The following is a 228832-nucleotide window of genomic DNA, read 5'->3' as shown; positions in this document are numbered from 1 at the left end:
CGACAATACCACGGCGGTCTCGGGCGGCGTGGCACCGACGCTGGAGACGTCGGCGGACATCGAAAGCACACGGAACATCGTGCTGGCCACCAGCGGCACCTTCGAGACCGATACCGGCACGACGTTGACGCTGGACGGTGTCGTCTCCGGAGGCGGCGGCCTGGTCAAGACAGGCGCGGGTACGCTCGTCTTGGCCGGCACCAACACCTATTCGGGCGGCACGGCCTTGTCGGACGGTACGCTGTCGGTCGCCGCCGAGAACAATCTCGGCAATGTCTCGGGCGGGCTGACCTTCAACGGCGGCACGCTGGAGGTGACCGGCACGGGCTTCACCTCGACGACCCGCAGCATCATTTGGGGCGACAAGGGCGGCGGCTTCGACATCGACGCCGCCGGCAACGCGTTCACCGTCAGCCAGACCCTGACCGGTATCGGCGGCCTCACCAAGAGCGGCGCCGGCACGCTGGTGCTGTCGGGCGCCGACACCTATGCGGGGGCGACGACGGTTTCGGCGGGCACGCTGAAGGGCGGGGCGGCCAACGCCTTCAGCGCGGCAAGCGCGACGACGGTCGCCAGCGGCGCGACGCTCGATCTCGGCGGCTACAGCCAGGCGATCGGCTCGCTGGCCGGCGCCGGCACGGTGACCAACAGCGGCGGCGCGGCCGCGGCCCTCACCGCCGGCGGCGATGATAGCTCCACCACCTTCTCGGGCGTGATCGAGGACGGCACGAGCGCGACCGCCCTGACCAAGACCGGCACGGGCACGCTGACCCTGTCGGGCGCCAGCACCTTCACCGGGGCGACCACGGTCTCCGGCGGCGCCCTTGAGATCGACGGTTCGAGCGACAGCGCGACCACGGTCAAGTCCGGCGCCAGCCTGCAGGGCGGCGGCACCATCAAGGCCGGCGTCGGCATCGAGAGCGGCGGCCACCTCGTCGGTGCATCCGGCTCGACGCTGACGATGAACGGGCTGACGCTGGCGAGCGGCTCGAATGTCGACGTCACGCTGGGCACGCCGTCGTCGACGGCCCTGTTCGACGTCAAGGGCGACCTCACCCTCGACGGCACCCTCAATGTCAGCGACGCCGGCGGCTTCGGCGCCGGCGTCTACCGCATCATGGATTACGCCGGCACGCTCACCGACAACGGCCTCGCTATCGGCACCACGCCGGACGGGACCTCGGCCTCGGACCTCTATGTGCAGACGGCGGTCGATCACCAGGTCAATCTGGTCGACAGCAGCGGCGTCACCGTAAACTTCTGGAACGGCGGCACGACGGCACCGGACGGCACCATCCATGGCGGCACCGGCACCTGGACCACGACGGGCGCCAACTGGACGGACCAGGACGGCAATGCGCCCGGCCCGATGAAGCCGCAGCCGGGCTTTGCGGTGTTCGAGGCCGCGGCGGGCACCGTCACCGTCGACGACGACGGCGGCCTTGCCCCGGTGAGCGTCACCGGCATGCAGTTCGCGACCAGCGGCTACACCGTGACGGGCGATGCGATCACCCTGGCGCCGGCCAGCGGCGCGGCGATCATCCGCGTCGGCGACGGCACCGCGGACGGCAGGACGATGACCGCCACCATCGCCTCGGTGCTCGAGGGCACGGGCGGGCTGAAGAAGACCGATTACGGCACCCTCGTCCTCGCCGGCACCAATATCTATGCCGGCGGCACCACCATCGCGGCGGGCACGCTGTCGGTTTCGGCCGACGCCAATCTCGGCGATATCTCGGGCGGCCTCACCTTCGATGCGACCGGCGGGCCGCAGGACAGCGCGCCGACGCTGCAGACGACGGCGGACGTCACCAGCGCCCGCAGCGTGACGCTGACCACCAACGGCGCCTTCGACGCCGCGGCCGCCACCACGCTGACGCTGACCGGCACCGTCGCCGGGGCGGGCGGCCTGACCAAGGCGGGCGCCGGCACGCTGGTGCTCACCGGCGCCAACATTTATCAGGGCGGCACGCTGATCTCGGCCGGCACCCTGCAGGCCGCGGCGGCGAGCCTCGGCTCGGGCTCGATCGAGGACGATGCCGCCCTGGTGCTCGACCAGGCGAGCGACGATACCCTCGCCAATACCGTCACCGGCACCGGCACGCTCACCAAGACGGGCACGGGCATGCTCACCCTGTCGGGCAGCAATTCCTATGCGGGCGGCACCACGATCGAGGAAGGCACGCTCGCCGTCTCCGCCGACGCCAATCTCGGCGACGCCGCCAGCGGGGTGACCTTCTCCGGCGGCACGCTGGAGGCGACCTCCTCCTTCGCGACCACCCGCAGCTTCACCTTCGACCAGGCCGCGACGCTGCAGGTCGATGCCGGCGCCAGCCTCGTCGACGGCGGCAGTCTCGGCGGCACCGGCGCCTTGGCCAAGACCGGCACCGGCACGCTGGTGCTCAACGGCGACAGCAGCGCCTACACCGCCGCAACCACGGTCTCGGCCGGCAAGCTGGTGGTCGGCGACGATGCCTCCTCCGGCGCCAGCCTGGCCAGTATCGTCACGGTGCAGGACGGCGCGGCGCTCGGCGGCAAGGGCTCGATCGGCGGCCTCGTGGTCGAGAGCGGCGGCACCGTCGCCCCCGGCAATTCGATCGGCACCCTCACCGTCAACGGCAATGTCGTGTTCGACGCCGGCTCGATCTACGACGTCGAGGCAGACCCGGCCAGCGGCGACAGCGACCTCATCCATGCCACCGGCACCGCGACCCTCAATGGCGGCTCGGTGCTGCATCTCGGCCTCGGCGGCACCTACCAGGCGCTGCAGACCTACACCATCCTGGAGGCCGACAGCGGCGTCACCGGCACCTTCGCCACCATCAGTTCCAACTACGCCTTCATCGATCCGGTCCTCGGCTATACCGCCGACAGCGTGACGATGACGCTCGCCCGCAACGACGTCTCCTTCGCTTCGGTGGCTGAGACGCGCAACGAGGCGACGACGGGCGCGGCGGTCGACAGCCTGCCGCCGGGGACCAACGCGGTGTGGAACGCCGTCGCCGTGCTCGATGCCGCCGGGGCGCGGCACGCCTTCAACCAGCTTTCGGGCGAGGTGCACGCCTCGCTCGCCGGGCAGATGATCGAGGACAGCCGCTTCGTGCGCGAGGCCGCCCTCGACCGGCTGCGCGACGCCTTCTGTGCCACCGGCTTCGGCGCCAGCCCCGCCCGGCCGGATGCCGGCGGTATCACCGCCGGCGCCGGCTGCGAGGCCGATCCCGGCCGCTTCACCGCCTGGGGCCATGCCTTCGGCGCCTGGGGTCATGCCGGCACCGACGGCAATGCCGCCTCATCCTCGCGCTCGATCGGCGGCTTCGTCGCCGGCCTCGATGCGCCGATCTTCGACGACTGGCGCGCCGGCCTGCTGGCGGGCTACAGCCAGTCGAATGTCGACGTCGACGCCAGAGGCTCCTCGGCCACCAGCGACGATTATACGCTCGGCCTCTATGGCGGCAGGCAATGGGGCGCGCTCGCCCTCCGGCTCGGCGGCGCCTATACCTGGCACGACATCGACACCAGCCGCACGGTGGCCTTCGGCGGCTTCGCCGGCTATCCGCAGGCGAGCTACCATGCCAGTACGGCGCAGGCCTTCGGCGAACTCGGCTACCGGCTGACCAGCGGCGGCATCGGGCTCGAACCCTTCGCCAACCTCGCTTACGTCAACCAGCATGTCGACGGCTTCACCGAGGAAGGCAGCGCCGCCGCGCTCACCGCGTCCGGCCGCAACGAGGGGGTGACCTTCTCCACCCTCGGCTTCCACCTCGCCGGCACCTTCGAGACCGCCGGCCTGCCGGTCACCGCCAGGGCGACGCTCGGCTGGCGCCATGCCTATGGCGAGACCACGCCGACCTCGCTGTTCGCCTTCTCCGGCGGCAGCAGCCAATTCGAGGTCGCCGGCCTGCCGGTCACCCGCGACGCCGCCATCGTCGATGCCGGCCTCGATGTCCACCTCACGCCGAGCACCACCTTCGGCGTCAGCTATGGCGGCCAGTTCGGGCGAAACGCCATCGACCAGAGCGCGAAGGGTACGCTGACGGTCGACTTCTGAACGGGAAGAAGCCCCCATTCTCCTCGGAAACCCCGATGCCGGCGGGACCTCGGCAGACGGGACCATGGAGATTTTCGGAAGTTGGTTCGTGCTGCCTGCCATTCCGAATCCATTTTTTGGGCGTGGACTGGTGGCAGGTTTCCGCTTGTGCTAGCGTAGAAAGCATGATTTCGCCAAATCCGAGGACAGATGCCGTTGAGGCGCTGCCGCAGGAACCAGCAGGAATAGAAGATCCGCCGAAAAACGACGTTCCCATCGCCCCGGGGATCGTGACCTGCTTTCACACCCTCGAAGAAGGCCAGTTAGTTGGGGTCACAGTCAAAAGAGTCGAGGATTATGGCGCGTTCGCCGATGTTGATGGAGCGAACGGCGCGGTAGGACTGATTTTGATCGTTGAGATTTCGTGGACCCGTGTCTCTCATCCCACCGCATTCCTCTCGCCGGGCCAACGTCTCCAAGCAAAGATAATCCGGATCAGTCCCGACAGAAGCAAAGTCTCCCTGAGTCTGAAGGCTCTTCATCCGGACCCGTGGCAAGATATCGACATCAAATATCCATTGCAGTCGATGGTTACTGGCCGCACGCGCAGTATCTCGAACTACGGCTTCTTTGTCGAATTGGAACCGGGGGTGGAGGGGCTGGTCCGATTTCCAGAAATGCCCCAGCCAAATAGCGCCCCCTTTGTTGGTCAGCACGTTCGGGTACAAATCCTAGCCCTTGAACCGATGAAGCGTCGCATTCTACTGGGGTTATTGCCACCACAACAGGAGGCGGAACTCCGATGATGCGTCGCAGTTTCATGGGGTTAGCCGCATTTCCAGGAGGGCTTCCATACGGACGACCTACACATGCAGGCCCCCCTATCTAGTGGTCTGAATCTGACGCTTGGTTCCCGATCTGACGGAGCGGCGTAGCTTTCGGAACCAGCGGGCTTGAACTGAACGACGGCAACGGGGCACAAAGCTGCCGTCGTCTCTGCAATGCCCAGTTTGTTCTGGAGTGGTAGAAAACTGGCGTCCCGGAAGGACGCCAACTATATGTCCTAAATAATAGAATTTTCTAAATTATCTATAACTTCGTTTGATCATACCCCACCAATCACCCAAACAGTTGCGGCGATTTGCTACGAACAATGGCGAGCAGCGGTGGGACAAAAGCACACCGACGGCGGTATTCGCGGGCATCGCCATTAAATAGATTTCGTCGCGGAGTTACCACTCTTGCTGGCTTCTCTTTGGGCTTTCTGCTTTTCGCGTTTGGCCCGGCGTGCATCTTCAAGGCCCTGTTGAGCTGCTGTCGGTGTAGGCGCCCCGCCCTGCGCCGCCTCTGCACGTGCAAGATGAAGAGCTTTCTGGGAATCGTCTAGCCATGGCGGCACGTGCAGCGCAGATGGGTTATACAAGGGCGGCAGACTGACTTTTTTGGGCATTGGCCATAAGATGCCCTGCACGATCCCCTTGTATAATCAAAATCTGCCAAAATTGTCTCGCCTTGTAGAGGCGCCGGGCCTGGGGTGGCCACCCCAGGCCCGGCGGCGATCATCGGATCGTGATTCCCGAAGCCCTGGGGCTGTGGGGAAGCTGGATCGTGATCGCCTCTTCCTTCACCCCGTGTGGTTGATCGAACCTCGGGTTCGCGTAGCAAGGTTGGGGAGACGAAGATGGGCAAACTTAGCACAAAGTCCAAAATCAGTCAGGCCAGCACGGTAAAAGCTGGCTCCGTCAAAAAAGGAGGCATCGAACGCTCCGAGCCGGCGGCGGCCGCCCCCGTCAAAGACGCCGGCCGCTCAGCCGGCATCGATGTCGGCAAGGCCAAGCTGGACAGCGCCATTCACAATCAGAGTGGCGTGTGGGCGGATGAAAACGATGCGGCCGGCTGGCAAGCCGTGGTGGAGCGCTTCAAGGCCCAGGGCGTGACACGCGTCGGCATGGAGGCCAGCGGCGGCTATGAGCGGGGCATCGCCCAGGCTCTGCGCCAGGCGGGCTTCGAGGTGATCCTGCATCAGCCTATCCAGATGCGGGCTTTCGCCAAGGCCCGGCTGCAGCGGGCCAAGAATGATCGCATCGACGCGGTTCTGATCGCAGCCTTCACCGCGATTCTGGGCGGGCGAACCCACAAGCCGGATCCCCGCCTGACCGCCTTGTGGGACACGCTGGTGCATCTGGAGCAGATCGAGGCGGACGAGGCGCGCCATAAAACACGCCTCGAGCACTGCAAGGACAAGCGTGTCCGACGCATGATCGAGGCCGACATCCGCCGCTGTCGTCTGCAAAGCGGCGTCGAGGAGCGGCGGCTGCGCGATCACCTCAAGCAATATCCCGATCTCGCCGAGAAATACGAACTGCTGTTCTCCATTCCCGGCATCGGCTCGCGCACGGCAATCACCCTTGTGATCGCCATGCCCGAATTGGGAACCCTCTCACGCGAGCGGATCGCTGCCCTGGCCGGCCTCGCCCCCTTCGATTGCGACAGCGGCGACAGCCACGGCCAACGACGCATTGCCGGCGGCAGGGCCAGAGTCCGCAAAGCTCTCTACGGCGCTGCCGTCCCCGCTGCCCATTTTTGGAACCCGCAACTCAAAGCCGTCTACAAGCGCCTCATCACTGCTGGCAAAACCAAAAAGCAGGCCATGGTCGCATGCGCCAGAAAGCTTCTCATCTACGCAAATACCGTTCTCGCCAGACGCTCGCCCTGGCAAGAAAAAACACCATGAACGATTATGGTTGCTTCTCTATGGCCAGTGCTGAGCCAAGGTAGGTCAGCCAATCTGAGGTCTGATTAAAAAAATTCCGCTGTAGCAGGAGTAGGCTTTTGTCCACCTGCCTCCAGGACAGCTCAAAACCCGTTTCTGCATCGGCGGCGGCCTGCAAGTCGGAGAAGAATAATCCTTCTCCGCGACTAGTAACTTCATCCTGCCAGCTGCAATGAGCGAACTGATTTCGAATCTTGAGGCAGTGCTTCGACATCCTGAGCACATCTCGATATTCGTCGCGAAGACCAATTTCGTCGTAGGCGGGGGCCATCAGTGCGTCCGCAGCGTCAATACGGCTTGACGTTGTACGCAAACGGTAAATCGCCTTCAGAACCCGCTCCCGCGCACCTATCGCTATCGATGCGTTCTCCGCGATTGAATATTCCAGTTCGCCGAATGCCGCGAGCATATAACCGATTAGCGCCGCTTCAATCGGGAAGCGGATCAATGCCGGCTCAGTTACTTTGAATGGTGTTCCGATCGCCATCGTCAACGCCCTTGATAATACCTACGTTCGCGCCAATTTCAGCGTCGGGCATGCCCGACTTACGTTTGCCTGGCCGTACCGTCCACCGCAGGATCATGGCATGAAAAGCGGATCGAGATCGACCGCGACACCATCCGCCGGGCAGTGAGGAAGTACGCATGGTCTATCGCCAGGGGCGCTGCAACCGCACGGCAAGTTGGCACCCAATGATCACTATCTGGAAAAATATAGACCAACGGTGATCATAATAGCCGTCGTGAGGATTTCCCAACCGATTGCCATGTAGAATTGGCCCGGCTTGTCGGTTCGACTTATATCGCCTCGATGTATTTTTTGAGCTATTCGACCAACCGTGATGAGTAAAAGTACTGCGATGGGAAAATAAAGGGGAGACCATCGTTTCACTAGCGTTTCTTTTAAATGAGAAAAAAACCTGCCTTTCTGGGTAGGTCCTGACACTTGACAACTTCAACTGGGCCGTATCACTCGATCTCTCGGGGTAGTCGTCAACTTGCCCTCGACTTTGACGTAGGCTTTTCAACCATCGCCCTTTCGCTATGCTGAAGCCTAACCCTTACCATGCTCGCGCCTCCACTTTTCGAGTGGCATTTCGCGCTCATTCTCATTGCCGATATGGATCCACATCTTAACTGGCGTCCCGGAAGGGATTCGAACCCCTGACCTACGGTTTAGGAAACCGTTGCTCTATCCTGCTGAGCTACCGGGACAGGCCATGGGCGGCACGAAAACCCGTTCGGGGGGCAAAGGTCAAGTGCTTTCGGCGGTTCGCGGCAAAATGGCCGTGCCGCGCGCCGTGCGGCGTCCCGGCTAGCCCCGGGCGGGCTCGATCGTGCTCAGGGCGGACCAGCCGAATTCGAGCAGGGGCAGGCTGTCCTCGATGAAGGAGAGGCAGTCCGCCAGCAGATCGGGCTGGGTGAGGCGGCTCTCGGCGATCGGCCGGCGGGCGACGAAGGATTTGAGCTTCAGCGCCGCCAGCACAGCCTCGTCGGTGACGCCGGCCGCCTCGCGCGGGGCGCGCTTCAGGCTCCAGCGCGGGTCGAACGCCAGCCCCTGCCCGGACAGGGCGGCCAGCAGCGCCTTCAGGCGGGCGGGATCGGCGAGGATGGAACCGCGGAAGGCGGCGAGCCCCGCGGTGTCGAGATCGTGGAAGCCGGCGCCGAAGAAGGATTCCTCCGGGCCGACATGGATATAGAACACGCCCTGCCCGTCCTTGCTGCCGGAGCGGCTCAGCAGGGCGCTGGCATGGGTCTTGAACGGCGTCTTGTCCTTGGCGAAGCGGACGTCGCGATGGATGCGGAAGATCGAGGCCTTGGGCGATCCGCGCAGCGGCAGCCCGCGGGCGATGCAGGCCTCGTTCAGGCTGGAGACGAGGGCGGAGAGCGGCTGCAGGACCTCGCTCTCATACAGCGCCTTGTTCTCCTGGAACCAGGCGCGGTCCTGGTGGAAGCCGAGCGCCCGGAAGAAGGGCAGCGCCTTGTCGCCGAAGCCGTGGAAGGAGGAAGAGGGTGCGGACATGAAGCGATCCCGGGCCGCCGCCACCGGCGCGCGCCGTAGAGGCCTAACAGATTTGCCGTCCCCGTCCTATCCCCGGCGCCGGCGCTCCCGCCCGCCCCGGCCGGGACCTTCGCCGTCGCCGGCGCCGCCGCGCTTGAAGGTGACGCCGAGCGCCGCTTCCAGATGGGGGAACGGGTCGGATTTGTGGGGGATCGCCATGGCGGCGACGAAATGGGCCTGGAAGGAAGGCTCGATCGCCGTCTCGATCTTCTCGATGCGGCGCACGACGTCCTCGATCTCCGTGCGCGCATCGGCGTTGAGCAGCGCGATGCGGGCGCCGGTGCCGGCGGCGTTGCCGGCCGAGCCGACCTTGTCGAGCTCGCAATCCGGCACGAGCCCGAGGATCATCGCATGCTTGACGTCGATATGGCTGCCGAAGGCGCCCGCCAGGGTGATGCGGTCCACCGCGGCGACGCCGTAATGGTCCATCAGCAGGCGCACGCCGGCATAGAGCGCGGCCTTGCCGAGCTGGATGGCGCGCACGTCGTTCTGGGTCACGGCGATGCGCGGCTCGCCGTCGCGGATGAGATAGCGGAAGGTGCGCCCGTCCCCCTCCACGCGTGGCGTGCGCGCGGCCAGGGCGCCGTCGACGACGCCGTCCGGGGTGATGAGTCCGGCCAGCAGCATCTCCGCGATCGCCTCGATGATGCCCGAGCCGCAGATGCCGGTCACCCCGGTCGCCGCGGTCTCCCCGGCGAAGCCCGGCTCGTCCGACCACAGGTCCGAGCCGATCACCTTGTAGCGGGGCTCGAGGGTGACGGGATCGATGCGCACCCGCTCGATGGCGCCCGGCGCGGCGCGCTGGCCGGAGGAGATCTGGCCCCCTTCGAAGGCCGGGCCGGTCGGCGAGGAGCAGGCGAGCAGCCGGTCGCGATTGCCGAGCACGATCTCGGCATTGGTGCCGACATCGACCAGCAGCGTCACCTCGGATTTGAGATAAGGCCCCTCCGACAGCACCACGCCGGCGGTGTCGGCGCCGACATGGCCGGCGATGCAGGGCAGCACATAGACATAGGCGCCGCTCGACAGCGGCAGATCGAGATGGGCGGCCCGGGTCTGGTAGGCGCCGTCGATGGTCAGGGCGAAGGGCGCGCCGCCGAGCTCGGTCGGGTCGAGGCCGAGGAAGAGATGGTGCATGATCGGGTTGGCGACGACCGTCATCTCCAGGATGTCGTTCGAGTTCAGGCCGGCCTCGCGCGTCACCGCCACGGCGATCTCGGCGATGGCTTCCCGCACCGCGCGGGTGAGCTCGACGTCGCCGCCGGGGTTCATCATGACGTAGGAGACGCGGCTCATCACGTCCTCGCCGAAGCGGATCTGCGGGTTCATGATGCCGGAGGAGGCGAGCACCTCGCCGCTGGCGAGGTCGCACAGATGCGCGGCGATGGTGGTCGAGCCGATGTCGACGGCAAGGCCGACGCCCTGCTCGTGCAGGCCCGGCCAGATGCCGACGATCTCGCGCTTGTGGCGCACCGCCACCGTCACCGACCATTTGCCCTCCCGCAGCGATTTCTGCAGCAGGCGGAGCGATTCCAGCGGGGCGGTGACGTCCTTCAGGCCCCATTGCTGCTCGAGCGCTTCCTGCAGGCGGCGGAAATCGCTGGAGGGCTCGTGCATGTCGGGCTCGCGCACCTCGACATAATGCAGCGTCACCACCGGCTCGATGGCGATGTCGCGCACCGCCGCGCTCTTGCGCACCACCTGGCGGTGGACCTGGCTGTCGGCGGGCACGTCGATCACGGCATCGCCGCAGAGCCGGGCCTGGCAGCCGAGGCGGCGCCCTTCGGCCAGCGGCCCGCGCTTGGACGTGTAGCGCTCCTCGACCGCGTTCCAGCCGGTGACGTGGTCCGGCGCCGAGACGATGCCGAGCTTGGAGAACTGGCCGTCGCCGACCTGGACCTGGCAGCGCCCGCAAATGCCGCGGCCGCCGCACACCGAATCGAGGTCGACGCCGAGCTTGCGCGCCGCCTCGAGCACGGAGGTGCCTTCCGGGAAACGGCCACGCTTGCCGGAGGGCGCGAAGAACACGAGCGGATGGGTCATAGTCACTATTCCCGGGAGCGCGGACGTCCTCGTCCGCTTCTCCCCTTTTTGCAAGCGCGATGTTTCCAAGAGCGGACGAGGACGTCCGCGCTCGCGAAAACTAGCCCCGCGCGCGGCGGCGTTCGCGGCGGCCGGCGCCGCCCGCATCGGCCGATTCCGGCTGCGGCTCGCGGAATTTGCGGATCCAGCTCATGCAATTGGGATCGTGGCCCATCACCACATCCGCGCCGAGGATGGCCTGGATGTCTTCCAGATGCAGCGGGTTCATGATCGCCGAGGTCATGCCCGCGCCGATCATCATCGGCAGGAAGGAGGCGTTGAGGCCGCGGCGGTTGGGCAGGCCGAAGGAGAAGTTCGAGGCGCCGCAGGTGGTGTTGACCTTCAGCTCCGTCTGCAGGCGGCGCAGGAGATGCATCAGCTTGCGGCCGGCATCGTTGATGGCGCCGACCGGCATCACCAGCGGGTCGACCACGATGTCCTCGCGCGGAATGCCGAAATCGGCGGCGCGCTCGACGATCTTCTTCGCCACCTCGTAGCGCACGTCCGGATCCTCGGAGATGCCGGTCTCGTCGTTGGAGATGGCGACGACGGCGGCGCCGTATTTCTTCACCAGCGGCAGCACGCGCTCCAGGCGCTCCTCCTCGCCGGTCACCGAATTGACCAGCGGCTTGCCCTTGTAGGCGGCGAGGCCCGCTTCCAGCGCCTCGACGATGGAGCTGTCGATCGAGAGCGGCACCGGCACGGTGTCCTGCACCAGCCTGATGCATTCGGCGAGGATCTTCGGCTCGTCGGCGAGCGGGATGCCGGCATTGACGTCGAGCATCTGCGCGCCGGCCTCGACCTGCGCCACCGCGTCCGAGAGGACGCGCGAATAATCGCCCCGCGCCATTTCCTCGGCGAGCAGCTTGCGGCCGGTGGGATTGATGCGTTCGCCGATCATGACGAAGCGCCGGTCGAAGCCCAGCACCACTTTCTGCTTTTCGGAGGTGATCACCGTCTCGGTCATGATCGATCCTGTTTCGCCGGAGGAAATCTGCTGCGTTACTTAAGGTCGCGATCGGGCCAATCGCTAGAGCGAAATTGTTCAGACTGTAGAATATCCAGCATTAGAGAAGTAATTTCTGCATTCGGACGGGGAGAAGCGCGGGAGAGTTTTGGCGATTTCGTCCCAGAGATCGTGGATGGATCGGGTTGCAGCCGCGCGCAGGAGAGCTTTGAGCTTTGCGAAGAGGTTCTCGATCGGATTGAGATCGGGGGAGTAGGCGGGCAAGTAAAGCAGTTCCGCCCCTGCGGCCTCGATGGCTTGGCGCACACCCGGGACTTTGTGGCTGCTCAGATTGTCCATGATGACGATATCGCCGTAATTGAGGGTGGGAACGAGGATCTGCGCGACATAGGCCTTGAAGCAATCGCCGTTGACTGGGCCGTCGAGCACGCAGGGAGCTGTCAATCCCCCGCTGCGCAGAGCGCCAATGAAGGTCGTGGTTTTCCAATGGCCATGCGGCACGTAGTCGATCAGGCGCTGTCCGCGCTTGCACCTGCCGTAGTGGCGCGCCATCGCGGTCGAGGCCCAGGTCTCGTCAATGAAGACCAGACGCGAGGGCCTCAGCCAGATTTGGTTGCTGTGCCATTTGCGGCGAGCGGCCGCGACATCGGGGCGTTTTTGCTCGCTGGCGTGGATCGTCTTTTTTTATATGTCAGCCCAAGCCGCTTGAGCATATGCCACATCGGGGCATGGCTGATGCTGACCCCCAATTCTTCCTCCGCCCAGGCCCGCAGATCCGCGACACGCGCATCCGGATCAGCCGCGACCTTGGCCCGCAGAACCTCTTCATGCTTGGCAAGCTTGAGCGGAACATGATTGCGCTGGGGGCGGGCACTGACCTCCCCCGTCGCGCGCCGCCGCGCGGCCGCCTTGTAGATGTAGGACACACTCACCCTGAAGATTGGTGCGATTGTGCTCGCCGACATCCCGCTATCCAGCGCCCCAAGCACACGATCTCGCAAATCCTGCGAATAGGCTTCACCACGCTTCGTCATGCTTCATCTCCGGAATAGCCCGGAAACCTATGAATCACACTAAGCCATCCAGTGGAATCCCTTCCGATTCCACTCAGACAAATTCCGCTCTAGTCTCCATGCGACGGGATTTGCCCTTGATTGGGTTCGCCCCTGCGCCGGATGTTTGCCGGCTCAGGCCGGCGGCTTGCCGTGATGGCGGCCGAAGTCGGGCTCGGCCGTTTCCTGGCCGATATCGATGATCGACCGGCGCACCGCCCGGGTGCGCGTGAACAGCTCGAACAGCTTGTCGCCCTCGCCCCAGCGGATCGCGCGCTGCAGGTAAGCGAGGTCCTCGGAGAAGCGGCCGAGCACTTCGAGCACCGCCTTGCGGTTGTTGAGGAAGATGTCGCGCCACATCGTCGGATCGGAGGCGGCGATGCGGGTGAAGTCGCGAAAGCCTCCCGCCGAGAACTTGATCACCTCGGACTGCGTCACCGCCTCGAGGTCGTCGGCGGTGCCGACGATGTTGTAGGCGATGAGATGCGGCACATGGCTGGTGATGGCGAGCACGAGGTCGTGGTGCTCGGGCGTCATGGTCTCGACGCGCGAGCCGAGACGCTCCCAGAAGGCCTTGAGGCGCGCCAGCATGCCGGCATCGACGTCCGCGGCCGGCGTGAAGATGCACCAGCGATTGTCGAACAGCTCGGCAAAGCCCGCATCCGGGCCCGAATATTCGGTGCCCGCCACCGGATGGGCCGGGATGAAATGCACGTTCGCCGGCAGGAACGGCGCCATCTGCGCCACGACCGAGGCCTTGACCGAGCCGGTATCGCTGACGACCGCCCCCGGCTTCAGATGCGGGCCGATCGCCTCGGCCACCGCGCCGAACGCCCCCGACGGCACGCAGAGGATGACGGCGTCAGCCCCTTCCACCGCCTCGGCCGGGCTGTCCCGGACCTCGTCGGCGATGCCGAGCTCGCCGACACGCGCCCGGACCGCCGCGCTCGCATCGGAGGCCACCAGCGTCCGCACCAGGCCGCGCGCCCGCGCGGCCCGCAGGATCGAGGAGCCGATCAGGCCGATGCCGATCACGCACAGGCGGTCGAACAGGGGGGCGTCGGGCATGGGACCTTTCCTGGAACGGAGAATGCGGGCCGTCGTCCCGGCGGGGCTATCCGCGCAGGAATTCCGAGAGGGAGTCGACCACCAGCCGGTTGGCTTCCTCCGGCCCGACGGTGAGACGCAGGGCATCGGGCAGGCCATAGGCGTCGACGCGGCGCAGCACCAGGCCCCGCGAGGCCAGGAAGGCGTCGGCGTCCCGCGCGGTCCTGCCGGCGTCGGCAGGAAAATGCACGAGCAGGAAATTGCCGGCGGAGGGCGTGACCGCGAGGCCGAGCGCCGTCAGCTCGCCGGTGAGCCAGGCGCGCCACTGGTCGTTATGGGCGACGGCGGCATCGACATGGGCGTCGTCGGCGATCGCCGCGATGCCCGCCGCCATGGCCGGCCCGGAGACGTTGAACGGCCCGCGGATGCGGTTGACGGCGTCGATCACCGAGGCCGGCCCCACCATCCAGCCGAGCCGCAGATTGGCGAGGCCGTAGATCTTCGAGAAGGTGCGCGCCATCACCACATTGGCGCTGGTCGCCACCAGTTCCAGCCCGGCCTCGTAGTCGTTGGCGCGGACATATTCGGCATAGGCGGCATCGAGCACGAGCAGGATGTCGGGGCGCAGGCCCGCATGCAGCCGCTTGACCTCGTCGAAGGGCAGATAGGTGCCGGTCGGATTGTTGGGGTTGGCCAGGAAGACGAGCTTGGTCTTCGGCGTGACGCGGGCGAGCAGCGCGTCGACGTCGGCGGTCAGCGCCTTCTCCGGCGCGACCACCGGCGTGCCGCCGGCCGCCAGCGTCGCGATCTTGTAGACCAGGAAGCCGTGCTCGCTGTAGAGCGCCTCGTCGCCCGGCCCCAGATAGGCATAGGCGAGCAGCGACAGCAATTCATCCGAGCCGGCGCCGCACAGGATGCGCGCGGGGTCGAGCCCGTAGCGCGCGGCGATGGCGGTGCGCAGGGCGGTCGAGGACCCTTCCGGATAGAGTTCGAGCGTCTCGGCCGCCGCGGCGAAGGCGGCCTTCGCCTTCGGGCTCGGTCCGAGCGGCGTCTCGTTCGAGGAGAGCTTCCAGACCTTGATATTGCCCGGTGCCGTCGACTTGCCCGGCACATAGGCGTCGATCGACAGAAGACCGTCGCGCGGGACGGGACCGGTGGAACTCATGATGCACCTTGGCGGGATGGGTCGGGGCGGGATGGGTCGGAAGGCGGCAGGAGGAAGGCCGGCGCGTGCGACCCGACCGGCTCGAAGCCGGTGCCGGGCGGCAGGGCCTGCGCCAGCGCCTCGATGCTCTGGCCGGGATGCAGCGCCACCAGCAGCGCCGCGCCGGCATGGGCGGGGATGTCCCAGCCCTGCGGCAATCCCGCCGCCGGCTCGGGCAGCATGGCCGAGACCAGATGCACGTCGCCGGCGATCGCCGGCTCGTCGATCGGCTTGGAGAGCACATAGGTCGGCAGCGCGGCCGGATGGCCGGCCCGCTCGACGAAGGGCAGCCGGGCGATGATCTTCGGCGCCGTCGGCCCTTCCAGCCCCCGCCACCAGGCGCCGGCCGCCGTCACCGGCACGAGGCCGAGATCGCCGCGCGAGGCGCTGAGCGCGTGGATGACGTCGCCGGCGTCGTCATGGGTCTCGTAGGGCACCACGAAGCCGAAATGGAAGCGGGCGACGTCGCGCATGGCGGCGCCGCCGAGGGAGATGTCGCCATGCACGGTGTAGGGCGACTGCACATGGGTGAAGGTGGCGATGATCACCCGCCAGATCGATTCGACGATGTCGACGGGCAGGATGCCGCGATGCCGGCCGACGATCTCGCGCATCATCGAGGCCTCGCGCCCCGGCCGGAACGCCGATGCCGTCGCCTGCGACCGCTTGATGGCGATCAGCTGGTCGATGATCTCGCCGCGCTCCATCAGCAAGGCGTGCATGCCCGCATCGATGCGGTCGATTTCGCGGCGGAGATCGGCAAGGGTGACGGCCGGCGGAACAGGGGACATGGGCAATCAGGACATCTGAAAAGGATGGGATGTCATAGGGGGCGGGGCCCTGTCTGACAAGGGGACTGCCTATGGCGGCCTTTGGTTCGGCACGACGCAAAGCGATCACTCTGATGCCGCCTCAACCGGAGAGGGGCGAGGTTATGGATTCCGGCCGGAACCCATAACCGCGACGGCGCATAGCCAGAATGCGCCGAATCCGAGGGCAGAGACCCTGGAGAACCGAACTTTCTTCCGCGGCAGAGCTACCCCAGCCCCACGGCCGCCAGCGCCTCCTGCTGGCGCCGGGCGACCGTTTGCGTCGAGAAATCCTCGATCGCCTCTTCGAACAGGCGGTGGAAGTTGAGTTCGGCCTTGAGATGCAGGAACACGCCGCCGAGCCCGATGGCGGCGCGGTCCATGAACACGAATTCGCGCGGCACCGTCACCGGACCCTTTTCCTTCAGCGCCTGATGCACGGTATAGGCCTCGCGCCGGCCATATTCGGCCGGCGACACGCCGTCGGCGATGGTGCGCACGCGATCGTCGAGCAGCGGCCCGAAGATGAAGCGGGCCCACAGGTTGAGCGTGTCGATGAGATCCCTGGAGAGATTCCGGAAGCCCCAGCTCTCATAGGCGCCGACGACGCGCTCGGCGTCGCCCGACAGCAGGCCGCGATAGAGATCGACGACGCCGCCGACGAAGGTCGGGGGGAAGATGCGGATGCAGCCATAATCGAGCAGGTTGATGCCCGCTGCCTCGCCGTCCTCGCGGAACACCGTGTAATTGCCGAGATGCGGGTCGCCATGGATGATGCCGATATGGGCATAGGGCCGCCACCAGGCGGCGAACATCGCCGAGGCGAGGCGGTTGCGCGTGGCGAGATCGGCATCCTTGAAGGCGAGGATGCGCTCGCCCTCCAGCCAGTCCATCGTCAGCAGCCGGCCGGTCGACAGCTCGGGCCACACGCCGGGGGCACGCACATCGGTGATGCCGAGCGCGGCGAAGGCGTTGCGGTACAGCGCCGCATGCTTGGCCTCGCGGCGATAGTCGAGCTCCTCGCGCACCCGCTCGCTGATCTCGTGATAGATCTCGCGGGTGTCGATGGCCGGATCGAAGCGGCGATGCAGGGCGAACAGCACCTGCAATTGCGACAGGTCCGCCTCCACGGCGGACTGCATGTCGGCATATTGCAGCTTGCAGGCGAGCGGCGAGCCGTCCTTGGCGGTGGCGCGGTGGACCTGGCCGAGCGAGGCGGCCGCCGCCGGCTCGTGCTCGAAGTGGGCGAAGCGCTCGGCCCAGGCCGGACCCAGCTCGGCGATCATCCGCCGCTTGACGAAGGCCCACCCCATCGGCGGGGCCTGGCTCTGCAATTTGGACAGTTCGGCGGCATAATCCGGCGGCAGGGCGTCCGGAATGGTCGAGAGCAGCTGGCCGACCTTCATCAGCGGCCCTTTGAGGCCGCCCAGCGCCCGCGCCAGCGCCGCCGCATTGCCGCCGGACGAATTGCCGCCGCCCATCAGCCTGGCGCCGGCCATGCGGGCGGCGACGCCGCCGACATTCACGCCCACGCTCGCATAGCGCCGCGCCCGGGCCGATAGCCGGTTCGCTTCATCATCATGCTCGGCCATGCCTTGCTCCTGTGTCCCCCCTTAGATAGGGCGGCCCGGGCGAAGCGCAAACCTGCAAGGCGGTGGGCGGGTCCCCGACCCGCCCGTGGCACGCAAGCTGCCGGTCAGCGGACCGGCACACCGGGATCCGATCGCTTCAGCCTGACGATGATGCGGTCGAGCGCGCCGAGGAAGGCGGAGCGGTCGCGCGGAGAGAACGGGCTCGGGCCGCCCGTCACCTCGCCGGCCGACCGCAGCTGGTCCATGAGGTTGCGGGTGGCGAGCGCCATGCCGATCGAGGCCGGCGTGAACGGCTTGCCGGTGGGCGTGAGCACCTCGGCGCCGGCCTTGACGCAGCGGCTGGCGAGCGGCACATCCGCCGTCACCACCACGCTGCGAGGCCCGGCCCGCTCGGCGATCCAGTCATCCGCCACGTCCATGCCGGCGCCGACCACCACCAGTTCGACCAGCGGGTCGCGCGGCACGCGCATGAAGCTGTTGGAGACGACGAAGGTCTTCAGGCCGTGCCGGCCGGCGACCCGGTAGACCTCGTCCTTGACGGGGCAGGCGTCGGCGTCGACGAAAATCTCGATGGTCATGCGCGCTCCGCAAAACGACCCGTTCCAAAAAGTACGGCTTTATCCGGCAAATATGCCGGACGGAGTGGGCGCCTCAACCCCTATACCGCCGCGATCAAAGGACACGGCGCTGGCGTCGGTCGTCACCGTGCAGGAATTGATGTTGCGCGGACAGACCATTGCCGCCCGCAACGACCGGTATTTCACCGTCGGCTATCCCTCGGCGCTGCCGGTGCGGCGGCTGGAGGACCGGTCGCGGCGGGGATGGAGCTGGCAGATGGCTTGCCGTCCCGCGCCTCTCGGCGGCATGCTGCCCTCCGTCGCAAAGCGGGAGAGGGCCATGCCCAGGATCGATATCGCCACCGTGCCGAGACGCAGGGGATCAGGCTACCCGCCGCCCTTCGACCAGCCCTGCGCCGAACGCATCCGCCAGCGCCTCGGCGAGGCCGGCGGGCTCACCGATGTCGGCATCAATCTCATGCGCCTGCCGCCGGGCGGCTGGTCGAGCCAGCGCCACTGGCATTCGCACGAGGACGAATTCGTCTATGTGCTCGAGGGCGAGCTGACGCTGGTCGAGGACGGCGGCGAGACGCTCCTGCGCGCCGGCGATTGCGCGGCCTTCGCGAAGAACAGCGGCAACGGCCATCACATGATCAACCGGTCCGGCGCGACGGCCGCCTATCTCGAAATCGGCACCCGCGCGCCGGCCGACGTCACCCTCTGCTCCGACATCGACATGATGAGCACCAATGCCGACGGCCGCTTCATGCACAAGGACGGCACGCCCTATGCGACGGGATGACGGGCGTTTGAAGCCATTTGCGCGACGCCGAAGCCCCCCTCGCCCCGCATGCGGGGAGAAGGGCTGGCGGCGTCGCGTTTCATCGCCGGGCATCGAGACAGTGGCCTCTCCATCCTGTCGCGACGCCTCTATCCTCGCCCCGCTTGCGGGGAGAGGATAGAGGCGAGGGGCAACGCCGGGGCCGGGCCGCCGTCTCCCTCACCCCCGGTTGCGCCGCCCCTCATCCTCACCTTCTCCCCGCATGCGGGGAGAAGGGCTGGCGGCGTCGCGTTTCATCACCGGGCCGCGAGACGGCGGCCTCCTCATCCTGTCGCGACGCCGAAGTCCCCTCTCCCCGCTTGCGGGGAGAGGATGGAGGTGAGGGGCAGCGCCGAGGCCAGCCTTCAATCCGGCCCGCCGGGCGCGGGAAAATCGAGGACCTCGCTGGTATAGGTCTCGACCAGGGCGCTGAAGGGCGTGCCGTCCGACGATTTCAGCACGGCGCGGTGCTCCAGCAGGAAAGCGGGCATCGCCAGCGTGGCGCCGGCGGGAACGGCCGGGCGGGGTGCCATCTCCCAGCCTTCCGGCAGGGGGCGCCACAGGAGCGTCGCCGACAGCGTCGTGCGGCTGAAGCCGAGCGGCTGCACCACGCGGCCGAAGGAGATGTCGGTGGTGTCGAGCTGCCGGTTCATGTCGGCGGTCAGCCGCCCCGGCACATACCAATTGTCCGCCTCGGAGAGCACGCGGTCGCCGCAGCGCAGGCGAACCCGGCGATAGGCGACGGGCTCCCCGGCACCGGCCTTCAGGATGTCGCGGATGCCGGCGTCCGCGGCCTTGTCCTGCCCGCGCACCCGCTCGGCCGTGATCTTCGATCCCGCCGGGGCGAGGCGATGCGCCGCACACCAGCGGTCGAGCGTGAGCGTGGCGCTGGGATTGCTGAGGAGCTCCGCGTTGAGGCTCTGCAGGATGGCGAGCGCTTCGAGCCGCGTGGCGAAGCTGTCCGGCCAGGACGGGGCCTTGCCGGGATCGAGCGCCCAGGCGGGGCCGGCCGCGGCGATGGCGACAAGGGCCGACGCGCAAACCGCGCCGAGGATCGAACCATGGAAAAAACGCTTCATCTCAAATGATATCCCGTGAAAACGACGGCTCCGCCGGGGCGGCCTGCGTCGGGATCGCACTGTGCCCGCGATTCGGGGCGCCCGAAGGGCGAGCTTGGCCCTCGCCCATCGGCCCGCTAGCGCGCCGCCGTCGCCGCCGGCGCGGCCGGGACTTGGCGCGGAGAGCCATACCACACCACCAGGCAGAGGATGGCGACGGGCACGCCGATGGTCGAGGTCGAGATGAAGAAGGCGGGATAGCCGATGGTGTCGACGATCTTGCCGGACAGGCCGCCGAGGATCTTGCCGGGCAAGGCGTAGAGCGAACTCAGCAGCGCATATTGCGTGGCGGCGAAGGCCGGCGAGGTCAGCGACGACATATAGGCGGCGAGCGCCGTGCCGGCGAAGCTGCCGGCGAAGTTCTCGATGCTGATCGCCAGCGTCAGCAGGCCGAATTTGGCGCCGCTCGCCGCCAGCAGCGCCAGGCTGAGATGGGAGGCCGCCGCCACGATTCCCCCGCACAGCAAGGTGGGCATCAGGCCGAGGCGGGCCACGGAAATGCCGCCGGCGAAGGCGCCGATCATGCCGATCCAGATGCCGTAGAGCTTGGAGACGGTGGCGATGTCGGATTTGGTGAAGCCGAGATCGATATAGAGCGGATTGGCCATCACGCCCGAGACGAAATCCGGCAGGCGGTAGAGGGCGACGAGCACCAGGATCGGCACCAGCATCCATCCCAGGCGCTTGAACAGGTCGCCAAGCGGCTCGACGAAGGAGCGGGCGAAGGCCGATGCCGGGGCTGCCCCGCCCGGCGTTGCGGCGGGAACGGGGTCCCTCGCCTCGGCGTCGCTCCCCGCCTCCGCCGCAGGCGGCCCGTCCGGCGCGAAGGTCGCCGCGATGACGCCGACCAGCATCAGCCCCATCATGGCGAGATAGGCGCTGCGCCAGTCGAGGAAGTCGGCGAGATAGAGGGCGCCGGCGCCGGCGCTCAGCAGCGCCAGGCGATAGCCGAGCTGGTAGCAGGCCAGCATCATGCCCTGGCTCTCGGGCACGGAGACATCGATGCGCCAGCCGTCGATCACCACATCCTGGCTGGCGGCGCAGAAGGCGGTGAAGGCGGCGCAGGCGATGGTCGGCCACAGCGCCCGGCCGGGATCGTTGAAGGCGAGGCCGATGAGGCCGAGCGCCACGCCCGCCTGCGCCATCACCATCCAGCCGCGCCGCCGGCCGAGGAAGCGCGCCGGCCCGGGCGGATCGAAGCGGTCGATGAAGGGCGCCCAGGCGAATTTGAGGCTGTAGGCCAGCGCCACATAGCTGATCAGCCCGATATCCGTCAGCGAGACCCCGGCCTCCCGCAGCCGGGCCGACTGCGTCGAGAAGATCAGCAGGAAAGGCAGCCCCGAACTGAAGCCCAGCGCCAGCATGAAGGCGAGCCGGCGATCACCGGCGATGGTCTTCAGGAAGGCGAGGAGCTTGGGGATGGGATTCATGGATTGGTTCTAGCGTCCGGCGGTGGAGAGGCCAAATGGTTTCGAGGGGGGTGAGTATGGAGGTATCTTTGCCCGATTTGGAGGGGAAGATCTGGGGCGAATTTGGGTGAATTGGCGCGGATTTGAACAATCCGCATTGCTCGCCTTGGGCCAATTGCAGACATTGACATATGAAAGGTTAAACGTCCGAAATGGGGCCGAAAGCATCCTGGCCGCTTCTCGGAGACCCGCCGCAGGAAGCGGACGTTCGTTCAGCTGCGCGCCGAAGTTAAATTTGACCCAAGCGAGGAAGCACAGTTGTCCTCCTGCGCTTCTGAAAAGCAGACCTCCGTTCATGTGGGCCATCGCGGCCGTACCTGACGGATGTGCGCACGAAGTAGTTAATGCGTGCAGTTTGGCGGCTTTTTTGCTACGCCAAACGACGTTGGCGAAGGGGGCGCGATGAAGGGAGAATGGATTAAGCGCGGATCGCCGACCGCGCCCGTCATTGTATTCATTCATGGCGTCCTGTCGAGCGGTGAGAGCTGTTGGCGGCACCCTAGCGGAGCCTACTGGCCAGAGATTGTCGCCAAGGATCCAGAGATGTCGGATCTTGGCGTCTACGTCTTTACTTATCGAACTGGATTTTTTTCAGGTAGCTACCGCCTTGCCGACGCTGTTGACGCGTTGAAGGAATATCTAATACTTGATGGAATAACCGGCTTGACGGGAATTGTATTTGTGTGCCACAGTATGGGCGGGATCGTCGTCCGCAAATACTTGGTTTCGCGAGCCACTGAGCTGATCGAGCGCCATGTACAGGTCGCATTGTTCCTTTTGGCATCGCCGTCGCTCGGAGCAGATTATGCTGACTGGCTTAAGCCACTCGCAAAGATTCTTGGACACTCTCAAGGTGATGCTCTGCGTTTCGCCCGATCCAACATCTGGCTGGCTGACTTAGACCGCGACTTTCTTAACCTTAAGGAGCAGGGTCGCCTCTCGATCGTAGGAAAGGAGCTGATCGAAGATCGCTTCATCGCTTTTCGGTGGTTTTGGCGCAAACAGGTCGTCGAGCCATTCTCTGGGGCGCGCTACTTTGGCGAGCCGTATAAGGTGCCGGGATCAGATCATTTCTCGATCACGAAGATCGAGACTGAACATGCGATCCAACATCGCCAACTCAGACACTTCATCACAGAATGGCGCCGGACAAAAATAGGAGCGACGACGTCTCACAATTCTATCGAGAAAAGCCATATCAACCCGGTAGAACCAAGCAACGACTCATCCCCCATTTCCGCGCACGACATGGAATCCGGAGAATTACAAGGGCTAAACTCGGATGTTCGACTTTCCGAAACCTCGCTTTCCATCGTTGACGAGGCGGTAGGGCCCGCCTTCCACACGAACCCTGAGGTAACCATGGCCGACCCCGCGACCAGCCATCTCATCGACCGCTTCTGGGATTTGGACGCAAGCGACCGGCGCGAGATCGTGCTCGAACTTGGCCTGATCAGTGACGGGGAGATCAATCTGCCGGAGCAGCAGCGCTACGATACCGCACTGATCCGCGCCTCCGAGCGCAACCTCCTCGATCGGCTTGAGCAGCTGGTCGAGGAGAGAGAATGAAAAACGGGAGCGGGACTGGAGATGCACGCGGACTTTCCGAAACTTTATTCCGAGATCTCGACCAACGGTGCGCAGAGGGACCTGCGCTGGAACGGGGTGGAGGCATTCGCCGCCAGCTACGCGCCCGCCCGGATCGAGATGCTCGCCCGCCTCGTCTTCGACACCAAACCGCCGGCCGGCGGTCACCAGCAGGATGATCTGGCGACCGAGTTGACGGCCTTCCACAAGGCGTTCTCGGATGCCGATCCGTCCATCGAGCAGGGCGCGCGACAGGACCAGATTCTCTCGGCGGCAGCGCTGATGCTGTACTTTGCCACAAAACCGAAGGCGGCGATGGCGGTGACCACGACCGCCTGCGGCGGCGCGCGCAAGGTTGCGCTGCCCGTCGATCTGGTGACGGCAGCCGAGAACGCGCTGTCCCAGCTTGCTGCCAGTCGGCGAAAGCGGCCCGACCTCAGCACGGTCGAGATTGAGGCTCCGGAACTAGAATACGAACTGGATTTCTCTGCAGTACAGGCCAGCGCGCCTGCGACGTTCCAGAATGTATTCGATCAGATTGCCAACGCGATGGACCAAGCCCTCGGCGACGTAGTCGCCAAGTTCAACGCTTACACGAAGCTCTTGGTCAACGCCGGCAAGAAGGCGGACGAGGAGCTGGATATGCTCTCCTGGGTATTCGGGCAGAGGGCCCTGCTGCCGAACCAGTCGTTCGACGAGATTCAGGCCGATCAGAAGCCACTAGTGTTCGCACGCGATCTAGCATCGCTGACCACGATCTATCCTGGTCCCAACTCGGTGCCGGCACTATTGGCGCGCGCTGGAGTCAAGTCCACCGGCAAGCTAAGGATCGTCGATGCGGTGAATGCCGTCACGGATCAGTGGACCGCAGCTGTCCTGAAGAACCGTACGCCGTCCCCCGCGACATCTCCCATCCACTTCGCCATCGTGAAACGTCAGGAGACCGGTGCCGGTGACGGATGGCACGCGGGCTGGGCTGCGATCACCGGGATCGATCTCTGCACGGAGTTGTCCCCGACGACGCTTGCGGAGCTCTTCTATCGCGAAATCCTCTGGCTGCGTTGATACCAATGGCTCAGGAAGAGGTGATCTGCGCGAACCGCGACTGCCGCATCGCTCAAGGCGGCAAGTGCGTAGAAGGCCAGGATGATCTCGCCAAGTGCCCCTACTACGGCAGGGAGCCCGAGGAGATCGACGACGAGCAAGACGATGACAGTCAGAATGCTGCTGCCGCGTTCGACGGCGTTCACCTGCCCGATGCGCTCCCGCTCGAGAGCGGACGCGCCGACAAGGTGCTCGCCATGCTGCCCTCACGCATGATCGGCGTGATAGGTGTTCACGATTCCGGCAAAACTAGCGTAATCGCAGGCCTGTTCGACCTATTGCAGCTGGGTCCGGTCTCCGATTGCACCTTCGCTGGATCCTCAACGCTGCACGGATTCGAGATCATATGCCACGATGCGAGGGTCGCGTCGGATCGGGATGAGCCGCACTCCGAGCGCACCAAGCGAGGCGAGGTTCGGTTTTATCATATAGACGTCCGGCGCGAGGGTGCGCTCCAGTCACTGCTGATCGCGGATCGGTCGGGCGAGGAGTACGAGGAGGTCGCCGACCTCGCCGCGAACGCCATCGGCATGTTTGAACTCCGGCGGGCGGACGTGATCACCGTGCTGGTGGACGGCCGTCGGCTGGCATTGCCGAGCGATCGCGCGGACGTCATGGGCGCCATACCGCTCATCATCCAGGGCATGATCGAAAACGGCGCGTTCCTGAGGAAACCAAACCTCGCTATCGTACTGACCAAGAACGACGCGGTGCAGATCTCGCCCCGCAAGGACCGAGTGGAGCAGGACTTCCGCGCCCTCGCTGACAGTGTCCGGGATGCGTTCGCCGATCACTTCGGTGAATTCGGCTCGTTCGTCACCTCCGCCTCGCCTAAGGACACGATCGTCGTGCGCGGCGCGGGGCTGGGCGAGATGCTGGACTTCTGGATGAAGCCGAGCGCGGAACCTAAGGGCGCACGGGTCCATTACCGTAGTGGTCGCGTGTTCGATGGCCTCGCGATCGAGGAGACGGACTTTGGCTGAAGGCGGCAAGCAACGCGTCTCCATTTCGATCATCGGCCTGCCCGAATCCGGCAAGACGACCTTCCTCGCGGCCCTATGGGAGCTAGTGAACGAACGTCGCATCGCGAAGGTGCTATCCTTCGACTCGATTGGGGAGAACGACCACAGCTACCTACGCAAGATCGTTACAGTCTGGCGAAGAGCAACCGAACAAGCGCGGACTAGGCTCACTGGCCTGAGCGCTGTGAGGATGAACCTTAAGGACGGCGACGGCAACGTGGTCGAGGTTGTGATGCCCGACGCGCCCGGCGAGGACTTTCGCGCGATGTGGGAGGACCGCGAACTCGGGCGCGTGCTGGGAGAAAGTCTCGCCGGCGGTAATATCATGCTCCTAGTCAATGGCAACAAGATCAAGCCGCCCGCCTGGGTCACCGAACGGGCGGCGCAACGCAGGGCGACGGGCAGGCAGAAGACTCAGGCTCTTCCCAAGGAATGGCATCCGAGCCTTGCCCCGACCCAGGTGCAATTGGTGGATCTGCTTCAGCTAATCTCGCACGCTCCTGTGGGACGGGCCGGCCGCAGGATCGTCGTCATGATCAGCGCCTGGGACAAGGTCGAGGGAGAGAGGCTCACGCCGGACACTTTCTTGGCGGCCAAGCTGCCCCTACTCGCACAGTACCTTGAAGCCGGTCGCGACGGTTGGACCAGCCGGGTGTACGGCGTCAGCGCCCAGGGCGGAGAGTACGATGGGAACGACGCCAACTCAGAACCGGCCGAGGGTGAAGGTCCGATGAAGAAGACGCAGAAGCGTCGCGATGCGAACCGCCTGCGTGAGGTGGACATACCGGCCAACCGCATTCGCCTAGTCCTCGGCGAGCGGGAGTCGAACGATCTGACCGAGCCGCTGCAATGGCTAATGCGTTGAGCAGAGACCGCATAAGGGTCGATCAGGCGCTCCACGGCTACAGCGAGGGCCACCGTCTCATCAACGGGTCGTTAAAGCTCCCGCAGCCTGACGCACGCACGATGTTGGTGCTGAGCGACGCCTCCGCCAGCGGAAGTCGCATCCCGTTGGGTGGTTACCTCACCGGTTACCCGCTCTCGGAATCGGGCAAGTACGTGCTCGCCCGCACGTGGGCCGCTCCGGAAATGAGCAGGCCAGGGTGCGTGTGGACCCACTCGCTCCTGATTGACTTCGCGGACCTCGCACGCCTCGGCTCGGCGGTCGGCCTGCTCAAGTGCTTCCAGCGCCCTGCCGGGGGAGGCGGCTCCGGCTTCGCCTCCCGGCTGGAGGTCGAGGTGACGAGAATTTCCACGGCGGTGCCACCTCCCGATCTCGGGCGAGTCGGGCGGTGGGTCAGCGCGCTCTACGGCAAACCGAGAAGTAGGATCATCGCCGAACGCGAAGGTCCCGACGACGACGGCCTCGTGGTGGCGATCTGGATGCAGCAGTGGCCTCGACTGCGGCGCGCCTTCCGCTTCTGCTCGTTCGCGGCGGACGATCGCTCTACGTCGGCTGACGTGTTCGACCTCCAGCTGATGGACGCGGGCCGATCGAGTCGCCCGAGGATTCCAGAAGGCGTCATCGCTTCCGCGGTCGAACGGGGCGACTGGGTCGATACCCTCCTCGACGACCTCAAGTTGCCGGCTCGATCCGACCTGCGGCAATTCTTGCGCGACGTGGGTTCCGACGTCACCAGTGGCCGGGCGGCGATGGTTCCGCTCGTTCATCTGCACGTAGCGTTGGAGCCGAATGCCGGTCCATTAAGGTTGGCGGACGCCATTTCCGAACTCGACCGATTGGGTTCGGCTCAGGGGCGCATGGGACGCGCCGCGGCCGCTCGCGTCGTGCTTTCGCGATTGGACCTGGACGACGCCAGACTCTTCGACTTCGCGTTGCAGCAGGTGCGGGCCGACCGCGACCTTCTTGGAATTGAGCCGGCCATCGTCGGTCGGGCTCTCCTGCGATGGAAGCCGTATCTGCTCGCCGACGGCCTCACCCACGAGGATCCGCTGTACAGGGCGGTCGAAGCCGCGCTTCCGCAAGTCGATACCGATGATCTCGTGGCCGTCATCGAGGCCGTGCCCGGCGCGGCCGCAGCGGTGCTCTCTTCCCGTCGGGACGTCCTCGAGCGCGCGTCGTTTTGGCGAGTCACCTCTATCGACGCCTTCAGTCTGATCCGCTCGCTTGATGCCGATCAGGATCACTCGGCTCTTATCGTAAGGGCGCTCGCGGAGGCGGGCCGCGACGATAGTTCGCAGGTGGTTGTCGAGCGCTTCGGCATTGGTCCGGTGGTGACCGCCCTATCGGGGATGGACGTCGCCGGTATCCGCTCAAGAATGGGCTGGGTTCGCGCCATCGCACAGCGGACGAACGAGCTAGCGGAAGGCATGGTGGACGGAAGGCTGTCGCACAGGCCACTACTTTTAATCCTCGCCGAAATCCTCGACCCTGACGCCGTGCCGAACAGCGTAGGGACTGACCCATGGGTGGCGGCCGTCGAACGCACGAGGACTACGGACGACGTGTCGGCCGAGGACCTGCTCGCCGCCTTCCTATTCAACCGCGCCAGAGGATGGCGATCGGAGTCGACGGGCAGGCTCTTCTTCCTATCCGTACAACGTCTCCACGAGGCCCTGGCCTCCGAGCGCCTCACCAGCGAGGCTTGGCGCATCGCCAAGCAGCGACTTCCATATGGGTCGGTATGGCGCGATTGGGATCAGTGCGAAAAGCTCCGTCACGCCGTCGTAGACAATTTCATCAACCGGGAGCTGCCCCCAATCGAATTCGGGACAGTGGTCGACGATGGCAATCTCTGGAAGGAGTTGGTCGATCTCGCCGCCGACAGCTCGCGGGGGCGCCGGTATCTGGACAAAGTGCGCACCGCACTCCGTGATGGTCACAAACGCTGGTGGATCGAGCGCGCGGAGCTGATCGATCGCAAAGTCACGTAGCGGGGAACTGCGGATCAGGTTGCTAAAGCGGTGATCGTGTCTCAGGAAGTGATGTAGCTGGACGGAGCAAGGCCGTTTGCTCGCCTTGCGGACGGTCGATAGCCTGCCACGCCCGTCTCCGCACTCCGATCGGCGGGTCAGCGCCAGAATCTGGAATGCCGGCGCCAGAGCCCGCATCTACCTCCACGCACTCACCCCTCCCCTCACGGGTCCTTGCAGATCGGCAGCGGGCGGGGCGGGGGGGCGGGGTGGTCCTGCTTGTATTGCGCGATGATCGGCTCCAGCGTCTGCCGCGGCCAGAAGCGCGGGGCGCCGATTTCCTTCAGGCAGGAGGCGTTCCAGTAGGAGCCGGCCTGCGCCGGGGAACGGCCGCCCGCCACCGCCTGCGCCACGGCGCGGATGTCGCGCGATTCGGGATAGATGTAGAGCGTCGTCGGGTTGCCCTGCAGCATCGGGATCATCTGCTGGGCGTCCGCGGGCGACCAGCTGGTGCAGCCATTGCTGCGGCCGCCGGCGTAATCCCTGAGCTTGCCGACCGGCACATAGCCGTCGCGGTCCGCATAGGGGTTGCCCGGGGCCTTGCGCAGGCACAGGCCCGCCAGCAGCCGGGCCGCATGGCCGCCGATGACGCGCTGGCGGGCGTTGGCGGCCTCGCCTTCGCCGTCGAACTGCACGAAGGAGCGGAAGAAGGCGGCCTCCCGCGTCGCCGAGACGCGATAATAGCCCTTGAAGGAGGTCTTGGTGTCGGCCGTCACATAGGCGCCGCCGGCCGTCAGCTCCGAATCCTGGGCGTTGCCGAAATTCTTGGCGCAGCGCCGGCCGTTTGCGAAGTTCACGGCGCCCTTCAGATCGCGGCCGCCGCCATGGCCCGCCGAGATGGCGCGGAACACGCCGTTGCCTTCGCAGATGACGTAGAAGCGCCGCCCCAGGACGCCGCCGCCGAGATCGCCGGGGCGCGTGGCGTCCATCGCGAGGTAGCAGGGATTGCGCACCTCGCCCTCGGCCCGCTTCTGCAGATAGAGCGCCCGCGCCCGCTGCAGCACCGGCCAGGCGATCTGGCCGTCGTCCGGCCCGATATGGGCCTGCAGCCAGGCCGGCACGCCGGACGAGGACTGCGCCGCGGCCGAGGAGGGCGCCGACAAGGCGATGGCGAGCGCGCCGAAGAGCGTGACCGCCGTGGCAAGGAGAGACGTTAACCGCACGGGACCAATTCTCCTGTCGAAATGTCTTGCGAGGGCTCGCCGCCTTCCAGCGGCGAACCGGTCATCGAGGGTGCCCCACCGACAGCCTGCACGAGAAGCGTGAACAGAAGCTGACTTCGGTATAGCGCATTGCCGGGCGGCACGGCCAGAGCGCGCGAGGCGGTTCGGGCCGCGCGGCGCAACCGGAGGCGCGATTGCCGGTCGCGGGCTTGGGGATGGGGCGTTCGCGGGATGGGAAGACGGTCGATCGGGGATCACCCCTCCGGGCCGCGGCGCCTATTTTGCGCTTGCGGGCGTCCCGCCATTCCCCTCGCCGGTCCGATCCTTTATGGAGACGGTCCCATCGGATCATCGCCTTGCCCCGTCCCACCTCTCCTTCCTCCCGCCCGGACCAGGTTCCCGGCCTCGCCGCCCGCGCCCTCGCCATGCGGGCGATCGACGGCGTGCTCGCCCGCAACGTCGCCCTGGAGGACGCCTTCGAGGCGAGTTCGCTGGAGCCGCGCGACCTCGCCCTCGCCCGCATGATCGCCGGCGTCGCCATGCGGCGCTACGGCACCATCGGCACCATCCTCGACGGGCTGCTGGCCAAGGGCATGCCGCGCAAGTCCGGCCCGCTCGAGGCGATCCTGATCACCGCGGCGGCGCAGATCCTGTTCCTCGACGTGCCGGACCATGCCGCCGTCGACCTCGCCATCCGGCTCGCCCGGCAGGACGACAGGGCGCAGGCCTTTTCCGGCCTCGCCAATGCGGTGCTGCGCAAGGTCTCGGCGCAGAAGGCCGAACACCTCGCCGCCGTGCCGCCCGAGGCCGACACCCCCGCCTGGCTGCTCGAGCGCTGGCGCCGCCACTACGGCGAGGACACCGCGCGGGCGATCGCCGCCGCCCAGCGCTTCGAGCCGCCGCTCGACCTTACGGTGAAGACGGATGCGGCCGGCTGGGCCGACCGGCTCGGCGGGCGCGTGCTGCCGACCGGCTCGGTCCGCCTCGCCCATCACGGCCCGGTCTCCGCCCTCGAAGGCTATGCCGAGGGCCAGTGGTGGGTGCAGGATGCCGCCGCCGCTTTGCCCGCCCGCCTGCTCGGCCGCGTCGAGGGCCTCGCCGTCGCCGATCTCTGCGCCGCGCCCGGCGGCAAGACGGCGCAGCTCGCCCAAGCCGGGGCCAGGGTCACGGCGGTGGACCGCTCCGAGAACCGGCTCATCCGCCTGCGCGAGAATCTCGGCCGCCTCGGCCTGGAGGCGGCCGTCACCGCCGCCGACATCCTGGCCTGGAAGGCGGCGCCCTTCGACGCCGTCATCCTCGACGCGCCCTGCAGCGCCACCGGCACCATCCGCCGCCACCCCGACGTCGCCTGGAGCAAGTCGGCCGGCGACGTCGCCGCCGTCGCCGACCTGCAGCGGCGCATGCTCGGGCGCATGGCCGAGCTGGTGAAGCCCGGCGGCCTGCTCGTCTATTGCACCTGCTCGCTCGAAGCGGAGGAGGGCGAGGACCAGATCGCCCGGCTGCTCGCCGGCGGGAGCCACTTCACCCTGGAGCCGGTGACGCCCGCCGATATCGGCGGCCTGGAGGGGGCGATCACCCCGCAGGGGTATCTTCGTACCCTGCCTTCGCTGCTGCCCGATCCCGACCCGGTGATGAGCGGCATGGACGGCTTCTTCGCGGCCCGCCTCAGGCGCGCCGGCTGAGGAGAACCCTCCCGAAACCATAGGACGGCCCCGTGTTTTCCGCGCGAAGGGCTTGCACAATCGGACAGCAGCGTTCAACAAGGCTGACGTTGTTCCGGCCGATCTGGCGATAGACATGACGGCGCCGGCGGCCGCCGGCCCTGGACCGCTTCCTGGAGGTTTGCACCGAGAATGAGCCGCGGCATGATCGGCGCGAAGCTCAGATTGTCTTCGTTGGCTGCCCGGCAGTCCGGCCGCAGGGCTTTGGCACGTCTCTACATCTCGCCGCTGCTGCGCTGGCGGTTCGGACGGGGCGATCCCGAAAAGCTGCTCCTCGCGCCGCAGGACCTGCGCGCCTCGGACCCGACCCGCGCCGCCGAGATCGTGTCCGGCCGCTACACCTTCGCGGGCAAGACCATCAACCTCAACGAAGTCTCGCCCTTCGTGGTGACGCCGCCCTCGCCGGTCTGGCGCGAGACGCTGCTCGGCTTCACCTGGCTGCGCCACCTGCGCGCCGCCGACGGCACCGCGGGCCGCACCGCCGCCCGCCGCCTGATCGGCGAATTCGTGCGCTCCAGCCTGCGGTTCCAGCCCGAGGTGCTGGAGCCCGTGCTCACCGCGCGGCGGCTGCTGTCGTGGATCAGCCAGTCGCCGCTCGTGCTGGACGGGGCCGACCGCGGCTTCCACCGCGCCTTCGTCCGCTCGATCGCGTGGCAGGCACGCTACCTCCTGCAGGCCGGCAGCGCCTCCGCCGACGGCATGCCGCGGCTGACCTGCGCGATCGCCACGGCGCAGGCGAGCCTCTGCTTCTCCGACAAGGTCAACCTCCGTCGGCCGGCGACGCGCTGGCTGGCCGCCGAGCTCGGCCGCCAGGTGCTGTCGGACGGCGTCCATATCAGCCGCAACCCGCAGGCGGTCATCGACCTCCTGCTCGACCTCCTGCCGCTGCGCCAGTCCTTCGCCGCCCGCAATGTCCTCGCGCCGCCCGAACTGCTCGGCGCCATCGACCGCATGATGCCGATGCTGCGCTTCTTCCGGCATGCGGACGGCGCCTTCGGGGCCTTCAACGGCATGGGCTATACCCAGACCCACCTGATCGCCACGCTGCTCGCCTATGACGACGCGCGCGGCAAGCCGGTGCAGAACGCCCCCCATGGCGGCTACCAGCGGGTGGAAGGCAACGGCGCCGTACTCCTCGTCGACACCGGCCGGCCGCCGCCGCTCGCGGTCTCCCACAACGCCCATGCCGGCACGCTCTCCTTCGAGTTCTCCGCCGACAATTTCCGCATCGTCGTCAATTGCGGCGCGCCGGCGCAGGGGCGGGAAAACTGGCGCCATCTCGCCCGCTCCACCGGCGCCCATTCCACCGCGATCGTCAACGACACCTCGTCCAGCGTCTTCGCCGAGGGCGCGCGCAAGCCCGGCATGGCCGGCAGGGTCATCCTTTCGGGGCCGAGGACGGTGACGGTGAAGCGGGAGACGACGCCGGCCGCCATCGCCATCACCGCCTCCCATGACGGCTATGAAGGAGAATTCGGCCTGATCCACCAGCGCGAGCTGACGCTGAGCCAGATCACCGGCGCGCTGGAAGGCCGCGACAGCTTCCTCGATGGCAAGTCCCACGACGGCAAGCGCGCGCCCTGGAAGGGCACGCAGCCCGTGCTGCTGCGCTTCCACCTGCATCCCGCCGTGGCGGCGCGCCCCGCCAATGGCGACACGCAGATCGTGCTGACCCTGCCCAACGGCAAGGAATGGCTCTTCCTCGCCGACGTCCCCTTCACCCTCGCCGAAACGGCGCATCTGGCCAACCCCGAAGGCCCGCGCCGCTCCACCCAGATCGTGACCGCCCTGCCCCCCGGCGAAAACACCATCTCCTGGGCCTTCCTGCCGGCCGAGCCGGTCTAAAGCGTTTTGTGTTTTGCCGGAATCGGCAAAACGCAAAGACGCGTCGAAAAACAAAGAGCTAGAGCAAAGCGCCGCTTCTGCCTAAACGCGCTTTGCTCTAGGCCCATCCAGGCAAGGGACGAAATCACGGGGCGTTGCCTTCCTGGCCGCGGCGCGATACGCCGTGCGCTCGCATCGCGGCACGGCGGCGGGCCGGCCTGCCCGCCGGACAGACAATGGAGACCGATCCTTGACCTCATCCCCCATCACCCGCGCGCTCCTGTCCGTTTCCGACAAGACCGGCCTGATCGACTTCGCCCGCGGGCTCGCCGAGCGCGGCGTGGCGCTGGTCTCCACCGGGGGCACGCGCAAGGCGCTGGTCGAGGCCGGCCTCGCCGTCAGCGACGTCTCCGATCTCACCGGCTTCCCGGAAATGATGGACGGCCGCGTCAAGACCCTGCATCCGGCCGTGCATGGCGGCCTGCTGGCCATCCGCGGCAACGAGGCGCACCGCGCGGCGATGGCGGCGCACGGCATCGGCCCGATCGACCTGCTCGTCGTCAACCTCTATCCCTTCGAGGCGACGCTCGCGCGCGGCGGCAGCTTCGAGGATCTCATCGAGAACATCGACATCGGCGGCCCGGCGATGATCCGCGCCGCCGCCAAGAACCATGACGACGTCACCGTCGTCGTCGACGTCGCCGATTATGACGAGGTGCTGGCCGATCTCGCCGAGAACGGCGGCGCCACCACCCTCGGCCTGCGCAGGCGCCTCGCCGCCAAGGCCTATGCCCGCACCGCCGTCTACGACGCGGCGATCTCCAACTGGTTCATGGCCGAGCTCGGCGAGGAGGCCCCGACCTTCCGCGCCGTCGGCGGCACGCTCGCCGAGGCCCTGCGCTATGGTGAGAACCCGCACCAGAGCGCGGCGTTCTACACCACGCCCGACAGGCGCTCCGGCGTGGCGACGGCGCGGCAGCTGCAGGGCAAGGCGCTCTCCTACAACAACCTCAACGACACCGACGCGGCGTTCGAATGCGTGGCGGAGTTCGACCCGGCGCGCTCGGCCGCCGTCGTCATCGTCAAGCATGCCAATCCCTGCGGCGTCGCCGAGGCGCCGACCCTGGCGGAGGCCTATGAGAAGGCGCTGCGCTGCGACCCGGTCTCGGCCTTCGGCGGCATCATCGCCGTGAACCGCACGCTGGACGCCGACACGGCCCGCAGGATCGTCGAGATCTTCACCGAGGTGATCGTGGCGCCGGCCGCCAGCCCGGAGGCCATCGCCATCCTCTCCGCCAAGAAGAACCTGCGCCTGCTCGTCACCGACGGACTGCCCGACCCGCGCGCCCCCGGCCTCACCGCCAAGACGCTGGCGGGCGGGCTGCTGGTGCAGTCGCGCGACAACGCCGTCGTCGACGACATGACGCTGAAGGTCGTGACCCGGCGCGCCCCGACCGAGCAGGAGATGGCCGATCTGCGCTTCGCCTTCCGCGTCGCCAAGCATGTCAAGTCGAACGCCATCGTCTATGCCAAGGCCGGCGCCAGCGTCGGCATCGGCGCCGGCCAGATGAGCCGCGTCGATTCGGCCCGCATCGCCGCCTCGAAGGCGGAGGATGCGGCAAGGCTCGCCGGCCTGGACGAAACCCTCACCAAGGGCTCGGTCGTCGCCTCCGACGCCTTCTTCCCCTTCGCGGACGGGCTCCAGGCCGCCGTCGCCGCCGGGGCGACCGCGGTGATCCAGCCGGGCGGCTCGCAGCGCGACGCCGAGGTGATCGCCGCCGCCGACGCCGCCGGCCTCGCCATGGTCTTCACCGGCACCCGGCATTTCCGGCACTGACGCTCCCGGGACCGCAGGCTTCCAGCCCATATGCGCTAACATAACAGAAATACCCGCCTTCTCCCGGTTCGGGAGAAGGTCCCGGTAGGGGGATGAGGGTCTAAACGTCAACGCAGATAGCTCAATAGTCGCGCTGGAATTGCACAAGTCCAGACCCTCATCCGGCGCTTCGCGCCACCCCCAGCATTTCCGCAGGAAATGCGAAGTCCCGCATGGGAGAAGGAAAATCGCGCTATTGTCGGCAAAGTTAGCGCTTATGGGCGAGACGCCTGCGGTCCCAGGGTCTACGCTGCCGTGCAGATCTCGACCAGGAAGCCGTTGAGGTCGCGCACATAGGCGACGACCTGGCCCCAGGGCTTCTCCTTCGGGGGCGCCACGCCGACCGCACCGGCGTCGAGCGCCTTCCAATAGGCCTGCGCGACATCCTCGACCACCAGGCCGATCTCGGCGCCGGCCGGCACGCCGTCCGGCCGGTTGCGCCGGAACTCCCCGGTCATCGTCTCGACCATGTCTTCCTCGGCGAAGGCCAGCGCCGTCTCGCCCGTCTTCAATTCGGCGAACGCGCCGCCTTCGGCGACCATGCGGGCGTCCAGCCCGAAGGCCTTCCCGTAGAAGGCGACCGCCTTCGCGACATCGGGGACGTAGAGAATGACATAGCCGAGCTTCATGACGATGTTCCCTTTTTGTTCTGTACATAACTATCAGGAAACGACGGCTTGTCGAGTCGAATCCGGAGCGCGGACGGCAAGTCCGCGCTCCGGGGCTTACCCGTGCGGATTCTCGATGCGCGGCCAGATCTCGCGGGAAAGCTTGCGGTAATCGGTCACGCGCGGGTTGGAGGGATAGGGCGCGCCGGCGTCGATATAGACGATGTCGGCGGCGATCGGCGCGAAGCCGGCATGGAAATGGTTGGTGGACTTGACCAGCAGGATGTCCTTGGCCATCGGATCAATGCCGAGATTGGAGAAGATGTCCGGCTCGAAGGTCTGCGTGCGGTTGGTGTTGAGGATGATGTCGATGTCCGTGCCCTCGGGGCGGATGACGGCGGCCGGGCCGAGCGTGACGCGGCTCGCCCCGAAGCTCTGCCAGCCTTCCGTCACCGCGCGGCGGACCTCCACCATCGCGTCGATGGGCGCGCCGCCCGCCGGGCCGGCCTTGCCGCCGAAGCGCAGCATGATGCGGGCGCCCTCGCCGGCCGCCAGGCAGAACGTCACCGCGATCGGGTCCCACAGGGTGGCGACGGCGAAATTGTCCATGCCGCGCTCCAACATGCGCCGCAGGATGAGCGTGCCGTCGCCGGCGACGCCGCCGCCGGGATTGTCCCAGACATCGGCGACGACCACCGGCCGCCCGGGCCTGGTGGCGGCCAGCGCCGCGGCCTGGTCGAGCCCCGCGTCGATGCCGGCCATCGGCATCATGGTACGCCCGCGCAGGCCGAACACTTCGAGGCCGAGGCGGCGTGCCAGCGCGTCGCCCTTCGCCTTGTCGCCGTCGGTCACCACCAGCACCTGCGTGCCGAGTTCCGGCACGTCCGCCGCCATGAAGCCGTGGATCAGCGACACCGAGAGGATGCCGTCCTGCCCCTGCAGGGCCTTCATGCGGTCGACGAAGGAGCGCATCGGCTCCCGGCTGGTCGGGAAGACGTCGATCGTGCGGCAGTCGAAGGTGGAGATCATCGGCCGGATCTCGCCGCGCAGCGTGCGCAAGGCGAGGTCGACGACATGCTCGCCGCGCTCGAGGAAATCGGTATGCGGAAATTCGAGGAAGGAAGCGAGGATGTCGGCATTGGCGACGCGCTTCCTGGTCAGATGGCTGTGCGGGTCGAGTTCGGCGGCGATCAGCACGCCGGGCCCGACGATGTCCCGGATGCGGGCGAGGAGATCGCCTTCGCAGTCGTCATAGCCCTGCGCCACCATGGCGCCGTGCAGGCCGAGCACGACGCCGTCGACCGGCAGCGCGGCCCGGAGCTGGGCGAGGATCTCGTCGCGCAGGCCCTCATAGGCCTGGCGCTGCAGCAGGCCGCCGGGCTCGGCCCAGGTCGCGGTGCCCTCGATCAGCGTGAAGCCTTCCTCTTGCGCCCGGCGGCGCAGCACCACCATCGGCGAGGAGCACAGCGTCGGCGTCTCCGGATGCTGCCCGGGCGGCGCGTAGAACGCCATTTCGAAGCTCGCCCGGTCGGTCGGCACGGGGGAGAAGGTGTTGGTCTCGGTGGCGAAGGAAGCGGTGAAGATACGCATGGGGTCAGACCGGTGGAGGAAGGTTTCCTCTCTCTAGCCTATTTCACCGCCCCGAGCGCAAGGCCCCGCATCAGATAGCGCTGCAGCCAGGCGAAGACGATCGCCACCGGGATGGTCGCCGCGAAGGCCGCCGCCATCACGAAGTTCCACTCCACGGTATAGCGCGAGACCAGATTGAAGATCTGCAGAGGCAAGGTGTAGCCGTTCGCGCTGCGCAGCATGGTCAGCGCCAGGATGAACTCGTTCCACGACGCGATGAAGGTGAAGATCGCCGTCACCACCATGGCCGGGACGGCGAGCGGCAGGAACACGCTGACGAGCGTGCGCCACGGGCTGGCGCCCTCGATCCAGGCCGCCTCCTCCAGGTCCTTCGGGATGGTGGAGAAATAGCTCTGCAGCATCCATACGGCGAAGGCGACGTTGAAGCCGATATAGACGAAGACGAGGCCGGCGAGATTGTCGATCAGCCCCAGCCAGACGATGAGGCGGAACAGGCCGATCACCAGCACGATCGGCGACAGCATCTGCGAGATCAGCAGGAATTGCCGGAAGGCGCTGCGCGCGCCGAAGCGGTAGCGGCTGAGGGCGTAGCCGCCGGGAATGGCGATCAGGATGGTGATCACCGTCGTGCTCACCGCGACGATCAGCGAGTTCAGGAGGGCCTGGCCGAAATTGGTCTCGCCGAACATGGTGATGAAATTGGCGAAGGCGGGCTGGTCCGGCCACCAGGTCGGCGACAGCATCTCGGTCGCCGGCTTGATCGCGGTGATGAACATCACGGCGAAGGGAAACAGCGTGAGCACGACGATGGGCGAGAGCAGGATCCAGTAGAGGATGGAGCGCTTGAGCTTCTTCACGCGTCTTTCTCCTCGCGCATCGCCAGGCGGACATAGATGATGGTGAAGACCAGCAGCAGCCCGAAGGTGATCATCGAGACGGCCGAGGCCTCGCCGAGCTTCCCGATGCGGAAGCCGAGCTTGTAGAGATAGGTGACGAGGATGTCGGTGGAGTTGGCGGGCCCGCCCTGCGTCGTCACCCAGATGATCGGGAAGGAATTGAACACGTAGATGACGTTGAGGACGAGGGCGATGTTGATGAAGGGCCGGAGCAAGGGCAGGGTGATGTGGCGGAACTGCTGCCAGCGGCCGGCCCCCTCGACCGCGGCGGCATCGTAGAGCTCGTCCGGCACCGAGGAGAGGCCGCCGAGGAAGATCGTGGTGGTGAAGGGGATCGAGACGAGGATGCCGATGAGGATCTGCATCGGGAAGGCGGTCGAGCCCTGCGCCAGCCATTCGATGTTGGTGTGGATCAGGCCGAGGCCGCGCAGGCCCGAATTGAGCATGCCGCTCTCGCCGTTGAGCGCCCAGCGCCAGACGATCGCCATCATCGCCAGCGACACCGCCCAGGGCAGCATGATGATGACGCGAGCGATGCTGCGCCCATAGAAGTCGTCGTTCAGGATCAGCGCGATCGGCACGGAGACGATCAGGGTGCCGAGCACCACCCCGAGGGTCCAGATCAGCGTCCGCCACAGCGCCGCGAGAAAATCGGGATCGGCGAACAGGGCCTGGAAATTGGCCAGCCCGGAGAATTCGCGCAGCATGCCGAAGCGGTTGACGTCGTGCAGCGAGATCTGGCCGATCTGGTAGAGCGGCCAGAGGATGATGAAGGCCGCCATCAGGAAACTGGGCAGGATCAGGAAATAGGGTGTGGCCCGGCGGCCCATCGGCTGTCGTCTCCGGAAGGGAAAGTGGCGCGGTTTTCCTGCTCCCGAAGGGGAGAAGGTGGCGCGCAGCGCCGGACGAGGGTCTGGCCTTCGACGAGGCGAAGCACGTTCGTCGAGCTTTCCTCGCCGCGGTTCGGTCTCTCATCCCCCGTTCGGGACATCGAGCATTTCCGACGGAAATGCGGAGGCCCGAACGGGAGAAGGAAGCTTATGCGTTTATCTCAGTGCCCATGGACAAGACCATGCGAGCACCCGGAAACGCCCACCCGCTCACTTCTTGGAGAGGATGTCGTTGGCCTGCGCCGCCGTCGCCTTGAGGGTACCCTCGATGTCGCCCTGGCCGAGATAGATCTTCTGGACGGCGTTGGACGTGATCTGCGCGATCTCCTCCCAGCCCGGAATGACCGGCGCGAAGCGCGCCTTGGGCAGGAGCGAGGCGAACACCTTCAGGTCGGCATTGTCGGCGAAGAGCGGGTCGGACGCTTCCTTGGCGTTGACCGGCAGGAAGCCTTCGACCTTGTCGAACTCTGTCCGGTTCTCGGTGGTGAACAGGAAATCGAGGAATTTGAACGCCTCGTCCTTCACCTTGGAATTGTCGAACAGCACGATCGAATCGGTCACGCCATAGGTGCCCTGGTCACCCGACGGACCGGCCGGGATCGGCGCCACGCCGTAATTGAGCTTCGGCGCATCGGTCTTGATCTGGCTGGAGAGGAAGGGCGCGGTGATCACGGTGGCGACCTTGCCCTGCTTGAACAGGTTCTGCACGTCCTCGCGGTTGTAGGAGGTCACGCCCGGCTCGGTATAGCCCTTGTCGATGAAGCTCTTATAGAGCTTGGCGGAGTCGATCGCCGCCTGGCTGTCGAGGCCCGACTTGCCGTCCTTGACGATCTCCCCGCCATAGGACCACATGCCGTAATAGAAATAGACGTCGGTCTCGATTTCCTTGCCCTGCAGGCCGAAGGGTGCGACGTCCGGCGTCGCCGCCTTGATCTTGGCGGCATCCGCCTCGAATTCGGCCCAGGTCTTCGGCGGCTCCGTGATGCCGGCCTTCGCGAACACGTCCTTGTTGTAGTAGAGCGCGCGGGCGGAGGCGGCGATCGGCAGGCCGTAGGTCTTGCCGCCCATCACCGAGGGCGACAGGAAGGTGGGGATGAAGCGGGCCTTGAAGTCGGGCGTGATATAGCTGTCGAGCGGCGTGACGAGGCCCTGCGACACGTAATCCAGCAGCCAGCGCGTGCCGATGATCGACATGTCCGCATTGGTGCCGGCCGAAATGTCCGTCGTCAGCTTCTGCTGCAGATTGTCCCACGGCACGACTTCGAGCTTGATCGTGGTGCCCGGATTCTTGGCCTCGAAGGCCTTCGCCGCCGCTTCGAAATAAGGGCCCGTTCCCTTCGAATATTCGGCAATGGTCACGCGCACCGTGCCTGCCTGCGCCGAGGCGCAGGCCAGGAGGCTGACGCCCGCCATCAGCATGACCGACCGTCCAATCGTCTTCATGAAGCATCCCCGTCGAAACTGTGATGACTTGCGGCTCTGTCGTGTCCGCGCCCCGCGCGCTTCGTGCCCGCATGAGGCCCCTACTGTTCAACGTTATCGGACGGCATGCAAGAGCGGAGTCGAGACCGGACCATGATACCGGACGCCGGGTGCGGCCCGCCAGAATCCACATTTAATTCCGTGCGGATGTATGCATAGTCTGACGCCCCTGCCCGATGATGGTGCCTGTCCTTATGCCTGAAACGAACGACGCCGCCCCTTCCCCGCCCGTCGCGGATCCCTTCGGCCTCGCCGGCCGCCGCGTCCTGGTCACCGGCGCCGGCGGCGGCATCGGCCGGGCCCTGGTCGCCGCGTTCCGCCAGGCAGGCGCCGTCGTCTCCGGTGCCGACCAGAGCGCCGCCATGCTGGAGGGCCTCGATCTCGAGCATCGGCTCGTCTTCGAACTCACCGATACCGCCGCCTGCGCCGCCGCGATCGCCGGCCTCCTCGAGGCCGGGGCCGCGCCCGACATCCTCGTCAACAATGCCGGCTATACGCGCGCCGAGACGCTGCCCCAGGTCGACGACGCCGCCTGGGATCGCGAGATCGCCGTCAATCTCACCGGCGCCTATCACGTGACCACGCCCATCATCGCGGCGATGGCGGCCCGTGGCGGCGGCGCGGTGGTGTTCATCTCCTCCGTCAATGCCCTCGCCCACCACGGCAACCCGGCCTATTCGGCGGCGAAGGCGGGGCTGCTCGCCTATGCGAAGGCGATCGCCGTGGAAAAAGGCGCCGACGGCATCAGGGCCAATGTGATCTGCCCCGGCTCGGTGCTGACGCGGGCGTGGGACCATCGCTTCGCCCGCGATCCCGCCACCCGCCAGAACGTGGCCGGCCATTATCCGATCGGCCGGATGGTCAATCCCTCGGAAGTGGCGAACGCCGCCGTCTTCCTGTCTTCGCCGCTGGCCTCCGGCATCACCGGCGCGGTGCTGCCGGTGGACGGCGGCCTGATGGCCGGCAATCTGCGCTTCGTGCGCGACATCATCGACAAGGAGGCATGAAATGGCAGGCTTGCAGGTCCGATCGCTGCAGAAGCGCTATGGCAGCGCCACCATCCTGCACGGCATCGACCTTGAGGTCGGCGACGGCGAATTCGTGGTGCTGGTCGGCCCCTCCGGCTGCGGCAAGTCGACCCTGCTGCGCATGATCGCGGGCCTCGACGACATCTCGGGCGGCGAATTGTGGATCGGCGACCGGCTCGCCAACCGGCTCTCGCCCCAGAAGCGCAACATCTCCATGGTGTTCCAGAGCTACGCCCTGTTCCCGCACATGACGACGCGCGCCAATATCGGCTTCGGCCCGCGCATGCGCGGCGAAAGCGCGGCCTCGATCGAGACGCGGGTGCAGAAGGCCGCCGGCATCCTCAACCTGCACGACTATCTCGACCGCTATCCCCGCCAATTGTCCGGCGGCCAGCGCCAGCGCGTCGCCATGGGGCGCACGATCACCCGCCAACCAGACCTCTTCCTGTTCGACGAGCCGCTGTCGAACCTCGACGCCAAGCTGCGCGTGCAGATGCGCACCGAGATCAAGGCGCTGCACCAGGATTTGAAGACCACCATCGTCTACGTCACCCACGACCAGATCGAGGCCATGACCATGGCCGACCGCATCGTGGTGATGAATGCCGGCCGGATCGAGCAGGTCGGCTCGCCGCTCGAACTCTATGACAGCCCGGCCAACCGCTTCGTCGCGAGCTTCCTCGGCTCGCCGTCGATGAGCTTCATTCCGGGCACGGTGGAAAAAGGCGACGGCGCCCCGGGCCTGCGCACGAAGGGCGGCCTCCGGCTGCCGCTCGGCGTCACCGCCGCGACGTCCGGACAGGCGGTCGAGATCGGCATCCGTCCGGAACATTACCGCCTCGCCGATGCGCAGACGGGCTTTCCCTTCGTCGTCGGCGTCGTCGAGCCGACAGGATCGGAGACGCATCTCTTCGGTACCATCGACGACACGCAGATCCGCGCCGTGTTCCGCGAACGCATCGCGCCGACGCCCGGCGACACGCTTTTCCTCACCGTCGATCCGGCGCATGTCCACGTGTTCGATCCGCAATCGGGCGCGCGGCTGTAAGCTGCCGCGGCCTGCCGGCGCCGGGGGAGGCCCGACCGATGGACGACACCAATCCCTTCCCCGATGATGCCGATCGCCATGCCCTCTGGGACATGCTGGTCCGGCGCGACATCGAGGCCTTCCTCGCCGCCGATTGGGACGCGGTCGCGGAGGATTTCCTCGCGCCCGGCTTCTTCGGCCTCAGCGCGCTGCGCTCCGCCGATCCCGATGCGTGGCGGATGGTCTTTCCCCGCCTAGACGATTATCGCGACCGCTGGCTGAGCCAGGCCCGCCTCTCCGCCGCCACCGCCTATACCGAGCCGCGGCGCGCGGCGCTGTTCCGCGCCACCACGCTGCACGACATCGAGATCGCCGGCGAGCGCGCCGTCGCCCACAAGAAGTTCGCCGGCCGCATCGCCCGGCTCGACGGCGGCGCGGATGTCATCGACTGGCAGACGCTCTATCTGTGCACCCGCATCGGCGGCGGCTGGAAGATCATCGGTTTCGTCGGCTATCTGCCGAACCCGGTGGGGTAGGCCGCAACCCCTCCATGGATGCGGCCCCATGAGCCGGGCTGATCTTCTTCCGATTCGATGTTTTCGTTCTCTCCCCAGGGAATACCGCGTTCATGACCGCGCGGCGAGACGGCAGCCTATCCATCCTCCCGCGACGCCGAAGTCCCTCGCCCCGCAGGCGGGGAGAGGATAGAGGTGAGGGGCAGCACCGAGGCAGGCCATCATGATCGGGCTCAACCATCTGCCTCATCTTGGTTGCGCAGCCCCTCATCCTCACCTTCTCCCCGCAGGCGGGGAGAAGGGCTGGCTGGCGTCGCGTTCCATCACCGCGCGGCGTGATGGCGGCCTCTCCGTCCTGCCGCGACGCCAAGTCCGCGCTTCCGGGAGCTCAGATTTCGCCCTTGCCGAGGCTCTGATGGATATGCTCGGCTTGGCGGATCGCCAGGGCGACGATGGTCAGGGTCGGGTTTTCCGCGGCGCCGCTGGTGAACTGGCTGCCGTCGGAGACGAACAGGTTCTTGATGTCGTGCGTCTGCCCATATTTGTTGACGACGCCGTCCGAGGGCTTGGCGCTCATGCGGTTGGTGCCGAGATTGTGGGTCGAGGGATAGGGCGGCGTCGGGAAGGTGCGGATCGCGCCGACCGCGTCATAGATCGCGCGGCCCTGCCTGTAGGCATGCTCGCGCATGGCGACGTCGTTGGCGTGGTCGTCGAAATTGACATTGGCGACGGGGATGCCGAACTTGTCCTTCGCCGTCGGATGGAGGCTGATCCGGTTGTCCTCGCTCGGCATGTCCTCGCCGACGATCCAGATGCCTGCCAGGTGGTCGTAGCCGTCGATCGCCGAGGTGAATTCGCGGCCCCATGCGCCCGGATCGAGGAAGGCCGCCATGAAGGGCAGGCCGAGCGAGATGGTCTCGAACTCGTAGCCGCCGACAAAGCCCCGGGACGGGTCGTGGCGCGCCTCGTCGCGGACGATGCCGGCCATGGTGGTACCGCGATACATGTGCACCGGCTTGTCGAACAGGGCATAGACCGAGCCGGTGGTGTGGCGCATATAGTTGCGCCCGACCTGGCCGGACGAATTGGCGAGGCCGTCCGGGAACAGGTTCGAGGCGGAATTGAGCAGCAGCCTCGGGCTTTCGATCGAATTGCCGGCGACGGCGACGACCCGCGCCTTCTGGCGCTGCATCTTGCCGTCCTTGTCGGCATAGACGACGCCGGTCACCTTGCCGGACGCGTCGTGCTCGATCTTGACGACGTGGCAGTCGGGCCGGACTTCCAGATTGCCGGTCGCCTCGCCCTTCGGGATCTCGGCATAGAGCGTCGACCATTTGGCGCCCGACTTGCAGCCCTGGAAGCAGAAGCCGATCTGCTGGCAGGAGCCCCGGCCGTCGCGCGGCTGGCTGTTGATCGCCATGCGCCCGGTGCTGACCTCCTTGTAGCCGATCTTCTTCGCCCCGGCCTCCAGCACCTTGAAATTGTTGTTGCCGGGCAGGCCCGGGATGCCGTTGGTGCGGGTCACCCCCATCTTGTCCTCGGCCTTGGCGTAATAGGGCTCCATCTCGGCGAGCGTGATCGGCCAGTCGAGCAGGTTGGCGCCCGGCAGGTCGCCATAGGTCGAGCGGATCTTGAATTCATGCTCCTGGAAGCGCAGCGAGGCGCCGGCCCAATGCACGGTGGAGCCGCCCACGGCCTTGACGATCCAGGCCGGCAAATTGGGAAAGTCCTTGTGCACCCGCCACGATCCGGAGGTGGTGCGCTGGTCCTTCCAGGCGAGCTGGGCGAAGCTGTCCCACTCGTCATTGACGAAATCTTCGATCTCGAAGCGCGATCCCGCTTCCAGGATCACCGTCTTGACGCCCTTGAGGGCGAGTTCGGTCCCGAGCGTGCCGCCGCCGGCGCCGGAGCCCACGATCACGACGACGGAGCCGTCATTGAGGTCAAAAGGAGCAGCCATGGTTCCGTTTCCTGAAGAAGGCCTGGTCCCGACGCGGCGCGCAGCGCCCGTACGGGCAGGATTGAAGGGGGATGAAGGAGCGGTCCGCCGTCGGCGCTGCCGTCAGAGCCAGTCGATGTCGGAGAAGCCGCGATTGATGTAGCCGCCCTTGTCGGCCGAGGAGCCCTCGTAGCCGAACAGCGACCAGACATCCTTCTGGTTGTAGAGGCTGACGACGAGGCCGGAGCGCACCGCCCCGAAGAAGGGCGTCGCCTCGATCCCGCGCAGCAGGGCCACCCGGTCGGCTTCCCAGCCGATATCGACATAGCGCGAGGCCTGGGCGGTGGCGGCGAGCCCGTCCAGCATGACCACGCCATTCTCGAACAGGGCCTTGGCAGCCGGGTCCTGGGCGGCCTTCGCGTCGAAATCCTTGACGGCGACGGCATAATAGCGGTCGCCCAGCCGGTCATGCGGATAGAGGTCGCGCGACAGCTTGATCAGGGTCTGCACGGTTTCCGGCTTGAGCGACGTCGCCTCCAGCGCCCAGGCCTCGCTCGGGCAGTAGAGCGCGTCGCCGATGACGACGACGGCGACGCCCGCGGCGGCGGATGCCATGAAATGCCGGCGCGACAGATGCGGGCCCTTGTGCGGACCCTGGCGGTCTTCCTTCATGATGTCCTCCCTCGACGTCCTTGTTTGTCTTGGCGTCTCTATTTGTAGCGCCCGCCCCGCTGCAGGACCTCGATCTTGTAGCCGTCCGGATCCTGCACGAAGAAGAACCGCGCCTCGCCGCCGCCGGGCAGGGACAGGGTGCGGATGTCGCCCGGCGAAGCGCCGAGGGCCGCCATATGGCCGTGGGCGGCCTCCAGATTCTCGACCGAGACGGCGAGGTGGCCGTAGCCGTCGCCGAGCGCATAGGGCTCGGTGCGCCCCTTGTTGACCGTCAGCTCCAGCTCGAAGCCGCTCTCGCCATTGCTGAGATAGACGAGGACGAAGCTGCCGAAATCGTAGCGGTCGGCGATGTCGAAGCCGAAGGCGCCCCGGTAGAACTCCACCGAGCGCGTCTCGTCGAGAACCCGGATCATGCTGTGGATCATGCCCATGGCCTGCCCCCTATTGCGTTGCGCCGAGCGATTTCAGATAGAAGATGACGAGCTTGCGCTTGGCAGGATCGGCCTGGCGGTAAGGCATCACCGAGCCAGGCCGGAACTTCTGGGCGTTGGCGATCCACTGGTCGAGCTTGTCCGCGTCCCAGACGAAGCCGGCATCGGCGAGCGCAGCCGAATATTTATAGCCCGGATAGGTGCCGGCCTTGCGCCCGTAGACGCCGGCGAGGTTGGGGCCCTGCCTGGGACCGCCCTTCGGGTCGACGACATGGCAGGTTCCGCAACTGGTCTGGAACTGCTTCTGGGCCGCGGCCAGATCGTCGGCGGCCCGCGCCGGTATCGTTCCCATCGCCACGCAGAGCGATGCCCAAGCCGCCCCTCGCCACCAAACGCCCAACGCCATCGCCAACCTGCCGTTTCAGAACATGGCGAAGGTAGGAGCCGCGGGAACAGGCGGGGTAGTATTATTGCAGTACGTGACGAATATTCGCCCTCGTCACTCCGCGGCGACCAGCCCGAAGGGAGGCGCCGTCGTGCCTTGCCCGGCGGGGCGCAGCTCGACGACGTATTTCAGGCAGCAGCAGCGCAGCAGCGAGGTGAAATTATGCACGTTGCCGTGCAGGTCCAGCACCTCGTCGTGCAGCCGCGTCACGAAACGGCCGAGCGACATGTTCTGGTGGGCGGCAAGCTCCTCGAGGATGTCCCAATAGACCGCTTCGAGCCTTATCGAGGTGGAATGGCCGCCGATCCTCACCGAGCGCGTATGCGTCTCATAGGTCTCGGGCGGCTGGGAGGCGAACAGGTGGCACATGGCGTTTCTCCCGGGATGACTCTTTTTCTTTGAGTCTTTCCAAAGAGAGGGGACCTGTCAATCATTGATCGGCCGGGCCCGGTCACACTGGCGCGATAGCGCTCCCTCTATTGCGCGGAGGCGACCTTCGGCGCCGGGGAGCCCGGGTCCGCTCCGCCGACATGGACCGGGTCTCCCTCGGCCAGGCCGTCCGGCGGCGCCGCGATGACCCGGTCGCCGGCCTGGACGCCGGAGCCGAGCTCGATCTCGCTGCCGAGATCGCGCGCGATCGTCACGGCCTTGAACGCCACGCGGCTGTCCGGCCCGACGGTCGCGACCCGCAGCCCCTTTTCGTCGAAGACGAGCGCGCTGACGGGAATGCGGAAAGTGCCGGCGACGCCGGACAGGTCCACCTTCACATTGGCGTAGGCGCCCGGCATCAGCTCGCCCTTGCTGTTGTCCACCGCCAGCTGCATCTGCGTCGTGCCCGAGGACATGTCGACCGAACGGGCGGAGGCGACGACCTTGGCCGCAAAGGTGCGGCCCGGATATTCGGGCACGGAGACCAGGGTCTTCGACCCGATCTTCACCGCCGGCGCGTAGTTCTGCGGCACGTTGACATAGGCGCGCAGCGTGCGCACGTCGGAGACCACGAACATCGGCCGCCCGGCATTCGAGCCGGCCGCGATGAGGTTGCCGACATCGGTGTTGCGCTCGGTGATCAGGCCGTCGAATGGGGCGGTGACGGTCTTGTAGGCCGAAAGCACCTCGAGGCGCTGGACGTTCGCCGCACCGGAATTCACCGCCGCCTGCTTGCTGGCGAGATCGGCCACGCGCTGGTCGATCTCCTGCTGCGCGACGGTGTTGGAGGCGAGCAGCGGCCGTTCGCGCTTGAGGGTGAGATCGGCGAGGACTTCCGCCGCCTTGGCGTTGGCGAGGTCGGCCTTGGCCTGCAGCAATTGCTGGTCCTGGTCCGGCGCCTCGATGTCGGCCAGCGTCTCCCCGGCCTTGACCGCGGCGCCGATGTCGACCTTCCAGTCCTTCACATAGCCGCTGACGCGCGCAAAGATCGGCGCGCTGTTGTTGGCCTGGAGACGGCCCGGCAGGTTGAGGCTGACGACGCCCGGCTGCGAATTCAGCGTGACCAGCGTGACGGTGGGAACCGCCTGCGCCTCGGTCCATTGCGTCAGTTCGGCATTGCTCCTGTGGCGGGCATCGATGCCGGTATAGACCAGCATCGCGGCGCCGGCCACGAAGACGACCCCGAAAATGCCGAGCTTTCCATGGGAGCGGCGCGGAACGGCTGCCGGCATCGGCGCCGCGGGAGCGGCTTCGGGTTCCACCTCGGTATCCGGTTTTCGAGCGGTAGCGGGCTCAGACATGCTGCAGGGTCTCCGGGCGCGCGGCAGCCGATCCGGCCTGGCGCTTGTGGACGAGGCTGAAGACGACGGGCACGAAGACCAGCGTCGCCACGGTTGCAAAGATGAGGCCGCCGACCACGGCGCGCCCGAGCGGCGCGTTCTGCTCGCCGCCCTCGCCGAGGCCGAGGGCCATCGGCGCCATGCCGATCACCATCGCGAGTGCGGTCATGCAGACCGGACGGAAGCGCACGAAGCCGGCTTCGAGCGCCGCGGCGATGGGGTCGCCGAGTTCGGCCAGGCGCTCCCGGGCGAAGCTGATCACGAGCACGGCGTTGGCGGTCGCCACCCCCATGCACATGATCGCCCCGGTCAGGGCCGGGACCGACATCGGCGTGCGCGTGACGAACAGCATCCAGACGATGCCGGCAAGGCCCGCCGGCAGCGCCGAGACGATGACGAAGGGGTCGGACCAAGACTGGAAATTCACCACGATCAAGAGGTAGATCAGCAAGATGGCGCCGAGCAGGCCGAAGAGCAGGCCGGCGAAGGCGCTGTTCATCGTCTGCACCTGGCCGAGCAGGACGACCGCGCTGCCCTTCGGCACCTGGCCGGCGGTGTCGGCGAGCACCTTGTCGATATCCGTCGCAACCGCGCCGAGATCGCGGCCCTGCGTGGTGGCGTAGATCTGCACCATCGGCACGATGTTGTATTGCGAGACGACGGCATTGCTCACGGTGCGCTGGATCCTGGCGACGCCGCCGAGCAGCGGAAGCGATGTCGCTCCCGTCGCCGTGACCGGGAGCGTCTGCAGCTCGCTGAGCGTATCGATCTGATATTGCGGCGTCTGCATCACGATCGGATAGGAGACGCCGTTCTTCGGATTGAGCCAGTAGGTCGGCGAGACCTGGCTCGAGCCGGCGAGATCGACCACCAGGCTGTTGGTGACGTCCTTCTCGGTGAGGCCGATATATTGCGCCTGGGCGCGGTCGACGTCGACGTTCAGCGTCGGGTTGGACTGCGATTCCTGGATGCGGGCATCGGCGATGCCGGGGATGTGGCGCAGGCGGTCCAGGACGAGATCGGCATATTTGAAGTTCGCCCCCAGATTGCCGCCGCGCACCTGCACGTCGATCGGCGCCGGCGCGCCGAAATTGAGGATCTGGCTGATGATGTCCGCCGGCAGGAAGGAGAAGGCCACGCCGGGGAAGCGGCCCGGCAGCTCCTCGCGCAGCTTGCGGACATAGTCCTCGGTCGGGCGATGGTCTTCCGCCAGCTTGATCTGGACGTCGCCGTCCTGGGAGCCCATCACGCCGGTGTTGTTGTAGGTCAGGTTGATGCCGCTGACCGGCATGCCGATATTGTCGACCATCGTGCTGAGCTGGTCCGGCGGGATGAGGCCGCGGATGGCCTTCTCGATAGCGGCGAACTGGTTGGCGCTCTCCTCGATCCGCGTGCCCACCCGGAGGCGGGCATGCATCAGGATCTGCCCGGTGTCGACGGCGGGGAAGAAATTCCGCCCGAGATAGGGTGTCAGCAGGAACGAGGCCAGGACGAAGGCCATGAAGCCGGTGACGAAGATCGCCCGGCGGCCGAGCGCCAGTTCGAGCAGGCCGTGATAGCCGTGGCGGATGCGCTCGAACACCGCCTCGAAGCCGCGCTGGAGCAGCACCAGCGGATTGCGCGTGCGCGGCTTGCCATGCGCGGCATGGTCGGCATGCGGCTTGAGCAGATAGTTCGCCAGCGTCGGCACGAAGGTGCGCGACAGGATGAAGGAGGACACCATCGCGAACATCACCGCTTCGGCCATGGGCACGAAGAGGAAGCGGGCGATGCCGTCGAGGAAGAACATCGGCACGAACACGATGCAGATGCAGAGCAGCGACACGAAGGCCGGCGTGACGATCTGCGCCGCGCCGTCGAGGATCGCCGTCCGGACGTCCTTGCCGTGTTCGAGATGCCAGTTGATGTTCTCGATCGTGACGGTGGCGTCGTCGACGAGGATGCCGACGGCAAGCGCCAGCCCGCCCAGCGTCATGATGTTCAGCGTCTCCCCGATCGCCGACAGCGCGATCACCGAGCCGAGGATGGCGAGCGGGATGGAGGCGGCGATGATGACGGTGGAGCGCCAGGACCCGAGGAAGAGCAGGATCATCAGGCTGGTCAGCGCTGCCGCGATGACCCCTTCGCGCGCCACGCCGGTGATGGCGCCGCGCACGAAGAGCGACTGGTCGCCGAGGAGCGAGATCTGCAGGTTGGACGGCAGGGCCGGCTTGAGCAAGGCGAGCTGGTCCTTGATGCCCTGGATGATCGCCAGGGTCGACACCGCACCGTTCTTGAGCACCTGCAGCAGGACCGAGCGCGTGCCGTCGACATGGACGATGTTGGTCTGGGGCGGATTGCCGTCGCGGACGGTGGCGACGTCCTTGATGTAGACGAGCGCGCCGTTGACCGACTTGATCGGCAGTTCGGCGAGATCGGCCAGCGAGGAGGGCGCGTCGTTGAGCTGCACCGCATATTCATAGGCGCCGATCTTCTCGGTTCCCACCGGCGTGATCAGGTTCTGCGCGGCGAGCGCATTGGCGACGTCCTGCCCCGACAGGCCGCGCGCCTGCAGCGCATTGGAATTGAGGTCGATCTGCACCTGGCGCGTCTTGCCGCCGAACGGATAGGGGATGGCGGCGCCCGGCACCGTCACCAGCGGCGTGCGCACCGTCTGCAGGCCGAGATCGGCCAGCGCCTGTTCCGTCAGCCCCTGTCCGGACAGGGCGACCTGGATGATCGGCACCGTCGAGGCGTTGTAGTTCAGGATCAGCGGCGGCGTCGCCCCTGGCGGCATCTGCTTCAGCACGGTCTGTGCCACGGCGGTGACCTGCGCATTGGCGGTGCGGATGTCGACGTTCGGCTGGAAGAAGATCTTGATGATGCCGAAGCCGTTATAGGAGGTGGCCTCGATATGCTGGATGTCGTTGACGGTGGTCGTCAGCGTACGCTGGAATGGGGTGGAGATACGCCCGGACATCTGGTCGGGCGGCAGGCCGGTATATTGCCAGATCACGCTGATGACGGGGATGCGGATGTCGGGAAAGATGTCCGTCGGCGTCCGCAGCGCCGCCAGCGGCCCGATGATGAGAATCAGCAGCGCCAGCACAATGAATGTGTAGGGCCGGCTGAGGGCGATGCGGACGAGAGCAATCATTAAATCGACGCCTGATTCCAAACGTAGCCATCGTCCCGCTGAGGACGATCGAACAAATCAACAAATAAACCAGGCTCCGGCGCCGCCGGCCGCAAGGAACCGAAGCCGGCTCTCCCATGGCACAGTCTGCAGTATTGTTGGATTCACACCCTCGTGAGGCCCTGCCGCCCGCGCCTATCTTTGCGTTTACGGGGCGAAGAATGCAGTCATGAATTGCAGAAGGTGGCGCTTTACCGGGCACGACCATGGCATCCCGGGGCGGCGGGAGGGCGCAAAGGCGCCGAGAGCCCGGCGATATCGTGGGTTTTCACGGTGTGCGCCCTCCCGCCGGCCCGAACGGCAGGAAATTCGGCGAGATTTTGGGCAATCGAGGCGATTATCGCTCAAACGAAGCGCAAGGCCGGTGCCGCGCGAAAACGCCGCGGCCCTGTCCCCTACCGGCCGGCCGCGCGGCGCAGCCGGATCTCGTCGCCGGCATCGGCCTCCAGGCCGACGACGTCGGCTACGGCGAACAGGGCGATGAAGCCGACCGCGACGAAGGCGATGTGGAAGTCGACGAGGGGCACGGCCGCCGCCGTTCCCGGGTTGAAGACCTCGGCCATCCGCAGGGCGACGGCACCGACGCCGATGCCCAGGCCCATCGACATCTGCTGTGCCACGTTGAAGAGCGTGTTGGCGCCGTTCATCCGCGCCTCCGGTACATCCGCGAAGGCGATGGTGTTCAGCGCCGTGAACTGCATCGAGCGCGTCAGGCCGCTGACGAAGAGCAGGGCGCAGATGACCGGCGTCGGCGTCGCCGGCGTCAGCAGGGCGCAGCCGAAGATCACCGCGGCGTTGAGGAGGCCGTTGCCGAGCAGGACGCCCCGGAAGCTGACCCGGCGCAGCACCGCCGAGGTGAACGGCTTCATGACGATGTTGCCGGCGAACACCGCCAGCACGAGGAGGCCGGCCTGGAACGCGTCGAGCCCGAAACCGAGCTGGAACATCAGCGGCAGCAGGAACGGCACCGTGCCGATGGCGACGCGGAACAGCGAGCCGCCCCACACCGTCACCGCGAAGCTGCGGATGCGCATGGCCCAGAAGTCGACGAGGGGATGGGCGCTCCGCCGGGCATGGCGCACGGCAGCGATGCCGAGGGCGAGGCTGGCGGCGAGGGCGAGCCCGGCCAGCGGCAGGGAACTGTCCTGCCGGCTGACGAGATCAAGCCCGTACATGACGCCGAAGCAGGCGGCTCCCGTCAGCATGAAGCCCGGCACGTCGAACGGCTTGGCGCCGTCGCCGCTGCCCTTGGGGATGAGGCGCAGGGTCAGGACGAAGCCGACGATGCCGAGCGGCACGTTGAGGAAGAAGATCCAGTGCCACGACGCATAGGTGGCGAGGAAGCCGCCGACCGGCGGCCCGAGCACCGGCGCGGCGAGACCGGGCCAGGTGATGGTGGCGATCGCCCGCATCAGGTCGGTCTTGGCGGTGTTGCGCAGCACGATGAGCCGGCCGACCGGCACCATCATCGCCCCGCCGACGCCCTGCAGCACGCGGGCGGCGGTGAAGGTCCACAGGTCGGCGCTCAGGCCGCAGAGGATCGAGGCCAGCGTGAAGACGACGATGGCGCTGCCGAACACGGCGCGGGGCCCGTATTTCTCCGACACCCAGCCGCTCGCCGGAATCAGCACCGCCAGGGTGAGGATGTAGGCGGAGACGCCGATATTGAGGTCGACCGGGTGCACGCCGAACGAATCGGCCATCTGCGGCAGGGCACTGACGACAACCGTCCCGTCCAGCATCTCCATGAAATAGGCGCCGGCGACGAGAAGCGCGATGACCTGGCTGCTCGCCGGCTTGGAAGGCATGGTTTCATCCCTGCTCGCGGGCTTCGCCGTCGAGTCTTGTTTCGGACGCTTCTGCCGACCTGCAGTCGGCTCACGGCCCCGGTGGAGCGCCTATGTCTTGCATGCCGCTCCCCGGCGCGCAAGGCAGCGCGGCGCCGGCCGGGAACCTCTCGCGATGCGGCTGGCGGGGATGTTTCGGACGGCCTTCACCGGACGAGGCCGGCACCGTTTACCCATCATAAACCACATCGCCGATAGACGCGGAACCCGAATGGCATCTGGGTGATTGGACCGGCAATGTCACCTCGAGGAAAATCCCTGAGATGGTGGAGCTGATGAGATTCGAACTCACGACCTCTGCAGTGCGATTGCAGCGCTCTCCCAACTGAGCTACAGCCCCGGCTGCCCGGAAGCGACGCCATTTAGTGGCGGTGCCTCATGCCTGTCAAGCGGCCCCGCGGCTCGGCAGGGCCCGGGAGCGACGAAATCGGTCATTGTTCCGCCTATGGATTTGCTTTCCAAGTTTCTCAGCCTCGCCGTTGCCTGGGCCTTCGAAATGATCTTCGGCTATCCGCGGGCCGTCTATGCGCGCATCGGCCATCCCGTGATCTGGATGGGCCTGCTGATCGGCCTGCTGGATCGCCGCCTCAACTGGAACGAGGACGCCTATTCGACCCGGCGCTGGGCCGGCATCCTCTCCACCGCCTTCTGCGTGCTCGTCGCCGCGGCGAGCGGCTATCTCGTGCAACGGATCTGCCTCGCTCTGCCCTACGGCTTCCTGCCGCTCGGGCTGGTCGCCTCCTCCCTCATCGCCTCGCGCAGCCTCGCCGACCATGTCAGCGACGTCGCCCACGGCCTGGAGGCCGGCGGGCTCGGCGCCGGCCGCCGTGCCGTCTCGATGATCGTCGGCCGCAATCCCGAGACGCTGGACGAGCCCGGCGTGTGCCGCGCCGCCATCGAGAGCCTCGCCGAGAACTTCTCCGACGGCGTGGTGGCGCCGGTGTTCTGGTACGCGCTGTTCGGCCTGCCCGGCATCGCCGTCTACAAGATGGTCAACACCGCCGATTCGATGATCGGCCACCGCACGCCGCGCCACGAGGCCTATGGCTGGGCCGCGGCGCGCCTCGACGACTGGCTCAACCTGCCCCCGGCGCGGCTGACCGCGCTCGTCCTCACCGCCGCCGCCTTCGTCACCCGTTCCATGAGCGCGCGCGCCGCCTGGATGACGGTGCGGCGCGACGCCGGCAAGCACCGCTCCCCCAACGCCGGCTGGCCGGAGGCCGCGATGGCCGGCGCGCTCGAACTGAAGCTCGCCGGGCCCCGCATCTATGGCGAGACGCTGGTCGAGGACGCCTATATGGGCGATGGCCGGGCCGAAGCCGGCGTCGCCGACATCCGCCGGGCGCTCGGCCTGTTCCGCACCGCCTGCGTGATCCTGTCGGGCGTGATCGGGCTCATGGCCTTCTATCTGGTGTTCGCCAGATATCATTGAGGCGGGCGAAAGCGCGCCGAACCGCCTTACAGGCAGATCGCCTTCAGCGCCGCCATGTCGAGATGGGCGGCGAGATGGGCGGCGAAGGCGTCGAGCGTCTCCTCGACCACCGCCTCGTACTGAATCGTCCCGCCCGCCGCGCCGAGGCGGGCGAGCCAGGCCGCGCGCTGGCGGTCGTCGGCGAAGAGCCCGTGCACATAGCAGCCCGTCACCCGCCCGTCCGGCGAACAGGCCCCGTCGGGCGATCCGTCCGCCAGCCGCAGCGCCGCCCGAGCCGTCGCCGGCCCCTCGGTGACGCCGACATGCATCTCGTAGCCCGAGAAGGGCACCCCGTCCGCGACCGTGCAGCCCCGCACCGCAAGGAGGCGCTTGTCGCCGGTCAGCCGCGTCGCCACGTCGAGCAGGCCGAGCCCCGGCACCGCGCCGGGCGGGCCTTCGATGCCGTCGGGATCCTCGATCCGCGTGCCGAGCATCTGGTAGCCGCCGCAAAGGCCGAGCAAGCGCCCGCCGCGGCGCACATGGGCGGCGATATCGATGTCCCATCCCTGGCCGCGCAGGAATTGCAGGTCGGCAATGGTCGCCTTGGAACCCGGCAGGATCACGAGGTCGGCGACCGGGATCGCCGCGCCCGGACGCACCATGACAAGTTCGACCTCGTCCTCCTGCGCCAGCGGATCGAGATCGTCGAAATTCGAGATGCGGGGCATCATCGGCACGGCGACGGTGACCTTCGCCCCGTCCTTGCGCCCGCCATAGGCGGCGAGCGCCAGCGCGTCCTCCGCCGGCAGCCTGGCGGCATCGGCGAAATGCGGCACCAGGCCGAGGGCGGGCCAGCCGCTGCGCTCGGCGATGAAGCGCATGCCGTCGGCGAACAAGGCGGGATCCCCCCGCATGCGGTTGACGATGAAGCCCCTGATCAGCGCCGCGTCCGCCGGGTCGATCGCGGCCTTGGTGCCGAGGATCTGAGCGACGACGCCGCCCCGGTCGATGTCGCCGACGAGCACCACCGGCGCCTGCACCGCCTGGGCGAATCCCATATTGGCGATGTCGTTGGCGCGAAGGTTGACCTCGGAGGCCGAGCCAGCCCCCTCGGCGATGACGAGGTCGGCCTCGGCGCGCAGATGGGCGAAGCTCGCGAGCACGTCGTCCATCAGCCCGGCCTTGAGCGCCTGGTAGTCGCGGGCGCGGGCCGAGCCCCGCATGCGGCCCTGCACGATGATCTGGGCGCCGGTCTCCGATTGCGGCTTCAGCAGGACGGGGTTCATGTGGACGCTGGGCGGCACCCGTGCTGCCCGCGCCTGCAGCGCCTGCGCGCGGCCGATCTCGCCGCCGTCGGGGGTGACCGCCGCGTTGTTCGACATGTTCTGCGGCTTGAACGGGCGAACCCTGAGCCCGAGATCGGTGAAGATGCGGCAGAGCCCCGCGACGACGAGCGACTTGCCGACGTCCGAGCCCGTGCCCTGGATCATGAGGATCTTCGCCGCCATCGCCGCGCCCGCTCCGATTCGATCGTTTCTTCTAAGGCATCGCGCGGCATGCGCATAAGACCCCGCGCCGATCCGACATGGATTCGCCATGCCGGTGCTTATGATGCCTCGAGGCTGGCGTCATTCCCGGGGAACGCCTAGATTGGGAAGCTCGATTGGTTCGGAACCGCGGCATGATGGATCACGACGCAGCGAAGCGGCCGGAAGCGGGGCGGGACACCGACGCTGCCTCCGACGCGAAGGCGTTCGACGCCCTGATCCTGCGGGCGAGGCTCGGCCTGTTCTGGGAGCGCCTCTGGCCCGTTCTGGCCGTGCCGCTCGGCATCGTCGTCCTCTTCGTCGCGGCGAGCTGGTTCGATCTGTTCACGCTGGTCACGGGCCTGCCGCGGCTCGGGCTGTCGCTTTTGTTCCTCGCCGGCCTCGTCGCGGCGCTCTGGCGTCTGCGCGCGGTGCGCGCGCCGGGGCGCGAGGAAGCGCTCGCCCGCATCGACAGGGCCAGCGGCCGGCCCCACCGCCCGGCCACGACGCGGCACGACCGGCTCGTGCGCGGCGGCGGCGACCCGCTGGCCGAGGCGTTGTGGCAGCGCCATCAGCGCCTCGCCCTGGAGGCGAGCCGCAACATCCGGCTCGGCGTGCCCTCCCCCGGCCTGCCGGCGCTCGATCGCTACGGCCTGCGTGCCGGCGCGATCCTCGTCCTCGTCGTCGCCTTCTTCTATGCCGGTGCGGAGCGGCTGCCGCGGCTCGCCGCCGCCTTCCAGGCGCCGGGCTTCGACATCCAGGCTCTCCTGTTCGGCGCGCCGGCCGACGAACAGGCCGGCACCCGGCTGGATGCCTGGGTCACGCCTCCCGCCTATACGCGGCGCCCGCCCATCGTGCTCGGCGAGGCCAACCGGTCGGTCCCGACCGCCGTGCCGCAGAATTCGGTCCTCGTCATCCGCTTCGCCGGCGACGACAGCGCCAGGATCGAGGCGAGCGGCAACGTCAAGGAAGGCCCGTCCGGCGAGGCCCCGGGGGCAGGCGTCGTGGAGAGGCGGCTCGTCCTGGCGGGCGATGCCACCGTCACCGTGCGGGGCGCCGGCGGCGTGGCCGCCGCCTTCCCCTTCACCATCGTTCCCGACCGTCCGCCGGTGATCGCCTTCGCCGGGCCGGTGTCGGCGGACAGCCATGGCATCCTGACGCTGTCCTACAAGGTCGAGGACGACTACGGCGCCACCAGCGTCGAGGCCCGAGGAACGCTGGCCCCCGCCGAGGCGTCGGGCGAGGCGCGTCCTCTCTACGGCGTGCCGAAGATCCCCCTCGCTCCGCCGGCCTCCCACGCCCGCAGCGGCACCGTGACGGTGACGCGCGACCTCGCCGCCGATCCGCTGGCGGGCGCCAGGGTGCGGATGACGCTGGTCGCCCGCGACGACGCCGGCAATGAGGGACACAGCGATCCCCAGGACGTCACCCTGCCCCAGCGCAGCTTCACCAATCCGCTGGCGCGGGCGCTGATCGAGCAGCGCCTCGATCTCGCCCTCGACGCCAACCGGGCCGACGAGGTCAAATATGCCCTCGGCGCCCTGATGATCGCGCCCGAGGATTTCACGCCGGACAAGGGCGTCTATCTCGGGCTGCGCACGGCATGGGACCGCCTCGACAACTCCACCTCCGACAACGACCTGCGCGACGCCGCCGACTATCTCTGGCAGATCGCCAACGCCATCGAGGAAGGCTCCGGCTCGCAGGCCGAGCGGCAGCTCAAGGCCGCCCGGGAGAATCTCCGCAAGGCTCTGGAACGCGGCGCCTCTCCCGAGGAGATCGCCCGGCTCACGCAGGAATTGCGCCAGGCGCTCAACAATTTCCTGCAGGACTATGCCAAGCGCCAGGCGCAGGCGCTGAAGCACGGCCAGGCCGGACAGTCGAAGAACACGCGCACGATCACGCCCGAAGAACTCTCAAAACTGCTCGACCAGCTCGAGAATTCGGCCAAGAGCGGCAACAAGGACGACGCGAGCAAGCTGTTGTCGCAGCTCGACGACATCCTGAACAACCTCCAGAACCCCGATCAGGGCACGGCGCAGCAGGATCCCGCTACCCGGCAGATGCAGCAGTCGCTGAACGACATGAACAAGATGATCCTGCGCCAGCAGCGCCTGCGCGACCAGACCTACCGCCAGAACCAGCCTCCCTCGCCTGACGGGCAGGGCGGCTCCGACCCGCAGGACGGCAGCCCGGACCAGCCGGGCGACGGGCAGCCGGGAGGCGGCGGTCCGCAGGGCAATGACCAGCAGGGCGAGAACGGAACTCCTTCTCCCGGCGATGGTGCGCCGGGGAGCGGCGAGCCCTCGCCCGGCGCATTGCGCCAGCAGCAGCAGGCCTTGCGCGAGCAGCTCGAGCAGATGCAGAAGAGCCTGCGCGACAGCGGCGCGGACGCGCCCGGCGAGCTCGGCCAGGCCGGAAAGGCCATGCGCAACGCCGAAGGCCAGCTCGACCAGGGCGACGGCGACGGCGCCGTCGATTCGCAGGGCAAGGCCATCGAAGCCCTGCGCAAGGCGGCGAAGGGCCTCGCCCAGCAGCTGGCGCAGGCCCAGGGCAAGGCCAGGGGGCAGGGACAGGGGCAGCAGCCGGGACAGGGCGGCCGCAACGGACGAGATCCTCTCGGGCGCCAATACGACAATTCCGTCGACGGCATGGACGGGCCCAAGATCCCCGGCAAGGGCGAGACCCCGGCCCAGCGCGCCGAGCGCGTGATCGAGGAATTGCGCCGCCGCCTTGCCGATCCCAACCGCCCCAAGCCGGAGACCGACTATCTGGAACGCCTGCTCAACCAGGAATGACGCCCCTGGGACCGCAGGCTTCCAGCCCATATGCGCTAACTTTGCCGACAATAGCGCGATTTTCCTTCTCCCATGCGGGACTTCGCATTTCCTGCGGAAATGCTGGGGGTGGCGCGAAGCGCCGGATGAGGGTCTGGACTTCTGCAATTACAGCGCGACTATTGAGCCATCTGCGTTGAAGTTTAGACCCTCATCCCCCTGCCGGGACCCCAAGCATTTCCAAAGGAAATGCGGTGTCCCGAACCGGGAGAAGGCGGGTATTTCCGTTATGTTAGCGCATATGGGCTTCCAGCCTGCATCTTCCGAAGCGTCGAGGTTCCAGGAGCAGGCTGGAAGCCGGCGGTCCCGGGGATAAATTTCCTCTGCCTTGTCCGCATGCGACGTCCTTACCGCATACGGACAAATCCCGCCGCCCCTCCCCGCTAGGATGCGGCCGCGGACGGCATGTCCGTCTATCCGGAAAGATCCATGTCCGCCGATCCGCTGCTCCAGCCCTATCACTTGAAGCATCTCACCCTGCGCAACCGGCTGATGTCGACGGCGCATGAGCCCGCCTACACCGTCGACGGCATGCCGGCGGACCGCTACCGGCTCTATCACGTGGAGAAGGCGAAGGGCGGCATCGGCCTCACCATGATCGGCGGTTCGGCGGTGGTGGCCCCCGATTCGCCGCAGGCCTTCGGCAACATCCTGCTCTACAAGGACGAGGTCGTCCGCCATCTCGCCCGCCTCGCCGACGAGGTCCACGGCCACGGTGCCGCCGTGATGATCCAGATCACCCATCTCGGCCGGCGCACCCATTGGGGCAAGGAGAACTGGCTGCCGATCGTCGCGCCCTCCCCGATCCGCGAGCCGGCCCACCGCGCCTTCCCCAAGGCGGCCGAGGACTGGGACATCGCCCGCATCGTCGCCGCCTATGCCGACGCGGCGGAACGCGTGAAGGAAGCCGGCCTCGACGGTCTCGAATTCGAGATGTACGGCCACCTCATCGACCAGTTCTGGTCGCCCGCCACCAACCGGCGCGAGGATGCCTATGGCGGCACGCTCGACAACCGCCTGCGCTTCGGCTTCGAGGTCATGCGCGCCGTGCGCGAGCGCGTGGGCCCGGATTTCATCGTCGGCGCCCGCATGGTGTGCGACGAGGACTGGGACCGCGGCATTTCGCGCACAGAGGGCCTCGACATCGCCGGCCGCATCGCGCGCTCGGGCCTCATCGATTTCATCAACGTCATCAAGGGCCATATCGATTCGGACGAGGCGCTCAGCCATGTCATCCCGGGCATGGGCGCGCGGTCGGCGCCGCATCTGGACTTCGCCGGCGAGGTGAAGCAGGCGACGGCGATCCCGACCTTCCACGCCGCCCGCATCCAGGACGTCGCCACCGCGCGCCACGCCGTCGCCTCCGGCAAGCTCGACCTCGTCGGCATGACGCGCGCCCATATGGCCGATCCCCATATCGGCCGGAAGATCGCCGAGGGCCGCGAGCACGAGATCCGTCCCTGCGTCGGCATGGGCTACTGCATCGATTCCATCTATGGCGGCGAGGCGCTCTGCATCCACAACCCCGCCACCGGGCGGGAGGCGACCATCCCGCACCTCATCGACACCCGCTCCGCCGAAGCCAGGCACGTCGTCGTGGTCGGCGCCGGCCCGGGCGGGCTGGAAGCGGCGCGGGTGGCGGCGGCGCGCGGCCACCGCGTCACCGTGTTCGAGGCGGCCGACGAAGCCGGCGGCCAGGTCCGCCTCACCGCCGCGCTCAAGCGGCGCAGCGAGATCCGCGGCATCGTCGACTGGCGCATGGCCGAATGCGAGCGCCACGGGGTGGTCTTCCGCTTCAACACCTATGCGGAGGAAGCGGACGTCCTGGCCGAGACGCCCGACATCGTCGTCATCGCCACCGGAGGCCTGCCCAACACCGCCTTCCTCGACGCCGGCGAGGACCTCGTCACCACCAGCTGGGACATCCTGGCCGGCACCGCCAAGCCGGCCGGCACCGTGCTGCTCTATGACGACAACGGCGCCCATCCGGGCATGACCGCGGCGGAGTTCATCGCCGGCACCGGCGCGAAGCTCGAACTGGTGACACCCGAGCGCAGCCTCGCTCCCGATGTCGGCGGCACCAATTTCCCGGCCTATTTCCGCGCCTTCTCGCAGGCGGGCGTGACCACGACGCTCAATCTGCGCCTCGAAAGCGTCGCGCGCGAGGGCAACGGCCTGGTGGCGCGCTTCTTCGACGAATATGGCCGCACCCATGTCGAGCGGCGGGCCGAGCAGATCGTGGTCGAGCACGGCACGCTGCCGCTGGACGAACTCTATTTCGCCCTGAAGCCGCTCTCGTCCAATCTCGGTGCCGTCGACTATCCGGCGATGACGGCAGGCAGGCCGCAGACGCTGCGCGCCAATCCCGGCGGCGCCTTCCGCCTCTTCCGCATCGGCGATGCCGTCGCCTCCCGCAACATCCACGCCGCCATCTATGACGGGCTGAGGCTGGCGATGGCGTTCTGATTCCTGGGACCGCAGGCTTCCAGCCTGCATCTTCCGGCAGACGACACGTTTCCAAGAGCAGGCTGGAAGCCTGCGATCCCGGTAAAGCCCGTTTCCCCGCGCCGACGCTTTCCCCTATCGTCTCACCTCCCGAATCGACCGGAGCAGGCCGTGACGCGCCCGACCAGAATCCTCCTGATGAGCGTGTCCTCCGGCGCCGGCCACATGCGCGCCGCCGAGGCGCTGGCCGAGGCGGCGCGGACGCTCGATCCCTCGGCGGAGACGCTCCACATCGACGTGATGAGCCATGTCTCGACGACCTTCCGCAAGGTCTATACCGACTATTACATCAAGCTCGTCACCAAGCATCCGGCGCTGTGGGGCATGCTGTACCAGGCGAGTTCCGAGACGCCGCCCGACGCCGTCTCGCAGAAGCTCAGGCGCGCCATCGAGCGGCTGTCGACCCGCAGCCTCGCCGCCGCCATCGGCGACTTCGCGCCCGACGCCATCGTCTGCACGCATTTCCTGCCCGCCGAGCTGATGATGCGGGAGATCTCCAAGGGCCGGCTCGGCGTGCCCGTCTGGATCCAGATCACCGATTTCGACCTGCACCGCATGTGGGTCATCCCGAGGATGACCGGCTTCTTCGCCGGCAACGAGGAAGTCGCCTTCCGCCTGCGCGCCCATGGCATCGATCCCGCCCGCATCCACGTCACCGGCATCCCGATCATGCCGGCCTTCGCCGAGACCCTCGACCGGGCAGCCTGCGCCGAGGCGCTGGGTCTCGATCCCGGGAGGCGGATCTATCTGCTGATGGGCGGGGGCGCCGGCCTCGGCGTGGTGCCGCTGGCCAGGCGCCTCTGCGCGCTCGATCCCGACGTGCAGCTCGTCGTGCTCGCCGGCCGCAACCGGCAGGCGCTCGATGAGCTGCAGGCCCTGGCGTCGCAGCAGCACGGCCGGCTCCTCGCCCTCGGCTTCACCGACGAGGTGCCGCGCCTCCTGGCGGCGGCAGACCTCGTCATCACCAAGCCGGGCGGGCTCTCGACCTCCGAATGCCTGGCGATGGGGGCGCCGATGCTGCTCTCGGCGCCGATCCCGGGCCAGGAGGAGCGCAACGCCGACTATCTGCTCGAGAACGGCGCGGCGATGAAGGCGATCGACCCCGTCGGGCTCGAATACCGGATCGCCCTCCTCAAGGCCGAGCCGCAGCGCCTCGTCGCCATGCGCCGCAACGCGCGGGCGCTCGGCCGGCCGCAGGCGGCGGCGGACGCCATGCGCATCGTGCTCGCGGACCTGGCATGACCGGCGCCGGCGCGAAAGCCTCTGCCCTGCAGCCCGCCCTGCTGGTCGCAGCGGCCATGCTGCTCGGCTTCTTCTTCGCCAATGTCGAGATCCAGATCGAGGGCGCGCATGGCTGGGCCACCAGCCTGCCGACCTGGCGCATCGAGCATCACTGGCTGCTCGACATCTTCTGGGGCGGCCGGCCGATGACCGGCTATCACGCCTGGGTGTTTCCCTTCGTGGCGATCTTCTTTCATTTTCCGCTGCTCTTCGCCTGGCGCTGGTCCTGGAAGCTGGAGGCGCGCGTCATCGCCTGCATCATGATCTTCTGGCTGACCGAGGATTTCCTCTGGTTCGTCTGCAACCCGGCCTTCGGCCTGTGGAAATTCACCCCCACCTTCATTCCCTGGCACATCCACTGGTTCTGGTTCGCCCCGACGGATTACTGGACGATGTCGGCCGCCGCGGTAGGGCTGATGGGGTGGTCGTATTGGGAGCGCCGCCCTGGGACCGCAGGCATCCTGCCTGCTCCAGGAAATGCAGAGAATATAGAGTAGATGAAGAGCAGGCAGGGCGCCCATATGCGCTAACTTTGCCGACAATAGCGCGATTTTCCTTCTCCCATGCGGGACTTCGCATTTCCAAAGGAAATGCGGTGTCCCGAACCGGGAGAAGGCGGGTATTTCTGTTATGTTAGCGCATATGGGCAGGGTGCCTGCGGTCCCAGGACGTAGCGCCTCGATGTCCGATTCCGAATGGCACTCGCGTGGGTATCTCCCGCACTGGGAAGCAGGCGAAGAGCCTCAATCCATAACGTTCCGACTGGCGGATTCGCTGCCCAAACACGTCCTGCTGCACGTCCTGGGCGATCTACAGGATCAGCCGGAAAATACGGCTGCAATCGAGCGTCGCAAACGGATTGAAGCAACCCTCGACCGTGGCCTCGGAGCCGCTTTCCTCTCGGAGCCTGCGATCGCCTCAACCGTCCAAAATGCACTGCTCTTCTTCGATTCGAGCCGATATCGGCTTCACGCCTGGTGCATCATGCCGAACCATGTGCATGTGCTGGTCACGCCATCTCCTGACTGCACACTTTCCGCGCTGGTACATTCGTGGAAGTCATTTTCAGCACTGCAGATCAATCGCCTTCGCGGAGAAGCGGGGCCTGTCTGGTTCACCGAATATTTCGATCGCAAGATTCGCAACGAACGGCATTTCGAGACCGCTCGTTTCTACATCGAGCATAACCCGGTGAATGCTCGCCTTTGCAGCGAGGCGGGAGACTGGCCGTTCTCCAGCGCTTCCAGGCGATAGCTCCCCTGGGAACGCCGGCTTCCAGCCCGCTCTTGGAACCTCAACGCTTCGCAAGATGCAGGCTGGAAGCCTGCGATCGCAGGATCATCCCCGCATCCGCGTCCCCTTCGGATCGAACAGCGGCTCGGCGGCGATCCGCGCCCCTCGCCGCTCGCCGATGATCTCGATCTCGTAGGGCGCGGCGGCATCGAAGGCGGCCGCCTCGACATAGCCAAGGGCCACCGAGGCCTTCGAATGATGGGCGTAGCCGCCGGAGGTGACCCAGCCGACCACCTTGCCGTCCCGCCAGATCGGCTCGTCGCCGATGACATCGGCGTCGAGGGCGTCGACGACGAAGGTGGCGAGGCAGCGCGCCGGGCCGGCGTCGCGGGCGCGCAGCAGGGCGTCGCGGCCGATGAAATCGGGCTTCTGCGTCGAGACGAAGCGATCGAGCCCGGCTTCCCAGGGTGTATAGATCGGCCGGTATTCGCGCGACCACGAGCCGAAGCTCTTTTCGAGCCGCAGCGCATTGAGCGCGCGGGCGCCGAAGAGGCGGATACCGAGATCGGCGCCCTCCTTGGTCAGGAGATCGAACAGCGCGCGCTGGTGCTCGGGCTTCACCCACAGCTCATAGCCGAGATCGCCCGTATAGGTGACGCGGCCGACGAAAGCCGGGATGGTGCCGACGTCGAAGCGGGCGAAGGCCATGAAGGGGAAGGCTTCCTTCGAGAGGTCGCGGGCGACGAGGCGCGACAGCAATTCGCGCGATGCCGGGCCGGCGACCTGCAGGCCGACGAGGTCGAGGCCGTAGGCGCGAAGCGCCACGCCCTCCTCCGGCAGGCGGGCCTGGAACCAGCGCATGTGATACTGCTCGGCGAGGCCGGAGCCGAAGATCATGAAGCGGTCGCCGGCTTCGCGCGCCAGGGTGAAATCGCCGATCAGCATGCCCTGCTCGTTGAGCATCGGCGTCAGCACCATGCGGCCTTCCGCCGGCAGGCGGTTGGGCAGGAGCCGGTCGAGCCAGGCTTCGGCGCCCGGGCCGGAGATGCCGTATTTGGCGAAGTTCGAGATTTCGAGCAGGCCGACGCCCTCGCGCACAGCGGCGCATTCGGCCGCGACATGGGGGAAGTCGTTGGCGCGGCGGAAGGAGAAATCGTCCTTCGCCTCCGCCTTCGACGGCGCGAACCACAAAGCGTGCTCGAGGCCGCACATGTCGCCGAACACCGCGTTGCGCTCGACGAGCCGGTCATAGATCGGCGTGGTGCGGAACGGGCGCGCCGCCGGCAGTTCCTCATTGGGGAAGCGGATGCGGAAGCGCCGGGCATAGTTCTCGCGCACCTTGGCATTGGTGTGGGCGAGCGTCGTCCAGTCGCCGTAGCGGGCGACGTCCATGCCCCACACGTCGAAGCCGGGATCGCCGTTGACCATCCAGTTGGAAAGCGCCAGGCCGACGCCGCCGCCCTGGCTGAAGCCGGCCATCACGCCGCAGGCGACCCAGTAGTTCCTGAGGCCCCGGATCGGCCCGACCAGCGGATTGCCGTCGGGCGCGAAGGTGAAGGGGCCGTTGATGATCTTGCGGATGCCGGCCTTCTCGAAGGCCGGGAAGTGGCGGAAGCCGACTTCGAGCGAGGGCGCGATGCGGTCGAGGTCGGGTTCGAGCAGGTTCTGGCCGAAATCCCAGGGCGTCGCCTGTTCCGACCACGGCTTGCAGGCCTGCTCATAGGTGCCCAGCAGCATGCCGCCGCGCTCCTGGCGGGTGTAGATCTCGCCCTCGAAATCGAGCGCGGTGATCACTTCCTTGCCGGTGGCGGCATTGATCTCGGCGACTTCCGGCATGTCCTCGGTGAGGAGATACATGTGCTCCATGGCGAGCACCGGCAGTTCCAGGCCGACCATGCGGCCGACCTCGCGCGCCCACAGGCCGCCGCAATTGACGATGTGCTCGGCATGGATGGCGCCCTGCTCGGTCGTCACGTCCCATGTGCCGTCCCCGCGCTGCGCCATGTCGACGACGCGGTTGCGCAGGACGATGTCGGCGCCCTTGAGGCGGGCCGACTTGGCACAGGCGTGGGTGGTGCCGTAGGGATCGAGATGGCCCTCGAACGGGTCGTACATGGCGCCGGCGAACTGCTTCTCATCGATCAGCGGCATCAGCCTCTTGGCTTCGGCCGCCGAGATGATCTCGGTGTGCATGCCGAGATAGCGCCCCTTGGCATGCGCCATCTTCAGCCAGTCCATGCGCTCCTTGGTGCCCGCCAGCATGACGCCGCCGGTGAGGTGCAGCCCGCAGGACTGGCCGGAGAGTTCCTCGATCTCCTTGTAGAGCTCGACCGTATATTGCTGCAGCTTGGCGACGTTCGGGTCGCCGTTCAGCGTGTGGAAGCCGCCCGCGGCATGCCAGGTCGAGCCCGCCGTCAATTCGGCCCGCTCGATCAAAGTGACGTCGGTCCAGCCGGCCTTGGCGAGATGGTAGAGCACCGAACAGCCGACGACGCCGCCGCCGATGACGAGGACACGGGTGTGGGACTTCATAGGGGGCAGGTCCTGACTTCCTGGGAACGCGGATTTCTCGTCCGCATCTTGAAACGATATGTGTGATGGAGGGGAAGAGCGGACGGGACGTCCGCGCACCCGGGAAGAATTAGAAATCGGTCGGGGCGCCGCCCTCTTCCTTGCGCCTGGCGACGAAGGCGGCGAGTTCCTCGCGGATGGCCGGATCCATCGGCGGCTCCTCATAGGCGGCGAGACGCGCCTTGTAGAGCTGGTTGGCGCGGTCGTAGCCGGTGGGCGAGCCCGCCTCCTGCCAGGTCTCGTAATTGCGCCAGTCCGAGATCATCGGCGCGAAGAAGGCGGTGCGGTAGCGCGCCTGCGTATGGGCGCAGCCGAAGAAATGCCCGCCGGGGCCGACCTCGCGCATCGCCTCCAGCGCCAGTTCGTCGTCGTCGACCCGGAACGGCATCAGGAAATTGGCGATCATGTCGAGGAGGTCGGCGTCGATCACCATCTTCTCGAAGGAGGCGTGCAGGCCGCCCTCCATCCAGCCGGCGCCGTGCATCAGCAGGTTGACGCCGCCCATCACCGCGCCCCACAGCGAGAACACGCTCTCATAGGCGGCCTGTACGTCGATGGTGTTGGCGGCGCAGGTGTTGGAGGAGCGGTAGGGCACGCCGTAGCGCCGCGCCAGCTGGCCGCCGACCAGCGCCGCCTTCATCTGCTCGGGCGTGCCGAAGGCCGGCGCGCCGGTCTTCATGTCGACGTTGGAGGTGAAGCCGCCATAGGCGAAGGGCGAGCCCGGCCGCACCGACTGCGCCAGCACCAGGCCGGCCAGCGCCTCGGCATTCTGCTGGGCGACGGCGCCGGCCAGCGTCACCGGCGCCATGGCCCCGGCCAGCGTGAAGGGCGTCAGCACCGTCACCTGGTTGCGGCGCGCCATCTGGATGATGCCCTCCATCATCGGCGTATCCAGCCGCAGCGGCGAGGAGGAATTGATGATGGTGAAGAGCGAGGGCTCGCGCTCCAGCGTGTCCTGGTCGATGCCGCGGGCGATGCGCGCCATCTCGATGGCGTCGAGATTGCGTTCCCGCCCCAGCGAATAGGCGTGGATCGGCTTGTCCGACAGGGTCAGCATGTCCTGAAGGGCGTCGAGGTGGCGGACCGAGGCGTGGATGTCCGCCGGTTCGACCGGATAGCCGCCCCACAGATGGATGGCATCGAGCGACTGCCCGAGGCGCAGGAAGTTCTGGTAGTCGCGCCGGTTGCCGGGCCGCCGTCCGCCCTCGCGGTCCGCCGCATTGGGAGCGCTCGCCACCGAGCCGAAGGCGAGATAGTCGCCGCCGAGCACGACGTTGCGCGCCGGGTTGCGCGCATGCAGGGTGAAGCTCCTCGGCGCCAGGCCGATCTTCGATTCGACGAGGCCGCGGTCGAAGCGCACGCGGTCCGACGACGGATCGACATGCGCGCCTTCGGCCTTGAGGATGGCCTTGGCCTCCCCATGCAGCACGTCGATGCCGATCTCCTCCAGCACCTGCAGCGAGGCGGCATGGATGGCCTCGAGCTGGTCGGCCGACACCGCTTCCGTCGGCAGGAAGGGGCGGCGCGGCTGCGGACGCGTCGCCGCCGCCGGGGCGGCACGCTGGCGCTCCTCACGGCCCCGGCGGCGGGGGCGATCGCTGGTCTCGGCGGACAGTTCCATGGCGGCGGTTCCTTTGCAGCGCCGACCCTAGCGCGCGCTCCCGCCTGCCGTCACGGCCCAAAGGGCCATATCGGTTTTTTGGATCGCCTCATCGAATAAAGGCGCACACGACGCCCCGAGGGCCCGGCTAATGTCCGGCGACACCGGCTTCGGCGAACCGATCCGATCCTCGGCGCGCCGATCCGAACCGCCCCTTTCCCGAGAATGTCCATGGCCCGTTATCAATTGGCGCATATGCCGCGCATCACCGGCGGCGCCGGCGCGCGCGAGCTCGCCGGCGAACTCGCAGCAGCCCGGCTGGGCGCCGGCGCCCAGGTCCTGCTGGTGGCCGACCCGGGCCTCAAGGCCACCGGCCTCATCGAGGACGTCGAGGCCTCGCTGAAGAAGGCCGGGCTCGGCGTTTCCGTCTTCTCCGAGTTCGGCGGCGATCCGACCGTGGCCGCCGCCGATGCCGCCGCCTCCCAGGCCCGGCGCACCAAGGCCAAGGCCGTGGTCTCGCTCGGCGGCGGCTCGGCGCTCGACCTCGGCAAGGTGGTGGCGGCGATCTCGACCACCGCCGCCACGGCGCGGCGCTCGGCGGTCGACTACGAGCTGTGCAAGCGGCCCTTCCCGCGCAAGCGCCTCGCTTCCCTCGTCATCCCCACCACCGCCGGCACCGGCTCGGAACTGACGCGCACCGCCATCCTGACCCGGGCCGACAAGGCCAAGGTCTGGCTGTGGGGCGAGGAGCTCAAGGCCGACGAGGTCATCCTCGATCCCGAGACGACGCTGTCGCTGCCGCCGGTGCTGACCGCCTTCACCGGCATCGACGCGCTGGTGCATGCGCTGGAGGCGGCGACCAACGGCAATGCCACCGCCGCCAACAACGTGTTCGCCCATGAGGCGATCCGCCTCGCCTCGGCCCATCTGCGGCAGGCGGTGGAGGACGGACGGGATCTCGTCGCCCGCGAGGGCCTGCAGCGCGCCGCCGCGCTGGCGGGCGTCGCCATCGACAATGGCGGCACCGCCGTCGCCCACAATATCGGCCACGCCCTCGCCTCGCTGCGGCCGGTCCAGCACGGCCGCTCGGTGGCGCTCGGCATGATCGCCACGCTCGGCTGGAACGTCGCCGGCGACGACGGCCGCGTCGAGGCTGCGGCCCGGGCGATGGGCGCCGCGTCCGCCGCGGCCTTGCCGGCGGCGTTCGAGGCGCTCGTCCGCGCGGTCGGCATCAAGGTCTCGCTCGCCGACGAATTCGCCGGCGTGACGCCCGAGCGGCTCGCCGAGCAGATGGCCCGGCCGGAGAACGCCGCCATGCGGAGCTCGAACCGGCGCACCATCGAGGATTCGGACCTGCTCGTCTTCGCCGAGCGCGTGCTGACGCAGGCCTGACCCTCGGGACCGCGATTGGAGGGTCGATCACCGATCGACCTCTTCCTTCCCAGCAGGCTCGGCGTTTCCAGGAGGGGCGATCTGGTGATCGCCCCTCCATCGTCGCGCCTCACCGGGCAAAGTCAGCGCATAGGAGCGTCCCGCTGGCTCTTCCCTTCCAACAAGCCTTTCGTTTCGAAGAGCCGGCAGGATGCCGGCGGTCCCAGGAACACATCATGCTCGACAAAGCCGCCACCCGCGCCGACTGGGAAAAGAAGGCCGCCGCGATCCACCCCGAAGGCCGCGCCTTCATCGACGGGCGGCCCGTCTCCGCCCTCTCGGGCAAGACCTTCGCCAAGGCCACGCCGATCGACGGACGCGTCATCGCCGAGGTCGCCGATTGCGGCGCCGAGGATATCGACGCCGCGGTGAAGGCGGCGCGGGCCGCCTTCGAGGACGGACGGTGGCGCCGCCAGCCGCCGGCCGAAAAGAAGCGCATCCTGCTCCGCTTCGCCGAGCTGATCCGCGACGACCTCGAACATCTCGCTCTGCTGGAGACCCTCGACGTCGGCAAGGTGATCGGCAATTCGCTCGCCGTCGACGTGCCGTTCTGCGCCGCCTGCATCCAGTATTACGCCGAATTCGCCGACAAGCTGGTCGACGAGGTCGCCCCCACCGGGCCCGACGATCTCGCCGTCATCCGCAAGGAGGCGCTCGGCGTCGTCGGCGCCATCGTGCCGTGGAACTATCCGCTGATCATCACCGCCTGGAAGATCGGCCCAGCTCTCGTCGCCGGCAATTCGGTGGTGCTGAAGCCGGCCGAGCAGTCGCCGCTCTCGGCCATCCGCCTCGCCGCCCTCGCCAGCCGGGCGGGACTGCCGGACGGCGTCTTCAACGTCGTGCCGGGCTTCGGCGAAAAGGCCGGCAAGCCGCTCGCCCTCCACGGCGACGTCGACATGATCTCGTTCACCGGCTCGACCGAGGTCGGCAAGCTGATGATGACCTATGCCGGCCAGAGCAACATGAAGCGCGTCGCGCTCGAATGCGGCGGCAAGAGCCCGCATGTCGTGCTGGCGGACGCCGATCTCGACGCCGCCGCCGCCGGCATCGCCTGGGGCATCTACTACAACCAGGGCGAGACCTGCCATGCCGGCTCGCGTGTCGTCGTCCACGCCTCGGTGAAGGATGCGCTCATCGAGAAGATCGCCGCCGTCGCCGACAGCCAGATCCCCCTCGGCCATCCGCTCGACCCCACCGCCCAGATGGGCGCGCTGATCGAGAAGGGGCATATGGAGCGCGTGCTCGGCTATATCGGCATCGGCACCGGGGAAGGCGCCGTCATCGCATCTGGCGGCCGGCGCGTGATGGAGGAGACCGGCGGCTTCTACGTCGAGGCCACCATCCTCGACCGGGTCGAGCCGCATCACCGCGTCGCCCGGGAGGAGATCTTCGGCCCCGTCGTGGTGGTCACCACGTTCGAAGCCGAGCCCGAGGCGCTGAGGATCGCCAATGATTCGATCTACGGGCTCGCCGCCGCGGTCTGGACGAAGGACATGAACGCCGCCCACCGCTTCACGTGCGAATTGCGTGCCGGCACGGTGTGGGTGAACTGCTTCGACAAGTCGTCCCTCGCCACGCCCTTCGGCGGCTTCCGGCAATCGGGCTTCGGCCGCGACCGCTCGCCCCATGCCATCGAGAAATACATGGACTTCAAGACGGTGTGGACGGCCTACGCCTGATCCCGGGTGCGCGGACATCCCGGCGCATGGCTTGCCATGCCGCCTGTCCGCATCTGGAAACGCAACGCTTGCAGAGGAGGCGGACGGGACGTCCGCGCACCCGGATGAAGATCACCGGCATCGAGATCACCCATCACCGCCTGCCGCTCGACCCGCCCTTCCATGCCAGCTGGGATTCGCAGCCGCGCGTCAGCTTCGACGCGACCCTCGTGCGCGTCACCACCGACGAAGGCCTCACCGGCATCGGCTCGGGCGACACCATGAGCGGCTTTGCCGGCCATGAGCGCTTCTTCATCGGCGAGGATCCGATGGCGATCGAGCGCCATTACCGCATCCTCTCCAACATCCAGTTCCATTACGGCCGCTGCTGGCCGCTCGACCTGGCGCTGTGGGATCTCGCCGGCAAGATCACCGGCCAGCCGGTGTGGAAGCTGCTCGGCGGCCTGTCCAACAAGGTGGCCGCCTATGCTTCCTCCGGCACGCTGCGCAATCCCGGCCAGCTCGCCGAGGCGGCCGAGGCCTATCTCGCCGCGGGATTCAAGGCGCTGAAGATCCGCTTCCACCGCGGCGACTGGCGGGCCGACATCAAGGCGCTGGAAGCGGTGCGCGCCCGGGTCGGCACCCGGCTGGAGCTGATGGTCGACTGCAACCAGGGCTGGCGCATGTCGTGGGACGCCTATGCGCCCTGGTCGCTCAAGGATGCCGTGCCGGTGGCCCGCGAGCTCGAAAGGCTGGGGGTCTACTGGATGGAGGAGCCGCTGCACCGCTCCGACCGCGAGGGCATGCGCCGCCTGCGCGAGATGGTCGACGTGCGCATCGCCGGCGGCGAGATGACGCGCGAGCTCTACGAGTTCCGCGACCTCATCCGCGACGGCTGCCTCGACGTGCTGCAGCCTGACGCCGCCCTCGTCGGCGGCATCACCGGGCTGCGCCGCATCGCGGCGATGGCGCAGGAGAACAACCTGGTCTTCACGCCCCATACCTGGACCAACGGCATGGGCGTGACCGCCAATTGCCACCTCACCGCCGGCCTCGCCGATGCGCCCTTCATCGAATTTCCCTATGATCCGCCGGAATGGAGCCTGCCGCGCCGCGACTTCATGATGCGCCAGCCGCTCGAAGTCGGCCCGGACGGCATGATCACGCTTTCCGACACGCCGGGGCTCGGCTACGAGCCCGACGAGGACATGCTGGCGAGGACGCGGATCGGGTAGGATCGCCGGCGCAGGCCCCTGACCGAGGTGACTTTCCCGGAACGGCAGGCTTCCAGCCTGCTCTTGCCTGGGACCGCAGGCTTCCAGCCTGCTCTTGGAACCTCGACGCTTCAGGAAGATGCGGGCTGGAAGCCTGCGCTCCCAGGAGGTTACGCCGCGCGCAGCCTTCTCGCGCTGCGCGCCTCCCACAGCACCAGGCCGAGGCTGGCGCAGGCGATGAGGAAGGCGCCGGCGAACACATGCGGCTTGGGAATGTCGCCCCAGATCGCATAGCCGTAGATGAAGGCCCAGACGAGGCCGGTATATTCCACCGGCGCGATGGCCGAGGCCGGCGCATGGCGATAGCCCTCATAGAGCAGATATTGCGCGATGCCGCTGGTGAGGCCGAGGCCGAGCATCAGGCCCCAGCCCGTGAGGTCCGGCGTCTTCCACAGGAAGGGCAGCATGGCGCCGCACACGACGACGAACAGCCCGGAGGTCACGATCATCTGGTTGGCGGTGCTCTCGCTGCGGTTGATCAGGCGGATCAGCACCGTGCTCCACGCCCAGCACAGGGCGGCGAAAAGCACCATGACGGTGGGGACCAGGTCAACCCGTCCCGAGGGATCGGCGGCCACGACGACGCCGACGAAGCCGGCGATCACCGCCAGCCAGCGCACGACATTGACCCTCTCCTTCAGGATCAGCATCGAAAGCACCACGCCCATCACCGGCGCGCCGAAATACATCGTCGTCAGGTCGGCGAGGCCGAGATAGCGCGAGGCGGAATAATAGCTGAACCAGGCGACCAGCAGCAGCAGCGCCCGGATGGCGAGGCTCCCCTTGTTGCGGCTGCGCCAGATCGGCGGCTGGCCCTGGCGCTGCGCGATGAGCATGGCCACCGCCACGATGGTGACGCTGCGCAGGAACAGGATCTGCGGCACCTCATAGGTCTCGACCAGCCATTTGACCGTCGCGTCCTGGATGGAGAACAGGCAATAGCCGGCCGCGGCGAGGGCGATGCCGGTCAGCGGCCTTGGTTCTGTGGAAGGCGGGAGCGCGGGCATGAAAAGCGGGACAAGGGCGGCGACGGGAGCCGCCGGAAAAGGTTATGGTGCAGCGGGCAATGGTCGAAAACGAGGCGGCGGCCGGGAAACGCCGGCGCCTCTCATCCCTACTCCCCCGCACGACGGGGATTTGCATCCAGGCGTCACGTCTGCGTCGCGTTCGAGACAGGACGGGCGGGCCGGCCCTGGATGATGCAGCGAACGCGGCGCGACCGGCCGCGGCGACGGAACGGATTTGGACGCGATGGACAGGCGCTGGCTGCCGCTGAACGCATTGAGGGCCTTCGAGGCCGTCGGACGCCAGGGCAGCTTCACCGGCGCCGCCCAGAGCCTGCTGGTGTCGCAGAGCGCCGTGAGCCGCCACGTCATCGGCCTGGAGGATTTCCTCGGCGTTCCCCTGTTCGACCGCAAGCCCCCGCAGCCCTCTCTCACCGACGCCGGCCGCCGCCTGCTGCCGGTGGTGGAGAAGGCCTTCGAGCGCATCGACACCACGCTGGAGGAGATCATGCGCGAGCGGGGCGAACCGCGCCGCTCGCTGCGCGTCCTGCTGCCGACCACCTTCGCCCAGCGTCTCGTCGTGCCGATCCTGCGCGGCTTCCGCGCCGAATTCCCCGATCTCAAGCTCGACATCGATTCGCGCCCGACGCCGGGCAATGCCGAGCGCGAGGCCGATATCGCCGTCGTCTACTCGCCGCCGCGCGTGGCGTCCCAGGTGCTCGACCTGCTGTGGATGGTGCGCCTGACCATCCTGTGCCACCCCGCCGTGGCCGAGCGGGGCAAGGGCCTCGACGTCGCCTCCTTCCTGGCCGCCAACGATCTGCTTCATGTGAAACTCGACGGCCGGCCGCCCTCCTTCCTGTGGGAGAATTTCGCGCGCGCCGCCCAGACCTTCTCCGGCCACACCCTCCAGGGCGTCATCGCGCCGGGCGATCTCGACCGCGGCCTGGTCTTCGATACCGCGCAGCTGGCGGTGCAATACGCCCTGTCGGGCGAGGGCCTGGCGCTGGTCGACCCGGTGCTGTTCGAGGACGAGATGCGCTCCGGACGGCTGGTCAGGCCCTACGACATCCATGTCGACGACGGCTACGGCTATTACCTCTCCATCCATCCCGACGATCTCGACCGCCCCGAGATCGCCTTGTTCCGCTCCTGGCTCATCCGCAGCTTCTCGCATATGCCCGGGAGGGTCGAATCCCGCCTTCCCGCGTGAGCGGGCGCGCTCCGCCTCCCACCCCGTTGTTTCCTCCCCTTGCCGAGTCCGGACCTTGCGTTCCTCCTATGCCTCGATCGCCGCGCTGCTCGTCGCCGTCTTCGGCGTCCTTGCCGGCAACGGCGTCCTCACCACCCTGCTGCCGGTGCGGGCCGAACTGGAGCATTTCCCGGCTCTCGACATCAGCCTGATGGGCTCGGCCTATTTCGGCGGCATGCTGGCCGGCGCCATGCTGACGCCGCGCCTCGTGCATCGCCTCGGGCACATCAAGGCCTTCGGCTTCTCGTCCGCCGGCGGCGCCCTGATGATCACGGCGGCCGGCGCCTTCGTCGAGCCGCATGCCTGGATCGCCATCGGCTTCCTGCGCGGCTTCTGCCTCTCCGGCATCTACGCCATCGTCGAAAGCTATCTGCAGGGCAAGGCGGAGAACCGCGTCCGCGGGCGCCTGCTCGGCCTCTACAGCATCACGCAATATGCCGGCTGGGCGGTCGGCAACCAGTTCATGCGCCTCGGCGACGTGCGCGCCTTCACCATCTTCGGCCTTGCCGCGGCCTGCGTCGCGGTCTTCCTCGCGCCGCTGCTGCTGGCGCGGGACGATGCGCCGATGCCGGGAGCCAAGCGGGCCGGCATGCGCCTGCCCTGGCTGCTGCGCACCACGCCGGTGGGCTTCGTCTGCGCCGGGCTGATCGGCTTCGCCAACGGGCCGTTCTGGTCGCTGACGCCGGTCTACGCCACCAAGCTCGGCATGTCCGGCATCGCCACCGGCACGCTCGTCACCGCCATCACCATCGGCTCGGCCGCGTTCCAGTTCCCGGTCGGCAGGATCTCGGACGCCTTCGACCGCCGCCTGGTGCTGACCGGCCTGGCGCTGCTGACCGCGCTGTTCGAGATCGGCGTCTACTGGGCCGGCCCGCGCTTGCTGGGCTGGCCCTTCATCGTCGTCGGCTTCATCATGGGCGGCATCATCTCCACCCAGTATTATGTCAGTTCCGCCTATACCAACGACCTGACGGGGCGGGAGAACGCGGTCGGCGTCGCCGCCGCCCTGCTGTTCATCTATTGCCTCGGCGCCATGCTCGGCCCGGTCAGCGCCTATTATGCCATGAAATTTCTCGGCGATTCCGCGCTCTATCTGCACAATGCCGGCATCCACCTCGCCATGGCCGCGTTCATCCTGCTGCGCGTGCTGCGCAGCCCCGGGCGGGACCGGCGGGCTAGCCCCATCGAGACGGTCGAGCGCGCGTGACGAAGGCGGGCGCCGTCCTGGCGGGGCGTCTCGTCGGGCGGCGAGACGGCAGTTGCGCGGCCCCTCATCCTCCCCTTCTCCGCGCCAGCGGGGAGAAGGGCTGGCAGCGTCGCGCTTCAACATGGGGCGGCGAGAGGGGGGCCTCTCCATCCTGCCGCGACGCCGATGTCCCCTCGCCCGCAGAGCGGGGACAGGATAGAGGTGAGGAGCGGAGCCGACGCCATCGGCCTTATGCAGTTGCGCAGCCCCTCATCTTCCCGTCTCCCCGCCAGCGGGGAGAAGGGCTGGAGGCGTCGCGCTTCATCATGGGGCGGCGAGATGGCGGCCTCTCCATCCTGCCGCGACGCCCGCCCGTCACCAATGCGAGGCGACCGCGGCGCAGCCGATGAGGCCCGGCGTGGGGTGGGTGATCAGCCGCGTCGGGATCTGCGACAGGAACTTCTCCAGCGGGCTCTTGGCCTCGAAGGCGGCGCGGAACGCCGCCTGGTCCATGAGGCCGGAAAGCTTCTGCACCACGCCGCCATAGAGGAACACGCCGCCCTTGGCCGCGAACATCAGCGCGACGTCGCCGGAAAAGCGCGCGAGATAGTCGAAGAACAGATGCACCGCCTCGAGGGCGATCGCATCCGTCCCAGCGACCGCCGCGGTGCCGATCTCGGCGGCACTGCGCTCGGCCGGATGGCCGGCCAGCGCATTGAGCGCGCCGTCGATGCGCTGCAGGCCGGGCCCGGACAGGACATGCTCGCCGGAGACGCGGCCGATGCGCCGGCGGATGAACTCATGCGCCCGGCTCCACGCCTCGCGCGAGGGGGCGCCGATCTCGGCATGGCCGCCCTCGGACGGCACCGCCACCCAGCGCGAGCCGCCCCTGACGAGAGCGCCGACGCCGAGGCCGGTGCCCGGGCCGAGGACCGCCATGTTGCCGCCGGCGCTGTAGGCCGGCACCTCGCCGATCGTCCGGGTGTCGCTCTCGGCCAGATGCGGCAAAGCGTGGGCGACGGCCTCGAAATCGTTGATGACGTCGAGCCTGACGAAGCGCAGTGCCGCCGCCAGCGTCGGCGGGTTGAACAGCCAGCGCTGCAGGTTGGTCGGTCCGACCATGTCGCCGGCCACCGGGCCGGCGATGGCGACGACGCCCGCCGTCGGCCGCTCGCCGATCTCGGCGACGTAGGATTCGATGGCGTCCTGGAACGAGGGGAAGCCGGCATTCTCGTAATGCCGCTCGTGGCGGTAGTCGGTCCGTCCCTTGTTGACCAGGGCAAAACGGCTGTTGGTGCCGCCGATATCGCCGAGCAGAGTGAGATCGGTCATGGCTTTCCCGCTTTTGGGTGATCTCTCCGGACAGGGTGCCCGGAGCGCCGACATCCCGGCGCATGGCATGCCATGTCGCCTGTCCGCTTCCTGAAACGTCGCGCACGCCGAAAGGATGCGGACGGGACGCCGGCGCGCCCAAAATTCTACAGGTTCTTCAGGATCTCCTCGACCATCTTCTTCGCGTCGCCGAACAGCATCATGGTATTGTCCCTGAAGAAGAGCTCGTTCTCGACGCCGGCATAGCCCGATCCCATGCCGCGCTTGACGAACAGCACGGTCTTGGCCTTCTCGACGTCGAGGATCGGCATGCCGAAGATCGGCGAGGCGCGGTCGGTCTTGGCGGCGGGGTTGGTGACGTCGTTGGCGCCGATGACGAAGGCGACGTCGGCCTGGCCGAATTCGGCGTTGATGTCGTCGAGCTCGAACACCTCGTCATAGGGCACGTTGGCCTCGGCGAGCAGCACGTTCATATGGCCGGGCATGCGGCCCGCCACGGGATGAATGGCATATTTGACCTCGACGCCCTCGGCCTTGAGGCGGTCGGCCATCTCGCGCAGCGCGTGCTGGGCCTGGGCCACCGCCATGCCGTAGCCCGGCACGATGATCACCTTGGAGGCGTTCTTCATGATGAAGGCGGCGTCGTCGGCCGATCCGCGCTTGACCGGCCGCGTCTCCGGTCCCTTGGCGGCGCCGGACGCTGCTTCGCCGCCGAACCCGCCCAGGATCACCGAGATGAACGAACGGTTCATCGCCTTGCACATGATGTAGGACAGGATGGCGCCGGACGAGCCGACCAGCGCGCCGGTGATGATGAGGGCGAGGTTGCCGAGGGTGAAGCCGATGCCCGCCGCCGCCCAGCCCGAATAGGAATTGAGCATGGAGACGACGACCGGCATGTCGGCGCCGCCGATCGGGATGATGATCAGGCCGCCCAGCACCAGCGCCGTCAGCACGATCAGCCAGAACAGCAGGTGGTGTGCCGAAATGACGAAGGCGACGATCAGCACCACCAGCAGCGCCGCGAGGGCGATGTTGATGAAATGGCGTCCCGGCAGCATGATCGGCGCGCCCGACATGTTGCCGTTGAGCTTGGCGAAGGCGATGACGGAGCCGGTGAAGGTGATGGCGCCGATGGCGACCCCGAGCGACATCTCGACCAGCGAGCCGTGCTCGATGAAGGTGGCGTCACCGATGCCGAAGGCGGCGGGCGCATAGAGCGCGCCGGCGGCGACGAAGACGGCGGCGAGGCCGACGCCCGAATGGAAGGCGGCGACCAGCTGGGGCATCGCCGTCATGGCGACGCGCCGGGCCACCACGGCGCCGATGCCGCCGCCGATGGCGAGGCCGAGGATGACGAGCAGCCATCCCGACAGGCCGGCGGGCGGCGCGACGGCGAGGGTGGTCGCGATGGCGATCGCCATGCCGATCATGCCGAAGCGGTTGCCCTGGCGCGAGGTGGCCGGCGAGGACAGGCCGCGCAGGGCCAGGATGAACAGGACGCCTGCGATCAGATAGAGGATCTGGACGAGATTGACCGACATGACCCGCTCCTCAACGGCCGGAGGACGGGGTCGAGCCGTCCTTGGTGACGGGCTTGGCCGGCTTGTCCTTCGGCTTGTACATCGCCAGCATGCGCTCGGTGACGAGGAAGCCGCCGAAGATGTTGATCGAGGCCAGGATCAGGGCGACGAAGCCGAAGCCCCGCGCCCACAGCGAGCCATGCTCCCCGCCGATGAGCGACACGCCCACCGAGAGCAGCGCCCCGACGACGATGACGGAGGAGATGGCGTTGGTGACCGACATCAGCGGCGTGTGCAGGGCCGGCGTCACCGACCAGACCACGTAATAGCCGACGAAGATCGCCAGCACGAAGATGGCGAAGCGGAAGACGAACGGGTCGATCGCCCCGCCCGTGGCGGTATGGACGGCGGTCCCGACGGTGAGGGCGATCTGCTCGGCGTAGGAATGGGCGATGTCGGCCGCCTGCTGCGCCGCTTCGGCGGCCGCGCGGGCCTTGTCGAGGAGATCCTGAGGAGTGTCGGCCATGGCGGCCTCCCGGTGGGATAAGGGGATGGGCGGGTCTCGCGACCCGCCTGGTCGCGGGCCGCAGCAGCGAAAAGGCGGCGCGGGCGGGCCCCTGCGGACCCGCCCGCCGGCTCAATCCATCTGCGGCTGGAAATTCGGGTGGACCACCGCGCCGTGCCGGGTCAGCAGCGTCGCCTTGACGAGCTCGTCGTCCCAGTTCGGCGCCAGCGTCCTGGTCTTGGCGTCGATCAGCGTCTCGACGAAGGCGAGGAGATTGCGGGCATAGAGCGTCGAAGCCGAGGCGGCGAGGCGGCCGGCGACGTTGAGATGGCCGACGATGCGCACGCCGTTCGCCGTGGTCACGACCTCGCCCGGCCTGGCGCCCTCGACATTGCCGCCGCGCTCGACCGCGAGGTCCACCAGGATCGAGCCGGGGCGCATGCTCTCCACCATCGCCGCGGAGACGAGGCGCGGCGCCGGCCGGCCCGGGATGAGCGCGGTGGTGATGACGATGTCCTGCTTGCGGATGTGGTCGGCGACGAGCGCCGCCTGCTTCTGCTGGTATTCCGCCGACATCGGCTTGGCATAGCCGGCCGCCGTCTCGGCCTGCTTGAATTCCTCGTCCTCGACCGCGACGAATTTGGCGCCGAGCGAGGAGACCTGCTCCTTGGCCGCGGGACGGACGTCGGTGGCGGTGACGACGGCGCCGAGGCGCCGTGCGGTGGCGATCGCCTGCAGGCCGGCGACGCCCGCGCCCATGACGAAGACCTTCGCCGCCGGCACCGTGCCGGCGGCCGTCATCATCATCGGGAAGGCGCGGCTGAATTCGGCCGCCGCGTCGATCACGGCGCGGTAGCCGGCGAGATTGGCCTGCGAGGACAGGACGTCCATCACCTGGGCGCGGGTGATGCGCGGCATCAGCTCCATGGCGAAGGCCGAGACCCTGGCTGCCGCGAGCGCGCCGAGCGCCTCCTGATGGCCATAGGGATCCATGATGGCGATCACGATGGCGTCGGGTGCGTAGTCGCGCAATTCCTCCGGGCCGGGGCGGCGCACCTTGAGCACGATCGCCGCCTCGCGCAGCGCGTCGGCATTGGTCGGCACCACGGCGGCACCCGCCGCCTCGTAATCGGCGTCGGTGATGCCGGAGCGCAGGCCCGCGCCGCTCGCCACTTCCACGCTGGCGCCCAGGCCGACGAGCTTCTTCACCGTGTCGGGCGTCGCACTGATGCGGGATTCGCCCGCATCGACTTCCGACGGGATGGCTATCTTCATCGGCCCTTCCTCGAATTCTGTTTGATCCTCCGGCCTTTGCGGCCGGATGGGCGTCCGGCTTCCGCTCCGGACGAACGCGATCCCGTCACCGGAAGGCATCTTCCGGTGGCGGGACGATCATGGTGGCGGCCGGAGCGGATCATGCTCCTCGCCGCCGCACGCCTTCAATGCGTGAGCAGGAGCAGTGCCAGCAGGTCCAGCACCAGAATGGCGGCCCCGGGCCTCCAGCCCCAGCTCCGCACGGCCATGCCCGCGACGGACGCGATGGTTCCGAGGATGAGCAGGAACGAGGAGAGCCCCCAATGGGCCGTCGTGCCGCCGATGGCGAGGGAGGCGACGACGCCCAGCACCCATGCGGTGCCGATCGAGGCGATGCGCAGGAAACCGTCATACGTCCCGACATGAGCGGAAAAATCGTGCGAGGTCATCGCCTCATGATGTGCTTCGGCCATCTTCATCCCCAAACGCAGAATGCTAGGCCTTTAGCGCGAAGCGCCGCACCGCGCAATGCGGCGAATTTGTGCCGGGATCGCTGCATCGAACCGCAGCGAGCCCGGCAGATACGGGCCTGCCGAGCCTGCAGGCGTGGCTTTGACAAAGAAGGACGTCTCACTACAATGCACTACATCATATGTGGGGACATCATGCCGACACTGCCCTTTTCTCTCCGGCTCGATCCGTCCGTCAGGGAACGTCTGGACCGAGAGGCGCGGCGTCTCGATCGCTCGTCCTCCTGGCTCGCGACCAGAGCGATCGAGATCTTCCTGGATGCCCGCGATGCCAAGAGGCGGGCCATCGAAGCTGCCGTGGCGGAGGCGGAAAACGGCGAATTCATCTCGAGCGAGGCGATGGGGCGGTGGATGGATTCCTGGGATACGGACCATGAATTGCCAGCGCCGGAGGTCGACATCCATCCGCACCGCAGCTGACGGATGAAGATCGTCTATCTCGCCGGCACCACGGCCGACATCGCGTGGATGCGGAACTACTATGCCCACGTCTTCCCCGAAGGCCGGAAACGGGCCAGGGAACACTTCAAGGCAGCCGAGGCCCTTCTTTCGGAAACCCCGCTCATCGGCCGCACGACCGCCGTTCCCGAGGTCAGGGAACTGGTCATTCCCAGAACGCCGTTCTCTTTCCTCTACAGGGTGCGGCCTGAACGAATCGAGATTCTGCGCATCTGGGATGGCCGGGCCGATCGACCCCCGAAATTCGGCGAATAGACCACCTCAGTACCAGGCGTCCGGCATCGAGGCCTTGCGCTCGGCCACGAAGGCGTCCAGCGCCTCGCGCCTGTCCTGCGCCAGAGGCGGCGCCTCATAGGCGCCGAGCATCGCCTTCCATTTGCGGTTGGCACGGCTGACGATGTCGAGGCTGCCCTCCTCCGTCCACTGCTCGAAGGAATTGTTGTCGGACAGCGGGAAGTCGTAGAACGCCATCTCATAGTTGCGCATCGTATGCGCCGAGCCGAGGAAATGGCGGCCCGGTCCCACCTCGCGGAAGCCGTCGAGGGCGAAGGCGTTCTCGTCGACGGGCATGCCGGCCGCGAAAGTGTGGAACGCCCCGAGCTGGTCGGCGTCCATCACGAATTTCTCGTAGGACATGGCGAGGGCGCCCTCGGCCCAGCCGGCGGCATGCAGGATGAAATGGGCGCCGGCCAGGAAGGCCGGCCACATCGAATTGGCGCTCTCATAGGCGGCCTGCGCGTCCGGGATCTTCGAGGCGCACAGATTGCCGCCGCAGCGCAGGGGCACGCCGAGCCGGCGCGCCAGTTGCCCGATCGCGAGGTAGCCGAGCGCCGGCTCCGGCGTCCCGAAGGTCGGCGCGCCCGACTTCAGCGACATCGAGGACAGGAAATTGCCGAGGATCGCCGGGGCGCCGGGCCGCTCCAGCTGCGTCAGCGCCACGCACATCATCGCCTCGGCGAAGCATTGCGCCAGCGCGCCCGCCGTCGTCACCGGCCCCATCGCCCCGCCGAGGATGAAGGGCACGCACACCGCTGCCTGGTTGGCGCGGGCATAGGTGCGGATGACGCGCGAGGCCTCGCCGTCGAGCACGAGCGGCGAATTGGTGTTGACGTTGCCGAGGATGACGCAGTTGGCGTCGACGAAATCGGCCCCGAACAGCACGCGGCACATCTCGATCGAATCGGCGGCACGCGGGGCGGTGGTGACCGAGCCCATGAAGCCCTTGTCGGACAGCGTCATATGGGCGAGCACCATGTCGAGATGGCGCTTGTTGACCGGCACGTCCACCGGCTCGCACACCGTGCCGCCGGAATGATGGAGCCAGGGCGTCATATAGGCGAGCCGGACGAAATTGCGGAAGTCGTCCAGCGTGCCGTAGCGCCGGCCGCGATCACTGTCGGTCACGAAGGGCGAGCCATAGGCGGGCGAGAAGACGGTGCTGTCGCCGCCGATCACCACCGAGCGGTCCGGGTTGCGGGCATGTTGCACGAAGCTCGCCGGGCAGGAGCGCCGGATGATGTGGCGGACGAGCCCCCGCGGCGGCCGGATGCGGCAGCCCTCGACGGCCGCACCGGCGTGCCTGAACAGCTCGACCGCCTCCTGGTCGCCCCTGATCTCGAAGCCGACTTCCTCGAGGATGCGGTCGGCATGGTCCTCGACCAGCACCAGGGCCTCTTCGGACAGGAGCTCGTAGGGCGGGATCCGCCGGGTGATGTAGGCGGGCGCCGCCGGCCCGCTCCGCACCCCGCGCCGGCCCGACCGCGCGCGCCGCACTTCCGTGACTGCTTCCGTCGCCATCGTCCATTTCCTCCCGGGGATCGCATCGATGCTAGCGGGCCGGGGGCGGCGGAAAGACGGAAACCGGACGCCGGCTGTCGCGAATGCGACGCGCCATGGTTCGGGCGGGCCGCTTCAGTGAACCGGCGTGATGATGGTGACCGTATGGTCGAGCGACAGCCGCCGGATGGCGAGCTCGGCGTCGAGGACATTGTCGATGCCGGTCAGGATGGTCTCGGCTTCGTCGCCACGGGCCTCGTGGCGGATCTCCAGCGTCCCGAAGCCGCGCTCGGCGCTCTTGCGCTCCACGCCGAGGATGGCCCGCGCCGGCAGCGCCTCGGCGGCGCCGGTCCTGACCGACAGCATCAGCAGGCGCCGGTCGGTGATGAGCAGCACGCTGTCCTGCGCCCGCCGATAGGCGGCCCAGGGTGCCAGCACGAGATAGAGGCCGAGCAGGAAGGCCGGCAGCGCCACCGAACCGAAGAGCAGCGGCAGGATCAGCGAGGCGCCGCCGGTCGCCGCCTGCCAGACCGCGTGGAAGCAGACCCAGGCGATGGGAGCGCTCAGCCCGGCGATCAGGGCGCCCGCGGCGAGAGTCGGCATGGCGCCGCGCGCCGCCTCGCGGGGATCGGGACTGGTGACGAAGACGATCGGCTCCGCCGGCGCCAGAACCCTGACGACCGCACGCCTCCCCGCTTCATTGAGCCGCAACAAACCCGACATGGTCCTATCCAAATTGCTTGTCGACACGGGCGTCAAGCCATAAAAGACGCGGTGATGCTTATTTTGAGCGAAACGGTTTGAAGACGATGGACAAGTTTACCACGCTGACCGGCGTTGCCGCGCCGCTGGATATCACGAACGTAGACACGGACATGATCATCCCGAAGCAATATCTCAAGACCATCAAGCGCACGGGGCTGGGCGCGGGCTTGTTTTCGGAAATGCGCTTCAACGACGACGGCAGCGAGAACCCCGACTTCGTCCTCAACAAGCCGGCCTATCGCCACGCCAAGATCCTGGTGGCGGGGGATAATTTCGGCTGCGGCTCCTCACGCGAGCACGCTCCCTGGGCCCTGCTCGACTTCGGCATACGCTGCGTGATCTCCACCTCCTTCGCCGACATCTTCTACAACAACTGCTTCAACAACGGCATCCTGCCGGTTGTGGTCTCGGAATCCGATCTCGAGAAATTGCTGGACGACGCCCGCCGCGGCGCCAATGCGACGCTCACGGTCGATCTGGAGGCCCAGGAGATCCACGGCCCCGACGGCGGCACCGTCAAGTTCGACATCGATCCGGCCCGCAAGAACAAGCTCCTCAAGGGCCTCGACGATATCGGCGAGACCATGGAGCGGACGCCCCACATCGCCAGCTTCGAGCGGAAGACGGCCGCCACGCGTCCCTGGATCTGAGGCGATTTTCTCCGTCCTCTCCACGTAACGGACCGCCTCGCCGGCCGGCGAGGGCGGGTCCCGATCGGGGCGCCGGGGAGGCCCGGGCGGGCCTTCGCCGAGGCCCTCTCCGGCGGAGCCCGGCGGGCGGCTTCCCCATCGTCAATTTCTTTCGGCAACGGCGTCGCGCATAATAAACTTTTAACCATGAACGCCGTTATATCCATGCCGTGATTTTGCCTCATATCGATATTGATCCCGGCTTGGAAAGGTCTCTGATGCCCGTTTTGTCCCGCCGTCTGTTCGTCTTCGGCGCACCTCTCTTCCTTGCCGGCTGTGCCTCCTCCGGGCGCCTCGCCTCCAATGCCTTCTTCGACGGCTTCGGCGGCAGCGACTATGATTATCGCCGCATCTATGCCGCCAGCGAGGACAACGGGTTTCCCGTTCCCGCCATCGATCTCAGCAAGATCAACCCGCAGTTCTACCGCCGCGAGGTCTCCGATCCGACGGGCGAGGCGCCGGGCACCATCGTCGTCGATCCCGACAATCATTTCCTCTACCATGTGCATGAGGACGGCATGGCCACGCGCTACGGCGTCGGCGTCGGCCGCGAAGGCTTCGGCTGGCACGGCAAGGCCACCATCCGCCGCAAGGCGGTCTGGCCGACCTGGACGCCGCCGGCCGACATGGTGAGGCGCGATTCCGAGGCGGCCAAATATGCCGGCGGCATGCCGGGCGGCCCGGGCAACCCGCTGGGCGCGCGGGCGATGTATCTCTTCCAGGGCAACCGCGACACGCTCTACCGCCTCCACGGCACCATCGATCCCTCCTCGATCGGCAAGTCGATGTCGAGCGGCTGCATCCGGCTCCTCAACCAGGACATCATGGACCTGTTCGAACACACGCCCGTCGGCACCCATGTGGTGGTGCTGCCGTCCAGCGGCGCCGTGGACGACGAAGCCGCGATGTGAGCGGGGCGGCCGCCCTTCCTCCTTCCGGGAGATGACGAAAGCTTCATCGAAGCGCCCCTTGCGGTGAAGCTCCCTGCATCCCGATCTTAGGTCGGGATCAAAAGGGGGTTTCCCGATGTCTTATATCCGCACGGCCATCCTGCTTGCCGGCATGACGGCCTTGTTCATGGTGGTCGGCCTGCTCATCGGCGGCAGGGGCGGCATGATGATCGCGCTCCTCGTCGCCATCGCCACCAACCTCTTCGCCTATTGGCGCTCCGGCGACATGGTGCTCTCGCTGTATGGCGCACGCGAGGTCGATGCCCGCAGTGAGCCCGGCCTCTATCAATTGACCGCGGACCTCGCCCGCAAGGCCGGGCTGCCCATGCCGCGGCTCTACGTCATCGACAGCCCCCAGCCCAACGCCTTCGCCACCGGCCGCGACCCGGCCCATGCCGCCGTCGCCGTCAACACCGGCCTCGTCCAGGCGCTGTCGCGCGAGGAGATCGCCGGCGTCATCGCCCACGAGCTTTCCCATATCAAGCACCGCGACACGCTGCTGATGACGGTGACGGCGACGCTCGCCGGCGCCATCGCCATGCTCGCCAATTTCGGCCTGTTCTTCTCCGGCAACCGCAACAGCAACTCGCTCGGCCCGATCGGCAGCATCCTCCTCGCCGTCCTCGCCCCGATCGCCGCGATGGTCGTGCAGATGGCGATCTCCCGGTCGCGCGAATACGAGGCCGACCGGCTCGGCGCCGAGATCAGCGGCAACCCGCTCGCGCTCGCCTCGGCGCTCGCCAAGATCCAGAATGCCGCGCACAGCGTGCCGAACGAGGAGGCCGAGGCCAATCCGGCCACGGCGCACATGTTCATCATCAACCCGCTGTCCGGCCTGCGCATGGACAATCTGTTCTCGACCCATCCCGACACGGCCAACCGCATCGCGGCCCTTCAGGCGATCGCGCAGCGCATGGGTGTTCCCCCGCGCCGGCGCGGCGGCTTCGTCGAAGGCGTCAATCTCGACGACCTCGGCCATCGCCGGCCGCCGGGCGGGCCCTTCGGCGGCCCCTGGGGCTGAGTGGCGAGGCGGCGGACGGCAGAGGCCCTTGACGCCGGCTTCCCCCGCGGGCTTTCCTGCCGGACGGGAGGCGGCGTCCGGGCCGCGCAATCCGGGAGAGTGGATGGTGGCGTCGGCTGAATTCAGCATGCTGCGATGCGGCCTTGCCGGCGTCGGTGCCGTCGAGGCCGAGACACGCCACGTCTTTCCCCGGCACTGGCACGAGCAATACGGCATCGGCGTCATCCATCGCGGGGCGCAGAGATCCTGGAGCGGCCGGGGCATGGTCGAGGCGGGCGCCGGCGACGTGATCACGGTCAATCCAGGCGAGGTGCATGACGGCATGCCGGTCGGCGACGGCGCCAGGGCCTGGACCATGCTCTATGTCGATCCGGCGCTGATCGGGGCGCTCGCCGCCGATCTCAGCGAGGGGCGGACCGCCTTCTACGAATGGTCCTCGCCGGTGATCAGCGACGGCGCGGCGGCGCTGCGCTTCCGCAGGGCCTTCGCAGGCCTGACCGGAGGCGACGGCGAAAGTCCGGCGAGCCACGGCGAGGAGCTGCTGCTGGCCCTGCTCGGCGCCGTCCCCCACGAGCACAGCGGCTTCGACGGCGCGAGGGCGCCGGAATCGGCCATTCGCCGGGCAAGGCAGCGCATCGACGACGAGCCGCTGGCCGCGGTCACGCTGGCGGAGCTGGCGCGGGACTGCGGGCTCAGCCGGTTCCAGCTCCTGCGCGGCTTCGCCAGGGCGACCGGGCTGACGCCCCACGCCTATCTGGTGCAGCGGCGGATCGATCTCGCCCGCCGGCTGATCGCTGCCGGCGAGGGCCTCGCCGAAGCGGCCGCGGCCAGCGGTTTCGCCGACCAGAGCCACATGACGCGGACCTTCGTGCGCCGATACGGCCTGTCTCCCGGCCGCTATGCCGGCGCCCTGGCCTGACCCGGATTTCCGCCCCGCCTGCAATCGCGTTCAAGACGGGAGGCCATCGACCTGCTTGGCTCATGCCCCGCGATCCCGGAGAGCATGGCCTTGACCCCCGAATTCCTCCTCACCTGCCTCATCGTCGTCGTCTCGCCGGGAACCGGCGTCGTCTATACGCTGGCAGCCGGGCTGTCGCGCGGCGCCCGCGCCAGCATCGTGGCGGCCCTCGGCTGCACGCTCGGCATCATCCCGCACATGGCGGCGGCGATCCTCGGCCTGGCGGCGATCCTCCACGCCAGCGCCCTCGCCTTCCAGGCCTTCAAGTTCGCCGGGGTCGCCTACCTTCTCTACATGGCCTGGCGCACCCTCGGCGAAAGAGGCCCGCTCGACGTCGAGGCCGGTGCCGGCGAGCGCACCGCGTCGCAGGTGATGGCGGGCGCCGTGCTGGTCAATCTCCTCAATCCCAAGCTGTCGATCTTCTTCCTGGCCTTCCTGCCGCAATTCATCCAGGCCGACGATCCTCATCCCCTCGGCCGGGCGCTTCTCCTCGGCGGCATCTTCATGGCGATGACCCTCGTCGTCTTCGTCGGCTACGGCCTGTTCGCCGCCTCGATCCGCCGGCATGTCGTCTCGCGCCCGGGCGTGCTGCGATGGCTGCGGCTGACCTTCGCGGGCGCCTTCGTCGCGCTCGGCGCACGGCTGGCGCTGGCCGGCCGATAGATCAGCGCGGCGGCTCCGCCGTCCCGAGCGTCCTCACCCAATAGGCGGTGGCCGGATCCTCCGGCCATCGGCAGGCGAGGTCGCGGAAGAGGCAGAGCGCCCTCGTCCGGTCCTCTGCCATCGCCGCATAGGCGGCATGGTAGAGGCTGCGCCGTTCAGCGGTCGCATCGTCCGGCCACGGACTGAAGACGGCGGTGCCCGCGGCGCGACCGCGCAGCGTGACGGTGCCGAGCGGGCGCAGGCGCTCCTGATCGCCGATGGCGGCGGCGGCGCGCGCCCCGAGGCAGATCGTCGTGCCGAACTGCTTGTTGATCGCCTCCAGCCGCGCCGCCGAGTTCACCGCGTCGCCATGGGCGGTGTAGTCGAGATGGCCGAGGCCGCCGACATCGCCGACGATCACCGGCCCGGTCTCGAAGCCGATGCGGGTGCGCCCGAAGCCGAGCGCCCTGGCGTCCTCCCGCAGGCGGAATTCGGCGGTGAAGCGGCCGATCTCCACGGCGCAGTCGAGGGCGGCGCGCGCATGGCCGGCGAGGTCGAGCGGCGCGTTGAAGAGCCCGTGCACCGCATCGCCGACGATCTTGTCGACCATGCCGCCATGGCGGATGACGATGGCGCAGACGCCCTCGAAATAGGCGTCGAGCGCCCCCACCAGCGTGCGGGGCTCGGCGCTTTCCGACATGGTGGTGAAGCCCTCGATATCGGAGAACAGCGCCGTGACCTCCCGCAATTCTCCCTCGATCTTGAGTTCCTCCGGCGCGGCGGCCAGCCGCCTGACGATCTCCGGCGACAAATAGCGCCCGAATTTGCGCTCGATCGCGTGGCGCAGCTTGCGAGTGCGGGCGAACATCACCACAAGCGCCGCGTTCGCGGCGGCGACGGCGGGGATGAGCGGCCCGACCGGATCGGCCAGCAGGCCCGCCCCGGCGAACAGGCCGACGGACAGGCCCGCCCAGGCGAGGACGAGGCCGAGCAGCGCCGCGATGGCGAGGAGCGGGCCGAGCCATAGGGCGGCGCCGAGGGCGGCGAGGCCGAGCGCCGCCGCCGCGAGCGGCTCGGCGATGGCGGGATGGGGGATGCGTTGCGGCAGGTCGCCCGACCGCAGCCCCTCGATCGCCTCGGCATGGACCTGCACCGTCGGGGTGAGCGGATCGGCGGCGGTGGCGAGCAGGGCGCCGGCCTCCGGCGCGCTGGTGCCGACCAGCACGATGCGGCCGCGCAGGCGATCCGGCGCCACCTTGCCGTCCAGCACGTCGCTCGCCGGGAGCGTGCGCGCCGCCCAGCTCGCCGGCGGGGTGAAATGCAGGCGCATGGAGGCGCCCTCCCGCAGCGGCACGGCACGGTCGCCGACCGAGACGGTCTCCCCGCCGCGCTCCAGCACGAAGGCCGAGGCCTGCTCGGCATCGCGGAAGACCTCCATGGCGAAACCGGCATAGATCTCCCTGCCGCCGCGCACGAAGACCGGGACGCTGCGCACCCGGGCGCCGCCCGGGCCGGCGGAAAGGGACAGCGCGCCGACGGCCACGGCGCCGTCGACGAGGCCGGGCAGCGGCGCGTCGATGCCGTCGGCCTCCTGCGACAGAGGCCGCTGCGCCGGCACGCCGCCCATCGACAGGATCGGCGCGGCAAAGGGAGCGGCGTCCTTGCCGTCCTGGTCGAGCAGCAGGCCGAGCACGACGTCCGACCGGGCGATCACCTCGCCGAGATATTTGTCGTCGTCCGGCAGGCTGTCGGCGACGGCGTCTAGATCGCTGCGGCCCGTGGTGCGCGCGAGCATCCTCAGCAGCGGCGCCGGCGCGCGTCGGTCCGGGCCGTCGAGCAGGATGTCGATGCCGATCACCGAGGGATGCGCCTGCTGAAGCTTGGCAAGGAGATCGGCGAGAGCCGCGCGCCGCCAGGGCCACGCCCCCTTGGCCGCCAGGCTCGCCCGGTCGATGTCGACCACCACCACGCCGCCGGGCTGCCGCCGTGCGGGGACATGCGCCTCGACGAGATCGAACGCCGCTTCCCGCAGCGCGCGCGCCAGTCCGCCGGGATCGAACACGAGGAAGCCGATGCCGAGCGAGAAGGCGGCGAGCCCCGTGGCGATCGCCGGCCTGAAGGCGGGATCAGCCACGCGCGGCGTCCCGCCCGTCCGGCGGCGCCCGTTCCTCCGGCGTGTCGGCCTCGCCGTCCATCTGCGCGAGCCGCCGAAGGGCGGCGATGTCGCAATGGATGATGGCGCCGCGCCGCTCGATCGCACGGCTCTCCTCGAAGGCGGCCAGCAGGCGGTTGATCTTGGGCCGGCTGGCCCCGACGAAGCTGGCGATGGCGCTCTGGGAGATGGTGAGGGGCGCGCTGCGGGCCCCGTCGGCGCGGGTGCGGCCATGGCGCCTCACATGCCAAAGCAGGAACCGGGCCAGCCGGGCCTCCAGCGGATAGAGCGCGATCGATTCGAGCTGGTCGGTGGTGTCGCGCAGCCGGGAGCACAAGACCTGCAGGATCGGCATCTGCAGCGCCGGCCTTGCGGCGAGCAGGCGGGCGAACGGCGTCCGGCCGACGAAGCCGGCGGTCACCGGGCCGATCGCCATGGCGTCGGCGGTTCGCCGCCCGCCGTCGAGCACCGCGATCTCGCCGATGACGTCGCCGGCCTCGGCCTCGCGCAGGATGAGTTCGCGCCCTTCCGCCGACACGATCGACAGGCGGATGCATCCCTGCATCAGGATCAGCATGCCTTCGCCGGGCGCCCCGCGCGAAAAGATCGTTTCGCCGTCGCGGAAGCGCTGCTCGACGGCGAGCCCGGCCACGGCGTCGATGTCCTCGGGGCTCGCCCCGGCGAAGAGGTCAAGGCGGGCGATGGCGGTACGGAGGGGGACGGACATCGAGGGAAAGTTCCGGTCTGGTGGATGCCAGGATGCAGGCGGCACTATGGCGTCGTCGGGCGGCGGCGGCAAATCGGACACGCTTGGGACACAGGTCCGAAGCCGCCGCCGCGCGGCGTCGGCGCGAGCGGGTGCCTTGCGTCGGTCCATAGGACGGACAGCGTTTCTCCAGCGTGACAGGAGCGCGGAATCTTGCCAGTCTGGGCCATGTCCGGTGCGGCCCGCCTCCCTCCTTCCGCCTTGTCGCTGCTGGCCCGGGCCGGCAGCCGGCTCATCGACGTCGTGCTGCCGCCGCGCTGTCTCGCCTGCCAGGCCTCGACCGCCTCGCATGCCGGCCTCTGCGTCGCCTGCTGGCAGAAGCTTTCGCTGATCGAGCGCCCCTTCTGCGAAAGGCTCGGCATCCCCTTCGTGTACGACCACGGCGACGGCATGGTCTGCGCGCAGGCGATCGCCAATCCGCCCGCCTATGGCAAGGCCCGCGCCGCGGCGCGCTACGAGGGCGTGGCGATCGACCTCGTCCATCGTCTCAAATATGGCGACCGCGTCGACATTGCGCCGTTCATGGGCCGGCTGATGGCGCAGGCCGGCCGCGACATCCTCGCCGGGGCCGACATGCTGATTCCCGTACCGCTGCACCGCCTGAGGCTGTGGCGCCGGCGCTTCAACCAGGCGGCGCTGCTCGCCCGCGAGGTCTCGCGCCGCTCGGGCGTCGCCTATGAGCCCCTGCTCCTCACCCGCCCGCGGCGGACCGCGCACCAGGTCGGCCTCAGCCGCAACGAGCGCGCCCGCAACGTGCAGGGCGCCTTCGCCGTGCCGCAGGCGAACCGGCCCGCCATCGCCGGCAGGCATATCGTGCTCGTCGACGACGTGCTCACCTCCGGCGCGACGAGCGAGGCCGCCGCGCGGGCCCTGCTGCGCGCCGGCGCCGCCCAGGTCGACATCCTCGTCTTTGCCCGCGTGGCCACGCCGATCGAGTAGGGAACGCCGGCCTGCCACGCCTCGGCGGATCGGTTGCGACGATCTGATCCGCGCTCTGCCGCCGCCTCGATCCTTGTGGCGCCGCCATATCCGCCTATAATGATTGAATCTTGCCGGTCGCCTTCCCATGTTTCGGGCAGGTTCTTCGATTTTGGAATGATGGCATGCCGCCCGTTGTGATCTACACCAAATCCTGGTGCCCCTATTGCAGGGACGCCAAGTCGCTCCTCGACAAAAAGGGCGTCCCGTTCCAGGAAATCGACGTCGACGGCAAGCCGGATCTGCAGGCGGCGATGAGCGTCAAGGCGCATGGCCGCCGCAGCGTGCCGCAGATCTTCATCGGCGAAACCCATGTCGGCGGCTGCGACGACCTGTATGATCTCGACGCGGCAGGCAAGCTCGACGATCTCCTCGCGGCCTGAACCAGGATTGATGCCATGCGCTTCAAAGCTGCCGTCCTCCAGATGCGCTCCGGCCTCGTGCCGTCCGAGAATGTCGCGACCGTCGCCGCCGCCGCCCGCGAGGCGAAGGCGGCCGGGGCCGACTATCTGCAGACGCCGGAGATGACCACCGTCGTCAACCGCGACCGGGCGGCGATGATGGCGGTGATCGGCGATGACGCCTCCAATCCCGAGCTCGACGCCTTCCGCGCCATCGCCCGCGACAACGCCATTCACCTCCATATCGGCTCGATGGCGGTGCGGGTCGGCGACAAGGCCGCCAACCGCGCCTTCGTCATCGATCCCGCGGGCGAGGTCGTCGCCGTCTACGACAAGATCCATTTGTTCGACGTCGACCTGGCGGGCGGCGAGAGCTGGCGCGAATCCAATGCCTATGTCGGCGGTTCCAACGCGGTCGCGGTCGACCTGCCCTTCGCCCGGCTCGGCATCGCCATCTGCTACGATGTCCGCTTTCCGCAATTGTTCCGCGCCTATGGCGATGCCGGCGCCGACGTGATCACCGCGCCCGCCTGCTTCACGCGGCAGACCGGCGAGGCGCATTGGCATGTGCTGCAGCGCGCCCGCGCCATCGAGAACGGCGCCTGGATGATTTCCGCCGCGCAGGTCGGCCATCACGACGACGGCCGCGACACCTATGGCCACTCCGTCATCGTCGATCCCTGGGGCCGCGTCGTCGCCGATGCCGGCGAGGCGCTGGGCCTCATCTACGCCGAGGTCGACGTCCACGCCGTCGCCGCCACCCGCGGCAAGATTCCCAATCTCCGCAATGCCCGGCCTTTCACGGTGACGACGCAACCGGCGCTGAGGGCTGCCGAGTGATCCGTTTTTCGTTGGTCTGCGATCAGGGTCACGCGTTCGAAAGCTGGTTCCGGGACGGGGCATCCTTCGACGAGCAGGCCGAGCGCGGCCTGCTGAGCTGCCCCACCTGTTCCTCGTCCAAGATCGCCAAGGCGATCATGGCGCCGCAGGTGGCGCGCAAGGACCGCGAGGTTCCCGAGCCGCAGAAGCCGGTCGCCCTGGTTTCGCCGGAGGAGGCGACGGTTCGCCTGAAGATCCGCGAGCTGCGCGCCATGCTGACGGAACATTCGGACTATGTCGGCGAGGACTTCGCCGAGCAGGCGCGCAGGATGCACGAGGGCGAGATCAAGCACCGCTCGATCTATGGCGAGGCCAAGTCGGACGACGTGCGCGGCCTGATCGACGACGGCATCGAGGTCTATCCGCTGCCCAACCTTCCCGACGACCTGAACTGAGGCAGCGGCGGGCAAGCCCAGACAAAACTCCGGATATCTGCGGCAGCTACATTCCTTGCCGGATAACCGGCCCGAGCCGCCTCGCCCCTTCGCGAAGACAGGCGGGCGCGGCTGCGAATGTCAGCCGCAGGAACGAGCCTTCGGGGTCAGCCGGGAACCATGCACGACCAGCGCTGACGATGACGCCCTCCCGGGCCATGTCGGCCGCGAGCGCGCTATCCGAGATGTGATCCGGCAGCCGCAGCCAGAGATGCATGCCGCCGTCCGGCACCTGGAACGTGACGCGATCCCCCAGCTCGATGCGCAATGCGCCGACAAGGGCATCCCGGCGCTCCATCAAGGCCGCCCGCGCCGCACCGAGATGCCGCTTCCAGCCCGGTGCGGAGACAACCGCCAGGGCAGCCGCCTGCAAGGGGCCGGAAACGAAGAAGTCGTCGCTGCCGCGCGCCGCCTTGAGACGGGCGCAGGCAGCCCCGCGTGCGATGATGGCCGCGACCCTCAATCCCGGCGCGGCCGACTTGGCGAGGGAACGGATATAGACGACGTGCCCGTGCCGATCGCCAGCGGCGAGCGGCGCGGGAGCCGTGCCCGCCAGATCGAGATCGCGCGCCCAGTCGTCCTCGATGATGAAGGCCCGCGCCTCTGCCGCGATGTCTAGAACGGCGGCGCGCCGCTCTGCCGACAGGACGGTGCCGGACGGATTTGAAAAGGTCGGCTGACTATAGAAGACGCGTGCTCCGGTCTGCCGGAAGGCATCCGCCAGCAGGTCCGGCCGGACACCCTGATCGTCCATCGCCACGGGGACCAGCTCGAGGCCTGCCGCGCGGGCGGCCGAAATGGCCCCCGTATAGGTCGGCGTCTCCATGAGGACCGGGCGCCCGGGCGAGACGAGCGCGCGCAAGGTCGTGGCGATGGCGGCCTGTCCACCGCTGCAGATGATGACGTCATGGGGCGAGAACACGCCGCCGTCGCCCACCTGGTGCGCGAACCATGCCCGCAAAGGCTCCATGCCCTCGATCGGCAGGCGGTCCCAAAGTTCGGCCCGCCCGGCGGCCTGGCGCAGCGCCGTCGCCAGCAGGCCGGAAGCCTGAAGGTCCGGCGGCAGGTAACCCCTGCTCAGGATCAGGCTTTCGGGCGGCGGCACGGTCAACAGAGTGCCCATCGGCCCACCGTCGGCGCGCGCGGCCCCGAGCGCGATCGACTGCCAGGAGAAATCGCACCCTTCGGTCGCGCTTTCCGGCGGCTGACGGACGAAGGTGCCCTGACCGGGGCGGGGCTCGATCAGGCCCTCGCCAACCAGCCGGGCGAAGGCGCGCTCCACCGTCGCAGGACTGACGCGATGGTTTTGGACGAGGGTGCGCACCGATGGAAGGCGGGTGCCCGGCCGGGCGGACGCCACCGCATCCCGCAGCGATTGAATAACGGCTGGAAGTCTGTTATCTCTTTTCATGAATAAAATGGATAACACTTCCCATCCAAGGACGGAAACGCTTTCGAAGCCCGTCACGGCCGATACAGCCCCCGACATGCTGGCCGACAGACTGCCGGCCAGCCTCTTTACGCCCTATCTCATGACCGGCGTCGCGCTTGCCATGGCCTATGGTTCGAGCTTCCTGTTGTCCGACGCTTTGAGCGCGGCGGGTCATGCGGCATCGACGGCGGGCGCCGTCATCAGCGTTGGAACGGTCGCAACGCTCGTCGGCTCGCTGTTCGCGGGGCGCCTGGCCGAGCGGACCGGCATCCTGCCATTGGTGGCCGCCTCCGCGTCGATCATGGCGATCGCGATGGCCTGCTTCGCCATGATCGGAACCGGCGGGCTGCCGCTCGCCTATGCCGGCGGCCTTTCGCTGGGCCTCGGCTGGGCGATCTTCTACATGCTGGCACCGATCCAGCTCATCCATTGCCTCAAGCCGTCCGCGCGCCTGGAAGCGCTGACCCTCCTGTCGGGCTCGCAGATGCTCGGCATCGGCATGTCCGCGCCTCTCGGCCATGCCATCGCCGACCATTTCGGCGGTCCCGCCAAAGCCTATGCCTTCTATGCTTGCGTCTGTGCCCTGGTGGCGGCGTTCTCCCTCCTGATCCGCAGGCGTATGGCCGACCAGCCGCAGCTGCCGATGCGGGCGGTCGCCCTGACGGTGCCGGCGACCCTGTCCATCCTGCGGGCGAGGACGGTCGCGCCGGTGATCATGATAGGGATCGCCGCCTGCACCTTCGCGGGTCTCTCGACGTTCCAGAGCCTCTATGCCGGTTCGCGCGGACTGGCACCCGATATCTTTTTCCTGACTTTCACCGTCACCACGGTCGCGTTGCGCTTCTCCGTCGCGTCGATGATAGGCAGGATTCCTCTCGGGCGGCTGGGCCTCGCGCTCTTCATCGCGACACTCCTCGGCATCGGGCTTCTTCTCATCAACGCGGGCAGCTCGATCCTGTACGTCGTGGCCACCATTCTCTTCGCGACTGGCTACGGCCTCACCTATTCGACCCTGAATGCCATGGTCGTGAACCTGGCCGGCGAATGTGGACTGTCCGTCCCAGTCGCGTCGCAAGTGTTTACGCTCGGCTATTTCATCGGGTTGTTCGGTTTTCCCTATTTCGCCGGCAGCCTGATCGCCGCCTATGGAATCGACAGCGCGCTCATCGCGATGGCAGGGCTGGTTGCGGCCAACATCGCGAGTCTCGGCTGGAGCCTGCGGAAAGCAAACACGGAAAGCACGCACCCAAATCGATCCTGACCGCTGCTCGTCCCGCCGATCGTCCGGACAGGACAATCGCGCCCGTCCCCTGCCCGGGTGCCGGGGGCGCCGTCAGGAAGAGCGGGGCGGATATGCGCGCTCCGGGTCGGCCGCGAAGACCATCATGTAATTGACGTCGAGATCCCGCGACAGCCGCCATTCGTCCAGCAGCGGATTATAGGCCACGCCCGTGCGGTCGGCTTCCGCCAGGCCGGTCTGCGCCAGCGCCTCGGCGATCTCCTCGGGGGTGACGAACTTGTTCCAGTCATGCGTGCCGCGCGGCAGCCAGCGCAGCACGCGCTCGGCGCCGAGAATGGCGAGGGCGTAGGCTTTCATGGTGCGGTTGAGGGTGGAAACGAAGAGGAGCCCACCCGGCTTGACCAGGCCGGCACAGCTGCGCAGGAACGGCGCGGGGGCGGCGACGTGCTCGACGATCTCCATCGCCAGCACCACGTCATAGCGCTCGTCGCCGGCCGCCAGTTCCTCCGACGTCGCCAGGCGATAATCGACGGCGAGCCCCGCCTCGGCCGCGTGCCGCCGCGCCGCCTCGATGTTCGCCGGCGCCGCGTCGATGCCGACCACGCCGGCGCCGAGCCGGGCCAGCGGCTCGCTGAGCAGGCCGGCGCCGCAGCCGATGTCGACGAGGCTGAGGCCCGCGAGCCCCTTGAGCGCCGTGGCCGACAGGCCGAAATGCGCGGCGATGCGGTCCCGGACGTAGCGCAGGCGCAGCGGATTGAGCCGGTGCAGCGCCTTCATGCTGCCATGCGGGTTCCACCAGTCCGCAGCCATGGCATCGAAGCGTCCGACTTCGCCCGGATCGACCGAGGAGCCTTGCGGACCGGCCGCCCGGCCCGGCTGCGCTGTCGTCATCTGCCCGTCCTTTCGATGCTCGTACCGGGAGGATGTATATCTCCTGTCCCGTTGCCGCAATTTTCTTCTCGTCGCACGCCTCTGCGCCGTCGATTTTCGAGGTTCGCCCGCGAGTGGTCAAAATTTAGGCTATGGTCGGGCCTGTCGACGGACCGCGAACGGTCCACGGTGCGGCACGACGGCGTGGCGCGGTGACGATCGGAGGACAGCATGGCATGGCGTGACGACGAAGCACGGGCGGCCATGATCCGGAAGGCGGCCGGAAGCATGCAGCCGGGCGGCGCGCCGGCGGCCTTCGCCGAGCTCCTCTTCGGGCACACGGCACTGGAGGACCTCGCCGGCCATGACGCCGCCTCGCTGGCCCTGCTGGCCGAGCAGGCCTGGGACCATGTGCAGCGCCACCGGCCGGGCAGTGCCGACATCCGCGTCGTCAACCCCGCCATGCCGGACGGGCGCGAGATCTCCGTGGTCGAGATCCTCAACGACAACATGCCCTTCCTGTTCGATTCCACGCTGGCGGAGCTGTCCGAGCGGGGCATCGAGGTCAAGCTCGTCGCCCACCCCGTCCTCGCGGTCGAACGCGACGGCGAGGGCCGGCTGCTGCGCTTCCTCGGCGAGGCCCTGCCCGAGGGCAGCGCGGGCGAGCGCGAGAGCCTGATCCATCTGCATATCGCGCGGATCGACGCCGAGGCCGACCGCGAGAGGCTGATCGCCGGCCTGAGGGAAACGCTCGCCGACGTCCGTGCCTGCGTCGCCGACTGGCGCGCCATGCGCGACCGCGTCGAGCAGGCGATCGAGACGTTCCGCTCCAGCCCGCCGCCGCTGCCGATCGACGAGATCGCCGAGGCCAACCAGCTCCTGCAATGGCTGTGCGCCGACAATTTCACGTTTCTCGGCATGCGCGAATATCATTTTTCCGCCGATGCCGACGCGGCCGGGCCGGTCGAGGCCGTCGAGGGCTCCGGCCTCGGCATCCTGCGCGATCCCGGCGTGAAGATCCTGCGCCGCGGCGCCGAACTGGTGGTGATGACGCCGGAAATCCGCGAATTCATGCGCGAGCCGACCATCCTCATCGTCACCAAGGCCAATGTGAAGAGCCGCGTGCACCGGCGCGTCTTCATGGACTATGTCGGCGTGAAGCTCTACGCCGCCGACGGACGCCTGCGCGGCGAGCTGCGCATCGTCGGGCTCTTCACTTCGACGGCCTATACGCGCTCGGTCCGCCAGATCCCCTATGTCCGCCACAAGATCGCGCAGGTGCTGAAGCGGGCCGGCCTCGACCCCGAGGGCCATTCGGGCAAGGCGATCCTCCACATCCTCGAGGAATATCCGCGCGACGAGCTGGTCCAGGTCGATGCCGGCACGCTCTACGACTTCGCCATGGAAATCCTCATGCTCTATGAGCGGCCCCGCGTCAGGGCGCTGGTGCGCCCCGACCGGTTCGACCGCTTCGTCTCCGTCCTCGTCTTTCTTCCGCGCGAGAAATATGACAGCACCGTCCGCGCCCGCATCGGCGCCTATCTGGCGCAGGCCTATAAGGGACAGCTGACGAGTTCCCATGCGGCCTTCCCGGAAGGGCCGCTCACCCGCGTGCACTACATCATCGGGCGCTATGAGGGGGAGACCCCGGTCGTCGAGCGGGCGGCCCTGGAAGCGGCGATCGGCGCCATCGCCGCCAGCTGGGGAGACCGGCTCAAGGCGGCGCTCGCCGGCACCACCGACGGCATGCGCGCCCGCCTGCTCGGCAACCGCTATGCCGCCGCCTTCAGCGGCGCCTATGCGGAAGCCTTCGGCATCGCCCAGGCGATCGCCGATATCGCCGTCGTCGAGAAGCTGACGCCGGCCCGGCCGGTGGCGATTTCGGTCTACAGGCTCGACGGCGACGAGGACAAGACCCGCCTCGGCCTCAGGGTCTTCTCCCGCAACGCGCCGCTGTCCCTGTCCTACCGCGTTCCGGTGATCGAGAATCACGGCCTTCGCGTCGTCAACGAACGGACCTACCATATCGTGCCCGACGCCGTTCCCGCGCCCGCGCCGGTCTGGCTGCACGACATGACGATCGAGACGGCCGACGGCCTGGCCGTCGCGATCAGCCGCGATTTCAGCCACCGCTTCGAGGCCTCGATCATGGCCGTGGTCGGCGACCGCGCCGAGTCCGACGGCTACAACGCCCTCATCCTGCGCACGGCGCTGGGCTGGCGCGAGATCGCGACCATCCGGGCCTATTCGCGCTATCTGCGCCAGATCCGGGCGCCGTTCAGCCAGGACTATATGTGGGAGACCCTGCGCCGGAACGCGGCGATCACCGCCAGCCTGGTGGCGCTGTTCAAGGCGCGCCTCGACCCGCGTCCCGCCGTCAGCGAGGCCGAACGGGCCGCCGGCGAGGCTGCGCTCGTCGCCGGCATCGAGGAGCAGCTCGAGGCCGTCTCCTCCCTCGACGAGGACAGGATCCTGCGCTGCTTCGCCAATCTGGTGCAGGCCACCGTCAGGACCAATCTGTGGCAGGTCGGCGAGGACGGCCATCCGCGCGCCGTGATCTCCTTCAAGTTCGAGGCGCAGCGGATCGAGGACCTGCCCCAGCCGCGGCCCCTCTACGAGATCTTCGTCTATTCGCCGCGCGTCGAGGGCATCCATCTGCGCTTCGGCAAGGTCGCGCGCGGGGGCCTGCGCTGGTCGGACCGCCCGCAGGATTTCCGCACCGAGATCCTCGGCCTCGTCAAGGCGCAGCAGGTCAAGAATGCGGTGATCGTGCCGGTCGGCGCCAAGGGCGGCTTCGTGCCCAAGCGCCTGCCGCCGCCGGCGAACCGCGACGCCTGGCTGGCGGAAGGCACCGAGGCCTACCGCATCTTCGTGCGCGCCTTGCTCGAACTCACCGACAACATCGAGGGCGACGCCGTCGTCCCGCCCGACAGCACGCTCCGGCACGACGGCGACGATCCCTATCTCGTCGTCGCCGCCGACAAGGGCACCGCGACCTTCTCCGACACCGCCAATGCGCTGGCGGCGCAAAAGCGCTTCTGGCTGGACGACGCCTTCGCCTCCGGCGGCAGCCAGGGCTACGACCACAAGAAGATGGGCATCACGGCGCGCGGCGCCTGGGAGGCGGTCAAGCGCCATTTCCGCGAACTCGACATCGACATCCAGGCGACGCCGTTCAGCGTCGCCGGCGTCGGCGACATGTCGGGCGACGTGTTCGGCAACGGCATGCTGCTGTCGCGCGCCATCCGGCTCGTCGCCGCCTTCGACCACCGCGACATCTTCATCGATCCCGCGCCCGATCCGGCCGCCAGCCACGCCGAGCGCGCCCGCCTGTTCGCCCTGCCGCGATCGAGCTGGCAGGACTATGACCGCTCGCTCCTCTCCAGGGGCGGCGGCATCTTCCCGCGCACCCTGAAGGCGATTCCCCTTTCCGCCGAGATGCGGGCGCTGCTGGGCCTCGACAAGGCCGAGGCGACGCCCGTCGAGGTGATGTCGGCGATCCTGAGGGCCCGCGTCGACCTCCTGTGGTTCGGCGGCATCGGTACCTATATCCGCGCCTCCGGCGAGAGCGACGACCAGGCCGGAGACCGCGCCAACGATCCGATCCGCATCACCGGCGCCGAGGTGCGGGCGCGCGTCCTCGGCGAAGGCGCCAATCTCGGCGTCACCCAGCGCGGGCGCACCGAAGCCGCGCAGAAGGGCGTCCGCCTCAACACCGACGCCATCGACAATTCGGCCGGCGTCAACACCTCGGACGTCGAGGTCAACCTCAAGATCGCCCTGGCGCGCCCGCTGCGCGACGGGCGCCTCGCCATGGCCGACCGCAACGCCCTCCTCGCCGAGATGACCGACGACGTCGGCAGGCTGGTGCTGCGCAACAATTATCTGCAGACGCTGTCGATCTCGCTGGCCGAACGCCGGGGCGTCGCCGAAACCGGGTTCCTGACCCGCCTGATGCAGGTGCTCGAACAGCGCGGCCTGCTCGACCGCGGCGTCGAATTCCTGCCCGACGACGCGGCGATCGCCGAGCGCACGCGGCGCGGCCAGGCGCTGACGCGCCCGGAACTCGCCGTCCTGCTCGCCTATGCCAAGCTCACGCTCTACAGCGCCATCCTCGCCACCGGCGTGCCGGACGATCCCTATCTCGGGCGGGAAGCGGTCGGCTATTTCCCCCACGGGATCCGGGAGCGCTTTCCCGATGCCATCGCGTTCCATCGCCTGCGCCGCGAGATCATCGCCACGACGCTCGCCAACGGCATCATCAACCGCGGCGGCCCGGCCAGCGTCATCCGCCTGATCGACGAGACCGACGCCGATGTCCCCGCCGTCGCCATGGCCTTCGCGGCCGTCGATGAATCCTACGGCATGAGCCGGCTGAACGACGCCATCGATGCGCTCGACGGCGCGATCGGCGGGCAGCTGCAGCTCGCCCTCTACGCCGCGGTGCAGGATCTGCTGCTGTCCCGCGTGGTCTGGTATGTGCGCAACGTCGACTTCAGCGTCGGCCTGGAGGCGGTGATCTCGCGGTTCCGCACCGGCATCGACGAGATCGCCGGCAGCCTCGACACGGCGCTGTCGCCGGACATGCAGGCGGCGCGGACGCGCCGCCGCCAGGAGCTGGTCGAGGGAGGCGTCCCGGCCGCGCTCGCCGCACGCCTCGCCGACCTCGACGCCCTCGGTTCGGCACCGGACATCGTGCTGGTCGCCGGACACAACAGCCGGACGATCGCCGACACCGCGGCGACCTTCTTCGCCGCCGAGGCCGATTTCCGGCTCGACCGCATCGTCGGCGCCGCGCGCACCGTTCCGGCGAACGACTATTATGAGCGGCTCGCCATCGACCGCGCCATCGACCAGATCGCCGCGGCGGAGCGGCGCCTGGCCGCCGACATGCTGGCGACGGGCCGCGCCGGGCCGGAAGCGGCGCAGGCCTGGCTCGCCGCTCATCCCGAGGCGGCGCGCATCCGCCGCACCGTCGACGAAATCGCCGCCAGCGGCCTGACGCTGGCCAAGCTGACGGTGGCGGCCAACCTGCTCGGCGATCTCGTCAAGGGATAGGACGCCATTGGCGGGCGGGGTCCCCGGCCCGCCTGTTCGCCGCCGATCGGCTCTCCCGCCTATCGCGCCAGGTGGTGCAGCACGATGCCGCTCGTCGTCGCCACGTTGAGCGAATCGAAGCCGCCTTTCATCGCGATGCGGACGGTCCTCAGCCGGTCCAGGATCGCCCTGGGCAGTCCCGGCCCTTCCGCACCGAACAGCACGGCCTGCCGCCCCCTCGGGGCGACGTCGCCCAGCGGCTCGCGCCCGGAGGGCGATGTCGCCAGCACCTCGAAGCCCTCGGCGAGCAGCAGGTCGCACAGCGCGGCGATGTCGCCTTCCTGGACGAAGGGCGTGACCAAGGCGGCGCCGGCCGACACCCGGATCGCCTTGCGGTAGAGCGGATCGCAGGAGGCGGCGTCGACCAGCACGCCGTCGGCGCCGAAGGCGGCGGCGTTGCGGAAGATGCCGCCGATATTGTCGTGGTTGGCGATCGCCGAGAGGACGACGACCAGGGCATCGGCCGGCATCGAAGCGAGGAAGCCGGCGGCCGACACCGGCGCACCGCGCCGCCCGATCGCCAGGATGCCGCGATGCATGGGGAAGCCGGCGATGCGGTCGAGCACGGCCCGGGCGGCGATATGGACCGGCACGGCGGCCGGCACCGAGGCGAGGAGATCGGCCAGCGGCTCGACGCGGTTCTCGGCGATCAGGATCGACTCGATCGCAAAGCGCCCGAGCGAGAGCGCGGTGCGCAGCACGACCTCGCCTTCGATCACGAAGCGGCCGCCGCGCCCCTTCAGGTCGCGCTCGCGGATGTCGAGATAGGGCTCGACGCGCTGGTCGGCAGGGTCCTCGATCACGAGGAGGCGCGAGAGGTCCGCGCTGGGTTCCAGGCTCATTGGTTCGGTCCCGAGCCTAACCGGCAATTTCGATGAAGCCCTGCAGCGTGTTGGCGACATTGACGCCGATCGCCTCCACCGCATAACCGCCTTCCATCACGAACAGCGTCGGCAAAGCGAGCCTGGCGATGCGGGCGCCGATGGCCAGATAGTTCCGGCTGTCGAGGCGGAAGCGGGAAATCGGATCGCCCTTGTAGGTGTCGACCCCGAGCGAGACCACCAGCGCCTCCGGCCGCCAGGCCTCGATCCTGCGGCAGGCATCGTCGAGCGCGGAGGACCAGGTCTCGAAGCCGGTGCCCCAGGGCAGCGGGAAATTGGCGTTGCAGCCCTCGCCGGCCCCCGTTCCTGTTTCGTCCTCATAGCCGAGGAAATAGGGATATTCGTGGGACGGGTGGCTGTGGATGTTGCACACCACGACATCGGCGCGGGCATAGAAGATCGATTGCGTGCCGTTGCCGTGATGATAGTCGATGTCGAGGATGGCGACCCTCCCGGCCCCCTGGTCGCGCAGGGCCTGCGCCGCCACACTCGCATTGTTGATGTAGCAATAGCCGCCCATGGTGCCGGCATGGGCGTGATGGCCGGGCGGCCGGCACAGTGCGAAGGCGCTCTTCTCGCCCTCGCCGAGGAGGTCGACGCCGGTCAGCGCCACGTCGGCGGAGGAGCGGATGGCGTCCCAGCTTCCCGCCACCAGGCAGCAGCCGGCATCGAAGGAGAAATGGCCGAGCTTGCCGTCGATCGTCTGCGGCTCCTTGCGGCGCATGCCCGGCGCCCGCCAGAAGCTCGGAAGGGCCGGATTGGAGCGGCCTTCGGCGAGCCACAGGTCCCAGGCGCTGCTCAGGAAGCCGACATAGTCGGCGTCGTGGACGCGCAGCACCGGAAACAGGCCATGGTCGCGCGGCGGAATGATCGCCCCGAAATCGCGGGCTTCGACGGCGGAGCGGATCATCTCGGCGCGGGAAGGCTTCTCGAAAGCCGGGACGATCTGCCCGTCATAGAGCTCGACATGGCCGGAATGGCCGTGATGGCGCGGCGAAAAGATGGTTTTCATGGACGGGTCTGAAAAACGGCGGGGATGGTAGGCGTAACCCCCGAAACTATCCTAAATAAGGCGCATGACAACGCCTCTCCTCTTCGACGCCGGCGCGCTGGCGCTGCATCGCCGCCGCGCCGCCTGCGCACCCGCCGACTTCCTGCTGCGCCACGTCGCCGCCGACATGGCGGACCGCCTCGCGGCCGTGCTCCGCCCCTTCGGGGAGGCGGCCGAGATCGGCGCGCTTTCGCCGGTCCTCGCCGACGCGATCGCGCCCGGCTTCCCCGGCACCTACCGGCCGCTCGGCGACCTCGCGGACGAAGTGCTGCCGCTCGCGCCCGGCAGCATCGACCTCGCGCTCTCGGCGCTGTCGCTGCAATTCGTCAACGACCTGCCGGGCATGCTGAGCCAGATCCGCCGCGCCCTGAAGCCCGACGGCCTGCTGCTCGCGGCCCTGGCCGGCGGCGCGACCCTGACGGAACTGCGGGAGGCGTTCGGGCAGGCCGAGCTCGACGTCGAGGGCGGCGTCTCTCCGCGCGTCGCCCCCTTCGCCGACGTGCGCGACATGGGGGGCCTGCTGCAGCGGGCGGGCTTCGCCCTGCCGGTGGCCGACAGCGACGTCCTGACGGTGCGCTACGACGACGCCTTCGCGCTGATGGCCGACCTCAGGGCGATGGGGGCCACCAACGCCATGGCGCAGCGGCGCAAGACCTTCACCCGCCGCGCCACCCTGCTGCGCATGGCCGAGATCTATCGCGAGCGCTTCTCCGATCCCGACGGGCGCATCCGCGCCACCTTCGAGATCGTGTGGATTTCGGGCTGGGCGCCGCATGACAGCCAGCAGAAGCCGCTGAAGCCCGGCTCGGCCAAGGCAAGGCTGGCCGATGCGCTGGGGACGAAGGAGCGTCCAGTATTGGGTAACAACCACAGCGAGGAGTAGAAGCTGAAGGCGGAACTCGGCGCCACTTGCGCTCAACCGCAGGTTGCAATTTTCGATATTAAAATGAAGGACATAGCTCACGTCTATCTTGATATATCGGTATACTCTAACTACCCTCATCTTCATGCGGCGATCTGAGCATCGCCTTAGACTTCGACGTGTAGAATAATCCTCTTACGACGATGCCGACTAAACCTATTGCCGAGACCGCGGTGCTCCCGGATAGGATCGACAGCACTTGGTCTCCTAGCTTAAATCCACTGTCAATTTCTCCACTTTTGACAAGAAGACTTAACACGGCAACACAATAGACGCACAAAAACCAAAAAACCTTGTTAGCGTATGGCGTCAACAACTCAGTCCTCACGTCATCAAAGGTTTTTCTTCCCTTTATTTTTTCTAATTCTGATTTAAGCGAGGCATTTTCTTCGGACAATTCACCAATAAAACGCAAATAGAAGCCACTTTGTGCCGGATCAAAATCTTGATCCCCCGGTTCCACCGGAGCGACATCTATGATTCTTGGATCAAATTTCCTGGGCTTGTCCTGCGACACTTTTTTCCGCTATTTTTAAATAGTGTTCTTCTATATCGCTATCTCGAAGCTCACTATTTTTGCCACGACTATAAGCCTTGAACCATGGCGTTCCCGGTTGATGCGTCAGTTCTGACAACTTTATCCCATCCAGCGTCCCGTACCTGCGCCAGACATGAGAAATTACATCTCGCTCCTGCTGTGTCAAATCCGCCTTATAGGCAGGAGCATCTTTATCGGACCCATGAGCAAAAAAACGAAATACATCGATATCTGCAGGAGTAATAAGCCTACCGATCGGATCTTTGCCGAAATATTTCGTATGCTCATAGAGATTTGGATAAACAGGACCGAAAGTCCACGCCTGAGCTGTATCAGAAATCAGCTTTTCGCCATTAATAACCGTATTCCAACCATTCGCGATGTAAGCCAGCTTCTGAAGCTGCATCTGCGTCAGCCGGGATGCAGCGCCGGGAATGGATAAAAAAGCATTTGCTATCTCAACAGCTCGATGACCTATCATGGCGCATAAAAAGGGAAGCGAGCATCGTCAAAATCTCTCAACCGTTTGACGAGCATATCCCATTCCCCCACTTAAATCGAAAACACTGCACATAGAATGGCGATTCGGCCACCAAAAGTCCAGAAATAACTTGACTTTTTTGTTAGACATGACCGTCGCGAATCGATCGACATCTCTCTCCCGATGCTGCTTTCTGCTCACATGCAGAAGCCGTGTACCGATGCTGACCTTCAATGGGATGGATGCGCCGGACACAGCGTTCATTCGGCCAACCTCAGCGAGTAGGACTCCCCTCTCCTCTCGTCACCGCGCCGGCAGGAGGTCAATCAGTGCCGGGATCAGCGGCTCGTCGGCGGGCGGCATCGGATAGTCCCGCAGCTTGGTGGGCGCCACCCATTTGAGCGCCTGCCCTTCGCAGCCGCGGGGCGTGCCCTTCCAGCGCCGGCATACCCACAGCGGCATCAGCAGCACGAAATCCGCATAGGCGTGGCTGGCGAAGGTGAGGGGCGCCAGGCAGGCCTCCTCCACCTCGATGCCGAGTTCCTCGCGCAATTCGCGGATCAGTGATTCCTCGGGGCGCTCGCCGGCCTCGATCTTGCCGCCCGGAAACTCCCAGAGGCCGGCCATCGCCTTGCCTTCCGGGCGCTGGGAGATCAGCACGCGCGAATCGGCGTCGACGAGCGCGCAGGCTGCGACCAGGAGCAGGCGCGTCACGACCGGTAATCGCCGTTGATGGCGATATATTCCTTGGTCAGGTCGCAGCTGTAGACCCGGTCGGATGCCTCGCCGAGGCCGATGTCGACGGCGATGGTGATCTCCTGCCCGCGCATATAGGCCGACACCTTCTCCTCGTCGTAGGAAGGGTCGCGCTCGCCGTCGGCCGCCACGCGGATGCCGCCGAAATAGATGGCGAGCCGGTCGCGATCGGCTTCCTCGCCGGCCTTGCCGACCGCCATCACCACGCGGCCCCAATTGGCATCCTCGCCGGCGACCGCCGTCTTGACCAGCGGGGAATTGGCGATCGACAAGGCGATGCGCCGCGCCGCCTGCTTGCTGGTGGCGCCGCGCACCTCGACCGTGATGAACTTGCGGGCGCCCTCGCCGTCGCGGGCGACCTGCTGGGCGAGGTCGAGCAGCACGCCGTCGAGCGCCGCGGCGAAGGCCTGCAGCCGCGGATCCGCCGCGTCGGTCGCCGGGGCGCCGCCGGCCTTGCCGGTGGCGAACAGCAGCAGCGTGTCGGAGGTCGAGGTGTCGGAATCGACCGTCACCGCATTGAAGCTGTCGATGACGCCCTTCGACAGCAGGCCCTGCAGCACCGGCGCCGCGATCGGCGCGTCGGTGAAGATGAAGGAGAGCATGGTCGCCATGTCCGGCGCGATCATGCCGGCGCCCTTGGCGATGCCGTTGATCGTCACCGGCACGCCGCCGAAATCGACGCGGGCGGTGGCGCCCTTGGGGAAGGTGTCGGTGGTCATGATGGCGCGGCCCGCCGCCTCGAAGGCGCCCGGCGTCGCACGGCCGGCGGTCTCGACCAGCACGCCCTGGAATTTGGTGGCGTCGAGCGGTTCGCCGATCACACCGGTCGAGGCGAGATAGACCTGGCTCGGCCGGCATCCGGCGGCCTCGGCCGCCAGCTGCGCGGTGAGCGCCACGGCCTCGCTGCCCTTTCGGCCGGTGAAGGCGTTGGCATTGCCCGAATTGACGACCAGCGCCCGCGCCGTGCCGTCCTTCAGCGCCTCGCGGCACCAGTCGACCGGGGCGGAGGGACATTTGGAGCGGGTGAAGACACCGGCGGCCTGCGTGCCCTCGTCCATCAGGACGAACAGCACGTCGGTGCGGCCGCGATAGCGGATGCCGGCCTCCGCGGTCGCGAGCCGGATGCCGGGAACCGGCGGCAGGTCGGGAAAACGCGCGGGGGCGAGCGGAGACAGGGGCGCAGCCTTGGCCATGGTCGTTTCACTCGAGGAAGGGATGCTACGACGAAGGCAGCCCTGCGCGGTGGGACCGCGCCGGGCCGCCCGGTTGCCCGGGCTGCGGGCGATGTGCCGCGGCCCGGGAGAGGCTCGCTATTGTGCCGGGGCAGGTGCCGGCGCCGGCGCGGGCGCCGCGTCGGGCTGGGAGCCGTCGGGCGGCGGCAGCGGCACGCCCGAATCCATGGCGGGGCCGGTGGAGGCGGGGGTCGGCTGGTCGATCTTGGCGCCGGCGCGCAGCTTGGTGAGCAGGTCCTGCTGGGCCTGCTGCGCCAGGTAGCTGGCGATCTGCGGCTTGACCTGGTCGAGCGTCGGCGGCGCCTTCTCGCGGCGATCCTCCAGCTTGATGACATGCCAGCCGAACTGCGACTTCACCGGCTCCGAAATCTCGCCCGGCTTGAGCGCGAAGGCGGCATCGGCGAACTCCTTCACCATGCGGTCGCGGGTGAACCAGCCGAGATCGCCGCCGTCGGTCGCGCCGGGATCCTTCGACATCTCCTTGGCCACCTTGGCGAAGTCCTCTCCCGCCTTCACGCGGGCATAGGCCTTCTTGGCGTCGGCCTCGTTGTCGAGGAGGATGTGGCGGGCGTGCACCTCTTCCTGGGGCGGCACCTTCTTGACCGCTTCGTCATAGGTCTTCTTGACCGCCTCGTCGGTGACCGCATCCTTGGCCGCCTTGCTCATCAGCGCTTCCATCAGGATGCGCTGGCGGTAATAGGCGAGCTTCTTCTCGATCTCGGCGGGATCGCCGACCTTCTCCTTCTCGGCCTCGGCGGCGGCCAGGCGCAGGTTGATCGCGAAATTCGTGATGTAGTCCTGCTTCTGGGCCTCGGTGGCCTGCGGCGGCAAGGTGGCGGCAAGGTCTTCACCGACGATCGTCAGGTCCTCCTGGGTGATCGGCTGGCCGTTGACCGTCGCGACGGGCTTGGCATCCGCTGGCTTGGCCGCATCCGCGGCATGGAGCGGCGCTGCAGCGAGGGCGAACAGGGCGACACCGGCGAGCAGTGACGCGGCAGGACGCACGCGGCGAAGTGAGATCATGAAACTCGTTTCCCTGACAGATGATGCGGGTGAAATCCGGTGCGAACGGGCGTCCGGCCGGACGCCTGTTCCGGCAGCAAGCCCGCATGTGTTCCTGATCCCGGGACGAGCGCCTCAGCAGCGCTGATAGGCCAGGAAAAATGCAAAATCAATGTCGCCCTTTTCGCGCGTGAGCAAACCGCTTCGGACAGCCTGTCTACGCGCGCCGATCGTCAAAACTGTGACAGGTCCGTTTCGCGCCCGGTGCGGCGCAAGCATGCCGGAAGCCGGCTTTTTCGTCGCCTGCGGGCGGGAACCGCGATCGGATCGCCGCTGTTCGATTGACACCCCGTAGCCCAATACTTAAGTGAGTTCGGATGGCGAGCCGTCGAACCGCGGCGCCACCCCTGGGGACTGCCGGTTCGAGCATTTCAGGAGCGGTTCGCTCTCCTTCATCGCTGGTTGCCTCCCTGGAGGGGGTATCAGGAGGATGCATCGTCATCCTCGTGCCACATCGCACTGCGATCGGGAGCGGGCTGTATCACAAGGCGCCGTTTCAGGTGCAAAAATTTGAAGGCCTTCTATGTTCGGCTCGCTCGCCAAGAAACTGTTCGGTTCCGCCAATGACCGTCGGCTGAAAGCCTATCATCCCAAGGTTGCCGCCATTGCCGCGCTCGAGCCGGAGGTGGCGGCCCTCTCGGACGAGGCGCTGCGCGCGCGCACGGCCCAGTTCAAGGCCGAGCTCGCCGCCGGCAAGACCATCAACGACCTGCTGGTGCCGGCTTTCGCCACCGTGCGCGAGGCGGCCAAGCGCGTGCTGGGACAGCGCCATTTCGATACCCAGCTGATCGGCGGCATGGTGCTCCATGAGGGCGCCATCGCCGAGATGAAAACGGGCGAAGGCAAGACGCTGGTGGCGACCGCCCCGGTCTATCTCAACGCCCTCGCCGGCAAGGGCGTGCATGTGGTGACGGTGAACGACTATCTCGCCAGCCGCGACGCCGAATGGATGGGCCGGGTCTACAGGTTCCTCGGCCTCACCACCGGCACCATCGTGCACGGCCTCGACGACGAGGAGCGCCGCGCCGCCTATGCCTGCGACATCACCTACGGCACCAACAACGAATACGGCTTCGACTATCTGCGCGACAACATGAAATACGACATGGGGTCGATGGTGCAGCGCGGCCACGCCTTCGCCATCGTCGACGAGGTCGATTCCATCCTGGTCGACGAAGCGCGCACCCCGCTCATCATTTCGGGCCCGCTGGAAGATCGTCCCGAGCTCTACATGACGATCGACGCCCTGATGCCGAACCTGGAGGCGGACGATTTCGAGCTCGACGAAAAGCAGCGCACCGTCAACCTGACGGAGAAGGGCAATGAGCGCATCGAGCAGATGCTCGGCACGGCGGGCCTGCTGCGCGAAGGCTCGATGTATGACGCGGGCAACGTCACCATCGTCCACCACGTCAACCAGGCGCTGCGCGCCCACAAGCTGTTCTCGCGCGACAAGGACTACATCGTCCGCAACGACGAAGTGGTGATCATCGACGAGTTCACCGGCCGCATGATGCCGGGGCGGCGCTATTCGGAAGGGCTGCACCAGGCGCTCGAGGCCAAGGAGCGCGTCCAGATCCAGCCCGAGAACCAGACGCTCGCCTCCATCACCTTCCAGAACTACTTCCGCCTCTACGAGAAGCTCGCCGGCATGACCGGCACGGCGGCCACCGAGGCCGACGAGTTCATGGACATCTACAACCTCGAAGTCATCGAGATCCCGACCAACCGGCCGGTGCAGCGCATCGACGACGACGACGAGGTCTATCGTTCCGTCGACGAGAAGTACAAGGCGATCGTCCGCCTGATCGAGGAATGCCGCAAGCGCGGCCAGCCGCTCCTCGTCGGCACGACCTCGATCGAGAAATCCGAGATCCTGGCGCAATATCTGGTGCGGCAGGGCTACAAGCAGCGCGATTTCTCCGACCCCAACGCCTTCGCCTCGCTCTATGACGGCGACCAGGGCACGCCCGACGAGAAGGTGTTCGCCGTCCTCAACGCGCGCTACCACGAGCAGGAAGCCTTCATCGTCAGCCAGGCCGGCGTGCCCGGCGCGATCACCATCGCCACCAACATGGCGGGCCGCGGCACCGACATCCAGCTCGGCGGCAATGCCGACATGCGCATCAAGGTCGAGCTTGGCGACATGCCGGCCGGCCCGGAGCGCGAGGCGGCCGAGGCCGGGATCAAGGCGCAGGTCGCCAAGCTGAAGGAGAAGGCGCTGGCCGCGGGCGGGCTCTACATCATCGGCACCGAACGCCATGAGAGCCGTCGCATCGACAACCAGTTGCGCGGCCGCTCCGGCCGCCAGGGCGACCCGGGCCATTCGCGCTTCTTCCTGTCGCTGCAGGACGACCTCATGCGCATCTTCGGCTCCGACCGCATGGACGGCATGCTGCAGAAGCTCGGCCTCAAGGAGGACGAGGCCATCGTCCATCCCTGGATCAACCGGGCGCTCGAAAAGGCACAGCAGAAGGTCGAGGCGCGCAATTTCGACATCCGCAAGAACATCCTCAAATATGACAATGTGCTCAACGACCAGCGCAAGGAGATCTTCGAGCACCGCCGCGAACTGATGGCGCAGGAATCGGTCGCCGATTCGATCGCCGATTTCCGCCACCTCGTCATCGACGAGCTCGTCCGGGCCCATGTTCCGGAGAATGCCTATCCCGAGCAGTGGGATACCGCCGGGCTGCATGCGGCGATCAACGACATCCTCAATCTGGACCTGCCGGTCGAGGACTGGGCCAAGGAAGAGGGCATCGCCGACGAGGAACTGACGACACGCATCATCGAGGCCGCCGACGGCAATGCCGAGGCGCGTGCCGCCTCCTTCGGCGAGGAGGTGACGCGCCAGATCGAGAAGGCGGTCCTGCTCCAGACCCTGGACAATCTCTGGCGCGAGCACATCGTCACGCTCGACCACCTGCGCCAGGTGATCGGACTGCGCAGCATGGCCCAGCGCGACCCGCTGATCGAATATAAGAGCGAAGGCTACCAGCTGTTCGGCGAGTTGATGCGGCGCTGGCGCGAGGACGTCACCCGCACGATGTTCCGCCTGCAGGTCATGCAGCAGCCGCCCGAGCAGCCGCCGCTCCCCTTCATGACCGCGCATCATTTCGATCCGACCACCGGCGAGGACGAGTTCGCCGCGGCCGGCAGTGGCTTCGGCCAGGAGGCCCCGGCGCTCGCCATCAGCGATGCCGCGGCGATGCCGGTGGTGGCACCGGAGGACCGCGACCCGAACGATCCGGCAACCTGGGGACGGGTCGGGCGCAACGAACCCTGCCCCTGCGGCTCGGGCAAGAAATACAAGCATTGCCACGGCCAGATCGCCTGAGCGCCAACCGGTCTGGCGGGCGCTCGCCCTCGGGAAAATCGATCTGACGGCATTCCCGTCGCGCCCGTCGCCCCGTCCCGGGCGTCATCTCGGCCCCGGCATGCGGCCCCTTCCGGGGATCGCCAGGGGCGGCGGAGCCCCGTCCCGGCACGATCCGGGATCGGCGATCCACATTCCACGCCGCATCGCGTCCGGGAGGACGTGCGGCCTCCGGATGCGATTGCCCGGCACCGGTTCACGACAGCAGTGAATTTCGCGTTTTTTCGAGGTCCTGCGTTCGCTTTCGCAGCGAAGCCGCGGCATCCCGTCCGGCTCGCGAAAACCAGCGAAAAAAGGCCTGCCGACCGCGTCGCCTGGCCTCGCGACGGCGTCTCCGCGCAAACGCGCCGCCTCTCGCTTCCTGTTTGGAAATCTAACCGGTGGAACCGGTTTCCAGCTGGTGGCGCAGCTGGGAGAAGAAGCGGGATTCAACGAAAGTGAAGTCCGGCTCGCTCCTCACGCGGGAGCCGGCGTCTTCCCGCATGCGCCCGAGCATCAGCAGGGCGTCCTCGCATTTCTGGCTCCGGGCGTGCAGATTCACCGCCTCCTGCGCCGCCACGGCATCGCTGTCGGCCAGGACGGCCTCGAAGATGATGTCCGGCCAGGTGCGCTCCTCGAAATGGATGCGCTGGGCGGCGCGCAGCAGCGCCCGGCATGCACCGGGGGAGAGGACCGAGTTGGCCCCGATCGCCTCCACGGTCGCCTCGACATCGACCATCGCGACGGTGAGGGGGGCATAGCCGCGCTCGCGGGGCGCATAGGCGACGCTCACATCGGCATCGGCGACACGCCGGCCGCTGACATAATCCGAGAAGATCCGTCCCACGCCGATCATGCCGAACGCCGTGCATTCGGCGCCGCGCAGCGCACCGATGCCGGCGGCGCCATAGACGGGAATTCCCTCGGAAATCGCGTGGAGGATTTCCTTGTGCCAGACCGAGGGGGCATGGCCGAAGACCCCGTCGATGAGGCCGATCGCGGGCGCCCCGGCCGCCACCGCGGCCAGCACATCGCCACAACCGGCGGGCGGCAGCATGTCGAAATCGTCCAGGAAGCCCTCATCGATGCCGTAGAGGCTCGGCCCGGCGAACACCGTCATCCTCATGATGTCGGCTCATAGATTGCCGTCGAGGTCGCCGGCACGGCGAGGCCGTCGAGCCGATGTCCATCGGCTCTGGAAAGATCGCTCCTGGTGAGGCTCCTCAGGCCCGGGACCAGCGCCCGGACGACACGCACCGAGGATACCGGGGACGGCAGGTCGAAGAAGAAGATGTCGTGATAGCCATCGGCCTTGAAGGCCGCCACCACCCGCTCCAGACGCCCGGCACTCGAGCTGTCACCGGCCGGATAGCGCTTGGAAAAGACGGCAAGCGGCGTTGCATCGGCCGCGGGAGGTGCAATGATGCCTCCTCCGACCCCATAGGACGGGCGCGTGACCGCTTCGGACGCGCTGGCGTTGCGGGTCGCCCGCATCTGCACCGCCTCGAGCAGGGCGGCGAGCGCTGCCTCGCCGGCGTCGAGACGACAGGCATAGCCCCCCGACAGATATTCCCCACCCGCCTGCAGGCGCAGAAGCGGGCGCGTGATCACCGCGCTGATCACCGGCACCCCGATGCAGCTGGTAATGTCGAAGAAGCGCACTTCCAGCCCGGCGGCGTAGATCGCCTGCACCGCGAGGTCGAGGCCCTGATGCACACCGGGATGATATTGCAGGGGGCGGGCCAGATCGTCGCGGCGCCCGAGCATGGCGGCGGAAACCGCATCGTGCTCGATCACTTCAAGCAGCGCGTTCAGGCCGGCGAATTGGAAATCGGGGCCTGAGGCGAGGCCCATCGAGTCGACGCGGAAAGTATCGTAGTCCCACGGGAACTCGACACGCATGTCGAGGCCGATGAGTTCATACGGACAGAAGACGTCCTCTCCGGTGCCGTGGTTCACGCCGCGGACCCAGGCCCGCTGCTTGCGTCCGTCGAAGGCCGCGAAATTGCAGCGCGCCAGCCGCCGCAGCGGCACCAGCTTTCGTCCGCGTGACGCCATCTCCGCGGGCGTGCCGAATTCCGCCACCAGAGGCCGCGTCTGCTCGGCCACCGCACCTTCGACCGCCGCCATCACCGCGGAGACCCGCGCCTGCATGGGGGTGAGGCCCGCACCATGGCTGACGGAAAGCGACCGGGCATTGGGACGGACGGCGAACCACACGGGAATTCCGATCGTGTCGAGGCTCGTCAGGTCGCCGGCGCGGGTGATGCCGAAGGGTTCGAGGGGCGGGGAGAAGGGCGCGGATTCACCAATCGCATCCTGTGCGAAGAAACCATGCTGCAGCGGCCGGTAGTAAGTCATGGTCTGTCAATCATTCGGCATTGTTCTGGATGGATTCTGGAAGAACGACGCTGCACAGCCCCTTTTTTCCTCGCTCCTCCCTCCGTTTGGTGGCTCCCTGCCGAGCCCTCTGGGAAAGCGACCGACACCAACCGGCCCCATCCGCCCTGCCCAGGGCGACGACGGCTGGACCGGCATCGATCGGTTTTACGCCTGCATGGATGACGCGTTCGGCGTCCACAATTCCGGGGCAATTGCGGACTCTAGTACCATTATCACCTTTGCGTCGGGATATCCGTGGCGGAAGAGCAACAGCGCCGGAAAAATCGTATCGCAGGAACGCGAGATAACGCCGGCGCCCAAAAGGCCCCGCCGGTCCGCGGGACGGAAGAGCCGGTGCTAAGACGGAACCGCGTAGCGCCCCTGCGAGGGGCAAGGAAGGACCATCGCCGTCCCGCCCGCGTCGAGCCAGTTGCCGTGTGGTGTTGCGCCCCGAAGCCATTCAGCATGTCCTTGGTCCCCGAGCGGGAACTGTCCAGCAAAAACAAAAGCATCCCGGCGAGACGAATGGGCGTTCCCATTGCACCTCGCTTCCCAGATACGCGGGTGAAACACGAATCACACTTTGCCAACAACGTCTGCGCTGCAATTTCGCCGCATTCGGCGATAAGTCAAGCGTGCAATATTGCGGAGCACGCCGGCAGCGTGGCGCAACAGCGGATGTCATAATTTTGATACGGGCAATCGCCGGTCCCTGCCGTCGAGATTCAAGTCATCAGTCGGGTTAAATCCGATGCGAAAGAACGGCAATACTGTCGAACGGCCTGGATAAAGTATTTCTATATCGAAAATCGGCACATCGACTTATATCGTCGAACGCCTATACGTCTCTATTCCGTACGTCCGTGGGCGCCGCGAGCGCGGCCAAGGCCGCCACCCGCCGCGGCGCGCCAGCGGCGCGCATGGGACGGGATGGCCGCGATGCGGAGCTGCCGCGGCACGAGGACGCTCGACGCGGCGCTCCGACCGGGGTCCTTCCCGGATCGGCGCCGCGCCGTCTCGCCGAAGGGCATCTCTGCGCTCCGGCGCCTGCGTCAGGGCGTGGTCCCCGCGCGGCCGATGCTCTCATAGCGGAAGCCGTGGCGGGCCATGTCGTCGAGCCGGTAGATGTTCCTGAGGTCGACGATCACCGGCTGCTTCAGCAGCGATTTGACGCGCTCGAGATCGAGGGCACGGAACTCGTCCCACTCGGTCACGATCACCGCGATGTCGGCGCCGTCGAGGCAATCATAGGCGCTGGCACGGTAATCGACATCCGTCAGCACCTTGCGCGCCTCTTCCATGCCCTGCGGGTCGTAGGCCCGCACCCGGGCGCCCTTGTCGAGCAGCGAGAACACGATGGGGATCGACGGGCTTTCGCGCATGTCGTCGGTGTTCGGCTTGAAGGTGAGGCCGAGCATCGCCACCGTCTTGCCGGCGATGTTGCCGTCGAGCGCGGCGATGACCTTGCGCGCCATCGACGTCTTGCGCGCATCGTTGACGCCGACCACCGCTTCGATGATGCGCAGCGGCGTGCCGTGCTCCTGGCCGGTCCGCAGCAGCGCCAGCGTGTCCTTGGGGAAGCACGAGCCGCCATAGCCCGGCCCCGCATGCAGGAATTTCGAGCCGATGCGGTTGTCGAGGCCGATGCCGCGGGCGACTTCCTGGACGTTGGCGCCGGCCTTCTCGCAGAGGTCCGCGATCTCGTTGATGAAGGTGATCTTGGTCGCCAGGAACGCATTGGCGGCGTATTTGATCATCTCGGACGTGCGGCGGTCGGTGAACAGCAGCGGTCCCTGGTTGAGATGCAGCGGCCGATAGACCTCGGCCATCACGGCCCGCGCCCGCTCCTCGCTCGTGCCGACGACGATGCGGTCGGGGCGCTTGAAATCCTCGATCGCCGCGCCTTCGCGCAGGAATTCCGGGTTGGACACCACGCTGATGTCCGCGTCGGGCCTGACCTCGAGGATGAGCCGCTCGACTTCGTCGCCGGTGCCGACCGGCACGGTCGACTTGGTGACCACCACGGTGAAGCCCTCGGCTGCGGCGGCGATCTCGCGCACCGCCCCGTAGACATAGGACAGGTCGGCATGGCCGTCGCCCCGCCGCGAGGGCGTGCCCACGGCGAGGAACACCACATTGGCCTCCCGCACCGCCGGCGCCAGCTCCGTCGTGAAGAACAGGCGCTCCTCCCGCACATTGCGGGAGACGAGCTGGTCGAGGCCGGGCTCGTAGATCGGCAACCGGCCGGCGAGCAGGCCCTCGATCTTCGCCGGGTCCTTGTCGACGCAGGTCACCACATGGCCGAAATCGGCCAGGCAGGCCCCCGTCACCAGGCCGACATAGCCGGTTCCGATCATCGCGATGCGCATGTATTGTTCCTCATTCAGTCGGTGCTGACTAGCGTAAAGGCCCTGAACAGCCAAGGCGGAAAACAGTCATCTTGCGGTCATCTGCCGGGCGAGGCCGAACGGATACGCCGCGGCTCATGCGCCGAGTCTCAAGGTCCAGCCGCGCGCCGAACGGCGCAGGTCCGCCATCTGCAAGGGACCCGCTTCGATCCGCCAGAAGGAGGCGGCGGGCGCGCCGATCGCATGCACGACCGCGGCCCTGACCACCGACGCATGGGTGACGGCGACCGACAGGCCGGCGAAGGCCTCACCGTCGAGCCAGGCGCCGACGCGGCGGACGAGCATGGCGACGGATTCGCCGCCATGGGGCCTCGCATCGGGATCGGTGGTCCAGGCCGCCAGGGCATCGGGCTCGGACGCCGCGACCTCTTCGAAGGCCAGACCCGCCCAGCGCCCGTAGTCGCAGTCCCGCAGATCCTCCAGCGGCGCGGCCGCCAGGCCCATCGCCTCGGCGGTGCGGCGCGCGCGCAGGGCCGGGCTGGCGACGGCGCGGCCCGCCCGTGCGAAGCGGCCGGCGAGCTGGCGAGCCCCGGCCAGCCCGCGCTCGTCGGGCGCCTCGTCGAGCGGAAAGCCCGCTGCCCTCAGGACAGGCGTCGCGGCGTGGCAGATCAGCGTGAGGCTGGGCGTCATGGCCGTGTTCTAGCCGCCCGCGTCCACAACCACAATGTTGACTTTCGCCCCGCCTGCAGCCTTTATGATCGGTGCAATGCCCAGGACGGGAAGCCGGTGCAAATCCGGCACGGTCGCGCCACTGTGACCGGGAACCGAGGTTCCCGGAAGCCAGACCCCGCCAGGGCCCAATCCACGCGAACGGGACGCGCCATCCCGAGGAGCTTTCAGATGTCCACCGCCACCTTCGTTCCGGCCGTCCAGCCGGTCGCCATTCCCGCCATCCCCGTCCGGGAGATCCTGCCCTGGGCGGTCTTCGGCGGCCTGCTGGCCATGTTCGCGATCTATTTCGTCGGCGCCGAACAGGGTGCGACCGCGATCTTCCAGGGCATGTACATCCACGAATTCGTGCATGATGCCCGCCACCTCCTCGGCTTTCCCTGCCACTGAGGCGAAGGACGACGCATCATGGTCAGATCCCTTTTGATCCGGGGGATGCTCGTCGGCATCCTCGCGGGGCTGCTGGCGTTCGGCTTCGCCAGGGTCTTCGGCGAACCGCAGGTCGACCTCGCCATCGCCTTCGAGGAAGGTCACTCGCATGCCGCGCAGGCGGCTCCGGCCGCCGGCGGCATGGCGATGCAGCACGCCGCGGGCGAACAGCCGGAGGAGGAACTCGTCAGCCGCGACGTGCAGGGCAGCTACGGCCTCCTCACCGGCGCGGTCCTCTACGGTGCCGCGCTCGGCGGCCTCTTCGCGCTGGCCTTCGCTTTCGCGCAGGGACGCCTCGGCCCGCTGAGCCCGCGCGCCACCGCGGGGCTGATCGCGCTGGGCGGCTTCACCGCGATCGTGCTCATGCCCCAGCTCAAATATCCGGCGAACCCGCCGGCGGTCGGCGATGCGCAGACCATCGGCCCGCGCACGGCGCTCTACTTCGCGATGATGGCGGTGTCGGTCCTCGCCCTCGTCGCCGCGGCGGGCACCGCCGGCCGGCTCACGCTCCGCTTCGGCCGCTGGAACGCCACGCTGCTGGCGGCGGCGGCCTATGTCGCGGCGGTCAGTCTCGCCATGCTCGTCCTGCCGGCCGTCGACGAGGTGCCGCCGGGCTTCTCGGCGGCCCTGCTGTGGAAATTCCGGCTGGCATCCCTCGGCATGCATGCGGTGCTGTGGGCGACGCTGGGCATCGCCTTCGGCATCGCGGCCGACCGCCTCATGATACCGCCACGGCGCGTTCTTGCCGCCTGAAGCCCGCAAAGGCCGTCGCTTTAATATCACACTCGGCGAATTTCGCGTTCTTCGACGCGCAATTCGATCCATTCGCACTTGCGAAACGGCCCGTGCAGTCGCACCTTAGGAGGCGTAGGGCGGCCATGTGTAGCCCTGCAGCCCTCCGTGGGCGTTTCCTCCCTAAGACTTGGGCCGCCACAGGGCGGCCTCTTTCTTTGTGGGCCGGCCAGCGGCATTCGGCCTCAATTGTTTCCCGATACCCCAGCTCGCGCTTGCTCATTCGGTATCGCCCCCGCATATTGTGCTGATCATGGATCTCGACTCGCCTCTTTTTGATCGTATCCGCGTGCGCCCAAAGGCCGAGGAGGTCCATTCGGCGTCCGTGCGTCTTTGCGAGCATCAGAATTGCCGCAACCCCGGTGAATTCCGTGCCCCGAAGGGCCGCAGCCGCGAAGGCCAGTTCTGGCATTTCTGCCTCGAACATGTCCGCGACTACAACAAGACCTACAATTATTTCGCCGGTCTGCCCGACGACGCCATCAGCGCCTACCAGCGCGATGCCGCGACCGGCCATCGGCCGACCTGGACCATGGGCGTCAACCGCCCGCCGCGCGCACGTGCCGCCGCAGGTCCCGATATCCGGGACGGCTTCGGGCTTTTCGAGGAGGATCTCGGCTTCGGGTCCGCGCGGGCCGCGCCGGAGCCGGAGAAGCGGCGTCTGAAGATCCTCGAGCGCAAGGCGATGGAGACGCTCGATCTGCCGGAAACGGCCGACGGCACGGAGATCAAGGCACGCTACAAGGCCTTGGTGAAACGCTTCCATCCGGACGCCAATGGCGGGGACCGATCCAGCGAAGATAAATTGCGCGAGATCATCCAGGCCTATAATACGCTTCGTAGCGCCGGGTTGTGCTGAACACAGGCAGCACCCGGTCCCGCTGATAGTCGGCTTCGCCGTTGCGGCGAAGCAAGGAAGGCATGATGACTGACGCAATTACACCGGCCGCCAATCTGCCGGATATCATGGTTTCGGCCAAGAAACTGTTCGGTTTCGACACGGATCTGGAGGTTCCCGCCTATTCGAGGACCGATGACCATGTGCCCGACCTCGATCCCGACTACCTCTTCGACAAGGCCACGACGCTGGCGATCCTGGCGGGGTTCGCGCATAACCGGCGCGTGATGGTCACGGGCTATCACGGTACCGGCAAGTCGACCCATATCGAACAGGTCGCCGCCCGCCTCAAATGGCCCTGCGTCCGCATCAACCTCGACAGCCATGTCTCGCGCATCGATCTCGTCGGCAAGGACGCGATCGTGCTCAAGGATGGCAAGCAGATCACGGAATTCCGCGACGGCATGCTGCCCTGGGCGCTGCAGAACAATATCGCCCTCGTGTTCGACGAATATGACGCCGGCCGTCCCGACGTGATGTTCGTGATCCAGCGCGTCCTCGAAGTGTCCGGCAAGCTGACCCTGCTCGACCAGAGGCGCGTCATCCGGCCGCACCCCGCCTTCCGCCTCTTCGCGACGGCGAACACCGTGGGCCTCGGCGACACGTCCGGCCTCTATCACGGCACCCAGCAGATCAACCAGGGTCAGATGGACCGCTGGTCGATCGTGACCACGCTGAACTACCTGCCGCACGACAAGGAAGTCGACATCGTCCTGTCCAAGGCCAAACACTACCAGCGCAGCCCCAACGGCCGCGACATCGTCAACAAGATGGTGCGCGTGGCCGACCTAACGCGCAACGCCTTCATGAACGGCGACCTGTCGACGGTGATGTCGCCGCGCACGGTGCTGACCTGGGCCGAAAACGCCGACATCTTCCACGACATCGGCTTCGCCTTCCGCGTCACCTTCCTCAACAAATGCGACGAGCTGGAGCGAAGCCTTGTGGCCGAGTTCTACCAGCGCGCCTTCGGTGCGGAACTCGCCGAGAGTTCGGTGAACGTAGCGCTGACCTGAACGATGCCGACCAACCGCAAGCCGGGCGAGAAAGCCAAGGAAATCCCCAACGACGCCTTCAAGCGGTCGGTGGCGGGCGCCCTGCGCGCGCTCGCGCGCACGCCCGAGCTCGAAGTGGTCTTCACCGCCGACAAGCCGGTGCTGACGCCCGACAAGGCGCGCCTGTCCGAACCGCCGAGGAAGCTCGACGCCCGCGCGGCCTCGATCGTGCGCGGCCAGGCCGACGCCATGGCGCTGCGGCTCGCCTGCCACGATGCCGCCATCCACCGCCGGCTTTCGCCGCAGAGCGAGCAAGCCCGCCTCGTCTATGACGCGGTGGAGCAGGCCCGCTGCGAGGCGATCGGATCGCGCCGCATGACGGGCGTCGCCAACAACCTGTCCGCCATGCTGGAGGACCGCTATGTCCGCGGCGGCAAATATGAGGACATCCGCACCCGCGAGGAGGCGCCGATCGAGGACGCGCTGGCCCTGCTGGTGCGCGAGCGGCTCACCGGCCTCGCCCCGCCCGCGCCCGCGCGCCGGCTCGTCGACCTCTGGCGGCCCTTCATCGACGAGAAGGCCGGCGGCGACCTCGCCCGGCTGGACGGCGTGATCGAGAACCAGCGCGCCTTCGCCCGCGCCATGAACGACCTGCTGGCCCATATCGGCCTCGCCGAGGCCAGCGACTCCGATTCGGAGGACTCGGACGACCGCGACAACGAGGCCGAGACCGAACAGGAAGGCGAGAACCAGGAGAACCAGGGCGAGGCCCAGGACGATTCGGAGTCGATGAAGCTCGAGGAGACCGAGGCCGACGACGAGGAATCCCGCGAGGGCGAGACGCAGGACGCCGAATCGCCGTCCTCCGACATGCCGGACGACACCGAGACCGGCGACGCCGACGAGGCGGCGCAGCCCTGGCGCCCGCCCGAGCACCGGGCCGAGGAGCGCCGCGGCCCGGACTACAAGGCCTTCACCACCCGCTTCGACGAGATCGTCGACGCCTCGGACCTCTGCGACCCCGAGGAGCTCGACCGCCTGCGCGCCTATCTCGACAAGCAGCTCGCCAGCCTGTCGGGCGTCGTCGCGCGCCTCGCCAACCGGCTGCAGCGCCGGCTGATGGCCCAGCAGAGCCGATCCTGGGATTTCGACCTGGAGGAAGGCGTGCTCGATCCGGCGCGGCTGTCGCGCGTCATCATCGATCCCACCTCGGCGCTCTCCTTCATGCACGAGCGCGACACCGACTTCCGCGATACGGTGGTGACGCTGCTGCTCGACAATTCCGGCTCGATGCGCGGGCGCCCGATCACCGTCGCGGCGACCTGCGCCGACATCCTCGCGCGCACGCTGGAGCGCTGCGGTGTCCGCGTCGAGATTCTCGGCTTCACCACCCGGGCCTGGAAGGGCGGGCAGTCACGCGAGAGCTGGCTGCAGGCGGGCAAGCCGGCATCGCCGGGCCGCCTCAACGACCTGCGCCACATCATCTACAAATCGGCCGACGCGCCCTGGCGGCGCGCCCGCAAGAATCTCGGCCTGATGATGCGCGAAGGCCTCCTCAAGGAGAACATCGACGGCGAGGCGCTCAACTGGGCGCATCAGCGGCTACTCGGCCGCACGGAGAGCCGGCGCATCCTCATGGTGATCTCGGACGGCGCGCCGGTCGACGATTCCACCCTGTCGGTCAACACGGGCAATTATCTGGAGCGGCATCTGCGCTGGGTCATCGAGGATATCGAGACGCGGTCGCCGGTGGAGCTGATTGCCATCGGCATCGGGCATGACGTGACGCGCTATTATCGCCGCGCCGTGACCATCGTGGACGCCGAGGAGCTCGGCGGCGCGATGACCGACAAGCTCGCCGAACTGTTCGAGGAAACCGCTCCGGCCCGCGCCCCAAGAGCGGTCGCATGAGCCGGACGACCAGGGCGGGCCCCGAAGGCCAGCCCGCCGGCCGTCCGAAGGCGCTGTGGCGCCGCGCCCTTCTCGGGCCGATGCCCCTGAGCCATCCGCTGATCGCCGCCTGCATCGCCTATTACGCCCTCGGCTGCGTGCTGAGCATCGCGATCAGCGACGGCTCTCCCCAGGCCGTGCTGACCTATCTGTGGTCGCCTTCGCAGTTCGTCCTGATCGACATGGGCATCGGCGGCAGCGCCTCCTTCGCCCAGGGCGAAGTCTGGACGCTGGTCACCGCGCTCTTCCTGCATGCCAATCTCCTCCATATCGGCGTCAACATGCTCTGCCTCTACATGATCATGCCGATGGTCGAGGCGAGCTTCGGGCGGCTGCGGGCCTTCATCCTCTACATCCTCGCCGGCATGCTGGGCGCCGCCGCCTCCGTCCTGTGGGGCGAGACCTATTCCCTCGGCGCGTCGGGGGCGATCTTCGGCCTGTTCGGGGGCATGCTCGCCTATGGCGCCCTCCGCGGCGACGCGATCGGACGCCGCATCATGATCGACAGCGCCAAATGGGCGGCGCTCAACTTCGCCTTCGGCCTTTTGGCGCCCGTCGCCGTCTCCAACGCCGCGCATTTCGGCGGCTTCATCGGCGGCGCCGCCGTCGCCCTCGCCATGATCTACCCGGTCGGCATCCTGCGCCGGCTCGAGCCGAGACGACTCGGCTTCGCCCTTGCGAGCATCGCCCTCGTCTGTCTCGCCGCCGGCAGCGGCACGGCCGTGTCCTCGACCTTCCAGGCCGTGTTCGACCCGGCGGCTTATTTCGCCCAGCGCAGCGATGAACTGATCGCGCATTACAGCGCCGTGCTGGCGCAGAATCCGGGCAACGGCGAGGCGCGCGCCATGCGCGGCATGGCCTTCGCCCAGAAGGACGACGACGAGGACGCCATCGCCGATTTCAACGCCGCCATCATCGCCGGGATGGACACGCCCGGCCTGCAGAACAACCTGGCCTGGTCCCTGTTCAAGGTCGGGCGGAACCGCGAAGCGCTCGGCCATGCCGAATCCGCCGTGAAGAGCGCGCCCGATACCGCCGCCTTCCTCGATACGCGCGCCCATATCTACGAAGCCCTCGGCGAACGCGCGAAGGCGGTCGCCGATTACGAGGCGGCGCTGCGGCAGGATCCCTCCATCCAGGAAAGCAAGGACGGCCTCGCCCGGCTCACCGGGAGCGATTAGTCCCTCGGGCCGCCGGACTCCGCCATCATTCGGCCTTCTCCATCCGGTCTTGCTGCAGAGCATGATCTCCGGCTCTCTTCTCCCGCTTCCGCTTCGCTATGCCTTGCGCGAATTGCGGGCCGGCATGCGCGGCTTCGGCATCTTCCTCGCCTGCCTCGCCCTCGGCGTCATGGCGATCGCCGGCATCGGCGCCATTTCCCATGCCCTGTCGGACGGGCTGCGCAGCCAGGGACGGGTGATCAATGGCGGCGACATCGAATTCTCGCTCGTCGGGCGGGAGGCAAGCCCGCAGGAGCGCGCCTTCCTCGCCGCACAGGGCCGGCTTTCGGTCGTCGCCAGCACCCGCGCCATGGCCCGCACGGCGGACGGGCGCACCGCCCTGGTGGAGATCAAGGCGGTCGACGATGCCTATCCGCTGCTCGGACAGGCCGTGCTCGGCGGCGGCGGGCCGCTCGCCGCGTCCATCGGCGGCGAAGGCACGGCGGCGCGGGCGGCGGCCGATGCGACCCTGTTCGCCCGCCTCGATCTCCAGCCCGGCGTCGTCGTCACCATCGGCGCGCTTGCGGTCACCCTCGCCGACCGGCTGACGGGGGAGCCTGACAGGCTCTCCGGCGGCATCGGGCTCGGCCCGCGCCTGATGCTGGCGCTGCCCTCGCTGCGCGCCAGCGGCCTGATCCAGCCGGGCTCCCTGATCGCCTGGCGCTACCGCCTGCTGCTGCCTGCCGAGGTCAGTCCGCACGATGTCGAGCAGCGGGCCGACGCCGCCTTCCCGCAGGCGGGCTGGGAGGTCAGGACACGCGACGACGCCTCCCCGGAGCTGCGCCGGGGCATCGACCGCTTCACCATGTTCATCACCCTGGTCGGGCTGACGGCCCTGCTGGTCGGCGGCGTGGGCGTCGCCAATGCCGTGCGGGCCTTCATCGAGCGCCAGCGCGACACCATCGCGACGCTGAAGACGCTGGGCGCCGGCAGCAGCCTCGTCATCGGCATCTATCTCACCCAGACCCTGCTGCTCGCCGCGCTCGGCATCGCCATCGGGCTCGCCGCCGGCGCGGCGCTGCCCTTCGTCCTCGCCTATGGCTTCGCCGCCTATCTCCCGCTGCCCATCACGCCGGTGCTCGATCCGGCCGGCCTGCTGCTGGCCGCCGCCTACGGCTTCCTCACCGCGCTCGCCTTCTCGCTGCTGCCGCTCGGGCGCGTGCGCCGCATCGGCGTGTCCGCCCTGTTCCGCGACGCCGTCGCGCCCTCGCGCCGGTGGCCCGAGCCGCTGTTCCTGGGGCTCATGCTCATTCCCGCGCTGGCGCTCGTCGGCCTCGCCGTGGCCTTCGCCGCCGACAGGCGCGTCGCGCTGGTCTATGTCGGCGCGGCGCTCGGGGCCTTCGTGCTCCTGCGCGCGGTGGCCCAGCTCCTGATGGCCGCAGCCCGGCGCCTGCCCCGTCCCCGCAGCACGGCCCTGCGGCTCGCCCTCGCCAATATCCACCGCCCGGGCGCCGCCACGCCCTCCGTGGTGCTGTCGCTCGGCCTCGGGCTCTGCCTCTTGGTGGCGCTCACCCTCGTCGACGGCAATATCCGCAACCAGCTCGCCGCCTCGATCCCGGCGCGGGCGCCGAGCTTCTTCTTCGTCGACATCCGCAGCGCCGACGAAGCCCGTTTCGAGGCCTTCCTCAGGCAGGCCGCGCCCGAGGCCACCAGCCAGAGCGTGCCGATGCTGCGCGGACGCATCGTCGCGGTGAAGGGCGTCCCGGCGGAGAAGCTGACGCCGCCTTCCGACATCGCCTGGGTCCTCAGCGGCGACCGCGGCGTCACCTTCTCCCCGACCGTGCCGGAGGGGTCGTCGGTGGTGGACGGCGCATGGTGGCCGGCGGATTATCGCGGCCCGCCCCTCGTTTCGCTGGAGCGGCGCATCGCGCAGGGCCTCGGCCTCGCCGTGGGCGATCCGATCACCGTCAACGTGCTCGGGCGCAACATCACCGCGAAGGTCGGCGCCCTGCGCACGCTCGAATGGCGCAATTTCGGCATCAATTTCGTCCTGGTCTATTCGCCCGCCACCTTCCTCGGCGCGCCGGTCAGCGACATCGCGACGCTGACCTGGCCACACGGGGCCAGCGACGCCGCCGAGCTCGATCTCCTGCGCAAGGTGGCCGACGCCTTTCCCGGCGTGACGACGGTACGGGTCAAGGATACGCTCGAGACCCTGGCGGCGCTCGCCGGCCAGCTCGCGGCGGCGATCCGCGCGGCGGCTTCGATCGCCCTCCTCGCCTCCGTTCTCGTGCTGGCCGGGGCGCTTGCCGCCGGCCAGAACAGCCGGCTCTACGACGCCGTCATCCTCAAGGTCCTGGGCGCGGTGCGCAGCCGCATCCTCCTGGCCTATGTCCTGGAATACGGCCTGCTCGGCCTGGCCGCCGCCGTGTTCGGGGTGATCGCCGGCACGGCCTGCGCCTGGCTGGTGGTGACCTCCCTGATGGATTTCACCTTCACCTTCCTGCCCGGCCCCGCCCTGCTGGCGGCGTTCGGCGCCATGGCGCTCACCATCCTGTTCGGCCTCGCCGGCACCTGGCGCATCCTCCGGCAAAAGCCCGCCGCCCATCTCAAGAGCCTGTAGGGCGCCGGCCGCTCCCCGCACGGCGGAAGCGGCCGATACTTGCCGCCCCGAAAATCAACATTGCACGCAATTCACTTAACTATTGCGCCCGGACACACTACATAGTGTTCTATCTGTCTGGCGGTTTCCGCCGCCCTTTTGGAGAGACCCATGGCTTCCAATGATCCTCGTTTCTCGATCGGCTCCTATACGGACGCCCGTGCCGGGGCACCTGCGATCGATCAGGGGCTGCGCGCCTTCATGCTCGCGGTCTACAACCACATGACCATCGGCGTCGCGCTGACCGGTCTGGTCGCGCTCGGTACCTATATGGCATCGGCGATCGAGGTGAACGGGCAGCTGACCGGGCTCACCGCCTTCGGCCAGGTGCTCTATCTCAGCCCGCTGAAATACGTCGTCATGCTGGCGCCGCTGGGCCTGGTGATGTGGCTCGGCATGGGCGCGGAGAAGATGTCGGCGTCGACGGCGCGCGCGCTGTTCTACGTCTATGCGGCCTTGATGGGCCTGTCGCTGTCGACGATCTTCCTCGTCTACGCGCATGGTTCGATCGCCCGCGTGTTCTTCATCTCGGCCGCGAGCTTCGGTGCGCTCAGCCTCTACGGCTACACCACCAAGCGCAATCTGTCGGCGATGGGCTCGTTCCTGATGATGGGCCTGATCGGCCTGCTGATCGCCAGCGTCGTGAACATGTTCTTCCCGTCGGGCCCGCTGACCTTCCTGATCAGCGTCGTGGGCGTGGGCGTGTTCGCCGGCCTCACCGCCTGGGACACGCAGAAGATCAAGTCGATGTATCTGCAGGGCGGCCGCACGCAGGAAGAGGGCTACAAGCTGGCCATCCTCGGCGCGCTCGAACTCTATCTCGACTTCATCAACCTGTTCCTGATGATGCTGCGTCTGCTCGGCGACCGCCGCTGATCGACACTGACGAAGGACCGATCGAGGCGAAGGATCTTCGCCCGATCGGCGCCAATCAATCGACCCGCCCGACGACAGGCCATTGGCGCAACACGCCGAAATCCTGGCCTCCGGCGGGTTTTCTTATGGGGTGGGCTGGTCGCCGGCTGCTGCCTCTTCGGCCTCTACGCTCCCCGCCCCGCCTGTCGCTTCGTGGTGGAAGGAACATCCTAAGGCCGGCGATCGATCGCGAACCGGGGCATGGCGGACCGGCGCCTCGTGTCCGACCGCAGATCGCCTAATCCCGTTCCCTCAGGGCCTGCCGGATGATCTTGCCTGAAGCCGTCAGCGGCAGGGCGTCGACATAGGCGACGGCACGCGGATATTCATGCGCCGACAGGCGGGCGCGCACGAAGGCCTGGATGTCGGCGGTCAGGTCCTCCGAAGCCGCGAATCCGGGCTTGAGCACCACGAAGGCCTTGACGATCTCGGTGCGCAGGCTGTCCGCCGCGCCGACGGCGGCAGCGGCCGCGACCGCCGGGTGACGCATCAGGCAGTCCTCGATCTCGCCCGGGCCGATGCGGTAGCCGGCGGAGGTGATGATGTCGTCGACCCGCCCGACGAAGTGGATGTAGCCGTCCTCGTCGCGCCAAGCCTTGTCGCCGGTCAGCAGCCAGCCGCCGCGGTATTTCGCCTCGCTCGCCTGCCGATTGTTCCAGTAGCCGAGAAACATCACCGGGTCGGGCGCCTCGACGATGATCTCGCCGATCTCGCCGGGCGGGCATTCGCCGCCTTCGTCGTCGGCGATCCCGACGCGATGGCCGGGCACCGCCTTGCCGATGGCGCCGGGGCGCGACACCCCGGCCTGGAAGCAGGATCCGAGCACGAGGTTGCATTCGGTCTGGCCGTAGAGCTCGTTGACCGGGAAGCCGAAGGCCTGCTCGGCCCAGGCGAACGTGCCCGGCCCAAGCGTCTCCCCCGCCGACATGATGCTGCGCAGCGCCGTGCGATAGACCTCGCCGGGGCGGTGGGCCGCCTGCAGCATGCGCAGCGCCGTCGGCGGCAGGAAGGCATTGCGCACGCCGAGGTCGGACAGCAGCGCCAGCGCGTCGTCCGCCGCGAATTTCGCATGCAGCCCGGCGACCACCGGCACGCCGAGCGACAGGCTCGGCAGCAGCACGTTGAGGAGCCCCCCGGCCCAGGCCCAGTCGGCCGGCGTCCAGATCAGGTCCCCGGCGAGGCCAAGATCCGGATGGGCGAAACGCAAGCCCGGCACATGGCCGGGCACGACGCGATGACCATGCACCGCGCCCTTGGGCTGGCCGGTCGTGCCGGAGGTGTAGATCATCAGCGCCGGGTCGTCCGGCCCGCTCGCCACCGGGGCGAAATCGCCCCAGGCCTGCACGAGGAGCCGGTCGAGGCCGAGGACGGCGCCGCGCTGGCCGTCGACGCTGATGACGGTTTCGAGATCCGGCAGGCCTCCTTCGATCGCATCGAGCTTGGCGAGGCCTCCCTCGTCCAGCAGCAGCGCCTTCGCGCCGGAATCCCGCAAACGGAAGGCCAGGGCGTCCGGGCCGAACATCACGGCGAGGGGCAGCGACACGGCGCCGAGCTTGGCGGCGGCGACATGGGCGGTGACCACCGTCGGCGACTGCGGCAGCAGGACGGCGACGCGGTCCCCCTTGCCGACGCCGAGGCGGCGCAAGGCGAGCGCGAGCCGGTCCGAGGCTTCGCGCAGCGCGCCGAAGGTGAAGCGCTCCGTCCCGCCGCCGGGCAGGCGGCGCAGCACCGCGAGGCGATCCGGCTCGCGCGCCGCCCATTTGTCGCAGACGTCGATGCCGATATTGTAGCGCGCCGGCAGGTTCCAGCGGAAATCGCGCATCAGCCCGGCATAGCCCGTCCCGTCATCCGCCATGCGTCGTCGATCCAGACATGGTCAATTCCCGAACAGCCCGCCGAAGGGCGCCGCGATGACGCCGCCGACGCTTCGGGCCGGAGAGACCACCCGCCGCCGGACCCTCACCATCGGCCCCTCGCCGAAGGGCGAGGGCTGCGCCTTCGCCGGCTCGCCCGCGATCGCCATTGCCCAATAGACGCGTCCGCGGGATTGGGCAATGGCGATGCCGAAGCGCGTGGCGTTGGGCATCAGCAGATTGGCGTTGTGCCCGGGCGAGTTCTTCCATTGCCGCATGGCGTCGCCGTCGGTGTAGGTGCCGTAGGAGACGTTCTCCGCGATGCGGGCGTCGGCGAGCCCGGCCGACTGCACGCGTGAGGAAAAGCTGCCGCCGACGCTGTGGGACAATTCGTCATGCGAGGCCATGGCGTCGGCCTGGGCCTGGGCGAAGGCCGTCAGCCGGCCGTCGAGCGAGACCGGCGTCAGGCCCTGGCTGCGGCGATACTGGGTCAGCCAGTCGCGGGCGCCGGCGGCGCTGAACGACACCGGGCGGCGCTGGTAGGAGACGTGCTCCGGCGGGCTGGTGGCGCAGCCCCCCAGTGCGAAGAGGATCAGGGCGGCGAGCGCCGCCCTCAGACGAGGCATCGGGTTCTCCAATCATTGGCCGTTCGCAGACGGACCGTTCTCACGGCGACGCCTTGGTTGCCGGGGCGGCGGCCGGCGGCGCCTTGTTCGCCGGAGGGGAGGCCGGCGGCGGCGCGGCCGGCTTGTCGCCGCGCATTTTCGCGACCTCGACGACGCCCAACGCCTCTTCGAGGCTGACGACCACCGGCGGCGGCACCGCCGGCAGCTGGGCCACCATCCGGATGCCCTTGGCCCGGAAGGCCTTGAGGATGCGGATCAGCAGGTCGCTCTTCACCGCCGGCTGCGTTTCCATGCTCGCCAGCACCACCACCAGCTCGAACTCCAGCGCGGCATCGCCGAGCTTCGACAGGAACACCCGCGGCGCCGGCGACGGCAGGATGCGCGGATCGTCCTCGGCGGCGCCGAGCATCGCCGCCCGCACGGCGTCGACATCCGCATCATAGCCGAGCGAGAGCACGATGCGCAGGCGGCTCCAGGTGTTGCCGTAGACCCAGTTCTTCACCACGCCGGTGATGAGGAGGGAATTGGGGACGATCAGCGTGGCGCGGTCGAAGGTCTCGATCTCGGTGGCGCGCACGCTGATGCGGCGCACGAAGCCTTCCTCGCCCGAGGCGGCGATGATGTCGCCGACCCGGATCGGACGTTCGGCGAGGAGGATGAGGCCGGAGACGAAATTGTTCACGATCGCCTGCAGGCCGAAGCCGATGCCGACGGCGAGGGCGCTGGCGACATAGGCGATGTTCTGCAGGCTGAGCCCGATCTCCGACAGCGAGGCGGAGATCGCCATGATGACGCCGACATAGCCGACGATGGTGGCGATGGAATTCTGCAGGCCGGCATCGAGCGTGGTGCGCGGCAGCAGCGTGTTGCTCATCCAGCCGCGGATCAGCCGCGTCACCCCCCAGATGGTGACGAACAGGAAGATGCCGGCGAGGATCGACGATGGCGAAATCGTCATCTCGCCGATCTGGAAGCCGAAATAGGCGCGCTGCACCGCCGGCAGCATGTCGGCCGAATAGAAGCCGAACGGCGCTCCCAGCGTCAGCACCGCCGCCACGATGATGACGAGGCGCAGGATGCCCGACAGCAGCGTGGCGCTGAAGGACACGTTCTTGGACGAGATGCCGACGGCCCGGGAGATGGCGCGCCGGCGCTCGGTATCGCCCAGCAGATTGTCGGTCAGGGCCGAATCGACCAGCGTCGTCAGCAGGTAGCTCGCGGCGATGATGCAGATCAGCAGCAGGGGCAGCACGGCCGCCGCCACCGCGAGCGCCGTATAGCCCGCGATCAGGCACACGCCCATCACGAACACCGCGACCCAGCTGATCGGGCGGAGAATGTCGAGGGCGTTGATGTCCTCGTCGGGCGACAGGACCTGCCCGTTGACGACCGTCGGCGGCGCGCTGCGCAGCCGGATCAGGAGGGAGCAGGTGATGATGATGAACAAGGACGCGGTGACGGCGTCCCTCGCCACCGTCAGGGAGGCATCGGCATGGAGCGACTTGATGAAGCCGTCCAGCAATTGGGACACGCCCAGCACGAGGGCCATCCAGCCCATGCGGCGCCCGATGCGGCGCACCGCCCAGTCGCTCAGCGGCAGCAGCCGCAGGTCCGAATGTTCCTTGGCCAGGATGGCGCGCGCCAGCGCCCACAGGCCGAAGCCCACCAGCGTGGCGCGGATGAAGTCCCAGCCGAACTCGTCGATGACATAGACCGGCAGCAGGCTGGAGAAGCGGAAGGCGAGCACCGCGACGCAGACGGCGCAGGGCACGCGCAGCATCGTATAGACGAGCCCCAGCACCGCATCGAGCGAGGCGACGTAGCGCCGCGACGTCTTCTTCTTGCGGGGCAGCCGCGCCTGCCAGCGCATGATGCGGTAGCGCAGGAACTGCGCCACCACATAGCCGGCGGCGATGGTCAGCAGGAAGATGGCGATCGAGGTCGAATTGACGGCATGGGTGAAATGCAGCGCCGAGGTGACCGCCATGTCTTTCGCCCGGAGCACGGCTTCCGGCGCCTTGCGGATGACCGGCTTCCAGAAGCTGCGGGAGAAGACGCTGTCGCCGCCCTTCAGCAGCCGCCCCGTGATGAGCTCGCGCTGATATTCGGTGACGGCATTGGCGAGGTCGTCGGCCCTCGCCGCCTGGTATTGCGTCTTGGTGACGATCTCCGCCAATTGCGTGAAGAGGGCGTTCTCCGTCCGGCGCGTATCGGTGATGTCCTTGCTCTCGGGCGGGTCCGTGGGCTTGGGTTCCGGGCCCAGCTTCTTGAGGCGCGACTGGGAGGCGTCGCGCAGGGGAATGACGGTCGTCTGCACGGTCGTCAGGTCGGTCCGGGCGGCGTCGATCTTCGCCCGCAGGTCCTGCAGCGTCTGCGAGGCCGAATCGCCGGCGCTGGCGATGCTCGCGAGGCTGGCCTCGACGTCGTCGAGCGCCTTCTTGTCCGCATTGAACGACATCAGGAACGGCTGCACGATGATCAGATTGGCCAGGGTGTCGGCGCGCTCGACCTGGTCCTGTATGTCGGTCATCACGCCCGAGAGCTGGTCGAGCGTCGCCTGCTCCCGGCTCCGGGCCTCGGTGACGTCCTTGCTCTCCGGCGGATCCGCCGGCTTGGGCGGCGGCCCGATCTTGTCGAAGCTGGCCCGGTGGCTGTCCCGTACCGCGAGGACGTTCGACTGCAGGGTGACGAGGTCGGTCCTGACCCGGCTCACGCTCTCCCGCAGCCTCTGCAGCGTCAGCTGCGCCGCATCGCCATCGTCCTTCACGGTCGCCAGGCCCGAGGCGACCTCGTCGAGTTCCTTCCTGTCCTGGGTCAGCGTGTTCTGGAACGCCGCCGCCGAGCTGTCCTGCGCCGAAGCCGCAAGCGGTGCGACGAGCAGGGCGAGCAGGAGGCACCAGAAGGCGGCGAAGCGGGAGACGAAACGATGCATGAGCCCGAAACTAAAGGTTGATGCCGTCAGATGGAAGGATTTGCCGGCAGCTTTATGGCCGAGCGCCGAGATCGTGTCCGATCGTCAGGCGCGGCCGGCGCTCGTCTGGCGGAAGAGGTCGAGCTTGCGGGCACCGATGTCCTTCTCCACGAGTTCCCAGCCGATCCGCTGGAGGAAGGAGCGCCTGGCGGCGTCGGCGCCCAGATGCACCCGCTCGAAACCGCGCTGGAAGGCGCGGTCGACGGCTTCCCGCACGAGGGCGGTGCCGACGCCCTGGCCGCGATGCTGCGGCTCCACCCACACGGCGGCGACCCAGGGCGACAGCTCCAGGCATTCCTGCATGTCGGAAGCGACCAGGGAGGCGGTGCCGACGAATTCGCCGTCGTGATGGGCGACGAGACAGAAAGGCAGCGGCGCACCCGCCAGATTCGCCCGTACCCATATGGTGAGGACGTCGATCGGATAGCCCTTGTGCCTCCACCAGGCGTTCCAGACGCGGTCGGCGATGGCGCCGCTGAAGTCGGGATACCGGATGAGGTCGGATATCTGCACGGGCATGAGAAAAAATCCTGCCTTCAATCGCCGGCGAGCGCCTGGAGGGCCGTCTCGTCCAGCACGAGGAAGCGGTCGTGCTCCAGCGGCCTGAAGCCGAGACGCTGGTAGAAGCGCTTGCCGGCGAGATTGCCCTCGTCGATGTCGAGCCGCATGAAGCGGGCGCCCCTCGCCCGGCCGAGGCGGGCCGCTTCCTCCAGCAGCCTGACGCCGAGGCGCTCGTTGCGCCGCTCCGGCCGCACGAAGAGGTCGACGATGAACAGGCCGACGGCGCCGCGCCAGGTCGAGAACGTCTCCTGATGCACGAGATAGCCGGCCAGGCCGCCGTCGTCCTCTTCCGCGACCAGGATCGCGATGCTCGGACGCGGCCCGAACACCTCCATGCGCAGGAGGTCCGCCGTCGTGCCCGACCGGACGCCGAAGAGCCCGGCGAGTTCGGCCACCATCGCCGCGACGGCTTCGCAGTCGCCGGGCCGCGCCGGGCGGACGATCGTCACCGGGCGGGCACGCCGATGATGGCGCGCGCTTCGGCCGGCGTGGCGATTTCGAGGCCCAGTTCTTCGAGGACGGTGCGGATCTTGGTGACCTGCTGGGCATTGGAGGTGGCGAGCTGCCCCTTGCCGATCCACAGATTGTCCTCCAGCCCGACGCGGACATGCCCGCCCATCACCGCCGCCATGGTGCCGAGCGCCATCTGGTTGCGCCCGGCCGCCAGCATGGACCATTCATAGTCCCTGCCGAACAGCTTGTCGGCCGTCCGGCGCATGTCGACCACGCTGTCCGGATTGGCCCCGATGCCGCCGAGGATGCCGAGCACGGTCTGCACGAACAGCGGCGGCGTCACCAGCTTGCGGTCGAGGAAATGGGCAAGCGTGTAGAGATGGCCGATATCGTAGCATTCGAACTCGAAGCGGGTGCCCAGCGCCCCCATGGTCGAGAGGATCAGCTCGATGTCGGCGAAGGTGTTCTTGAACATGCCGCCGCGCGTGGCTTCGAGGAAGGGGCGCTCCCACTCGTGCTTCCATTCGCGCGGGCGGTCCAGCATCGGATAGAGGCCGAAATTCATGGTGCCGAGATTGAGCGAGCACATTTCCGGGCGCAGCGTCGAGGGGCCCTCGAGGCGCTCCTGGGTGGTCATGCGCGCCGAGCCGCCGGTGGTGATGTTGACGATGGCGTCGGTCGCCTGGCGGATGCGCGGCACGAAACGCTCGAACACGGCGACATCCGGCGTGGGCGCGCCGGTGTCGGGATCGCGGGCATGCAGATGCAGCACGGCGGCTCCGGCCTCGGCGGCCCCGATGGCGGAGGCGGCGATCTCGTCGGGGGTCACCGGCAGATGCGGCGACATCGACGGCGTGTGGATCGATCCGGTGACCGCACAGGAGATGATGACTTTGCGTGCCATGTTCAGTGTCCGATATCGGTGAGCGCCTGGCGCAGGGAAACGGCGAAGCGGCCGGCGATCTCGTCGAGTTCGCCGTCGGTGGCGATGTAGGGCGGCGCCAGGATCACCGTATCGCCGCGGATGCCGTCGACATTGCCGCCGGAGGGATAGCAGATCAGGCCGTTCTCCATGGCCCGCGAGCGGATCTTCAGGAAGAGCCCCTTCTCGGCCGGGAAGGGCTCCTTGCTGTCGCGGTCGGCGACGAGTTCGATGCCGATGAAGAAGCCGCGGCCGCGGATGTCGCCGACCGCGTCGATGCCGTGCAGGGCGTCACCCAGGGTCTTCCTGAACGCCTCGCCCTTGACCGCGACGCGCTGCACCAGCCCGTCCCGCTCGACGATGCGCTGGACGGCGACGCCGGCGGCACACGCCGCGGTATGGCCGGTGAAGGTGTGCCCGGTCTGCGGTCCGCCGTCGACCGTATGGATCGGCTCGGCGACCGCGGCCGAATAGATCGCGGCGCCGAGCGGCAGGTAGCCGCCGGCGAGGCCCTTGGCCACCGTCATGATGTCCGGGAAGACGCCGTCATGCTCGAGGGCGCGCCAGGTGCCGCAGCGCCCGGCGCCGCACATCACCTCGTCGGCGATCATCAGCACGCCGTGGCGGTCGCAGATCTCGCGCACGCGCCTGGCATAGCCGGGCGGTGCCGGCACGACGCCGCCGGCCGCCCCCACCACGGGTTCGAAGACGAAGGCGGCGACCGTCGCAGCGCCGAGTTCGAGAATCTTGTCCTCCAGTTCCCGCGCGCAATAGGCGCCGACATCCTCCGGGGCCACGCCCGCCGGCGGACGGTAGACATTGGCCGGCGACAGGCGCGGCACGTCGACGAGCGCGCCTTCGAAAGACAGCCGGCGCTCGCGGAAGCCAGAAAGCGAGAGGGCGCCGAGCGTGTTGCCGTGCCAGGAGCGCTCGCGCGAAATGAAGCGTCGGCGGCTCATCTCGCCGCGCGCGGCGAAATATTGCAGCGCGAGCTTCATCGCCGATTCCACCGCCTCCGAGCCGCCGGACACGAACACCATGCGCTCGAGCGTGCCGCCGCAGGCCCTGCCGATGCGCTCGGTCAGCTCCTCCAGCGGGTCGGAGGTGAAATTGTAGCGATAGCCATGGGCGATGCGGTCGAGCTGGTCCTTGATCGCCTGGTTCACCTCCTCGTTGCCGTGGCCGAGCGAATACACCGCCGGCCCGCCCGAACCGTCGAGATAGCGCCTGCCGTCGGTATCGACGAGGACGAGGCCCTTGCCCCAGGCAATCTTCGGCAGCTGCGCCGCCGCGACCGATGTGGATTCTCCGGGTGCCCCAGCCATGCTTCTCTCCGCGCCGGCACGGTTATGGAAGCCGGAGAGACGGGGCGTCAAGGGAGGCGATATCGGGCACGGACGATTGGCGGGATCCGACGCCGTCCGACATGCAGAATGGCGACAAGATCCCCCAAAGCGCAATCGCGCGAATCGATTTGGCGGGACGTCGACAGATGTGATACCCCTTCGGCATGCAGAAAAATCCGAAGGCCCCCGGGCCGGATCGAGTTGGCACATTCATTCTCGACAGCCGTGACAAGGGCCTGACCGGCGACGAGCGCCGAGCGCTCGTCAAGCAGCAGGCCTCGAAGAAATAAGCCCGCGTCGTGATCTATGCAGCCGGTATCGCCCCCCGACCGTCGGCTTTCCCACTCTTGATCTTGCCCGGCATTCCACGCATGGTCCGCCTCTTCGCGTCAGGTGCCGGGTTCCATGAATATCGATATCGCCAAGCGGGTCTATGATCGGACCTGGAAGCTCGATCCGATCGTCCGTAGCCTTCTGGATACGGATTTCTACAAGCTGCTGATGCTGCAACCCATTCACGCCCGGCACGAGAACGTGCGGACGAAGTTCACCGTCATCAACCGGACCAAGTCGGTCAACCTCGCCTCGATCATCGACGAGAAGGAGCTGCGCGACCAACTCGACCATGCCCGCACCCTGCGCTTCGGCAAGCGCGAGCTGATCTGGCTGCGGGGCAACACCTTCTATGGCAAGCAGCAGATCTTCCGCCCCGAATTCCTGGCCTGGCTCGCCGATTTTCACCTGCCCGACTATGAGCTGCGCGTCGAGGACGGCGACTATGTGCTGGAATTCGACGCGCCGTGGAGCCAGGCCACGATGTGGGAGATCCCGGCGCTCGCCATCATCAACGAATTGAAGTCGCGCGCCGCCACCCGCTCGATGGGCCGGTTCGAGCTCGATATCCTCTATGCCCGCGCCAAGGCCAAGCTGTGGGACAAGATCGAGCGGCTCAAGAAGCTGGAAGGCCTGCGCATCTCCGATTTCGGCACCCGCCGCCGCCACAGCTTCCTGTGGCAGAGCTGGTGCGTGGAAGCGATGAAGGAGGGGCTCGGCGCGGCGTTCGTCGGCACCTCCAACGTGCTGCTCGCCATGAACAACGACCTGGAATCGATCGGCACCAACGCCCATGAGCTGCCGATGGTCTATGCCGCCCTCGCCAGCGAGGACGACGCCCTCAGGGATTCGCCCTATCGCGTGCTCGAAATGTGGCGCGACTTCTACGACGGCAACCTGCTCATCGTGCTGCCCGACACCTTCGGCACCGCCGCCTTCCTCGAGCGCGCGCCCGACTGGGTGGCGGACTGGACCGGCATGCGGCCCGATTCCAAGCCCTTCAAGGAAGCCGGCGAGGAGATCATCGCCTGGTACCGGGCCCGGGGCCGCGATCCGAAGGAAAAGCTGATCATCTTCTCGGACGGGCTCGACATCGATTCGATCGAGGCGGCGCACAAGGTGTTCAACGGCCGCATGCGCCCCTCCTATGGCTGGGGCACCAATCTCACCAATGATTTCAGGGGCTGCGGTTCCCATCCCATCCCCCTGCTCGACCCGATCTCGCTGGTGTGCAAGATCACCGAGGTCAACGGCCGCCCCGCCGTCAAGCTCTCGGACAACCTCGCCAAGGCGACCGGCGGCGAGCCGGCGATCAAGCGCTATCTCAGGGTGTTCGGCGAGGAGGGGCGCGGCCTGCAGGCGGTCACGGTCTGAAGAAGAAGAACAGTCGGGAGGAAGGCATGAAGGCGGTACGGCTCGAATCGGTCGGGAATCTCTTCCTGCGGCGGGTGGACGACCCGGTGCCGGGACCGGACGATCTGCTCGTCCGGGTCGAGGCGTCCGGCGTCTGCGGCACCGACCGCCACCTGCTGCACGGGGAATTTCCCAGCAAGCCGCCCGTCACGCTCGGTCATGAATTCTGCGGCATCGTCGAGGCCATGGGCAGCGACGTGCAGGGCTTCCGCACCGGGATGCGCGTCACCGGCGACCCGAACATCGTCTGCGGCCGCTGCGAGCAGTGCCATGCCGGCCGCATCAACCTCTGCCGCAACCTCACCGCCATCGGCATCCATCGCGACGGCGGCCTCGCCGACTATGTGCTGGTGCCGCAGAAGCAGGCGCATGAACTGCCCTTGTCGCTCGAGGCGGCGCATGGCGCCTTCTGCGAGCCCCTGGCCTGCTGCCTGCACGGCATCGACATCGCCGGGATCGAGGCGGGCTCTTCCGTCGTGGTGCTCGGCGGCGGCGTCATCGGCCTCCTGACCGTGCAGCTCGCCCGGCTGGCGGGCGCCAGACGCGTCGTGCTGTCGACCCGCCAGGCCTCCCGCCGCAGGCTGGCCGAGGCGGTCGGCGCCACCGCCAGCGTCGATCCCACCGCCGGGGACATCATCGCACGCGTCACCGGTCCGGGCGGGCTCCTGCCCGGCGGCGCCGACGTCGTGATCGAATGCGCCGGCGTCGGCGAGACCGTGGAACAGGCCTTCCAGCTCGCGCGGCCGGGCGGGACGGTGGTCATCCTCGGGGTCATGCCGCAGGGGGTCAAGGTGGCGGTCGAGCCCTTCGACATCCTGTTCCGCGAGCTCAAGGTGTTCGGCTCCTTCATCAACCCGTTCACCCACAAGCGTGCGGCGGACCTCATTTCCTCCGGCGCCATCCAGATCGATCCGCTGATCACCCGCAAGGTCCCGCTCGACGACATCCCCGGCATCATCGCTCATCCGCCCGCCCCCGGCGAGGTCAAGGTGCTCTATGTGCGGCAGGGATGAGTCACCCCGCGGAAGAGGCGGGTCGGGGGACCCGCCCACCGGCGTGCCGCTCCGCTGACCGGCCTTCTTCCTCCGCCGGCATGACGCCCGCCAACACACCGATTCGCCCGATGCCGAAAGCGCCCTCCAAACCCGCTTCCCTCTCCACGGCCGAGGCCCGCCGCCTCTGGCTCGGCGCCCAGCGCCTCGACATGCCCGCCCCCTTCGGCAACGGGCCGGAGGCGACGCCCCTTGCCGTGGAGCATCTGGGCTATGTGCAGATCGACACCATCAACGTGATCGAACGCTGCCACCACCACATCCTCTGGAGCCGCATTCCGGACTATCGGCGCGAGCACCTCGTCCAGGCCCAGTCGGCGGACAAGAGCGTGTTCGAATATTGGACGCATGCGCTCGCCTATATCCCGACCCCGGATCTGCGCTTCTTCCTCGCCGACATGAAGCAGCACCGCGCCGTGCCGAGCGACTGGTTCGCCTCGGTGACCAAGGCGGACCTGAAGAAGGTGCTCACCCTCGTGCGCGACGGCGGGCCGCTCACCATCCGCGACATCGAGGACGACGTGCTTGTCGAGAAGGACCATGCCTGGGCGAGCCGCAAGCCTTCCAAGCGCGCCCTGCAATTCGCCTTCTACACCGGCGTGCTGACCGTCAGCGGCCGGCAGGGCATGCTGAAGACCTATGAGCTGATGGAGCGCCATTTCGGCTGGAACGAGCGGCCGAAGCCGGCGACCGAGCGCCAGACGCTCGACTATCTCGTCGACCGGGCGCTGCGCGCGCAGGGGGTGGTGAGCCTCGATTCGATCTGCCATCTCGATGCCGGGCGCAAGCCGGCGGTGCGGCAGGTGATCGAGGCGCGGATGCGCCGCCGGCAGCTCGTCGCCGTCGCGGTCGAAGGAGCCGGCAAGACCGAGCACTGGGCCGAGCCGCGCACGCTCGACACCCTGCCGGCGGCGCCGGCCGAAGGCGTGCATATCCTCTCGCCCTTCGATCCCCTGATCATCCAGCGCAAGCGGCTCAGGCTGTTCTTCGGCTATGACCATCTCTTCGAGGCCTATGTGCCCAGGGAAAAGCGCGTCCTCGGCTATTTCGCCCTGCCGGTGCTGGTGGGCGACGAGGTCGTCGCCGCCATCGACATCAAGACGGACCGCGCCGGGCGGGCGCTGCTGATCCAGCGATGGAGCTGGGTCGGCAAGGGCGATGCCGCCCTGCACAAGGCGCCGATCGAGGAAGCGCTGCATCGCTTCGAGCGCTTCCAGCTGGCGTGACGCCCCGGCACTGGCGGAGGAGGGCGAAGGCGCAAGGAAGGCGCCGAAGCCTCACGTGCGCGGCGCGGGCCGCATGCCCGGCAGGGGCCGCCGCACCGTCTGGGCCACGGCGACCCCCGCCAGAACCAGGCCGCCGCCGATCACATGGTAGGGCCGGACCGGCTCGCCCAGCATCACGATCGCCGCCGCCGCGGTGAGCACCGGCAGGAGATTCATGAAGATCGCGCAGCGGCTCGGGCCGAGGCGTTCGACGCCGCGGATCCACAGGAACGGCAGCACCACCGAGGCCAGGCCGCCGGCATAGGCGATCAGCGGCAGCGTCTCGGCGTTGAGGGCCCTGAGCGGCGCAGGCGTTGCCAGGAAGGCCGGAAACATCACCGCCAGGGCGCAGAGCGCCTGCATATAGGTCGACTGCCAACCGGGAACCGGCAGGCGCCAGCGCTTCAGGAGCACGCTGTAGAGGGCATAGACGAGCGCGGCCGCCAGCATCAGCGCATCACCGGGATGGACGCCGCCGGCCAGCAGGGCCTGCGGGCTGCCCCCACCGACGAGATAGGCGAGGCCGGCGAAGGCGAGCACGCCGCCGCCGATCGTGCCCGCCGTCGGGGGCTCGCCGAGGAGAACGGCGCCGAGCGCCACCGTCAGCAGCGGGGAGAGCGCGGTGAACACCGCCATGTTGGTGGCGGTCGTCGTCTGCGCCGCCAGGTAGGACAGGCTCTGGAACAGGCACATGGCCAGGAAGCCGAGGATGGCGAACTGGCCCAGCCGAGGCCAGATCGCGGCACGGTTGCGCCAGGCCGGTCCGGCGACGAACAGGCTCATCAGCAGGACGGCGAGGAGCAGGCGATAGAAGGTGATCGCCTGGGGGCCGATCGTCTCGGCCGAGAGGCGCGAGGCGATGACGTTGCCGGCCCACAGCACGATGGCGGCAAGGGGATAGAGGAAGGAGAACCGTTTCGGGGACATCGAGGAGGCATCGCGTTGGAGGAAGTCTCATCCATGCCCTCTTCCGCGCCTGTCCGTCTCACGCTAGAATAACAGTGGCTATCGAGTTTGGGACATGCTGCACGAACGCACCACCCGTCACCTCGCCTATCATGCGACGCCGCGGCCGCTGGCGGCGATGGAGGTCGACTATCCCGACGGCACCTCCACAGGCCTGCACGCCCATCCGCGCGCCCAGCTCCTCCATGCCATCCAGGGCGTGATGATCGTGCGATCTGCCGTCGGCATCTGGGTCGTCCCGCCCAACCGCGCGGTCTGGCTGACGGCGGGTATCGAGCACGAGGTGCGGATGTGCGGCGACGTGAAGATCCGCACCGTCTTCGTCGATCCCGACGCCTCCGCCTTCCTGCCTGCGGCGAGCTGCGTCGTCGCCGTCTCGCCGCTGTTGCGCGAACTGATCGTCGCCGCCGTCGGCATCCCCCCCGACTACGCGCCCGGCGGACGCGACGAGCGCCTGATGCAGCTGCTGCTCGACGAGTTGCAGGGACGCGACGTGCTGCCGCTGCACCTGCCGATGCCGCGCGACCGCCGCGTGCGGACCGTCTGCGAGGCGCTCGCCGCCCGGCCCGGCGACGAGGCGACGGCCGGACAATGGGCGAGCCGGCTCGGCGTCACGCCCAAGACGCTCCATCGTCTGTTCCCCAAGGAGACCGGCCTGACCTTCGGCCAGTGGCGCCAGCAGGCCCGGCTTCTCGGCGCGCTCGAAAGGCTGGCGAAGGGCGAGCGCATCGTCGAGGTCGCGCTCGACAGCGGCTATGCCAGCCAGAGCGCCTTCACCGCCATGTTCCGCCGGCATTTCGGCATGCCGCCCGGCCTGTTCCATCGCTGAAGCAGGATGGGCTTCCGCCGACGTCTTTCTTCGCCCGCGCTTTGCTTGCAGCGTCTTCGCGCTTCCCGCCCCTGCCGGCCGAAGGCAGAACCTCTTGGGGCGCTTGTTCGATCAGGCTCGAAGGACTTGCCAAGCGGGCTTGGAATGGGCCAAACAGGCAGCCTCTCGATCGGACGATTTTCATGAAATTTCATAAGCTCGGCCGCACCGGCCAGGACGTTTCCGTCATCTGCCTGGGCACCATGACGTTCGGCGAGCAGAACACCCAGACCGAGGGGTTCGAGCAGATGGATTACGCCCTGGAGCAGGGCATCAATTTCTTCGACACCGCCGAGCTCTATTCCGTGCCGCCGCGGGCGGAGACGACCGGATCGACCGAGCGCATCATCGGCGAATGGTTCAAGGCGCGGGGCACCCGCAGCAAGGTGATCCTCGCCTCCAAGGTCGCGGGGCCGACGCCCTTCACCTTCCTGCGCGGCAACAACGAGCCGGTCCATCTCAACCGGGCCCAGATGACGCAGGCGCTGGAGGGCAGCCTCCGTCGGCTGCAGACCGACCATATCGATCTCTACCAGATCCACTGGCCCGAGCGCCCGATGACGTGGGGCTCCAATCCCACCGCCTTCCAGCCCCATCCGGAAGACGAGACCACCAGCATCGTCGAACAGATCGAAGTGCTCGACGGTTTCGTCAAGGCCGGCAAGGTGCGCTGGATCGGCCTCTCCAACGAGAGCGCCTGGGGGACGATGCGCTTCCTCGCCGCGAGCGACACGCTCGGGCTCGCCCGCATGCAGTCGATCCAGAACGCCTATTCGCTGGTCAACCGCACCTTCGAGACGGCGCTGGCCGAGATCGCCATGCGCGAGCAAGTGGGCCTTCTCGCCTATTCGCCGCTCGCCCAGGGCTATCTCACCGGCAAGTACCGCAACGGCGCCCTGCCCGCCGGCTCCCGCAAGGCCCTGTTCAACCGCCTGCAGCGCTACGAGAAGCCCGGGGCGGACATCGCCATCGACGCCTATGTCGCTTTGGCCCAGGAATACGGCCTGGATCCCGCGCAGATGGCGCTCGCCTTCGTCAACACCCGGCCCTTCCTGACCGCCAACATCATCGGCGCCACCACCATGGCCCAGCTGAAGACGGCGATCGGATCGATCAACGTGACGATCTCGACGGATCTCGAAGCGCGCATCGGCGCCATCCACCAGCTCCACATGAATCCCGCGCCTTGATCGGAGCGGACGCTCCCGCCGACTTTTCCGCAGAAAAATCCGCGGCGCTCCCCGCCTGCGCTGCTTTGTCGTTTCACCTCGGCCGAAAAGGCTTCTAGACTCCGTGCATCTGAGACGATCGCATCGGATGTTTCCATGCCTCGCCTGTTCACGGCTCTCGAAGTCCCTCCCCTCGTCGGGATGACCCTATCCGCCCTGCGGGGCGGACTGCCCGGCGCTCGCTGGATCGATGTCGGCAACTACCACATCACCCTGTCCTTCATCGGCGACATCGACGACGCCCTCGCGCGCGATATCGCCGAGGCGCTCGACGGCGTGCGCCGCCCGAGCTTCGAGGTCACGGTGCAGGGCCTCGACGCCTTCGGGGGCGCCCGGCCGAAATCGGTCTATGCCCGTGTCCTGCCCTCGCCGGCGCTGATGGAATTGCAGGCGGTGCAGGAACGCCTGCTGCGCCGGCTCGGCGTGCCCGTGGAGAACCGGCAATACACCCCGCACATCACGCTGGCGCGGCTGCGTTCCGAGGCGACGGCGAGGCTGACCGCCGATTGGCTCGCTTTGCGCGGCGGCGGCCGGCTTTCCTTCACCGCCGATCGCTTCGTTCTCTACTCCTCCCGTGATTCGGTCGGCGGCGGTCCCTATATCGTCGAGGAAGCCTACGACCTGCAGCAGCCGCGCAGGATCGCGGCGCAGCGTTGAGAGGAACGCCATGCCCCAGCCCCGACTCACCGACGACCAGCGCCGCGCGGCGCTCGCCGAACTTCCGCAATGGACGATGGCCGAGGGCCGCGAAGCCCTGCAGCGCCGCTTCACCTTCCGCAATTTCAACGAGGCCTTCGGCTTCATGGCCCGGGCCGCGCTCACGGCCGAGAAGATGGACCATCACCCCGAATGGTCCAACGTCTACAAGACCGTCGACGTCGTCCTCGCCACCCACGATGCCGGCGGGCTGACCGAGCTCGACCTCAAGCTTGCCCGCGCCATGGACAGGATCGCGGCGACGATGGGAGCGTAATCCCCATCATGCGAGCCAGGGATCGATGACGGGCACGCCGGCGGCGACGAATGGCGCCGTGTCGCGGGTCGCGACAGCAAAGCCGTGAACGGCCGCGATGGCCGCGATCTGGCCGTCGGCGAAGGAAACAGCGTGGCCGTTCGCGCGGGCGCGGCCCATGATCGCGGCATTCGGCCTCCGTGCTGCGCCCATGCCGCGCAGCCTGCACCCTGATGGCGCGATGCACCTCATCCGGAAGATTTCGGATCGTGACGGAAGCCATGGGTTCCACCCTCTCGACGACAGAGAGATGATATCGTTTTTCCATATCTGATATCAGCGCTTCCCGGCGCGTTCCGCCTGCCCGGCCATCTCCTTCTCGCGGACGAGGCGACGCAGGATGTTGCGCCGGCGCGTCTCGTAGAGGACGGCGACGACGAGGGCGACGACGATGAGGATCAGCGCCAGGGCGTTGATCGAGGGATCCGCCCCGCTGCGGGTGCGGGAATAGACATAGGTCGTCAGCGTATGGGCGCCGCCCGCCGTGAAGGTGGTGACGTTGAAGTTCTCCACCGACTGGAAGAAGCCGAGCAGGGCGGCGGCGATCAGCGCCGGCCGCAGATGCGGGATGAGGACGCGCCGGACCATGCGGGCATGCGAGGCGCCGAGATCGAGCGCCGCCTCCTCGAGCGCCGGATCGAAGCTCTGCAGCCGCGCCAGCACCAGCAGCATCGCATAGGAGGCGATGAAGGACACCTGGCCGAGCACCGACAGATGCAGGCCCGCCGCGACGCCGAAACGGTTCCAGAACAGGAAGGTCGCGATGCCGATCACGATGCCCGGCATCAGGATCGGCGCGATCATCAGCCCGTAGAGCCCCCGGCGCAGGCGCGGATGGACGCCGTTGACGAGGATTGCGCCCGCCGTACCGATCGGCACCGCCAGCGCCACGACGGCGGCGGCCACGATGAGCGTGTTGAGGGCGGCGTTCCACATCTTCCCGTCGCCGAACAGCACGGCGAACCAGTGCCCGGTGAAGCCCTTCCACGGCAGGATCGAGGGAAAGGCCGAATCGTTCAGCGCCGCCCCGGCGGTGACCACCAGCGGCAGCAGCAGGAACAGGAAGAAGAGCACGACATAGAAGGCGGCGAGGCGGCGCCGGGTGCGATGGGCCTGCATGCGCCTACCTCGCCGTGCCGGACAGGCGGACGCGGAACAGCGCCAGCATCAGCGCCACGAACAGGGTGCACAGCACCAGCAGCAGGAAGGCATAGGCCGAGCCGGCGTGCCAGTCCTGGCTGTCGAAGAACCATTGCTGGATCACCTGGGTGAACCAATGGGAATTGGGCGATTCCAGGAGGTTCGGCACCAGGATCGAGCCGGCCGACAGCATGAACACCATCACGCAGCCCGCCGCGATGCCCGGCTTGGCGTGGGGAACGACGACGCGCCAATGGGTGCGCCAGCGCGAGGCCCCGAGATCCCGCGCCGCTTCGATCTGGCTGGTGTCGAGCGACTGGATGGCATTGTACACCGGCAGCAGCATGAACAGGATGTAGGTGTAGGCGAGCCCGACGATGATGCCGTTATAGGAGGCGAGCCAGCGGATCTCGGTGCCGAGCAGCGAGTTCAGCACGCCCTTGTAGTCGAGGATGATCTTCCAGGCGAAGGCGCGCAGCAATTCGCTCACCAGCATCGGCACCAGGAGCAGGCCGAGAAGCGTCGCCGCCGCGCTGTCCGAGACCGACTTCGCCGTGAAATAGGCCACCGGATAGGCGGCGGCGAGGCAGAGCGCCGTGACGACGCAGGAGACCAGCACGGTGACCAGGAACACCCGGACATGCAGCCAGCTCACGAAGAAGGTGGCGTAGTTGGCGATGGTGTAGACATCCTTCGGCCCACCCGCCTCCGCCACCGGCAGGAGGGGGCGGAACGAATAGTCGACCATGATGATGTCGGGCAGCACGACCAGGACGAGCAGCCAGAAGGCGGTCATCGCCACGAAGAGGGTGGTCAGCCCCGGGCCGTAGCGGCGCAGGAGACGATCCATGGGCCTCACCCCCGCCCGGTCGCGGCTGCGTCGTGCAGGATGACGGCGCGGTCCGGCATGAAGTTGAAGTAGAGCCGCTCGCCGGGACGCGGCAGCATGGCGCCCGGATCGTTGCGGACCTGGACGATCTGCGTGGCGTCGCGCGCGTCACGCGTGTGGACATGGACGACGCTGCCCTCGAAGGTCAGTTCGAGCACCTCGACCGGGAGCGAATTGAGCTCGGGGTTGGGCGCCGCCTCCAGCCGCGCATGCTCGGGCCGGATATAGAGCTTGGCCCGGGCGTGGTGGCCGACGCCCGGACCGGGCCGCGCGGCGAAGGTGCCCTGTGCGGTGCGGAACTTCACCATGCCGTTGCCCATGCCGGTGACGACGCCCGGCAGGACGTTGTTCTCGCCCACGAAGGAGGCGACGAAGCCGTTGGCCGGCGTGTTGTAGATTTCCGTGGGCGTGCCGACCTGCTGCAGCACGCCGTGCGACATCACCGCGACGCGGTCCGACATCGCCAGCGCCTCGCTCTGGTCGTGGGTGATGTAGATGAAGGTGATGTTGGTGCGCCGCTGGATAGCGCGCAGTTCGCCGCGCATATGCATGCGCAGCTTGAGGTCGAGCGCCGACAGGGGCTCGTCCAGCAGCATCACCTTGGGCTCCACCGCCAGCGCCCGGGCGATGGCGACGCGCTGGCGCTGGCCGCCCGACATCTGGCTGACGCGCTTGTCGGCCGCCCCGTGCAGGTCGACGAGGCGCAGCAGTTCCTCCGCCCGCGCCCGGCGCTGCGCCTTCGGCACCCCGCGCACCTCCAGCCCGAAGGCGATGTTCTCCCAGACCGGCATCAGCGGAAACAGCGCCAGGTTCTGGAAGATCAGCGCGGTCGGCCGCTCATTGGGGCCGATGCCCTGCATGTCGCGGCCCCCGATGCGGATCGCGCCCGAACTCGGCTGGGTGAAGCCCGAGATCATGCGCAGGATCGTCGTCTTGCCGCAGCCCGACGGGCCGAGGAACGAGAAGAATTCGCCGGCCTTGACGGTGACGTCGACATTGTCGACGGCCCGGAAACTGCCGAAATTCATGGTGACGCCGGAAAGCTGGACGTCTTCGCTCATGCATGCCCCCGCATCTGGCAGTCCACCCTCACGCCGCGCGCCATTTGTCGGCATATTCGCCGCGCAGCGCGACGAACCAGGTCGGTTGCGGCGGCCACCACCAGATCTTCGACAGCGCGTCGGCCGGATAGGCCCTCCGGTAGAAATCCTTGATCTTCGCATCGACGAGATCGATCGCCCCGCTCGCCGTCGGATTGGCGGAAAAGGCGGTCGCATAGGCGGCCGAGCCTTCCGGCGTGGCGATGAACCTCGCCCATTCATGCGCCTGCTCGACATTCCTCGCCGCCTTGAGCAGGACATAGCCCTGCAGCCAGCCGAAGGCGCCCTCCTTCGGCGCGATGAAGCCGAAGCCGTCGGCGGAGAGGGTCTGCCCCGTGGCGTCCCAGGTCAGCCCGAGCGTGCAGCCATTGGTGCGGAAGGCCGCCTCCGCGTCGTTCTCACCGATCCAGAACTGCACGACATTGGCCTTGTGCTTGACCGCCTCGGCCAGGGCGATGTCCCACAGCTGGCGCATCGAGGCCGGGTCCTTGTAGCTGTCGAGCCAGGGCCTCGGCAGCCTGCCCTGCGCCTCCAGCACGCGGCCCATCGCCGCCAGCGAGGAATGGGCGCGCAGCGTCACCTTACCGGTGAATCGCGGGTCGAACAGGTCCGCCAGCGCCGCCGTGCCATAGGCCATCGGCGCCTCCTTGACCGAATAGGTCAGCGCCTCCGTTCCCCACACGATCGGCAGGAAGAAGCGCCGGCCATTGACCATGCCGCTCTGGGTCAGGAACGCCTTGTCATAGGCATCGATGCTGACATTGCCCTCGTTCCAGGGCTGCAGCAGGTCGTTGTCGATCCAGGCCGGCAGGCGGTCGATGCTGGGCTCGGCGATGTCGGCCGCCGCGGTCTGCGCGCCGAGGCGGGCCTGCGCCAGCATCGAATCCTGGTCCGGCTGATCGATGAAATTGATGGTGATGCCGGTCCTGTCGGTGAACTTCCGGAACAGCTCGTCGAAATGATAGCCCGACCAGCCCATGTAATTGAGTTCGCCCGACGAGGAGCGCGCGCTGCGGACAAGGGCCGGCGATGCGACGGCGCCGAGCGCCGCCGCCTTGGCGAGGGAAGCGGACCGCCGCAGAAAGGCACGGCGGCTGAGGGATCGGCCGAAGCCCTTCCTGGCATTCATCGCACGCTCTCGGATCGGGAGAAGTCGGGGAGAGTATGGCGTCAATCCGCGGCAATAGGCAATCAGGCGTGCGGCGCGAGGATCCGCGCCAGGAAGTCCCCGCCGAGCCGGAGGCCGTCGCCGTCGATGCCGTGGCCGACGCCGTGGCTGAGGTGGAATTCCGTGGGCACGCCGAGCGCGCCGAGGCCCTGCACCGAATAGTCGAGCGCCTGCGGCGGGATGACCTCGTCCCGGTCGCCATGCACGAGCAGCACCGGCGGCCGGGCGGTGATCTCCGCCGCCATCGCGGTGACGGGAGCGCCGTCCGGCCCCACCAGCAAGCCGGAATAGCCGGCGATGGCGCCGGGCGCCGCCTTCCGGCGCAGGCCGACATGCAGCGCCATCATCGTGCCCTGGCTGAAGCCGACGAGGGCGAGCGCCTCGTCGGTCAGGCCCTGGCGCTGCAGTTCGGCGTCGAGGAAGGCGTCGAGGGCCGGCCGTGCCGCCTGGACGCCGTGCCAGCGCTCATTGGGCATGCGGAACGTCAGCGCAAACCATTGGCGCCCGTGGGGCGCGCCGGCGCAGGGCTGCGGCGCATGGGGCGAAACGAAGGCCGCGTCCGGCAGCACGTCCTGCCACACCCGCCCGATATCGATGAGGTCGTTGCCGTCGGCGCCATAGCCGTGGAGGAAGACCACCAATTGGCGGGCCTTGCCGGATCTGGCCGCAAGACGGGGCCCGTCGATCGCTGTCATCGCTGTCTCCATTCATGGGGCCGCGCTGTCCGGGACGGGCGCGCCGGGTCCCGACTTGACCTTGGCGTAATAGGCCCAGAGCAGGCGGGCCGCAACGCCGCGCCAGGGCCGCCAGGCCTCGGCCAGGGCGATAAATTCAACGGGCTTCGGCCGGGCGTCGAGGCCGAAGACGAGGCGGGCCGCCTCCTGGAGGGCGAGGTCGCCGGCCGCGAAGGCGTCGGCATGGCCGAGACAGAACATCAGGTAGATGTCCGCCGTCCACGGACCGATGCCCTTGACCGCGCAAAGCGCCGCATGCGCCGCATCGGCGTCGCAGGAGGCGAGGGCCTCGAGGTCGAGCCCGCCGGCCACGGCCTGCGCCAGCGCCCGCAACGTGCGGATCTTCGGCGATGACAGGCCGCCGGCCCGGAAATCCGCCTCGGGCGCCGCCAGCAGGCGCTCGGGCGTGAACGGATCGAAGACCGCGCGCGTGCGGGCCCAGATCGCATTGGCGCTGGCGACCGACACCTGCTGGGAGACGACGATCCAGGCGAGCTCCGGGAAGCCGCCGGGCCGGCGGCGCAGGGGCGGCTCGCCGCAGAGGGCATGGAGCGCGGCCAGCCGCGGATCGAGCGCCCGCAGCGCCTCGACCCCGGCGAGAATTTCCGCCCGCGAATGAATGATGGCCGCCATGCCCCGTGATACACCGGCGCGATGACGATTCCAGCCTCCCCTTCGCCGTCGGGCGGCCCGGTCCTGCGTTTTGCGCCGAGTCCCACCGGTCCTCTCCATCTCGGCCATGCCTATTCGGCCCTGCTCAACGCGGAGAAGGCAAGGCGCATGGGCGGGCGGCTCCTGCTGCGCATCGAGGATATCGACGTCACCCGCTGCCGGCCGGACTTCGTCGAGGCCCTGCTGGAGGACCTCGCCTGGCTCGGCCTCGAATTCGAGTCCCCCGTCCGCCGGCAGTCCGCGCATTTCGACGATTACCGCGAGGCCCTCGACCGGCTCGCCGCCCGGGGCCTGCTCTACCGCTCCTATGCCTCGCGCAGCGCGATCGCCGCGGCGACGGCGGATCCGGGCCATCCCCGCGATCCCGACGGCGCACCGCTCTACCCCCGCGCCCGCCTGGCGGCCGCCGACGATCCCGCCGGCCGCGGGCCGGGCGAGCCCTTCGCCCTCCGCCTCGACATGGCACGGGCCGCCGCCCTGGTCCCGCCGCTCGCCTGGCGCGAGGAGCGCGAGGGGATGGAAGGCGGTTTCGATCCCGTTCCCGCCGATCCGGCGCTCTGGGGCGACGTCGTCCTCGCCCGCAAGGAGTTTCCCGCCAGCTATCATCTCGCCGTCGTGGTCGACGACGCCCTGCAGGGCGTCACCCATGTCGTGCGCGGCCGGGATCTCTACGAGGCGACGGCGCTGCACCGCCTGCTCCAGGCCCTGCTCGGCCTGCCGGAGCCCGTCTACCATCATCACCGGCTGGTCCAGGGGCCGGATGGCGAAAAACTCTCCAAGAGCCTGCGTTCGAAGAGCCTGCGCGCCCTGCGCGCCGAGGGCGCGACGCCGCAGGACGTCAGGCGGTGGGTCGGGCTGGCATCGGATATCTTCCCGGGACCGCGGACGTCTCGTCCGCTTCGACCGGGACATCCGTAGAGACAGCGCCTGAAGAAGCGGGCGGCAGTCTCGATCGAGGCGAAGGACCGATCTCCCGACCTTCTGCGGTCTGTGCGGATCGATTTCCCTTGGGAACAAGGGCGGACGAGACGTCCGCGCTCCCAGGAGGGGAGCCCCGGGCCTTACTCCACCACCAGCCGGCCGCCGTCGATACGCATCACGCGCACCCGGGTCCCGGCCGGCGCATCCGCGCCGCTGACATGCCACACCGTGTCGCCGATGCGGATGCGCCCCTCGCCGCCGACGATGGGCTCGGCCAGCGTGAAGGCCTGGCCGACGAGCGCCGCGGCGCGGCGGTTGAGGAAGGGCTGGTCGGCGGCATCGGCATCGGCGCGCGCGGCCAGACGCCGGCCGAGCCAGGCGAAGGCGACGCCCAGCACGGCGAACAGCAGCAGCGCATAGGGCCAGTCCATCGCCACGAACAGGTGGACGATGCCCGTCGCCGCCGCGGCGAGGCCGAGCCACAGCATGAAGGCGCCGGGCGCCGCCAGTTCCGCGCCCATCAGCAGGGCGGCGACGACGAACCACCCCCAGACCGCCACCGGAGACGGGTCCGGCATCATGTCAGCTCTGCCTCGTGTCGACATGCGGCACGCCGGAGCCTCCGCGTCGGGCCTGGACGGCCGCCTCGCCGAACGTCGCCTTGGCGATCTCGCCGATGCCGGCGAGAGAGCCGATCAGCGCGGTGGCCTCCATCGGCAGCACCACGACCTTCTGGTTCGGCGCGCTGGCGATCGCCTGCATCGCCTTCACATATTTGTCGGCGATGAAATAATTGAGGGCGGCCACATTGCCCCGCGACAGCGCCTCCGAGACGACGAGCGTCGCGGCGGCCTCGGCCTGGGCGGAGCGCTCGCGCGCCTCGGCGTCGCGGAAGGCGGCTTCCTTGCGGCCTTCCGCCTCCAGCACCTGCGACTGCTTCTGCCCCTCCGCCTTCAGGATTTCGGACTGGCGCTGGCCCTCGGCCTCCAGGATGACGGCACGCTTTTCACGCTCGGCCTTCATCTGGCGCCCCATCGAGGCGATGAGATCGGCCGGGGGGACGATGTCCTTGATCTCCACGCGCGTGATCTTGATGCCCCAGCTGATGGCGGCGGCATCGACCACCGTCAGGAGGCGGGTGTTGATCTCGTCGCGATGCGAGAGGAGCTGGTCGAGATCCATCGACCCCATCACCGTGCGGATATTGGTCATCAGCAGGTTCATGATCGCGCTGTTGAGGTTGGCGACCTCATAGGCGGCGCGGGGCGCATCGATCACCTGGTAGAAGGCGACCCCGTCGACCGCCACTGTCGCATTGTCGCGGGTGATGATCTCCTGGGTCGGCACGTCGAGGACCTGCTCCATCATGTTCATGCGCACGCCGACGCGATGAAACAGCGGCGGCACGATGTTGAGGCCGGGCTGGATGGTGTAGGCATAGCGCCGGAAGCGCTCAATGGTATAATTATACCCCTGCGGGACGGTTTTGACCATCTTCATCAGGAAGATCAGCAGCACGATGGCGATGGCGACGATCGCGGTGCTGGCATTGAGGGCGATGGTGGACATGGTGGCTCCCTGGAAGGACGCGCGGCGGCATAGGCCGGCCTGTTCTACCGGGCCGCAGGGCCGGCGCAAAGCCCGGGCCCGGCCGATACCGGCCGGCGCGGGCGAAAACGCACGCCCGCTTCCAGCCGGCAAAGCATCCGCTTGCATCGTTCCGCAAACTCTGGTTATGCCGGACGAAGCGTTCGGCATATCGAACGGCGCTGGCGAGATCCCATCGATCCAGGCGAGGCGGGAAAGGGCGGCATGTCGGAAGGCGAACAGATGCGCGCGAGCTTTCCGGAAATGGCTCGCAAGCAGGCGGACCATCCCGACGACAGCCTGGTCGTGGATTTCGGGCCCGACCAGCCGCTGCGGCTGGACAGCGGGCTCGACTTCGCGCCGCTGCGCATCGCCTACACCACCGCCGGCAGGCTCAACGCCGACCGCTCCAATGCCATCCTCGTCTGCCACGCGCTGACGGGCGACCAGCACGTCACCAACGTCCATCCCGTCACCGGCCGGGCCGGCTGGTGGGACGTCATGGTCGGCCCGGGCCGGCCGATCGACACCGAGCGGTTCTTCGTGATCTGCCCCAACGTGATCGGCAGCTGCATGGGCTCGAGCGGGCCGGCCTCGACCAATCCCACCACCGGCAGACCCTACGGCCTCGATTTCCCCGTGGTGACGATCGCCGACATGGTGCGCGCGCAGGCGATGCTGCTCGACGGGCTCGGCATCGCCACCCTGTTCGCGGTGATCGGCGGCTCCATGGGCGGCATGCTGGTGCAGCAATGGGCGGCGGCCTATCCCTCCCGTGTGTTCTCGGCGCTGTGCATCGCCAGCGCCTCGCGCCATTCGGCCCAGAACATCGCCTTCCACGAGGTCGGCCGCCAGGCCATCATGGCCGATCCGGACTGGCATGGCGGGCAATATATCGAAGCCGGCACGCGCCCCACCAAGGGGCTCGCCGTCGCCCGCATGGCCGCTCACATCACCTATCTGTCGGAAGGGGCGCTGCAGCGCAAATTCGGCCGCAACCTGCAGGACCGCGCCGCGCGGACCTTCACCTTCGACGCCGACTTCCAGATCGAGAGCTATCTGCGCCACCAGGGCCTGAGCTTCGTCGACCGCTTCGACGCCAATTCCTACCTCTATGTCACCCGCGCCATGGATTATTTCGATCTCGCCAGCGACCATGGCGGCAGCCTGGCGACCGCCTTCCGCGGCACCGCCACGCGTTTCTGCATCGCCTCCTTCACCTCCGACTGGCTGTTCCCCACCTCGGACTCGCGCCAGATCGTGCATGCGCTCAACGCCGCCGGCGCCCGCGTTTCCTTCGTCGAGATCGACACCGACAAGGGCCATGACGCCTTCCTGCTCGACATTCCCGAGCTCTTCGACATCGTCCGCGGCTTCATCGGCGCGGCCTCGCGCGCCAGGGGCATCGCATGACGCGCTTCCGGATCCGGCGCGATCTGACGATGGCGGCCCAGCGGGTCGGCGATCCCAGCGATGCCGCGCCGGCGGGAGCGCGGCTCGACCTGCTCAAGATCCGCGACATGGTCACGCCCCAGGCCCGCGTCCTCGACGTCGGCTGCGGCGACGGCGAGCTGCTGACGCTCCTCGCGTCGACCCGCGGCGTCGACGGCCGCGGCATCGAGCTGAGCCAGCTCGGCGTCAACACCGCCGTCAGCCGGGGCCTGGCGGTGATCCAGGGCGACGCCGATTCGGACCTCGCCAACTACCCGGCCGATTCCTTCGACTACGTCATCCTGTCCCAGACGCTGCAGGCGACGCGCAATCCCCGGCTGGTGCTGGAGGACATGCTGCGCATCGGACGGCGCGTGATCGTCTCCTTCCCGAATTTCGGCCATTGGCGCATCCGCCGCCAGATCCTCCTGCGCGGCCGCATGCCGGTCACCGAGAACCTGCCCTATGAGTGGTACGACACTCCCAACATCCATTTCTGCAGCATCCGCGACTTCGTCGAGCTGGCCCGCAAGCTCGATGCGGTGATCGAGCGCGCCGAGGCGCTCAAGCTGAACGGCCAGCCTGTCCAGGTGAAGGCGCCGTGGTGGTTCTGGAACCTGTTCGGCGAGCAGGCGGTCTTCCTGCTGCGCCGGCGGTGACGCCGCCTCCTCAACCCTGATGAGCGGCCGGGTCCTGCCCGGAGCCGATGCGGGGAACCGGCACGCCCGAAAGCCCGGCCGGGCTCGGGATCAGCACCGGCCGGAACCGCGGGGCGCTGATGCGCCTCGTGCGCACGGTGATCGGGCGGAAGACCTGCTTGGACGCCTCGACGATGTGCACGCCTGCGAAGGGGAAGGCGAGGCGTTCGGCCAGCCGCTCATAGGTCGGCGCCGAACGCAGGGCCCAGCCATGGATGAACGGCGGCAGGTACAGGGCCTCCGTCCAGTTGACCGGCGAGAACAGGGCATCGCGCAGCAGCCGCATCAATTGAGGGCGCGAGAAGGGCCGGCCATTGCCGAAAGGCGTCGCGTCCGACCGCGCCCACACGCCGCGCCGGTTCGGCGCCACCAGGATCACGGTGCCGCCCGGGGCGAGCACACGCCAGATCTCGCGCAGCGTGTCGGAGGCGGATTCGGCCTCCTCGAGCAGATGGACGGCGAGCACGCGGTCGATGCAGCCATCCGCCAGCGGCAGTTCCGTCTCCTCGACCAGCGCCGCCGCGATCGGGCCGCCGTTCGGCCATTCGAGGACGCCCTGCGTCGCCGGGTTGAACGACAGCACCCGTTCAGCCTCGTCGCGGAACAGGGCGAGATAGGGAACCGCGAAACCGACGCCGGCGACGCGCAGACCGGTGACGTCCTGCCAGCGGGCCCGGATCTTGCCGCCGATCAGCCTTGCGGCGACCCGGCCCAGATTGGTTTCGTAGAAGTCGCGCAGATCGACGACGTCAAGCGACATGATATGAACCGGATGGCTTCCACCCCGTCACCGCGCGGGACTTCGCGTTGAGGAGGGATGCCCGACATGGGTGCCCCCGCGCGGATTTCGCGCCTTCCGGCGGGAACTTGTCAAGGCGGCGGACACCAGGCTCGAAGCCGCGCCCGCCCGGACATCAGGCCGGCCGGCCCCACCCCCGGAGAACCGGAGCCCAGGGCTACAGCGCCGCAAGGAAAGCGAGAACCTAGTTGGCGCCGGTGGTGGCGGGCGTGTCGTCGGCGAAGCCGAGCCAACGCTTGTAGAAGGGCTGGTCGCTCGACTGATTCTGCAGCGGAGCTGGCATGGTGGCGACCGTACCGGCGGAAGCCATGACGGGTCCGCTGAACTTCACCGGCTCGCTATTATGCAGGCGCTGCTTGGGATGCGAACGCGTGGCATGCGGTACGAGGACGGGGCCGTAGCTCTGCGCCTGCGCGACGGATTGTGCCGGCTTGGTCTCGGCCTCGTCGCCGGAGCCGCCGAGCCAGCGGACATAGAAGGGCTTGCTGTTGTCATCCGACGTCGCCGCCGCGATCTCCTGGGCCGGCGTCGGGGCCGCGGAATCGGCCCTGGCAACCACCGTGACGGGCTTCTTCGGAGCGACCGGCATCGACGTTCCCAGGAGGCGGGCATACACGACCTGCTGCCGGGCGGCGACGGCATCCGGGTTGGCCGGGCCCTTGAGCGGACGGCGGGCGACCGCCGCCTCGGACATCAGGAGCTCCTCGGCCGCCGAATAGGTGATCCGTTTGGCGGCCATGGTATCGGCCTCGGTCGCCGGCGTGCCGTTGTCGTTGAGAGCGACTTCGACCACTGCAGCGCTGGTGAAGGGCCGATCCTTGCCCGGAACGGCGGTCTGGTCGACGGCGCGCGCCAGGAAGGCCGGATTGGCGCCGCCATCCTCATAGATATAGCTGACGGCCCTGGTGCCCGAATTCACCAGCGAGGCGACCTCCGCGTCGTCGTGCCTCTTCTTCTCGATCACCGCCGTCGCGACGTCGCGGCTGATGGGCGAAAGGCCGCAGGCCGTGCCGTTCTCGCCGTTGAAGACGTAGCGGCCCTTGCAGACGTCGACCTTCACCGCCTGCTTGGTGACCTCGAAATTGTCCGACCCTTCCTTCAGGTTCTGCCAGAATCCGATGTTCGGGTTGCGCCGCGCCTGCGCCAGGTTCTCGGCCGTCATGCGGAACGGATAGGATTGCAGCTGGAACGCCGGCTGGCCGCCCTGCAGCGCCTCGCGGGCGACGGAATAGAGCTCGGCCATCTGGCCGTCGGTCATGGCGAAGCAGCCGCGCGAGGAGCACGAGCCATGCACCATGATGTTGCCGCCGGCGCGGCCAAGCTGGCGATCGAAATTGTTGGGATAGCCGACGTCGAACGAGAGGTAATAATTCGAATTCGGATTCAGCTGGCTCTGGCCCACCGAATAGAAGCCCTCGGGAACCTGGCGGTCACCCTCGTTCTTCTTGGGGCCGAGCTGGCCGGACCAGCGGCAGATCGGATAGGTCTTCAGCAGCGCGAAATGGCCGCTCGATGTCTGCTTCCACAGCTCGAGCTCCGATTCCTTCTTGTAGACCCGGACCAGGATGGGGGCGCTGCGCGGCATGTCCTTGGCGGCCATATCGGCACGCAGGGCCTCCGGAATCGGCGTCGTCGAACGCAGGCTTGCCCCGTTTTGGGAACAGCTTGCAGCCAGCAGCATGATACCGGCCGCGAGGGCGATCTTGCGCATCAGCGTGAGGTGAGCCGTCATGAGTTAGCGAGCCCGTGCAAAGACACTTCCAGAGATTGCAAAAACTTAGCGGTAATGGACCTTTGCCGCAAGCGGCGGGTTCATACTGGTTACGCAGCACGGTAAACAGGGCGTTAAGGCGACAATGCCTGATTCCGGCGAAAACACCTAGTGCCTTTTTTCCGACATTTTCGGCGCGGATGCGGGCGGCCGCGGCTACAGGCTGCGGCCGATCATCAGGAATTTGTCCTGGCGGGCTCGCTTCACCGCATCGCGTGACAGGCCCGCGAGGTCCTTGAGCGCGTTCTGGATGAAATCGCCCGTCGTCTCGATCGCCTTTTCGGGCGTGCGGTGGGCACCGCCCGTCGGCTCCGGAATGATGGCGTCGATGACGCCGAATTTGAGGAGGTCCTGCGCAGTGATCTTCATGTTGTTGGCCGCGTCCTGCGCCTTGGACGGCTCGCGCCACAGGATGGACGCCGCCCCCTCGGGCGAGATCACCGAATAGACCGAATGTTCCAGCATCAGCACGCGGTTGGCGGCAGCGACGGCGATCGCCCCGCCCGATCCGCCCTCGCCGATGACGATGGCGACGTTCGGCACGCCGAGCGCCAGGCACGCATCGGTGGAGCGGGCGATGGCCTCGGCCTGGCCCCGTTCTTCCGCGCCGATGCCCGGATAGGCCCCGGCCGTGTCGACGAAGGACAGCACCGGCAGCTCGAAGCGATCAGCCAGTTCCATCAGCCGCACGGCCTTGCGATAGCCCTCGGGCCTCGCCATGCCGAAATTGTGGCGGATGCGGCTTTCGGTGTCCGATCCCTTCTCATGCCCGATGATGCAGACGGATTCGCCCCGGAAACGGCCGAACCCGCCGATGATGGCCTCGTCCTCGCCGAATTTCCGGTCACCCGCCAGCGGAGTGAAATCCTCGACCAGCGCCTTGACGAAATCGGTGGTGTGCGGCCTTTCCGGGTGGCGCGCCACCATCGTCTTCTGCCACGGCGTCAACTGGGCATAGAGATCGCGCAGCGCCTGGTTCGCCTTGACCTCCAGGCGCTGGATCTCGTCGCCGATCGCCACAGCATCCCCCGATTCAGCGATCGCACGGAGTTCCTCAACCTTCGCCTCGAGCTCGGCGACGGGTTTTTCGAAATCGAGATAGCTGCGCATGGGGCTCCGCGAGGCGACCAAAGGGAGCCGGAAACTGGGGTTTCACGCGGGGGAAGTCAAGGAACGCTTTTGGAGCCGGCCCCCGCCCGCAGCCCGACGGATGGCGTCCGCCGTCAGTTTCGCCGCTGGCGCTGGGCGGCGGCGAGAACAGGCAGGACGAAGCGCGTCGGCACGACGGCGAGGACGGCGATCATCAGCCGGGTGACCAGGCCGGGCACCACCACCCGCCGGCCGGCATAATAGCCGGCGAGGCCGAGATGGGCGACGTCACGCGCCGAAAGCTGGCCCGCCAGCGCCATGGCGCGGGAGCCGCCGAAACCGGCCCGCGCGCCGAAATTCGTCGCCACCGGCCCCGGGCAGAGCGCGCAGACCCTGATGTCGTTGCCCCGCTCCTCATAGCCGAGCGCCCGCGTCAGCGAGACCACGAAGGCCTTGGTCGCGTAATAGACGGCGAGGCCCGGCCCCGGCGTGAAGCCGGCTACCGAGGCGACGTTGAGGATGCCGCCCCGGTTGGCGCGGATCTCCGGCAGGAAAGCCAGGGTGAGCGCCAGGAGCGCGCGACAATTGAGGTCGACCATGCCGAGTTGGCGCCCGGCGGGCAGGTCGCCCATGTCGCCGGCGAGGCCGAAGCCCGCATTGTTGACGAGGTGGCGCACCTTCAGCGCCTGCGAGCGCAGCGCCGCGGCGATCGCATCCGCCGCGTCCGGTCGCTCGAGATCGAGGGGCAGGACGGCGACGAAACGCCCGGTCGCCGCGGCGATATCGCCCTGGACCCGCGCCAGTTCGGGCTGCGAGCGGGCCACCAGCACGAGGTCCTCGCCCTGTTCGGCAAGCAGGCGGGCGATCTGCTCGCCGATGCCGCTGGAAGCGCCCGTCACCAGCGCGACCGGCCGGCTCATTCGCTCGCCTCCGGCAGGGCGACGTCGTTGCGCGCGGCGACCTTGCCGCGGACCGCGATGCGGTCCTGGACGGACACGCCCAGCGTCTCGGCGACGCGCCAGACCAGATTGTCCTCGAACTCGTGCAGGGCCCGGTCCGCGAAGGCGATCTCCCACATCATCTCGACGATGCGCTTGCGCCCCTCGGCGTCATAGGCACGCTTCACCACGCCGGTGAAATCGTTGAAATCGAGCACGTCGCGATTGCGCTCGCCGGCCGCGGCCAGCAAGGCGCGGGTTTCCTCGGCATTCAGGGAGAAGCGTTCCTGCAGCAGCGCTTCGAGGCGAAGCTTCTCGGCGGGGCTCTGCACGCCGTCGACATTCATCGCATAGACCAGGAGGCCGGCGGCCGCCACGCGATGATCGGTCTCGTCGAACACGTAGCGCGGCCGCGCCCGGTTTCCCGGCGTGAAGGCCCGCACCAGGTTCTGCAAACGAGCCAGCATCGCATCGCCCCCTGTCCGTTCCGCGCCGGCCTCCGCCGCCCGCCTCGGTCCCTCATGTGTCGCCGGACGCGCAAGGCGCCGGCCAGCCCGCCACATTGCGCATGAATCAGACGAGGCGCGCAAGCCGCAAATGCGCGGACGCCCGGCAGGCGCCGACGCAAAACCGGCGGCCTGGAGGGGCCGCCGGCAAAATCACGTGTCTCGATCGGTCGACTGGCGTTTATTCGCCGGCCGGCTCGATGTTCGGCAGGAGCGTCTCGCCCGGCTCCACGCGCTTGGTCACGCGGCGCCGGCGCGGCCGCAGCGGCGCGCGGGCCTCGCCCTCGCCTTCCACGGCGGGCGGCGCGGCAGCGGCCGCCGGAGCCCCGGTGATGAAGGACGGCAGGGTCGAGAGCGCATTGTCGTCGTGGATGTCGGGCTGGGGCTGGTCGACCGGCACGACGGGTGCGGGCTGGAAGCTGCGCTCGACATGGGGGGCGCGTTCGGCCGGCTGGCGCTCGGCCTGCGGGCGTTCGGCCGGCGGGCGTTCCTCGTGGCGCTCGGCAAAGGGCTGCCCCTCGCCGTTGCGCTCGCGGAAGGGACGCTCGGACCGGTCGCCGAAGCGCCTGTCGCGGCGGCTCTGGCGCGGGGCGTAGGGGCGAGGCTCGCCGCCGCCTTCCCCCTCGGGGCCGGGGGCGGCGCCGGGCGCGGGCTCGAAGCTGCGCTCGGCGCGGTAGGGACGGTCCTCGCGCTGCGGCCGGTCGTCACGGCCGTCGCGGGAAAAGCGTTCCTCGCGCTGCGGACGCTCGCCGCTGAAGCGCTCGTTCCGGTCGCGGAAGCGCGGTTCGCGATAGGGTTGCTCGCGATAAGGCTGCTCGCGGAAGGGCTGTTCTCCCTCCGGGCGGGCCTCCTGGCGCTCGCCATAGTTCTGGCGATCGCCGTAATTGCGCTCGCGCGCTGGCTGCACCAGGCGCGGCTGGTCGTCATAGGACTGATTCGGCGGGGTATAGGACTGCGGCATCGACGGGATCGGGCCTTCGAACTCCGAATCCTCTCCGTCGTCCTCCTCCTCGGCGGCCTGTCCGTAGCCCTGCTGGCCGAACTGGGGCTGCGCCGCCGCGATGATGCGGAAATAATGCTCCGCGTGCTGCAGATAGGCCTCCGCCAGGATCGGGTCGCCGGAGGACTGGGCATCGCGTGCGAGCTGGACATATTTCTCGGCGATGTGGGCGGCCGTGCCGCGAACCTTCACATCGGGGCCGTTCGATTCATAGCTTCGGCTGAGCGGGTTCGGGCCCTTGCCGCCACGGCTGCGCCCGCGCATGCGCTTTTGCTGTCCCTGCCTCATGGATAGGTCTCATTCTCCGCTTCGAGTTGCGCGTGCCCGCAGGGGCATGAGGTCCCGCCATGTCCCTCGCCATGTTTCGATCCGCACCCGGTCAGGAAAACCATCGCAATGCTTCGATCCAGGCGCAGGACAAGGAAATCATGGTCCCATCTGCGTCGCGCGCAGCCGCACATTCCGCCAGATCGCCACCTCGGCTCTTGCAGATCGGAATGGGCATTTCTATCGTTGGGGCGAACGAGCGCTTCGCTCGATGTTCGACAAGAGTGCTTCCCGCACCAAAGCCGGCTCGTACTATCGACGCCAGCCCCGAACGATTCCTGTATCCCTAGATAGTCGCTCGGGCAGCAAAGTCCAAATGGTTTTTGTGGTAAAACCACCGGAAATTCCGACAATCTGTCGCAGGGCGGGAAATTCGGCCCGCCCGCTTGTCATTCGGCGCCGAATGCCCCATATACCCGGCCGGGAGGTTGGCGGTGGACGCAACACTCGCCAACCGGGTCAGGTCCGGAAGGAAGCAGCCCCAACGAGACCGCTGCGGGTCTTCGTCCAGCCTCCTGCCTCGTTTTTGCGGCAGCATCGCGCACGGCCCCCTTCGAGGGAATCGGAGGATTTGATGGAAGACGCGATCGAACAGCCGCCTGCATCCCAGCCCTACCGGGTCCTGGCGCGCAAATACCGCCCGCAGACCTTCGACGACCTCATCGGCCAGGATGCGATGGTGCGCACCCTGTCCAATGCGTTCGAGACCGGGCGCATCCACCAAGCCTATATGCTCACGGGCGTGCGCGGGGTCGGCAAGACCACGACGGCGCGCATCCTGGCGCGCGGCCTCAATTACGAGCCGGCCGAGGGCGGCGGCAAGCCGACCATCCACATGCCCGTGCTCGGGCGCCACTGCCAGGCCATCATCGACAGCCGCCACATCGACGTGATGGAGCTCGACGCCGCCTCGCACAACGGCGTCGAGAACATCCGCGAGATCACCGACGGCGTGCGCTATGCGCCGGTATCGGCCCGCTTCAAGGTGCTCATCATGGACGAAGTCCATATGGTGACCACCAACGCCTTCAACGCGCTGCTGAAGACGCTAGAAGAGCCGCCGCCGCACGTCAAGTTCGTCTTCGCCACCACCGAGATCCGCAAGGTCCCCATCACCATCCTGTCGCGCTGCCAGCGCTTCGACCTGCGCCGGGTCGACAGCGGCCTGCTCGCGCGCCATCTCGCCGCCATCTGCGAGAAGGAGGGCGTCGCCATCGACGCGGAGGCCCTGGCGATGATCGCCCGCGCCGCGGAAGGCTCGGTCCGCGATTCGCTGTCGCTGCTCGACCAGGCCATCGCCCATGGCGGCGGCTCGATCGATGCCGAAAGCGTGCGCGCGATGCTGGGCCTGGCCGACCGCTCGCGCGTGATCGACCTGTTCGAGGCGGTGATGCGGGGCGATGCCGCCGCGGCGCTCGACGAGCTGCGCGACCAGTACGACCAGGGGGCCGACCCGGCCGTCGTGCTGTCGGAGCTGGCCGAGTTCACCCATTTCGTCACGCGCGTGAAGATCTCGCCCGCCGCGGCGAAGGACGCCTCGGCCACCGAGATCGAGCGGACCCGTGCGTCGGACCTCGCGCAGAAGCTGTCGATGCGGGCGCTGACCCGCCAGTGGCAGATGCTGCTCAAGGGCATTCCCGAGACGCAGACGGCCGCACGGCCGCTGGCCGCCGCCGACATGGTGCTGGCGCGGCTGTGCTATGCGGCCGACCTGCCGTCCCCCGACGAGCTCATCCGCCAATTGTCGGACGGCAGGGGCGTGCCGGCCCGCAATGCCGCGCCGGCTCCGTCCGCCCCTCCCGCCGCGCCGCGCGCGCAGCTCATCACCAGTTCCTCGCAGCCGCGGCCCGCCTTCCAGGCGGAGCCCGCCGCCCCTGCCGTGCCGGTGCGCGCCTTGGCGAGCTTTCCCGAGATCGTCGGCCTCGCCATGGAAAAGCGCGACCTGCCGCTGAAGCTCGCCCTCGAGCGTTTCGTGCGGCTGGTCGCCTTCGCCGACGGCCGGCTCGACGTCGCGCTCGAGCCGGGCTCGCCGCAGGGGCTGGTCAACGATCTCTCGCGCAAATTGTCGGACTGGACGAGCCGGCGCTGGCTCGTGGTCATCTCCTCGGAGAAGGGCGCGCCGACGCTTCGCGAACAGGCGGAGGCGCGGCAGGCGGCCGTGCTCACCGGCGTGCGTGCCGATCCGCTGGTGCGCGCCGCGATGGAGCGCTTTCCGGGCGCCGAGATCGTCGACGTCCGCGACAACGGGCCGGTGGCCGTGCAGGCCTTGCCGCCCGCTCCCGACGACGAGGCGGACGACGCCGACGACGGCCACATCTATTCGGCCGACGACCTATAAAGCAAAATGCGTTCAAGCAGGACAGGTTCGCCAATTTTAACACATTGTTATCGGAAGCATTTTGCGATGCTTGGCGACTCGGTCTGAAGATGGAACGCTTAAGACCCATGGCATAAGGAGCCCCCATGAAAGACGTGATGGGTATGATGAAGCAGGTCCAGGCCATGCAGTCCAAGATGCAGGACCTGCAGGCCGAGCTGGAGCGGACCGAGGTGGAAGGCGTGGCCGGCGGCGGCCTCGTCAAGGTGCGCCTGACCGCCAAGGGCGAGATGAAGGCCATCGCCGTCGACGACAGCCTCTTCAAGCCCGAGGAGAGGGAGATCGTCGAGGATCTCATCCTCGCCGCCCACAACGACGCCCGCGCCAAGGGCGAGCGGCTGATGCAGGAGAAGATGGGCGCCCTCACCGCGGGCCTGCCGATCCCGCCGGGCATGAAGCTTCCCTTCTGACAACGCCCATGCGCGGAGCGGCATGAATCCGGATGAGGCGGCGCTCCCGCCGCCTCATCCGTGCAAAACCCCGATTCCCCCTCGCACCCGGTGCATGGATCGCCTATCTGATCGCCATGGCATCCGTCACCGGCCCCGAAATCGAACGTCTCATCCAATTGCTCGCGAGGCTGCCCGGCCTGGGGCCGCGCTCGGCGCGCCGGGCTGCGCTGACGCTGATCAAGAAGCGCGACCAGCTGATGGTGCCGCTCGCCGCCGCCCTGCAGATCGCCTGCGAGCGGGTGGTGGTGTGCTCGAACTGCGGCAATATCGACACTGCCGACCCCTGCACCCTCTGCCGGGATCCGCGGCGCGACACCTCGCTCCTCGTGGTGGTCGAGACCGTCGGCGACCTCTGGGCGCTGGAGCGCGCCGGCGTGATCAATGCGCGCTACCACGTGCTCGGCGGCACGCTCTCGCCGCTCGACGGCATCGGCCCGGGCGACCTCAATATCGACGGCCTCGTCGCGCGCGTCTCGGCCGGCGGCGTCACCGAGGTGATGCTGGCGCTCAACGCCACCGTCGACGGCCAGACCACCGCCCATTACGTCACCGACCTGCTGGCGCCGACCGGCGTCAAGGTGACGAAACTGGCGCATGGCGTGCCGGTCGGAGGCGAGCTCGACTATCTCGACGAGGGTACGTTGGCCGCCGCAATCCGCAGCCGCACGCCGTTCTGAGCCGGCGGCGGGCCCTCCCCCTCCCCCGAAACGCCGCCTCCGCGAAGTCCAGCCCAGGAAAGCCCATGGCCCAGCTCATCATCACCTATTGGCGCGACATTCCCGCCCAGGTCACCGCCAAGCAGGGGCGCACCAGCGCCCGGCGCGAATTGCCGCTGCGCTTCACCGAGGCGATCGACATGGCCGCGATGCGCTCGGGCGCTGCCGGAACCGACGATTACCTCGCCGAATGGCGCCGCGGCGCGCCCGTCGAGTGCGGCAGCGACCTCGAAGCCGAGGTTTCGGCGGCGATGGCGAAGATCGAGGCGGAATACGACAAGGAGCGGCTGGTCGCTCTTGCCAAGAATGGCGGCAGAGAGGGGGTATAGCCCCCCGGCCCCGGAGTCATCGATCCATGCGCACGCCCGCCGCCTTCGAGCCTGCCGGAAAGCCCCCCCGCAGCCGCGACAGGTTCGCCCTGCGCTTCTGGGCCATCCGCAAGTCGGCGGCGATGGAACGGCTGTATGACAGGCTGGAGCGCACCCTCGTGTTCCTCGCGCCCGTCTTCACCGCCATCGGCTGGGAACGGCTGGAAAGGCCGGTGGCCGGCATCGAGAAGATGGTGAAGGGCGCCCTGTTCGACTGCCGCATGTGCGGGCAATGCGCGCTGTCCTCCACCGGCATGTCCTGCCCGATGAACTGCCCGAAGGGCCTGCGCAACGGGCCCTGCGGCGGCGTCCGCGCCAACGGCAATTGCGAGGTCTATGCCGACATGCCCTGCGTCTGGGTCAAGGCCTATGAAGGCTCGCGCACCATGGCGGCGGGCGAGGCCATCAACCTGCCGCAGCCGGCCGTCGACCACCGGCTCAAGGGCCGCTCGTCCTGGCTCGCCGTCGCCCGCGCGAAATCCGGCTACGATGCCCGGATGGAGGCGGCGCGGCTCGCGGCCCAGAACGCGGCCAAGGCCGCATCCAAGAGCGCATCCAAGCCCGGCGGAGCCAAGGCATGATCACCGACATCCGCCTGCCTCCCGCCGACGATTTCGGCCCGCACCCCGCCGCGCCGCTGCCCGAGCTGCCCGGCCACACCTCGCGCGGGCGGCTCGAGCGCGTGCTCCGCCGCGGCGAATTCGCCGTCACCGCCGAGCTCAACCCGCCGGATTCGGCCGATCCCGACGACGTGCTGGAGCGGATCAAGCCCTTCGAGGGCTGGGTCGACGCGATCAACGCCACCGACGGCTCCGGCGCACATTGCCACATGTCCTCGGTCGCCATCTGCGCGCTGCTGACCCGGGTCGGCTATTCGCCGGTGTTCCAGATCTCCTGCCGCGACTACAACCGCATCGCCATCCAGGGCAATGTGCTGGGCGCGGCGGCCCTCGGCGTGTGCAACGTGCTGTGCCTGTCCGGCGACGGCGTGCAATGCGGCGACCATCCCGAGGCCAAGCCGGTCTTCGATCTCGATTCGACCGCCCTGCTCGCCACCATCCGCACCATGCGCGACGAGAAGCGCTTCCTGTCCGGCCGCCCGATCACCACGCCGCCGGCGATGTTCCTGGGCGCCGCCGCCAATCCCTTCGTGCCGCCCCACGACTTCCGGCCGATCAACCTGGCCAAGAAGGTCGCGGCGGGGGCGCAGTTCATCCAGACGCAATATTGCTTCGACGTGCCGCTGCTGGAGCGCTTCATGGCGCGGATCCGCGACATGGGCCTGCACGAGCAGTGCTTCATCCTGGTCGGCGTCGGGCCGCTCGCCTCGGCGCGGACGGCGAAATGGATGCGCTCCAACGTCCCCGGCGTGCATATTCCCGATGCCGTCATCGCCCGCCTCGAAGGCGCCCAGGACCAGAAGGCCGAGGGCAAGCGGCTGTGCATCGACATCATCCAGCAGGTCCGCGCCATCAAGGGCGTCGCCGGGGTGCATGTCATGGCCTACCGCCAGGAGGAATATGTCTCCGAGATCGTGCACGAATCCGGCGTCCTCGCCGGCCGCACGCCCTGGCGGCGCGATCTCCTGCCCGGCCCGATGCCGCATGAGGAGATGGTGACCGCGCAATAGGCCGGCGCGCCGTCAGTGCGAGGCCGGCGCCCCCGGCTGGCGCAGCGGCAGCGCACGCGCGAAGGCCTCCTCGGCAAGGCAGTTTTCGGCGATGCGGCTGATGGCGGGCAGGTCGGCGGTCGTCACCTGGAAGCCCCGTGCGCCCATGACCTGGCTGATCAGGCAGAGATCGGCTGATGTCGGCGTGTCGCCATGGCAGAAGCGCCCCGTCGCGGCGTCGCCGGCGAGCCGCGCTTCGCCCTGGACCAGCCCTTCGCGGAACCAGTGGCGGATCCAGGCCGTGCGTCCGGCATCGTCCACATGCAGTTCCTCGCTCAGATAGCGGCGGACGCGCGGCACGATCAGCGGATGGTGGTCCGCGGCGAACAGCAGCGCCAGCGACCGCACCCGCGCCCGGCCACGCGCATCGGCCGGCAGCAGCGGCGGCTCGGGATGGGTTTCCTCCAGATATTCGACGATCGCCAGCGACTGGGTGAGCGGCGGCCCGTCGTCGACGAAGACCGACGGCACGGCCGATTGGGGGTTCATGGCGTGATAGCCGGACGCATATTGTTCGCCCGCATCGATGTCGACCATGGTCTCCTCATAGGGAAGACCCTTGAGATTGAGCGCGATGCGCACGCGGAACGAGGCGGCGGAGCGCCAGAAGCCATACATCCTGATCATGGCCGACGTGGTAGCGCCGATCCGCCGGCGGGGCCAGCCACATTCCGGTGAGGTCGGAGTGCTGGAGCGCGATGGGTTCAGATCGAATCGCGACCGTCACTCCGGGGCGCCGGAAAGGCGGACCCGGAACCCATAAACACCGTCCTGCCAATGGTGCGGTGATGGGTTCCGGCCGGCCTCGGACCCGCTCCCGGGCGCCCGTCAGAACGCCAGCGGATTGTCGGTGAGGGCGGCGACGTCCGGCGCGTCGAGGCGCGGCTCGCCGCAGAAGGCGGCGAACAGGTCTTCGATCCGCCGCCGGTCGACGTCGCGCATGATGAAGACGAGGCGGCTGCGCCGGTCGCCGTCCGGCCAGGCGTCGAGCCGCACGAGCGGATGCAGGACATGCTGCACGCCGTGGATGACCACCGGCCGCTCCGGGTCGTCGGCGAGCTTCACCAGCGCCTTGAAGCGCAGCAGCCCGTCGCCGTGCCGCTCGCGCAATTCGTCGAGGAAGGCGCCCAGCCGGTGCGGCGCCATCGCCTTGTCGGCGGTCAGCACGAAGGAGGCGATCGCCGCGTCATGGGCGCCGAACACCGGGCGTGCCGCGGTCGCGGCCGGACGGCCGAGGCGCAGGGCCGGCGCGGGCGCGTCGGCCGGCGGCAGCGGCAGGGGCGCCGCGGCGAGGAGGTCGCCGGGCCGGACGTCCTGCACCAGGTCGATCGTCGCCCGCGGATTGAGCCTGCCGAGACGTGCGAGGAAGGGATCGAGGCCGGCCCCGGCGAGGTCGGCCTTGCTGACCAGGATGCGGTCGGCGACGGCGATCTGGGCGACGCTCTCGGCATGCGCATCGAGGAGCGCCTCCCCGCGCTGCGCATCCGCCACGGCGATCACCCCGGCGAGGACATAGCCCGCCGCCACCACGGGCGGCGCCATCAGCGTCTGCAGCACGGGCGTGGGATGGGCGAGCCCGGTGGTCTCGATCACCACCCGGCCGAAGGGCGGCAGGGCCCCCGTCTCGCGCCGCGCCGCGAGATCGGCCAGCGTGTCGACGAGGTCGCCGCGCAGGCTGCAGCACAGGCATCCGGACGCGAGCAGCACGACGCCGTCGCCGGATTTCTCCACCAGGAGATGGTCGAGCCCGGCATCGCCGAACTCGTTGATGACGACGGCGGTGTCGGCGAGCGCCGGATCCTTGAGGAGGCGGTTGAGCAGGGTCGTCTTGCCGGCGCCGAGGAAGCCGGTGAGCACGAAGGCCGGAATGGCGATGCGCGCGGTCATGTGCCGAGCGCCGGCCTGCGGCTCTCGACCACGACCGAGCCGACGATGGCGAGGAGCACGAGGCAGCCGCCGGCCAGCTGCGCCGGCGCGAGCGTCTCGCCGAGCAGGCGCGCCGCAAGCAGGATCGAGGCCACCGGCTCGGCGCAGAACACCAGCCCGAGCGCGGCGGGCGGCGCCATCCGCGCCGACGCCAGATGGAGGGCAAAGGCCAGGATGAAGAGCGCGCATGTCATGCCCACGGGCCAGGCCGCCCCGGCGAGAGCGGCGGGCGCAACCGGACCGCCGGCCAGGAGGCAGATGCCGAGCGCGGCCGGCATCTGGATCGCCTGCGCCCAGAAGCCGGCTGCGACCGGCCCGATGGCCCGGGTCGCCCGCGCGGCGAAGAAGAATTGCGCCGCGGCGGCGGCCGAACCCAGCATCGCCAGCACGAGCCCGCGCGGGTCGAGCGAGGTGAAGGCCGGGCCGATGGCGACGACGAGGCCGAGAAAGGCCAGGGCGAAGATCATCAGCCGCGCCGGCGTCAGGCGCTCGCTGTCCACCCACGGGCTGACGACGAGGATGACCAGGGGATAGAGGTAATAGATGATGGTGGCGACGCCGACCGGAATGAAGGCGACCGAGGAGATGTAGCAGATCCCCACGAAGCTGGTGGCGACGCCGAGCCCCAGCACCGGCAGACGCACCCCTTGCGGCACCGCCAGCGGCGCACGGCGCGAGAGGGCGAACAGGCCGAGCAGCGCCACCATCAGGAGGGAGCGGTAGAACACCACATTGGGCCCGGACACGCCGGCTTCGGCCGACAATTTGGCGAAAGGCACGTTCGATCCGTAGGAGACCGCAGCCAGCAGGCCGAGGCCGAGACCGGGAAGAATGGCGTTGCCGTTCATGGCGACTTGAAGTTCATGGCGACCTGAAGTCCATGGCGACCTGAAACGGGAGCGTGTCGGCCGCTCGGCGGCAGGCTCGGACGGAGGGAACAGGTCTGATAGTGCAAATCGCCGGCGATGGCGAGCGGGACGCGCATCACGCCGCCGCCTCCCCGCAAGTGGCACCGCGCAGCCCTCGATCGCAGGGTCCGTTATCGCCCGCCGGCCCGCATCAGCTGTCGGGATGATGCTTCTTGTGCCGGCTCGGCTTGGCCGGCGGCTTGGCATGGGCCGCAGGCTTCACCTTCTTCCCGGCGGTCTTTTCCGTCGCCAGCTTCTTCAGGTTCTTGCGGCCCTTGTTGAGTTTGGGATCGGTGAGCTGCGACGGCATCGCCATGCCCTTCGACGTCTCGGCATAGCCGGCCGCCGTCTCGGCGCCGGCCTTCGCCCGCGCCTGCTTCGTCGTGGAGCGGGCGGGCAGGTCGGCGAGGATCGGCGTGTTCGGCAGCTTGAACAGCGGCCGGCGCGGACCGACATAGGGGCCGACCTCGACGGGCGGGGCGACGGTCCAGCTCGTCAGCAGCGGGCTCGCCGCCGAAGCCTCCTGCGCCTTGCCGGGCAGCACCTCGGCCGTATCCTCGCTCTCGGCCGCGGCATCGCCGCCCCTCTTGCGGTTGCAGGCGATGTCGCGCATGTCGGGCGCGGCGGCATAGGCCGACGCCGGCAATTGCGCGGCGAGCGGCGCGCTGGTGAACAGGCCGCCGCCCTGGTTGTCGTAATTGCTCTCGAACAGCGCCACCGCCTGGTTGGTGCGCTCCTTCGGCGTCGGCGCGCCCATCACCACGGTGATCAGCTTGCGGCCGTTGCGCGTCGCGGTCGCCACCACGTTGAAGCCGGCGGCGCAGGTGAAGCCCGTCTTCATGCCGTCCGTGCCCGGATAGCGATAGACCAGCGCGTTGTGGGTGCGCAGGACGCTGTCGCCGCTGCGGATCGTCTGGATCCGGAAGAGCTGGTCGTATTGCGGGAACTGCGTGATGATCGCGTCGGCCACCAGGGCCATGTCGCGCGCCGAGGTCACCTGGCGCGGGTCGGGCAGGCCGTTGGGGTTGACCCAATAGCTCTGGGCCATGCCGAGCGCCTTGGCGTTGGCGTTCATCTCGGCGGCGAAATTGTCGACCGAGCCGGACACGCCTTCCGCCAGCGCCACGGCGATGTCGTTGGCCGAATGCACCACGAGCATCTTCAGGGCGTCGTCGATGGTGATCATCGTCCCGACGGGATAGCCCATCCGGGACGGCGCCTGCCTGGCGGCGCGGGGCGAGATCGCGATCGGCATGCCGCCGTCGACGCGCCCGTCCTTCAAGGCCTTGAAGACGGTATAGAGCGTCATCAGCTTGGAAAGGGAAGCCGGATACCAGGGCCGGGTGGCGTCATGCGCCTCCAGCACCTTGCCGCTGGCGGCATCGACGACGATGGTGGGATTGGCGGCGGCGGTTTCCCGGGCAAGTCCAAGAACCAGGCAGGCCACGAAACCCGTGGCGGCGGCGCGCGCGAACATACCCATCAAGACCCTCTCCGGATTTTCGGCGGCCACACATCATCCGCAAGGACGGCGTTTTGATGACGACGCCCCCGGAAATCCCTAGCCGTCCCCGCTGGTACACCAAAGACGGCCGCAGCGCCATCCGAAGACGGTGCGGCCGGCATCCCGTCATGGCGCAAAAGCATGAACGCGACATTTACCGCCGCGCCGCCCCGCCCGGCCTTTTTTCGCTGGCTTTGCCGCCCGGATTCGGCAAGATTATCGATCAGGCCACAAAATCGGCATGGAAGGTGGTGCGCGCACCTGTCGCCAGAGGCATCCATGTTCCTGATCAATTTCCCGCTGACGCTCATTCCGTTCGCGGTCTATAATTTCTTCGTCATCGCCGGCGGCAGCGACCCGTGGAACGACCCGGCCTTTTCCTTCGCCACCGGCTCGGGCGTCGTCTTCACGGCCACGCTCGGCCAAGCGCTGACCCTGCTCGCCTTGTTCTTCCTGCTGGTCGAGGCGCTGAAATCGCGCTGCATCGAGATCTCGACCGCGACCGATCACGTTCTCTCCTTCTGCGTGCTCGTCGCCTACGGAGCCGAATTCTATTATATCGGCCGCGCCGCCACCCCGACCTTCTTCCTCCTCGCGGCGATCGCCTTCGTCAGCCTGGTCGCGAGCCTTATGCTGTCGCGCAAACGGGCGAGCCGGCTGAGGATCGAGCGCTAGAGCGTTTTGTGTTTTGACGGAATCGGCAAAACGCAAAGACGCGTCGAAAAACAAAGAGCTAGAGCAGAACGCCGCCTCTGCCTGAACGCGCTTTGCTCTAGAGCATATCCCCTCCCGCCCGGGTCAGGCCGGCTCCTGCCGGCGCAGCACCGCCTGGAGCACGTCCTTCACCCCGATCGATCCGACGAAGCGGTTCTCCTCGTCGAACAGCGCCACCGGCGCGGTGTCGGCATTGTGCATGGCGAGCATCACCGTCTTCAGCGACGTGCCCGGGCTGGCCCAGTAGCAGGGCCGCTCGCCGGGGCGCGGCGGCGCTTCCGCCTCGGCGCAATGGACCCAGGCGCCCGGCACGCCGTCCCGCTCGGCGGCGATGACCTGCCTGTCGGCGTCGAGCTTGAAGCGGGTCGTCCGGCGCTTGTCGAGCCAGACCCAGCCATCCTCCGTCTTGTCGAGGTCGCGGGCATCGCACATCACGTGCCAGGCGGTGAGCACGCTCAGCGGGTTCACATTGGCGATGAATTCGCGCACGTAATCGTCAGCCGGACGCAGGACGATGTCCTCCGGCCGGCCGGACTGCACGATGCGCCCGCTCTCCAGGATGGTGATGGTATTGCCGATCTTGAGGGCTTCCTCCAGGTCGTGGCTGACGAAGATGATGGTCTTCTTCAGCTCCTTCTGGAGCTGCAGGAGCTCGTCCTGCAGCTTGGTGCGGATCAGCGGATCGAGGGCGGAGAACGGCTCGTCCATCAGGAGGATCGGCGCTTCCGTCGCGAAGGCGCGGGCGAGGCCGACGCGCTGCTGCATGCCGCCCGAGAGCTCGTTGGCATATTTGTTCGCCCACTGGTCCAGGCCGACGAGCTTGAGCTGCTGGGCGACCCGCCTGGTGCGCTCGGCTTCGGGGACGCCGGCGAGTTCGAGGCCGAAGCCGACATTCTCCGCCACCGTGCGCCAGGGCAGGAGCCCGAATTGCTGGAACACCATGGCGACGCTGCCCTGGCGGACGTGGCGAAGCGTCGCGGCGTCGCAGGTGACGACATCCACCATCCGGTCGCCGGACTTGACCAGCACGGAACCGCGCGTGACCTTGTTGAGGCCGTTGACGGCCCGCATCATCGTCGACTTGCCGGAACCCGACAGGCCCATCAGCACGCTGATCTCGCCTTCGCGCACGGTCAGGCTGGCGTCGGCGCAGCCGAGCACCGCCCCGGTCTTCGCCAGGATCTCCGCCCGGCTGGCGCCGGCATCGAGCATCTTGAGGGCTTCGCGCGTCCGGGCGCCGAAGATGATGTCGACATTCCTGAAATCGACGGCGACGTTCATGCGTGCGCTCCTTTCACCCGGCACATGCGGTCGAGCACGATGGCCAGCAGCACGATGGCCGCGCCGGCCTCGAAGCCGCGTGCGATGTTGACCGTGCCGAGCGCCTTGATGACATCGGCGCCGAGGCCTTCCGCGCCCACCATGCCGGCGATGACGACCATGGACAGGCTGAGCATGATGCACTGGGTCACGCCCGCCATGATGGTGGGAAGGGCATGCGGCAGCTCGACCTTCCAGAGCAGCTGGTGTGCGGTGGCGCCGAACGCCTCGCCCGCCTCCTTGAGCGCCACCGGCGTCGAGCTGATGCCCAGATGGGTCAGCCGGATCGGGGCGGGCAGGGCGAAGATCAAAGTGGCGATCAGGCCCGGCGCGTAGCCGATGCCCAGAAGCGCGATCATCGGGATGAGATAGACCGGGGTCGGCAGCGTCTGCATCATGTCGAGGACGGGGTGCAGGAAGGCATAGAGCCGCGGCCGATGGGCCGCCATCACCCCGATCGGCGTGCCGACCAGGATGCTGGTGGCGGCCGACCACACCACCAGCGAGATCGTCTTCATGGTGTCTTCCCAATAGCCCTGGTTCCAGATGAACAGGAAGGCGAGGAAGACGAAGAGGCTGAGCTTCCAGGAGCGCTGCAGGAGATAGGCGAAGGCCGCGAAGGCGAGGATGACCACGATCGGCGGGAAGAAGATCAGCACGCCGGCGCTGCCGTCGACGATGAACTCGACCACGGCGGTCACGACATCGAAGAAGGAGCCGAGATGCGCCTGAAGAAGGTCGATGAACACCCGCATGGTGTTGCCGAACGGGATCTTGTGGTCCGTTACCCAGTCGAACATGGCGCCCCTATCCCAGAACTGCGAATGGCAGGTCGATCACGCGGGGCCGCGCTCGTGCCACAGGCACGAGGGGCGCTCCGTTCCGCTCGTCGGCGGTGGTCGGCGGGGCGGCCGGCCTCGGACGCCGGAGGCGCCGAGAGCCGATGACGGCGCCCCGTCGGGCCGTGCGGGGGGCACAGGTGCCTGCCCCCCGGCGGCATGCGGCTCAGAGGCCGAGGCTCTTCTTCACGGCCGGCAGGCCGGGCTGCCCGTCGAAGGTCGTCACGCCCTGGAGCCAGGGATCGAGCACGCCGGGATTGGCCTTCAGATATTCCTCCGCCGCCTTGGATCCTTCCTCGCCGTCGCCGGTGATCTTCTGCATCACCGTGTTTTCGAGGTCGACGGTGAACTTCAGATTGGCGATGAGCTTGGCCGCATTCGGGCATTCGTCGGCAAAGCCGGCGCGCTCATTGGTGTAGACGACGGCGCTGCCGAAGTCAGGCCCGAAGGTGTCGTCGCCGCCCGTCAGGTACTGGATCTTGAAGTTGACGTTCATCGGGTGGGGAGCCCAGCCGAGGAAGACGACGTCCTCGTTGCGGGTGGTGGCGCGCTGCACCTGCGCCAGCATGCCCTGCTCGCTGGATTCGACGAGCTTGAAATCCTTGAGGCCGTCCTTGTTGCCGTCGATCAGGCTCTGCACCAGGCGGTTGCCGTCATTGCCCGGCTCGATGCCGTAGATCTTGCCGCCGAGCGAATCCTTGAACTTAACGATGTCGGAAAAGTCGTGCAGGCCCTTGTCATAGGTCGATTGCGGCACGGCGAGGGTATATTTGGCGCCGGTCGGCAGGTTGGCCCCGACCACCACCACCGACTTGTCCTCGACATAGGGCTTGCGGTCGTTTTCCATGCTCGGCTGCCAATTGCCGAGGAACACGTCGATGTCCTTGCGCTTCATCGAAGCATAGGTGATCGGCACCGACAGCACGGTGGTCTTGGGCGTGTAGCCGAGGCCCTGGAGGACGCGCGCGGTGATCGCCGTCGTCGACGTGATGTCGGTCCAGCCCACGTCGGAGAACTTGACCGTCTTGCAGCTGTCGGGATCGCCGGCGAAGGCGGCGCCCGTCGCCGCCGCAAACACCAGGGCCCCCGCCGCGAATATCCTGCCAAAACCCATCATTTGATAACCTCCCGGAAACGACGAAACACGATGCCGCCCCACCGGAGCGGCGTTGGAACCGATGACGTTCAAACCCCTCTCGTCCCGCACGGGACCAGCCCCTCTGCCGCAAGGTTGATACCTCACGCCAATTCGCTGCGGAAGACCGTTATCGCCCGCTTCCGACGGCGCTGGACGACGCCGCGGCGGTGGCTCGGCTCCCGCTCCCGCCATGGCCGGCATCCGGTCTCATGGCGCTGTTGTTATTGCACGTTATTTTGATTGAACATGCAATCAGTCAAAACAGCAAGAGCTTTGTGCTTGAATTGTGGCTGTCACACCGCCGCCACGTTCGGCGTTTCATGATGCGGCGCAATATCCGGCACGGGCCGCGCCGCGGGCCGGATGCATCCGCATGATCTTTGGCCGGAAGCCGATTTCCGGGATCACGCTCTGAGAGGATCGACATGCTCAAGGACAAGGCAGCCGTCATCACCGGCTCGACGTCAGGAATCGGCCTCGGCATCGCCCGGGCCTTTGCCCGCGAAGGCGCCCACGTCATGCTCAACGGCCTCGGCGACGCCGCCGAGATCGAGAAGACGCGTGCCGCCATCGAGGCCGATTTCGGCGTGAAGGCGCTGTTCTCCCCCGCCAACCTGCTGCACGCCGAGGAAGTCACCCGCCTCGTCACCGACGCCGAGGCGGCGTTCGGCACGGTGGACATCCTCGTCAACAATGCCGGCATCCAGCATGTCGCGCCGATCGACGAATTCCCCGACGACAAATGGGAAGCCATCATCCGCCTCAACCTGATGGCCGCCTTCTACGGCATCAAGGCGGCGCTGCCCGGCATGAAGAAGAAGGGCTGGGGCCGCATCATCAACACCGCCTCGGCGCATGCCCTCGTCGCCTCGCCGTTCAAGTCGGCCTATGTCGCCGCCAAGCACGGCATCGCCGGCCTCACCAAGACGGTGGCGCTGGAAGTGGCGCGCGAGAACATCACCTGCAACGCCGTCTGCCCCGGTTATGTCTGGACCCCGCTGGTGGAGGCGCAGATCCCCGACACGATGAAGGCCCGCAACATGACGATGGAGCAGGTCAAGCAGGACGTCCTCCTCGCCGCGCAGCCGACGAAGGAATTCGTCACCATCGAGCAGGTCGCCGCCTTCGCCGCGTTCCTGTGCTCGGATGCCGCCGCCAACATCACCGGCGCCATATTGCCGATCGACGGCGGCTGGACCGCGGCGTAACTAACGATCGCGGCAATCGTGGGATGTCGGCAAAGACGGCGCCCGGTATCATCGAACGCATAGCTGCTCACGGGTACCGCCGGCACCTTCGACGCTGCTCCTCGTGCGACTTGCATGCTCGGTGAACAACAAGCTGGCGAAGGTCGCGCCGCTCCTCATCCTTACCTTCTCCCCGCGATGCGGGGAGAAGGATCCGACAGCGTCGCATCATGAAAGGCTTGGGCGAGACGAAGGCGCCAACGCAATCTCTCGACGCCGAAGTCCCCTCGCCCCGCTTGCGGGGAGAGGATGGAGGTGAGGGGCTGCATCGCCCGATCCATCATTCCTGCAGGCCGGCATCGCGGCTTTCACAGAGCCCCGACGGCACAACGCACCTGAGGGGCACCTCGAACCGCGCTGTCGAAGGCCGTCAGATCAGGACCTGCGTGCCGATCTCCACCACGCGGTTGGAAGGAATGGAGAAATAGTCGCTGGCGTCGTCGGCGTTGCGCGCCAGGATGACGTAGAGCCGGCGCTGCCAGCGCCACATCGTCGCCTGCTTGCCGCCGCGCAGATGCCGCCGCGACAGGAAGAAGGAGGTGTCCATGATGTCGAAGGACCATCCGGCCTTGCGGCACAGCGCCAGCGCCTTGGGCACGTTGGGGCTTTCCATATAGCCGAACTGCACGCGCATCTTGGTGAAGGAGGCCGAAATCTGCTCCAGCGTGATGCGGCCGCCGCCGATCACCTTCGGATCGTCCGTCGTCTCGATCGTCAGGATCGCGACCTTCTCGTGCAGCGCCTTGTAGTGCTTGAGGCTGTGGAGCAGGGCCGTCGGCGCATAGTCGGGATCGCTGGTCAGGAAGACGGCCGTGCCGGAGACGCGCGTCACCGAGCCCTTTTCCAGGCTCTTGACGATGGTCATCAGCGGCACCTCGGTGCGGCGCGTCTTCTCCAGCACGACGCGCGTGCCCTGGCGCCAGGTGATCATGATGACGATGAGGATCATGGCGATCATCAGCGGCACCCAGCCGCCCTCGAACACCTTCAAGAGGTTGGCGGCCAGGAAGACGAGGTCGATGAGGAGGAAGGGCGCGATCACCAGCGCCGCGGCGACCATGGTCCAGCGCCAGACCTTCCAGATCACCAGGAAGGCCATCATGGCGGTGACGACCATGGTGGTGGTCACGGCGATGCCGTAGGCCGAAGCCAGACGCGAGGAGCTCTCGAACACCAGCACCAGCAGCAGCACGCCGATCATCAGGATGGCGTTGACCTGACCGATATAGATCTGGCCCGACTGCAGCTCGGAGGTGTGCGCCACCTTCATGCGCGGCAGCAATCCGAGCTGGATGGCCTGGCGCGTCAGCGAATAGGCGCCGGTGATCACGGCCTGGCTGGCGATGATGGTGGCGATCGTCGCCAGCACGACCATCGGGATCAGGAAGACGGGGTGCTGCGGCACCAAGAGGAAGAAGGGGTTGGCGAGGAATTCCGGGGTCGGGTTGTGCAGGATCAGCGCACCCTGGCCGAGATAATTGAGGGCGAGCGAGGGCAGGACCAGCGCCATCCACGCCGTCTGGATCGGCTTGCGGCCGAAATGGCCGAGATCGGCATAGAGGGCCTCGGCGCCGGTGACGGCGAGGAAGACCGCTCCGAGCGCGACGAAGCCGATATGGCCGTGGCTGATCATGAAGGCGACGGCATGCCAGGGATTGATGGCGGAGAGGACGGAGGGCTCGTCCATCAGGTGCCACAGCCCGGCCACGCCGATCACCGCGAACCAGACGACCATGACCGGCCCGAAGAACGCGCCGACCCGGGCCGTGCCGTGGCTCTGCACGGCGAACAGGGCGATGATGATCACCACCGTGAGCGGCACGACGAATTCGTCCAGCGCCGGGGTGACCAGCTTCATGCCCTCGATCGCGGACAGGACCGAGACGGCGGGGGTGAGGATGGCGTCGCCATAGAACATCGCGGCGCCGATGGTACCGAGGATGAGCAGGATGGTGCCGGAGCGTCCGAGGGCGCGCTGCGCCAGCGCCATCAGCGTCAGCGTGCCGCCCTCGCCCTTGTTGTCGGCACGCAGAAGCAGCAGCACATATTTCAGCGTCACCACGATGATGAGCGCCCACAGGATCAGCGAGACGACGCCGAGAACGGCTTCCCGGCTCATGTTCCGGCCGCCGTCCGTCGCCGCATGCAGGGCCTCGCGGAAGGCATAGAGCGGGCTGGTGCCGATATCGCCATAGACCACGCCGATCGATCCGAGCGTCATCGCCCAGAATCCATGGCCGTGCTTGTGGCTGTTGGCATCCTCGCTGGTGTCGAGGGCGGTTGCAAGGCCCATGCGGGCAAACTCCGTTCGGAACCGGTCGAGCGCGCCGCGATCGCCGTCGATCGGAGCACATCTCTGTTGTCTATCTCAACCTATTTTCTCCCGGCCCGCCGCTGCAAGCCGGTGCCGGACTTTCCGATGGACCGTCATACCGCAGATCGAACCCCCGGTGCGGTGCGGAAAGGCGGGGGCCTCATACACGCTTCTGCCGCCCGGGCATAGAGGCGGCAACACAAATGAATGCCGGCCTGCCCTCCGAAATTCGCAACGCTCGCGTCCGGGGCCGCCGTTTCCCAGGCGCGGCCGTAAGACGGTCGCCGCCGTCGCGGAGGCGACACATCCTGTGACGGTTTCGGACAAGCGGTCGGATGGCCGATCGGCTACCTATCTTCCATGCGACGGCGAGTCGTATTCAGAATAGTTCTCACGTCCGGTTCGGGACAATTTCAACGCCCTCCAGATCCACTGAGAAGAAAAATATTTTCATTTCGGTGAGAATATGTCTCAACTCGCCAGGTCAACGCCAGCCGGGAAAAAAGCATGGCCCAAGATCCGAAGAAGCCACTGAGCGACATTGAAATCGCGCGTCAAGCGAAGATGCAGCGCATCGAAGCGATTGCCGAGAAGGCCGGTATTTCCGACGAGGCCTACGAGCCCTATGGCAAGCACATCGCCAAGATCGATCTGGCCAAGCTGCCCGACCTCGAGAGCCGCCCGGACGGCAAGCTGATCCTCGTCACCGCCATCAATCCGACCCCGGCGGGCGAGGGCAAGACGACCACGACGGTCGGCCTCGGCGACGGTCTCAACCGCATCGGCAAGAAGGCGATGATCTGCCTGCGCGAGCCTTCGCTCGGCCCCTGCTTCGGCGTCAAGGGCGGCGCGGCCGGCGGCGGCTATGCCCAGATCGTACCGATGGAGCAGATCAACCTGCACTTCACCGGTGACTTCCACGCCATCACCTCGGCCCATAATCTGCTGTCGGCCATGATCGACAACCACATCTACTGGGGCAACTCGCTCGGCATCGACACCCGCCGCGTCGCCTGGCGGCGCGTGCTCGACATGAACGACCGTTCGCTGCGCCAGATCAATTCCTCGCTCGGCGGCGTCTCCAACGGCTTCCCGCGCGAGGACGGCTTCGACATCACCGTCGCCTCCGAGGTGATGGCGGTGTTCTGCCTCGCCAAGGATCTCGTCGACCTCGAGGCCCGCCTCGGCAAGATGATCATCGGCTACACCCGCGACAAGAAGGCGATCACCGCCGCCGACATCAAGGCCTCGAGCGCCATGACGGTGCTGCTCAAGGATGCGATGAAGCCCAATCTGGTGCAGACGCTGGAAGGCAACCCGGCCTTCGTGCATGGCGGCCCCTTCGCCAACATCGCCCATGGCTGCAACTCGGTGGCCGCGACCCGCGCCGGCCTGAAGCTGGCCGACTATGTGGTGACCGAAGCCGGCTTCGGCGCCGATCTCGGCGCCGAGAAGTTCTTCGACATCAAGTGCCGCAAGGCCGGCCTGACCCCGGCCGCCGCCGTCATCGTCGCCACGGTCCGCGCCCTGAAGATGCATGGCGGCGTGCCGAAGGACCAGCTCGGCAAGGAAAACCTGGCGGCGCTGGAGAAGGGCCTCGCCAATCTCGGCCGCCATGTCGAGAACGTGCGCAAGTTCGGCGTCCCCGCCATCGTCGCCATCAACCATTTCAGCGCCGATACGGCGGCCGAGCACGCGCTGGTCGCGACGCATTGCCGCGAGCATTTCGGCGTCGACGCCGTGGTCTGCAGCCATTGGGCCGAGGGCTCCAAGGGCACCGAGGAGCTCGCCCGCCGGGTGGTCGAGCTCGCCGAGGAGCCCCATCCGCTCGACGGCCGCGGCTTCCGTCACCTCTACCCCGATGATATGCCGCTCTGGGAGAAGATGCGCACCATCGCCAAGGAGATCTACCGCGCCTCCGACATCGTCGCCGACCAGAAGGTGCGCGACCAGTTCCGCGACATCGAGGCGGCGGGCTATGGCCACCTGCCGATCTGCGTGGCGAAGACGCAATATTCCTTCTCGACCGACCCGAACCTGCGCGGCGCGCCCGTCGACCATGTCGTCCCGGTCCGCGAGGTGCGCCTGTCGGCCGGCGCCGGCTTCCTCGTCGTCATCTGCGGCGAGATCATGACCATGCCCGGCCTGCCCCGCGTGCCTTCCGCCGAGATCATCCGCCTCGACGCCAACGGCCAGATCGAGGGCCTGTTCTGACGATGGCGCTCCGGGCGGGCGCATCGGTCGCGCCGCCCCTCGCCCTTCCGTCGGCATCGGGCGGAAGGGGTGACCAGCGTCGCGTTCTGCCGATGGGCGCGGCGGGATGCCGCCCTGCAGGTCCGGAAGACACGGCATGGGCTCGTAAGCAACACAGCCGGCGCTTCCCAGGGAGGCGCCGGTTCTTTTACGCCGATCCGATTCTTTTGACGCCGATCCGAACCGGCTTCAGAGCTGCCCCTTGCGGAAGCCCAGGTCCCGCACCTGCCAGGCGGCGACGGCGAGGAACGCCGCGAACATGACCCAGCGGCCATAGACCGGCAGGACCTGGTCGGTCAGGATCGGCGAAAAGGTGACGATATAGATCGCTGCCGGCAGCACGAGCCCGAGCTTGGGCGATTTTCCCAGATCATTGTACCGCTTGGCACTGACGAAATAATAGCAGACATAGACGAGGATGATCAGGATGTTGAAGAGCGCCGAGAGGTAGACGCCCTGCGTCAGCAGCCCGAGCATGCTGGCTTTTTCGTCCGCTGCCAGGCTTTCGCCGAGAAGGGTCACGCCGGTGGCGACGAGCGCCACCAGGATCCAGGCGATGGCGAGCATCGCCATGGCGCCCCACCAGGTGGAACGGTCGATGCTTCCCTTGTCGTTGCGGAACAGGAAGCGGAAATTCTCAGCGCTCAGCATGCCGGCCATCGATCCTCCCGGCCCATCGCAGCGATGATGCGCCCTCGCCTGCCTCATCGCACCCCGCACCGTGCGGGATCAAGGCGCTATTTCTCGACGACGCCGACAAAGGGCAGTTCGCGGTAGGAATGCGCGACATCCATGCCGTAGCCGACGACGAAGACGTCGGGGCAATCGAAGCCGATGAAATCGGCATGGATGTTGACGGCGCGCTTGCCGGGCTTTTCCAGGAGGACGCAGGTCAGCACCTGCTTGGCGCCGCGCGCGGCCAGCAGGTCCTTGGCGAAGGCGAGCGTGCGGCCGGATTCCAGGATGTCGTCGACGAGCAGGATGTTGCGTCCGCGCACGTCGCTCTCGACGTCCTGCAGGATCGCCACCGTGCCGGACGAGGTCGTCGCGGCGCGATAGCTCGACAAATGCACGAATTCGACCTCCGGCGACAGGCCGGCCGCATGCATGGCGCGCAGGAGATCGGCGGCGAACACGAAGGAGCCCTTCAGCACGGCGACGACGATGAGATTGTCGAGTTGGCGTGCCTTGATCTCCTCCACCAGTTCGGCATTGCGCCTGGCGATCGTCTCGGCGTCGAACAGTACCTTGATCTTGCGTGTGGACATCGAACCCTCGTTTCCTGGCGCCAGCATAAACGCAGGACGCCACCCGCCACAATGGGCGCGAGGCGGCCCGCCGCCCGCTTCCCCGCCGCCACGCCGTCCGGGCAGGTCCGCCATCGGCGGGCTCGGCTGCCGATTTTCGTTGGCGTTTCGTTAACGTTAATAGCTCGTTAACGCCCTCGGGGCAGAGTGCCCGCAAATGCGAGGGCATCAGAGTTGATCCGGTTCGAGAATGTGGGCTTGCGCTATGGGATGGGCCCTGAAGTGCTGCGTGACGTCTCCTTCGACGTGCCCTCGAACTCGTTCCAGTTCCTCACCGGCCCCTCGGGCTCCGGCAAGACCACGCTGCTGCGCCTCCTCTTCCTGACGCTGAAGCCGACGCGCGGCCTGATCCACATGTTCGAGCAGGACGTGATGATGCTGTCCAAGCGGGATCTGGCCGACACGCGCCGGCGCATCGGCATCGTGTTCCAGGATTTCCGCCTGCTCGATCATCTCACCACCTACGAGAACATCGCCCTGCCGCTGCGCGTGCAGGGCCAGGACGAGGCGCGCTACCGCGCCGAGGTGGTGGAGCTGCTGCATTGGGTGGGCCTCGGCGAGCGCATGCATGTGCTGCCGCCGGTGCTCTCCGGCGGCGAGAAGCAGCGCGCGGCGATCGCCCGCGCCCTCATCGTCCGCCCCGAGCTCCTGCTGGCGGACGAGCCGACCGGCAATGTCGATCCGGCGCTGGCGCGCCGGCTCCTGCGCCTGTTCATCGAACTCAACCGTTCGGGCACCTCGGTCGTCATCGCCACCCATGACGAGAGCCTGATGGAGCTGTTTCCGGCCCGCCGCCTCAGGCTCGAAGACGGCTACCTCACCGTGCAGGAGCCCGCGGCATGGTCATGAGCGAGAGCCTGCAGGCAGCCAACCGCCGCGCCGAGACGCTGATCCGCCCGACGGCGCCGATCGTGCCGAGCGGCTCGATCGCCGGACGGTCGCTGATGGCGGTCGTCGCGATCATGACCTTCCTCGCCGCGCTCACCGCCGGCAGCGTGCTGCTCATCGCCGCCGCGGCGTCCGACTGGGGCTCGCAGGTCGCACGCGAGGTGACGATCCAGGTCCGGCCGGTCGAGGGGCATGACATCGAGGCCGCGGTCGCCAGGGCGGTGGCGGTCGCGCGGTCGGCCGACGGCGTGAGCGACGTCCAGCCCTATAGCCGCGAGGAGACGGAGCGCCTGCTGGTGCCCTGGCTCGGCGAGGGCCTCGACATGAGCGACCTGCCGGTTCCCCGGCTGATCGTCGTCAAGATCGCCGCGGGCGCCCAGCCCGACTTCCAGGTCCTGCGCAAGGCCCTGGCCGACCAGGTGCCTGGCGCGAGCCTCGACGACCATCGCTTCTGGATCGCCCGCCTCACCGCGATGGCCCACGCCATGGTCCTCGCCGGCCTCGCCATCCTCGTGCTGATGATCGTGGCGACCGCCCTGTCCGTGGTGTTCGCCACCCGCGGCGCCATGGCGGGCAACCGCGACGTGGTCGAGGTGCTGCATTTCATCGGCGCCCATGACAGCTTCATCGCCAACGAGTTCCAGCGCCATTTCCTCTGGCTGGGGCTGAAGGGCGGCGGCCTCGGGGGCCTGGCGGCAGTGCTGACCTTCATCGGCGCCCACCTCCTGGCGACGCGCTTCGTCGCCACCGCCGGGGGCGACCAGATCCAGGCGCTCTTCGGCTCCTTCGACATGGGCTGGCAGGGCTATGTCGCGACCGCCGCGGTGGTCGTGCTGATCGCCGTCATCACCGCGGCGACCTCGCGCATGACGGTGCATCGCGTTCTTCGAGGACAGCTATGAGGGGACTTCCATGAGCGTCTGGCAGGGCTCCACGCCCGTTCCGTTCTACACGCGCGCAGCCGACCCCATTTTCGCCCAAGCTGTGCGCAAATCTTTCCTGCGCGACGAACCGAGGCGGGCATCTTCCGTGCGCTTGGCCAGACCAGACTCCCTTGCGGCCCCGGACGAGGATGATCCGGAAGCCCCGGTGCGGGCGGACGGGCCCCACCCGCGGAGCTGGCTGCGCTGGGCCACGGAGATCGCCGGCGCGATCCTGCTCTTCCTCACCGCGGCGGTGGTCACGGATTTCGTCTATTTCGTCGGGACGCTGCAGGCCGAGGTCCCCGCCGCCACCGTGCGCGCCGACGGCATCATCGCCCTCACCGGCGGCGCGGAACGCATCACCGAAGCGCTCGACCTCCTCACCGAGGGCCGTGCCAGGCGCCTGCTCATCACCGGCGTGAACAAGGCGACGAGCGAGGAATCCCTGTCCGTCCACAGCGCCGGCGGCGCCGAAATGCTCGACTGCTGCGTCGACATCGACCGCAACGCTCTCAACACGCTCGGCAATGCGCTGGAGACCGAACGCTGGGTCCGCGACAAGCGGTTCAAGTCGATCATCGTGGTGACCTCGAACTACCACATGCCGCGCTCGCTGCTGGAACTGCGGCGCGTGCTGCCCGAAACCACCCTGATCCCCTATCCAGTGATCTCGCAGAGCCTGAAGCTCGACCATTGGTGGACGGACCGGGCCAGCATCCGCCTGCTCGTCTCGGAATATGTCAAATATGCCGTCGCGACCTTCCAGCTGCGGATGGAACGGCCGACCATGGCGGCGCACACAGCGAATGCAGATTGAACGCGGGACATAAATCGAGCATAGGAGGCGGGAAGACGATCCCGGAAGTCGCGGCTTTTCGATCAGGATCATGCGCGAGAGACTGTCCGTCACGATTGAAACCGCCTCATGCTCATCCTGCGCTCGCTGCTGTTCAACCTCCTCTATTACGTCAATATCGTCGTCTGGATGGTCGCGGTCCTGCCGACCTTCGCGCTGCCGCGCCGGGTCCTGCTGAGGGCGGTGAAGGCCTGGGCCCGCACGAATCTCTTCCTGATGCGCCATGTCGCCGGCATCACCTGCGAGATCCGCGGGCGCGAGAACATTCCGCCCGGCCCTCTCCTCGTCGCCTGCAAGCACCAGTCGGTCTGGGAGACCTTCGCGCTCTTCCTCGTCTTCGACGACCCCTGCTACATCCTCAAGCGCGAATTGATGTGGCTGCCGCTGTTCGGCTGGCTGGCCGCCAAGCAGCGCATGATCGCGGTCGATCGCGGCGCGCGCTCCCGGGCGATGAGGCAGATGCAGATCGACGGCCGGCGCCAGCTCGCGGACGGCCGGCAGATCGTCATCTTTCCCGAAGGCACCCGCCGGGCGCCGGGCGCGGAGCCGGCCTACAAATACGGCGTCGTCTACCTCTACAGCGAATTCGGCGTGCCCTGCGTGCCCGTCGCCCTCAATTCCGGCGTGTTCTGGCCGCGCCGGCAGTTCATCCGCCGGCCCGGCCGCCTGGTGCTGGAGATCCTGCCCCCCCTTGCGCCGGGCGAGGACAAGGCCGCCTTCTTCGACAGGCTGCAGGCCGTCATCGAGACGGCGTCCGCCCGGCTTCTGGCGGAAGCCGGTGCCCAGCCGGCGGATGTGGCGGCCCTGGGGACAGGCGAGAACGAAAGGGAATCGGCTTGACGCCGTCCGGAGCATTGTTCTATGTTTGTTCTATGGAACAGATCGCGATTCGTTCTCATTGCCGCCTGTCTGACCGCCGGGCCTTCACGCCGCTGCCGGCTCTCGGCCGCGAAGCACCGGACGCCGCATCCCGCTTCCGCCGCTGGCGGGGCGCTTCCGGCAAGTCCTATCTGGTCTCGGTCTATCCGATCGGCGAATGCCCCGATTATGTCGATGCCGTACTGATCGCCGTCGATGCGGCGAGCGGCGCCCGCGTGTGGATCGGCGAAGCCGGTACGGGCGGCGCGGGCCTTGCCGCCACGCTGTCGGCCGCCGCCCGGGCCGGGGCCAGCGAGGTCCACGTGCATCTGCTCGCCGGCGACGAAGCCGGGCGTCTCGCCGCCATCCTGGACCTCGGCGGCCGCCACTGACCTCGGCGGCAATCCGCCTTGCGACAAGTTTTGGGAAAGCCCCTCCCGGAGCCGACCGCGCAGGCGGGGATCCCACGCAGAAACGACAGCGGCACCCGCTTCCCGGGCCCGCGGCATCCGGGCGCTCCTACGCTCCCTTGACCGGTGCCGAGACTTTGACCGGCGCCACTGCCGCGATCACGGTATCGAACACCGAATCGACGAAGGCCTGGTCGGGCGGCGTCACCGTCGCCAGGAATTTGAACATGATCGGCGAAAGGATCATGTCGACGACGAGATCCGGATCCACGCCCTCCCTGATCAGCCCCTTGTGGATGGCCGCCAGGACGAAGCCCCGGGCGAAATCACGCCGGCGCTGCAGGACGAACTCCCCGACCCGCTCGCGGAAGGCCCGCTCGAACTGCGCTTCGGCGAAGAGCGCGCGGTAGCCCCTCTCCATGGCCGGGCTCGGCAGGAGCTCCACCAGCCGGTGCAGATAGGCGCGGAAATTCACCAGGGGCTCGCCCCCCGCCATCATCGGCGGCAGGCTTTCGGTGTAGCGGGCCAGGAAGGCGTCGAGCAGAAGATCCGCCTTGCTGTCATACCAGCGATAGATCGTCTGCTTGCCGACGCCCGCCGAGCTCGCGATGCGCTCCACGGAGACGTCGCGGTAATGGCCCTGCTCCAGCACATGCATCGCCGCCTGGAGGATGGCCTGGTGGGTCTCCATGCTCCGCGGACGCCCCGCGGAGCGTACGCGTTCTCCGACAACGCTCATGACACTCTATCCTTAAATCAACATCATTAAACAAAACGAACCGTCTCGTATATATACAGGTTGGTGCGACATCTTTCAATGGACTTTTTCAACACCCCGGCCAGAAGGCGCTGTTCGGGGCGTTTTTCAATGAAACCGGCGTCAATGCGGCAAGATTGAGACGGCACTGATCAGATAATTTCCAATCCGTGCCGTATTGTTATTCACGCTGCCAAAAGATCGCGCTGCGACATATCCGGCGACGGGAGGATCAGGCGGGGCTCAACCCGCCGCGGCTGACGATGAAATCCTCCACGGCAAGCACGCCTTCGCCGGCCTTCACATTGGTAAAGACATGCGGCCGTCCCTTGCGCATCCGCGTGGAGTCCCGGTCCATGACCTCCAGGCTCGCGCCGACGAGGGGGGCGAGGTCGGTCTTGTTGATGACGAGGAGATCGGAGCGGGTGACGCCGGGGCCGCCCTTGCGCGGAATCTTGTCGCCGGCGGAGACATCGATGACGTAGATGGTGAGGTCCGCCAGCTCGGGCGAGAACGAGGCGGCGAGATTGTCGCCGCCGGATTCGATCAGGATCACGTCGAGGCCGGGGAAGCGCTGGTTCATCTCGGCCACGGCGGCCAGGTTGGCGGAAGCGTCCTCGCGGATCGCCGTATGCGGGCAGCCGCCGGTCTCCACGCCCATGATACGATCGGCATCGAGCGCGCCGGAGCGCGTCAGGAACTCGGCGTCCTCCTTGGTGTAGATGTCGTTGGTGATGGCAGCGATGTCGTATCTGTCGCGCAGGCTCTTGCACAGGGCGTCCACCAGCGCGGTCTTGCCCGAGCCGACGGGCCCGCCGACGCCCACGCGCAGGGGGCCATGTTTCGATTTTGTCATTGCAGTTCCTCTTCCTTCCCGCGTCCGGCGGACCTGCCGGCGGGCGCAAGCCACGTGTCGGGAGCAAATATCATGCCTCTTGCCGACGGCCATGGGAATGGAGGATGCGGCGGAATGCCCTCGCCGGCGAGAACCGGTCCCTCAGGAACGGAACAGCCGCGTGAACTGCGTCTCGTGCCGCATCGAGGCGATGTCGGACCGGATGGCGAGCGTGCCGAGATCCTCCGGGCCAGCATCCACCGCGCGCGCCGCACAGCGGGCGATCAGGGGGCCGAGGGACGCCAGCACCCGCAGGCCGTCGCTCTGCCCGATCGGGGCGAGGCGGATGGCGGCGGAAACGAGATTGGCGGCGAAGCCCGACAGGAAGGCCGACAGCAGCGCCTCCAGCGGCAGGGCGGCCCCGGCGCCCGCCGTCCCCACGGCGATCGGCAGGGCGCAAGCGCCCGGCCAGGCCTGCCTCAGACGTGCGGCCGCCTCGTTCGGCCAGCCGGTCTCGACCGCCTTGAGGAAGGCATCGCCCTGGACGCCCGTCTCGAGGCGCCTCTCCCGCGAAGGCTGCAGGGCGAGAGCCAGCTCGGCGAGATCGGCCATCGCCGCCTCGTCGCCGGAAAGCGCGGCGCGATAGGAGAGCGAGACCAGCACGGCGTCGCTCCACCCGCCGCCCTGCTCGATCAGCGTCTCGATCCAGGACGTCAGGTCGGCGGCCCGGGCGACGTCGCCGATCTCGACCGCCCATTCCAGCCCATGCGAGAAGCCGAAGGCGCCGGTCGGAAATCCCGGGGAGAACCACAGGACCAGGCGCGAGGCGGCGGCAGCCTCATCCATCATGCCGGTCAATCGTGAGAGTGCTTGCCGTGGCCATGGCCGTGCGGGTGGTCATGGCCGTGGTCGTGACCGCAATTCTCGTCATGGGTATGGTCGTCGTGCCCGTGGTCGGCATGCCCATGATGGTCGTGATGGTCGTGCCCGTGGTGATCATGTCCGTGATGGCCATGGTCGTGTCCATGATGGCCTTGCGGCTCGTGGTGATAGGCCCCGCCTTCGGGCTGGAACGGCCCTTCAATCGCGACCACCCGGGCGCCGAGGCCCTTCAGCATGTCGGCGATGACGTGGTCCTGGCGGATGCGCAGCCATTTCGGCCCGATCTCGGTCTCCAGATGGCGGTTGCCCAGATGCCAGGCGAGGCGCATCTGGTGCAGCGGATCGCGCCCCTTCACCTCGAGCAGCGGCTCGGCCTCGGCGACGATCTCGATCAGCCGTCCGTCCTCGAGCCGGTAGGCGTCGCCATGGGCGAGCGCCGGCGCCTCGGCGAGGTCGACCAGCGCTTCGAGCCCTCCGACCGTGGTGATCACGCCGCGGCGGCGGCGGCGGTCCTCGAAGGTCAGCACGACGCTGTCGACGACGGCATCGGGCGCGACCTCGGGGGCGGGAACGAAGGCATGGACGTGGAGCATGGCAAATCCCGGAGCGCGGACATCCCGGCGCATGGCTCGCCATGGCGCCTGTGCGCTCTTCCTATCTCACGCGGGCGGCGGTTCCAAGGGCGGACTGGAGGTCCGCGCTCCCCGAGGATCAGAACAGGAAATATCGCTGCGCCATCGGCAGGCTCTGCGCCGGGCCGCAGGTCAGCAATTCGCCGTCGGCCCGCACCTCATAGGTCTCGGGATCGACCTCGATATGCGGCGTCGCGCCGTTGTGGATCATCGAGGCCTTCGAGATGCCGCCCCGCGTGTTCTTCACCGGCAGCAGCGTCTTCTCGAGACCGTAGCGTACACCGATGCCGGCGTCGAGCGCCGCCTGGCTGACGAAGGTGACGGCGCTGCGCGTCAGCGCCCGGCCATAGGCGCCGAACATCGGCCGGTAATGCACCGGCTGCGGCGTCGGAATCGAGGCGTTGGGGTCGCCCATCGCGGCGGCGGCGATGGTGCCGAGCTTGATGACGAGATCCGGCTTGACGCCGAAGAAGGCCGGCGACCACACCACGAGGTCGGCAAGCTTGCCCACCTCCACCGAGCCGACATGGGCGTCCAGCCCATGGGCGATGGCGGCGTTGATCGTCACCTTGGCGATGTAGCGCTTGACGCGGAAATTGTCGTTGCCGACGCCGTCCTCCGACAGGCGGCCGCGCTGCACCTTCATCTTGTGCGCGGTCTGGAAGGTGCGGATGATCACCTCGCCGACGCGCCCCATCGCCTGGCTGTCGGAGGCGATGATCGAGAGCGCCCCGAGATCGTGCAGGATGTCCTCCGCCGCGATCGTCTCCTTGCGGATGCGGCTTTCGGCGAAGGCGATGTCCTCGGGGATCGACGGGTCGAGGTGGTGGCAGACCATGAGCATGTCGAGGTGCTCTTCCAGCGTGTTCACCGTGTAGGGCCGCGTCGGATTGGTCGAGGAGGGAATGACGTTGGCCAGGCCCGCCACCTTGATGATGTCGGGCGCATGGCCGCCGCCGGCGCCCTCGGTGTGGAAGGCATGGATGGTGCGGCCCTTGAAGGCCTTGATCGTGTCCTCGACGAAGCCGCTCTCGTTCAGCGTGTCGGTGTGGATCATCACCTGGACGTCGTGATCGTCCGCGACCGACAGGCAATTGTCGATCGCGGCGGGCGTGGTGCCCCAGTCCTCGTGCAGCTTGAGGGCGCAGGCCCCCGCCTCGATCTGCTCGACCAGCGCCTGCGGCAGCGCGGCATTGCCCTTGCCGGCGAAGGCGAGGTTCATCGGGAAGGCCTCGGCCGCCTGCAGCATGCGTTCCAGATGCCAGGGGCCCGGCGTGCAGGTGGTGGCGTTGGTGCCGGTCGCCGGGCCGGTGCCGCCGCCCAGCATGGTGGTGACGCCGGACATCAGCGCCTCCTCGATCTGCTGGGGACAGATAAAGTGGATATGGGTGTCGATGCCGCCGGCCGTGATGATCTTGCCCTCGCCGGCGATCGCCTCAGTGCCGGGGCCGACGATGATGGTGACGCCCGGCTGCACGTCGGGATTGCCCGCCTTGCCGATGGCGGCGATGCGGCCGTCCTTGATGCCGATATCGGCCTTGACGATGCCCCAATGGTCGATGATCAGCGCATTGGTGATCACGGTGTCGACGGCGCCCTGCGCCCGCGTCGTCTGCGCCTGGCCCATGCCGTCGCGGATCACCTTGCCGCCGCCGAACTTCACCTCCTCGCCATAGGTGGTGAAGTCCTTCTCGACTTCGACGACGAGGTCGGTGTCGGCGAGACGGACCTTGTCGCCGACCGTCGGCCCGAACATGTCGGCATAGGCGGCGCGGGGCATCTTGAAAGGCATGTGACTATTCCCGGGTGCGCGGACGTCCCGTCCGCATCTTCGAAACAAGGCGTTGTCGGAGCGAAGGATGCGGGCGGGACGCCCGCGCTCCCAGGAGGACTACAGCGTCCCCATGACCTCCTGCCGGAAGCCGTAGACCTCCCGCTTGCCGCGGAAAGGCACCAGGCGGACGTCGCGGCTCTGGCCGGGCTCGAAGCGCACCGCCGTGCCCGCGGGAATGTCGAGACGCAGGCCCCGCGCCTTGTCGCGCTCGAAGGAGAGCGCCGGGTTGGTCTCGAAGAAATGATAGTGGCTGCCGACCTGGATCGGCCTGTCGCCGGTGTTGGCGACGGTCAGCGTCACCACCGGGAGGCCGGCATTGAGCTCGATATCGCCATCGGCGGGAATGACTTCACCGGGGATCATGGCATCTCCTTCAGAGCGTTTTGTGTTTTGCCGGAATCGGCAGAACGCAAAGACGCGTCGAAAAACAAAGAGTGGGAGCAAAGCGGCGTTTCGACCTAACGCGCTTTGCTCTCGGGAACGCGGACAGCCTGTCCGCTCTTGAAACGTCGCGGCTGCGGGAAGAGGCGGACAGCGACATGGCAAGCCATGCGCCGGGATGTCCGCGCTCCGGATCCGCTACCGGATCGGATGGTGCACGGTGACGAGCTTGGTGCCGTCGGGAAAGGTGGCCTCCACCTGCACGTCGTGGATCATCTCGGCGATGCCGTCCATCACCTGGCCGCGGGTGACGACACCGGCGCCCGCCTGCATGAGATCGGCGACCGAGCGTCCGTCTCGCGCCCCTTCCACCACGAAATCCGTGATCAGGGCGATCGCCTCGGGATAGTTCAGCTTCACCCCGCGTTCGAGCCGCTTGCGGGCCACCACGGCCGCCATGGCGATCAGGAGCTTGTCTTTTTCACGCGGCGTCAACTGCATGATACCTGCCTTCGGAGCCTTGTCCCGGAAAGCCGCAGCCTGTCCGGATGAATGAGGGAGTCACGGCAATTCGCCCGGAGACGGTGCCTTCCGGGAAAGCATCGCCTTCAGTTGTGCCAGACACGGGGCAATTCGCCCCCGAGCGCCCTGAGCAGCGCAACGAGCACGCGGCGCAGCGCGGCGCCATCTTGCGCGATCAGGCGGCCAACGCAAAGCCCGTCAAATGTGCTGATCCCCCCTTCCGCTGCCTCATTATTAAGCACCTCGCGGGCGGCATCGAGCCGGCTGGCGGCATCGGGCGCGGCGAGAAGCACGGTGGCATAGGCGCTCGCGCCCTTCAGCGCCGCGGCGGCGCCGATGCGGGCCGCGAGGTCGCCCTCGAACGCCGTCTCGTCGGCATAGACCAGCCGGCCTCCCCGCCTGACGCGCCAGGAATCGCGGAACAGGCCGCGGGTCAGGCTCTCGCCCGACGCCTTCCGGCCGAGCAGCACCGCTTCCATCGCCAGCAGGTTCGAGGTCTCGCCCATGTCGACGATCAGGCGGCGCTTCAGCCGGGCCCCGTCGAACAGGATGGTCTCCTGGGGCAGCCAGGCGAGCGCGGCGCCCTCCTCGACGTGGAGGCGGGTCTCGACATCGGCGTCCGTGCCGTCGGAGCGGTAGATCTTCTCGCAGGCCTGCGTGGTCAGCACCGCCTTCGTGCCGCTTTCGAGATGGATGTCGGCCTTGAAGACGTCGCCGCCGGTGAGGCCGCCGGAGGTGTTGATGATCACCGCCTCGAGGGCGGCGTCCCGCGCCACGGCGGGGAAGAGCAGGCGGCCGCAGCCGGACTGCGACAATTCGGCCACCGCATGGCGGCCGTCACGCGGGGCGACGCCGAGGAACACGCGGCCCCAGGCACGTTCGAGCAAGGTTGGTTCCGCCACAGACAGGGTCATCGCCATTCCTATTCCGTTCCATCCGATGCACGAAACGGGCCACGCGGGAAACAGGCCGGCCCGACCCGCGTACTCCAGCGGGGAGACGTTTCGATTTCATGCCGAATCCCCCTTGAAACAGCAAAGGCGCCCCCCAAATCTTCATTCGTGCAGGCCTCGATGGATGCACGTCACCTGCTCCGGCCCGTGTCGGCGGAGCTCTCAACGGCTTGTCGCTTCAAGGAGGATAGCCATGCGTCAGTTTGATTTTTCCCCGCTCTACCGTTCCACCGTCGGCTTCGACCGCCTGTTCTCGGCACTCGACCAGGTTTCCGGCTTCGACGGCTCGGCCCAGACCTACCCGCCCTACAACATCGAGCGCACCTCCGAGAACGCCTATCGCGTCTCGGTCGCCGTCGCCGGTTTCTCCGATAGGGATATCGCCATCGAGGTGAAGGAGAACACCCTCACCATTCGCGGCGAGAAGGCCGAGGACAAGGCCGAGAAGAAGGGCGAGGTCCTGCATCAGGGCATTGCCGCCCGCGCCTTCGAGCGCCGCTTCCAGCTTGCCGACCATGTGCAGGTCACCGGTGCCAGCCTCGAGAACGGCCTGCTCCATGTCGACCTCGTCCGCGAGATCCCCGAGGCCAAGAAGCCCCGCCTGATCCCGATCAACGCGTCGGCCCCGAAGCAGGTCGAGGCGAAGGCTGCTGCGTAAGCCCTGCCGATAGAGTGGAATACAAGAAGCGCTCCGGGCAGCCGGGGCGCTTTTTTGTCGGGGCGGGCAGGATTCGCGCCGGCACGTCAGCAGCCGGGCGCCACCTTCTGGAAACGGCAATAGCCGGGCTGGAGATGGCCGGCCGAATCGAAGGGATATTGTATGCGGCCGACGGGGTGGATCGCCGGCGGCGGCGTATAGGGTGTCGGCGCGCGCGGCGCCGGGGCGCGGATGACCGGCAGCGGCGCCTGCGACTCCAGGGCCGGCACCGGCGGCGGCGCCCCGCTGCCGCGCAGCGGCACCACGGCGACGATCCTGCCGCTGGTCGCATCGACCGTCACCCGCACGCGCCGATGTCCGGGGCTGATCGCCGCCGCGTAGTAGAAATTCCTGTCATGGGTGACGCCGCCGATGCCGAAATAGCCGGCCTTCGCCATGACCTTGGCCGCCGCCTTCGGCGTGAGGTCGTCGGCTGTCGCCGGGGCGGGCGGCAGGCAGGACAGCGCCGCCAGCAGCGGCAGCGCCCAAAGGCCGGCGGAAGGCCGGCCCGCCGGCGCGCGCGCCGGTATCCGGAAGATCGAAAGCAAGCTCATCGCAACGCCTCACCATCGCCGAACCCCGAGGGGTTCCGCCGGTCTCGGCAGGCCTCGGGGTTGCCTGGCGCAAAATGCGTCCAGGCAGGAGCGGGTCACCAATTTAGCGCATTGGGAAAAAGCGTTCTGCAATTCTTGGTGAGATTCGATCTGAAGGCAGAACGCTCAGGTCCTCGAAGCTGCCGAAGCCTCAGGGCTGCCAGGTATTGTTCTTCTCCAGCACGGGCTTTTCGAGCACCGCCTCGGCCGCCTTGGCCTGCCCGACGACCTCGAAGAGTTGGCGCAGCGCTTCCTCCACGCCCTTTCCGGAAACCGAGGACAGCACGATCGGGGCCTTCTTCGCGGCCCGCTTGAGCCGGGCGACCTGTTCCTTCAGGAGCTCCGGCGACAGCGAATCGGCCTTCGACAGGGCGACGATCTCGTGCTTGGCGGCGAGCCCCTCGTCATAGGCGGCGAGTTCGGCCCGGATCGTCTTGTAGGCCTTGCCGGCATGCTCCGAGGTGCCGTCGACCAGATGCAGCAGCACGCGGCAGCGCTCGACATGGCCGAGGAAGCGGTCGCCGAGACCGTGGCCCTCATGCGCGCCCTCGATCAGGCCGGGAATGTCGGCGAGGACGAATTCGCGCCCGTCGATGCGCACGACGCCGAGGCCCGGATGCAGCGTGGTGAAGGGATAGTCGGCGATCTTCGGCTTGGCCGCCGTCACCGTCGCCAGGAAGGTCGACTTGCCGGCATTGGGCAGTCCGACGAGCCCGGCATCGGCGATCAGCTTCAGGCGCAGCCAGATCGTCTTCTCCTCGCCGACGAGGCCGGGATTGGCCCGGCGCGGCGCCTGGTTGGTCGAGGTCTTGAAATAGGCGTTGCCGAAGCCGCCATTGCCGCCCTTGCAGATCACCACGCGCTGGCCGACCTCGGTCAGGTCGGCGATCAGCGTCTCGCCGTCTTCCTCGAAGATCTGCGTGCCGCGCGGCACCTTGAGGATCACGTCGGGCGAATTGGCGCCCGTCCGGTTGCGGCCCATGCCGTGCACGCCGACGCGCGCCTTGAAATGCTGCTGGTAGCGGTAGTCGATGAGGGTGTTGAGGCCGTCGGTGCATTCGGCCACCACCGAGCCGCCGCGCCCGCCGTCGCCGCCGTCCGGCCCGCCGAACTCGATGAACTTCTCACGCCGGAACGAGATGGCGCCCGCGCCGCCGTCGCCGGCCTTCACATAGATCTTGGCTTGGTCGAGAAACTTCATGACTTGGCTCTATTCCCGGATGGAAGACGGTCAAGCCCAGCTCTCTCGGCCAATTCTCCCGATGCGCCTGCCCCAAGCGGAGATTCAGGGGCGAGAACGCCCGTGAATCTCCGCAAGACTTTTAAAGGACGCGAAATTTCGGGCCCATCCGTTGGATGGACACGAAAATTTTGCTTGGGGCCGGCGCCTGTAACGACGAAACGGTTCATCTGATGCCGCTGACATAGTGTTTTCCGCACGAAAAAGCGAGTATTTTCGTGGCGGGGCGATCGACGGCGGCAAGCCGTCACAGCAATTGCGCCAGCCGCTCGAGTTCGGCGGTTTCGAGATCGGACACCGCCGAATAGGTGACGCCACCCTTGCTCCAGGTGACGATGTTGTAGCCGCGCTCCACCCGGGCGTCCGGCGGCGCATCGGCCTGGGTCGGCGCCGGCCAGGCGAAGACGTCGACGAGATGCAGCCGCCGCCGGTAGACCAGGGCGCCGACGCGCTTGCCGTCGACGATGTCGAGCCGGCCGCCGACGAGCGGGAAGCCTTCGGCCGCCAGATCGGGCGCATCGGGCGAGAAATCGACCTTGCCGGCGAACCACGGCTTCACCGTGTGGGAATCGGACGAGGCGACCTGGATGGCGCCGTCCTGCGTCAGGGCCCGCAGATGCGCCGTCAGCAGATCGTGCGTCACCAGCGCGTCCCGGCTCATAGCCTGGCTGCCGTCCCGGGCCACCCACCAGGTCACGCTCGACGAGAGCAGGGCGGTGACGACGAGGCACGCCGCCAGCGGCGCGATGTTTTCGCGCAGCCTCGCCATCCGGCCGGCTGCCGGGCGCCTCGGCCGGACGGCGGGCTCGTCCGTGCCGGCGCCGCCGGCCGCTTCCGCCGCGAGCACCGCCCGCACGCGGGCGGGCAGCGAGGTCGGCAGGGGCGCCGGGCCGGCGGCTGCGATCCGACGCGACAGCGCCCGCATCGCCTCGACGCCGGCGGCGCAGGAGGGACAGCTCTCCAGATGGGCGGCGACGGCCTGCCGCTCGTCCTCCGCCAGCTCTCCGTCGACAAAAGCCCCGATGCGTTCCTCGTCAGGGTGCTCAGCGACCATGGACACCACCCCTTTCCATCCGTTGCGACAGGCGGGCCTGCAACGCCTTGCGGCCTCGTGAGAGGCGCGACATCACCGTTCCGATCGCCGCCCCCGTGACGTCGGCGATCTGCTGGTAGCCGAGGCCCTCGATCTCGCGAAGCGTCACGACCTCGCGCATGACGTCAGGCAGTTCGGCGATCGCCTGGTGCACCATGGCGTGGTCGTCGGCCCGCATCAGGGCCTCCTCCGCCGTCGGCTCGTCGGCCGCGATGCTGCGCACGCCCGCCGGCCCGTCCGCGCCGTCGTCCGGTCCCTCGTCGAACGGCACCAGAGACAGGCCCCGGTTCTTTCCCTTCGCCGAGGCATAGGCGACATGGCGCACGATGGTGAGCAGCCAGGGGCGGATATCCTCGCCGCGCAGATCGTCGAAAGCCTTGAAAGCCCTCAGATAGGCTTCCTGCACCACATCTTCGGCATCCTCCCTCGAACGGACGATCCAGAAAGCACGGTTATACGCCGCCGCCATATGCGGCAGCGCCAAGCTTTCGAAGTGGGACAAGGCGGCCATGCTGCGATCTCGGAACGGCTCTACCAGCTACTGGAGTATCGAAGACGTCGATTTATTCTCGATGGACGCACGAATATTTTACGGCAAGGCCGGGAATAGGGGAGGCGGCGCGACGCTCTTCTCTCCTGCGGCCCCGATCCGGGGCAACACAGGAGAAACCCATGTCGAACATTCCGCATCGCACAGCGCCGGCGAAGGCGCTCGCCATCCCCCTCCTCACCGCCGTCGTACTGGTCGCTTCGGCCTCCGCCGCCTTCGCGGACGCCGCCGACCGGGACTATCCCGACAATCCGATCATGGCCGAACGCTTTTTCGACAGCCATCGGGCGCCGGCGGAACAGGGCGTTGCCGCCGGGCAGGGCAGGCCTTTCTTCGCACGGGCCAAACCGGCAAAGCCGATGCACACCCTCGGAAAAGCCCCTCCCCTCGACGACATCCCGGGCCGGCCCTGACAGATCCTGGAGTGGCGGCGACGTCGATTTATTCCCGCCCGCGGCGAAAATATATCCGGCGGAAGCCGGGAATAGAAGATGCCGCCGCCCGCTCCTGTCCTTTGCAGGCCCTTGCCGGGCCGATCACAGGAGAAACGCCATGCCGGACATGTCACGCCGCGAGGTCTTGAGGGCCTCCGCCTTTGCCGCCGCCGTCGGCCTCGCAGCACCCGTCTTCCTCGTGGGGACCGCCGGGGCGGAAACCGTTCCGGGGCCCGCCACAGGCTTCCACCGCTACAGGATCGGCTCGGTCGAGGTCACCGCCCTCTATGACGGCATCTGGCGCAAGCCGCACGACCCGGCCTTCATCCGCAACGCCTCGATCGCGGAGACCAAGGCCGCGCTCGCCGCTGCGGGCCAGGTGACCGACTACATGCCGATCCCCCTCACCGTGCAGGTCCTGGATTTCGGCGACCATTATGTGATGATCGATGCCGGCTCGGGTGCGCAATGGCAGCCGACCGCCGGCCACATCGCCCAGAACATGCAGGCCGCCGGCATCGACCCCGCCAAGATCCGGCAGATCCTGATCTCGCACTTCCATCCCGACCACGTCTTCGGCCTGATGGACCGCGATACCAACGCGCTGATCTATCCCGACGCCGAACTCGTGGTGTCGGCGGCCGAATACAAATGGTGGACCGCGCCGGAGCGCGTCGGCAAGCTGCCCCCCGAGCGCAAGGCCCTCGGCACGCGCATCGCCAAGGTGTTCCCGGCCTGGAAGAACTGGCGCCTGGTGGAAGGCGAAGCGGAGGTGGCACCGGGCATCCGCCTCCTGCCCACGCCGGGCCACACGCCGGGACACAGCGCCTTCCACCTCACTTCGGGCACCGACCAGCTGATGCTGTCCAACGACGTCGCCTATGTGCCGGCGCTGCTCGCCCCCCATCCCGACTGGCAGGGCGCCTATGACCAGGACGGGCCGGCCGCCGTCGTCACCCGGCGCAAGCTGCTCGACCGCGTCGTCGCCGAGGCCATGCCGGTCGCCGGCGCGCATTTCCCCTTCCCCGGAGCGGGCCGCTTCGCCAGGGACGGCAGCGCCTACGCCTTCACCCCCGTCACGATCTGACCCGCGGACTTCCGACCCTGACGCCCGACGTCCAACTTCCGACAGGAGCCTCCAATGCCAAGACTTCATATCGCCGGCATCGCCCTCGCCGGCCTGTTCTTCAGCACCGCCGCCTGGGCCGTGGACACGCCGAGCCCGGGCGACCTGCCGGACCTCGGCAAGATTCGCAGCGAGATCAAGGCGGAGGACTACAAGACGGCGATCGGCGACCTGCAGGGCCTGATCGACCAGGGCTACCAGGACCCGAACATCTATAATCTCCTCGGCTACAGCCTGCGCAAGACGGGCGATCGCAAGGGCGCGGAGTCCTTCTACCTGAAGGCGCTTGACTTCGACCCCAATCACAAGGGCACGCTCGAATATCAGGGCGAGCTCTATATCGAGAACGGCGATCTCCCCAAGGCGAAGCAGAATCTCGCCAGGCTGGAGACGCTCTGCCCTGCCGGCTGCGACGAACGCGCCGATCTCGAGGCCGCCTTGACCAAGGCCGCCGGCAAGTAGCCGCATCAGTCGTCGGGGCACCTTCGTGCCTTCTGCCCGGCCTCCCGCACGCGGCCTGCCGCCGCGGGAGGGCGGGCCTCTCCATCCCGAAAGACACGACAATGGAAAGCCTACCCCGCTATGTCGCCCTCGCAGGCCATGTCCTGGTCGCCCTCCTGTTCCTGCACGAATCCTGGTTCAAGATCACGCATCTCGACCTGACCATCGCCTATATGGCCCATTACGGCCTGCCCGCCTTCCTGCTGCCCGGTGCCCTCGCCGTGGAACTCCTGGGCGGGCTGGCGCTGGTCACGGGCTTCGGACGGCGCTACGCCGACTATGTCCTCGCGGTGTTCTGCGTCGTCACGACCTCGATCTTCCATACCGACTGGGCCGATCTGAACCAGCTCCAGCATTTCGAAAAGGACCTCGCCCTTGCCGGCGCGCTATTGGTGATGGCCGTGACGGACCGGACCGGCGCGGACCGCTCCGTATGACAGATCGACGAATGATCTGGAGCAAGCCGGCCGGGAGCCGCCCATGCTTTGCTGAAACAGACCAGCAAGGACGCCCCGGACATGAAATCCCAGATCATCGAGCAGCTCGGGCAGGGCGATATCCTGCTCCCGTCCCTCATCGCGGAGGGCCTGCGCGCCAATGATCGCGTCAAGGCGCGGCTGAGCGTGCTGCAGGCGGTGGCGGGCCGCCTGCGCGCGCCCGACGGCACCCCTTTCGACCTCACCCAGGATTGCCGCTCGGCGGGTCTCGACGCCGTCGCCATGGAGACGCTGGCCTCGCATGCGCGGGTGGTGGCCGGCGACAGGATGATGGCGCCCGGCCTGTCCGGCCTCCTCGATGCGGTCTGGGACGACATGGCGGCCATGATCCGGCCGGTCGCCGCCGACGACGCCGCCGCGGGCGAAGCCGCCCTCCGGCGCCTCGACGCCGTCCGGAAGGAAACGCCTCTCGAGGCCGCCGATACGATGGCGCTCGCCGGCGTCGCCAGGCTGACCGGCCTGTCCGATCAGGGCGGCGACGGCCTGCATCGGCTGGTGATGGATCTGCACAAGGCGCTGAACCGGCTTTCCGAGACGCATGCGGAGGAGATCCTCGCCGGCGCGCATGTCTTCGGCCTGCGCAAGCAGGACCGCGCTGCGGTGGAGGCCTTCATGCGCGGGCTCGATTCGACCCGCCGGCTCAAATTCGACCATCCCGGCCTCTCCACCGTCGCCAGCCAGTCCGAGGGGCGGCTGACCATCCAGAACGACATCGGCGAGACCGACGCCCATGTCGTCGTCATCGCGGTGGAAGAGGAGGCGGTGACGGTCACCTACACGGATGTGCATCTCATCCGTGCGCGCTTCTTCACCGGCCTGCTGCGCGGCTTCGCCGTGAAATGGAGCGGCCTCGACCGCAAGAGCGCCGACGGGCTCGGCGAGGACGGCGTGTTCTACCTCGTCACCGGGCGATGCACGACGCCCGACGCGGACAGCCGCGACACCTTCCTGGCGGCAGTGGGCGCCTCGCTGGTGTTCCTGATCGACTGGAACAAGGCGCGTAAGCTGCTGAAGGCCTGGATTCCCAAGGCCGACGCGATCCGACTGCTCGACTGGGCGGCGCGCGAACGGGTCGGGCACCGCGGCTTCCTCGAACTCGGCGGCGGCGCCTTCGTCGCGGCGGCGGTCCATCACGCCACGCCGACCCGCATCGGCTTCGGCGAGCGGCTCGACGAGGTGCTCGGCCGCGAGGCGGCGGTGGAATTCCTGAAGACGGTCCTGCGCGTCTGCGCCGAGGCGCTGCTGGACGGGCGGACCGCCCGCTCGGCGAGGGACCGCGTCGAGGCCGACCTCGTCGGGCGCCTCCAGCGCGTCGATGCCACGCTCCTCGCCATCGTGATCCGCCAGGCCGGCCTCGCCCGGGATATCGCCGCCGGCCTCGCCCATTTCATCGCCGAGCGGCAGGCCGGAAGGCGGGTCGACCAGGCCCTGCTCGCCGCCCGGGCCCGCCATATCGAGGAGAAGGCCGACAGGATCGCCCTCGACGCCCGCAACGAGATCGCGCGCTTCGACGCCGACCGGTCCATCGAACGCCTGGTGAACGGCATCGAGGAGACCATCGACGAGCTGGAGCAGGCGACCTTCATCGCCTCGCTGGTGCCCGAGACGATTTCCGCCGAGTTGCTGGCGCCGCTCGGCCAGCTCTGCGCCGCCGCGGTGACCGGCGCCGAGGCGGCGGCGAGCGGCGCCGGCGCCGCCGCCGTCGTGCCCGAGGGCCACCAGATCGACGCCGAGGACGCGCTGGGCGCGATCGGCCGGCTGATCGAGGCCGAGCACGCCGGCGACAGCGCCGAGCGGGTCGTTACCGCCGCCGTGCTGGGCGGCGAGTTCGACATGAAGACGGCGCTCGCCGTCCTGGAGCTGGCCCGCTCGATCGAGCGGGCCACGGACCGGCTGGCCGGCTTCGGCCATCTGCTGCGCGAGCAGGTGCTCGCCGACCTCTCACGCTGAAGGAATCCGCCATGCACATCGTCCGCATCGGTGACGGCTCGACCAAGACGCATGCCGCCGAGACCATCGGCGCCAAGGCCGCCAACCTCGCCCGCATGGCGGCGCTCGGCCTGCCGGTGCCGCCCGCCTTCGTCCTGCCGGTGGCGCTATGCGCCGCCATCGTCGACCATGACCCGCAGGCCCGGCGCCGCCTCGACGAGGGCCTCGCCGAGGGCATCGCCTTCCTGGAGGAGAAGACCGGCACGCGCCTGGGCGACCGCCGCCGCCCCCTGCTGGTGTCGGTGCGTTCCGGCGCGGCGCGCTCCATGCCCGGCATGCTGGACACGGTGCTCGACGTCGGCTGCACCCCCGCGGCGGTCCAGGGCCTGGTGCGCGCCACCGGGCATCCCCGCTTCGCCTGGGATTGCCGCCGCAGGCTGCTCGAGAGCTTCGGCAGCGTCGTGCTGGGCATCGACGAGGCGCTCTTCGCCCGCCGGCGCGCCGACATGGTGGCGGCGGAAGGCGCCGGCGACGTCGCCGGCCTCGACAACGAAGCCCTCGAACGCCTCGCCGAATCCTATCGCGGCGCCATCGAGGACACCGGCACCCTGATGCCGGAAGACCCGATCGAGCAGCTGCGCGCCGCGGCGCTGGCCGTCTACCGCTCCTGGACCAGCGAACGGGCCGCGACCTATCGCCGGCTCGAACATCTCGAATATCTGGAGGGCACCGCCGTCACCGTCCAGGCGATGGTGTTCGGAAACCGCAGCCTGTCGTCGGGCTCGGGCGTCGCCTTCTCGCGCGATCCGTCGAGCGGGGCCGCCCGGCCGATGATCGACGTCCTCTTCGAAGCCCAGGGCGAGGACGTCGTCTCGGGCAGCCGCACGCCGGAGACCGAGGAGGCGCTGGAGCGCTCGCTGCCGGACGTCGCCAGGCAGCTGCGCGAGACGCTGGCGCGCCTCGAACGCGCCTTCGCCGACGTGCAGGATGTCGAATTCACCATCGAGCAGGGGCGGCTCTGGCTCCTGCAGACCCGGACCGCCAAGCGCACGCCCCTGGCGGCGCTGCGGATCGCGACCGACCTCGTCAGGGAGGGCGTGATCACGCCCGACCAGGCGCTGGCGCGGCTGAAGGGCCTGGATCTCGCCACGCTGGCGAACCGGCGCCTGACCGGGGCCGGGCAAGCCGCCGGGCACGGGACCGGCGCTTCGGCCGGCGTGGCGGTCGGCCGGGCCGCCTTCGAATCCGAAAGCGCGGCGCGCCTGGCCGCCGACGGCCAGCCGGTCATTCTGCTGCGCCCCGACACCAGCACCGCCGATGTCGCGGGCTTCGCCGCCTCGGCCGGCATCGTCACCGCGGTAGGCGGGCGCACGGCCCATGCCGCGCTGGTGGCGCGGCAGATGGGCAAGCCCTGCATCGTCGGCTGCGCCGGCCTCGTGATCGAGGCGGCGAAGCGCCAGGCGCATCTCGGCGACGCCCTCATCGCCGAAGGCGACTGGCTGTCGATCGACGGCGCGGGCGGCACCATCCATCTCGGACGGGCCGAGGTTATGGTCGATCGGCCCGACGCGGAAGTGGCCGAGGTGGAACGCTGGCGGGCGGGTGCCTCCCACAAGCACAAGGCGCGGGCGGGCGGGGAAGGCTGACGCCCCCGCGGGCCTTCAGCGCTGCCGCGTCTCCCAGTCCGCGGCGCGATGGAAGGGCGTGTTGGAGGGCGGCAGCATCGCCTTGCCGAGGATATGGTCCGACGCCTTCTCGCCGATCATGATCGTCGGCGCGTTGAGATTGCCGTTGGTGATCAGCGGGATGATGGCGGAATCGGCGATGCGCAGCCCTTCGAGGCCGACGACGCGGGTTTCGGGGTCGACGACCGTCATGCGATCCCGCGGATCGCCCATCCGGCAGGTGCCCGAGGGGTGATAGGCGCTCTCGACATGCCTGGCGATGAAGGCGTCGATCGCCTCGTCCGACGTCACCTCCACGCCGGGCTGGATCTCCCGCCCCGCATAGGGCGCCAAGGCCTTCTGCTGGAAGATCTCGCGCGTCAGCCGCACGCAGGCGCGCATCTCGGTCCAGTCGTCGGGATGGCTCATATAGTTGAAGCGGATCAGCGGCGCCTCGCGCACATCCCGCGACTTCAGCCGGACATGGCCGCGGCTCTTGGAGCGCATCGGCCCGACATGGGCCTGGAAGCCGTGCTCGCTGGCGATCGAGGAACCGTCATAGCTCACCGCCATCGGCAGGAAATGATACTGGATGTCGGGATAGGGAATGCCCGGCCGCGAGCGGATGAAGCCGCAGCTCTCGAAATGGTTGGTGGCGCCGAGCCCGTCGCGGCGCAGCAGCCAGCGCAGGCCGATCAGCGCCTTGGCGAGCGGATTGACGGCGGAATAGAGCGTGATCGGCTGTCGGCTCGCCATCTGGAAATAGAATTCGAGATGGTCCTGCAGGTTCTCCCCGACGCCCGGCAGGTCGTGCACGACCTCAATGCCGAGGCTGCGCAATTCCGGCGCCGGGCCGACGCCCGACAGTTTCAGGAGCTGGGGATCGTTGATCGGCCCGGCCGAGAGGATGACCTCACGGCGCGCCCGCACCTGGCGCAGTTGCTCACCCCTGCGGTATTCGATGCCGACGGCCCGCCGCCCCTCGAACAGGATGCGGCTCGCCAGCGCATGGGTCTCGACCGACAGGTTCGGGCGGCGCATCGCCGGCTTCAGATAGGCGTTGGCGGCGGACCAGCGGCGGCCGCGATGGACCGTCATGTCCATCCGCCCGAACCCCTCCTGCTGGTAGCCGTTCACGTCGGGGGTCGCCGGATAGCCCGCCTCGACGGCAGCGTCGACGAACGCCTTGTAGAGCGGGTTGCGCAGCGGGCCGTAGCTGGTCTTAAGCGGCCCGTCGGCGCCGCGATAGGCATCGCCCCCCTCCTCGCGCCCTTCGGCCCGCCGGAAATAGGGCAGCACGCCCGCATAGTTCCAGCCATGGGCGCCGGCGGCGTCCCAACCTTCGAAATCCATGGCGTTGCCGCGGATATAGACCATGCCGTTGATCGAGGACGAGCCGCCCAGCACCTTGCCGCGCGGCGTGTGCAGCCGCCGGCCGCCCAGCGCCGGCTCGGGTTCGGCATGGTAGCGCCAGTCGTAGCGGGGCGAATTCATCGGGATCGACAGCGCGCTCGGCATCTGGATGAAGATCGAGCCGTCGCTGCCGCCGAATTCGAGCAGCTTGACGCTGTATTTGCCGTCCGCCGTGAGCCGGTTGGCCATGACGCAGCCGGCCGAGCCGGCGCCGACGATCACATAGTCAAAAGTCTCGGTCATGGGCGGTCCTGGGAGCGCGGACATCCTCGTCCGCTCTTGGAAACATGGCGCTCGCCTGACCGGGAGGAGCGAACGCAGCGGCAATCGGCTGGGGATTGCGCGGCTGCGTCCGCCCCTCCCGGCAAGGTCAATACGGCGCCTCGATATCGCCGAGCGCGACATAGACGCTCTTGATCTGCGTGTAATGCTCGACCGCGGCGCGCGAATTCTCGCGCCCGAGGCCCGACAGCTTGACGCCGCCGAACGGCAGTTCGATCGGCGTGACGTTGTACTGGTTGATCCAGCAGGTGCCCGCCTCGAGCTGGGCGATCACCCGGTGACCGCGCGCCAGGTCGGTGGTGAAGATGCCGGCGGCGAGACCGTATTCGGTGGCGTTGGCGCGGGCGACGACCTCGTCCTCGTCGTCGAAGGCGAGCACCGTCATCACCGGGCCGAAGATCTCCTCGCGGACGATCGCCATGCCGTCGTCGCAGCCGTCGAACACCGTCGGCGCCACGAAGGCGCCCTTGGCGAGCGCGCCCGTGGTGACGCGATGGCCGCCGGTCAGCAGGCGCGCACCTTCCGCCTTGCCCTTCTCGATATAGGACAGCACCTTCTCCATGTGATCCTGCGAGACGAGCGCACCGACATGGGTGACGGGATCGAGCGGATCGCCGATCACCATCGCCTCGGCCCGGGCCTTGAGCCGCGCCAGGAAGGCGTCCTTGATGCGGCGGTGCACGAAGACGCGGGTGCCGTTGGAACAGACCTCGCCGGCCGAGTAGAAATTGCCGAGCATGGCGCCGGCGACGGCATTCTCGATCTTGGCATCCTCGAACACGATCAGCGGCGACTTGCCGCCGAGCTCGAGGGTGACGTGCTTGAGGGTGCGGGCCGCCTCGGCCATGACGAGCCGGCCCGTGCCGGCCTCGCCCGTCAGCGATACCTTGCGGATGCCCGGATGCGCCACCAGGGCCCGCCCGACGCGCGCATCGCCCTGCACGACGTTGAACACGCCGTCCGGCAGGCCGGCCTCGCGGAAAGCCTCGGCGAGGTGGGGCGCCGTCAGCGGCGTGAGTTCGGCCGGCTTGAAGATCATGGCATTGCCGCAGGCGAGCGCCGGCGCCGCCTTCCAGCAGGCGATCTGGATCGGATAGTTCCAGGCACCGATGCCGGCGACCACGCCGAGCGGCTCGCGCCGCGTATAGCCGAAGGCGGAGGGGCCGAGGTCGACATGCTCGCTGGTGAGCGTGGCAGCGATGGCGGCGAAATAGTCGAGGCAATCGGCACCCGACAGGATGTCGACCGCCAGGGTCTCCTGGATCGGCTTGCCGGTGTCGCGCGTCTCGATCTCGGCGAGGGCGGCGTTCTTGCCGCGCAGGATCTCGGCGGTGCGGCGCAGGATGCGCCCCCGCTCCGCCCCGGTCATGCGCGACCATACCGCAAATCCCGCCTTGGCGGCAGCGACCGCGGCCTCGATCTCGTTCTCGCCCGCCTGCTCGATCTCGGCCAGCACCTCGCCGGTGGCGGGGTCGACGGTCTGAAATATCTCGCGCGAGACGGTGTCGACGAAACGGCCGCCGATATGATTCTTCACGAGGCCATAGCGCATTGAACGGAACTCCTGGGCTATCGGCCGGGGCCGAGCAGCATGAACTGGTTGTCGACGAAGGTGCCCGCCACCAGGCGGGCCTGGCAGCCGTCGGCATCGCCGGCGAGCGTGGCCCGCAGCCAGAGCCCGTCGATCATCGCCGCGATGGTCTCGGCGAGCGCACGGGCGGCAGCCACCGGCAGGATCGGGCGCAGCGCGTAGCTCAGATTGGCGGCGATGCGGCGCTGATAGGCCCGCTGGACGCGGGCGAAGCGGGGCGAGTGCGGCACCTGTCCCCAGAAGGCGAGCCATACCGTGCCGATGCCGCGCTCGAACTGGTTGGCACCGAGATTGGTGTCGATGACCGCCTGCACGCGCTCCCGCGGCGAGGACGCCGCGCGCATGCGGGTTGCTGCCGAACGCGACAGCTCACGGGCGAGGTGGCGCAATGTCGCCTCCAGCAGCCCATCCTTGTCGCCGAAATGGAAGGAGACCAGCCCGGTCGAGACATCGGCACGGCGCGCGATCTCGGCGATCGTGGTGGCGTTGAAGCCGACATCGGCGATCGCCTCGATCGTCGCCTCGATCAGCTGACGGCGACGGACGTCGACGGCGTCGACGCGGCGCAGTCTGACGGGGCGCGTGCCGGAGGGGCGGGTGACGCTGGACATGGATGCACAATATTTTGAACGTTCAATCAGTCAAGGACGGAACGCTCGCGAAAGCCGGGAAGAAGGCCTTTTCAAGCGGCGGTCCGATCGGGCATGCTGCATCGCTGCGGCCGCCGCGGGCTCTCGCGCCCGCGCGCCGACAGAAAATCATCGAAGGAGGACGCCGGCATGCGCGAAGGGACCACGGATGGACAATTCGTACCGGGCCTGAATGTCATCGAGACGACGGAGACCGACAACGTCCTGCGCTGGGACGGCGGCATGCTTTATGTCGAGCACAAGGTTTTCCACAATGGCCAGATCGTGCATGAGAGATACAAGCGCCGCGTGACGGCCGACGTCGCCCGATCGCTGCTTGCGGCGCTCCGGCCGGACGGATAGGCCATCCCCGGCCGAGCCGGGCGCACGTCCGGCGATTCCACAGGTCAAGACATTGCAGCCGCAGGCCTCCCCGTCCCGACGCCCTCTGTTCATTCTTTCCGTCGCGGGCGGCTATGGCGGAGCGGAGAGGAACATCGAAATCCTGCTGCCGCGCATCCTCCGGACGCGCCGGGTCGTCATCCTTGCGGCCAATCCCTATCATCTGGCGAGATTGAGGGAGCTCCCGCCGGCCAATCTGGAGATTCACGCCGTCGACGCCGCCCGGGACAGCTTCGTGCGGGAGGCCGGGCGGATCCTGATCCCGCGCTATCTGGCGTTGCGTCCTTCGGCCATCTTCGCCAACACTCTGGATTCCCTGCGCATCCTCTCGCATGTCGCCGGCAGGGTGCCGCAAATAGACAGGCACGCCTTCTTCTGCGTCCATGATTTCCAGTGGCGGGATTACGAGGCGCTCCTCGCCGCCCTTCCCCGCGCCACGCTTCTCGCGCCGGACCGCTGCGTCCTCGAAAAACCGGATTATATCGGCCGTTTCCTGCGGCCGGACGGGCCGCTCCGCGCCCGCGTCCTGCCCAACCCCGTCGACCTTCCCGAGGCGGAACCCCGCCCGCTCGCGGCGGACGCCGCGTTCCTGCACCTGGCGACCGTCAACGGCTTCAAGGGCCACCGCCATCTCGCGGAGGCCGCCGCGCTGGTGCGCAAGCGCCGTCCCGCCATCCGCATCGCATCCTACGGCCACCGGCCGATCCCCGAACTATACCGGGAGATCCTCCGGCACCGGGAGAATGTCGGCGCTCTGCCGACGCTGGCGCTTCACGACCATGTGGCGGATGCGTCGGCCCTGCTGGCGGCCTGCCGCGCCGTGCTGGTGACGTCGGTCTCCGACCATGGCGGGCCCGAGACCTTCGGGCGAACCATCATCGAAGCCTGGGCGCAGGGGCGCCCGGTCATCGCCTTCGCGGCGGGGGCGCCGGCGCATCTCGTCCGCCACGGAACGGACGGCCTTCTGGTCGAGGAAAAGGATACCGAGGGGCTCGCCGACGCCATCGTCAGGCTGCATGACGATCCCGCGCTGGCCGATCGCCTCGGCCGGGCCGGCCGCAAGCGCGTCGGGCGCGAGTTCGGCTCGGAGGTCGTCCTCCGCCAGCTGCTCGCCCTTCTCGATGGCGACTGACGCCCGCGGCATCATCGCGACATCGACGAAATTCAGCTCGGCGCCTGCGTCGTCCTCGACGGCGGGGGGGGGGCGCCCACGCGGGCTTTGCCGCCCTCGGCGCGGGCGCAGATCCCCCATACGCCGCAACAAGAAGAGGCGCGGCTTTGTCATAGCCGGGCTTGTGCCGGGTATCCAGATTTCGTGCGGCGTAACGCTTGCGGCCCGGCTGGGTTGCCGGGACAAGCCCGGCAATGACAAATCCTGAACCGTTACGGGGTCAAGATCGCCTTGTCTTGGCGCCTTTGGGGCGGATCGCCCGTTCAGGCGAGGGCGCGCTGCAGCTCGCGCATCTGGCCGACCTTCATCTCGGCGGTCGCCTTGGCGACGTCGCCGGTCGCCGTGCTGGCTTCCTGCTCGGCGACCGTGACCTCGGTCCGGAGCCTGTCGGCCGTGAGGTCCTCGATCGCGATGGCCTGCTCGGCGAGGATGGTGAGGCCGAGCGGGCTCACATCGGCAAAGCCGCCGCGCACGAACAGCCGGCGCGGCGCGCCGTTCGGCGTCTCGCGGACCACGATCACGCCGGGGCGGATGGTCGACATCACCGGCGCATGCATGGCCAGCACTTCGAAGTCGCCTTCGGTGCCGGGTACGACGACGGATTCGACGGGGCCGGAGAACAGCAGCTTCTCAGGCGTGACGAGTTCGAATTGGAAGCTGGCCATCGGGACGATCCCTGAAATCCGGAGCGATTCGGCCCCAGGTTGAAACTTCACCCTCCGAAGGGAGGGCCGGCCCGGCATGCCGGGCCGGGTCGGCTATGCAAGCCCCGCTCCGGCCCTCCCCCGCGAGGGAGGGCGGCGAGGGAGGGCGGCGAGGCATGGCGTCACGCAGCCTCGGCGGCCAGGCGCTTGCCCTTCTCGACCGCCTGCTCGATGGTGCCCACCATGTAGAAGGCGGCTTCCGGCAGATGGTCATACTTGCCGTCGGCGATGCCCTTGAAGCCCTTGACCGTGTCTTCGATCGGAACCTGCACGCCCGGCGAGCCGGTGAACACCTGGGCGACGTCGAAGGGCTGCGACAGGAAGCGCTCGATCTTGCGGGCGCGCGCCACCGTCAGCTTGTCCTCTTCGGACAGTTCGTCCATGCCGAGGATGGCGATGATGTCCTGCAGGGCCTTGTAGCGCTGCAGGATCTGCTGCACCTGGCGGGCCACCGCATAATGCTCCTCGCCGACCACCGCCGGGGAGAGCATGCGCGAGGTCGAGTCGAGCGGGTCGACCGCCGGATAGATGCCCTTTTCCGCGATCGAGCGCGACAGCACGGTGGTGGCGTCGAGATGGGCGAAGGAGGTGGCGGGCGCCGGGTCGGTCAGGTCGTCGGCCGGCACGTAGATCGCCTGCACCGAGGTGATCGAGCCCTTGGTGGTGGTGGTGATGCGCTCCTGCAGCGCGCCCATGTCGGTGGCGAGCGTCGGCTGGTAGCCCACGGCCGAAGGAATGCGGCCGAGCAGCGCCGACACTTCCGAACCCGCCTGTGTGAAGCGGAAGATGTTGTCGACGAAGAACAGCACGTCCTGGCCCTGGTCGCGGAAATGCTCGGCGACGGTGAGGCCGGTCAGCGCGACGCGGGCGCGGGCGCCCGGCGGCTCGTTCATCTGGCCGAACACCAGCGCGCATTTCGACTTCACGTCCGAGCTGGCGTCATGCGGATCGGCGTTGACGCCCGATTCGATGAACTCGTGATAGAGGTCGTTGCCCTCGCGGGTGCGCTCGCCGACGCCGGCGAACACCGAATAGCCGCCATGGGTCTTGGCGACGTTGTTGATCAGTTCCTGGATGAGCACGGTCTTGCCGACGCCGGCGCCGCCGAACAGGCCGATCTTGCCGCCCTTGGCGTAGGGGGCGAGCAGGTCGACGACCTTGATGCCGGTGACGAGGATCTGGGCGTCGGTGGACTGCTCGGCATAGCTCGGCGCCGGCGCATGGATCGGGCGCAGGCCCTCGCCGTTGACCGGACCGGCCTCGTCGATCGGCTCGCCGATGACGTTCATGATGCGGCCGAGCGTGGCGATGCCGACCGGAACCTGGATCGGCGCGCCGGTGTCGGTCACGGGCTGGCCACGCACCAGGCCTTCGGAGACGTCCATGGCGATGCAGCGCACGGTCGACTCGCCGAGATGCTGGGCGACCTCCAGCACGAGGCGCTGACCGTTGTTGGTGGTCTCAAGCGCGTTCAGGATCTCGGGCAGGTGACCGTCGAACTGCACGTCGACAACGGCGCCGATGACCTGCGAGACGCGTCCGGTCGGGGTGGCCATGGGTTTCTCCTTGGAATTCGTTCGATCAGACGACCGTCAGCGTGACGGGCACGTTGTTGCGGGTCGCCCGGGAATAGGGGCAGATCTGGTGGGCTTCTTCGACGAGGGCCTTGACCTTGTCGTGGTCGGCGCCCGGCACATGGACCTTCAGCTCGACCGCGAGGGCGAAGCTGACATCGTCCTTGGACAAGGTCACCTGGCAGGTGATCTTGGCGGTCGAGCCGTCGAGGCCGTGCTTGCGGCCGAGGGCGACGATCGCCTGGCCGTAGCAGGCCGAATAGCCGAGGGCGAAGAGCTGCTCGGGATTATGGCCTTCGCCATTGCCGCCGAGTTCCTTCGGGAACGCCATGGCGAGAGCCAGCCCGCCATTGTCGAGGATCGCGCGGCCTTCGCGGCCGCCCTTGGTGGTTGCTGAAGTCACGTAGGACATCACGATTCTCCCTGGCTAGCCTCAGAGTGCTTCCGCACCCGAAATGATCTCGATGAGTTCCTTGGTGATCATCGCCTGCCGCGTGCGGTTGTAGGTGATCGTCTGCTTCTTGATCATCTCGCCGGCATTGCGCGTGGCATTGTCCATGGCGCTCATCTGAGAGCCGTAGAAAGAGGCGTTGTTCTCGAGCAGCGCCCGCAGCACCTGCACCGAGATGTTGCGCGGCAGGAGTTCGGCCAGGATCGCGCCCTCGTCCGGCTCGTAATCGTAGGCGATGCGCTGGTCGCCGGCCTTCACTTCCGGAATTTCGGCCGGGATCAGGCGCTTGGCGGTCGGGATCTGCTGGATGACCGATCGGAAGGTCGAATAGAAGAGGGTGCAGACGTCGAAGCCGCCCTCGGCATAGAGCTTGCGGATCTTCTGCCCCACCAGGTCGGCGTTCTCGAAGCCCAGCGTGCGCACGCTGCGGAACTCGACGAGATCGATGATCTGCTTCTCGAACTGGCGCTTGAGCACGTCGAAGCCCTTGCGGCCGACGCAGAGGATCTTGACGGTCTTGCCGGCGCCGATCAGCGCCAAGGCGTGCTCGCGGGCGAGGCGGGCGATCGAGGTGTTGAACGCCCCGCACAGGCCGCGCTCGCCGGTGCAGACCACGAGGAGATGGGTCTGGTCGCGGCCGGTGCCGGCCAGCAGCGGCGGGGCCTGGCGCGGATCGGCGATCGAGCCGGCGAGGTTCGCCAGCACATTGTCGATGCGCTCGGCATAGGGACGCGCCGCCTCGGCCGCCATCTGGGCGCGGCGCAGCTTGGCGGCCGCGACCATCTGCATGGCCTTGGTGATCTTCTGCGTCGCCTTCACCGAGGCAATGCGGTTTCTCAGGTCCTTAAGCGAGGGCATCGCTCCGCCTTTCCAGCAAGAACAGAACGATCAGGCGAAGGTCTTGGCGAAAGCCTCGACCTGTCCCTTGAGCTTGGGCTCCACGTCGGCCCACAGAGCCTTGAAGTCCTTGCCGCCCAGCGACGCCGAGGTACGGATCGATTCGAGGATGGTCCCTTCAGCCCGGAGCTTGGCGAGAAGCCCGGTCTCGAAGGCCTTCACCTTGCTGACCTCGATCTTGTCGAGATAGCCGTTGACGCCGGCATAGATCACCACGACCTGCTCTTCCATCTTCAGCGGCGAGAACTGCGCCTGCTTGAGGAGTTCGGTCAGGCGGGCGCCGCGGGCGAGCAGACGCTGCGTCGAGGCGTCGAGGTCGGAGCCGAACTGGGCGAAGGCGGCCATTTCGCGATACTGGGCGAGCTCGCCCTTGATCTTGCCGGCAACCGCCTTCATGGCCGGGGTCTGCGCCGACGAGCCGACGCGCGACACTGAGAGGCCTACGTTCACGGCCGGGCGGATGCCCTGGTAGAACAGGTCGGTCTCGAGGAAGATCTGGCCGTCGGTGATCGAGATCACGTTGGTCGGGATGTAGGCCGACACGTCGTTGGCCTGGGTTTCGATGACCGGCAGCGCCGTCAGCGAGCCGAGGCCGGCGGCCTTGCCCATCTTGGCGGCGCGCTCGAGCAGGCGGGAATGGAGATAGAACACGTCGCCCGGATAGGCTTCGCGGCCCGGCGGGCGGCGCAGCAGCAGCGACATCTGGCGATAGGCGACGGCCTGCTTGGAAAGGTCGTCATAGATGATCACGGCGTGCATGCCGTTGTCGCGGAAATATTCGCCCATGGCGCAGCCGGCGAAGGGCGCCAGGAACTGCATCGGCGCCGGATCGGAGGCGGTGGCGGCGACGACGATGGAATAGTCGAGGGCGCCGTTCTCTTCCAGGACCTTCACGAACTGCGCGACGGTCGAGCGCTTCTGGCCGACGGCGACATAGACGCAATAGAGCTTCTTGCCCTCGTCGTCGCCCTGGTTCAGCGGCTTCTGGTTGAGGATGGTGTCGAGCGCCACGGCGGTCTTGCCGGTCTGGCGGTCACCGATGATCAGCTCGCGCTGGCCGCGGCCGATCGGGATCAGGGCGTCGATCGCCTTGAGGCCCGTCGCCATCGGCTCGTTCACCGACTTGCGCGGAATGATGCCGGGCGCCTTGACGTCGACGCGGGCGCGCCGGTCCGAAACGATCGGACCCTTGCCGTCGATCGGGTTGCCGAGCGCGTCGACGACGCGGCCCAGCAGGCCCTTGCCCACGGGCACGTCGACGATGTCGCCGGTCCGCTTGACGGTGTCGCCCTCGGAGATCTCGCGGTCGGAGCCGAAGAGCACGATACCGACATTGTCGGTCTCGAGGTTCAGCGCCATGCCGCGGACACCGCCCGGGAACTCGACCATTTCGCCGGCCTGGACGTTGTCGAGGCCGTAGACGCGGGCGATGCCGTCACCGACGGAGAGGACCTGGCCGACTTCGGAAACTTCAGCTTCCTGGCCGAAATTCTTGATCTGGTCCTTCAGAATAGCGGAAATTTCTGCGGCGCGGATGTCCATCAGCCGACCTCTTTCATGGCGATCTTGATCGATTGGAGTTTGGTCTTCAGCGAGGCGTCGATCATGCGGCTGCCGATCTTCACGATCAGCCCGCCGATCAGGCCCGGATCGACCTTCACATTGAGGGTGACGTCCTTGCCGGTCGCCGTCTTCAGCGAGTTCTTGAGGACGTCGAGATTTTCGTCGGAGAGCAGCTGGGCGACCGTGACCTCGGCGCTCACCAGGCCGCGGGCCTTGGCGGCCAGGGCGTTGAAGGCCCGAATCATCTCGCCCACCGCGAACAGGCGGCGGTTATGGGCGGCGAGCTTGAGGAAATTGGCAGCGAGCCCGCCGATGCCGGCGCGGTCGAGGATGGCGATGATCGCTCTGGTCTGCTCCTCGGAGGAGAACACCGGGCTGCGGACGAGGCGCTGGAGATCCGGACTCTCCTCGACGAGCCCGGTGAAGCGGCCGAGATCGGCGATGACGGCATCGATGGCGTCGGACTCGCTGGCGAGCTCGAACAAGGCCAGGGCATAGCGGCCTGCCATGCCGGATACGATCGGTTCTACCCCTGCCACCGCGCGTCTCTCTGCTGAAGCCGTCCCGAGGAAATCCGCCGGTCAAGCGGGATTCTACCGCTCAAACGACCAACTCCTTGACGGATATGTTGAATTTCTTCTGCCCGCAAGGCCGAGGCAAGCCCCACCCCCGCAATGCGTGCGCTCACCTAACACACAGACTTTGCAGACGCAACATGAGGCAAATGGCGAAAAGGGATTGGAAAACGCATGCCCCCCGGCGATCATTTGCCCCGTTTGTCACGATTCTCGAGTGAACCGCTCCGCCCAATGAAAAGGGCCGGCGTCGAGCCGGCCCGGATCAGGCGGCACGCGAAGGTCCGGGCCCGGTCTCAGGCGTCCGACTTCTGCGTGAGGATCTGGCGACCGCGATACATGCCGGTCTTCAGATCGACATGATGCGGACGGCGCAATTCGCCCGAATCCTTGTCCTCGACATAGGTCGGGGCCTTGAGCGCATCGGCGGAACGACGGAAGCCGCGCTTCATACGGGAGGTTTTTCGCTTCGGAACAGCCATGGTTTTCTTCTTCGTGGCGTGCGGATGCCGTGCTGGTCACGGCAGGCCGATGACATCTTCGATTGAAGGCGCAGCCTATACAGGAAGAGGACAGGGGAAGAAAGGGGCTGGAGTCATTATTTATCCGGGCCGGCGGCCGGGAGTGCCCTCCGGCGGCCGGCTCTTCACGCACTCGGCCAAGAGGTTGGTCAAGAAAAGCGCGGCCTTTGTCTTGCCGGGCTCGTCCCGGGCATGCGGACTTTCCTTGCAGAACCGGAGGCGGCGGCCGGCTGGAGAAGCACGGGCAGGGACGATCCCGACGGCCCGGCCCGTGCTCGTGTCCGGCCGAATTCCGGGGGGCCAGGGGACGTTGGCCGCTCCTCACTTCACGCAATCGAAATAGCCCGCCGAGTTGCGGGCGCGGTGGACGATCAGGGCCGCGAGGTTGCGCAGGCGCCGGCTGGGCGAGCCGGCGTCCCGGCGGATCGGATTGGGCAGCGCCACCGCCAGCAGCGCCGCCTCGCGCGGATTGAGGCGGCTGGCGGGCTTGCGGAAATAATGCTGCGAGGCGGCCTCGATGCCGTAGAGGCCGTCGCCCCATTCGGCGATGTTGAGATAGACTTCGAGCGTGCGCCGCTTCTGCCAGACGAGGTTGATCCACAGCGCCAGCGGAATTTCGAAGACCTTGCGGACGAGCGTCGGCAGCGGCCACAGATAGAGGTTCTTGGCCGTCTGCATGGCGATGGTCGAGGCCCCGCGCGAGGGGCCTTCGTCGCCGCTTTGCTCCAGCACCAGCGAGATCGCGTCGATATCGACGCCCCAATGACGGCAGAAGCGGCCGTCTTCGGACGCCATCACCGAGAAGCGGGCGACAGGCGCGATGTCCTGCAGCGCCGTCCAGCGCCGGTCGACCGGCTGGCCGGCGGCATAGCGCTCGAGCATCGGCACGGAAACCGGCGGCACCACCGCATAGACGAGCGTGAGCGCGAAGGGAATCGCGCACAGGAGGAGGATGCCGAGCAAGATGCGCCGCCACGGCAACCGCATCAGGCTCGCTTTGAAACGCCTTCGTGCGGGCATCGTCGCGTCAGCCATCACCTTGCCGGAGCCCCTGGATTTCTTCCCTCATAACCCAAAGCGGGCGGGAATACACGGGGTGTGCCCTCCGGCGTGCCGGACGCGCCGCCCGCCGCGCATTTTCGTGGACTCCGGGCCCGAAACGGGCTTCTAGGCAGGCCACCGCCAAAGAGGAGCCCGCCAATGCCTGGGAACGTGACATCGCAAGCCGTCATTGCCGGGACCGCCCAGCGCGAGCGGGAGGGCTGGGACGACGCCTCGCGGGGCAATGCCTCCTGGTTCACGCTGTTCTGCGCCGACAGGACGCCGACATCGGCCATGAGCGCCGGCATCATGGAGCTTTCCCCGGCCGGCGGCATCCTCGAGCCGCACCGGCATCGGCAGGCCGAAATCTACTTCGTCGCCGAAGGGACGGGCATCCTGACGATCGACGGCGTGGAGACGAGGATCTCCGCCGGCACGGCCGCCTTCATCCCCGGCGATGCCGAACATTCCCTGCGCAACGATTCGGCCGCCCTCCTCAGGATATTCTACGTCTTCCCCACCGATCGCTTCGCGGACGTGGTGTACCGCTTCCCGGGCGAAGGCGACTGACGGCGGCCGGACCCCGCCCGGACCGGCCCGGCGAGGCCTGCCGGCGCGCGCTCAGCCGCCGAGCCGCAGGCCGCCGTCGCAGACGATCACCGCGCCCGACATGAAGCTGTTGGCGATGAGGAAGGCGATGGTCCGCGCGACGTCGTCGGCTGTGCCGACCCGGCCGACCGGCGTCTTCGCGGCATAATCGGCGAAGACGGATGCCTTGACGTCGGCGGCGAGGAAATCCCACCACGGCGTGTCGATCACCCCGGGCGACACGCCATTGACCCTGACCGGCTTGAGCTCGGCGGCGAGGATCGGCACCAGCGCCGCGACGGCCGCATTGGCCGCGCCGATGCCGGCGGTTCCCGGCATCGCCGCATGGGCGGTGACGGCGGCGACGAAGGTGATGCTGCCGCCCGCCGCAAGCAGGGGCAGCGCCGCCTGCGCCGTGGCGAAATGCGGAAAGACCTTCTCCGCGAAGCCCTGCCGCACCTCGCCGAGGTCGACCGATGCGAACGGCCCCGCTCCCTTGGCGGACCCGAGCGCCAGCACGAGATGATCGAAGGGACCGATGCCCTCGAAGGCGCGCCTCACGCCGTCCGGGTCCGCCGCATCCATGGCGACGGCCTGCGCCCGGCCGCCGAGCCGCGTCGCGGCCTCGTGCAGCCGCTCGACGCGGCGGCCGGTGACGCTGACCCGGTGGCCGGCATCGAGGAGCATTTCCGCAGTGGCGAGGCCGATGCCGGACGAGCCGCCGGCGATGACGGTGTGCTGTGGTGACATGGTGACGTCCTTTCAGGATTGCGCGATCGGGGAGGCCGACAAAGATGTTTTTGTCGGCCGCCGTCGTCGCGGAACGGACCCTCGCATGGCGGAAAAGGCGCAAACAGAACTGGCGTTATCCTGGTACTGGCACTACTATCATCGGCATCATGGACACCCGGCCCGCCACGCACGACAATCGCCGCCGCGCCTTTGCGGCGTTCCTGCGCAGCCGCCGCGAAAGGCTGGCGCCGGAGGATGTCGGCTTGCCGCCGGGGCTGCGGCGGCGCACGCCGGGCCTGCGGCGCGAAGAGGTGGCGCTGCTCGCGGGCGTCGGCACCACCTGGTACACATGGCTCGAACAGGGGCGGGACGTGCGCCCGTCGCGCGAGGTGCTGTCGGCGCTCGCCAAGGCGCTGCGGCTCGACCCGACCGAGACACGGCATCTGTTCCTGCTCGATGACCGGGCACCGCCCGAAACGCGCCGCTCCGGGCCGGAAATCGTGCCGGTGCCGCTCCTGCGCATGCTCGACAGCATGCGGGGCCAGCCGGCCTATGTGCTCGGCCGCCGCTGGGACGTCCTGGCCTGGAACCGGGCGGCGGTCGCCGTGTTCGGCGACTATGAACGGCTCGACGGCGATGCACGCAATATCATGCATATGGTGTTCGCCGACCCGGACCACCGCCGGAGGATGGTGGATTGGGACGGGCTGGCGCCGGCCTCGCTCGCCATGTTCCGGGCCGACAGCGTCCGCTATGCCGGCGATCCGGATTTCGAGCGGCTCATCGCCATCCTGAAGGCGGCGAGCCGGGAATTCCGCGCCTGGTGGCCGAAGCAGGAGGTGCTGCGGCCCTTCGGCGGCCACAAGCGCATCGACCACCCGGGCGCCGGACGCATGGTGTTCGAATATACCAGCCTGGCCGTCGCCGAGCAGCCCGACATGAAGCTCGTCGCCTACACGCCGCTCGAGGAGGAGCAGACGATCGGCAAGCTCGACCGGCTGCTGGCATCGCTCGACGGCCGGCCGGAGGCACGCGGCGCGGCCCCCCGGGACATGCCGTCTCCCGGTCGGCGCCTCACCCGCCCTCCTGCGTGATCGCCATCTCAAGCATGATCGAGGCCTTCGTGCGGTAGCGTTCCTTGTGGCGCAGCAGGCGGAAGGCGCGCGGCGGCATGTCGAAGCCGACGCGGACGAGGCGGCCCGCCTGCAGGTCCGGCCCGGCGACGAGCTCCGACATCACGGTGGCGTAGGGCCCGGCGCGCACCGCCGAGCGCACCGCCTCGTTCGAGGGCAGCACCAGCGCGACGTTGAGGGCGGCGGCGTCGACGCCGCGCGCCGTGAGCGCGCTCTCGAAGGCGGAGCGCGTGCCGGAGCCCGCCTCGCGCATGATCCAGCGCGCCGTGGCGATGTCGTAGGCGCGGATCTCGCGGCCGTCGGCCCAGGCATGGCCGGGCGCCACCACCACGATCAGCCGGTCATGCGCCACCACCCGCGACGACAGCGCCGGCTCGTCGATGGCGCCCTCGATGAAGCCGATATCGGCCTCCCCCTCCAGCACCGCCTGCGCCACGCTCTGGGTGTTGCCGATCTCCAGCCTGAGGTCGATGGCCGGATGGACGTCGTGATAGCGCGCCAGGAACGGCACCACCCAATAGCTCGCGATGGTCTGGCTCGCCTGCACCGTGAGCGAGCCACGCAGGCCGGCGCCGAGCTCCGACAGCGCCAGTTCCGCCGCCTTGGCCGAAGCCAGGGTGGCGCGCGCCGCCGGAAGGAACTCGCGGGCGGCATCGGTCAGCTCGATGCGCCGGCCTACGCGGTGGAACAAGGTCGCACCGTAGCGCTCCTCCAGCACCCGGACCGCCGAACTCACGGCCGAGGGCGTCAGATGCAGCATGCCGGCGGCCCGGGTGAGGTGTTCATGCTCGGCGACGGTGACGAAGATGCGCAGCTGTTCGAGGGTCATGCCGGAACCGTTCGATTGGATCGAACGAAACCTACGATATTTCGAAATGGATTGAACAGCGATTTCGGCCGAAAACAGAGCGGATCGAAAGGTGCGACATGAGTGGTATGAGCGGCATGAGCGGCAGGCTTCGCGACATCGTCCCCGGCTTGGGCCTGTGCATCGTCGTCACCGCCCTGGCGATGGCGGCCCAGCTCGTCGAGGCCCGTATCTTCGGCAAGGCGTGGCTGGAGGCGCTGGTGCTCGCCATCCTCATCGGCGCGCTGATCCGCACCTTCGCCAGCCCGGCGGCCCGCTTCAGCCACGGCATCACCTTCGGGGCCAAGACGCTGCTGGAGGTCGCCGTCGTCCTCCTCGGCGCCTCCGTCAGCGCCGCGGCCATCGCCGATGCCGGCCCGGCCCTGATCCTCGGCATCTTCGGCGTGGTGGCGACCTCGATCCTGTTCAGCTTCGGCATCGGCCGCGGCCTCGGCCTGCCCTATCGCATGGCGCTCCTCGTCGCCTGCGGCAACTCGATCTGCGGCAACTCCGCCATCGCCGCCGCCGCGCCGGTGATCGGCGCCGACGGCAAGGACGTGGCGGCCTCGATCGCCTTCACCGCCGTCCTCGGCGTCGCCGCGGTGATCGGCCTGCCGCTGCTGGTGCCGGCGCTCGGCCTGTCGGCGGGACAATATGGCGTGCTCGCCGGCCTCACGGTCTATGCCGTGCCCCAGGTCCTCGCCGCCACCGCGCCGGTCGCCGCCCTCAGCGTGCAGATCGGCACGCTCGTCAAGCTCACCCGCGTGCTCATGCTCGGCCCGGTCATCCTCGTGCTCGCCCTCATCGGCGAGGGCCAGCGCAAGCTGGCGCATGCGGCCGACGCGGCGGCCGGCAGCGTGCGCGCCCGCCCCTCCCTCGGGCAGATCGTGCCCTGGTTCATCGTCGGCTTCCTGGTGATGATGGCGCTGCGCTCCTTCGGCCTGCTGCCGCAGGCCTCGCTGGAGCCGATCGCCTCCGCCGCCAACACCCTCACCATCCTCTCGATGGCGGCCCTCGGCCTCACAGTCGACATCCGCGCCGTCGCCAAGGCCGGCCCGCGCGTCACCTCGACGGTGATCCTCTCCTTGCTGGGCCTCGGCGCCATCAGCTACGCGCTGATCCTCGTGCTGAAAGTGGCCTAGAACCCGGCGGAACTCATCGTCCAGCCTGCCCGGCTCGTCCCGATCGGCATCCGTGCAGTGACCCGCCGGTCAGGTGATGAAGCGGCCGAGCAGGGACGACCCCACATTGGTGCAGTCGAAAGCGTGCAGCCCGAGCTCGTCCGAGAGCGCGGCGACGGCGGCGACCCCGCGCACCGAATTGCCCTTGCGGTCGAGGCGCGGCGAATAGGTGCCGATGCCGAGCTGGCGGTTGACCACGCCGACGATGCCGCCGCCGACGCCGCTCTTGGCGGGAATGCCGATGTCGTAGATCCAATTGCCGGAATAGTCGTACATGCCGCAGGAGAACATCACGGCCTGGGTATCCCGCACGGCCTGCAGCTCGAAGACCTGGTCGCCGGTCATCGGGTTCTCGCCCATATTGGCGAGCGTCGCGCCCATGCGGGCGAGGTCGACCGCTGTCACCAGGATCGAGCACTGCCGGAAATAGAGATCGACGATCGCCTCGACCGCTTCCGAGATGATGCCGCCGGCTAGCAGCAGATGGGCGATCGCCCGGTTCCTGTGCCCGGTCTCCGATTCGGAGCGGTAGACCTTCTCGTCGAAGCCGAGCGGCCGCCCGGCGGCGCGCGAGAAGCGGTCCATCATGAAATCGAAGGCGCCATCGCCGAACCGGTCGTGGAGAATGCCGGCCACCGTGATGGCGCCCGCATTCACCATCGGATTATAGGGGCGGCGCGTATGGGGATCGAACTCGATGGCGTTGAAGGCATCGCCGCTCGGCTCGACGCCGACGCGCTGCAGCACCTGGGCCCGGCCGATCTGCTCGATGGCGAGACAGTAGCCGAACGCCTTCGACACCGACTGGATCGTGAACGCCACCTCCGCGTCGCCGACGGCGTACACCTTGCCCTTGGCGGTCGCGATCGCGATGCCGAAAGATTCCGGCTCGACCCGCGCCAGCTCCGGAATATAATCGGCGAGCGCACCGTCGCGTTGATCCAGCCCGCGCCGATAGACGTCGTCCAATATAAATTGCAGCTCGTCTCTATGGTCGGGCGGCGCGATGTTCATGCTCAAGCGTTCGATCCGAAATTCCGGGAACAGGGACAAGAATAGATTTTAGACGCAAATTGAAGGTCGGAAAATTGCTTTCTCGGACCGGCGCCGCACGTTTATTATGCAAGTAGCGGAAATTTTGATAAATATTCATGCAGTATGGCGCCACTATAAGAGTTCCGTCCGGGCCATGCGGCCGGGATGCGCCGTCCTCCGGTTCCCTGCCGCCGGCGGGCGCCATGCCCGCGGCCGTCGCCGCCGGCCTCGGGGGCGACCCGGCCCCTTCGCGCGCTCCCCCCTTTTCAACAGCCGCGCGCTCGTCGTAGCGGTAGGACCGCCAAGCGCCGGCAACGCGCCACAGGGAGCTGAAAATGCCCGATTTCCCCATCATCGACGCCCATGTCCACCTCTATGACCCCGCCGCCATCCGCTTCGACTGGATGCGGCACGACCCGCTCCTCAACAAGCCCCACGGCCTTGCCGAGTTCGAGCGCCTGACGGCCGGCGTCGAGGTCGACGGCGTCGTCTTCGTCGAAGTCGACGCGGCCGAAGGCGGCCATGTCGACGAGGCGCGCTGGGTCGAGGCCGAGATCGGCGGCGACAAGCGCCTGAGGGGCATGGTCGCCTGCGCTCCGCTCCACAAGGGCGCCGCCGTCGAGGGCGACCTGGAGGCGCTCGCCGCCCTGCCGCATGTCCGGGGCATACGCTGGCTGCTGCAGAAATATGTCGATTCGCCCGGCTGGGCCCTTCAGCCCTCCTTCGTCGAAGGCGTCAGGCTTCTCCCGCGTTTCGGCCTGTCCTTCGACCTGTGCATCTTCCACCCGCAGCTGAAGGATGCGATCGCGCTCGTCCGGGCCTGCCCGGAGGTGCGCTTCGTCATGGACCATATCGCCAAGCCCGGCATCAAGGCCCATCTGTTCGAGCCGTGGGCGAGCGACCTCAAGGCCCTGGCGCAGGAGCCCAACGTCGAATGCAAGATCTCGGGCGTCGCGACCGAGGCCGACCACGCCGCCTGGACCGAGGAACAGATCAGCCCCTATATCCGCCACGCCATCGACTGCTTCGGCTTCGAGCGCGTGATGTTCGGCGGCGACTGGCCGGTCTCCGAGCACGCGATCCGCTATGCGCACTGGGTCGGCATCGTCGACCGCGTCTGCGCGGGGGCCTCGCGGGACGAGATCGAAAGGCTCTATCGCGGCAATGCGACCCGCTTCTACCGGCTTTGACCGGCAGCGGCGATTGACGCCTCCCGCCGGGCCGCTGTAGAAACGACGGGCCTGATGGGGATGGAGTTCCCCGAAACCGCCGCAAGGCTGATGACTCCTGCCAGGTGCTTCGCGCCGGCGGGCGTTCGTATCGATCTCCCCCTCCGAAGCGCCCGGACAAGCCTGGGACCGCCGGCCGGCAACCGGCCGTTCCGGGAAACCCTTTCGCTCCCATGCCTCGGAGGCTCCATGCCCGGCTCCCTGTTGACCACATTCTGGATCGCGCTCGGCGGCGCGCTCGGCACCGTCGCCCGCTACTGGGTCGGCATGTGGATGGCGCCCTACAGCCAGTCCATGCCGTGGGGAACCATCGTCATCAACATTGCCGGCTCCTTCGCCATCACCTTCTTCGGCACCCTGACGGTGATCAGCGGGCGTCATCCGCTGCCGGAGACCTGGCGGCTCTTCTTCATGGTCGGCATCTGCGGCGGCTTCACCACCTTCTCCTCCTTCAGCCTGCAGACGCTCGACCTGCTGCGCCAGGGCGCGCCGGAGCGGGCGCTCGCCAACGTCGCCATGTCCGTGCTGCTCTGCCTCGCCTCGGCGACGCTGGGCTACGCGGCGGCCCGGCACCTCAATGGCGGCATCGGGCAGATCGCCCAGACGCGGGTGGAAGAAGACGTGTCGTGAGGGGGCGTGCCGGCGCCCGCCTGTGAGGCCGGCGCAAGGCGGCCCTCCGCGCGGCTATGTGCCGATCTCGATGTTCGAGACGTCCAGCGCCTGGTGATGGGCGATGGTGGCGGCGCCGACCGCGCATTCCATCGCGCCGAGCGTCGACAGGCGGATCGCCGGCCGGAGCATGCCGGGCAGGATGCCGGCGCCGACCGTGTCGCCGATGGCGGCGAGCCGGGCGGCGAGCACCGGCCGCATCGAGCCGCCGAGCACGATCGTGCTGGGGTTGAAGATGTTGACCAGCGAGACGAGGCCCAAGGCGAGATCGCCGGCGATCGCGTCCATCGCCGCGCCGGCGCTGCGGTCTCCCGCCGATGCAGCCGCGGCCACCGTCGCCGGCAGGGCGGACAGGCCGTCGACGCCGAAGGCCTGGCCCGGCCTGTAGGCCCGGTCGAGCGCGGCGATGTTGACGAAGGTTTCCAGGCACCCCCGCTGCCCGCAGGAGCAGCGGATGCCGGCGCCGTGGATGCGCATATGGCCGAACTCGCTGCCGGTGCCGCTGGCGCCCCGGAGCAGCCGGCCGTTGACGATGGCGGCGCCGCCGCAGCCGGTCCCGAGCTTGAGGTAGATGATGGTGTCGGCCTGCAGTCCGGGCTGGGTGTAGACCTCGCCGAAGGCGGCGGCATTGGCGTTGTTCTCGACGAAGACCGGCAGGCCCAGCGCCGTCTCGGCCAGCGCCTTCAGGTTCTGCTCCTTCCAGCCCAGGATGGGCAGATGCACGACGAAGCCGTCCGCGCGCACCAGGCCGGGCACGGTGATGCCGACCGAGCGCAGGCCCGCCCCCAGGCGATCGCGCCGTTCGAGATCGCGGACATGGCCGGCGATGATCCCGGCGGCGGCAGCAGGGGTCACGGTGCTGGCGAGAGCGGCGGTGTGCGTGTCCACCACGCCGAGGGCAAGGTCGACCAGCGCGAATCGCACCACGCCGACGCCGATCTCGGCGCCGAGGAAGCAGCCCCCGCCCGGATTGAGCGCGATGGCGACGCCGGGCCGGCCGACGTCGCGCCGTGCGCCGTCGTCCCGCACGGCGCGCTGCTCGACGACGAGGGCGCCGGCGATGAGGTTGTCGACGAGGTTGGTGATCGTGGCCGGCGTCAGCGACAGGCGGCGGGCGAGTTCGGCGCGCGGCATCGCCCCCTGCAGGCGCAGCTGCGTGAGGATGCGCCGTTCATTGACGTAGCGGGCGAAGGTCTGGTCGGCCATGGAGCGGACTTCGGGAGTGTCAGGCGGCCTGAGGCGTCGTGCCGATGGCCTCGATCTCAGGTGCCTGTCTATGGGCGGGCGGGGGACGCGCCGGATTCCTCATGCTCATGGCCAACTCCATCCTGGGCAACAAAAGACTTGCCACAATTAATTTAGATAGTAAATAAATAGACGTCGAAAAGGAGAATCCGCCTTGCCGAAGAAGGATGACCGCCGCCTGAAGGTCGGCGTGCTCGGGTGCGGGCCGATCGCCCAGGCCGCCCATTTCGAGAGCTGCACCAAGGCGCGCAACGCCGATCTCCATGCCATCTGCGACGTCGCGCCGGATCTGCTGGAGCGCATGGCCTGGACGCACAAGCCCGAGCGGACCTTTTCCGACTACGCCGCCATGCTGGCGGACCCCGAGCTCGACGCCGTGATCGTCGCCACCTCCGACGCCTTCCACGTGCCGGCCTCGATCGCCGCGCTGGAGGCCGGCAAGCACGTCCTGTGCGAAAAGCCGATCGGCACCGGCGTCGAGGAGATCGAGACGCTGCGCCGCGCCGTCGCCGCCAGCGGCAAGGTGCTGCAGGTCGGCCATATGAAGCGCTTCGACGCAGGGCTGGAGGCCGCCAGGGACTTCATCGACGCCGAAATGGGCCGGATGCTCGCCCTCAAGGCCTGGTATTGCGATTCGACCCACCGCTACCCCATGACGGACGCCGTCCAGCCCCTGATCGTGACCAGCAGCCGGGCCCGCAAGCCGGCCGGCGACCCGAAGGCCGACCTCGAGCGCTATTACATGCTCGCCCATGGCAGCCACCTCGTCGACACCGCCCGCTATTTCGGCGGCGAGATCGTGGAAGTCGAGGCGCGCTTCCTGGAACGCTTCGGCGCGCGCTGCTGGTTCGTCGACGTCGCCTTCGCCGACGGCGCGCTCGGCCATCTCGATCTCACCGTCGCCGTGCGCATGGACTGGCACGAGGGCTTCCAGATCTATGGCGAGAATGGCAGCGTGGTCGGCAAGACCTATAATCCCTGGTACTACAAGACCAGCGAGGTCGACATCTTCCGCGAGAAGGACGCCGTGACGACGCGCGTCCTCGGCGCGGACGGCCATTTCTACCGCCGCCAGCTCGAAGGCTTCGCCAGCGTCGTCCTCGACGGCGCGCCGATGCGGGGCGCGGACATCGAGGACGGCGCCGCCTCGGTCCGGGCGATGATCGCCATCGCCCGCTCCGCCGAGGCCGGCCGGCCCGTCCGCCTGGCGGATGTCTCGGGAGACCTGTGATGCAGCTCGGCATCTTCGCCAAGACCTTCAGCGGGACCATGCCGGATGCGGTGATGAACGCCGCCCGGCTCGCCGGCTACCAGGCCGTGCAGTACAACATGGCGTGCTCGGGCCTCGCCTCCATGCCGTCGGCGATTCCCGACCAGGCTGCCGATGCGGTGCGGGCCGCCGCCATCGAGCACGGCATCGCCGTCGTCGCGGTCTCCGCGACCTACAACATGATCCATCCCGACCCGGCCGTCCGCGCGCGGGGACACGAATCGCTCCGGGTGATCGCCGGCTCGGCCCATCGGATGGGCACGCGCCTCCTCACGCTGTGCACCGGCACGCGCGATCCCGACGATCAGTGGCGCGCCCATCCCGACAACGAGGCGCCGCAGGCCTGGGGCGACCTGCTCGACGCCATGACGGTCGCCGTCGCCGTGGCGGACGAGCACGACGTCGATCTCGGCATCGAGCCGGAACTCGCCAATGTCGTGAATTCCGCCGCCAAGGCCCGCAGCCTGATCGACGAGGTCAACAGTCCGCGGCTCAAAATCGTGCTCGACCCTGCCAATCTGTTCGAATCCGAGCCGCTGGACGCCCAGCGCCGCATCGTCGCCGCCGGCATCGCTTTGCTGGCCGACCGCATCGCCCTCGCCCATGCCAAGGACCGCGACGCGCGGGGGCGCTTCGCCACCGCCGGCACCGGCGTGCTCGATTACGACCACTACCTCAAATGCCTCGCCCATGCCGGCTTCGACGGCCCGCTGGTGACGCATGGGCTTGCCGCCGGCGAGGCCTCCGACGTCGCCCGCTTCCTGCAGCAGCAGATCGCCGGGCTTCCCGCGTGAGCGGCGTCTTCGCGCAGGGCGGCCTGAAGCTCGCGGTCGCCGATCGGGGCGCCGGCATGCCCATGGTCTTCCAGCACGGGCTGTGCGGCGACGCGGCCCAGCCCGCCGAGGTCTTCCCCTTCGACCTGCCCGGCCGCTGCCTGACGCTCGAATGCCGCGGCCACGGCGCCTCCGAGCCGGGGGATGACGCCGGCTTCTCGATCGCCGCCTTCGCCGAGGACATCGCCGCCTGGATCGAGACGCTCGGCCTCGCCCCGCTCGCCATCGGCGGCATTTCGATGGGCGCGGCGATCGCCCTGCGCCTCGCCGTGACCCGGCCCGACCTCGTCCGCGCGCTGGTGCTCGCCCGGCCGGCCTGGGTCACCGAGGCCGCGCCCGCCAACATGGCGCCCAACGCCGTCGTCGGCGACCTGCTGGCCCGTTTTCCCGCCGACGAGGCACGGCGCCGCTTCGAGGCCCTCGACCTCGTCCGCGACCTCGAAGCGCAGGCGCCCGACAATCTCGCTTCCCTGCGCGGCTTCTTCGCACGCTCCCCGCAGCCGGTGACCGCCGCCCTGCTCTCGCGCATATCGCGGGACGGCCCGGGCGTGACGCGCGCGGCGGTCGCCGCCCTCGCCGTGCCGACGCTGGTGATCGGCCATGCCAGGGACGCCGTCCATCCGCTGAGCCATGCCGAAGCCCTGGCGGCACTCATTCCCGCCGCCAGGCTCGTCCGCATCACGCCCAAGGCCGAGAGCCGCGAGCTCTATCGCCGGGATTTCAGCGCCGCCCTCGCCCAGTTCCTTTTGGAGACCGCCCCATGAAGCCCCCTTCCGGCTGGCTGGACACCCTGCCCGCCGACCGCCTCCTCGCCGAATTCTCGCTGTGGTCGGCCGATCTCGGCCGTCTGGCCGACGACATCGCCCGCGTCGAGCCGCATGTCGACATCTTCCACATCGACGTGGCGGACGGGCATTTCTCGCCATCCATGCTGTATTTCCCCGATCTCGTCGCCGCGGTGCGCAGGCAGACTGCCAAGCCGCTGCATGTCCACCTGATGACGGCCGACGCCATCCTCATCGACCAGATCGGACAGTTCGCCGAGGCGGGCGCCGACTTGATCAGCCTCCATGCCGAGAACGCCAATGCCGACGAGGCGCTCGGCGCCATCGAGCGCCTGGGCCTCGCCGCCGGCATGGTGCTGCAGCTGCACACGCCGGTCGCCGCCGCGGCGCCCTTCCTCGACCGCCTCGCCATGCTGACGCTGCTCGGCACCAGGATGGGCATCAAGGGCGTCGGCCTCGACGACAGCGCGACGGCGCGCCTGCGCGAAGCCCGGCGCCTGCTCGCCGGGCAGGCGCCGCGCCGCATCGTCCTCGCCGCAGACGGCGGCATTCGCGAGAATACCGTGCCCGACCTGCGCCGCGCCGGTGCCGAGACCATCGTCATGGGCTCGCTCGCCTTCGGCGCGCCGGACCTCGC

Annotated in this window: 203 protein-coding genes, 2 tRNA genes, 1 other RNA gene, 1 pseudogene and 2 riboswitches (2 of these 209 only partly in view); of the genes and pseudogenes, 92 read left to right on the top strand and 115 right to left on the bottom strand. The window is 67.9% G+C overall.

The features are described from left to right. The 3 genes from J3R73_RS30960 to J3R73_RS30950 form a co-directional block, all read left to right on the top strand. Nucleotides 1–4048 carry the 3' portion of an autotransporter domain-containing protein gene (locus J3R73_RS30960; RefSeq protein ID WP_307436670.1) on the top strand. 1670 nt of this gene lie to the left of the window's left edge, so the window shows 4048 of its 5718 coding nt (coding positions 1671–5718); the start codon falls outside the window, past its left edge; its stop codon occupies nt 4046–4048. Between the two features lie 164 nt (nt 4049–4212). After that, nucleotides 4213–4833, top strand: coding sequence for a S1 RNA-binding domain-containing protein (locus J3R73_RS30955; protein WP_307436667.1), 621 nt, complete (start codon nt 4213–4215; stop codon nt 4831–4833). A gap of 875 nt (nt 4834–5708) precedes the next feature. After that, nucleotides 5709–6761 (top strand): IS110 family RNA-guided transposase, encoded by a 1053-nt coding sequence (locus J3R73_RS30950; RefSeq protein WP_307430101.1) that lies wholly within the window; start codon nt 5709–5711, stop codon nt 6759–6761. A 4-nt stretch (nt 6762–6765) separates the two neighbouring features. Here J3R73_RS30950 and J3R73_RS30945 read toward each other — a convergent pair whose 3' ends face one another. The 11 genes from J3R73_RS30945 to J3R73_RS30895 form a co-directional block, all read right to left on the bottom strand. After that, nucleotides 6766–7287, bottom strand: coding sequence for a hypothetical protein (locus J3R73_RS30945; RefSeq protein ID WP_307436664.1), 522 nt, complete (start codon nt 7285–7287; stop codon nt 6766–6768). Between the two features lie 651 nt (nt 7288–7938). Next, a tRNA-Arg gene (locus tag J3R73_RS30940) sits at nt 7939–8015 on the bottom strand. A gap of 100 nt (nt 8016–8115) precedes the next feature. Continuing rightward, a complete protein-coding gene (locus J3R73_RS30935) occupies nt 8116–8823 on the bottom strand; it encodes a TIGR02453 family protein (RefSeq protein WP_307436661.1) in 708 nt (235 codons plus the stop codon). 66 nt (nt 8824–8889) lie between these two features. Next, nucleotides 8890–10905, bottom strand: a complete 2016-nt coding sequence (locus tag J3R73_RS30930; RefSeq protein ID WP_307436659.1) for an ASKHA domain-containing protein — start codon at nt 10903–10905, stop codon at nt 8890–8892. Nucleotides 10906–11005: 100 nt separating this feature from the next. Next, entirely contained in the window at nt 11006–11911 is a 906-nt protein-coding gene (locus J3R73_RS30925; protein WP_307436656.1) for a methyltetrahydrofolate cobalamin methyltransferase, read from the bottom strand. A gap of 78 nt (nt 11912–11989) precedes the next feature. Further along, nucleotides 11990–12945 (bottom strand): IS630 family transposase gene (locus J3R73_RS30920; RefSeq protein ID WP_370879838.1). Its coding sequence is split into 2 segments (ribosomal slippage): nt 11990–12597 and nt 12597–12945, totalling 957 coding nucleotides; the frame shifts between segments, so codons are not numbered across the junction. A 153-nt stretch (nt 12946–13098) separates the two neighbouring features. Further along, nucleotides 13099–14031, bottom strand: coding sequence for a prephenate/arogenate dehydrogenase family protein (locus tag J3R73_RS30915; RefSeq protein ID WP_307436653.1), 933 nt, complete (start codon nt 14029–14031; stop codon nt 13099–13101). A gap of 46 nt (nt 14032–14077) precedes the next feature. Beyond that, complete coding sequence (hisC, locus tag J3R73_RS30910) at nt 14078–15175, bottom strand: histidinol-phosphate transaminase (RefSeq protein ID WP_370880057.1); 1098 nt, start codon at nt 15173–15175, stop codon at nt 14078–14080. Further along, nucleotides 15172–16005: a chorismate mutase gene (locus tag J3R73_RS30905; RefSeq protein ID WP_307436650.1), complete on the bottom strand. Its 834-nt coding sequence runs from the start codon at nt 16003–16005 to the stop codon at nt 15172–15174. Before J3R73_RS30905 ends, hisC begins: the two co-directional genes overlap by 4 nt. A 245-nt stretch (nt 16006–16250) precedes the next feature. Further along, on the bottom strand, nt 16251–17615 hold the full coding sequence (locus tag J3R73_RS30900; RefSeq protein ID WP_307436646.1) for an ABC1 kinase family protein: 1365 nt from the start codon (nt 17613–17615) through the stop codon (nt 16251–16253). A gap of 104 nt (nt 17616–17719) precedes the next feature. Beyond that, complete coding sequence (locus J3R73_RS30895) at nt 17720–18193, bottom strand: YaiI/YqxD family protein (protein ID WP_307436644.1); 474 nt, start codon at nt 18191–18193, stop codon at nt 17720–17722. Nucleotides 18194–18512: 319 nt separating this feature from the next. Here J3R73_RS30895 and J3R73_RS30890 point away from each other — a divergent pair, with 319 nt between their 5' ends. Further along, nucleotides 18513–18974, top strand: a complete 462-nt coding sequence (locus J3R73_RS30890) for a cupin domain-containing protein (RefSeq protein WP_307437835.1) — start codon at nt 18513–18515, stop codon at nt 18972–18974. A 383-nt stretch (nt 18975–19357) separates the two neighbouring features. Here the strand turns inward: J3R73_RS30890 and J3R73_RS30885 are convergent, their stop codons facing one another. Continuing rightward, a complete protein-coding gene (locus J3R73_RS30885) occupies nt 19358–20071 on the bottom strand; it encodes a hypothetical protein (protein WP_307436642.1) in 714 nt (237 codons plus the stop codon). A gap of 116 nt (nt 20072–20187) precedes the next feature. Further along, complete coding sequence (locus J3R73_RS30880; RefSeq protein WP_307436639.1) at nt 20188–21540, bottom strand: AmpG family muropeptide MFS transporter; 1353 nt, start codon at nt 21538–21540, stop codon at nt 20188–20190. A 387-nt stretch (nt 21541–21927) separates the two neighbouring features. Between J3R73_RS30880 and J3R73_RS30875 the strand changes: the two genes are divergently transcribed. Genes J3R73_RS30875 through J3R73_RS30855 form a run of 5 tightly spaced genes read left to right on the top strand, consistent with a single transcriptional unit; the run spans nt 21928 to nt 28187 of the window. Then, a complete protein-coding gene (locus tag J3R73_RS30875) occupies nt 21928–23148 on the top strand; it encodes an alpha/beta fold hydrolase (protein WP_307436636.1) in 1221 nt (406 codons plus the stop codon). Between the two features lie 21 nt (nt 23149–23169). Next, nucleotides 23170–24231: a GTPase-associated system all-helical protein GASH gene (locus tag J3R73_RS30870; RefSeq protein WP_307436633.1), complete on the top strand. Its 1062-nt coding sequence runs from the start codon at nt 23170–23172 to the stop codon at nt 24229–24231. A gap of 5 nt (nt 24232–24236) precedes the next feature. Next, nucleotides 24237–25253 carry a TRAFAC clade GTPase domain-containing protein gene (locus tag J3R73_RS30865; RefSeq protein ID WP_307436630.1) on the top strand — a complete coding sequence of 339 codons (1017 nt, stop codon included), beginning with the start codon at nt 24237–24239 and terminating at the stop codon, nt 25251–25253. After that, on the top strand, nt 25246–26157 hold the full coding sequence (locus J3R73_RS30860) for a TRAFAC clade GTPase domain-containing protein (RefSeq protein WP_307436627.1): 912 nt from the start codon (nt 25246–25248) through the stop codon (nt 26155–26157). The genes J3R73_RS30865 and J3R73_RS30860 overlap by 8 nt, the downstream gene beginning before the upstream one ends. Next, nucleotides 26142–28187, top strand: coding sequence for a GAP1-N1 domain-containing protein (locus tag J3R73_RS30855; RefSeq protein WP_307436624.1), 2046 nt, complete (start codon nt 26142–26144; stop codon nt 28185–28187). The genes J3R73_RS30860 and J3R73_RS30855 overlap by 16 nt, the downstream gene beginning before the upstream one ends. A 203-nt stretch (nt 28188–28390) precedes the next feature. On the opposite strand, the gene J3R73_RS30850 is transcribed toward J3R73_RS30855, so the two are convergent. After that, entirely contained in the window at nt 28391–29389 is a 999-nt protein-coding gene (locus J3R73_RS30850) for a hypothetical protein (RefSeq protein WP_307436621.1), read from the bottom strand. A gap of 356 nt (nt 29390–29745) precedes the next feature. Between J3R73_RS30850 and J3R73_RS30845 the strand changes: the two genes are divergently transcribed. The 3 genes from J3R73_RS30845 to purH all read left to right on the top strand — a co-directional run bounded on the left by J3R73_RS30845 (nt 29746) and on the right by purH (nt 34771). After that, complete coding sequence (locus tag J3R73_RS30845) at nt 29746–31071, top strand: RsmB/NOP family class I SAM-dependent RNA methyltransferase (protein WP_307436619.1); 1326 nt, start codon at nt 29746–29748, stop codon at nt 31069–31071. A gap of 183 nt (nt 31072–31254) precedes the next feature. Then, the gene (locus J3R73_RS30840) at nt 31255–32955 is read left to right on the top strand and encodes a heparinase II/III family protein (RefSeq protein ID WP_307436616.1); all 1701 of its coding nucleotides are present in this window, start codon (nt 31255–31257) and stop codon (nt 32953–32955) included. A gap of 229 nt (nt 32956–33184) precedes the next feature. Further along, complete coding sequence (purH, locus tag J3R73_RS30835; protein WP_307436613.1) at nt 33185–34771, top strand: bifunctional phosphoribosylaminoimidazolecarboxamide formyltransferase/IMP cyclohydrolase; 1587 nt, start codon at nt 33185–33187, stop codon at nt 34769–34771. Nucleotides 34772–35055: 284 nt separating this feature from the next. Here the strand turns inward: purH and J3R73_RS30830 are convergent, their stop codons facing one another. From J3R73_RS30830 to J3R73_RS30810, 5 genes are all read right to left on the bottom strand, one after another. Next, on the bottom strand, nt 35056–35439 hold the full coding sequence (locus tag J3R73_RS30830; RefSeq protein WP_307436611.1) for a VOC family protein: 384 nt from the start codon (nt 35437–35439) through the stop codon (nt 35056–35058). Between the two features lie 96 nt (nt 35440–35535). Continuing rightward, nucleotides 35536–37008, bottom strand: coding sequence for a M81 family metallopeptidase (locus J3R73_RS30825; protein WP_307436608.1), 1473 nt, complete (start codon nt 37006–37008; stop codon nt 35536–35538). A gap of 38 nt (nt 37009–37046) precedes the next feature. Further along, a complete protein-coding gene (locus J3R73_RS30820; RefSeq protein ID WP_307436605.1) occupies nt 37047–37865 on the bottom strand; it encodes a carbohydrate ABC transporter permease in 819 nt (272 codons plus the stop codon). Then, a complete protein-coding gene (locus tag J3R73_RS30815) occupies nt 37862–38734 on the bottom strand; it encodes a carbohydrate ABC transporter permease (RefSeq protein WP_307436602.1) in 873 nt (290 codons plus the stop codon). Before J3R73_RS30815 ends, J3R73_RS30820 begins: the two co-directional genes overlap by 4 nt. Nucleotides 38735–39004: 270 nt before the next feature. Next, nucleotides 39005–40237 (bottom strand): ABC transporter substrate-binding protein, encoded by a 1233-nt coding sequence (locus tag J3R73_RS30810; protein ID WP_307436600.1) that lies wholly within the window; start codon nt 40235–40237, stop codon nt 39005–39007. 233 nt (nt 40238–40470) lie between these two features. On the opposite strand from J3R73_RS30810, the gene J3R73_RS30805 reads away from it, so the two are divergent. Genes J3R73_RS30805 through J3R73_RS30795 form a run of 3 tightly spaced genes read left to right on the top strand, consistent with a single transcriptional unit; the run spans nt 40471 to nt 42867 of the window. Further along, the gene (locus J3R73_RS30805; RefSeq protein WP_307436596.1) at nt 40471–41283 is read left to right on the top strand and encodes an SDR family oxidoreductase; all 813 of its coding nucleotides are present in this window, start codon (nt 40471–40473) and stop codon (nt 41281–41283) included. 1 nt (nt 41284) lies between these two features. Next, nucleotides 41285–42352: an ABC transporter ATP-binding protein gene (locus J3R73_RS30800; protein WP_307436593.1), complete on the top strand. Its 1068-nt coding sequence runs from the start codon at nt 41285–41287 to the stop codon at nt 42350–42352. Between the two features lie 38 nt (nt 42353–42390). Further along, nucleotides 42391–42867 (top strand): hypothetical protein, encoded by a 477-nt coding sequence (locus J3R73_RS30795; protein WP_307436591.1) that lies wholly within the window; start codon nt 42391–42393, stop codon nt 42865–42867. 367 nt (nt 42868–43234) lie between these two features. Here the strand turns inward: J3R73_RS30795 and J3R73_RS30790 are convergent, their stop codons facing one another. The 9 genes from J3R73_RS30790 to J3R73_RS30750 form a co-directional block, all read right to left on the bottom strand. Further along, a complete protein-coding gene (locus J3R73_RS30790) occupies nt 43235–44806 on the bottom strand; it encodes a GMC family oxidoreductase (protein ID WP_307436588.1) in 1572 nt (523 codons plus the stop codon). Between the two features lie 102 nt (nt 44807–44908). After that, entirely contained in the window at nt 44909–45457 is a 549-nt protein-coding gene (locus J3R73_RS30785) for a twin-arginine translocation signal domain-containing protein (protein ID WP_307436585.1), read from the bottom strand. Nucleotides 45458–45495: 38 nt separating this feature from the next. Beyond that, complete coding sequence (locus J3R73_RS30780; protein ID WP_307436582.1) at nt 45496–45888, bottom strand: VOC family protein; 393 nt, start codon at nt 45886–45888, stop codon at nt 45496–45498. 10 nt (nt 45889–45898) lie between these two features. Beyond that, nucleotides 45899–46294, bottom strand: a complete 396-nt coding sequence (locus J3R73_RS30775; RefSeq protein WP_307436580.1) for a c-type cytochrome — start codon at nt 46292–46294, stop codon at nt 45899–45901. Between the two features lie 93 nt (nt 46295–46387). Next, on the bottom strand, nt 46388–46702 hold the full coding sequence (locus J3R73_RS30770; RefSeq protein WP_307436576.1) for a ribbon-helix-helix domain-containing protein: 315 nt from the start codon (nt 46700–46702) through the stop codon (nt 46388–46390). A gap of 107 nt (nt 46703–46809) precedes the next feature. After that, nucleotides 46810–47994 (bottom strand): efflux RND transporter periplasmic adaptor subunit, encoded by a 1185-nt coding sequence (locus tag J3R73_RS30765; protein WP_307437833.1) that lies wholly within the window; start codon nt 47992–47994, stop codon nt 46810–46812. Nucleotides 47995–48055: 61 nt separating this feature from the next. Continuing rightward, on the bottom strand, nt 48056–51238 hold the full coding sequence (locus J3R73_RS30760) for an efflux RND transporter permease subunit (protein WP_307436573.1): 3183 nt from the start codon (nt 51236–51238) through the stop codon (nt 48056–48058). A 434-nt stretch (nt 51239–51672) separates the two neighbouring features. Then, the gene (locus J3R73_RS30755) at nt 51673–53085 is read right to left on the bottom strand and encodes an MFS transporter (RefSeq protein WP_307436570.1); all 1413 of its coding nucleotides are present in this window, start codon (nt 53083–53085) and stop codon (nt 51673–51675) included. Between the two features lie 303 nt (nt 53086–53388). Further along, nucleotides 53389–53464: transfer RNA gene (locus J3R73_RS30750), tRNA-Ala, on the bottom strand. Nucleotides 53465–53569: 105 nt separating this feature from the next. On the opposite strand from J3R73_RS30750, the gene cbiB reads away from it, so the two are divergent. Continuing rightward, nucleotides 53570–54556 (top strand): adenosylcobinamide-phosphate synthase CbiB, encoded by a 987-nt coding sequence (gene cbiB / locus J3R73_RS30745; RefSeq protein WP_307436567.1) that lies wholly within the window; start codon nt 53570–53572, stop codon nt 54554–54556. Nucleotides 54557–54582: 26 nt separating this feature from the next. On the opposite strand, the gene J3R73_RS30740 is transcribed toward cbiB, so the two are convergent. Beyond that, a complete protein-coding gene (locus tag J3R73_RS30740) occupies nt 54583–56043 on the bottom strand; it encodes a cobyric acid synthase (protein WP_307436564.1) in 1461 nt (486 codons plus the stop codon). Between the two features lie 173 nt (nt 56044–56216). Between J3R73_RS30740 and J3R73_RS30735 the strand changes: the two genes are divergently transcribed. The 5 genes from J3R73_RS30735 to J3R73_RS30715 all read left to right on the top strand — a co-directional run bounded on the left by J3R73_RS30735 (nt 56217) and on the right by J3R73_RS30715 (nt 63938). Then, nucleotides 56217–58859 (top strand): TIGR02302 family protein, encoded by a 2643-nt coding sequence (locus J3R73_RS30735; RefSeq protein WP_307436561.1) that lies wholly within the window; start codon nt 56217–56219, stop codon nt 58857–58859. 468 nt (nt 58860–59327) lie between these two features. Continuing rightward, nucleotides 59328–61364, top strand: a complete 2037-nt coding sequence (locus J3R73_RS30730) for an oxidoreductase (RefSeq protein WP_307436557.1) — start codon at nt 59328–59330, stop codon at nt 61362–61364. 177 nt (nt 61365–61541) lie between these two features. After that, nucleotides 61542–62645, top strand: a complete 1104-nt coding sequence (locus J3R73_RS30725) for an MGDG synthase family glycosyltransferase (protein ID WP_307436554.1) — start codon at nt 61542–61544, stop codon at nt 62643–62645. Beyond that, complete coding sequence (locus J3R73_RS30720) at nt 62642–63181, top strand: hypothetical protein (RefSeq protein WP_307436552.1); 540 nt, start codon at nt 62642–62644, stop codon at nt 63179–63181. Before J3R73_RS30725 ends, J3R73_RS30720 begins: the two co-directional genes overlap by 4 nt. 184 nt (nt 63182–63365) lie before the next feature. Next, nucleotides 63366–63938 carry an REP-associated tyrosine transposase gene (locus tag J3R73_RS30715; protein WP_307436550.1) on the top strand — a complete coding sequence of 191 codons (573 nt, stop codon included), beginning with the start codon at nt 63366–63368 and terminating at the stop codon, nt 63936–63938. Nucleotides 63939–64022: 84 nt separating this feature from the next. Here J3R73_RS30715 and J3R73_RS30710 read toward each other — a convergent pair whose 3' ends face one another. Next, complete coding sequence (locus J3R73_RS30710) at nt 64023–66449, bottom strand: GcvT family protein (RefSeq protein WP_307436547.1); 2427 nt, start codon at nt 66447–66449, stop codon at nt 64023–64025. A gap of 109 nt (nt 66450–66558) precedes the next feature. Further along, entirely contained in the window at nt 66559–68109 is a 1551-nt protein-coding gene (locus tag J3R73_RS30705; protein ID WP_307436544.1) for a trimethylamine methyltransferase family protein, read from the bottom strand. A 210-nt stretch (nt 68110–68319) separates the two neighbouring features. On the opposite strand from J3R73_RS30705, the gene J3R73_RS30700 reads away from it, so the two are divergent. From J3R73_RS30700 to J3R73_RS30690, 3 genes are all read left to right on the top strand, one after another. Further along, nucleotides 68320–69480 (top strand): iron-containing alcohol dehydrogenase, encoded by a 1161-nt coding sequence (locus tag J3R73_RS30700; RefSeq protein ID WP_307436541.1) that lies wholly within the window; start codon nt 68320–68322, stop codon nt 69478–69480. Nucleotides 69481–69695: 215 nt separating this feature from the next. Continuing rightward, complete coding sequence (locus J3R73_RS30695) at nt 69696–71198, top strand: aldehyde dehydrogenase (protein WP_307436538.1); 1503 nt, start codon at nt 69696–69698, stop codon at nt 71196–71198. Between the two features lie 68 nt (nt 71199–71266). Then, the gene (locus tag J3R73_RS30690) at nt 71267–72412 is read left to right on the top strand and encodes a mandelate racemase/muconate lactonizing enzyme family protein (protein WP_307436535.1); all 1146 of its coding nucleotides are present in this window, start codon (nt 71267–71269) and stop codon (nt 72410–72412) included. 149 nt (nt 72413–72561) lie between these two features. Here the strand turns inward: J3R73_RS30690 and J3R73_RS30685 are convergent, their stop codons facing one another. Further along, nucleotides 72562–73458, bottom strand: a complete 897-nt coding sequence (locus J3R73_RS30685) for a DMT family transporter (RefSeq protein WP_307436534.1) — start codon at nt 73456–73458, stop codon at nt 72562–72564. 244 nt (nt 73459–73702) lie between these two features. Between J3R73_RS30685 and J3R73_RS30680 the strand changes: the two genes are divergently transcribed. Continuing rightward, entirely contained in the window at nt 73703–74668 is a 966-nt protein-coding gene (locus tag J3R73_RS30680) for a LysR substrate-binding domain-containing protein (RefSeq protein ID WP_307436531.1), read from the top strand. Between the two features lie 55 nt (nt 74669–74723). Next, nucleotides 74724–75914: an MFS transporter gene (locus tag J3R73_RS30675; protein WP_307436526.1), complete on the top strand. Its 1191-nt coding sequence runs from the start codon at nt 74724–74726 to the stop codon at nt 75912–75914. 354 nt (nt 75915–76268) lie between these two features. On the opposite strand, the gene glk is transcribed toward J3R73_RS30675, so the two are convergent. The 5 genes from glk to J3R73_RS30650 form a co-directional block, all read right to left on the bottom strand. Next, nucleotides 76269–77225: a glucokinase gene (gene glk / locus J3R73_RS30670; RefSeq protein WP_307436521.1), complete on the bottom strand. Its 957-nt coding sequence runs from the start codon at nt 77223–77225 to the stop codon at nt 76269–76271. Between the two features lie 146 nt (nt 77226–77371). Beyond that, the gene (locus tag J3R73_RS30665; protein ID WP_307436518.1) at nt 77372–78769 is read right to left on the bottom strand and encodes an NAD(P)(+) transhydrogenase (Re/Si-specific) subunit beta; all 1398 of its coding nucleotides are present in this window, start codon (nt 78767–78769) and stop codon (nt 77372–77374) included. A 10-nt stretch (nt 78770–78779) separates the two neighbouring features. After that, nucleotides 78780–79274: a proton-translocating transhydrogenase family protein gene (locus J3R73_RS30660; RefSeq protein ID WP_307436515.1), complete on the bottom strand. Its 495-nt coding sequence runs from the start codon at nt 79272–79274 to the stop codon at nt 78780–78782. 111 nt (nt 79275–79385) lie between these two features. Continuing rightward, complete coding sequence (locus J3R73_RS30655) at nt 79386–80528, bottom strand: Re/Si-specific NAD(P)(+) transhydrogenase subunit alpha (RefSeq protein WP_307436511.1); 1143 nt, start codon at nt 80526–80528, stop codon at nt 79386–79388. 164 nt (nt 80529–80692) lie between these two features. After that, nucleotides 80693–80980 (bottom strand): aa3-type cytochrome c oxidase subunit IV, encoded by a 288-nt coding sequence (locus tag J3R73_RS30650; protein WP_307436508.1) that lies wholly within the window; start codon nt 80978–80980, stop codon nt 80693–80695. 192 nt (nt 80981–81172) lie between these two features. Between J3R73_RS30650 and J3R73_RS30645 the strand changes: the two genes are divergently transcribed. Both J3R73_RS30645 and J3R73_RS30640 read left to right on the top strand, forming a co-directional pair. Next, nucleotides 81173–81457, top strand: coding sequence for a CopG family ribbon-helix-helix protein (locus J3R73_RS30645; protein ID WP_307436506.1), 285 nt, complete (start codon nt 81173–81175; stop codon nt 81455–81457). Nucleotides 81458–81460: 3 nt separating this feature from the next. Next, nucleotides 81461–81751, top strand: coding sequence for a type II toxin-antitoxin system RelE/ParE family toxin (locus tag J3R73_RS30640; RefSeq protein ID WP_307436504.1), 291 nt, complete (start codon nt 81461–81463; stop codon nt 81749–81751). Between the two features lie 6 nt (nt 81752–81757). Here J3R73_RS30640 and J3R73_RS30635 read toward each other — a convergent pair whose 3' ends face one another. Both J3R73_RS30635 and J3R73_RS30630 read right to left on the bottom strand, forming a co-directional pair. Next, nucleotides 81758–83293, bottom strand: a complete 1536-nt coding sequence (locus tag J3R73_RS30635; protein ID WP_307436501.1) for a trimethylamine methyltransferase family protein — start codon at nt 83291–83293, stop codon at nt 81758–81760. A 114-nt stretch (nt 83294–83407) separates the two neighbouring features. Then, nucleotides 83408–83995 carry a hypothetical protein gene (locus tag J3R73_RS30630; protein WP_307436497.1) on the bottom strand — a complete coding sequence of 196 codons (588 nt, stop codon included), beginning with the start codon at nt 83993–83995 and terminating at the stop codon, nt 83408–83410. Between the two features lie 86 nt (nt 83996–84081). Here J3R73_RS30630 and leuD point away from each other — a divergent pair, with 86 nt between their 5' ends. The 5 genes from leuD to J3R73_RS30605 all read left to right on the top strand — a co-directional run bounded on the left by leuD (nt 84082) and on the right by J3R73_RS30605 (nt 88318). Next, on the top strand, nt 84082–84687 hold the full coding sequence (gene leuD / locus J3R73_RS30625; RefSeq protein WP_307436494.1) for a 3-isopropylmalate dehydratase small subunit: 606 nt from the start codon (nt 84082–84084) through the stop codon (nt 84685–84687). Between the two features lie 257 nt (nt 84688–84944). Next, on the top strand, nt 84945–85637 hold the full coding sequence (locus J3R73_RS30620; RefSeq protein WP_307436490.1) for a L,D-transpeptidase: 693 nt from the start codon (nt 84945–84947) through the stop codon (nt 85635–85637). Nucleotides 85638–85752: 115 nt separating this feature from the next. After that, nucleotides 85753–86697, top strand: a complete 945-nt coding sequence (htpX, locus tag J3R73_RS30615) for a zinc metalloprotease HtpX (RefSeq protein ID WP_370880054.1) — start codon at nt 85753–85755, stop codon at nt 86695–86697. A gap of 106 nt (nt 86698–86803) precedes the next feature. After that, the gene (locus J3R73_RS30610; RefSeq protein ID WP_307437831.1) at nt 86804–87616 is read left to right on the top strand and encodes an AraC family transcriptional regulator; all 813 of its coding nucleotides are present in this window, start codon (nt 86804–86806) and stop codon (nt 87614–87616) included. Nucleotides 87617–87706: 90 nt separating this feature from the next. Further along, on the top strand, nt 87707–88318 hold the full coding sequence (locus J3R73_RS30605) for a LysE family translocator (RefSeq protein WP_307437829.1): 612 nt from the start codon (nt 87707–87709) through the stop codon (nt 88316–88318). Nucleotide 88319: 1 nt separating this feature from the next. Here J3R73_RS30605 and J3R73_RS30600 read toward each other — a convergent pair whose 3' ends face one another. Continuing rightward, complete coding sequence (locus tag J3R73_RS30600; protein WP_307436485.1) at nt 88320–90431, bottom strand: CHASE2 domain-containing protein; 2112 nt, start codon at nt 90429–90431, stop codon at nt 88320–88322. Next, nucleotides 90424–91176: a Crp/Fnr family transcriptional regulator gene (locus J3R73_RS30595; protein ID WP_307436481.1), complete on the bottom strand. Its 753-nt coding sequence runs from the start codon at nt 91174–91176 to the stop codon at nt 90424–90426. The genes J3R73_RS30600 and J3R73_RS30595 overlap by 8 nt, the downstream gene beginning before the upstream one ends. A 192-nt stretch (nt 91177–91368) precedes the next feature. On the opposite strand from J3R73_RS30595, the gene J3R73_RS30590 reads away from it, so the two are divergent. The 4 genes from J3R73_RS30590 (at nt 91369) to J3R73_RS30575 (ending at nt 93868) form a co-directional block, all read left to right on the top strand. Further along, on the top strand, nt 91369–92154 hold the full coding sequence (locus tag J3R73_RS30590) for a ComF family protein (protein WP_307436479.1): 786 nt from the start codon (nt 91369–91371) through the stop codon (nt 92152–92154). A 164-nt stretch (nt 92155–92318) separates the two neighbouring features. Then, nucleotides 92319–92576 carry a glutaredoxin 3 gene (gene grxC, locus J3R73_RS30585; protein ID WP_307436477.1) on the top strand — a complete coding sequence of 86 codons (258 nt, stop codon included), beginning with the start codon at nt 92319–92321 and terminating at the stop codon, nt 92574–92576. A gap of 15 nt (nt 92577–92591) precedes the next feature. Next, nucleotides 92592–93434 carry a carbon-nitrogen hydrolase family protein gene (locus tag J3R73_RS30580; protein ID WP_307436473.1) on the top strand — a complete coding sequence of 281 codons (843 nt, stop codon included), beginning with the start codon at nt 92592–92594 and terminating at the stop codon, nt 93432–93434. Next, entirely contained in the window at nt 93431–93868 is a 438-nt protein-coding gene (locus J3R73_RS30575) for a DUF1178 family protein (protein WP_307436472.1), read from the top strand. Before J3R73_RS30580 ends, J3R73_RS30575 begins: the two co-directional genes overlap by 4 nt. 46 nt (nt 93869–93914) lie before the next feature. Here the strand turns inward: J3R73_RS30575 and J3R73_RS30570 are convergent, their stop codons facing one another. Then, nucleotides 93915–95375 (bottom strand): aminotransferase-like domain-containing protein, encoded by a 1461-nt coding sequence (locus tag J3R73_RS30570; RefSeq protein WP_307436468.1) that lies wholly within the window; start codon nt 95373–95375, stop codon nt 93915–93917. Between the two features lie 64 nt (nt 95376–95439). On the opposite strand from J3R73_RS30570, the gene J3R73_RS30565 reads away from it, so the two are divergent. Continuing rightward, nucleotides 95440–96600 (top strand): MFS transporter, encoded by a 1161-nt coding sequence (locus J3R73_RS30565; RefSeq protein ID WP_307436465.1) that lies wholly within the window; start codon nt 95440–95442, stop codon nt 96598–96600. 72 nt (nt 96601–96672) lie between these two features. Here the strand turns inward: J3R73_RS30565 and ubiG are convergent, their stop codons facing one another. Then, a complete protein-coding gene (gene ubiG / locus J3R73_RS30560; RefSeq protein ID WP_307436462.1) occupies nt 96673–97470 on the bottom strand; it encodes a bifunctional 2-polyprenyl-6-hydroxyphenol methylase/3-demethylubiquinol 3-O-methyltransferase UbiG in 798 nt (265 codons plus the stop codon). Nucleotides 97471–97680: 210 nt separating this feature from the next. Between ubiG and J3R73_RS30555 the strand changes: the two genes are divergently transcribed. Continuing rightward, nucleotides 97681–102507: an NAD-glutamate dehydrogenase gene (locus J3R73_RS30555; protein WP_307436459.1), complete on the top strand. Its 4827-nt coding sequence runs from the start codon at nt 97681–97683 to the stop codon at nt 102505–102507. A gap of 59 nt (nt 102508–102566) precedes the next feature. Here J3R73_RS30555 and J3R73_RS30550 read toward each other — a convergent pair whose 3' ends face one another. Together J3R73_RS30550 and J3R73_RS30545 are read right to left on the bottom strand one after the other, a co-directional pair. Continuing rightward, nucleotides 102567–103388 (bottom strand): TrmH family RNA methyltransferase, encoded by an 822-nt coding sequence (locus J3R73_RS30550; protein WP_307436457.1) that lies wholly within the window; start codon nt 103386–103388, stop codon nt 102567–102569. Between the two features lie 16 nt (nt 103389–103404). Then, a complete protein-coding gene (locus J3R73_RS30545; protein ID WP_307436454.1) occupies nt 103405–104439 on the bottom strand; it encodes a histone deacetylase family protein in 1035 nt (344 codons plus the stop codon). A gap of 64 nt (nt 104440–104503) precedes the next feature. Here J3R73_RS30545 and J3R73_RS30540 point away from each other — a divergent pair, with 64 nt between their 5' ends. Beyond that, nucleotides 104504–105361 (top strand): methyltransferase domain-containing protein, encoded by an 858-nt coding sequence (locus tag J3R73_RS30540; protein ID WP_307436451.1) that lies wholly within the window; start codon nt 104504–104506, stop codon nt 105359–105361. A gap of 106 nt (nt 105362–105467) precedes the next feature. Here the strand turns inward: J3R73_RS30540 and J3R73_RS30535 are convergent, their stop codons facing one another. The 5 genes from J3R73_RS30535 to J3R73_RS30515 form a co-directional block, all read right to left on the bottom strand. Beyond that, nucleotides 105468–105917, bottom strand: coding sequence for a hypothetical protein (locus tag J3R73_RS30535; RefSeq protein WP_307436448.1), 450 nt, complete (start codon nt 105915–105917; stop codon nt 105468–105470). After that, nucleotides 105889–106344, bottom strand: a complete 456-nt coding sequence (locus J3R73_RS30530; RefSeq protein ID WP_307436446.1) for a Panacea domain-containing protein — start codon at nt 106342–106344, stop codon at nt 105889–105891. Before J3R73_RS30530 ends, J3R73_RS30535 begins: the two co-directional genes overlap by 29 nt. A gap of 378 nt (nt 106345–106722) precedes the next feature. After that, nucleotides 106723–107133: an 8-oxo-dGTP diphosphatase MutT gene (gene mutT / locus J3R73_RS30525; RefSeq protein ID WP_307436443.1), complete on the bottom strand. Its 411-nt coding sequence runs from the start codon at nt 107131–107133 to the stop codon at nt 106723–106725. Further along, nucleotides 107130–108368: a bifunctional glutamate N-acetyltransferase/amino-acid acetyltransferase ArgJ gene (gene argJ, locus J3R73_RS30520; protein ID WP_307436440.1), complete on the bottom strand. Its 1239-nt coding sequence runs from the start codon at nt 108366–108368 to the stop codon at nt 107130–107132. Before argJ ends, mutT begins: the two co-directional genes overlap by 4 nt. Nucleotides 108369–108485: 117 nt before the next feature. After that, nucleotides 108486–109430, bottom strand: coding sequence for a peptidylprolyl isomerase (locus J3R73_RS30515; RefSeq protein WP_307436438.1), 945 nt, complete (start codon nt 109428–109430; stop codon nt 108486–108488). Nucleotides 109431–109992: 562 nt separating this feature from the next. Between J3R73_RS30515 and secA the strand changes: the two genes are divergently transcribed. Next, complete coding sequence (gene secA, locus J3R73_RS30510) at nt 109993–112809, top strand: preprotein translocase subunit SecA (RefSeq protein WP_307436435.1); 2817 nt, start codon at nt 109993–109995, stop codon at nt 112807–112809. Nucleotides 112810–113221: 412 nt separating this feature from the next. Here the strand turns inward: secA and J3R73_RS30505 are convergent, their stop codons facing one another. From J3R73_RS30505 to J3R73_RS30490, 4 genes are all read right to left on the bottom strand, one after another. After that, nucleotides 113222–113953 carry a TfuA-like protein gene (locus J3R73_RS30505; RefSeq protein ID WP_307436432.1) on the bottom strand — a complete coding sequence of 244 codons (732 nt, stop codon included), beginning with the start codon at nt 113951–113953 and terminating at the stop codon, nt 113222–113224. Beyond that, nucleotides 113950–115188 carry a YcaO-like family protein gene (locus tag J3R73_RS30500; RefSeq protein ID WP_307436431.1) on the bottom strand — a complete coding sequence of 413 codons (1239 nt, stop codon included), beginning with the start codon at nt 115186–115188 and terminating at the stop codon, nt 113950–113952. The genes J3R73_RS30505 and J3R73_RS30500 overlap by 4 nt, the downstream gene beginning before the upstream one ends. A gap of 1073 nt (nt 115189–116261) precedes the next feature. Continuing rightward, nucleotides 116262–117578, bottom strand: coding sequence for a UDP-glucose dehydrogenase family protein (locus J3R73_RS30495; protein WP_307436430.1), 1317 nt, complete (start codon nt 117576–117578; stop codon nt 116262–116264). Between the two features lie 114 nt (nt 117579–117692). Next, nucleotides 117693–118247, bottom strand: a complete 555-nt coding sequence (locus J3R73_RS30490) for a histidine phosphatase family protein (protein ID WP_307436427.1) — start codon at nt 118245–118247, stop codon at nt 117693–117695. Nucleotides 118248–118333: 86 nt separating this feature from the next. Next, nucleotides 118334–118407: riboswitch (cobalamin riboswitch) on the top strand. 50 nt (nt 118408–118457) lie between these two features. Between J3R73_RS30490 and J3R73_RS30485 the strand changes: the two genes are divergently transcribed. From J3R73_RS30485 to J3R73_RS30450, 8 genes are all read left to right on the top strand, one after another. After that, nucleotides 118458–118676 carry a CbtB domain-containing protein gene (locus tag J3R73_RS30485; RefSeq protein WP_307436423.1) on the top strand — a complete coding sequence of 73 codons (219 nt, stop codon included), beginning with the start codon at nt 118458–118460 and terminating at the stop codon, nt 118674–118676. 18 nt (nt 118677–118694) lie between these two features. Then, nucleotides 118695–119468, top strand: a complete 774-nt coding sequence (locus J3R73_RS30480; RefSeq protein WP_307436419.1) for a CbtA family protein — start codon at nt 118695–118697, stop codon at nt 119466–119468. A gap of 364 nt (nt 119469–119832) precedes the next feature. Further along, nucleotides 119833–120366: a J domain-containing protein gene (locus tag J3R73_RS30475; RefSeq protein WP_307436416.1), complete on the top strand. Its 534-nt coding sequence runs from the start codon at nt 119833–119835 to the stop codon at nt 120364–120366. A gap of 62 nt (nt 120367–120428) precedes the next feature. Next, nucleotides 120429–121421, top strand: coding sequence for a cobaltochelatase subunit CobS (gene cobS / locus J3R73_RS30470; protein WP_307436412.1), 993 nt, complete (start codon nt 120429–120431; stop codon nt 121419–121421). 3 nt (nt 121422–121424) lie between these two features. Further along, entirely contained in the window at nt 121425–123311 is a 1887-nt protein-coding gene (gene cobT / locus J3R73_RS30465) for a cobaltochelatase subunit CobT (protein WP_307436409.1), read from the top strand. Then, nucleotides 123308–124531 (top strand): rhomboid family protein, encoded by a 1224-nt coding sequence (locus J3R73_RS30460; protein WP_307436403.1) that lies wholly within the window; start codon nt 123308–123310, stop codon nt 124529–124531. The genes cobT and J3R73_RS30460 overlap by 4 nt, the downstream gene beginning before the upstream one ends. 61 nt (nt 124532–124592) lie before the next feature. Then, entirely contained in the window at nt 124593–127133 is a 2541-nt protein-coding gene (locus J3R73_RS30455; protein ID WP_307436400.1) for an ABC transporter permease, read from the top strand. Nucleotides 127134–127283: 150 nt separating this feature from the next. Beyond that, nucleotides 127284–128048: a Bax inhibitor-1/YccA family protein gene (locus J3R73_RS30450; RefSeq protein ID WP_307436397.1), complete on the top strand. Its 765-nt coding sequence runs from the start codon at nt 127284–127286 to the stop codon at nt 128046–128048. Nucleotides 128049–128325: 277 nt separating this feature from the next. Here J3R73_RS30450 and J3R73_RS30445 read toward each other — a convergent pair whose 3' ends face one another. The 7 genes from J3R73_RS30445 to J3R73_RS30415 form a co-directional block, all read right to left on the bottom strand. Continuing rightward, nucleotides 128326–129942 (bottom strand): AMP-binding protein, encoded by a 1617-nt coding sequence (locus tag J3R73_RS30445; RefSeq protein WP_307436393.1) that lies wholly within the window; start codon nt 129940–129942, stop codon nt 128326–128328. Nucleotides 129943–129963: 21 nt separating this feature from the next. Continuing rightward, a complete protein-coding gene (locus J3R73_RS30440; protein ID WP_307436390.1) occupies nt 129964–130566 on the bottom strand; it encodes a CAP domain-containing protein in 603 nt (200 codons plus the stop codon). A 40-nt stretch (nt 130567–130606) separates the two neighbouring features. Then, nucleotides 130607–133498 carry a DUF3772 domain-containing protein gene (locus J3R73_RS30435; RefSeq protein ID WP_307436385.1) on the bottom strand — a complete coding sequence of 964 codons (2892 nt, stop codon included), beginning with the start codon at nt 133496–133498 and terminating at the stop codon, nt 130607–130609. 84 nt (nt 133499–133582) lie between these two features. After that, nucleotides 133583–134056, bottom strand: a complete 474-nt coding sequence (locus tag J3R73_RS30430) for a GNAT family N-acetyltransferase (protein ID WP_307436381.1) — start codon at nt 134054–134056, stop codon at nt 133583–133585. A gap of 17 nt (nt 134057–134073) precedes the next feature. Beyond that, complete coding sequence (locus tag J3R73_RS30425) at nt 134074–134547, bottom strand: GNAT family N-acetyltransferase (RefSeq protein ID WP_307436379.1); 474 nt, start codon at nt 134545–134547, stop codon at nt 134074–134076. Continuing rightward, the gene (kce, locus tag J3R73_RS30420; protein ID WP_307436376.1) at nt 134544–135455 is read right to left on the bottom strand and encodes a 3,5-dioxohexanoate:acetyl-CoA acetone transferase; all 912 of its coding nucleotides are present in this window, start codon (nt 135453–135455) and stop codon (nt 134544–134546) included. Before kce ends, J3R73_RS30425 begins: the two co-directional genes overlap by 4 nt. Nucleotides 135456–135457: 2 nt before the next feature. Beyond that, the gene (locus tag J3R73_RS30415) at nt 135458–136798 is read right to left on the bottom strand and encodes an aspartate aminotransferase family protein (RefSeq protein ID WP_307436374.1); all 1341 of its coding nucleotides are present in this window, start codon (nt 136796–136798) and stop codon (nt 135458–135460) included. Nucleotides 136799–137224: 426 nt separating this feature from the next. On the opposite strand from J3R73_RS30415, the gene pncB reads away from it, so the two are divergent. From pncB to J3R73_RS30400, 3 genes are all read left to right on the top strand, one after another. Continuing rightward, complete coding sequence (pncB, locus tag J3R73_RS30410) at nt 137225–138526, top strand: nicotinate phosphoribosyltransferase (RefSeq protein WP_307436371.1); 1302 nt, start codon at nt 137225–137227, stop codon at nt 138524–138526. 26 nt (nt 138527–138552) lie between these two features. After that, nucleotides 138553–139578 carry a zinc-dependent alcohol dehydrogenase family protein gene (locus J3R73_RS30405; protein ID WP_307436368.1) on the top strand — a complete coding sequence of 342 codons (1026 nt, stop codon included), beginning with the start codon at nt 138553–138555 and terminating at the stop codon, nt 139576–139578. A gap of 110 nt (nt 139579–139688) precedes the next feature. Further along, nucleotides 139689–140843, top strand: a complete 1155-nt coding sequence (locus J3R73_RS30400; RefSeq protein ID WP_307436365.1) for a winged helix-turn-helix domain-containing protein — start codon at nt 139689–139691, stop codon at nt 140841–140843. 51 nt (nt 140844–140894) lie between these two features. On the opposite strand, the gene J3R73_RS30395 is transcribed toward J3R73_RS30400, so the two are convergent. Next, nucleotides 140895–141809, bottom strand: a complete 915-nt coding sequence (locus J3R73_RS30395) for a DMT family transporter (RefSeq protein ID WP_307436362.1) — start codon at nt 141807–141809, stop codon at nt 140895–140897. A 94-nt stretch (nt 141810–141903) separates the two neighbouring features. Between J3R73_RS30395 and J3R73_RS30390 the strand changes: the two genes are divergently transcribed. From J3R73_RS30390 to J3R73_RS30375, 4 genes are all read left to right on the top strand, one after another. Beyond that, complete coding sequence (locus J3R73_RS30390; protein ID WP_307436359.1) at nt 141904–142677, top strand: AraC family transcriptional regulator; 774 nt, start codon at nt 141904–141906, stop codon at nt 142675–142677. 182 nt (nt 142678–142859) lie between these two features. After that, complete coding sequence (locus J3R73_RS30385) at nt 142860–143906, top strand: aldo/keto reductase (protein ID WP_307436356.1); 1047 nt, start codon at nt 142860–142862, stop codon at nt 143904–143906. A gap of 135 nt (nt 143907–144041) precedes the next feature. Next, nucleotides 144042–144602: an RNA 2',3'-cyclic phosphodiesterase gene (thpR, locus tag J3R73_RS30380; protein ID WP_307436353.1), complete on the top strand. Its 561-nt coding sequence runs from the start codon at nt 144042–144044 to the stop codon at nt 144600–144602. 10 nt (nt 144603–144612) lie between these two features. Next, nucleotides 144613–144918: a 4a-hydroxytetrahydrobiopterin dehydratase gene (locus tag J3R73_RS30375; protein WP_307436351.1), complete on the top strand. Its 306-nt coding sequence runs from the start codon at nt 144613–144615 to the stop codon at nt 144916–144918. A 6-nt stretch (nt 144919–144924) separates the two neighbouring features. Here J3R73_RS30375 and J3R73_RS30370 read toward each other — a convergent pair whose 3' ends face one another. The 8 genes and pseudogenes from J3R73_RS30370 to J3R73_RS30335 all read right to left on the bottom strand — a co-directional run bounded on the left by J3R73_RS30370 (nt 144925) and on the right by J3R73_RS30335 (nt 150621). Beyond that, nucleotides 144925–145110: a PIN domain-containing protein gene (locus J3R73_RS30370; protein ID WP_307437848.1), complete on the bottom strand. Its 186-nt coding sequence runs from the start codon at nt 145108–145110 to the stop codon at nt 144925–144927. Between the two features lie 13 nt (nt 145111–145123). Further along, nucleotides 145124–145180: pseudogene (locus tag J3R73_RS31600) on the bottom strand (FitA-like ribbon-helix-helix domain-containing protein); the annotation flags it as partial. Nucleotides 145181–145233: 53 nt separating this feature from the next. Next, nucleotides 145234–146076: an ABC transporter permease gene (locus tag J3R73_RS30360; RefSeq protein WP_307436348.1), complete on the bottom strand. Its 843-nt coding sequence runs from the start codon at nt 146074–146076 to the stop codon at nt 145234–145236. A 4-nt stretch (nt 146077–146080) separates the two neighbouring features. After that, nucleotides 146081–146947, bottom strand: a complete 867-nt coding sequence (locus J3R73_RS30355) for an ABC transporter permease (protein WP_307436344.1) — start codon at nt 146945–146947, stop codon at nt 146081–146083. Nucleotides 146948–146952: 5 nt separating this feature from the next. Continuing rightward, complete coding sequence (locus J3R73_RS30350) at nt 146953–148047, bottom strand: ABC transporter ATP-binding protein (RefSeq protein WP_307436342.1); 1095 nt, start codon at nt 148045–148047, stop codon at nt 146953–146955. A 28-nt stretch (nt 148048–148075) separates the two neighbouring features. Further along, a complete protein-coding gene (locus J3R73_RS30345) occupies nt 148076–149215 on the bottom strand; it encodes an extracellular solute-binding protein (RefSeq protein ID WP_307436339.1) in 1140 nt (379 codons plus the stop codon). Between the two features lie 62 nt (nt 149216–149277). Further along, nucleotides 149278–149949, bottom strand: a complete 672-nt coding sequence (locus tag J3R73_RS30340; protein ID WP_307436336.1) for an alpha/beta hydrolase — start codon at nt 149947–149949, stop codon at nt 149278–149280. A 12-nt stretch (nt 149950–149961) separates the two neighbouring features. Then, the gene (locus tag J3R73_RS30335; RefSeq protein ID WP_307436334.1) at nt 149962–150621 is read right to left on the bottom strand and encodes a DNA-3-methyladenine glycosylase family protein; all 660 of its coding nucleotides are present in this window, start codon (nt 150619–150621) and stop codon (nt 149962–149964) included. 21 nt (nt 150622–150642) lie between these two features. Between J3R73_RS30335 and gluQRS the strand changes: the two genes are divergently transcribed. Further along, the gene (gene gluQRS / locus J3R73_RS30330; RefSeq protein ID WP_307436333.1) at nt 150643–151578 is read left to right on the top strand and encodes a tRNA glutamyl-Q(34) synthetase GluQRS; all 936 of its coding nucleotides are present in this window, start codon (nt 150643–150645) and stop codon (nt 151576–151578) included. A gap of 143 nt (nt 151579–151721) precedes the next feature. On the opposite strand, the gene J3R73_RS30325 is transcribed toward gluQRS, so the two are convergent. Next, nucleotides 151722–152162 carry an NfeD family protein gene (locus J3R73_RS30325; RefSeq protein ID WP_307436331.1) on the bottom strand — a complete coding sequence of 147 codons (441 nt, stop codon included), beginning with the start codon at nt 152160–152162 and terminating at the stop codon, nt 151722–151724. A gap of 1 nt (nt 152163) precedes the next feature. After that, nucleotides 152164–153150, bottom strand: a complete 987-nt coding sequence (locus J3R73_RS30320; RefSeq protein ID WP_307436329.1) for an SPFH domain-containing protein — start codon at nt 153148–153150, stop codon at nt 152164–152166. A 282-nt stretch (nt 153151–153432) separates the two neighbouring features. Here J3R73_RS30320 and metX point away from each other — a divergent pair, with 282 nt between their 5' ends. Beyond that, nucleotides 153433–154581 carry a homoserine O-acetyltransferase MetX gene (gene metX, locus J3R73_RS30315; protein ID WP_370880119.1) on the top strand — a complete coding sequence of 383 codons (1149 nt, stop codon included), beginning with the start codon at nt 153433–153435 and terminating at the stop codon, nt 154579–154581. A gap of 29 nt (nt 154582–154610) precedes the next feature. Then, on the top strand, nt 154611–155258 hold the full coding sequence (metW, locus tag J3R73_RS30310) for a methionine biosynthesis protein MetW (RefSeq protein ID WP_307437822.1): 648 nt from the start codon (nt 154611–154613) through the stop codon (nt 155256–155258). A 10-nt stretch (nt 155259–155268) separates the two neighbouring features. Here metW and J3R73_RS30305 read toward each other — a convergent pair whose 3' ends face one another. From J3R73_RS30305 to J3R73_RS30280, 6 genes are all read right to left on the bottom strand, one after another. Next, on the bottom strand, nt 155269–156057 hold the full coding sequence (locus tag J3R73_RS30305) for a methyltransferase domain-containing protein (RefSeq protein WP_307436327.1): 789 nt from the start codon (nt 156055–156057) through the stop codon (nt 155269–155271). 223 nt (nt 156058–156280) lie between these two features. Beyond that, the gene (locus tag J3R73_RS30300) at nt 156281–157828 is read right to left on the bottom strand and encodes a L,D-transpeptidase family protein (RefSeq protein WP_307436325.1); all 1548 of its coding nucleotides are present in this window, start codon (nt 157826–157828) and stop codon (nt 156281–156283) included. A gap of 195 nt (nt 157829–158023) precedes the next feature. Further along, entirely contained in the window at nt 158024–158977 is a 954-nt protein-coding gene (locus J3R73_RS30295; RefSeq protein WP_307436324.1) for an acetyl-CoA carboxylase carboxyltransferase subunit alpha, read from the bottom strand. A 113-nt stretch (nt 158978–159090) separates the two neighbouring features. Next, nucleotides 159091–159876 (bottom strand): SDR family NAD(P)-dependent oxidoreductase, encoded by a 786-nt coding sequence (locus J3R73_RS30290; protein ID WP_307436321.1) that lies wholly within the window; start codon nt 159874–159876, stop codon nt 159091–159093. Then, the gene (locus tag J3R73_RS30285) at nt 159873–160361 is read right to left on the bottom strand and encodes a tellurite resistance TerB family protein (protein WP_307436319.1); all 489 of its coding nucleotides are present in this window, start codon (nt 160359–160361) and stop codon (nt 159873–159875) included. Before J3R73_RS30285 ends, J3R73_RS30290 begins: the two co-directional genes overlap by 4 nt. Nucleotides 160362–160581: 220 nt before the next feature. After that, entirely contained in the window at nt 160582–161688 is a 1107-nt protein-coding gene (locus J3R73_RS30280; protein ID WP_307436316.1) for a DUF4167 domain-containing protein, read from the bottom strand. 461 nt (nt 161689–162149) lie between these two features. Here J3R73_RS30280 and ffs point away from each other — a divergent pair. From ffs to J3R73_RS30245, 7 genes are all read left to right on the top strand, one after another. Next, nucleotides 162150–162247, top strand: an RNA gene (gene ffs, locus J3R73_RS30275) — signal recognition particle sRNA small type. A 54-nt stretch (nt 162248–162301) separates the two neighbouring features. Beyond that, a complete protein-coding gene (locus J3R73_RS30270; protein WP_307436314.1) occupies nt 162302–164065 on the top strand; it encodes a DNA polymerase III subunit gamma/tau in 1764 nt (587 codons plus the stop codon). 125 nt (nt 164066–164190) lie between these two features. Next, nucleotides 164191–164514 carry a YbaB/EbfC family nucleoid-associated protein gene (locus J3R73_RS30265; protein ID WP_307436312.1) on the top strand — a complete coding sequence of 108 codons (324 nt, stop codon included), beginning with the start codon at nt 164191–164193 and terminating at the stop codon, nt 164512–164514. Between the two features lie 116 nt (nt 164515–164630). Further along, nucleotides 164631–165233, top strand: a complete 603-nt coding sequence (gene recR, locus J3R73_RS30260) for a recombination mediator RecR (RefSeq protein ID WP_307437820.1) — start codon at nt 164631–164633, stop codon at nt 165231–165233. A gap of 65 nt (nt 165234–165298) precedes the next feature. Beyond that, complete coding sequence (locus J3R73_RS30255; RefSeq protein ID WP_307436309.1) at nt 165299–165601, top strand: virulence factor; 303 nt, start codon at nt 165299–165301, stop codon at nt 165599–165601. Between the two features lie 26 nt (nt 165602–165627). After that, the gene (locus J3R73_RS30250; RefSeq protein ID WP_307436306.1) at nt 165628–166221 is read left to right on the top strand and encodes a methylenetetrahydrofolate reductase C-terminal domain-containing protein; all 594 of its coding nucleotides are present in this window, start codon (nt 165628–165630) and stop codon (nt 166219–166221) included. Continuing rightward, nucleotides 166218–167270, top strand: a complete 1053-nt coding sequence (locus J3R73_RS30245) for a methylenetetrahydrofolate reductase (RefSeq protein WP_307436303.1) — start codon at nt 166218–166220, stop codon at nt 167268–167270. The genes J3R73_RS30250 and J3R73_RS30245 overlap by 4 nt, the downstream gene beginning before the upstream one ends. 12 nt (nt 167271–167282) lie before the next feature. On the opposite strand, the gene maiA is transcribed toward J3R73_RS30245, so the two are convergent. From maiA to J3R73_RS30225, 4 genes are all read right to left on the bottom strand, one after another. Then, nucleotides 167283–167933 carry a maleylacetoacetate isomerase gene (maiA, locus tag J3R73_RS30240; protein WP_307437817.1) on the bottom strand — a complete coding sequence of 217 codons (651 nt, stop codon included), beginning with the start codon at nt 167931–167933 and terminating at the stop codon, nt 167283–167285. A 204-nt stretch (nt 167934–168137) separates the two neighbouring features. After that, nucleotides 168138–169196: a CobW family GTP-binding protein gene (locus tag J3R73_RS30235; RefSeq protein WP_307436301.1), complete on the bottom strand. Its 1059-nt coding sequence runs from the start codon at nt 169194–169196 to the stop codon at nt 168138–168140. Further along, the gene (locus J3R73_RS30230) at nt 169193–170083 is read right to left on the bottom strand and encodes a DMT family transporter (RefSeq protein ID WP_307436298.1); all 891 of its coding nucleotides are present in this window, start codon (nt 170081–170083) and stop codon (nt 169193–169195) included. The genes J3R73_RS30235 and J3R73_RS30230 overlap by 4 nt, the downstream gene beginning before the upstream one ends. Before the next feature lie 211 nt (nt 170084–170294). Then, entirely contained in the window at nt 170295–171626 is a 1332-nt protein-coding gene (locus J3R73_RS30225; protein WP_307436297.1) for a D-alanyl-D-alanine carboxypeptidase family protein, read from the bottom strand. Between the two features lie 300 nt (nt 171627–171926). Between J3R73_RS30225 and J3R73_RS30220 the strand changes: the two genes are divergently transcribed. Further along, entirely contained in the window at nt 171927–172322 is a 396-nt protein-coding gene (locus J3R73_RS30220) for a hypothetical protein (RefSeq protein WP_307436295.1), read from the top strand. A gap of 123 nt (nt 172323–172445) precedes the next feature. Here J3R73_RS30220 and choV read toward each other — a convergent pair whose 3' ends face one another. The 3 genes from choV to J3R73_RS30205 form a co-directional block, all read right to left on the bottom strand. Continuing rightward, nucleotides 172446–173642: a choline ABC transporter ATP-binding protein gene (gene choV, locus J3R73_RS30215; RefSeq protein ID WP_307436293.1), complete on the bottom strand. Its 1197-nt coding sequence runs from the start codon at nt 173640–173642 to the stop codon at nt 172446–172448. Further along, complete coding sequence (gene choW, locus J3R73_RS30210; RefSeq protein ID WP_307436292.1) at nt 173639–174481, bottom strand: choline ABC transporter permease subunit; 843 nt, start codon at nt 174479–174481, stop codon at nt 173639–173641. Before choW ends, choV begins: the two co-directional genes overlap by 4 nt. 205 nt (nt 174482–174686) lie before the next feature. Continuing rightward, nucleotides 174687–175637, bottom strand: a complete 951-nt coding sequence (locus J3R73_RS30205; protein ID WP_370880051.1) for a choline ABC transporter substrate-binding protein — start codon at nt 175635–175637, stop codon at nt 174687–174689. Between the two features lie 446 nt (nt 175638–176083). Between J3R73_RS30205 and J3R73_RS30200 the strand changes: the two genes are divergently transcribed. Next, a complete protein-coding gene (locus J3R73_RS30200; protein WP_307436288.1) occupies nt 176084–176866 on the top strand; it encodes a 3-hydroxybutyrate dehydrogenase in 783 nt (260 codons plus the stop codon). Between the two features lie 409 nt (nt 176867–177275). Here the strand turns inward: J3R73_RS30200 and J3R73_RS30195 are convergent, their stop codons facing one another. Then, nucleotides 177276–179198 carry a potassium transporter Kup gene (locus J3R73_RS30195; protein WP_307436285.1) on the bottom strand — a complete coding sequence of 641 codons (1923 nt, stop codon included), beginning with the start codon at nt 179196–179198 and terminating at the stop codon, nt 177276–177278. A gap of 528 nt (nt 179199–179726) precedes the next feature. On the opposite strand from J3R73_RS30195, the gene J3R73_RS30190 reads away from it, so the two are divergent. Next, nucleotides 179727–181433, top strand: a complete 1707-nt coding sequence (locus J3R73_RS30190; protein ID WP_307436282.1) for a formate--tetrahydrofolate ligase — start codon at nt 179727–179729, stop codon at nt 181431–181433. A gap of 228 nt (nt 181434–181661) precedes the next feature. Here the strand turns inward: J3R73_RS30190 and J3R73_RS30185 are convergent, their stop codons facing one another. After that, the gene (locus J3R73_RS30185) at nt 181662–182132 is read right to left on the bottom strand and encodes a DUF805 domain-containing protein (RefSeq protein WP_307436279.1); all 471 of its coding nucleotides are present in this window, start codon (nt 182130–182132) and stop codon (nt 181662–181664) included. A 77-nt stretch (nt 182133–182209) separates the two neighbouring features. After that, nucleotides 182210–182740: a hypoxanthine phosphoribosyltransferase gene (hpt, locus tag J3R73_RS30180; RefSeq protein ID WP_307436276.1), complete on the bottom strand. Its 531-nt coding sequence runs from the start codon at nt 182738–182740 to the stop codon at nt 182210–182212. 213 nt (nt 182741–182953) lie between these two features. On the opposite strand from hpt, the gene ftsE reads away from it, so the two are divergent. The 5 genes from ftsE to J3R73_RS30155 all read left to right on the top strand — a co-directional run bounded on the left by ftsE (nt 182954) and on the right by J3R73_RS30155 (nt 186696). Further along, nucleotides 182954–183628: a cell division ATP-binding protein FtsE gene (gene ftsE / locus J3R73_RS30175; protein ID WP_307436274.1), complete on the top strand. Its 675-nt coding sequence runs from the start codon at nt 182954–182956 to the stop codon at nt 183626–183628. Then, nucleotides 183619–184569, top strand: a complete 951-nt coding sequence (locus J3R73_RS30170) for a cell division protein FtsX (RefSeq protein WP_307436272.1) — start codon at nt 183619–183621, stop codon at nt 184567–184569. The genes ftsE and J3R73_RS30170 overlap by 10 nt, the downstream gene beginning before the upstream one ends. 187 nt (nt 184570–184756) lie before the next feature. Continuing rightward, nucleotides 184757–185407 (top strand): YdcF family protein, encoded by a 651-nt coding sequence (locus J3R73_RS30165; protein ID WP_307436270.1) that lies wholly within the window; start codon nt 184757–184759, stop codon nt 185405–185407. A 108-nt stretch (nt 185408–185515) separates the two neighbouring features. After that, nucleotides 185516–186286, top strand: a complete 771-nt coding sequence (locus J3R73_RS30160; protein ID WP_307436268.1) for a lysophospholipid acyltransferase family protein — start codon at nt 185516–185518, stop codon at nt 186284–186286. Nucleotides 186287–186318: 32 nt separating this feature from the next. Then, on the top strand, nt 186319–186696 hold the full coding sequence (locus J3R73_RS30155) for a hypothetical protein (protein WP_307436266.1): 378 nt from the start codon (nt 186319–186321) through the stop codon (nt 186694–186696). Between the two features lie 127 nt (nt 186697–186823). Here the strand turns inward: J3R73_RS30155 and J3R73_RS30150 are convergent, their stop codons facing one another. The 8 genes from J3R73_RS30150 to J3R73_RS30115 form a co-directional block, all read right to left on the bottom strand. Beyond that, nucleotides 186824–187453 carry a TetR/AcrR family transcriptional regulator gene (locus J3R73_RS30150; protein WP_307436263.1) on the bottom strand — a complete coding sequence of 210 codons (630 nt, stop codon included), beginning with the start codon at nt 187451–187453 and terminating at the stop codon, nt 186824–186826. 250 nt (nt 187454–187703) lie between these two features. Beyond that, on the bottom strand, nt 187704–188327 hold the full coding sequence (ureG, locus tag J3R73_RS30145; RefSeq protein ID WP_307436260.1) for an urease accessory protein UreG: 624 nt from the start codon (nt 188325–188327) through the stop codon (nt 187704–187706). A gap of 141 nt (nt 188328–188468) precedes the next feature. Then, entirely contained in the window at nt 188469–189155 is a 687-nt protein-coding gene (locus J3R73_RS30140) for an urease accessory protein UreF (protein ID WP_307436257.1), read from the bottom strand. A gap of 5 nt (nt 189156–189160) precedes the next feature. Next, nucleotides 189161–189781 carry an urease accessory protein UreE gene (locus J3R73_RS30135; RefSeq protein WP_307436254.1) on the bottom strand — a complete coding sequence of 207 codons (621 nt, stop codon included), beginning with the start codon at nt 189779–189781 and terminating at the stop codon, nt 189161–189163. Nucleotides 189782–189899: 118 nt separating this feature from the next. After that, nucleotides 189900–191612, bottom strand: coding sequence for an urease subunit alpha (ureC, locus tag J3R73_RS30130; RefSeq protein WP_307436251.1), 1713 nt, complete (start codon nt 191610–191612; stop codon nt 189900–189902). A gap of 99 nt (nt 191613–191711) precedes the next feature. Next, on the bottom strand, nt 191712–192017 hold the full coding sequence (locus J3R73_RS30125; RefSeq protein ID WP_307436248.1) for an urease subunit beta: 306 nt from the start codon (nt 192015–192017) through the stop codon (nt 191712–191714). A gap of 216 nt (nt 192018–192233) precedes the next feature. Next, nucleotides 192234–192536, bottom strand: a complete 303-nt coding sequence (locus J3R73_RS30120) for an urease subunit gamma (protein WP_307436245.1) — start codon at nt 192534–192536, stop codon at nt 192234–192236. Between the two features lie 107 nt (nt 192537–192643). Continuing rightward, nucleotides 192644–193471 carry an urease accessory protein UreD gene (locus tag J3R73_RS30115; protein WP_307436242.1) on the bottom strand — a complete coding sequence of 276 codons (828 nt, stop codon included), beginning with the start codon at nt 193469–193471 and terminating at the stop codon, nt 192644–192646. A 232-nt stretch (nt 193472–193703) separates the two neighbouring features. Here J3R73_RS30115 and J3R73_RS30110 point away from each other — a divergent pair, with 232 nt between their 5' ends. Then, nucleotides 193704–194168 carry an Hsp20 family protein gene (locus J3R73_RS30110; RefSeq protein WP_307436239.1) on the top strand — a complete coding sequence of 155 codons (465 nt, stop codon included), beginning with the start codon at nt 193704–193706 and terminating at the stop codon, nt 194166–194168. A gap of 86 nt (nt 194169–194254) precedes the next feature. Here the strand turns inward: J3R73_RS30110 and J3R73_RS30105 are convergent, their stop codons facing one another. The 4 genes from J3R73_RS30105 to J3R73_RS30090 form a co-directional block, all read right to left on the bottom strand. Continuing rightward, on the bottom strand, nt 194255–194761 hold the full coding sequence (locus J3R73_RS30105) for a hypothetical protein (RefSeq protein ID WP_307436237.1): 507 nt from the start codon (nt 194759–194761) through the stop codon (nt 194255–194257). A 190-nt stretch (nt 194762–194951) separates the two neighbouring features. Continuing rightward, nucleotides 194952–196001: a GTPase ObgE gene (gene obgE, locus J3R73_RS30100; RefSeq protein WP_307436236.1), complete on the bottom strand. Its 1050-nt coding sequence runs from the start codon at nt 195999–196001 to the stop codon at nt 194952–194954. 286 nt (nt 196002–196287) lie between these two features. Further along, the gene (locus tag J3R73_RS30095) at nt 196288–197094 is read right to left on the bottom strand and encodes an anti-sigma factor family protein (RefSeq protein WP_307437810.1); all 807 of its coding nucleotides are present in this window, start codon (nt 197092–197094) and stop codon (nt 196288–196290) included. Next, nucleotides 197084–197644 (bottom strand): sigma-70 family RNA polymerase sigma factor, encoded by a 561-nt coding sequence (locus J3R73_RS30090; protein WP_307436233.1) that lies wholly within the window; start codon nt 197642–197644, stop codon nt 197084–197086. The genes J3R73_RS30095 and J3R73_RS30090 overlap by 11 nt, the downstream gene beginning before the upstream one ends. A gap of 161 nt (nt 197645–197805) precedes the next feature. Here J3R73_RS30090 and J3R73_RS30085 point away from each other — a divergent pair, with 161 nt between their 5' ends. From J3R73_RS30085 to J3R73_RS30060, 6 genes are all read left to right on the top strand, one after another. Next, entirely contained in the window at nt 197806–198096 is a 291-nt protein-coding gene (locus tag J3R73_RS30085; protein WP_307436232.1) for a hypothetical protein, read from the top strand. A 139-nt stretch (nt 198097–198235) separates the two neighbouring features. Then, nucleotides 198236–199204, top strand: a complete 969-nt coding sequence (locus tag J3R73_RS30080) for an MBL fold metallo-hydrolase (protein WP_307436230.1) — start codon at nt 198236–198238, stop codon at nt 199202–199204. 54 nt (nt 199205–199258) lie between these two features. After that, a complete protein-coding gene (locus J3R73_RS30075; protein WP_307436227.1) occupies nt 199259–199705 on the top strand; it encodes a tetratricopeptide repeat protein in 447 nt (148 codons plus the stop codon). Between the two features lie 101 nt (nt 199706–199806). Next, entirely contained in the window at nt 199807–200181 is a 375-nt protein-coding gene (locus tag J3R73_RS30070) for a DoxX family protein (protein ID WP_307436225.1), read from the top strand. Between the two features lie 81 nt (nt 200182–200262). Beyond that, complete coding sequence (locus J3R73_RS30065; protein ID WP_307436220.1) at nt 200263–202191, top strand: coiled-coil domain-containing protein; 1929 nt, start codon at nt 200263–200265, stop codon at nt 202189–202191. Between the two features lie 11 nt (nt 202192–202202). Next, nucleotides 202203–203816 (top strand): PEP/pyruvate-binding domain-containing protein, encoded by a 1614-nt coding sequence (locus J3R73_RS30060; RefSeq protein WP_307436217.1) that lies wholly within the window; start codon nt 202203–202205, stop codon nt 203814–203816. Between the two features lie 15 nt (nt 203817–203831). On the opposite strand, the gene betA is transcribed toward J3R73_RS30060, so the two are convergent. From betA to betI, 3 genes are all read right to left on the bottom strand, one after another. Further along, complete coding sequence (gene betA, locus J3R73_RS30055; RefSeq protein ID WP_307436215.1) at nt 203832–205490, bottom strand: choline dehydrogenase; 1659 nt, start codon at nt 205488–205490, stop codon at nt 203832–203834. A gap of 127 nt (nt 205491–205617) precedes the next feature. Next, nucleotides 205618–207081: a betaine-aldehyde dehydrogenase gene (gene betB, locus J3R73_RS30050; RefSeq protein WP_307436214.1), complete on the bottom strand. Its 1464-nt coding sequence runs from the start codon at nt 207079–207081 to the stop codon at nt 205618–205620. A 17-nt stretch (nt 207082–207098) separates the two neighbouring features. Continuing rightward, the gene (betI, locus tag J3R73_RS30045) at nt 207099–207731 is read right to left on the bottom strand and encodes a transcriptional regulator BetI (RefSeq protein WP_307436211.1); all 633 of its coding nucleotides are present in this window, start codon (nt 207729–207731) and stop codon (nt 207099–207101) included. Nucleotides 207732–207899: 168 nt separating this feature from the next. Between betI and J3R73_RS30040 the strand changes: the two genes are divergently transcribed. Then, nucleotides 207900–208112, top strand: coding sequence for a hypothetical protein (locus tag J3R73_RS30040; protein WP_307436208.1), 213 nt, complete (start codon nt 207900–207902; stop codon nt 208110–208112). A gap of 52 nt (nt 208113–208164) precedes the next feature. Beyond that, entirely contained in the window at nt 208165–209283 is a 1119-nt protein-coding gene (locus J3R73_RS30035) for a glycosyltransferase family 4 protein (protein ID WP_307436207.1), read from the top strand. A gap of 302 nt (nt 209284–209585) precedes the next feature. Here the strand turns inward: J3R73_RS30035 and J3R73_RS30030 are convergent, their stop codons facing one another. The 8 genes from J3R73_RS30030 to J3R73_RS29995 all read right to left on the bottom strand — a co-directional run bounded on the left by J3R73_RS30030 (nt 209586) and on the right by J3R73_RS29995 (nt 216570). Beyond that, nucleotides 209586–209987 carry a F0F1 ATP synthase subunit epsilon gene (locus tag J3R73_RS30030; protein WP_307436206.1) on the bottom strand — a complete coding sequence of 134 codons (402 nt, stop codon included), beginning with the start codon at nt 209985–209987 and terminating at the stop codon, nt 209586–209588. 161 nt (nt 209988–210148) lie between these two features. Beyond that, nucleotides 210149–211582 (bottom strand): F0F1 ATP synthase subunit beta, encoded by a 1434-nt coding sequence (atpD, locus tag J3R73_RS30025; RefSeq protein ID WP_307436203.1) that lies wholly within the window; start codon nt 211580–211582, stop codon nt 210149–210151. 25 nt (nt 211583–211607) lie between these two features. After that, nucleotides 211608–212012, bottom strand: coding sequence for an organic hydroperoxide resistance protein (locus J3R73_RS30020; protein WP_307436200.1), 405 nt, complete (start codon nt 212010–212012; stop codon nt 211608–211610). Nucleotides 212013–212033: 21 nt separating this feature from the next. Beyond that, nucleotides 212034–212909 carry a F0F1 ATP synthase subunit gamma gene (locus J3R73_RS30015; RefSeq protein WP_307436197.1) on the bottom strand — a complete coding sequence of 292 codons (876 nt, stop codon included), beginning with the start codon at nt 212907–212909 and terminating at the stop codon, nt 212034–212036. Nucleotides 212910–212939: 30 nt separating this feature from the next. Further along, entirely contained in the window at nt 212940–214490 is a 1551-nt protein-coding gene (gene atpA / locus J3R73_RS30010; RefSeq protein ID WP_307436193.1) for a F0F1 ATP synthase subunit alpha, read from the bottom strand. Continuing rightward, complete coding sequence (locus tag J3R73_RS30005; RefSeq protein ID WP_307436188.1) at nt 214490–215050, bottom strand: F0F1 ATP synthase subunit delta; 561 nt, start codon at nt 215048–215050, stop codon at nt 214490–214492. Before J3R73_RS30005 ends, atpA begins: the two co-directional genes overlap by 1 nt. Nucleotides 215051–215382: 332 nt before the next feature. Further along, nucleotides 215383–215568, bottom strand: coding sequence for a 50S ribosomal protein L32 (gene rpmF, locus J3R73_RS30000; RefSeq protein WP_068294749.1), 186 nt, complete (start codon nt 215566–215568; stop codon nt 215383–215385). A gap of 360 nt (nt 215569–215928) precedes the next feature. Beyond that, complete coding sequence (locus tag J3R73_RS29995; protein ID WP_307436180.1) at nt 215929–216570, bottom strand: transglycosylase domain-containing protein; 642 nt, start codon at nt 216568–216570, stop codon at nt 215929–215931. A 237-nt stretch (nt 216571–216807) separates the two neighbouring features. On the opposite strand from J3R73_RS29995, the gene J3R73_RS29990 reads away from it, so the two are divergent. Next, nucleotides 216808–217218: a cupin domain-containing protein gene (locus J3R73_RS29990; RefSeq protein ID WP_307436179.1), complete on the top strand. Its 411-nt coding sequence runs from the start codon at nt 216808–216810 to the stop codon at nt 217216–217218. A 51-nt stretch (nt 217219–217269) separates the two neighbouring features. Here J3R73_RS29990 and J3R73_RS29985 read toward each other — a convergent pair whose 3' ends face one another. After that, nucleotides 217270–217986, bottom strand: a complete 717-nt coding sequence (locus J3R73_RS29985; protein ID WP_307436178.1) for an SDR family oxidoreductase — start codon at nt 217984–217986, stop codon at nt 217270–217272. 149 nt (nt 217987–218135) lie between these two features. Here J3R73_RS29985 and J3R73_RS29980 point away from each other — a divergent pair, with 149 nt between their 5' ends. Next, nucleotides 218136–219062, top strand: coding sequence for a helix-turn-helix transcriptional regulator (locus tag J3R73_RS29980; protein ID WP_307436175.1), 927 nt, complete (start codon nt 218136–218138; stop codon nt 219060–219062). Here J3R73_RS29980 and J3R73_RS29975 read toward each other — a convergent pair. Beyond that, nucleotides 219043–219930, bottom strand: coding sequence for a LysR family transcriptional regulator (locus J3R73_RS29975; RefSeq protein ID WP_307436173.1), 888 nt, complete (start codon nt 219928–219930; stop codon nt 219043–219045). The two genes, J3R73_RS29980 and J3R73_RS29975, sit on opposite strands and share 20 nt — an antisense overlap. Before the next feature lie 98 nt (nt 219931–220028). Between J3R73_RS29975 and J3R73_RS29970 the strand changes: the two genes are divergently transcribed. After that, complete coding sequence (locus tag J3R73_RS29970) at nt 220029–221090, top strand: YeiH family protein (RefSeq protein WP_370880050.1); 1062 nt, start codon at nt 220029–220031, stop codon at nt 221088–221090. A 69-nt stretch (nt 221091–221159) separates the two neighbouring features. Here the strand turns inward: J3R73_RS29970 and glsA are convergent, their stop codons facing one another. After that, nucleotides 221160–222143: a glutaminase A gene (gene glsA, locus J3R73_RS29965; RefSeq protein WP_307437805.1), complete on the bottom strand. Its 984-nt coding sequence runs from the start codon at nt 222141–222143 to the stop codon at nt 221160–221162. Nucleotides 222144–222499: 356 nt separating this feature from the next. On the opposite strand from glsA, the gene J3R73_RS29960 reads away from it, so the two are divergent. Both J3R73_RS29960 and crcB read left to right on the top strand, forming a co-directional pair. Further along, nucleotides 222500–223354, top strand: coding sequence for an amidohydrolase family protein (locus J3R73_RS29960; protein WP_307436171.1), 855 nt, complete (start codon nt 222500–222502; stop codon nt 223352–223354). 47 nt (nt 223355–223401) lie between these two features. Further along, a riboswitch (Fluoride riboswitch) is annotated at nt 223402–223461 on the top strand. 121 nt (nt 223462–223582) lie between these two features. After that, complete coding sequence (gene crcB / locus J3R73_RS29955; protein WP_307436169.1) at nt 223583–224023, top strand: fluoride efflux transporter CrcB; 441 nt, start codon at nt 223583–223585, stop codon at nt 224021–224023. 54 nt (nt 224024–224077) lie between these two features. On the opposite strand, the gene J3R73_RS29950 is transcribed toward crcB, so the two are convergent. Further along, nucleotides 224078–225268, bottom strand: a complete 1191-nt coding sequence (locus J3R73_RS29950) for an ROK family transcriptional regulator (RefSeq protein ID WP_307436167.1) — start codon at nt 225266–225268, stop codon at nt 224078–224080. A 193-nt stretch (nt 225269–225461) separates the two neighbouring features. Between J3R73_RS29950 and J3R73_RS29945 the strand changes: the two genes are divergently transcribed. The 4 genes in view from J3R73_RS29945 to J3R73_RS29930 are tightly spaced (at most 56 nt apart) and all read left to right on the top strand, a layout consistent with a single transcriptional unit that may run on beyond the window. Next, nucleotides 225462–226538: a Gfo/Idh/MocA family protein gene (locus tag J3R73_RS29945; RefSeq protein ID WP_307436164.1), complete on the top strand. Its 1077-nt coding sequence runs from the start codon at nt 225462–225464 to the stop codon at nt 226536–226538. After that, nucleotides 226538–227371 (top strand): sugar phosphate isomerase/epimerase family protein, encoded by an 834-nt coding sequence (locus tag J3R73_RS29940; protein ID WP_307436162.1) that lies wholly within the window; start codon nt 226538–226540, stop codon nt 227369–227371. The genes J3R73_RS29945 and J3R73_RS29940 overlap by 1 nt, the downstream gene beginning before the upstream one ends. Before the next feature lie 56 nt (nt 227372–227427). Next, the gene (locus J3R73_RS29935; protein WP_307437804.1) at nt 227428–228174 is read left to right on the top strand and encodes an alpha/beta fold hydrolase; all 747 of its coding nucleotides are present in this window, start codon (nt 227428–227430) and stop codon (nt 228172–228174) included. Continuing rightward, a protein-coding gene (locus tag J3R73_RS29930) for a ribulose-phosphate 3-epimerase (RefSeq protein ID WP_307436159.1) crosses the window boundary here: on the top strand, nt 228171–228832 show its 5' portion. It continues 43 nt past the right edge of the window; the window shows 662 of its 705 coding nt (coding positions 1–662); its start codon is at nt 228171–228173; its stop codon lies beyond the right edge, outside the window. The genes J3R73_RS29935 and J3R73_RS29930 overlap by 4 nt, the downstream gene beginning before the upstream one ends.

This window comes from Labrys monachus, from assembly GCF_030814655.1.
GTDB lineage: Bacteria > Pseudomonadota > Alphaproteobacteria > Rhizobiales > Labraceae > Labrys > Labrys monacha.
This window is presented reverse-complemented; position numbering and strand designations above follow the sequence as displayed.

Coding starts and splice junctions, on each gene's coding strand:
- ubiG (WP_307436462.1), bottom strand. CDS start 97,470: ATGACGACAGCGCAGCCGGGCCGGGCGGCCGGTCCGCAAGGCTCCTCG.
- leuD (WP_307436494.1), top strand. CDS start 84,082: ATGGACAAGTTTACCACGCTGACCGGCGTTGCCGCGCCGCTGGATATC.
- J3R73_RS30335 (WP_307436334.1), bottom strand. CDS start 150,621: ATGGCGGCCATCATTCATTCGCGGGCGGAAATTCTCGCCGGGGTCGAG.
- J3R73_RS30895 (WP_307436644.1), bottom strand. CDS start 18,193: ATGACCATCGAGATTTTCGTCGACGCCGACGCCTGCCCCGTCAAGGAC.
- J3R73_RS30715 (WP_307436550.1), top strand. CDS start 63,366: ATGTCCGATTCCGAATGGCACTCGCGTGGGTATCTCCCGCACTGGGAA.
- J3R73_RS30440 (WP_307436390.1), bottom strand. CDS start 130,566: ATGCCTCGTCTGAGGGCGGCGCTCGCCGCCCTGATCCTCTTCGCACTG.
- J3R73_RS30020 (WP_307436200.1), bottom strand. CDS start 212,012: ATGTCCTACGTGACTTCAGCAACCACCAAGGGCGGCCGCGAAGGCCGC.
- glk (WP_307436521.1), bottom strand. CDS start 77,225: ATGACCGATCTCACTCTGCTCGGCGATATCGGCGGCACCAACAGCCGT.
- J3R73_RS30955 (WP_307436667.1), top strand. CDS start 4,213: ATGATTTCGCCAAATCCGAGGACAGATGCCGTTGAGGCGCTGCCGCAG.
- J3R73_RS30840 (WP_307436616.1), top strand. CDS start 31,255: ATGATCGGCGCGAAGCTCAGATTGTCTTCGTTGGCTGCCCGGCAGTCC.
- J3R73_RS30265 (WP_307436312.1), top strand. CDS start 164,191: ATGAAAGACGTGATGGGTATGATGAAGCAGGTCCAGGCCATGCAGTCC.
- J3R73_RS30710 (WP_307436547.1), bottom strand. CDS start 66,449: ATGAAGTCCCACACCCGTGTCCTCGTCATCGGCGGCGGCGTCGTCGGC.
- J3R73_RS30370 (WP_307437848.1), bottom strand. CDS start 145,110: ATGGGCGCAGCACGGAGGCCGAATGCCGCGATCATGGGCCGCGCCCGC.
- J3R73_RS30455 (WP_307436400.1), top strand. CDS start 124,593: ATGATCTCCGGCTCTCTTCTCCCGCTTCCGCTTCGCTATGCCTTGCGC.
- gluQRS (WP_307436333.1), top strand. CDS start 150,643: ATGACGATTCCAGCCTCCCCTTCGCCGTCGGGCGGCCCGGTCCTGCGT.
- J3R73_RS29985 (WP_307436178.1), bottom strand. CDS start 217,986: ATGTCACCACAGCACACCGTCATCGCCGGCGGCTCGTCCGGCATCGGC.
- J3R73_RS30290 (WP_307436321.1), bottom strand. CDS start 159,876: ATGAGCCGGCCGGTCGCGCTGGTGACGGGCGCTTCCAGCGGCATCGGC.
- J3R73_RS30220 (WP_307436295.1), top strand. CDS start 171,927: ATGTTCCTGATCAATTTCCCGCTGACGCTCATTCCGTTCGCGGTCTAT.
- choV (WP_307436293.1), bottom strand. CDS start 173,642: ATGAACGTCGCCGTCGATTTCAGGAATGTCGACATCATCTTCGGCGCC.
- J3R73_RS30075 (WP_307436227.1), top strand. CDS start 199,259: ATGCCAAGACTTCATATCGCCGGCATCGCCCTCGCCGGCCTGTTCTTC.
- J3R73_RS30815 (WP_307436602.1), bottom strand. CDS start 38,734: ATGGGCCGCCGGGCCACACCCTATTTCCTGATCCTGCCCAGTTTCCTG.
- rpmF (WP_068294749.1), bottom strand. CDS start 215,568: ATGGCTGTTCCGAAGCGAAAAACCTCCCGTATGAAGCGCGGCTTCCGT.
- J3R73_RS30340 (WP_307436336.1), bottom strand. CDS start 149,949: ATGACAGCGATCGACGGGCCCCGTCTTGCGGCCAGATCCGGCAAGGCC.
- J3R73_RS30880 (WP_307436639.1), bottom strand. CDS start 21,540: ATGAATCCCATCCCCAAGCTCCTCGCCTTCCTGAAGACCATCGCCGGT.
- J3R73_RS30170 (WP_307436272.1), top strand. CDS start 183,619: ATGGTCATGAGCGAGAGCCTGCAGGCAGCCAACCGCCGCGCCGAGACG.
- J3R73_RS30795 (WP_307436591.1), top strand. CDS start 42,391: ATGGACGACACCAATCCCTTCCCCGATGATGCCGATCGCCATGCCCTC.
- cobT (WP_307436409.1), top strand. CDS start 121,425: ATGCCGACCAACCGCAAGCCGGGCGAGAAAGCCAAGGAAATCCCCAAC.
- J3R73_RS30200 (WP_307436288.1), top strand. CDS start 176,084: ATGCTCAAGGACAAGGCAGCCGTCATCACCGGCTCGACGTCAGGAATC.
- J3R73_RS30115 (WP_307436242.1), bottom strand. CDS start 193,471: ATGACCCTGTCTGTGGCGGAACCAACCTTGCTCGAACGTGCCTGGGGC.
- J3R73_RS30430 (WP_307436381.1), bottom strand. CDS start 134,056: ATGCCCGTGCAGATATCCGACCTCATCCGGTATCCCGACTTCAGCGGC.
- J3R73_RS30095 (WP_307437810.1), bottom strand. CDS start 197,094: ATGGTCGCTGAGCACCCTGACGAGGAACGCATCGGGGCTTTTGTCGAC.
- J3R73_RS30235 (WP_307436301.1), bottom strand. CDS start 169,196: ATGACCGCGCGCATCGCCATTCCGGCCTTCGTGCTCACCGGCTTCCTC.
- J3R73_RS30565 (WP_307436465.1), top strand. CDS start 95,440: ATGACCGGCGTCGCGCTTGCCATGGCCTATGGTTCGAGCTTCCTGTTG.
- J3R73_RS30105 (WP_307436237.1), bottom strand. CDS start 194,761: ATGAGCTTGCTTTCGATCTTCCGGATACCGGCGCGCGCGCCGGCGGGC.
- cbiB (WP_307436567.1), top strand. CDS start 53,570: ATGGATTTGCTTTCCAAGTTTCTCAGCCTCGCCGTTGCCTGGGCCTTC.
- J3R73_RS30255 (WP_307436309.1), top strand. CDS start 165,299: ATGGCCCAGCTCATCATCACCTATTGGCGCGACATTCCCGCCCAGGTC.
- choW (WP_307436292.1), bottom strand. CDS start 174,481: ATGTTCGACTGGGTAACGGACCACAAGATCCCGTTCGGCAACACCATG.
- kce (WP_307436376.1), bottom strand. CDS start 135,455: ATGGCACGCAAAGTCATCATCTCCTGTGCGGTCACCGGATCGATCCAC.
- thpR (WP_307436353.1), top strand. CDS start 144,042: ATGCCTCGCCTGTTCACGGCTCTCGAAGTCCCTCCCCTCGTCGGGATG.
- J3R73_RS30450 (WP_307436397.1), top strand. CDS start 127,284: ATGGCTTCCAATGATCCTCGTTTCTCGATCGGCTCCTATACGGACGCC.
- J3R73_RS30435 (WP_307436385.1), bottom strand. CDS start 133,498: ATGCATCGTTTCGTCTCCCGCTTCGCCGCCTTCTGGTGCCTCCTGCTC.
- J3R73_RS30375 (WP_307436351.1), top strand. CDS start 144,613: ATGCCCCAGCCCCGACTCACCGACGACCAGCGCCGCGCGGCGCTCGCC.
- J3R73_RS30040 (WP_307436208.1), top strand. CDS start 207,900: ATGCGCGAAGGGACCACGGATGGACAATTCGTACCGGGCCTGAATGTC.
- metW (WP_307437822.1), top strand. CDS start 154,611: ATGGCGGCCCAGCGGGTCGGCGATCCCAGCGATGCCGCGCCGGCGGGA.
- J3R73_RS30645 (WP_307436506.1), top strand. CDS start 81,173: ATGCCGACACTGCCCTTTTCTCTCCGGCTCGATCCGTCCGTCAGGGAA.
- J3R73_RS30460 (WP_307436403.1), top strand. CDS start 123,308: ATGAGCCGGACGACCAGGGCGGGCCCCGAAGGCCAGCCCGCCGGCCGT.
- J3R73_RS30805 (WP_307436596.1), top strand. CDS start 40,471: ATGCCTGAAACGAACGACGCCGCCCCTTCCCCGCCCGTCGCGGATCCC.
- J3R73_RS30090 (WP_307436233.1), bottom strand. CDS start 197,644: ATGGCCGCCTTGTCCCACTTCGAAAGCTTGGCGCTGCCGCATATGGCG.
- pncB (WP_307436371.1), top strand. CDS start 137,225: ATGAATATCGATATCGCCAAGCGGGTCTATGATCGGACCTGGAAGCTC.
- J3R73_RS30830 (WP_307436611.1), bottom strand. CDS start 35,439: ATGAAGCTCGGCTATGTCATTCTCTACGTCCCCGATGTCGCGAAGGCG.
- obgE (WP_307436236.1), bottom strand. CDS start 196,001: ATGAAGTTTCTCGACCAAGCCAAGATCTATGTGAAGGCCGGCGACGGC.
- J3R73_RS30485 (WP_307436423.1), top strand. CDS start 118,458: ATGTCCACCGCCACCTTCGTTCCGGCCGTCCAGCCGGTCGCCATTCCC.
- J3R73_RS30800 (WP_307436593.1), top strand. CDS start 41,285: ATGGCAGGCTTGCAGGTCCGATCGCTGCAGAAGCGCTATGGCAGCGCC.
- J3R73_RS30185 (WP_307436279.1), bottom strand. CDS start 182,132: ATGGCCGGCATGCTGAGCGCTGAGAATTTCCGCTTCCTGTTCCGCAAC.
- recR (WP_307437820.1), top strand. CDS start 164,631: ATGGCATCCGTCACCGGCCCCGAAATCGAACGTCTCATCCAATTGCTC.
- J3R73_RS30945 (WP_307436664.1), bottom strand. CDS start 7,287: ATGGCGATCGGAACACCATTCAAAGTAACTGAGCCGGCATTGATCCGC.
- J3R73_RS30660 (WP_307436515.1), bottom strand. CDS start 79,274: ATGGCCGACACTCCTCAGGATCTCCTCGACAAGGCCCGCGCGGCCGCC.
- J3R73_RS30500 (WP_307436431.1), bottom strand. CDS start 115,188: ATGACTTACTACCGGCCGCTGCAGCATGGTTTCTTCGCACAGGATGCG.
- J3R73_RS30355 (WP_307436344.1), bottom strand. CDS start 146,947: ATGGATCGTCTCCTGCGCCGCTACGGCCCGGGGCTGACCACCCTCTTC.
- J3R73_RS30770 (WP_307436576.1), bottom strand. CDS start 46,702: ATGTGCCACCTGTTCGCCTCCCAGCCGCCCGAGACCTATGAGACGCAT.
- J3R73_RS30950 (WP_307430101.1), top strand. CDS start 5,709: ATGGGCAAACTTAGCACAAAGTCCAAAATCAGTCAGGCCAGCACGGTA.
- atpD (WP_307436203.1), bottom strand. CDS start 211,582: ATGGCCACCCCGACCGGACGCGTCTCGCAGGTCATCGGCGCCGTTGTC.
- J3R73_RS30395 (WP_307436362.1), bottom strand. CDS start 141,809: ATGTCCCCGAAACGGTTCTCCTTCCTCTATCCCCTTGCCGCCATCGTG.
- J3R73_RS30490 (WP_307436427.1), bottom strand. CDS start 118,247: ATGACGCCCAGCCTCACGCTGATCTGCCACGCCGCGACGCCTGTCCTG.
- J3R73_RS30735 (WP_307436561.1), top strand. CDS start 56,217: ATGATGGATCACGACGCAGCGAAGCGGCCGGAAGCGGGGCGGGACACC.
- glsA (WP_307437805.1), bottom strand. CDS start 222,143: ATGAACATCGCGCCGCCCGACCATAGAGACGAGCTGCAATTTATATTG.
- J3R73_RS30295 (WP_307436324.1), bottom strand. CDS start 158,977: ATGCGCAGCTATCTCGATTTCGAAAAACCCGTCGCCGAGCTCGAGGCG.
- J3R73_RS30390 (WP_307436359.1), top strand. CDS start 141,904: ATGCTGCACGAACGCACCACCCGTCACCTCGCCTATCATGCGACGCCG.
- J3R73_RS30580 (WP_307436473.1), top strand. CDS start 92,592: ATGCGCTTCAAAGCTGCCGTCCTCCAGATGCGCTCCGGCCTCGTGCCG.
- J3R73_RS30030 (WP_307436206.1), bottom strand. CDS start 209,987: ATGGCCAGCTTCCAATTCGAACTCGTCACGCCTGAGAAGCTGCTGTTC.
- J3R73_RS30885 (WP_307436642.1), bottom strand. CDS start 20,071: ATGAAGCGTTTTTTCCATGGTTCGATCCTCGGCGCGGTTTGCGCGTCG.
- J3R73_RS29980 (WP_307436175.1), top strand. CDS start 218,136: ATGGACACCCGGCCCGCCACGCACGACAATCGCCGCCGCGCCTTTGCG.
- J3R73_RS30530 (WP_307436446.1), bottom strand. CDS start 106,344: ATGCAGCTTCAGAAGCTGGCTTACATCGCGAATGGTTGGAATACGGTT.
- grxC (WP_307436477.1), top strand. CDS start 92,319: ATGCCGCCCGTTGTGATCTACACCAAATCCTGGTGCCCCTATTGCAGG.
- J3R73_RS30900 (WP_307436646.1), bottom strand. CDS start 17,615: ATGGCCGAGCATGATGATGAAGCGAACCGGCTATCGGCCCGGGCGCGG.
- J3R73_RS30630 (WP_307436497.1), bottom strand. CDS start 83,995: ATGTCGGGTTTGTTGCGGCTCAATGAAGCGGGGAGGCGTGCGGTCGTC.
- crcB (WP_307436169.1), top strand. CDS start 223,583: ATGCCCGGCTCCCTGTTGACCACATTCTGGATCGCGCTCGGCGGCGCG.
- J3R73_RS30765 (WP_307437833.1), bottom strand. CDS start 47,994: ATGCCGGCAGCCGTTCCGCGCCGCTCCCATGGAAAGCTCGGCATTTTC.
- J3R73_RS30300 (WP_307436325.1), bottom strand. CDS start 157,828: ATGACGGCTCACCTCACGCTGATGCGCAAGATCGCCCTCGCGGCCGGT.
- J3R73_RS30285 (WP_307436319.1), bottom strand. CDS start 160,361: ATGCTGGCTCGTTTGCAGAACCTGGTGCGGGCCTTCACGCCGGGAAAC.
- J3R73_RS30780 (WP_307436582.1), bottom strand. CDS start 45,888: ATGGGCATGATCCACAGCATGATCCGGGTTCTCGACGAGACGCGCTCG.
- J3R73_RS30865 (WP_307436630.1), top strand. CDS start 24,237: ATGGCTCAGGAAGAGGTGATCTGCGCGAACCGCGACTGCCGCATCGCT.
- J3R73_RS30925 (WP_307436656.1), bottom strand. CDS start 11,911: ATGACCGAGACGGTGATCACCTCCGAAAAGCAGAAAGTGGTGCTGGGC.
- J3R73_RS30445 (WP_307436393.1), bottom strand. CDS start 129,942: ATGGCGGATGACGGGACGGGCTATGCCGGGCTGATGCGCGATTTCCGC.
- ureC (WP_307436251.1), bottom strand. CDS start 191,612: ATGCCTTTCAAGATGCCCCGCGCCGCCTATGCCGACATGTTCGGGCCG.
- J3R73_RS29970 (WP_370880050.1), top strand. CDS start 220,029: ATGAGTGGTATGAGCGGCATGAGCGGCAGGCTTCGCGACATCGTCCCC.
- J3R73_RS30620 (WP_307436490.1), top strand. CDS start 84,945: ATGCCCGTTTTGTCCCGCCGTCTGTTCGTCTTCGGCGCACCTCTCTTC.
- cobS (WP_307436412.1), top strand. CDS start 120,429: ATGATGACTGACGCAATTACACCGGCCGCCAATCTGCCGGATATCATG.
- J3R73_RS30855 (WP_307436624.1), top strand. CDS start 26,142: ATGGCTAATGCGTTGAGCAGAGACCGCATAAGGGTCGATCAGGCGCTC.
- J3R73_RS30545 (WP_307436454.1), bottom strand. CDS start 104,439: ATGAAAACCATCTTTTCGCCGCGCCATCACGGCCATTCCGGCCATGTC.
- J3R73_RS30930 (WP_307436659.1), bottom strand. CDS start 10,905: ATGACCCATCCGCTCGTGTTCTTCGCGCCCTCCGGCAAGCGTGGCCGT.
- J3R73_RS30350 (WP_307436342.1), bottom strand. CDS start 148,047: ATGAGCGAAGACGTCCAGCTTTCCGGCGTCACCATGAATTTCGGCAGT.
- J3R73_RS30080 (WP_307436230.1), top strand. CDS start 198,236: ATGCCGGACATGTCACGCCGCGAGGTCTTGAGGGCCTCCGCCTTTGCC.
- secA (WP_307436435.1), top strand. CDS start 109,993: ATGTTCGGCTCGCTCGCCAAGAAACTGTTCGGTTCCGCCAATGACCGT.
- J3R73_RS30405 (WP_307436368.1), top strand. CDS start 138,553: ATGAAGGCGGTACGGCTCGAATCGGTCGGGAATCTCTTCCTGCGGCGG.
- J3R73_RS30360 (WP_307436348.1), bottom strand. CDS start 146,076: ATGCAGGCCCATCGCACCCGGCGCCGCCTCGCCGCCTTCTATGTCGTG.
- J3R73_RS30725 (WP_307436554.1), top strand. CDS start 61,542: ATGAGCGTGTCCTCCGGCGCCGGCCACATGCGCGCCGCCGAGGCGCTG.
- hpt (WP_307436276.1), bottom strand. CDS start 182,740: ATGTCCACACGCAAGATCAAGGTACTGTTCGACGCCGAGACGATCGCC.
- J3R73_RS30650 (WP_307436508.1), bottom strand. CDS start 80,980: ATGGCCGAAGCACATCATGAGGCGATGACCTCGCACGATTTTTCCGCT.
- J3R73_RS29935 (WP_307437804.1), top strand. CDS start 227,428: ATGCCCATGGTCTTCCAGCACGGGCTGTGCGGCGACGCGGCCCAGCCC.
- betI (WP_307436211.1), bottom strand. CDS start 207,731: ATGTCCAGCGTCACCCGCCCCTCCGGCACGCGCCCCGTCAGACTGCGC.
- J3R73_RS29950 (WP_307436167.1), bottom strand. CDS start 225,268: ATGGCCGACCAGACCTTCGCCCGCTACGTCAATGAACGGCGCATCCTC.
- J3R73_RS30085 (WP_307436232.1), top strand. CDS start 197,806: ATGTCGAACATTCCGCATCGCACAGCGCCGGCGAAGGCGCTCGCCATC.
- J3R73_RS30695 (WP_307436538.1), top strand. CDS start 69,696: ATGCTCGACAAAGCCGCCACCCGCGCCGACTGGGAAAAGAAGGCCGCC.
- J3R73_RS30150 (WP_307436263.1), bottom strand. CDS start 187,453: ATGAGCGTTGTCGGAGAACGCGTACGCTCCGCGGGGCGTCCGCGGAGC.
- J3R73_RS30550 (WP_307436457.1), bottom strand. CDS start 103,388: ATGAGCCTGGAACCCAGCGCGGACCTCTCGCGCCTCCTCGTGATCGAG.
- J3R73_RS29940 (WP_307436162.1), top strand. CDS start 226,538: ATGCAGCTCGGCATCTTCGCCAAGACCTTCAGCGGGACCATGCCGGAT.
- J3R73_RS30060 (WP_307436217.1), top strand. CDS start 202,203: ATGCACATCGTCCGCATCGGTGACGGCTCGACCAAGACGCATGCCGCC.
- J3R73_RS30825 (WP_307436608.1), bottom strand. CDS start 37,008: ATGCGTATCTTCACCGCTTCCTTCGCCACCGAGACCAACACCTTCTCC.
- J3R73_RS30205 (WP_370880051.1), bottom strand. CDS start 175,637: ATGATGGGTTTTGGCAGGATATTCGCGGCGGGGGCCCTGGTGTTTGCG.
- J3R73_RS30760 (WP_307436573.1), bottom strand. CDS start 51,238: ATGATTGCTCTCGTCCGCATCGCCCTCAGCCGGCCCTACACATTCATT.
- J3R73_RS30345 (WP_307436339.1), bottom strand. CDS start 149,215: ATGAATGCCAGGAAGGGCTTCGGCCGATCCCTCAGCCGCCGTGCCTTT.
- J3R73_RS30685 (WP_307436534.1), bottom strand. CDS start 73,458: ATGCCCGCGCTCCCGCCTTCCACAGAACCAAGGCCGCTGACCGGCATC.
- J3R73_RS30935 (WP_307436661.1), bottom strand. CDS start 8,823: ATGTCCGCACCCTCTTCCTCCTTCCACGGCTTCGGCGACAAGGCGCTG.
- J3R73_RS30905 (WP_307436650.1), bottom strand. CDS start 16,005: ATGTCCCCTGTTCCGCCGGCCGTCACCCTTGCCGATCTCCGCCGCGAA.
- J3R73_RS30655 (WP_307436511.1), bottom strand. CDS start 80,528: ATGAAGATAGCCATCCCGTCGGAAGTCGATGCGGGCGAATCCCGCATC.
- atpA (WP_307436193.1), bottom strand. CDS start 214,490: ATGGACATCCGCGCCGCAGAAATTTCCGCTATTCTGAAGGACCAGATC.
- J3R73_RS30110 (WP_307436239.1), top strand. CDS start 193,704: ATGCGTCAGTTTGATTTTTCCCCGCTCTACCGTTCCACCGTCGGCTTC.
- betB (WP_307436214.1), bottom strand. CDS start 207,081: ATGCGCTATGGCCTCGTGAAGAATCATATCGGCGGCCGTTTCGTCGAC.
- J3R73_RS30635 (WP_307436501.1), bottom strand. CDS start 83,293: ATGGCGACGGAAGCAGTCACGGAAGTGCGGCGCGCGCGGTCGGGCCGG.
- J3R73_RS30160 (WP_307436268.1), top strand. CDS start 185,516: ATGCTCATCCTGCGCTCGCTGCTGTTCAACCTCCTCTATTACGTCAAT.
- J3R73_RS30325 (WP_307436331.1), bottom strand. CDS start 152,162: ATGATGCCGGACCCGTCTCCGGTGGCGGTCTGGGGGTGGTTCGTCGTC.
- J3R73_RS30870 (WP_307436633.1), top strand. CDS start 23,170: ATGCACGCGGACTTTCCGAAACTTTATTCCGAGATCTCGACCAACGGT.
- J3R73_RS29960 (WP_307436171.1), top strand. CDS start 222,500: ATGCCCGATTTCCCCATCATCGACGCCCATGTCCACCTCTATGACCCC.
- J3R73_RS30810 (WP_307436600.1), bottom strand. CDS start 40,237: ATGAAGACGATTGGACGGTCGGTCATGCTGATGGCGGGCGTCAGCCTC.
- J3R73_RS30320 (WP_307436329.1), bottom strand. CDS start 153,150: ATGTCCACCATCGCCCTCAATGCCAGCACCGCGATCGTCGCCATCGCC.
- J3R73_RS30730 (WP_307436557.1), top strand. CDS start 59,328: ATGTCCGCCGATCCGCTGCTCCAGCCCTATCACTTGAAGCATCTCACC.
- J3R73_RS30775 (WP_307436580.1), bottom strand. CDS start 46,294: ATGGCGTTGGGCGTTTGGTGGCGAGGGGCGGCTTGGGCATCGCTCTGC.
- J3R73_RS30720 (WP_307436552.1), top strand. CDS start 62,642: ATGACCGGCGCCGGCGCGAAAGCCTCTGCCCTGCAGCCCGCCCTGCTG.
- J3R73_RS30015 (WP_307436197.1), bottom strand. CDS start 212,909: ATGCCCTCGCTTAAGGACCTGAGAAACCGCATTGCCTCGGTGAAGGCG.
- J3R73_RS30065 (WP_307436220.1), top strand. CDS start 200,263: ATGAAATCCCAGATCATCGAGCAGCTCGGGCAGGGCGATATCCTGCTC.
- J3R73_RS30790 (WP_307436588.1), bottom strand. CDS start 44,806: ATGGCTGCTCCTTTTGACCTCAATGACGGCTCCGTCGTCGTGATCGTG.
- J3R73_RS30250 (WP_307436306.1), top strand. CDS start 165,628: ATGCGCACGCCCGCCGCCTTCGAGCCTGCCGGAAAGCCCCCCCGCAGC.
- J3R73_RS30225 (WP_307436297.1), bottom strand. CDS start 171,626: ATGGGTATGTTCGCGCGCGCCGCCGCCACGGGTTTCGTGGCCTGCCTG.
- J3R73_RS30120 (WP_307436245.1), bottom strand. CDS start 192,536: ATGCAGTTGACGCCGCGTGAAAAAGACAAGCTCCTGATCGCCATGGCG.
- J3R73_RS30415 (WP_307436374.1), bottom strand. CDS start 136,798: ATGGCTGGGGCACCCGGAGAATCCACATCGGTCGCGGCGGCGCAGCTG.
- J3R73_RS29975 (WP_307436173.1), bottom strand. CDS start 219,930: ATGACCCTCGAACAGCTGCGCATCTTCGTCACCGTCGCCGAGCATGAA.
- J3R73_RS30305 (WP_307436327.1), bottom strand. CDS start 156,057: ATGTCGCTTGACGTCGTCGATCTGCGCGACTTCTACGAAACCAATCTG.
- J3R73_RS30270 (WP_307436314.1), top strand. CDS start 162,302: ATGGAAGACGCGATCGAACAGCCGCCTGCATCCCAGCCCTACCGGGTC.
- hisC (WP_370880057.1), bottom strand. CDS start 15,175: ATGAGTTCCACCGGTCCCGTCCCGCGCGACGGTCTTCTGTCGATCGAC.
- J3R73_RS30555 (WP_307436459.1), top strand. CDS start 97,681: ATGGCATGGCGTGACGACGAAGCACGGGCGGCCATGATCCGGAAGGCG.
- betA (WP_307436215.1), bottom strand. CDS start 205,490: ATGACCGAGACTTTTGACTATGTGATCGTCGGCGCCGGCTCGGCCGGC.
- htpX (WP_370880054.1), top strand. CDS start 85,753: ATGTCTTATATCCGCACGGCCATCCTGCTTGCCGGCATGACGGCCTTG.
- J3R73_RS30705 (WP_307436544.1), bottom strand. CDS start 68,109: ATGGAACTGTCCGCCGAGACCAGCGATCGCCCCCGCCGCCGGGGCCGT.
- J3R73_RS30230 (WP_307436298.1), bottom strand. CDS start 170,083: ATGAACGGCAACGCCATTCTTCCCGGTCTCGGCCTCGGCCTGCTGGCT.
- J3R73_RS30155 (WP_307436266.1), top strand. CDS start 186,319: ATGGAACAGATCGCGATTCGTTCTCATTGCCGCCTGTCTGACCGCCGG.
- J3R73_RS30385 (WP_307436356.1), top strand. CDS start 142,860: ATGAAATTTCATAAGCTCGGCCGCACCGGCCAGGACGTTTCCGTCATC.
- J3R73_RS30665 (WP_307436518.1), bottom strand. CDS start 78,769: ATGTCGGTCAATCTCGTCCAGATCCTCTATCTGATCGCAGGCGTCCTG.
- J3R73_RS30280 (WP_307436316.1), bottom strand. CDS start 161,688: ATGAGGCAGGGACAGCAAAAGCGCATGCGCGGGCGCAGCCGTGGCGGC.
- J3R73_RS30755 (WP_307436570.1), bottom strand. CDS start 53,085: ATGCCTTCCAAGCCGGCGAGCAGCCAGGTCATCGCGCTTCTCGTCGCC.
- J3R73_RS30785 (WP_307436585.1), bottom strand. CDS start 45,457: ATGAAGGAAGACCGCCAGGGTCCGCACAAGGGCCCGCATCTGTCGCGC.
- J3R73_RS30680 (WP_307436531.1), top strand. CDS start 73,703: ATGGACAGGCGCTGGCTGCCGCTGAACGCATTGAGGGCCTTCGAGGCC.
- J3R73_RS30135 (WP_307436254.1), bottom strand. CDS start 189,781: ATGCTCCACGTCCATGCCTTCGTTCCCGCCCCCGAGGTCGCGCCCGAT.
- J3R73_RS30515 (WP_307436438.1), bottom strand. CDS start 109,430: ATGATCTCACTTCGCCGCGTGCGTCCTGCCGCGTCACTGCTCGCCGGT.
- ureG (WP_307436260.1), bottom strand. CDS start 188,327: ATGACAAAATCGAAACATGGCCCCCTGCGCGTGGGCGTCGGCGGGCCC.
- J3R73_RS30890 (WP_307437835.1), top strand. CDS start 18,513: ATGCCCAGGATCGATATCGCCACCGTGCCGAGACGCAGGGGATCAGGC.
- J3R73_RS30245 (WP_307436303.1), top strand. CDS start 166,218: ATGATCACCGACATCCGCCTGCCTCCCGCCGACGATTTCGGCCCGCAC.
- J3R73_RS30595 (WP_307436481.1), bottom strand. CDS start 91,176: ATGTCCGTCCCCCTCCGTACCGCCATCGCCCGCCTTGACCTCTTCGCC.
- J3R73_RS29990 (WP_307436179.1), top strand. CDS start 216,808: ATGCCTGGGAACGTGACATCGCAAGCCGTCATTGCCGGGACCGCCCAG.
- J3R73_RS30140 (WP_307436257.1), bottom strand. CDS start 189,155: ATGATGGATGAGGCTGCCGCCGCCTCGCGCCTGGTCCTGTGGTTCTCC.
- J3R73_RS30640 (WP_307436504.1), top strand. CDS start 81,461: ATGAAGATCGTCTATCTCGCCGGCACCACGGCCGACATCGCGTGGATG.
- argJ (WP_307436440.1), bottom strand. CDS start 108,368: ATGGCCAAGGCTGCGCCCCTGTCTCCGCTCGCCCCCGCGCGTTTTCCC.
- J3R73_RS30190 (WP_307436282.1), top strand. CDS start 179,727: ATGGCCCAAGATCCGAAGAAGCCACTGAGCGACATTGAAATCGCGCGT.
- J3R73_RS30700 (WP_307436541.1), top strand. CDS start 68,320: ATGGCCCGTTATCAATTGGCGCATATGCCGCGCATCACCGGCGGCGCC.
- J3R73_RS30540 (WP_307436451.1), top strand. CDS start 104,504: ATGACAACGCCTCTCCTCTTCGACGCCGGCGCGCTGGCGCTGCATCGC.
- J3R73_RS30070 (WP_307436225.1), top strand. CDS start 199,807: ATGGAAAGCCTACCCCGCTATGTCGCCCTCGCAGGCCATGTCCTGGTC.
- J3R73_RS30915 (WP_307436653.1), bottom strand. CDS start 14,031: ATGCCCGACGCCCCCCTGTTCGACCGCCTGTGCGTGATCGGCATCGGC.
- J3R73_RS30480 (WP_307436419.1), top strand. CDS start 118,695: ATGGTCAGATCCCTTTTGATCCGGGGGATGCTCGTCGGCATCCTCGCG.
- metX (WP_370880119.1), top strand. CDS start 153,433: ATGGCTCGCAAGCAGGCGGACCATCCCGACGACAGCCTGGTCGTGGAT.
- J3R73_RS30740 (WP_307436564.1), bottom strand. CDS start 56,043: ATGGCGGCGAAGATCCTCATGATCCAGGGCACGGGCTCGGACGTCGGC.
- J3R73_RS30400 (WP_307436365.1), top strand. CDS start 139,689: ATGCCGAAAGCGCCCTCCAAACCCGCTTCCCTCTCCACGGCCGAGGCC.
- J3R73_RS30125 (WP_307436248.1), bottom strand. CDS start 192,017: ATGATCCCCGGTGAAGTCATTCCCGCCGATGGCGATATCGAGCTCAAT.
- J3R73_RS30505 (WP_307436432.1), bottom strand. CDS start 113,953: ATGAGGATGACGGTGTTCGCCGGGCCGAGCCTCTACGGCATCGATGAG.
- J3R73_RS30195 (WP_307436285.1), bottom strand. CDS start 179,198: ATGGGCCTTGCAACCGCCCTCGACACCAGCGAGGATGCCAACAGCCAC.
- J3R73_RS30495 (WP_307436430.1), bottom strand. CDS start 117,578: ATGCGCATCGCGATGATCGGAACCGGCTATGTCGGCCTGGTGACGGGG.